Here is a 169,677-nt window from a genome sequence, read left to right as displayed (position 1 = left end):
ATCCCTTGCCGAACTCAGCAGTGAAACCGCTTCGCGCCGATGGTAGTGTGGGGTCTCCCCATGCGAGAGTAGGTCATCGTCAGGCACTTATTTAACAAAGCCCCGGCCAATTGGTCGGGGCTTTGTCTTTAGGGGTCTCCCAAGTAGAGTAGCGGAAGGCCGCCCCCCGGAGCGCCGGCCGAGTCGTCAGGCACCTATACCAAAACCCCGAACACAGCGTGTTCGGGGTTTTTTATTGTGCGAAAGACACAAAAAGGTCTTTATAAACTCGGTTGCCCTCGGCAAGTGGGAACCGCGTTAGCGGGACGCAGGGCGCGAGTCTGACAGTGAGATGGGTTATGATGACGGGGTTTAGCGGAATACTGTGCAGGCATGTTCAACCGGTTGGATAGGAAGGTCTAAGTGACGGAAGTAGTCCCCACGTCGTGGTTAGTTTACTGTCGCCCAGGGTTCGAGAGCGACACGCTTGCGGAGATGCAGCATCACGCGGATCAGCAGGGTGTCTCCTGCGAGCCGTCTTGTGGCGATGGCTGGGCGTGTCTTACCCGCTTGGACGGCGAGCCAGTGAATATGCTGCATCGCCAAGCTGCGTTTCAGAGGCTGATTTTTGCGCGGCAGAGCCTTGCGGCGTTACCGGCACTCAACCTGTCCCGAGATGACCGTCTTTCCAGTATGGTTGAACAGGTGAAAGCCAGCCGTTGGAACTTTGAGGAGATCTGGCACGAAACGCCGGACACTAATGATGGTAAAGCGCTGTCAGGCTTGATCAAAGCACTCACAAAACCGCTGGAAAGCATTCTGAAAAAGCGTGGCGCGCTGAGGCGTAAAGCCGGTGGGCGTCGGCTGCATATTTTCTGGACCGAAGGTGACCGTGTGCAGCTGGGGATCAGCTTTCCCGGCAACAGAAGCGAGCTGATCAACGGCATCCGGCGCCTGCGTTCTCCTTCAAGGGCGCCCAGTCGTTCCACCCTCAAGCTTGAGGAGGCGTGGCACGAGTTCATACCGCGTGATGAATGGGACGTTCGTCTGGCAGGTCATATGCAGGCAGCCGACCTGGGGGCCGCACCAGGCGGTTGGACGTGGCAGCTCGTCCAGCGGGGGATGTACGTCTATGCCATCGACAATGGGCCTATGGATGCCGAATTGATGCGGACGGGGCAAATCGATCATTTAAAGGAAGATGGCTTTACGTGGGCGCCCCCGCAGCGCCTGGACTGGTTGGTGTGTGATATTGTTGATAAGCCGGTGCGGGTGCTGGCCATGGTTGAGCGATGGCTGACGCAAAAATGGTGTCGGGAAGCCATCTTCAATCTGAAGCTGCCCATGAAAAAGCGCTGGGAAGAAGTATCACGCTGTCTGGCGACGTTAACCGAGGCATTGTCTGAAGCCAACGTATCGGCAGATATCGCCTGTCGGCATCTTTATCATGATCGTGAAGAGGTGACGGTGCATGTAAGGCTGACGCATTAATGTTCAGTAACTGGCTTCGTAGATCCGGATGGTTTCGTCTTCTGTCAGTAGCGGTAGAATTCGTTGCATGGCACTGGCTCGCGCTTCGCTGCCGTGCCATTCGTTCCAGGCGCGCAAGTCACGCCATTTGGTAATCATCAAGCGACGATCCGTATGCCCCATCTCCACCAGGCTTTCGCCGGTAACAAATCCGCGTGCCCCCAGGGAGATACGCATGGCTTCGCGGGCGGCCTGCTCATATTCTTCTTCAAGACCGGGCATAATACGCCGTTCAATGATGATTTTGATCATAGGTTAAATCTCAGCTTTGAGGATATCGATGTCTGACGTTATAAACGATGCGCCACACCATGATGCGGTACTGGACACAAGCGGCCTGTATTGCCCTGAACCCATTATGTTGATGCATAATAAAGTACGCGACATGGCGTCTGGGGATATATTAAAAGTCATTGCAACAGACCCTGCAACCACGCGTGATGTGCCTAAATTCTGCCAATTCCTGGGCCATGAGTTGGTCAGTCAGGCTTCAGACACCGAGCAGTATTATTATTTTATACGCTTGGCATAATGAATGCGTAGGCAGCACGGGTCAGGCCCTAGGGCGCTAACCCGTGCATGGGCTTACTGCTGCGTTAAAACGACCATTGACAGTGCGTCAAGCGTTGCCGGGTCTTCTTCCATGATGCGGTTGGCAATATGACGCTGAAAGAAGTACACGCTTTGATGCATGGACTTGGCGCTGTACAGGCAGTCATCCCCCAGCAGAATGGGCGTCATTGTGGCTTTATCTTCATCCGCAAGCAGCGCATCGACGCTGCCATCGCTGTAGAGTCGCCAGCCGTAGACGGGTTTCATGTGCCAAGGGGCGTCGGAGCGGTTCATGCACAGCGCATGAGTGCCCAACGTATCGGGTAATTGCTGAATAAGCGTGACGTCGCCAGAGGGTTCATACTCGAAATAGTCAGCGGCAGAGGCAAGCTCATCGGCTTTATGGTCGGGCGGAGTATCGAAGATTTCTTCCGTTTCGGGGTCACGATAGCCAATAAAACGTCCATTTTCATGGCTGTGGAGCGTCTGACAATCGGTGAGCTGTTCCATCCAGGGCACCAACCCGACGATGTGCCCATCTTCTCTAAGGCCCCAGGCAAGCAGCGGCATACCGTAGTAGCTGTCCGGGTCGGACGCCAACTGATACACCATTTCCAATCCATCCAACTCCGGTGCCAGGCGGACAAGCGTTTTACGCGCCTGTTGACGCTGACGAACAGATTCCAGGTCGATGACCTGGGCAGAGCGGGGTGACAGGGGTACGCCCATAATGTCCCTCCTAGTGCTGCGTGGCCACGACATTGGCAAAGCAGGTGAATCGATGCTTGCCGCATGAATTACCAATAGCACAGGTTGGCCCGAAGGTTAAGAGGAAAACAGCGTTTTAATCAGGCGCGCAATTGGAAATTTCCGATCTGGCGCGTTCGTGCGTAGCCCTGGCCGTCTGGAATTGTTGCCAGGGAGCGCTGGAAGTCTCAAGCGACAGCCACTCTGACCGGTATGCCTGAATTGCTTCCGGTGGCGAAATGGGCTGCCGGGTGATTAAACGATTGACGGCCGTCAGCCAGCGTTGTGCTACATCTGACAGGGCGTCCAGGCGCTGTTGATTCCAGTTCGGCAGGCAAGCCCCATTTGGCGCCGAGTGCTGGTTGAGGTAGTCGCTGGCCTCGTTCAATCGCTGAGTTGCCAGCATGAGGGTACGCAGTACTTCGGCGGTCAGGGGGCGTGCCCGAAGGGTGTTCAGGTGTTGTTCGAGGGTCGCTGAATCCTGATGCCAGGCGAGGCTGAACTGATTGTCGACCATGCGCTGCAGGTAACGCAGGGCATTCAGCTGGGGGTCGATATCCGGTAAGGCATCGATATTCAATGGGTGACTGGCGCGCGCAAAACTGTCTTTCCACTCGTCGGAGTCAAAAATAGCATTCCAGCTGACATAAGGTAGCTGCGCCGTCTTGACCGCTGTCAAACGTTCCAGCCGTTCACGGTTTTCCTCACTTAGCGTGTCAGGCACCTCACTTGTCTCGCATAAGGTCAGGCGTTGCCAAAGTGTCCGTTCATATAGCCATTGCTGACTGGGCGGTGCGACCTTGCCTAGTTGGTTATTGCGAGCGGCCACTAACGAGGTGATTTCACATTCGCGCAATGCATAGACGTTGAGCAGCGAATCGCGGGTTTCGTCGATTTCAAACAAGCGCGCTTCCTGCTCGGGAAAAGCCGCAATGTTGGGCGGTGAGGATGACGCGATCGGCCCGTTGCCCAGGGTGTCTGCCAGCTGTTGATGGTAAGTTTCCCAGGGTGCTTCCGCCTGGTGGCCGCCACAACCTAACAGCGCCAACGGCAATAGCCATTGCAGCGTTGCTCGAGAATAACGTTTCATGCTGATTCCTGATCGCTGATGTACCGACGGCTAATGGCGTGCAGACGCCAAGCCAGCAGAATGGCCGCCGTGCTCAAGCCGGCAATGAGGCCGATCCAGTAGCCGTGAACCCCCAGGGGCGCACAGAAACCGCCCATTCCCTGGGCACCCAGCCAGTGGCCACCTCCCAGGCCCACCAGCCAATAGGACAATACCGTAATCGCCATCACCACGCGGGTATCTTTATAACCTCTCAGCGCGCCTGCCAGATTCACTTGAAGCGAGTCGGACAGCTGAAAGATGGCTGCCAGCGCGATGATCGACAGCGCCAGGGACTGTATCGCCTGATTGGAGGTATAAAGCGTAATCACTGGCGCTGCGGTTATCCAGAGTACCAGACTATTCAGGACAGCCACCGCAACGCTGACCCCGATGCCGTTCCAGGCAACCAGGCGCGCATGGTGCATACGCTGTTGTCCCAGCGTATTGCCGACCCGCACCGTCAGCGCCATGCTGAGCGACATGGGCAGCATGAACAGAATGGTGGTGTAACTCAGCGCGACCTGGTGAGCACCGACCGTGACCTCGCCAAAACTGGCGATGAACAGCGCGATCAAGGTGAATAGGGTGACTTCAACGAAGATGGCCACGCCGATGGGAACACCGACTACCAGCAGTTCGCGAATGCCGCGCCATTTGGGAAGCGCCAGTCGTTGCCACAGTTGAATGCCTTGATAGTGACGGGTGCGGTGGGTGTAGATCGCCATGGCGATGGCCATGGTCCACATGGAAAGTGCCGTGGCAATACCGCACCCCAGCGCTCCCAAGGCAGGCAGCTGCTGCACTCCATCGGGTAACCATGGCCCCAGCAGGCTCACCAGGCCGTCGCCACCGTAGATCAACGCGTAGTTGGCGGGGATGTTGATCGTCAGGCCAATCAAGCTGATCCACAGGGCGGGACGGGTATGGTTCATGCCGTCTGAGAACGCCCTGAGCGCCTGGAAGAGGGCAATGCCAGGCATGCCAAATGCCACTGCGGCAAGATAACCGGCGGACGCGTGGGCGACCTGGCCAGGTACGTCCATCATGCCAAAGATGGGCCTCACCATTGACCAGAGCAGCAGGGCAGAAAGCAGACCGAGCACGAGAGCGATCCAGAGCGCCTGGTGCACTGCCGGTCGAATTGCGCCATGACGCTGCCCGCCCAGCAACTGGGCCACAATGGGCGTCAGTCCCATGAGCGTACCCGTCATGAACAGCATCAGTGGCATCCACAGGCTGGAGCCGACCGATACCGCCGCCAGCGAAGTGGCGCTATGGCGGCCCGTCATCATCACGTCGACCACGCTCATGCCCGCCTGGGCGAGCTGGGCGCCGCAGATAGGTAGCGCGAGCCTCACCAGCTGACGCGTTTCAAACCAGTAAACAGAACGGAATCTATTCAACACACGACCCACACCTGGACTCCTGAGCAATATGGCCCTCAAAACCCGTTAGATTAGCAGGTATAATGAATAAACTTATGCTGTTAATGAGGCAAATGTGAGCATTACTCAACCGCTATGGACGCTTGGCGAGGTGATTGCCTTGTTCGACGGGGTTTTTTTCGAGCGTTATCAGACCCGTCTGGTGAAAGGCGAGGATGAGCCGCTATACCGCCCGGCGGATGAGCAGACGCCTTACCATCAAATTATCTTTGCCCACGGCTTTTTCGCCAGCGCCTTGCACGAAATAAGCCATTGGTGCATTGCCGGCGCCGAGCGGCGCAAACAGGAAGACTATGGTTACTGGTATCTGCCGGACGGGCGTAATGCCGAGCAGCAGCTTGCCTTTGAAAAGGCTGAAATCGCCCCTCAAGCCCTTGAGTCACTATTTGCCGACGCGAGCGGTCGCGAATTCCATGTCAGCGTCGATAACCTCGGTGGCGATGTTGCGGTCGATCGTGACGCCTTTGCTGAAAAAGTGAGCGCGCGCGCAGCCTACTACAGGGAGCAGGGGCTGCCGTTAAGGGCCAACGCCTTCTGCTGGGCACTGGCACGTTACTATCGCCACCAGGATTCACTCGAGGCGGCGATTCGCCAGGGTAAAGCGATTCTCGACAAGAGCCTGCAAGACGCCGACCCTTAATCCTCTTCCGTCAGTCGGTGGTGCAGCGACAGCATGACCTCAACCTCATGTTCGGGGCGCATGGGTTCCAGACCGAGATCACTAAAGGTATCGCTTCTCAAACGATGCCACTCGCTCGCGCCGATACGCTCGTAGAGCACCGGGGCGGGCGCCAGTTCGACAAAGGGGTCAAGCCCGTAGGTATCGAACAGCCGTGCAAGGGCGGCTTCATCATCACCGTTATCGCTGGTGTACAGCGTCTCGGAAAAATGATCGTTTTCCAGCTCGCGGATGACGTCCAGCGGGCTCAGGCCGAGACTTTCAAGCTCCTCGATGCTGTAGGCGCCCATCACGTTGGTATCTTCATCGATCCAGCTATCGTCCGGCTGAATCAGGGTCTGCTTGATACGTCCGTCTGGCAGGGACCAGGCAATAGCCAGCGGCAAGCCATTATCGTCGCCCGTCTCAATGGCAATAAATCCTGGGTAGTCGGCCACGCGGTAACTCCTTTTTAACGTTCTGTATCGATTCGGAAAAATTGCTGGGCGGTTGCGGCGGTTGCCATTCCCAACTCAGCGTCGCTGATACCGAGGCATTCGGCAAGCTCCCTCACTATCCACGGAAGCAGGGCGGGCTCGTGCCGACGCCCTTTCAACTTGGCCGGCAGGTTCCGCGGCAGCAGGTAAGGACAATCGGTTTCCACCATCAGCCGGTTCAGCGGTATCTCGCCGACCAGCGGGCGTAGATGGTGGCCGCGCCGTTCGTCACAGATCCAGCCCGTCAAGCCTATATGCAAGTCTAGGTCGAGATAGCCAAATAGCGTATCCCGGTCAGCGGTAAAACAATGCACGACCGCCTGGCTGATGTCGTCCCGCCATGCTTGGAGTATGTCGCGCATGCGTGGCCCGGCATCGCGCTCATGGAGAAACAGCGGTAAGCCGCTTTCTGCCGCCAGGGCAAGCTGGGCCTCAAAGGCCTTTTCCTGTTCCTGGGGCGTTGAGAAGTTGCGGTTGAAATCCAGCCCGCATTCGCCGACGGCAACGACCTCGGGCAGGGCATGCAGCGAGGCCATGCGACGGGCTACCTCGTCGCTCCACTGGCTCGCATCGTGGGGGTGTGTCCCGGCAGTGGCGTAGAGGCCAGGGTAGCGCTTGGCCAGCTCAACGGCTTGTTCTGCGTGCGCAATATCGGTGCCGGTCACGATCATGGTGCTCACCTGGGCCGCCTGAGCCCGCTGAACAACGGCGTCGAGGTCGCGATCAAAGCTGTCGTGTGTCAGGTTCGCGCCGATGTCGACCAGCGGTACGCTGGGGCGAAACTGCAATGCCTCGGGTAAAAAGTCGTCCACATATGGGCTAGCCAAGGGTCACTCCCGTCCAGAATCGTAAAGCGCTATTGTAACGGTATGCGTGGATATCGACTAATGGTGTGGGAACAGCCGTCAGCGACGCCTGGAATACAGGGCTTACCAACCGCGACAGCGATGTGATTGAATCAAGTAGCGCTGTAAGGCCGATGATGCCTACGTCGGTTATCGTCAATGCATGGCCTTTCTGACGGTGGGCGCAATGGATGCTATCGCACTCGACAACAACAAGTTCGCAGGAGTATTTATGCCCGCAGTGACGCCGAAGATATTACCCGCTGCGGCTTCCGCAACCAATCCGTCCTTGATGATTGGGGAGTTGCTGGAAGCCGGGGTTCGCATGGCCGGGGACAACCAGATCGTCTACCGTGATCAGCGTCGCCATGACTACCGGCAATTTCAGGCGAGGGTGCACCAGCTTGCCCATGCATTAACCCTGCAGGGCGTCAAGGCCGGTGACGTGGTGGCGGTGCTGGACTGGGACAGTCATCGCTACCTGGAATGTTTTTTTGCCATTCCCATGATCGGTGCAGTGCTTCACACCGTGAATATCCGCCTGGCGCCTGAGCAGATTCTCTATACCATGGCGCATGCCGAAGACGCCTTCGTGATCGTGCATGAAGACTTTGTGCCGCTGCTTGAGCCGCTGGCCGACGAGCTGACACAAGTGCGTGGCTATTTGCTTTGCCAAGAGACGCCGCAGCCCCTCGAGACGTCTTTGCCGCTAGTCGGCGAGTTCGAGCACTTGCTCGGTCAGCAGCCCACGCACTACGACTTTCCCAGCTTTGATGAAAATGCTGTCGCCACACTGTTCTATACCACCGGTACGACGGGAAATCCAAAAGGCGTCTTCTTCACCCATCGTCAGCTGGTTCTGCATACCATGGCCGAGGCCAGCACGTTCCAGGCGCCAGGTTTTGAGCTGCTCAATCGCGATAAAGTGTATATGCCCATTACCCCCATGTTCCACGTGCACGCCTGGGGGGTGCCTTACACGGCAACGCTGCTGGGGGCAACGCAGGTCTATCCGGGTCGCTACGAGCCGGATATGCTGATCAAGCTGCTGGTCAGCGAAAACGTCGATTTTTCCCATTGTGTACCGACGCTGCTCAACATGGTGGTCAGCGCAGACGCCATTGCCTCGCAACAAGTTGACCTGTCGGGCTGGAAAGTGCTGGTGGGTGGTAGTGCGCTAACCGAATCGCTGGCGCGTAAAGCATGGGGGCTGGGGATTGATACCCGCAGCGCCTACGGCATGTCGGAAACCTGTCCATTGCTCACTGCCGGTATTTTGCCCGGGGACGTCACGCAGGCCGATATCGAAACGCAGCTGCCCTGGCGTTGCAAGGCCGGTTTGCCGATACCCTTCGTCAAGTTACAGGTGGCGGATACAAACGGCCAGGCATTGCCGCATGACGGCCATAGCGTCGGCGAAGTGCGTGTGCAAGCCCCATGGCTGACCCAGGCCTATTACAAAGAGGAAGCCCGCAGCGCTGAATTATGGCGCGAAGGCTGGCTGCACACCGGTGATGTCGGCTCGATTGATGAGCATGGCTTTCTGGCCATCAGCGATCGCATCAAGGACGTGATCAAGACCGGCGGCGAGTGGCTGTCGTCGCTGGAGCTGGAAAGCTATATCAGCCAGTGTCCGGGCATCGCGGAAGTGGCCGTTATTGGGGTGTCGGACGATAAGTGGGGCGAACGTCCCGCTGCGTTGGTCGTGCCGACCGACCTGAATCATCCGCCGACCAGCGATGCCGTAAAGGCGTTTCTAGCGCAATTTGTCGAGCAGGGGAAACTGAATCGCTGGGCCATTCCCGAAGTGGTACGCTTCGTTGATGAAATCCCCAAAACCAGCGTGGGCAAACTGGACAAGAAACGTATACGCAGCGACATATAGCGCATGAGTCACCAGTGTTCGTCTGGCGTGTGATCAAGGCATCGATGGTTCCCCCACCGGGGGCGCGCATACGTTACACTGTGCGCCTCATAATGAAGGAGGACACTGCGTGACCCTGTTACGACTCGAACAGCTGCAACTTGCCTACGGCACCCAGGTATTGCTCGACCGCGCCGATCTCACGGTTGAGAGAGGCGAGCGGCTGGCACTAGTCGGGCGCAATGGCACCGGTAAGTCCACTCTGCTGAAATTGGTTGCCGGTGATATTCAGGCCGACGATGGCTCGATCTGGCGCGCGCCTGGCCTGAAGATTGGTGTGCTCGCTCAGGAACTGCCCGACTCCTCCGGCATGACGATTTTTGACATGGTCGCCCAAGGGTTGCCGGAGGCGGGGGAGCTGCTTTCCGAGTATCAGCATCTGATCAACGACCCCGACCCCGACATGAATCGCATGGCGACCCTGCAAAGCCGTCTGGAAGACATTGACGGCTGGTCGTTTCACCAGCGCATCGATGTTGTACTGACCCGTCTGGGGCTGCCCCCCGAGGCCGAGATGAGCGCGCTTTCCGGCGGCTGGCGGCGGCGCGTAGCGCTGGCCCGTGCTCTGGTTGCCGAACCCGACCTGCTGCTCCTAGACGAACCGACCAACCACCTGGATCTGGACACCATCGCCTGGCTGGAAGAACAGCTCCTGGCCTTTAACGGCGCCGTGTTGCTGATCACCCACGACCGGGCGTTTCTTTCCAAACTGGCGACCCATATTCTGGAACTGGATCGCGGTAAGCTGGGGCGCTATCCCGGTGATTATGCCGAGTACCAGGCGCGTAAACAGCACGAACTGGAAGTCGAAGCGCGGGAAAACGCCGAGTTTGATAAAAAGCTGGCGCAGGAAGAAGTCTGGATTCGCCAGGGCATCAAGGCGCGCCGGACGCGTAACGAAGGCCGGGTGAGGGCGCTCGAGGCAATGCGCAATGAGCGCAGTCAGCGCCGTGAGCGGCAAGGCACCGCCAATCTGTCGGTGGATAGCGGTGAACGAACCGGCAAGCGCGTCGTCAAGCTGAAAGGCGTCAGTCAGCGGTTTGGCGATGACACCATTATCCGTGATCTGAATCTTGAAGTGATGCGCGGCGACCGGATTGGCTTCCTGGGGCGCAACGGGGCGGGCAAGACCACACTGCTCAAGATCCTGCTGGGCGAAATCGAGCCCACTGAAGGCACGGTGCAACTGGGTACCAATCTCAAGGTGGCCTATTTCGATCAGCTGCGCGCGGGGCTCGAGCTTGAAAAAACCGTCTACGATAACGTGGCCCAAGGTAGCGACCGGGTTAGCGTAGGCGGCAAGGACCGCCACGTGATGAGCTATCTACAGGATTTCCTGTTCACGCCCGACCGCGTACGCCAGCCGGTGAAAGCGCTCTCGGGGGGCGAGTCAAACCGCCTGTTGCTGGCCAAGCTGTTTACCCAGCCGGCCAACGTCCTGGTGCTTGATGAGCCCACCAACGATCTGGACATGGAGACCCTCGAACTCCTCGAAGAACTGCTGCTCAACTTCGAGGGCACGTTGCTGCTGGTGTCCCACGACCGGACCTTCATGGATAACGTGGTCACCAGCATGTTGGCGTTTGAAGGCGACGGCGTGGTACGCGAATACGTGGGTGGCTATACCGACTGGATCCGTCAGGGAGGCAAGCTGCCGCCCGCGCCCTGGGAAGGAGCGGCCCGGCAAAACACCGAGCCCACCTCGAGCGTTGCAAAAGAAAAGCCCAGCACGCCGGCCGCGCCGGCGACTAAACCCGTCAAGCTTTCCTACAAACTGCAGCGGGAGCTGGATGAGCTGCCCGCGCAGATCGAGCGCCTGGAAAGCGACGTGGAAGCACTGGAAAAAGAAGCCGGTGATCCAGCGTTCTATCAGCAGGAGTCGACGGTTGTGACCGCTAGGCTGCAGGCGCTGGAGCAGGCACAGGAAGCGCTGGAAGCCGCGATGGAGCGCTGGATGGCGCTCGAAGCCATGGCCAACGGCGAACAGGGCTGAACAATAAAAAGGCGCCGCTGGGGCGCCTTTTGGCTGAGCGATAGAAGGTGCTAGCTCATTCGTCGCTTTCTTCGCCTTTCTTGCCGACGCGAACTGCCAGCACGTCGCACTGCGCACCGTGCAGAACGCCGGTGGAGGTGGAGCCCAGCAGCAGCGCAAACCCGTGGCGACCGTGGGAGCCGACGACGATCAAGTCGACCCCATGCTCCTCGGCAAAGCGGTGAATCTCGGTGTCCGGCATGCCCACCACCACGTGTTGATTTTCCTCAGCGATGTGGGGCGCAGCAATGTCAGCCAGCCGTTTCTTGGCGTGGTCGTCAAGCTGGTCCTGGATGCTGGTCAAGTCCATCGGGATATCGCCGCCGTAGGCAAAGCCAAGCGGTTCAAGGGTATGCATGATGGAAATCTTGGCCTGGTCGTTGCGCTCGGCAATCGCCACGGCACGCTCCAGGATCTTGTGCGAGTCTTTGGTCAAGTCGACGGCAACCAATATATGGTGATAGCTCATGGCGTATCTCCTCAGTGAGTAACAAGCAGTGTTCTAACGCTAATGTGCTCTACTTTAGGTGGCATGCCCAATCTTAACAACGACCTGGATCATGGTTTTTATGATCTCGCTATTCAAGTGTGGTTCAGTTTGAAGGAAATGTAGAAATGGAATGGTTAATTATCGTGTTTATCATGCTGTTCGTGTTTGCCCCGGTGATGTGGCTCAAGCCCAGTCCCCGCCAGAAGCGAACCATGGCCATGCGTAACCACGCAAGTCGTAAAGGGGTAACGGTCAAGGAAGAAAAGCCGCCGATGCACGCCTTCAAGGGCACGATGCCGGCGTATCGCTGGCATTTTCCCAAACAGCAGCCGGGTCCGGACTTCGTGCTGGTGCGTGACGAGCATGCCAGCGCAGCGCTAGAACCCTATCACGCCGGCTGGCGGTGGCGTGTCGCGCCGTTGAAGCCGATTCCCCCTGGCGCCGCAGCGCCGCTCAAGGCGCTGCTCGAACGCCTGCCGCTGGATGCCATGTTGCTCGAATCAACGCCCAACGCCCTGACGCTATGGTGGTGGGAGTCTCAAGATGCGACACGCTTCGATACGTATCTGGACGACTTTAATCAGCTGCGCGACCAGCTCTCCGGGCAGGCGGATCGTGCCTCACAATCCCCCGATCTGTCAGGAAGCCGCTTCCTGTAGATCCCGCGCCTGAATGGCAAGGCCATTCTGCTCAATGCGCTCGAGCCATTCGCCCAGCTGCTCCAAGTCAGCCTCCGACAGGCCTTCGAACATTTCTTTTCTGGCCTCCTGAGCGACACTGTCGATTTGCTCGAGCAGTGGCATGGCGGCAGCCGTCAGGTAGATACGTTTACTTCGGCGGTCGCTGTCGCAAGCGCGCCGCTCCACCAGGCCCTGTTCTTCCAGCTGGCTGAGCGTGCGCACCAGAGACGGCGCTTCAACGCCTATGGCGCGGGCCAGGTCGCATTGAGGCTGACCATCGCCCAGACGCCAGAGATGGTACAGCGTCACCCAACGCGTTTGCGTGAGGCCAAGCGGCGCCAAGCGTCGGTCCAATATCGAACGCCATAGGTGGGGCAGGCGAGCAATGCGAAAACCAATTGATGATGCCATGATCAGCTAGTTACCAGTCAAAGTTAATAGTGGGATTGTCATAATCTCGAGCGCTTAATGCAAGACGTGATCAGTCTTCCCCGTCGTCTGGGTCGGCATCGCGGTCACGGCCGGCAATGAAACGTTGAAGGTTGAGCTTGCTCATCCCCGCCGCACGAATCTTGCTATCGGCCAGCGTCGCCTTACTCACATCATCGCTGACGGTAAACCGAATCAGCCCCAGGCGTTGACCACTGTCGGTCATGATGTCCACACGCCAGCGCCCGCTAGGGTCTTCGGGGAAGTTCAGCTTGTGGCTCCATGCGCGGTAGCCTTGTTCGCGTCCGCCGCTGATATCCAGATCGACCACGTCCAGGCGTTCGCCGTTGTGATGCCACACGTGGGAAATCGTTTCACTCAGCCCGCGCGGTGCACGAATCGCCGTGTATACATACAGCCCCTCCTGTTTAACCGCCTGTGGGGTCAAGGGCGTTGAGCCGCGTGGCTCGCGCTGCTGTATGTTCAGTGCCGGTGATAGCGCGGTCCCGGTCATCCACAGGCTGGCGGGGGGCACCCACGCACGGCCAAACCAGGCAAGGCTTGCCAGCAATGCCATCATCGCCAGCAACGATAGCCAGCCGCCCAATGAGCGTTGTTTCAGGAGGTGCCAGACACTCGGCAGAGCGGTCACCAGGGTGATGGCAATGGCCAGCAACAGGCTCTCGCCGGTGGTCAGGTGGAGCATGATGGGCAGTGTCACCAGCACTACCAGAAATACGCACATCGCATGAAACAGGAAATACAGGCTGCGCCATTTGCCGGCGATCCTGTAGTAGAGCGGATCGATGATCGACACGACGGCCATCGCCATCACGCTCGCGGCAAAGACGCTCTGGCCGCTGTTCCAGACGGTGGTGATCAGGATGAACGGCAGGGTGAAAAACAACGTTTCCTGATGGATCATCTGCGCGATAAAGGCCGCGACCCCCTTGGGTAGCGTGGGATAGCCGCGGTTGGCGAGCCAGCGCCCGACCAGGCTTTCCGAGAGCAGTAACAGCCAGGCAAACAGCAATCCCAGCGCCAAGGCGGCCCCCAGCCACTGCTGCCGATCTACCAGAAAGAAGCTGCCCAGGCCCGCCGCAAACGCCAGAGGTGGCCAGAGCCAGGCCCAAGGTTTTAAACGAACGACGAGGCGTTCAACAAACGATTGCAGCGCGGCGATGCGTGTCTGTGTGAGCAGCGTGCTCATAACAACATAATCCAGGTGATCAAGGTGCCATGATCCTATCAGCCTGAACGTATGGCGGGGAGCGCTGGTCGTATATGATTAGCGAATTAGCCGAAAGTCAGGGCTTGACGTTCTTGGGCAACTCAACCAAGCTTACGCAATCAAACGACCGTATGAAATGCGAGGCGCGTCCCTTTGCTGGGGTTCGCCCGAACTTGTGGAGAGAGCGCGGATGATCTATCAAGGCAATGCCATCACGGTGGAACGTCGTGACACCCAAGGTGGCAATGACATCGCAATGCTCACTTTCGATTTGAAAGATGAGTCCGTCAACAAGCTGTCCAGCGCCGTGGTGACTGAGCTGGGAGAGGCCGTCAAAGCCCTTCAGGCAGAAACCGGGCTGCAGGGGCTGGTCATTGGCAGTGCCAAAGAAGCCTTTATTGTCGGCGCCGACATTACCGAGTTCCACACCCTGTTCGATAAAGGCGAAGAGTACCTGGTGGAAATGAACCTCAAGGTACATGACATTTTCAATGCCATTGAAGATCTGCCTTTCCCCACGGTCACGGCGATCAACGGGCTGGCGTTGGGCGGCGGTTGCGAAGTGCTGCTGACCACCGATTTTCGCGTGATGAGCGAAAAGGCCAAGATTGGCCTGCCGGAAACCAAGCTGGGCATTCTGCCGGGCTGGGGCGGTTGCGTGCGTCTGCCGCGGCTGATCGGCGCCGACAATGCGATTGAATGGATCGCTGGCGGTACGGAAAACCGTGCCGACGCTGCACTCAAGATGGGAGCCGTCGATGCCGTCGTCGCTCACGAGCTGCTCGAAAGCGCCGCGCTGGACATCCTCGACCGCGCTAATGCCGGCGAGCTCGACTATCAAGCGCGCCGCGACGAAAAGACCAGCCCGCTCAAGCTCAATGCCATCGAGCAGATGATGGCCTTTGAAACCGCCAAGGGTTATGTAGCAGGCAAGGCGGGGCCGCACTATCCCGCGCCGGTCGAAGCCATCAAGGTAATCCAGAAGGGCGCTGGTGAGGAACGTGGTCGGGCTCAGGCGATCGAGGCCAAGGCCTTTGCCAAGCTGGCACTGAGCAGCGTGGCGTTCAACCTGGTGGGCCTGTTCCTCAACGATCAGGTGGTCAAGAAAAAAGGCAGCCAGTACGAGAAGCAGGCGCAGCCGGTCAACCAGACCGCAGTGCTGGGCGCGGGTATCATGGGCGGCGGTATCGCCTATCAAAGCGCCTCGAAAGGCACGCCCATCCTGATGAAAGATATCAAGGATGACGCCATCGAGCTGGGCCTCAAGGAAGCTCGCAAGCTGTTTGCCAAGCAGGTCGAGCGTAACAAGCTGACCACTGAGCAAATGGCCGAAAAGCTCTCCAATATTCGTCCAACGCTCTCCTACGGCGATTTCGGCAATGTCGACCTGGTGGTCGAGGCCGTGGTCGAAAACCCCAAGGTCAAGGACGCCGTGTTGACCGAAGTAGAGGGTATGGTAAGCGAGAATACGATTCTTACCTCCAACACCTCGACCATTTCGATCAACCGCCTGGCCAGGAACCTGAAGCGTCCGGAAAACTTCTGCGGTATGCACTTCTTTAACCCGGTGCACCGTATGCCGCTGGTGGAAGTAATCCGCGGTGAGAAAACCTCGGATGCCGCGGTAGCCGCCACGGTCGCCTACGCGCGTGCCATGGGCAAAACGCCGATCGTGGTCAACGACTGCCCAGGGTTTCTGGTCAACCGGGTGCTTTTCCCGTACTTCGGTGGTTTCAGCTTCCTGGTCGAGCAGGGCGCCGACTTCCAGCACGTCGACAAGGTAATGGAGAAGTTTGGCTGGCCGATGGGTCCTGCGTATCTGCTGGACGTGGTCGGCATGGATACGGCGGTTCACGCCAACGAGGTCATGGCCGAAGGCTTCCCCGATCGGATGGCCCGGGATGGCAAGACCGCCATCCAGGTCATGTACGACAACGAGCGTCTCGGGCAGAAGAATGACAAGGGCTTCTACGCCTACGAGGAAGATAAAAAAGGTAAGCCCAGGAAAGTCAGCGACGATCAGGCCTATGCCTTGATCAAAGACGTTGTCAACGATCAGAAAGCGTTTTCCGACGAGGACATCATTGCCCGCATGATGGTGCCGCTGTGCATGGAGACCGTGCGCTGCCTGGAAGACGGTATTGTCGCGACGCCCGCCGAAGCCGACATGGCGCTGATTTACGGCATTGGTTTCCCGCCCTTCCGCGGTGGTGCCCTGCGCTACATCGACGCCATGGGCGTTGCCGAGTTCGTCAAGCTGGCCGAAGGCCTGGCCGACGAACTGGGGCCACTCTACGCGCCCACCGACAAGCTGCGCCAGATGGCCGAAAGCGGCGAGCGTTTCTACACCGCAGGCGCTCAGGCCTAAGTCACCACGTACAGGAGAAATATGATGAGTTTGAATCCGAGAGATATCGTGGTGGTCGACGCCGTACGCACCGCCATGGCAAAAGCCAAGAACGGCGCGTTTCGTAACGTGCGGGCAGAAAATCTATCAGCTGCCGCCATGCAGGCGTTGTTTCAGCGCAACGCCAACCTGGATGCCTCAGAAGTCGACGATGTGATCTGGGGCTGTGTTAACCAGACCCTCGAGCAGTCGATGAACATTGCGCGCAACGCCGCCATCATGACTGGTATTCCGCGCTCGGTACCGGCGCAGACCGTTAACCGCCTGTGCGGCTCTTCCATGAGCGCGCTGCATATCGCCTCGGCCAATATCAAGGCCGGTATGGGGGATTTCTACATCATCGGCGGCGTCGAGCACATGGAGCATGTGCCCATGACCCACGGCGTTGACGTCAATCCCGCAGCCAGCAAGCACGCCGCGAAAGCCGCCATGATGATGGGCCTGACCGCCGAGCTGCTGGGTAAAATGCACGGCGTCTCCCGCGAAGACCAGGACAAGTTTGGCGTACGCTCCCACCAGCGCGCCCAGGCGGCGATGGAAAACGGCTACTTCGACAACGAAATCATCGCCGTCGAAGGCCACGACCAGCAAGGCTTCAAGGTGATGGTCAAGAATGACGAAGTGATTCGTCCCGATGCCAGCCTGGAATCCATGGCTAACCTCAAGCCGGTGTTTGATCCGCGCAATGGTACCGTGACCGCTGGCACGTCTTCGGCGTTGTCGGTAGGTGCCTCGGCGATGGCGGTGATGAGCTATGAGCGTGCCCAGGCCCTGGGCCTTGAGCCGATTGCCAAGGTGGTGTCCACCGGTGTAGCGGGCTGCGATGCATCCATCATGGGGTATGGCCCGGTGCCAGCGTCCAAGAAGGCGCTGAAAGCCGCTGGGCTTTCCGCGGCCGACATTCAGACCGTCGAGCTCAACGAAGCCTTTGCCGCTCAGGGCATTCCCGTGCTGAAAGACCTCGGTTTCCTGGATGTCATGGACGAAAAGGTGAACCTGCACGGCGGCGCCATCGCGCTGGGGCACCCGCTGGGCTGCTCGGGGTCGCGCATCTGTACAACGCTGCTTAACGTCATGCAGCAGCGCGACACCACCCTCGGCCTCGCTACCATGTGTATCGGCATGGGGCAGGGGGTTGCCACGGTATTTGAACGCCTTAGATAACCATGGCGTTAGTCAGAACGTAAAACGGCACCCTTCGGGGTGCCTTTTTTTGTTCGCGAGCGAGAGGGTAGATCGACTAATCGGCCTGAAAGGCGCTGCGGTGGAAATTGGCCGCTGCCTCGACCTCTGCAATACCGCAGCTGTCCGGGACTGGGATTGTCTGGCCGGCAAGGACGGCAAGCACAGCGCGCGTCCCGTTGGCCAGCGATTCAAGGTTGTAGCCGCCTTCGAGCACAAAGACCAGGCGGCCGTCGCAGTGTTTTTCGGCCAACTGCTGTAAAAAGCCGGTCAAGGCGCCAAACCCGTCGTAGGAAACATTGAGGGCCAGGTCGTGCCAGTGTGGGTCAAAGCCGGCGGAGACGAGAATGATATCGGGTTTGAACCAGTCGGCTGCCGGTGCCAGGATGTCACGAAACGCCTTGAGATAGGCTTCATCTCCGGCGCCTGCCGGTAGCGGCACGTTGACGGTGGTGCCTTCGGCCAGGCCCGCGCCTACGTCTTGCAGATGGCCGGAGCCCGGATAGAAGGGCGCGGCGCGGTGGATATCAAAAAACATCACGTCGGGCTCGGCCCAGAAAATATCCTGGGTGCCGTTGCCGTGGTGGGCATCCCAATCGACGATCAAGACCCTTTCGCACCCCAGGGCGCTGCGCGCATGCGCTGCCGCGACTGCCACATTATTGAACAGACAAAAGCCACGCGCCCGCACGGGCTCGGCATGGTGACCCGGGGGCCGAACGAGCGCAAAGGCACTCTGGGTACGTTTTTCCATGACCGCCTCGACGGCGGCAATGGCGGTGCCGGCAGCGACTTCGGCGGCGTCCACGCTGCCCGGTGACACGGCGGTGGTATCCACATCCAGCCAGGCATTTTTGCCCCTCAAATGAAAGATGTCGCTCAGGTAGGAGGTGGTATGCACCCGGGCCAGCTGTTCGTGGGTGGCGGCTTTGCCACCCTCGACGACGAGCCCCTCGATCGGCGCCTTGTTGAGTAGCTGCTGGATAGCTTTTAGCCGACCGGGGTGTTCCGGGTATTTCCAGGGAACAGAGAGCCCCGACAGCAGTTGCCGAATCCGTTTATCGATGCGGTCAGGTAGAAAATCGGCATCAATATTGGGCTCGTGGGCAAGTACGCGGTCGTCATAAAACGCGATGACTTTGTGCATAAATGGCTACCTGACATATTGGCAATGGCTAAGGGCAAGCGCACGCCTCGTGTTGACAGGTACTTGTATGACACGGCCGGCGCGACATGCTTTTTTACAGTAAGGCAGGCTTGGCGGCGTTATACAATGCCGTTTTCCAAGCTGAACGCTAAATATAGCCCTAGTTCTTCCACCTGGGGCACAAAATCGTCCTGCCAGTCGCCGCGCAGGATAAGCGGCGACTGGACCCATCGCCAACGTAGCCCGGTGACAATACTGTCTACCGCTCGTTGCGTGCCGGTGCCGTCGAGCCCCGCGCGAATGTACAGCGCACAGGGCAGTCCCTGCTGTTCTTCGATGACCCCATAGTAGCTGCGATCAAAGAAATCCTTGAGGGCACCGCTCATGTACCCCAGGTTTTCCGTCGTGCCGAGCAAGATGCCATCGCAGGCCAGCACATCATCAGGGCCGGCCTCAAAGGGTGTCTTGACCACGCAGCGAACGTGTTCAAGCTCGGGATGGGTTGCACCTCGCCAGGCAGCGTCGCAGAGCGCCTGGGTGTTGGGCGAAGGGGTATGGGCAACAATGAGCAGTTGTTTCATGGGGAGTAACCCGCGCGGTTGAGGTTTGCGTCGTTGGCGGGGCGTGCCAAACTGGCCGCTCGCCTACTGAGCAGAATCTATATGTCGACGACTGCCATGATCAATGTGTATTACGATGCGATTTGCCCCATATGTCGCAAGGAACGGCGGCGCTTCGAGCGCTGGGCCGGCAAGCGGGCAGCGGAGATTGCCTGGCTTGATGTGACCGAGCATCAGGATCAACTGCGCGACAAGGGCGTCTCCCCGGAGGCTGCTCTGCGTTCGCTGCACATCGAGCTTGATGACGGCACGATGATCGAAGGGATCGATGCCTACCGGTTGCTCATGCAGCGCATACCTCTGCTGTATCCCGGTGCCTGGCTGATCGGCTTGCCGGGTATCAAGCAGGGCCTGCGTCGTTACTACGACCACTGGGTAAAAAAGCGTTTGCAGCGTGAGGGGCGGTGGCCACCCCAGTAGCGCTCGACTTATTGACAGCGCCGCGCTTTTTGACAAGGCTTGTCCCGTACTTTCACTTGATGATCAAGGAGACAGAGATGGCGTTTGCCCTATCCTCGATGCTCGTTACCAGTAGCGCCTTTGCCAACCATCAGGCGATTCCCGATAAGCACGCGGCCGACCACGACGACGTTTCTCCGGCGCTTGCCTGGCAGGGCGCGCCGGAAGGCACTCAAGGCTTCGCCGTGGTATGTCACGACCCGGATGCGCCGCTGGTCAAGGAAGGCACCTACGGGTTTGTTCATTGGGTGCTGTATAACCTGCCGGGAGATATCAGCAGCCTGGAGGAAAACACTGCCCTGGGAACGGTGGGTGCCAACGACTTCGGCAATCAAGGCTATGGAGGCCCTATGCCGCCGGAAGGCCACGGCACGCACCATTACTATTTCTGGGTGCTGGCGCTTGACCATCAAACGGCCCTGCCCGAAGGGCTGACGCTGGATGAGCTGCTGCGTGAGGTCGAGCCCAACCTGCTGGGCATGAATCGCCTGATCGGCACCTACCAGCGCCACTGATGTGGTTCAAACGGCTGGAGCATCGGTCTCCGGTCGTCAATGAGTAACCTGCCTGCTTGCCTCGCCAGTGACCCACTTCGTCAACAAAAGCCTGATGGCATTCATGGGCGCTACACGCAATGTGCAAAAGCCTGCGAAATTTTCGCAGGCTTTTTTGTTTTAGGGTGTTTCATAGTTTTCGCAAATGATAATGATTGGCTTTTTTGATGGCATCGGTCGCGAACGTGTCACGAAATCGCGCTATTTGATAAGGATTTTGCGTAAGGGCTTCACATCAAATTTATACAGGACTAAAATGGTACCCAATTAACGGTCAAGCCCAATGCAACGGCGAATAGGAGTCGGCATGCTCAAGCTTTCACGACTGACAGACTATGCCGCCGTGGTCATGGCGCAAATTGCCCGCGAGCCTCAGGCGTCGCATGCGGCAGCGGATCTGGCGGACGCGGTTCAGTTGCCTCATCCCACGGTGAGTAAAACACTCAAGATGCTGGTGAAAGCAGGGCTGCTCGAGTCGCAGCGCGGTGCCCAGGGGGGTTACCGGCTCGCTCGGCCCGCCTCTCATATCACCGCCGCCGACATCATCGCGGCGATCGAAGGCCCCGTGGCCATGACCGAGTGTAGTCAGGCGGAAGGCGACTGCGAGCTGGTTGCCACCTGCGGGGTTGCCGATAACTGGCAGCGCGTGTCGCTGGCGATCCGCACGCTGCTTGAAAGCGTCACGCTTGCGCATCTGGCGGATACCACGCCGATCAAGCTGCCCGTTCAACTGCCTATTCAAAGTATTAGCCTGTCGGCGGTCACCGCATGATGGATATGACCGATGCAGGCCTCTATCCCCTATTGACGGCGAGCTAACCTCGCCACCCAACTGCCCGGAGGGTAATGACCATGGCAAGCGAAGAAATGGAACAGTTGGTTCGTCGCGATTACAAAGAAGGCTTTGTAACAGATATCGAAAGCGACACCCTGCCACCTGGCCTGGATGAAAACACCATTGCCTTTATTTCCAAGAAGAAAGGCGAGCCGGAGTGGATGCTGGAGTGGCGTTTGGAGGCGTTCCACAAATGGCAGGAAATGAAAGAGCCGTCCTGGGCGCATCTCGATTATCCGCCTATCGATTACCAGTCGATTTCCTATTTTAGTGCCCCGAAGCGCCCCGAAGATCGTCCCCAGAGTCTCGACGAAGTCGATCCCAAGCTTCTGGAAACCTACGAGAAACTGGGTATTCCGCTGCATGAGAGGGCAGCGCTTGCCGGTGTTGCAGTAGATGCCGTGTTTGACTCGGTATCAGTGGCCACCACCTTCAAGAAGCAGCTCGGCGAAGCTGGCGTCATCTTCTGTTCGATCTCTGAGGCGATCCGTGATTATCCGGAGTTGGTGAAACAGTATCTGGGCACCGTGGTGCCGCAAAACGACAACTATTTTGCGGCGTTGAACTCGGCCGTGTTTACCGATGGGTCCTTTGTCTTCGTGCCCGAAGGTGTGACCTGCCCGATGGAGCTGTCGACCTACTTCCGCATCAACGCGGCCAATACCGGTCAGTTCGAGCGTACCTTGATCATCTGCGAGAGCCGTGCCCAGGTGTCCTACCTGGAAGGCTGCACCGCACCCATGCGTGACGAGAACCAGCTCCACGCCGCCGTGGTCGAACTGGTGGCGCTGGACGATGCCTACATCAAGTATTCCACAGTGCAGAACTGGTACCCGGGTGACGAAGATGGCAAGGGCGGTATCTACAACTTCGTGACCAAGCGCGGCGAGTGCCGCGGCGCGCGCTCGCGGATCAGCTGGACCCAGGTCGAGACCGGCTCGGCGATTACCTGGAAATACCCTTCCTGCGTTCTGCGTGGCAAGGACAGCATCGGCGAGTTCTATTCGGTTGCCGTCACCAACGGTCGCCAGCAGGCCGACACCGGCACCAAGATGATCCACGTCGGCGAGGGCACGCGCTCGTATATCGTGGCCAAGGGGATTTCCGCCGGCAGGAGCGACCAGTCCTATCGCGGTCTGGTGAAAATCGGCCCCCGGGCCAAGGGCGCCCGCAACTTCACCCAGTGTGACTCCTTGCTGATCGGCGATACCTGCGGCGCGCACACCTTCCCGTACCAGGAAATCGGTAACAGCACCGCCAAGATTGAGCACGAGGCGACGACCTCCAAGATTGGCGAAGACCAGCTGTTCTACTGCCAGAGCCGGGGTATCACCGAGGAAGATGCGGTCAGCATGATCGTTAACGGCTTCTGCAAGGATGTGTTCCAGGAACTGCCTATGGAGTTCGCGGTAGAAGCCGAAGCACTCCTGAACGTGACCCTGGAAGGGGCGGTGGGCTGATCGGCCCCGTCCACACCAGACAACTTTTATAAGCGTCGCGCAAGCGATCGGTTAGCATTTGAAGGGTTATTACCATGTTGGAAGTTAACGATTTACACGTCACCGTCGAAGGCACCGAAATCCTCAAGGGGCTTTCCTTGACGATTAACGAAGGCGAAGTCCACGCGTTGATGGGCCCCAACGGTGCGGGTAAATCCACCCTGTCGGCGGTCATCGCCGGCAAGGATGGCTACGAGGTCACCCAGGGCAGCATTACCTTCAAGGGGCAGGACGTGCTGGAAATGGAGATCGAGGAGCGTGCCCAGGCCGGCCTGCTGCTGGGTTTCCAGTACCCGGTCGAGATTCCCGGGGTGAAAAACATCTACCTGCTCAAGTCGGCGCTCAACGCTCAGCGTGCTGCGCGCGGTGAAAGCGAGCTGCCGGCCCCTGAGTTCATGAAGCTGGTGAAAGAGAAACTGGGCTACATGAAGATGGATGCCAGCTTCCTGCAGCGTGCCGTGAACGAAGGCTTCTCCGGCGGCGAGAAAAAGCGCAACGAGATCCTGCAAATGCTGGTGCTGCAGCCGAAGCTCGCCATGCTGGACGAGATCGACTCCGGCCTCGACATCGACGCCATGAAAGTGGTCGCCGACGGGGTCAACAGCCTGCGCGCCGAAGACCGCGCGATCCTGCTGGTGACTCACTACCAGCGCCTGCTCGATTACATCGTGCCCGACAAGGTGCACGTGCTGATCGATGGCCGTATCGTCAAGTCCGGCGATGCGGCGCTCGCCAAAGAGCTGGAAGCCAACGGATACGAAGGTATCGAGGAGTCTGCGGCATGAGCGATACGCAAACGTTCTTGGACACGCTGCAAGCGCGTAGCCAGACGCGCGACGCAGAGCCCACCTGGATCGCGGCGCGCCGCCAGGCCGGCGCGGCCCGCTTCGAGGCGGTCGGTTTTCCCACGCGTCGCGATGAAGAGTGGAAGTACACCGATGTGCGCACCATCGCCCAGGGTAACTTTGCCCTGGCGGAAAGCGCCGAGTTTTCCAAGGCCCAGGCTGCGGCGCTGACGCTCCCCCTGGACGCGTACCGCCTGACGTTTGTCGACGGCGTGTTTTCTTCGGCGCTGTCCGACCTGGAGGCGTTACCGGAAAGTGTTCAGGTACTGCCACTCTCCAAGGCATTGACCGACAACCACGAAGCCGTCGGTGGGCCGCTTGGCCGTCTGACAGGCGTCGACTTTTCGGCTTTTGCGGCACTCAACACGGCCTTCATGGAAGAAGGGGCGGTGGTTCGCATCGCGTCGGGTAGCGTGGTCGAAAAGCCGATCCTGCTGCAGTTCCTGTCGCGCGCGGGATCGCCGGTGATGTGTCATCCGCGCATCCTGGTGGAAGCGGGGGGTCGCAGTGAAGCCACCGTGATCGAGCATTACGCCGGTGAAAGCGACGCCACCAATTTCACCAATGTGGTGGCCGAGCTGATGCTGGATCGTGGCGCCATTCTGAATCACTACAAGCTTCAGGAAGCGCCGCTGGGTGATATGCACGTGGCCAGTATCCATGTGGAGCAGAATCGCGACAGCCGCTACAGCTCCTACAACCTGAACCTGGGCGGTGCGCTGGTGCGCAACGACCTGATCAGCGATCTGAACGGCCAAGGCGCGGAAACCAATTTCCTCGGCCTGTTCTTCGGCCAGGGTCGCCAGCACGTCGATAACCACACCAAGGTCAACCACAATGCGCCGCTGACGTTCTCCAACGAGAACTACAAGGGCATTCTGGATGACCGTGCCCACGGCGTGTTCAACGGCAAGGTCTACGTCAAGCGCGACAGCCAGAAGATCGAAGGCTTCCAGAGTAACCAGAATCTGCTGCTTTCCGACCGCGCGCATATCGATGCCAAGCCCGAGCTTGAAATCTACGCGGATGACGTCAAATGCTCTCACGGCACCACCACCGGCCAGCTGGATGAAGAAGCCATCTACGCACTGCGTACCCGGGGCATCGACGAAGCCACCGCTCGCGGTCTGCTGACCCTGGCGTTTGCCGGTGAGGTGCTTGAGGAAGTAGCACTGGATGCCATTGCCGAGCGTGTGGAGCTTGCCGTTGCCGGTAAACTGCCCGAGCGTTTCAACCTTGCCGGGCTTGTCGAGGCAGCGGTTGCGCTCAACGACTAATCAAGGAGCTATCGATGCCCCATACCGTGATTGAGACGCCCTTGGAGCAAGACCATGCACGTTTTGACGTGGCCGCCTTGCGCCGGGAATTCCCGGTGCTTGACCGGCAGGTCAATGGCAAGCCGCTGATCTATCTGGATAACGCGGCCACCAGCCAGACGCCGCAGGCGGTGATTGATGTGTTCAGCGATTATTACTCGCGCTATAACGCCAACATTCACCGTGGCCTGCATACGCTGGCAGACGAAGCGACCGCTGCCTTTGAAGGCACCCGCCAGCGTGCCAAGGCGTTCCTCAATGCGGACGATGCCCGTCAGATCATCTTCACGCGGGGCACCACCGAGGCGATCAACCTGGTGGCGCAAAGCTGGGGGCGTACCCAGCTGCATCCTGGCGATGAGGTATTGATCTCGATGTTGGAGCATCACTCCAATATCGTGCCCTGGCAGCTGCTGGCGGCAGAGCGGGGGTTCACCATCAAGGTGATTCCCGTTGACGAGCGAGGCGCGCTGGACATGGCCGCCTACCAGGCGTTGCTCAGCGAGCGTACCAAGCTGGTGGCCGTCAACCATGTATCCAACGCCCTGGGGACAATCAACCCCGTCAAGGAAATGGCCGCGCTGGCGCACCAGCACGGCGCGTTGATCATGGTTGACGGTGCCCAGGCTACGCCCCACCAGCGGGTCGACGTCCAGGCGATCGACGCCGACTTCTACGCTTTCTCCGGGCACAAGGTCTATGGGCCGACCGGTGTCGGCGTGCTGTACGGCAAGAAAGCCCTGCTCGAGGCCATGCCGCCCTGGCAGGGCGGCGGCGAAATGATCGACACGGTGTCCTTCGATGTGGGGACGACCTACGCCGACATCCCGCACAAGTTCGAAGCCGGAACCCCGGCGATCGCCGAAGTGATTGCCCTGGGGCGCGCGCTTGAGTGGCTGGAAGGCGTCGGGGTCGATGCCATTGGTGCCTGGGAAGCCGTGTTGCTCGAGCATGCGACCCAGGCCCTTGGTCAAGTGGATGGGTTGCGTATCTTGGGCACCGCACCGCACAAGGCTGGGGTAGTCTCCTTTGTGGTCGACGGTGCACATTCCCAAGACATCGGCCTGCTCATCGACCAGCTGGGCGTGGCGATCCGCACGGGTCACCACTGCGCTCAACCGCTGCTGCACCATTTCGGGGTGGACGCCACGTGCCGAGCATCGTTTGCCGCGTATAATACGCTTGAAGAAGTGGATGCGTTTGTGACGGCGTTGAACCGCGTCATTGGTATGGTGCGTTAAGGAAGCCTATGGATATCGAGCAAGTAGCCAACCTGCAGCGCGGGCAGAGCCTGCCGCTTCAGCGCGATGTAGAGGCCATCGCGATTCCGTTCGGAAGCACAGAGCAACTCGCGGAAGATAGCGTGGTCAGCGTCATGCAGGCCAAGGGCAGCACGGTCAGCGTCGGCTTTGAGGGGCGATTATTTCTGATTGAAGGCAGTAATCTGGACGCCCTGGGGCTGCCGCCGCTGCCGCGTCCTACGCTGCATGAAGACGCCACGGAAGAGGAAATCGAGCAGTTCGTCTGGGATCAGCTGCGGACCTGCTTTGATCCGGAAATACCGGTCAATATCGTCGATCTAGGGCTGGTGTATGGCTGCCGGATCGAGCGGTTGATCAGCGGTGAGCGGATGGTGACCATTCGCATGACGCTGACCGCCCCGGGGTGTGGCATGGGCGACGTGATCGCCGCTGATGCGCGCAACAAGATCCTGGGCGCGCCGCAAATCAGCAAGGTGCATACCGAGATTGTCTTCAGCCCGCCCTGGAGTCGTGACATGATGAGCGAAGAGGCGAAGCTTGAGCTGGGTATGTTCTGACAGTGGGCTGGTACGCTAGATGCGTCGTCCGCTGATCACATGGTTATCCCGCCTGTTAATGTCGCTAGGAGCCTTATTGCTGCTGGCGACATTGCTGTTTGTGGGCATTAATTTCTGGGTGGTGGCGCGCACCGCGCCTTACATCCACGCGCCTGTCGCCCAGTGCCCGTCCGCCGACGTCGGCGTGGTGTTCGGCACGTCCAACTGGACACGTAGCGGCATGCGTAATCCGCATTTCCAGGCGCGAATGCGCACGGCGGCACAGCTGGTCGACCAGCAGAAAGTGAAACATCTGCTCTTGTCGGGCGATAACCGTACCCAGGCCTACAATGAACCGCGCGCGATGTGGCGTGATCTATCACGCCGTGGCGTGGCGCCTGAACAGCTGACGATGGACTTTGCTGGTTTCAGCACCTACGACACGCTGGCGAGGGCGCGCGACGTCTTTCAGCTTGATGAAGCGGTGTTGATCACCCAGGATTGGCATTTGCCTCGCGCCGTGTTCATCGCCCGTTCATTGGGTATGCAGGTCACAGGCTGCGTAGCGGAGGAGCGCGAGGGCGCCGGTGGCTGGCACGTGCTGCTGCGTGAGTGGGCCGCCAGGGTGGCAACGCTTGGCGACCTGTATATCTGGGGTCGCGAGCCCTACTTTCTGGGCCCGGCGGAGCCTATTCAGACCTTGCCCCCGCGTACTGACTAACGGCGAGTCTTGCGCTTCTGCAGCTCGTAAAGCTCGCGAATCAGCTGGCGGCAGCCTTTCATGCACTGGTCGACGACCGGCTCGATGGGCTCCGGCAGCGGGTGGGTAAAGAGCGTCGACAGCGCCTGCATCAAGACGCGCTCCTGCTCCAGCAGCTCGTTGATCAGCACCTGACTGTCGTTGCCGACAAAGCTTTTCAGGCGGCTCCATAGCCACAGGAAATCGTCCCGCTCGACATCGGCGTCGCGGGGCAGCATCTTCAGGTGGGTGCGGGCCAGCTCTTGCAGCTGGTGCATGCTGTCCAGGCGTGCGGTGTAATGCGGCTTCAATGCTTCGCGCAGGGAAGGGCGCAGGCGTTCGATATTGTCCTGAAAATAATCAATGCTGTCGGCTAGCGCTTCCAGTGCGCTATCCATCGCCACTTGGCGATTATCGAGAAACATGAGCGTCTACCTCCTTCGGTGACGCAGATTGTGGCGGGGGTGCGTTGGATTTGCCACCCCCCTGACAAATTATTTTTGCTGCAGATGCTTAGCCTTTGGGCTTGGGGGGTGCCTTGCGTGCCGGCATGGCATTCTTTTCGATGTGCTCGATGATCATGCTGGCAATATCCTTGCCTGTGGCGCTCTCGATGCCATGCAGGCCGGGCGAGGAGTTGACTTCCATGATCACCGGCCCGTGGTTGGAGCGCAGCAGATCCACCCCGGCGACTCTCAGCCCCATGGCCTTGGCCGCGCGGATGGCGGTGGAGCGCTCTTCAGGCGTGATGCGAATGACGCTGGCGGTGCCGCCGCGGTGCAGGTTCGAGCGGAATTCACCGTCAGCCGCCTGGCGCTTCATGGCGGCCACGACTTTATCACCGATCACGAAACAGCGGATATCGGCCCCACGGGCTTCCTTGATGTACTCCTGCACCATGATGTTGGCCTTCATGCCCATGAAGGCCTGAATGACCGATTCGGCGGCCTGGTTGGTCTCCGCCAGCACCACACCGATTCCCTGGGTGCCTTCCAGCAGTTTAATGACCAACGGGGCACTCTTTACCATGGTGATCAGGTCAGGAATATCGTCCGGGGAGTGCGCAAAGCCGGTGATCGGCAGGCCCAGTCCCTTGCGTGACAGGAGCTGTAACGAGCGCAGCTTGTCCCGCGAGCGGGTAATCGAGACGTTATCGTTGATCACATAGGTGCCCATCATTTCGAACTGGCGCAGTACCGCGCAGCCATAGAAGGTCACCGAAGAGCCGATGCGGGGAATGACCGCATCGAACGGCTCGATTTCTTCCCCCTTGTAGTGAATCGAAGGATGGTGGGAGGCGATGCTCATGTAGCAGCGCAAGGTGTCGACCACCCGCGCCGTATGTCCACGACCTTCTGCCGCTTCCACCAGGCGGCGCGTAGAGTAGAGGTTGCGATTACGGGAAAGCAAAGCAATATGCATGCGAAACTCCAAGCCTAGTCGAGGGGCGTCGTGGAAAAAATAGCGTGGAACCTTAGGGTTCGCCGTGTAAGAACGCCGCCCCGGGGGCCACCAGCAAACGGCGCATGGCGCGGCGTCCCAGCAGCATGGGGTGACGCATGTTGCTGCGGTCGGTCAGGGAAAGCTCAACCGGAAAGTTGAGATCCCCCAGGCGCATCGGGGTACGGATCACGTAACGCCATTCGGCATGACCGTTCGAACTGGTCACGCGGCGACGATCGTGCAGATGCACCTTGAGACGGTGGGCCGGGGTTTCCGGCCCGCCGCTATGGGTAATGAAGCTGACCCAAAGCTGACCCTGCTCGTCTTCATGAGTTTCAATCTCCTCGGCGTGCAGGGCCGAGGTACGCGCGCCCGTGTCAGCCTTGCAGCACAGATGAAGCGCCAGGTCCGGCAAAAAGACCATTTCACGGCGGCCAATCACTGCTTTGGCCTGGTAAGGGAGTTCTTTCACAACCACTCCTTAGGAAGTCGGTGACCGATGGGCGTGTGCCTCGCATCAATCGGGCTTTCCTTATGCGTCTTCGATAATCAAACCAAGGGTTCGCCGCTATCTTGCCGTCAGGTCGGCCAGGCGAGCGCTGATCGTGGACGCCTCAGGCGCGTCACGCAGCGCCATCAGTAAGGGTAAGCGTAGCCGGGGAATCAGCGCCAGGTCTTTTACCACGGCAATGAAATCGGTGCGCGTGTCATCCGCCAGGCGTGTCAAAAACAGTGGCAGACGTTCGCCGTCTTCCAGATGCGCCCAACCTCTTCCTGCCATCGCGGCCAGCACGTCGGGGCCACAGGCTGTATCGTCGTGCAATAGCTGACTGTACCAATCGCCGACGATAGGGCTCGGAGTGGCGCCCACCGCGCGTACGCAGGCGCAGAGTGTTTCCAGGTCGCCCTCGACCCTTGCCTGCTCGCCGCGATCGCGAAGTGCGTTCACCAGACCCTCAGGCAGTGCCTGGTGTTCCAGGCAGTAGCAGAATGTCTGAACCACGCCAGGCAGGGTGCGCGCTACCAGCGTTGCCATCTGTGCCGCCAGGTCGTCGTCAAGGCGCACTGCGGCGTCGGCAATCCCCTGGAGGCCCAACTGCTGCCAGTCCATGGTATCAGGGTGGCGCAGGTAGGTTTCCACGGCGGCAAGGTGGCGGCTCGCGGGCAGGCCCAGATCGTGGGTGGCGCGGGCATTGAGCATTGCCTGAAAGTGAACGCTCGGCGTAAAGGCGAGCGGGTTGTCCTGCATCAGGTTGTCAACGTCCGAGGCTCTTTCCTGGCCCAACTGATTGACGTTGCGGCCGAGGGTCTCGAGCAGCCGGTTCAGAAAGGCGTCACGCTGGGCGGGCACCAGGTGGCCTTCTTCATCCAGCGGCAGGGCCAGGAACCAGATTGCCGGCTCCGGCATATCCCCAAGTCGAAACACGATGGCAAGGCGCGCCTGGCCTTGCCAGGGAGCAGGCCACGGGCTTTGCGTGTTTTCCAGCTGGCGCAGCGCATCGTTCGGGCACGCCGTCACATGACGCCCCATATGATAGAACGACACGCTGGCGCCGCTGCGCTGAAAGAACTCGTCGAGGGTGCGAATTGGTTGCATAACGTCCTTTCCCATTGCAAGCCTGCACTCTACCTTGCGGATAGCAGCCTGTCAGCCGTAGGCATTGATAATATCACGCCTTTTTTACTGTCTGGTTAAAAATTAAACAGTCACCGGCAACCCGCATGGGGAACGCGGCTGCGACACCTTTCCATAGCTTATCCACAGTCTCTTGCAGGTTTTCTGTGTATCTGTGAATAACAACGGCATGTCGGTGGACGTGTGGCAACTCGGTGATAGAGTTGGGATAATACTCGTCCATATTTCAGAACTAACGTAGGTGGTTTATGAGCGTCCATCAACAGCTTCATACCGCGCTTCTCGAGCTTGAAGCTACCCTGAAGGCCGCCAATCTCTGGCGCATGCCGACACCCGACGCGTCGGCGTTCACGAGTCAGCAGCCGTTCTGTATCGACACCATGTCGTTACTTCAATGGCTGCGTTTCGTGTTCATTGCCCGGTTGTATGCGCTAGCCGACGCCGGCGGGGCGTTGCCCGCCCAGTGTGACGTGGCCCCAGCCATTGCAGAACACCTTAAGCAGGAAAACGTGCGTGCCAGCGATCATCTGCTGGTGGTCAGGGCCGTCGAGCGGATCGATCAACTGGTTACCAATAACTAATGACATCGCCCCCTGGTGGTTACCAGAGGGCGATGGTGGTAAGGGGACGCGACCTGTCTATCTAGAAACGGTAGCTGACCCCGCCCATGACCACGACGGGATCAATTTCCACGCTACCGGCGGACGCGCCGTTGATCGTGGCATCGCTGTCGATATCGATATACCAGGCAGCCGCGTTCAGCGCCCAGTGTTCGTCAATCAGCAGGTCAACGCCGACTTGCCCCGCCATTCCCCATGAGTCTTCCAGCGACAGCGAGGCCCCGATATCGGTCTTTTCGTCGGAAAAGTGCGTGTAGTTGATGCCCGCTCCCAGGTAGGGCTGAACGCGGGCATCGCTGCCACCGAAAGGATAGTATTGTACGGTCAGCGTGGGCGGAAGGTGCTTGGTCGAGCCGTTGGTAACGCCATCGACCTGGAGATCGTGCTCGAACGGCAGAGCCGCCAGCAGTTCAATACCGACGTGGTCATGAAAACGGTAGCCCAGCGTGAAGGCGGGGCCACTTTCCGAATCCACATGGACATCCGCGCCGCCCAGCAGCTCGCCGTTATCACTGGTGGGCGCAACCTTGGCGATACCAAGGCGGGTGTAGACATCACCTTTTCCATAGGCAAGGCTGACACTGCTGAAGGCAAGCATGGCGGTTGAGAGGCCAAGGGCGACAAGCTGGCGAGAATTGATGTGGCGCATGGGTTCACTCCTGGTTGCAAACTGAGCGGCCATTCACTGGCTGCTCGACGACACCAACAGTCTAACGAAGCGCGTCGGGCGGGATATTGATCCAGGGCAAGGCAGTATAGATCGGAGAAGGCCGCCACAGGAGGGCGCTGGTCGTCCCGCACAAACGAAAGAGGCCTCCCCGTGACGATGTATCTGTCAAGGGAAGGCCTCAGGGTCAGCCTACCGGCTAGATGGCTAGCCTATTGATACGCTGTTAGCGAGCAATATGCTGGTATTCACCGGCATCGGCCGTCGCGCTGCTTACCGCCAGGATGGCAATGAAGGCCGCGATGAAGCCAGGAATGATCTCGTACACGCCAGGGCCACCCATGAAGGATGCGTTCCAGCCCAGGGCAATCCAGATCATGACGGTGGCGGCACCCACGACCATGCCGGCAATGGCGCCAGCGCCATTGGTGCGCGACCACATCAGCGAGAGGATGATCAGCGGGCCGAAGGCGGCGCCGAAGCCTGCCCAGGCGTTGCTGACCAGCCCGAGTACCTGGGAGTCCGGATCCGACGCAATCACGGCGGCGATTAAGCCCACCAGGACGACGCTGACACGGCCCACGTTCACGCACTCCTTGTCCGTGGCTTCTTTACGCAGGAAGAGGCGATAGAAGTCCTCGGTCAGCGACGAAGACGCCACCAGGAGCTGGCTTGAAATGGTGCTCATGACCGCCGCCAGCAGTGCCGCATACAGGAAGCCGGTGATCAGCGGGTGGAACAGCAGCTCCGCCAGGATAATGAAGATGGTTTCCGGGTCTTCGACATTCATGCCGTTGCGAACCGCATAGGCGCGACCAAAAATACCCAGCGATACCGCACCGATTAGCGAGATGGCCATCCAGCTCATGCCGATGTTGCGGGCAATCGGCACATCCTTGAGCGTGCGGATCGCCATGAAGCGCACGATGATGTGCGGCTGGCCGAAGTAACCAAGCCCCCAGGTGACCGCAGACAGCCAGCCGATAAAGGTCAATCCTTCCGTCCACGACAGCAGCGTGGGATCGACTTCATTAAGGGTTTGTGACGCCTGACTGTAGCCGCCGCCGCCTTCGCCAAAGAGTACCACTGCCGGCATGATCACCAGCGCCAGCATCATGATGCAGCCTTGCACGAAGTCGGTCATGCTGACCGCCAGGAAGCCGCCGACCACGGTATAAACCAGTACGACGCCCAGGGTGATCAGCACGCCCGCCCCGTAGTCGCTCATGCCGCCTATGTTGACGATCCCGGCAAAGGCGCTTTCAAACAGCTTGCCGCCGGCTACTAGGCCTGATGCCGTGTAGACCGAGAAGAAGATCACGATAACGATGGCCGACACCGTGCGCAGGGAGAGTGAACGGGTCGGGAATCGATTAGCCAGGAAGGCCGGAATGGTGATCGCATTGCCGTAGTGAACCGTCTGTTCACGCAGCCGGGGTGCGACCAGCACCCAGTTGAAGAAGGCGCCGACGAACAGACCGATACCGATCCAGGCCGACCCCAGGCCCGACACGAACATGGCCCCGGGCAAACCCAGCAGCAGCCAGCCGCTCATGTCCGATGCGCCTGCTGACAGCGCCGCGACCTTGGGGCTGAGGGTTCGGCCGCCCAGCATGTAGTCTTCGGAGGTGGAAGTGGCTTTGCGCATGGCATAGAGGCCGATGCCGATCATTAGCACAAAGTAAGCTATAAGGCTGATCCAAACGCCAATGGCCATAAAAACGTCTCCTGTTTCTTAGTTATTGAGTCGGGCGTAGCGCCGACAGGTTGATGCGCTTACCAACGATCCGTTGGCAGCGGCGCAGTCTTGTTGTTGTCACCCCGGTTCGCATTCACGCCAGGCGCCCCGGAGAGTGCCTGGCGGTGATGTTCCCAGCGCAGGTGTTGGCACGGCGGTGCGCAGCGTTCCCCAGGTGGAGCGCACAACCGGCGATCCCTCTATTATTGTTCCCCATCAGTCGTTTCCTTGTCAGGCGTTCAGGTCATCGATGTAATGAGTGGCTACTCATCGCCCAGCGCCAATAGCGACGCGTTACCGCCCAGGGCGGCGGTATTATTGGTGATGGTTTTCTCGGTCGCAAACCGCAGCAGGTAATTCGGTCCGCCGGCTTTCGGCCCGGTGCCCGACAGTCCTTGGCCACCGAAGGGTTGAACCCCGACCACGGCGCCAATGATATTGCGGTTGATGTAGACATTGCCGACGCGCATCTTCTGGGCGATCTCGGTGGCAAAGGACTCGTTACGGCTGTGCACGCCAAACGTCAGGCCATAGTTGCGGCCATTGATGTCGTTAATGACCTTGTCCAGCTCGCTGGCCTTGTAGCGCACGATGTGCAGGATCGGGCCGAACTGCTCGCGGGTGAGCGCGTCGATGCTGTCGATGACAAAGGCGGCCGGCGCCACGAAAGTGCCGTCCTGTGTATGCTCAGCAGCCATCGGTGTCTCGGCGACCAGGCGATTTTCAGCCTTGAGCTTGTCGATATGTTCAAGCAGGCCTTTGCGGGCATCTTCGTCGATAACCGGCCCGACATCGGTGCCCAGGTCGCGGGGATCGCCGATACGCAACTCGTCCATCGCCCCCTTGAGGATCTCGATGACACGGTCAGCGACGTCATCCTGTAGGTAAAGGACGCGCAGTGCAGAACAGCGCTGCCCGGCGCTCTGGAAGGCTGACTGGATCACGTCCACGACGACCTGCTCGGGCAGCGCGGTAGAGTCGACAATCATCGCGTTCATACCGCCGGTTTCGGCGATCAGAGTGGGCAGCGGGGCGTTTTCCCGTGCCGCCAGCGCGCGATTGATGATCTGTGCCGTATCGGTGCCGCCGGTGAATACCACACCGGTGATCCGCGGGTCGGAGGTCAGTACGCTACCCACGGTGGGGCCGTCGCCCGGTAACAGCTGGACGACGTCGCGGGGCATGCCGGCCTCATGAAGCAGCTCGATGACCCGGTGGGCAACGATGGAGGTCTGCTCGGCGGGCTTCGCCAGCACGGTGTTACCCGCCACGGCTGCCGCCACCACCTGACCGCAGAAGATCGCCACCGGGAAGTTCCAGGGGCTGATCGCCGCAAACACGCCCTTGCCGCTCATCATCAGACGGTTTGATTCACCGGTGGGGCCGGGTAACTCAACCGGTTCGCCAAACGAGGCCTCCGCGCGCATGGCGTAGTAGCGGCAGAAATCCACCGCTTCCCTGATTTCGTCCACGCCGTCGGTGAGCAGCTTGCCCCCTTCCCGGGAGCAGAGAGTCATGAGCTCCGGCATGTTCGTTTCCATGAGATCGGCCAGGCGGCGCAGAATGGCGGCGCGCTCGGCTACTGGTGTGACCTCCCAGCGGGGGAAAGCTTGCCAGGCGGCATCCACTGCCTTGGCGGCCTGATCCTTGCTGGTCCACTGCACGCTGCCCACGGTTTTGCGGCGATCGTAGGGCGAGGTGACCTGATGCGTGTTGGCGGCGTCGTCTTCGACGTTGAAGGCGAGCAGCGGCTTGGCCGGGTACTGCTTATCCATGAAAGCCGCCATGGCGTCCTTGAGCGGATAGAAGTGGCTGCGGATATTCAGGTTAACGCCGCGCGAGTTGAGCCGCTGTTTCCCGTAGATATCCCGGGGCATGGGGATGAGCGGGTTGGCGAGTGACGGCTGCTGGCGGAGCGTGTCCACCGGGTGTTCGCAGAGGGATTCAATCGGCACGTCCGGGTCGACAAGCTGATGCACGAACGAGGAATTGGCGCCGTTTTCGAGCAGGCGGCGTACCAGGTAGGGCAGCAGGTCTTTATGCGCACCCACCGGAGCATAAATGCGGCAGTAGGTACCCTGCGGGGCGCGCTCGAGCGCCGCGTCATAAAGCGCCTCGCCCATGCCGTGCAGACGCTGGAATTCGAACGGACGGCTGTCGTGGTTGGCCAGTTCCAGAATAGTGGTGACCGTGTGTGCGTTGTGGGTCGCGAACTGCGGGAAAATACGTCCCTTGGTGTCGCTGGATAGCAAGAACTGGGCGCAGGCCAGGTAGGCGACGTCGGTCGCGGCTTTGCGGGTAAATACCGGGTAGCCTTCGACGCCCAACTGTTGGGATTCCTTGATTTCGGTATCCCAGTAGGCGCCTTTCACCAGACGCAGCGGAATCTCGTCGCCCTGCTGTTCCGCCAGGCGATTGACGTAGTGCAGTACCGGCAGCGCACGCTTTGAGTACGCCTGAACGACCAGCCCGAAGTGACCCCAGCCCTTGGCGGCATCGCTTTCATAAACCGCACGAAAGACTTCCAGCGACAGCTCGAGGCGATCGATTTCCTCGGCGTCAATCGTGACGGCAACGTTCAGCTTGCGGGCTCGAGATACCAGCTGCACGACGGTGTCGACCAGCTCGGCGAGGATCTGCTCGCGACGGCCGAATTCATAACGAGGATGAAGCGCGGAGAGCTTGATCGAGATCGACGGCGACGGGGTTTTGTCACCCAGGCTTTGACACGCCTTGCCCACCTGGTCGATGGCACGGGCGTAATCGTCGAAATAGCGCTTCGCGTCGTCTTGGGTACGAGCCGCTTCGCCGAGCATGTCGTAAGAGTAGGTGTAGCCCTTGTTGAACAGCGGCTTGGAGCGTTTGATGGCTTCGCTAATGTCGCGGCCCAGGACAAACTGCTTGCCCATGATCTTCATCGCTTCATACATTGCGCGGCGAATGACCGGTTCGCCCATGCGGTTGACCATGCGATTGATAAAGTTTGCAGGCTGCCCTTCGCGGGGGTGATCCATTTTCAGGACGCGGCCCGTCATCAGCAGGCCCCAGGTGGAAGCGTTGACCATCCACGACTCGCTCTTGCCGACGTGGGACTGCCAGTCGGCCGGGCCCAGCTTGTCTTCAATCAGCGCATCGGCGGTCGCCTTGTCGGGAATGCGCAGCATGGCCTCGGCCAGGCACATCAGCATCAGCCCTTCGTGGGTATCCAGGCTGTATTGCTGAAGCAGTTCGTCGATGGTGTCGACGGCCGTGTCCATCTTGCGCACGTCACGAACGAGCGCCGCCGTATTGGCTTCGATGCGGTTGAAATCGTCGCGGTCAACGTCGAGCAGTGTCATCAATTCGCCAACGAAGCTTTCTTCATCGACCACATAATGCTCGCTGACGCGGGTCAGCAAAGTGTCGAGGTCGGTTTGCCAGATGGCCGGGTCACGCAGAGTATTGGCGTTGAGCATCGAAGCCCCCCAAAGTCGGAACAGATGGGTAACAGACGTTAAGCCTGAGCTAACGCTCGAATGTAGAGCGCACTAGCGGTTGGTGTATGCCGGTTTCGCGGAAAAACGTGTCAATTTCGTGGCAAGTTCACTAGTTTTTAGACTTTAGTTGAGTTTGACAGGCTCTGCCAGGGAGCCGGAGGGGCGCTTTTTCAACGCGCCGATGGGCGAATGTGTCTGGCGAAGCTGGCGGGGAGAGAGGCCATAACCGCGGCGAAAGGCGTGGGAAAGGGCGCTTTGATTGGCAAAACCAGTCTGCAGTGCAATATCGGTGAGCGATAGATGACTCTGCACGACAAGCTGGTGGGCCGCGTGTAGCCGTTGGCGCTTCACGTACTGCCAAGGCGATAGGCCTGTCTGCTTGCGAAAGCGCTCAGAGAAGTGGGCTTCGCTCAGGCAGACCAGCCTGGCAAGGTCGGCCACCCGCAGGTCGTCGGCCAGATGCTGCTGGATATAGCGATCCAGATGGCCAATATTGAGGCGCCGCGTCGGCGGGCTGGTCTGTTGGCCCAGACGCGCCTTCAGCGCCCCCAAAAAGGTGGCGGCGAGACGATCGTGCTGGAAGGAGGTCGCGGGCGTGTGAGCGGTTTGAGCCAGTTCACTTTCCATGAACGCCAGGAAATGGCGCAGCGAGTCATCCAGGGCAAAGAAGCGCGGCGCATCGAACAGGGCCACCAGTTCGCGCTGTTCACCGGTGAGCGCCGGAGCATCTTCGGGCAGATCCAGAATCAACTGGCGGTTATAGCCGCTGCCCGAATAGTAGTGCTCATGATTGGCCGGCACGATACAGCCAGAGAACGCGTTGACTCGGCCGCCAAGTCCTTCTATTTCAAAGTCTGACGTGCCGCACAGGGTGATCACGATCTGATGAAAGTCGTGAGAGTGATGGAGCGTTGCGCTTTCCAGGGGGATTCGACGAATGGTGCTGGGCATGGGAGTCTCCGTCGCCACCGGCGTTATCGTGCATGGAGGGCGGTATGGGCGGCCAGATGGTCGCGCAGTGCCTTCAGCTCGGCCTGCCCTTCGGCGCTGAGCAGGGGCTTTCCCTGGGCAATTTGCCAGTGCCGGCCGTGTTCATCCATCAAGTGGGAAGCGCGTCGACGAACGCCCTCCAGGTAGTCGTCATGCCGGATGGGATAGCCAATCAGGGCATTCCACTCGGTTTCGCTCACCTGGCTGGCCAGCGCCTTGTCGAAAAGCGCCAGAAGGTCTTTCGGCTCGGTGCGGTATCTGGGCGTGCGCGAGCTCATCAGTACCGCAATGACACTGCCGATCACCAGAAAACACACCCCAAATACCAAAAGATAAAGTGCCATGCCGTGCTCCCGGGGTTGAGCGCCAGAATTTCAGGCGTTCAGTATACCGCTCACGGCGTTTGATACGAAAATTTTGCTGATTAACGAACTTTTTCTGAACAGCGTGTCAGAGTAAGTACAAGCAATGCAGCGATAGCAGTCGTTAATGGTGTTGCTTAGTTTATTGTTTTGATCCCTTGCTTCCGCTGCTCCATGAGCAGCGGTTTTTTTTTGCATGGCATTCGGAGCGTGAAGACACTTGGCCCACTGTGTCGGACTATTTCAGTGGCGACGAATGGTCAGCAGCGAGACAAGGATATCCCGGCGTGTGACAATTCCTACCAGGCGGCGTTGTTCGACTACCGGGTAGATCTTGGGTTTTGCCCCAAGCATTTCCTGGGCCAGGTCGGTAATGCTTTTGGCAGGGGTAACGCTGAGCACTTCATTGCGCATCATTTCCTTGACCAGAGGCGCCTCATCGTCATGGTAAATGCTGTCGAGCACGCGCCCCAAGACATCCTGCTCGGAGATAAATCCGATCAGGTTGTCGTGACGATCCACCACTGGTGCGCCGGGCAGGCGATGCAGGGCAAGTCCCTGGGCCAGCGTCGTGATCGACATCTCCGGCGATACGCGATAACAATCCCGGGACATGATATCGCGCACGGTGTGAGGCGTAGGTTTTGACATGGTGGCTCTCCTTTGGCGTGAGCGTGGCGAACGTTTAATGAACCGTCGCTCTCTTCACTTTAGGTGATTCACCTGCAGATGCGATGATCATCCATCAAGGCCATTCAACGGTTTAAAAGCGCCTACTAAGCGTAGCGGACATCGCAGGGCTGCCTTTAATCTGCGCGGATAACCCCAATGATGAAGGGGAGGAGACAATATGGACGCACGTGAATATCTGAATCGCAAGGGCGTGCCGCTAGAGCGTGACGCCGACCGCCCCAACACCCTGGAAGAGAAAGCCTGGGAGCGGGCTCGGGGAGCCGGGCACCAGCGCCCCAAGTCGGGCACCCCGCATGATTGGGAGGAGTGGGAGCGCTATCACGACGACCTGGCGCCGGAAGCCGACGAGATCACCCAGAAAATCGACAAGGACGCCCATCGCACCGCGACGGCTGACAAGCCGGGATCGCCAAAGGCGACACCCAAGGTCGATAATAGCGTTGAACACTTTACTCCTGAAAAGCCAGCCCAGGCGTCGCCCAGCGACGAACCACCCCCGTTGACGGCCATGCCGTCGTCGGTCAAGGCAGCGTATTTTGCGCTGGCCGTGCTGTTTCCGCCCTTGGCGGTGGCGCTCACCGGCGGCGGGTCACGGCGCATTGTCATCGCCACCTTGCTGACCCTTTGTGTCTGGCTGCCGGGGGTGGCCTTCGCGCTGGTATGGCTTCGCCGACAGTGACCCAAGTGTCTCTAACGGGCATCGAGCGCTTGTCAGTTCGTGCCGAGGGCGGGTTTTCGTTGATCGGCCATTGGCAACGCCGCCACGCTACGTATAATTACGGTTAACTTTTTATAATAACCGGGGTTTACGATGGCGTATCTTGTCGGTGTCACCGTGCTGTGGGCGTTCTCCTTTTCATTGATCGGTGTCTACCTCGCGGGCCAGGTCGATAGCTATTTCGCGGTACTGCTGCGGGTCGGCCTTGCCACGCTGGTGTTTCTGCCGTTCCTGCGGCCGCGTCTTTTACAAGGCAAGCAGCGCCTGGCATTGATGGCGCTTGGGGCGGTGCAGCTCGGCATCATGTATACCTTCTTCTACCAGTCGTTTGTATTGCTATCGGTGCCGGAAGTCCTGCTGTTTACCATCTTTACGCCCATCTACATTGCCCTGCTCGATGACCTGATGTTTGGCCGTTTTACCCCCATCTATCTGCTGAGCGCGGTGCTGGCGGTGGTCGGCGCGGCGGTGATTCGCTACGACGGCGTCGACAGTGGCTTCTGGATGGGGTTTCTGGTCGTTCAGGGCGCCAACCTGTGCTTCGCCATCGGGCAAGTGGGTTATCGTCGCCTCGCCGCGGATCTGCCCGCCGACTTACCCTGGCACAACGTGTTTGGCTGGTTTTTCATCGGCGCCTTGGTCATTGCGCTACCGGTATTCCTGCTCTTTGGTAATAGTGCCGCCTTGCCAACCACCGGCGTGCAGTGGGGCGTGCTTGCATGGTTGGGACTTGCGGCCTCCGGCGTGGGTTATTTTGCCTGGAATCAGGGCGCAACCCGGGTGGATGCGGGCACGCTCGCGATCATGAACAATGCGCTGATTCCGGCGGGTCTGGCCGTCAATCTGCTGATCTGGAACCGCGAGGCCGAGCTGTCCCGGCTGCTGCTGGGGGCTGCTATCATGGCGGCCTCGCTGTGGCTGAATCACTGGTGGCGCCAGCGTCAGCGTATGCAGCCTGCCTAGGGTTTGCCCGGGCGGTGTCCTCTCGCCATAATGCGTCTATCTTATCCGAGTGGGCTCACGCCCCCTCATGTTCAGGAAGCTGCTGTGCCATCGAATACGCCAAAGGACTCACGGCGGCCATTTAACACCATCGGGTTAATTGGCCGACTGGGCAGTGATAAAGTCGTCGACTCGCTGCAGCGCTTGGTCAACTATCTGGTCGCGCATCGCTATCGCGTACTCGTCGAAGACCGTACGGCCACGGTGATTCCTCACCACGGCCAGCCCGAAGCCAGCCGTCGTGCCCTGGGCGAGCTGTGTGATCTGGTGATCGTGATCGGCGGTGATGGAAGCCTGCTGGGCGCTGCTCGTACCCTGTGCCGCAGCGGAACCCTGATTCTGGGGGTTAATCGTGGGCGACTGGGCTTCTTGACCGATATCTCCCCGGACGAACTGGAAACCCGCGTCAGCGAAGTACTGGCCGGTGAGTTCGAGCGTGAAGAGCGCTTCCTGCTGGATATGGCCCTCTACCGCAACGGGGTGATGGTGGGGTCTGGCGAAGCGCTCAATGAAGTGGTCGTCCACCCGGGCAAAGCGGTGCGCATGATCGAGTTCGAGCTGTTTATTGACGGCCAGTTCGTCTACAGCCAGCGCAGCGACGGGTTGATTATCGCCACCCCCACGGGGTCGACCGCCTATGCGTTATCCGGGGGTGGGCCGATCATGCATCCCAAGCTGGATGTGGTGACTCTGGTGCCGATGTTCCCCCACACGCTTTCCAGCCGGCCCATCGTGATCGATGCGGCCAGCGAGATCCGCTTGCACATCGGCGAAACTAACCAGTCCTACCCCCACGTCAGCTGCGACGGGCAGACACGCTCGGTCGCCAAGCCGGATGATGTCGTCGTCATTACGCGCAAGCCAGAACGGGTTCAGCTGGTTCACCCCATTGGGCACAATTTCTATGAGGTGTTGCGTAGCAAGCTCGGCTGGAGCAACCGGTTGGGAGACTGAGCATGGCCAATCGAATGACTGCCAGGCGGGGGATTGAAGGCTACGACCTGATTGGCGACGTCCACGGATGCGGCGCCACGCTCGCCGCGCTCCTCGAGAAGCTGGGTTACCGGCAACGTGGCGGCGTGTATCGCCACCCGCGACGTCGAGTGATTTTCCTCGGGGATCTTATTGATCGCGGGCCACGTATCCGGCTGGCCGTGACCATCGCCCGGCGAATGGTCGAATCGGGTGAAGCCCAGATCGTCATGGGCAACCATGAATACAATGCCTTGGCGTATACCCATCCCGCACCGCCGGGTAGCGACAAACGCTGGCTGCGCGAGCATACGCCGCGCCATAACCGCATCATCCAGGATACCCTTGATCAGTATCGCGACCACACCAACGAATGGGAAGATACCCTTGCCTGGTTCAAGACGATGCCGCTGTTCATTGAGCAGGACGGTATACGCGTGGTACACGCCTGCTGGGATCATGATCTGGTTGCGCAATTCAAGGGGCAGCACCCGGACGGCTGTCTGGATGACGCCTTTCTGGTGGCGTCGACGAACCCGTCGACCCAGGCGTATCGCATTCTGGATCGGCTGACACGGGGCAGTCACCTGCAGCTGCCCCATAACGTGGCGATCCACTCGGGAGACGGGTTTACCCGACGCAGCTTTCGCACCCACTTCTGGGCGGCATCGCCGCAGTGCTGGGGAGATGTTGCCTTCCAGCCCGATAATCTGCCCGGTGATCTGGAGCGGCGACCGCTTACCGCTGAAGAGCGCCGCCAGCTGAGCTACTACGGGCCGGATCAGCCGCCTCTGTTTGTGGGCCACTACTGGTGTGAAGGCATTCCCGCACTGCCGACCGGCAATATCGCCTGTCTGGATTACAGCGCCGTGAAGTATGGCCGCCTGGTGGCTTATCGCTGGCAGGGCGAAGAGCGCTTGAACGCTGATCATTTTTTATGGATTCAGGTAGATAGAGATGAGCAAAACGTTTTGAACAGGCCGCTGGATGACGATGATTAAGCGGGCTTATGCATTGTATACAATGCGTTACATAATTTTTGCAAAACATATGAACTAACCCCACCGCCGCCCGTCAGAATAGGTGTTCCCTTGAATGATCCCTTGCTATTTGCCCGGCGGCCCCTACCGCCGGTTTTTTTTGCTGGAAATGCCAGTCAGTTTATTGGCACGCTGTGCGTGTTGTATTGAACGCGTCGTCACGCCGACACGGTTACCATGAGGGAAAGCTATGCACCCAGTGATGCGTTTACCCCCCGACGCGGATACCCAGGCGTTGCGCAAGGCGCTTTGGCGATACCGGATCGGGCACCGGATCACCGTTGAAGATGATGGCCAGGTGCTTTGGATTGCCGACCCGGGTCAACGTGACGCACTGCTGGCGCTGGTAGCACGCTGGCAGCAGGGCGACCCCCTCGAGCTTGCCGAGCATGCCTCACCGGGGCAGACCCCAGCGCTGTTTGCCATGCTCAAGCAGCTGCCGGTTACCGTGGCCTTGGTGGCGATAAGCCTGGTGATTTTTGCCTTGATGGGCGTGTTCGGCGACTTGATGGTCGTGGCTCTTACGATCGTGCCGATCGGTATTGTCGGCGGCGAGCTGTCGTACGGTTCATTGGTGGATACGTTGGCCAGCGGCCAGGTCTGGCGTCTGCTCTCACCGGCTTTTCTGCATTTTGGCTGGATGCACCTGATCTTCAACCTGATGTGGGTATGGTATTTCGGTCGCCAGGTGGAAGCCTTGCAGGGCGGACGCACGCTGCTCTTGCTGGTGGTTTTGGCGGGCGTGCTGGCCAATCTCGCGCAGTACGCCACCGGCACGGTGTTGTTCGGCGGCATGTCCGGGGTGGTTTACGCCTTGCTTGGTCACGTATGGCTGATGTCGCGTCGCGTGCCGGGCAGTGGGTTTTTTGTCCCGCAAATGCTCGTCGTCTTCATGCTGGGCTGGATGGTATTTACCATGACCGACATGGCGGGACTGGTTGGCTTCGGCAATGTGGCCAACGAGGCCCATCTGGGTGGGCTGGTCGTCGGCCTGGTCACTGGCTGGTATTATAGTGTGCGGCGTTTACGGTCTTAATTGAGGAGCTTGGCATGAGCGACATGACCTTCGACAGAATGATTCAACAGATGACCCCGGCGATTTACGAAAGCCTCAAGCAGGCCGTGTCGTTACGCAAATGGCCGGACGGACGCCGCCTGACGGACGAGCAGACCGAGCTCTGCCTGGAAGCGGTAATGCGCTTCGAGGCGGAAAACAACGTGCCTGAAGAAAACCGCGTGGGCTACCTGGAACAGCGTACCTGCGGCGCCGGGGCGACGGGGCAGGGTGTCTCGCCCGAGATGGCCGGTCTTGCCAAGGACGCCGCGCGTGACTGAGGCCCTCGTCCAAGGCTGTCTGCGCAAGATGGCCGTCGTGCCGGGCGCCTCCCAGGCGCAGCCCGTCAGCTACCAGCTGCGCGCCGGGGACCACCGCATTGACCTGAACGAACGGCTGGGCGCTCCGTTACAGCTACGCTGGAGCGGGGCGATTGCCTGTACCCACTGTGGTCGGGCTACCAAGAAGAGCTTTGCCCAGGGCTACTGCTATCCCTGTTTCAAGCGCCTGGCGCAGTGTGATACCTGCATCGTCAAACCCGAGACCTGTCACTATTTCCAGGGAACCTGCCGCGAGCCCGAATGGGCGCAGCAGCATTGCTTCCAGCCGCATATCGTTTACCTGGCCAACTCGTCGGGATTGAAAGTCGGTATCACACGCAAGACCCAGATGCCCACCCGCTGGCTGGATCAGGGGGCGATCCAGGCGCTGCCGATTCTGGAAGTCGATACCCGCCAGCAGGCTGGCTTTGTGGAAATGCTGTTCAAGGAGCATGTGGGCGATCGCACCAACTGGCGGGCCATGCTCAAGGGTGACGTGGCGGCACTTGATTTAAAAGCCGAACGCGATCGCCTGATGAGCGTAACGGCCAGCGGCCTGGGTCAGCTGAAACGCGAGCACGGCGTGGATGCCATTCGCGAACTGGATTCACAGCATTATGCGTTTCACTATCCGGTGACGACCTTTCCGGGAAAGATCGTCTCGCACAACTTTGACAAGCAGCCGGAGGTCAGCGGTATCTTGCAGGGGATTAAAGGCCAGTATCTACTGCTGGATACCGGCGTGATCAATCTGCGTAAGTTTACCGGTTATGAGGTTAGCGTGGCGTGATCGCGGGCTTTACGGTCGTGTCTATGCGTCACCGTAGCCTAATGCCTGCTGCAGATACGATGCATGGCGGCTCACCCAACTGGGGTCAATGGCGCCCCAGTCCTTGATCTGATAGCGGCCGATGTTGTGCCGTTCGCCCTCATCATTGCTGAACACACAGTCAATATCCAGCTCGGCGAGCGATGCGATGGTATCTTGCGCGGTACGCCGCGGCATGCCGGTGGCCTCGATGAGCGCAGGCACGCTGGCGGTTCCCTGATCGATCAAATACGCAACGTAAAGGCGACGATAAAAGCTGGATTTGGTTTTGCTCAACGGCGCGGACATCTTGCATCCTTCTGCATAGTAAAAGTATCGCTCGCCAGTCTAAATGAATAAATCGCCCTGCGCGCGGGGCGGGCGAAAATCCCGAGTGTTCAAGCCCTGCTCGGTGCGCTGCTGCATCTTCCACTGGCGGCTGGCGCGGTTGAATCGCTGGGCGATCAACTCGGCGAAGACCCCTTCGCCGCGAAAGCGCTTGCCGAATCGCGCATCGTAGTTCTGCCCGTCTCGGCACTGGCGGATCAGGCTCATCACCTTGGCGGCCCGCTCGGGGTAATGGGCTCCCAGCCAGGCTTCAAACAGCGGTGCCACTTCGTGGGGCAGGCGTAACAGCATCCAGGTCGCGGTTCGTGCACCGGCGCGGCTGGCGGCTTCCAGAATCCGCTCGATCTCATGGTCGGTGAGCCCTGGAATAATCGGCGAGACCAGCGTGCCCACGGGAATGCCGGCGGTATTGAGCTCGCGGATGACTTTCAGGCGCGCCTGGGGTGAAGCCGTGCGCGGCTCCAACGTGCGTTTCAGGTTGGCATCCAGGCTCGTCAGGCTCACGAAAACCCGCACCAGTCGGTGCTCGGCCATTTCCGAGAGCAATTCCAGGTCGCGCAGTATCAGGCTGCTTTTGGTCACGATGGTGACGGGGTGTCGGCATTGCTGGAGCAGTTCCAGCAAGTGCCGGGTGGTCTGGTACTTGGCTTCCAACGGCTGGTAGCAATCGGTATTGCCCGACAGGTTGATGGGCCGGCACACATAGCTCGGATGACAAAGTTCTTCGGTGAGCCGCTCAACCAGTCCGCTGCGCGCAATCAGCTTGGTTTCAAAGTCCAGTCCCGGCGATAAATCCCAGTAGGCGTGGGAGGGGCGGGCATAGCAATAGACGCAGCCATGCTCGCAGCCTCGATAAGGGTTCAGCGAGCGATCAAAGGGCAGATCCGGCGAGCGGTTCCAGGAAAGCGCGCTCTTGCTTGGTTCCTCGCGTACTTCGGTGGCGATGGTCGTGGCGGCTTCTTCCTGCCACCAACCGTCGTCCTCTGACTCGCTGCGGGTCGGCGCAAAACGATTGTGCGGGTCGTACGTCGCTCCACGCCCTTTATGCACGGTCGAGCCGCTTGCTTGATAAGACGTCCCCATTGGCCACCTCACTAATATATGGCTATATATACAGTATATGGCGTTTGGTGCGTCGTGCAAGGCCGCTTATTGGTTGCGATAGCGCTTGTCGGTCATTCGTGCGACCGCAGTGGCGGCTAGCGCGGGCTTTAACGCAAACGCCTTGGCTGAAAGCCAAGGCGTTTTGCTTGCCTACGCTTTATTACGACAATCTAGCGCTTTTTTCTGGCGGGCTTTTTCTCGGTCTGGGCATCGTCGCCGGTCTCTGTGTTTCCCCCATTGCCGGGGAAATGGCCGCGTAGCAGCTCCAGCAGGCCCTGGGTCGAGGCGTCGAAGTCGGCGGCGTTGGTGTCGATGCGCTCGCTGATTTCGCCGGCGATGCGCTTGCCCAGCTGCACGCCCCATTGGTCGAAGGAGTTGATGTTCCAGATAACGCCCTGCACGAACACCTTGTGTTCGTAGAGCGCGATCAGCGCGCCCAGGTTCTTCGGCGTCAGCTCGTCCAGCAGCAGGGTGCTGGACGGGCGGTTGCCGGGGCAGCTGTAGGGATCGTGCTGGCTGAGCTCCTTGGCGTCTCCCTGGCTGCCTTCCATAAAGGCGTTGGCCTGGGCCAGCATGTTGGTGAGCAGGGCGAAGTGATGATCCTCGACGCCGGGTTCGGGCTTCAGCGAGGCAATGAAATCGATGGGCACGTAACGGGTGCCTTGGTGCAGCAGCTGGAAAAACGCGTGCTGACCGTTGGAGCCGGTCTGCCCCCATACGATCGGGCCGGTCTTGTAGTTGACCGGGTGGCCAAAGATGTCCACCGACTTGCCGTTGGATTCCATGTCGAGCTGCTGGAGGAACGACGGCAGCTGGTTCAGTGCCTGGTCGTAAGGCACGATGGCTTGAGTTTCGGCGCCGATAAAGTTGATGTACCAGATGCCGATCAGCGCCATCAGCACCGGCATGTTTTCCGAGAAGGGGGCTTCGATGAAGTGGCGGTCCATTTCGTGGGCGCCTTCCAGCAGCTCGATAAAGCCTTCAAAACCGATGGAAAGCGCGATGGGCAGGCCAATCGATGACCACATGGAGTAGCGCCCGCCGACCCAGGCCCAGAATTCGAAGACGTTCTCTTCACGAATGCCGAATTCCATTGCCGCGCGGCGATTGGTGGAGGCGGCAATGAAGTGCGCGCCGACGTCCGCATCTTCACCGGCGTTTTCCAGGAACCAGCGCCGCGCCGTCTTGGCGTTGAGCAGGGTCTCCTGGGTCGAGAACGTCTTGGTGGAAACGATAAATAGCGTCGTGGCCGGGTCGAGCCGCGACAGCACTTTCTGGATATGGGTGCCGTCCACATTGGAAACGAAGTGGAAATGCAGATCCGGATGGCGGTACTTCAATAGCGCGCGTACCGCCATGTTGGGCCCCAGATCCGAGCCGCCAATGCCGATGTTGACCACGTCCTTGATGCGCTGGCCGTTATAGCCTTTCCACTCGCCGCTGCGCACTGCCTCGGAAAACAGCCTGATCTGCTCGCGGGTGCGGGTGATTTCGGGCATCACGTCTTCGCCGTCCACATAGACCGGCTCATCGCTCAGGTTGCGCAGCGCGGTGTGGAGAACCGGACGGTCTTCAGTGACGTTGATGATATCCCCCGAGAACATCTGTGCCCGGCGCTGGACGAGGGCGGAGTGGTCGGCGAGCTCGATCAGCTTGGCCAGCACGTCATCCGACACGTGGTGCTTGGAGTAGTCGAGAAACAGACCGCCCACCCGCAGGCTCATCTTGTCAAAGCGCTGCGGGTCATTGGTGAAATAGTCACGAATGCGATCGTTAGCGGTTTTGTCGCGCAGGCGTTCGAGCGCCTGCCACGTCACACTGCGGGTCAGCTGAAACATAGAGAGATCCGTTGTTGTAGGTCGGCGGGAGGCCTTGATGTTATGTGTGTAAAAATACTACATAAAATGCGTGCTGTGGCAACCGCCGGCGGATAAAAGCACGCTCGACGGTAATAGAACTGACAGGATGAGCAATAAAAAGGCGGGCTGGCGCCCGCCTTGCTGCCGTTCAGGTCGCCACGGCGACCTGGGTGGCGCCGCGTTTGATCATGGCATAGCTCAGGCCGGTAATCAGCGAGCCGATGACAATAGCGCCCAGGTAGAGGAATACCGGGGTGATGGCATTGGGAATCAGCAGTACGAAGATGCCGCCGTGGGGCGCCATCAGCTTGGCGCCGACCAGCATGGATAACGCACCGGTAACGGCACCGCCCAGCATGCACGCAGGAATCACCCGCAGCGGATCTTTGGCAGCAAACGGAATCGCCCCTTCGCTGATGAAACACATGCCCAGCACAAAGGAGGCTTTACCTGCCTCCCGCTCGGGCGCTGAGAATTTGTTGCGCGCCACTAAGCTGGCAATGCCCATGCCGATGGGGGGCACCATGCCCGCCGCCATAATCGCCGCCATGGGACCGTAGGTTTCCGAGGCCAGCAGGCCTACGCCAAAGGTGTAGGCGGCCTTGTTGACCGGCCCGCCCAGGTCGAAACACATCATCGCGCCGAGCAGGATGCCCAGCAGCACGGCGTTGGTCGATCCCATGGTCTCAAGGAAGCTGGTCAGCGCAGTGAGAAGGCCCGCCACCGGCTCACCGACGATGTAGATCATCACCAGTCCGGTGACCAGGCTGGCGATCAGCGGAATGATCAGAATCGGCTTGAGCGATTCGACGCTGGAAGGCAGCTTGACATACCGGGTAACGGCCAGGGCCACGTAACCGGCTAGAAAGCCCGCCAAAATGCCGCCGATAAAGCCGGAACCTATGTTCGCGGCCAGCATGCCGCCAATCATGCCGGGGGCGATACCTGGGCGGTCGGCAATCGAGTAGGCGATATAACCCGCGAGAACCGGAATCATCAGTGCGAAGGCGGTGCCGCCGCCAATTTGCATCAGCGCGGCGGCCAGCGAGCCTTCTTCTTCGGCGGCATTGATGCCGAACACGAACGACAGCGCGATCAGCAGGCCACCGGCCACGACCATCGGCAGCATGAAGGAAACGCCGGTCAACAGGTGCTTGTAGACGCCTTTTTCCTTGATGCTTTTGCTGCCCTGATCGCTGGCCTCGGCCTGGCTGCCGTCTTCTACGCTGGCGTGGGCCAGGGCCGCTTCCAGGGTGGGGCGCGGTTTTTTCAGCGCGTTGCCGGTGGAGGTGCGATACACCCGTTTACCGGCAAAGCGCGTTGGGTCGACTTCGATATCGCAGGCCAGTACCACCACATCGGCATCATTGATTTCCTGCTCGGTCAGTTGATCCTGGGCGCCCACCGAGCCCTGGGTTTCCACGCGAATCGCGTGCCCCATGGCGCGGCCTGCTTCCGCCAGGGCCTCGGCGGCCATGAACGTATGCGCAACGCCGGTGGGGCAGGCGGTGACGGCAACAATCTTTTGGCCTTCAGCGGTGCCTGATGACGCGGTGTTCGTCGCCGCGGCGGCGGGCGCCTGAAAGAGCGGTGCGTCGCGCTTGGCCGTGGCCAGAAAACCGCCGGGGTCGGGGAGCGCCTCGGCAATCGGCGCCTGATAAAGCCGTTTGCCTTCAAACCGCTCGGGGGCCGGTACATGGTCCGCAGCGACGACGATCAGGTCGGCGTTGGCGATTTGCTCGGCGGTCGCTGCCTGAAGCGGTGCCAATTCACCGTGCATTTCCACGTGAACGTGCCAGCCCTGGCGCTCGGCGGCCTGCTCCAGCCGTTTGGCGGCGAGGAAGGTGGTCGCCATGCCGCTGGGGCAGGCGGTAATCAGAATGACATTCATAGCGTTGCTCCCTCGGTGATGGTGTCGTCAAGACGCCGTACCCGGGTCTGTTGTTGGAGTGAATCAAAATCGTCGGCGAGGGGTGTGCCCACGCCGACGTGGCGAACGGCCTCGGCGGAAAGCGCCGTGGCAAAACGTAGGACGTGTTCAGGGGCGTGGCCGCTGAGCAGACCGTGGAGCATGCCCGCCACGAACGTATCGCCGGCGCACACGGTGTTGGTCGCGGTGACGGGGGGCGGTTTCGCCTGCCACATGCCCTGGGCATTGACCCATAACACCCCATCGGCGCCCGCGGAGATCAGCGCGTGATCCACGCCGCTGTCATGCAGCCGCCGGGCGGCCTGGGCGCGCGCGCTGATGCCGTCAAGTGGCGTACTCGCCCACTCGGCAAGCTCATGCTCGTTGGGTTTGACGGCGCTGGGATGTACCTCGATGGCGGCGCTCAGCGCGTCGCCGCTGGTGTCCACCCATAGCGGCACGCCACTGGCGTTGAGCTGGCGTAGCAGGGCGCGAAAACCCTCCAGGCTGAGCCCGGGGGGCAGACTGCCTGCTACCACCACCGCGTGCGGCGGGGTCGCACTTTGCAGCAGGGCAGCGAGCCTGGCCATCAAGCGTTCAAGGTCGGCCGGTGCGATCGGCATACCCGGGCCGTTGATGTCGGTGACGCGACCGCTGTGTTCCGCAAGCTTGGCATTGATGCGCGTTTCACCAGCGACGCGCACAAAGTCATCACGCAGCGCGGCGTTCTGAAAGGCCAGAGCGAAAGGCGCGTCGTTAGCGGCGCCCAGAAACCCGCTGACGGTGACCTCGTGGCCCAGCCCTGCAAGCACCCGGGCGACGTTGACGCCTTTACCCGCGGCTTCCAGCTGCGCGCGGTGGGGGCGGTTGACCGCCCCCAGGGTCAATTGATCCAGGCTGAACGCCAGATCCAGCGCCGGGTTGAGCGTAATGCACAGCACGCGGGCCATCAGCGGGCCTCCAGCGCGTCACGCACGTCATCGCTGGTGGCTTGAGCGAGGGCCAGTTGGGCGCTGGCCTTGGCGTCGGCAAGGTCAAACTCGCGCAGCCGCGCCTTGACCAGCGGGATCTGGCGCGCGCTGACCGACAGCTCGTCGACGCCCAGGCCGACCAGTACCGGCACCGCCATGGCGTCCGAGGCCAGTTCGCCGCAGACACCCACCCATTTGCCCTGGACGTGGGCGGCGTCAACGGTCATCTGGATCAAGCGCAGTACCGCGGGATGCAGGCCGTCGGCCTGGGCGGAAAGCTCCGGATGGCCACGGTCGATGGCCAGGGTGTACTGGGTCAGGTCGTTGGTGCCCACCGAGAAGAAATCGACCTCGGCGGCAAGCGTGGGCGCCAGCAGGGCGCTTGACGGCACCTCGATCATCACGCCGAGCTGGACGTCGGTGGCCCGCTGAGACGGGGCAATCTCGCTCAGCAGCCGGTCATAGATCGCCTTGGCGGCGCGGAACTCGGCGATGTCCTTGACCATGGGCAGCATGATGCGCAAGGGGCTATCCTTGCCGGCCATCAATAAGGCGCGCAGCTGAGTTTCCAGCACCTCGGGCTGGGTCAGCGCCAGACGGATGCCGCGCAGGCCAAGGAAGGGGTTGTCTTCCTGGGGAACGGGCCAGTAGGGCAGCGGCTTGTCGCCGCCGACGTCCAGCGTGCGGGCCACCAGCGGGCGGCCGCCGAGAGCGTCAATCGCCTGGCGGTACTCATCGATCTGGGTGGCCAGATCCGGTGCGCTGGCGTGAGCCATGAACAGGAATTCGGTGCGCAGCAGGCCAACGCCTTCGGCGCCGCGTTCAACGGCATCGTCGGCGTGGGCGGTATTGCCCAGGTTGGCGGCGACCTCTACCCGGTGGCCGTCGCGGGTCTGGGCGGACTCGAAACGGGTTTTCCAGGCGTCGGCTTCGCGCTGCTGTTGATCCAGCAACTGCTGCTCGGCACGCTGCAGGCGGTCTTCCGACGGCTGGTGCGTGACCCGGCCGCGCTCGCCGTCGAGAATCATCATGCCGCCGTCAGGTAGCGCCATGACGGCGTCGCCGGCACCCACCACCGCGGGAATACCCAGGGCGCGGGCCAGAATCGCGCTGTGCGCGGTGGCGCCGCCGCGCACGGTCAGCAGGCCGCGCACCCGCGAGGTGTCCAGACGGGCCACGTCGGACGGACCGATATCGTCCATCACTAGAATATACGGATGGTCGGGGGCCGTGGGCAGCTTGACGTCGCACAGTACGCCCAGTACCCGGCGGCCGACATCGCGCAGGTCGGCGGCGCGCTCGGCCAGCAGGCGGTCGGCAAGCATTTCCTGGGCGTGGGCCGCGGTATCGATGGCCTCCCACCAGCCGGCCTCCGCCGAGCGCCCTTCGCGAATGGCTTCGATGGCGGCCTGGTGGAGCTCCGGGTCGTCGAGCATTTCTTCGTGCATGGACAGAATGTCGGCGACTTCGCCGCCCGGGGCATTGTGCACCAGGGTTTCGAGCTGGGCGGCGCCTTCTTTCAGCGCTGCCTGCAGGCGGGCGATTTCCTGCTCGGGGTTGTCGGCGTCGGCCGGGTATTCGAAGTTGGGCGGGCGGATGACGAACACCGGGGCGATGGCAAGCCCCGGCGATGCAGCCACGCCGGTGTGCGGCGTATCGTCGGCCAGAGGCTCAGCGGCGGGCTTGGCGTTGTGGGCAGCGGGAGCCTCGCTTTCGCGTCCGCCGTCAAACGGGGCAACCTTCTCGCCGAGGCCGTCGTCGACGGCCTGGCATACGGCATCCAGCGCCTGAGCGGCCTGCTCGCCGTCGGCAGAAAATATCAGCCACTGACCGCGCCGGGCGCCCAGGCCGATCACCTTGGTCAGGCTGGCGGCGGACACCGGCGTGGCGCTGCCTTCTTCCAGGCGTACGTTGACGGGCATCGGCTGCGCGCGGGCGGTTTGCACCAGCTGTTTGGCCGGGCGGGCATGCAGGCCGTGGGGGTTGAGTACCCGGGCGCGCCGGGTCTGGGTGCTCGCGGTTTCACCCGCAAGCGTCGCCAGCAGCTGCGCGCTGGTCTGGGTGACTAGGCTTTCGCTCTCGCCGCGATCCAGCAACGGTAGCAGCTGATCGAGCAGCGAGCGGTGGCTCTCGCCGCTGGCGGCCAGGCAGAAGAGGGCGTGAACCGGGTGCCCATGATGGCTGAGCCCGCGGTTCGCCGGTGTGGCGACCCCAAGGGCGGGCTGCACCACGCCGTGGGCATGGCTTGCCAGCCATAGCCCGTTGCCCAGCCAGGTCGGCGCGCTGGTGGCAATGGCACCGATGAAGGCGTTGTCCACGCAGCCACTCTGGCGCAGCCGCGCCGCCGCGCCCAGGGTCAGTTCTTCGATATCCTGGGCGGGGAAGCCGACGCATAGCGTGTCGCTGTCCAGGCGGGGCATCACCGCCGGCTTGGACAGCAGCCGGGCGACATCGGCAGCGGACGACGCCTCGGCCAGCTGCTCGGCGACGCCTTCGCGATCCAACACATGGGTGAGCTGGCGAAGAATGTCGAGGTGCTCATCGTTCTGGGCGGCAATGGTGACCAGGACGTGCACGTGCTGGCCATCGTGCCACTGCACGCCGTCGGGAAACTGCAGCACGCGCACCCCGGTCTGCTTGACGAACTTGCGGCTCTCCGGCGTGCCGTGGGGAATGGCGATGGCATTGCCGAGAAACGTCGAGGACTGGGCCTCCCGGGCGTGAAGGCCGTCGCGGTAGCCAGGCTCGACGAAGCCTGCCTCCACCAGCGCGTCGGCAGCGCCGTTCAGTGCTGCCTGCCAGTCGTCAGCGTGGCAGCCCAGCAAGATGTCATCAGAGCCAAGCGTCAGCATAGGTGTCTCCTGTAGAACGATGGTCGTAGCACACCGAAGTGAGCTGGATGAATCGTGTCATCTCTGTATAGTTGGCTATGCTGAATCGATTCACTGACGGACACAAGGGTTACGCGCCTAGACTTTGGTCTGATGAGCGGCGAGCGCCTGATAACATGTCGCGGCAACCACAGGGGAAACTGCATGACACTTGCCGATATCGCCCGGCTTGCCGGGGTATCACGCACTACCGCCAGCTACGTAATCAATGGGCAGGCTGAAAAGCGGCGCATCAGTGCGTCGACCATCGAGAAGGTCATGGCGGTAGTCCGTCAGCACCGCTATCACATCGACCCCCAGGCCGCCGCGCTGCGCCGTGGGGCCAGTCGGCTGCTGGGGCTGATTGTGCCGGACCTGGAAAACATCAGTTACGCGCGGCTGGCCAAGCGTCTCGAACGCGGTGCCCGCGAGCGCGGTTACCAGCTGCTGATCGTCAGCTCCGATGACTGCCCCGACAGCGAGCGTGCCCTGGCGTTAGCGCTGCGCGCCCAGCGCTGTGAGGTGCTGATTACGGCAAGCTGTCTGGCGGGTGACGATCCTTTCTATGCCGACCTGGTGGCCGAGGGCTGGAGCGTGGTGGGCATGGACAGGGGGCTGGATCCGTCTCGCTTTGCCAGTGTCGTCAGCAACGACCGCCAGGCGGCGCTGACGCTGACCCGGTCGGTGATTGAACCGGCGACCCGGCGGGTCGCCTGGCTTGAAGCCATGCCTGATCTATCCACCAGCCGTGAGCGGCGCGCGGGTTTTCAGGCAGCGCTTGCGGATACCACGATTACCCCGCTGTATTTGAGTGGCACGCTTTATGAGCGCAGCGAAGGGGCGCGGCTGGCGGCGCAATTGCTGGATGAGGAGGGTGGCGCGGACGCCTTGGTAACGGCGTCGTATACGCTATTGGAAGGGGTGTTCGACGTGTTTCTGGAGCGCGGCGGCTTGCCTGACGGCATGCGGCTGGCGACCTTTGGTGATCACCGGCTGCTGGATTTTCTGCCCCAGCCGATCAATTCGGCGCTCCAGGATTATGATCGCATCGCCGAACGGACATTGAACTGCGCTCTGGTCGCGATGGACGGCAAGTCTGAATGTGGTCAGCAGGTCGTCGCGCGGCATTTGCGCACCCGCCATGCCGGTGCGCAAAAGATCGGTTAGGCCCCGGCTAGCCTGGCATGTCAGACGCTGCGCGCGTCGGCCCAGGCGTTGGCGTCGGGAATCGACATGTCGTAGCGTTCGTCGAGGTAGGGTGAGGAAAGCAGGAAGTCGGCGCTGGCGGCGTTGCATGCCACGGGTACGTTCCACAGCGCGGCCAGGCGCAGAAGGGCCTTTACATCCGGGTCGTGGGGCTGAGGCGCGAACGGATCCCAGAAGAAGATCAGCACGTCGAGCGCCTGCTCGGCGATGCGCGCGCCAATCTGCTGATCCCCGCCCAGCGGGCCACTCATCAGGCCTTCCACCGGCAGCCCCAACTCGCTGCGCAAACGCCCCGCCGTCGTGCCGGTGCCGAGCAGCTCGTGTCGGCTCAACGTCTCCTGCCAGCGTGCTGCCCATTCGAGCATCTCGGTTTTCTTGCCGTCGTGGGCAATCAGCGCAATCCGCTTGCGGGCCTGAAGCGTGCGAATGGCTTGGCGGGGTGGTCGCGCATCGTTCATGACAGAACTCTCCCGGACAGAAGGGTGGTTATTCGGCCTCGACGGCCAGCACCTTCATGGTGTTGGTGCCGCCATGGGCGTTCATGTGATCGCCTCGGGTGAGAATGACATGCTCACCGGGGTCCGCCAAGCCGTGGGCTTTCAATAGCGCCAGCGCCTCGCCGTTGACGTCTTCTGCCTGCATATGGGTGGTGTCGAACGGAATCGAGACGACCCCCCGATACAGTGCCATGCGACGCTGCGCAATGGGGCTGTGCGCCAGGCCGACAATGGGCAGCTTGGAGCGAATGCGCGAGGCAATCAATGGTGTATAGCCCGTGGCGGTCATGCAGGCAATCACGCTGACGCCTGCAAGGTGGTTGGCCGCGTACATCGCGGACAGGGCGATGGTTTCGTCAACCCGCTCGAAGCCTTCGTGGATGCGGTGGCCAGACTCCTGGGCAATGCGTTCGCGTTCGGCACCCAGGCAGACGCGGTTCATGGCCTCGATGGTTTCCACCGGATAATCACCGGCGGCCGTTTCGGCGGACAGCATCACCGCGTCGGTGGCATCCAGCACCGCATTGGCGACGTCAAACACCTCGGCACGGGTGGGCAGCGGCGACTCGATCATCGATTCCATCATCTGGGTCGCGGTAATCACTGCGCGGTTGAGCGTGCGGGCGTGCTTGATGATGCGTTTCTGGGTACCGATCAGCGCTTCATCGCCGATTTCCACGCCCAGGTCGCCGCGTGCCACCATGACCGCTTCCGAGGCCTCTATGATGCCGTCAAGCGTGGCGTCATCGGCCACCGCTTCGGCGCGCTCCAGCTTGGCGACCAGGCCGATTTCCTTGCCGGCCTCGCCGAGCAGCGTTCGCGCTTCCTGCATATCCGCCGCGCTGCGCGGGAACGAAACGGCCAGGTAGTCGACGCCGATATCGACAGCGGTGGTCAGGTCGGCCTTGTCCTTTTCGGTCAGCGCCGGGGCTGACAGGCCGCCGCCCTGCTTGTTGATGCCCTTGTTGTTGGACAGCTTGCCGCCGACGTGAACCCGGGTGTGCACTTCCTGGTCAACTACCTGAGTGACATCCAGCACCACGCGGCCGTCGTCGAGCAGCAGGCGGTCGCCGGTGGTGACATCGTCAATCAACGATTTGTAGTCACAGCCGACCCGTTCCTGGCTGCCTTGGTCGGCGTCGAGCGCCATGTCGAGGATGAACGGCTGGCCCTGGGTGAGGTGGATGGCACCATCCTGAAAGCGCGAAATGCGAATTTTAGGGCCTTGAAGGTCGCCCAGTACGGCGACGCTACGCCCCAGTCGCTGGGCGATCTCGCGAACTTCCTGTAGGCGGCGGCGATGGTCGTCCGCAGCGCCATGGGAAAAGTTGAGGCGTACGACATCCACGCCTGCCTGCAGCATGGCGTCAAGTACGCCGGGGCGGTCGCTGGCCGGGCCTAGCGTGGCCACGATCTTGGTGCGGCGTAGGGGGAGCGAGAGGGTTTGGCTCGTCATTGGACATTCTCCTGGGTCGGCCATGGTTGTTGTTGGCACCGCGTCGGGCGTTGAAATTGCGGGCAATTAAGTTGTGGACTACGATAGCGTTTATATAGTAATTTTACTACATATTGCTCGATAAGCCGCCTTTCGGAGGATCTAAATCGTTCCAAATATCCCCTTAAGAGGCTTAAGTACGTATTTTTAGTAATTTTTGCCGAGAGTGGAATTGAATGCATGGCAGGAAGTTCCGTTAGATCCCGGTAAACGTTCTCTGCAAATGTGAGGTGCTTTCATGACAGTAAAAGTAGCGATTAACGGCTTTGGCCGCATCGGCCGCAACGTCCTTCGCGCCCTGTACGAAAACGGCTACCGTGATCGCCTGCAGGTAGTGGCCATCAACGATCTGGGCGATCCGTCGCTCAATTCCCACCTGTTGCGCCACGATAGCGTTCACGGCCACTTCCCCTATTCGGTTGATCATGACGCGGAAAGCATCAGCGTCGACGGCGACCGCATCGCCATCTCCTCCGAGCGGGATCCTGCTAAATTGCCCTGGGCGTCGATGGACATCGATATCGTCATGGAATGCACCGGCTTATTCACCAAGCGTGAAGCGGCAGCCAAGCATATTGAGGCGGGTGCCAAGCGCGTATTGATCTCGGCTCCGAGCCCCGATGCCGATGCCATGATTGTGTACGGCGTCAATGAAGAGACGCTCACCGCCGACCATAAAGTGGTCTCGAATGCCTCCTGCACAACGAACTGCCTGGCGCCGGTCGCTAAAGCGTTGAACGATGCCGTGGGTATCGAGAATGGCCTGATGACGACGGTTCATGCCTATACCAATGACCAGAATCTATCGGATGTCTATCACACTGACCCCTACCGGGCGCGCAGTGCAACCCAGTCGATGATTCCGACCAAGACCGGCGCCGCGGCTGCCGTCGGCAAGGTGCTGCCCGAGCTTGAAGGTAAATTCGATGGCCTGGCGGTTCGCGTGCCGGTGATCAACGTCTCACTGGTGGACCTGACCTTCACCGCTGGCCGTGACACCACTGCAGACGAGATCAACGCGGTTGTTGAAAAAGCGGCTGTCGATTCACCGGTCATGGCGGTCAACGCCCAGCCATTGGTGTCTATTGATTTCAACCACGACGCCAACTCGTCCACGTTTGATACCAACCATACCCGCGTGAACGGGCGGCTGGTGAAAATCATGGCCTGGTACGACAACGAGTGGGGCTTCTCCAACCGCATGCTGGATACCGCCGAAGCCATGCAGGCCGCCGCCAAGTAACATCTCCCTCTCAAGGGCAGGTGTCGCCGGGCAGTAGCTCCGTCTTGAGCAGCTGCTGCTCGGCAGGCAGGTGACCCAGAATCATCTGCGCCGCGACTCGGCCCTTGCCCACGCTATCCTGGCGCACGGTGGTCAATCGTGGCGCCCGGTACTGGCCCTCGGCAATGCCATCAAAGCCGGTAATGCGTAAATCCTCCGGCACCCTAATGCCGCGCTGCTCAGCAAGCGTCAGCGCCGTGAGCGCAATGCGATCCGACATGCACAGCAGCAGGTCGGGGCGCAGGTGCGCGGGCTGATCGAACAGCTCGGCCAGCACCGGGCTGCACACCTCGAAGGTATTCTCCTCAATATTCCATAGCGGCACCGCGCCGGGCGTTATGCCGTGTTCTTCAAGCGCCTCATAAAAGCCTGCCAGCCTCGCGCGGCTGATGGTGCTGGTGCTTGGCAGCATGGTATGGGCGGCCGTCACGCGGCCATTGCAGGGCTCGACGGTCAGTCTCAGGTTGATGATCGCCGGGCGCTCAGGGCGTTGCTTCAGCGCGTGGCTGGCAATCTGGTAGCTGGCTTCGGTGTCGTCGATATGCACCGTCGGGCAGCCTTCCACGTCAAAATCCACCGACACCAGCGGGCGCTGGAACGGCAAACGTTGCAGTAGCTGATTGTTGGGCATCAGGCCGTAGACGATAAAACCGTCGGCAATGTTGGCCGAGCCTGGGGGCTGCGAGTCGTGGCCGCGCCCCGGCAGCAACAGGAGTGTATGACCATGGGCGTCGAGTACTTCGGCGACGCCGGATAGAAATTCGCTGGCGACGGCGTCATTCAGGCTGTAGGTGAGGCTTTCCGCCAGCACCACGGCGACGATGCGTGAGCGCCCGGTGCGCAGGCTGCGGGCCTTGGCGTCGGGGCCGCCATAGCCCAGGCGGGAAGCCTCGCTGAGGATGCGCTCGCGAAGTGTGGGGGAAAGCTGGTCCGGCCGGTTGAACGCGTTGGAAATAGTGGCAGTCGAGACGCCGAGTTCACGGGCAAGGTCCTTGAGCGTCATTCGGCGTGGTGGTGTCACGGGATATCCTATGCAGGCTAATTGTTATGCGTCCACGCGCAAGAATACCGACACACGCCGCGCCACGACAAGGTAGACACAAGACACCTTGCCGAGGCGCGTGGCGCTATGGTGAACGATGGTCAGGGCGCGCTGCTTAAGCGGCGTGCCGCTGGGCAGGCAAGTCTAACGCGGCGCCGTGCTCGTCGAACAGGTGAACATTCTGGGTGTCCGGTACCAGGGCGACAAACTGGCCTTCTTCCCATTGGCTTGGCGCTTCGCTGCGATGGATCAGCAGCGTATCACCTTCCTTGGGATCCAGATAAACGTAAACTTCGTTACCCAGGTATTCGACGTTGACCACTTCAAAGCGGTTGTCGCCCGAGGGCTCTGCTAGACGCAGGTGCTCAGGGCGCACGCCCAACGTCAGTGCCGCGCTTGATGGCAGCCCCTGGGCGTTCTGGGGCAGGGCTAGCTCGCCCACGCCGGCAGCGTGTATCCGGCAGCCCTGGTCGTCGCTGGCCAACAGCTGGGCGGGCATGAAGTTCATGGTAGGTGAACCGATAAACCCGGCAACGAATTTCGTCGCCGGGCGCTGGTAGAGGTGGTGGGGGCTGCCGACCTGCTCGATGCGCCCCCCGTTGAGCACCACGATCTTGTCGGCAAGCGTCATGGCCTCGACTTGGTCGTGGGTCACGTAGATCATCGTCGACCCCAACCGATTGTGGAGGCGGGCGATTTCGTTGCGCATCTGCACGCGTAACGAGGCATCCAGGTTGGAAAGCGGCTCGTCGAACAGCAGAATGCGCGGCTCGCGGGCCATGGCGCGGCCCATGGCCACCCGCTGGCGCTGGCCGCCGGAGAGGGCCTTGGGTTTGCGGTGCAGCAGCTCTTCCAGCTGCAGGATTCTGGCGGTGCTCATCACCCGGTCGTGGATCGTCTCGTTCGACGCCTTGGCAAGCTTGAGGCCAAACGCCATGTTGTCGTAGACGGTCATGTGCGGGTAAAGCGCATAGGACTGAAAGACCATGCCAACGCCGCGTTCGCGCGGGGGGAGGTCGTTGACCACGGTGTCGCCGATGCGCAGATCCCCATCGGTGATCGATTCCAGACCGGCGATCAGGCGAAGCAGGGTCGACTTGCCGCAGCCTGACGGGCCGACGAAGACCACGAATTCACCATCGCCGATGTCGAGATCGACGTCGTCGATGATGTGGTCACGGCCAAACACCTTGTTGATTTTTTCAAGCTTTACACTTGCCATGGGTGACTCCTTGCCAACCTCAGACATCTGGGCCTGGGTTGGCCTGTTGTTGTGGTTAAACGTAGCGCTTAGCCGACGCGCATGAAGGCCGCCTGGTACGCAGGGAGCGTCAGCCGGTCGTCATCGCGCTGATAGGTGAAGTCGTGGCCGTCGAGATCCGCAGAGACCGTGACCGGCAGGGTGGTCTGCTGCTCGTGGCCGATCAGGTTGAAGACACACAGCAGGGTGTCGTCGCCGTGCTGGCGAGTAAAGCCCAGCAGGTCATGGCCGACGTCGACCAGCGTCAAGTCGCCGTCAAATAGCGCGGCATGCCGGCGGCGAAACGCCAGCAGCCGCCGAGTGGCGTTGAGCGTGGACGAGGAAATGTCCTCTTGCTGGCTGACGGCCAGCTCGCGGTGACGTGGGGCCACCGGCAGCCAGGGCTCAACGCTTGAGAAGCCCGCCTGGGCCGAGTCGTCCCAGGGCATTGGCGTACGGCAGCCGTCTCGCCCTTTGAACTCGGGCCATAGCACCTTGCCGTAGGGGTCCTGAATGCGCTCGAACGGTACGTCGGCCTCGGGTAGCCCCAGCTCTTCACCCTGGTACAGGCAGACGCTGCCGCGCAGGGAAAAGAGCATTGCCAGGGCGATCTTCGGGTAGGCCTCAGCATGCTCGTCATCGCCCCAGCGTGTGGCGCTGCGCACCACATCGTGATTCGACGTGGCCCAGCAAGGCCAGGCATCGCCGGCCAGGCGTTGGAAGCGCTCGATCACCTCGCGCAGGTATTGGGCGGAATGCGGTTTGTTGAGGAGGTCGAAGGTGTAGGCCATGTGCAGCTTGTCGCCCCCGGCGGTGTATTCCGCCATGCGTTCGAGGGGGTTGTCATCGCCGATTTCCCCCACCGTGGTGGTGCCGGGGTATTCGTCCATCAGCGCGCGCAGATCCTTGAGAAAGTCGAGGTTCTCCGGGCGGCTGAGGTCGTAGACGTGGCGCTGCCAGGTATACGGGTTGGTGTCCGGCGCGCCCAGGGTCTTGGCTTCCCCCTTGGGCACCGGCGGGTTGTCGCGCAGCTCGGGGTCGTGAAAGTAGAAGTTGACGGTATCCAGGCGGAAGCCGTCGACGCCCAGATCCAGCCAGAAGCGCATGTTGTCGAGCTGGGCCTGACGAGCCTCTGGGTGGTGGAAATTGACATCCGGCTGGCTGGTCAGAAAGTTGTGCATGTAGTACTGCTGACGGCGCGAGTCGAAGGTCCACGCCGGGCCGCCAAAGATCGACAGCCAGTTGTTGGGTGGGGTGCCGTCGGGCTTTGGGTCGGCCCAGACGAACCAGTCGGCCTTCGGGTTGGTGCGATCCTGGCGACTTTCCTGAAACCAGGGGTGCTGATCCGAGGTGTGGCTGATGACCTGGTCGATCATCACCTTCAGACCCAGCTGGTGGGCGCGGGCCAGCAGTGTCTTGAAGTCGTCCAGGGTGCCGAACATCGGGTCAACATCGCAGTAGTCGCTGATGTCGTAGCCAAAGTCGAGCATGGGCGAGGTGAAAAACGGCGACAGCCAGATACCGTCGACGTTGAGCGAGGCGACGTAGTCGAGCTTTTCGGTAATGCCCCGTAAGTCGCCAACGCCGTCGCCGCGGCTGTCCATGAAGCTGCGCGGGTAGATCTGATAGATGACGCCGCCGCGCCACCAGTTGTTCGTGTCGTGGGTATCTTGCATCGTTGAGTCCGTTGATAACATGAAAAGTCCTTAGCCCTTGACCGCGCCGGCGGTAAGCCCTGACACGATGCGCCGCTGGAAGATGATCACCAGCACCACGAGTGGCACGGTGACGATCACGGAAGCGGCCATGATGGGCCCCCAGGGAAGCTCGTAGGCGCTGCCGCCGGACAGCAGGGCAATCGCCACCGGGACGGTGCGCTGGGCGTCGGTCAGGGTGAAGGTGAGTGCAAACAGGAATTCGTTCCACGCGGCAATGAAGGCAAGCAGGCCGGTCGTCGCCATGGCGGGCCACATCAGCGGCAGAAACACCTTGGTGATGGTGATCCACGGCGTGGCGCCGTCCATGATGGCGGCTTCCTCGAGCTCCATGGGCAGCTGTTTCATGAAGGTGGTCAGCACCCACACCGTGAAGGGCAGCGTGAAAATGGTGTAACTCAGGATCAGGCCGGCGGGGTTGTTATAAAGGTTGAGCGTACGGATGACCTCAAACAGCCCGGAAAGCACCGCGACCTGGGGAAACATCGACACCCCGAGGATCACCAGCAGTACCGTCGAGCGCCCGCGAAAGCGCACGCGGCCCAGCGCATAGGAGGCCGTAATGCCCAGCAGCAGAGCGATGAACACCACGCTGACGGCAACCACAATGGAGTTGAAAATCGCCTTTAGAAAGCTCGACTGGGTGAGTACCTGGGCGTAGTTGCCCAGGTGCCAGGTGGAGGGCCAGAGTTCAACCTTGAAGAGATCGCCGGAAGGTTTGAGCGACGTAATCACGGCGTAATAAAACGGAAAGACGGCGTAGACCATGATCAGCGCGATCAGCGCCCAGAAACCGACCCGTTTGGCTACTTTGCCCAGCTGACGTTGGGTCATGCGTCACCTCCCAGTTGCAGTTGCTTGCGGCCGACATACAGGTAGGCGACGGTCGCTAGAGCAATAATCAGGAACAGCAGGGTGGACGCCGCGCTGCCATAGCCGACGTCCTGGAATTCAACCAGTTGCTGGCGGGCGTACACCGACATGGACATGGTGCTGGTGGAGTTGGAGGTCAGCACGTAGATGACATCGAACACCCGCAGTGCGTCGAGCAGGCGGAAAATCACCGCGACCATCAGCGCGGGCGTGATCAGCGGCAGGGTCACCTTGAAGAACACCCGTACCGGATGAATGCCGTCTACCTCGGCGGCCTCGTAGCAATCCTTGGGCAGCATCTGCAGGGCGGCAAGCACCAGCAGGGCAACAAACGGGATGGTTTTCCAGACGTCGACCATGATCACCGCCCACATGGAGTAGGTGGCGCTGGCGGTCCAGGCGATGGGGTCGTCGATGACGCCAATCCCCATCAGCATGTGGTTGATGATGCCGAACTGGTCGTTGAGCATCCACGCCCACATCTGTGCCGAGACAATGGTGGGGATCGCCCAGGGAATCAGCACGGCGGCGCGAACCACGACGCGGCCCTTGAATTCCGCGTTGAGAATCAGCGCGACAATCACCCCGAAGATGACCTCGAGCGATACCGACACCACCGAGAAGTAGACGGTATTCCACACCGACTGCCACCATACCGGGTCGGCCATAATACCGAACCAAAGGCCGTTTTCGTGAACCAGGTAGTTCTCGAAGCCGATGAAATTCGCCGTGCCGAGATCCGAAAGCGAGGCGTCTGTGAAACTTAAGAAGAACGTTCGGAATAGCGGCCAACCGGCGACCAGGGCAAGCGTGACCAGCATCGGTGCCAAGAACAGCCATGCCGCCTTGACGCGCTGGCGACGCACCTTGGTTCCGCGTGAGCGCCGCGCGGTTAGCGCGGCGGAACGCGCCCCTTCGGGCGCGCTTTTGGGGGTGGAAGTCGACATGAAGCTCTCCAGCGTTACCAGTTACGACGCTTCAAACGCACGAGTTCGTTTTCCAGATCTTCAACCGCCTGTGCGCCATCCTTAGTGCCCGACAGCACCTCGTGAGAAGCGCTGAAGAAGGCGTTGCTGACCCGGCCGTAGGCATCGCCGGTGGGCGCCGACGGCCGGGCGACCGCATTGGTGAAGGTGTCGTAAAGAGTGCCGAAGAAAGGCACTGCTTCCAGTACCTCGTCGTCCTGGTATAGCGCGTCAATGGTCGGGTTGTAGGAGGCTTCGATGGCGCGGCGTTTCTGCTCTTCCTCGCCGGTCAGGAAGGCCACCAGGTCGGCGGCAAGCTCGGGGTTCTCGGTGTAGCGGGATACCGCCAGATTCCAGCCGCCAAGGCCAGCAGCGCTTTCACCGTCTTCGCCGCCCGCCGGCAGTTGGGTGACGCCGACATTGCCACGGACGTCGCTGTCTTCGCTTTGCGCCAGCGCCCAGGCGTAAGGCCAGTTGCGCATGAAGACGGCATTGCCACCCTGGAAGACACCGCGGGCTTCTTCCTCGGTGTAATTGAGCACGCCATTGGGCGAGATGTCGCCGATCCATGAGGCCGCCAGGTCAAGCGCTTCGGCCGCCTGCGGGTTATTGATGCTGACCTCGCCGTCAGCCTCGACAACATTACCGCCACCGTGGCTTGCCACCCATTCAAGGGCATTCACCGTCAAGCCTTCATAGGCGCGGCCCTGGAAGACATAGCCCTGCATGCGGTCGTTTCCTGCTTCGCGCTCTGCCTGCTTGATCGCGCGGGCAGTTTCGGTCAATTCCTGCCAGGTGGTGGGGACGTCAAAGCCATGTTTTTCAAGCAGGTCTTCGCGGTAATACAGCACGCCCGCATCGGTAAACCAGGGCATGGCGACCAGGCGGTCGTCGATGGTGTTGTTGGTCACGATGGTGTCGAAGTGGCCCTCGGCGGCGTCATCGCCCAGTACTTCGCGCAGGTCGAGCAGGTGATTGGCCAGCAGCCCTGGCCAGACGACGTCAATCTGCATGACGTCGATATCGCTCGAGTTGGCGGAGAGTATCTGCTGGTAAAGCGAGAGACGCTCGGTCGACGAGTTGGGCGTCGAGACCACATCGACCTCGTGGCCGGTTTTCTCTTCCCAGGCTTCCACACCTTCCTGGCAAAGCGTTAGCTCGGCGCCCACGGCCCCGCAGGAAATGGTCAGCTCTGCCGCCTGGGCCTGGCTGATGCCAGCAGTGGCGCTGGCGAGGGTGATGGCGGTGGTCAGCAGTGTCTTTTTCATGGTGATTCCTCGATGGTTGTTGTTGTCGGGTTAAGCATCGCTGAAGGGCGGCGGAGCCTGCACTTAAACGATTAAGTTTGTGCGCTCAGTTAGCCGTCTCTGACCGTCAAGTTCAATAGCGACTTTTGTCTAATGATTCATTCAGCGTTTACTAACTTGACGCTTGGCATTTAGACATTGGTCGATAATTAGTAATTGCTGGTTGGTTTACTTGCCCTTAATCGATTAAGTTTTGCCTGTCCCGCTATGCAAAGAAGCAATGTTGGTTGCTTTACCAATCGGCGAGATGACTACGTTCCACAATCATCGATTCAAGCGCTATCGCTTTCATGCGCATCGGCTCGACGGCAGTGAGAGCAGAGCGTCTAACAACAACAGGGTTTAAAACAATGGATAAAATGACATTCAAGACACCGCTGGCGATTGCTATTGCCACCGCCAGCCTGGGCGTCAGCGGTGCGGCCATGGCGGACGCGACCATGGAAGAGCGCCTGGCCGAACTCGAAGCGCGGATCGTGGCGGCCGAGCAGCGCGCCGAGGCCGCTGAGCAACGTGCCGCCCAGGCCGAGCAGCAGCGTAATGCTGCCACCGAGGTTGAAAGCGATGCCGAAATCGAGGAGCGCCTGGCCCGCGTCGAGCGCTATGCAGACGGCGAAGAAGGTTTCTCGTTCAACGTCTACGCCCGTTCAGGCTTGCTGATCGGTGAAGACGGCAAAAGCGCCGAAGGCGGCCCCTACGTCACGCCCGCCGGCCCACAAGGCGGTGCCGTCGGTCGTTTGGGTAACGAGCCTGACACCTACGCAGAGGCGATTTTCAACTATCGCATGCGCTTCGACAACGGCGCCAAGGCGCTGTACCGCACCATGATTGCCGACGGCACCACCTCGAGCAACGACTGGACCGGCGGCGACTCCGACATCAATGTGCGTCAGGTCTTTGCCGAATTCAGCGACCTGCCGAGCTTTACCGGCGCGTTTGAAAACGCTTCCATCTGGGCCGGTAAGCGTTTCGACCGCGACAACTTTGACATTCATTGGCTGGACAGCGACGTGGTGTTTCTAGCCGGTACCGGTGGCGGTATCTACGATATGCAACTGGCCGACAACTGGAAATCAAACCTTTCAATCTATGGCCGCAGTTTTGCCGATTTTGATGTGGTCAGCAGTGAAGACCCGGGCCTCGAAGGCGATACCGATAACCTGATCCTGACCTCCAACAACTACTTTGGTAACTGGCAGTGGATGGTCAACGGCATGTCCGCCGCCGATAACGATACCCGTGATATCGGCGCCGGGCAGGAAGCCGCTGAAAACGGCTTCCATACCATGGTGGCCTACCACGGCGACAGCTTCTTCGGGTTGGGCGAAGGCAACTACAAGGCGGCAGTGCTGCACGGCCAGGGCCTGGGCGCCGAGACCAAGAACATCGGCGCCAACGGCGACCTGACCGACGATGCCACCTCGACGCGTCTGGCGCTTTACGGTACGACCTACCTGGCGCCCAAATGGCGTATCGCGCCAGCGGTTATGGCCGAGACCAGCGAAGATCGGTTTGTCGAGGGCGATCAGTACGACTGGGCAACGCTGAATGTGCGTCTGGCCAATGAGCTGACCGAAAACTTCGAGATGCAGTATGAAGCCAGCTACCAAATGATGGATATCGATCCTCAAGGCTATGCGGGGCGCAACGAGGTTGACGGTGACTATACCAAGTTCACCGTGGCACCTACCTTCAAGCCCGAAGTCGGTGGCTTCTGGCAGCGGCCTGAAGTCCGCCTGTTTGCCAGCTGGAGCGACTGGGATGACGAGCTTAACGATTACTCGGCAAGCGATTCATTCGGCGCCGATGAGTTTACCGGCAGCCAGTGGACCTTTGGTGTGCAAAGCGAAGTGTGGTTCTAAGCCGGCAGGCCTGGTCCACGACCAGGCCGCTTGTTGTTTCTACGTTTCTGTTTGCCCGCGAGATATCGCGGGCTTTTTCGTCTCTTGCCGGCCCGTTCGTCCAATCGTCAGGTTAGGAGCCGCCCATGCCGTTACTCCACGACAAGCTTGTCCCGCCCCCCATGCCCCATTGTGTGGTAGCTCGGCCGCGCTTGAATGATCATTTCGGACTCGATGCCCGTGTGCGTCTGCTGTTGGTGCAGGCACCGGCCGGGTACGGCAAGACGACCCTGGTGGCAGAGCGCTTGCCGGCGCTCGAACAGGAGGCCGCCTGGCTATGTCTCGAGCCCCAGGACAACCAGCCCGAGCGTTTTCTGGCCTACTGGCGTGAAGCGCTCAATGCGTTAATAGCCGAACCATTATCGCCCCTGGCAACGCACGGCGATTGCACGAGCCAGCTTGAACAGTGGCTCAGCGAGCTGCCGTCTTCTCGTCAGGCGTGCCGGTTGGTTATCGATGCCTTTGAGCATATCAATCACCCCGACCTGCTGGCAGGGTTGGTCTACTGGTTGCGTCATCAGCCATCATGGCTGACGTTGACCCTGCTGACCCGCTCGCGCCCGTCGCTGGGCCTTGCTAGCCTGCGTCTGCGCGGCGAGCTTGAAGAAATCGATCTGACGGCGCTGGCCATGGATGCCGAAGAGGCCCACACGCTGTGCGCCGAACAGTTGAGCTTCCCGCCCACGCGGGTCAGCCTCGAGCGCGCCCTGCGCCGCTCGGGAGGCTGGGCCCTGGCGTTGAACTGGCTGGTTGAGCGGACCACTACCCGGGCCGGCTTCGATGCGCTGGTCGACCGGTTGAGCGGCGCACATCCGGATTTCGTTGCCTGGTTTGACGACCGGCTGGCAAGTGACGTGGCCGACGAGGACCGCTCATTATTGCTTCAGCTTGGCGTATTGGAGCGTTTCTCGCCCGCCCTGGTCGCGCGTCTGCTGGAGGGGGAGCGCCTGACCCAGCGCGTGGCCGCGCTCGAGCAGGCGGGTATGTTTATCGAGCGTCCCGACCCTCACGCTCAGTGGTTCCGTTTTCACCGGCTGTTTGCCGAGTACCTGCGTCATCGCCGCCATGAGCTGAGCGTGGCGACCCAGCGTGCGCTTCACCGCCAGGCGAGTCAGGCCTGGCTGGCGCTTGACGATCCGGCCATGGCGCTGCGCCAGGCGATTCTCGCCGATGCACGCGACGATGTAGCCGAACTGATAGCCCAGCAAGGACCGTCGCTGCTGGCCAACGGCGCCTATGCCCTGATGGCCCAGGGGCTTGCGCTACTTGGCGAGCCGCGCATTGCCGCGGTGCCCGCGCTCACCCTGATGTATGGTTGGGTGAGCCACGCCCAGTTCCAGTTTGAGCGCACGGCGCGGGCGATTGGCTGGATAGAAGCGCAGCTGGAATCGCCGCCGTGGCAGGCGCTGAACGCTGAGTTTGCCACGCTTCGTGCACAGTTGGCGATCAATCAGGGAAACGCCGAGCGCGCAGCGCCCCTGGCCGAAGCGGCGCTTCAGTCGCCAGCCCATTACCTGGCCACCACGCCGTTGACCGCCACGTCCATCCTCAGCGAGGCGCGCTTCGTGCAGGGCTATCTGGACGAATCGTTGTCCCGTGTGCGTGAGGTGGAGCGTGAAGCTCGCCAGCGTGAGGACCATCAGCGCCTGCTGTGGGCCTTCTGCCACCAGTCCGAAATCCTGGTAGCCCAAGGGCGTCTGCAGGCGGCCTACGATATCCAGGAACGTGCCTTTGCCCATCTGGAACACGCCGAGCTCGAGCACTTGCCGGTGGCGGAGTTTCTGAATCGGATACGCAGCCAGGTGCTCTGGGAATGGCAGCGTCTGGATGAAGCCGAGCAGGCCGCGCTCAAGGGCATTGCGGTGCTCGATAACCAGGGTGAGCGCTGGACGCTTCAGTGCCATATCCAACTGGCCAAGGTCGCCCAAAGCCGCGGTGACCAGGCCCAGTGTGCCGACCACATCCGCCGTTTGCGCAAGATTCTCGCCGAGGGGGACTACCATATTGATTGGGTGGCCAACGCCCATGCCACGCTACTGGCATGGTGGCAATCGACCAACGACCTGGATGCGGTGGCGCGCTGGCAGCAGGAGGCGCCACCGCCCGCATTGCAGAGTGCTACTAACCACTTCTCCCAATGCAACGTGCGCAATCATGCCCGCGCGCTGACGCTGCTGGGTCGAGGCGATGATGCCAGTGCCTTGCTCGAGGCGCTTGAACAGCATACGGTCAGGCTTGGCCTGGTGACCGACGCCAACCGCAACCAGCTGTGCCTGGCCGCCGCCCGCTGGGGAGCGGGTGATACCGACGCCGCCTCCGGACATCTTCACACCGCCTTGCAGCTAGCGTCCAAAACCGGGCTCACAGGCAGCTTTCTGCGCCTTGGCAAACCGCTTGGGCCAATGCTCAAGCGCCTGGCGGCGGCCACGCCGCTGGCGCCCCTGGAGCAATCCCGGCTCGAGCGCCTGCTGGTGCTGGCGACGCGTCAGCGCGATTTTGGCAGCGCCGTGCAGCTGATGCTGGATGAGTCGGTGATTGCCGATATCGTCTCGCGGCCGGAGGTGCCGGAGCTGATTCGCACCTCCCCATTGACGCGCCGTGAGTGGCAGATCCTCGGCCTGATTCACGCCGGGCTTTCCAACGAGCAGATCGCCGAGCAGCTGTCGGTGGCGCCCACCACGATCAAGACGCATATCCGCAGCCTGTACCAAAAGCAGAATATCCGGCGTCGCGAAGAGGCCATTCATCTCGCAGGCCAGCTGTTGGCGCATATCCAAGCCGAGTGAACGTAAGGCGGGCAATGCCGGTATCTACGCCTGACGGCTACGCCTGACCAGGCGGCCGGGGGAGGATTTTATCGCCGCGCGCCCATCGCATCATGTTCGGTAAAGCCACGAACAAGGACAACCGCATGATGAACACAGGTGACGGCGCGGCAACCTCGCGCTACGTAGGCAAGCAAGGCGCCGACTGGTGGCGCGGTGCGGTGATCTACCAGATATACCCGCGCAGCTTCATGGATAGCCGCGGCGATGGCATTGGCGACCTGCAGGGCGTGATCGACAGGCTCGACTACATTGCTTCATTGAATGTCGATGCTATCTGGCTGTCGCCGTTTTTTACCTCGCCGATGAAGGACTTTGGTTACGACATCAGCGATTACTGCGATGTCGACCCAATGTTCGGCACGCTCGAGGATTTTGATCGCCTGGTGGAAGCGGCCCACGTGCGTGGATTGAAAGTCACCATCGACCAGGTGCTGTCGCATACCTCGGATCGACACGCCTGGTTTGAAGAAAGCCGCCAGCGTCGCGACAACCCCAAGGCCGATTGGTACGTGTGGGCCGACCCCAAGGCTGACGGTGCACCGCCCACCAACTGGCAGTCGGTCTTTGGCGGTAGTGCCTGGCAGTGGGATACCCGTCGCTGTCAGTATTACCTGCACAATTTTCTCGCCAGCCAGCCCGACGTCAACTTTCACTGCCCCGAGGCAGTGGACGCGATACTCGAATCGGTGCGTTTCTGGCTGGAGCGCGGGGTCGATGGCTTTCGCCTCGACGCGGTGAATTTCTGCACCCACGGCGAGCTCAAGGACAATCCGCCGCGTCAGGAGATCACCGAAAGCTTTCTTGGGGTGCGCCCGGACAACCCCTATGGCTACCAGCTACATCAGTTCGATAAAACCCAGCCGGAAAACCTGCGCTTCCTTGAGCGTCTGCGCGCGCTGCTCGACGAATACCCAGGCACCACCAGCGTAGGCGAAGTCGGCGATGACGACGCACTGGGCGTGATGGCTGAGTACTCCCAAGGTGGCCATCGCCTGCACATGTGTTACTCCTTCAACCTGCTGACCGACAAATCCGATCCCGGCTACCTGCACGAGACGCTCACTGAAATGGAAGCCCGGATTGGCGATGGCTGGCCCTGCTGGGCGCTGGGCAACCACGATGTCACGCGCTTGGCGACCCGCTGGCAGGGTGAAGGTCAGCTCGAAAAGTTACGTCTCTTCATGGCGTTTTTGCTCACCCAGCGCGGCAGCGTGTGCCTCTACCAGGGTGAGGAGCTCGGCCTGCCCGAAGCGCAACTGACCTTCGACCAGCTGGTCGACCCGGCAGGCATTACCTTTTGGCCGGCTTATAAAGGCCGCGATGGTTGCCGCACGCCGCATCCTTGGGAAGCCGACGCCAGGCAGGCCGGGTTCAGCTCGGCAGTGCCCTGGCTACCCATACCGGCGGTTCACCGGGCGCTGGCCGTCGACCAGCAGGAGCACGATGCCGGTTCGCTGCTCAATGCCTACCGGGACTTTCTGGCCTTTCGCCGCGATCAGCCAGCGTTGGTGAAAGGGGCGGTAAGCTTCCGGCCGGTGCGCGATAACGTGCTGTGTTTCGAGCGCTACTATCAGCAGACGCGGCTGCTGGTAGCCCTGAACTTCAGCGATCAGCCTGCGCGCCTCGCCGCGCCGAAACAGACGGCCGCATTGGCCGATGCGCCCGCGTGGATCAATGGCGAATGGCGTGAAGGGCATTTGGCGTTGCCGCCTTATGGCATCGCCATCGCTCGCTGCGAGATGACACCGGAGGAGGCCCCATGGGACGTTTAAGTTTGACCGGCATCGGCAAATCCTATGGCGACGTGGAGATCTCCCGCGATATCGACCTCACCATCGAAGACGGCGAGTTTGTGGTCTTCGTAGGTCCGTCGGGCTGTGGGAAGTCCACGCTGCTGCGCATGATTGCCGGGCTGGAAGAGATTACCCAGGGTGATATGCAGCTCGACGGTACACGCATCAATGAGATTCCGCCCCAGGAACGGGATATCGGCATGGTGTTTCAATCCTACGCGCTGTATCCGCACATGAATGTGGCCGACAACATGGCGTTTGGCCTGAAGCTGGCGCGGACCGAAAAAGGCGAGATTCGCCGCCGCGTCCAGCACGCCGCCGAGATGCTACATCTGACCGAGCTGCTGGAGCGCAAGCCCAAGGATCTGTCCGGGGGGCAGCGTCAGCGGGTGGCGATTGGCCGCACGCTGGTCAAGGAGCCCGCCGTGTTCCTGTTTGATGAGCCACTTTCCAACCTCGACGCCGCACTGCGGGTGGATATGCGCGTGCAGATCGCCGAGCTGCACAAGCGTCTGCAAGCGACGATGATCTACGTGACCCACGATCAGGTGGAAGCCATGACCCTGGCGGACCGTATCGTGCTGCTTTCCGGCGGGCGGATTGCCCAGGTAGGGGCGCCGCTGTCGCTCTATCACTTCCCTGAGACCCTGGAGGTTGCCGAGTTTATCGGCTCGCCGCGGATCAATACCTTCTCCGTGGAAGTGATCGAACCCGGCGCCAGCCTAACGCAGGTGCGGTTGCCCAACGGGGAAACGCTCGACGTGGCGGTGGACGGACGTGCCTTGACGACCGGTGAGCAGGCGACCCTGGGGGTGCGTCCGGAAGACGTAGTCAGCCGTGAAGACGCTGAGGCGTGTCTGGCCGCGAGCTTATCGGTTGCCGAAAAGCTGGGGTACGAAACGCTGGCGCACTGCCGGGTGGACGGCATCGAGAACCCGGTCACCCTGCGTCTGAACGGGGTGACGCCGCCCAAGGAAGGCCAGGACGTTGCCCTTGGTCTCCATGGCGAACGCTGCCACCTGTTCACCGCAGACGGCAGCGCCTGTCCCCGTCAGGTGGTGATAGATGACGTGAATCACTAGCGGCGCCAGAACATCGGCGTCAACAGTACCACTACCGTCAGGATTTCCAGGCGACCCATCAGCATGCCGATACACAGCAGCCATTTTGCGGCGTCCGGTAAGGTAGCAAAGTTGCCGGACGGGCCAATGGTATCGCCCAGACCGGGGCCGACGTTGGCAACGGCGGTCGCGGCCCCGGATAGGGCGGTGACTAAATCCAGGCCCAGCACCGAAAGCCCCAGCGCTAGCACGGCAATGGTAATGAAAAAGAAAAACGAGAAAGCCACGACGCTTCTGGAGATATCGCTGGTCACTGGCTGGTGATTGTAGCGGGTAGTGAAAACGCCGTTGGCATGAATCAGGTAGCGGAGTTGGTCACGCAGCATCAGCATGGCAATCTGGAAGCGGAAGATTTTCATGCCACCGCTGGTGGAGCCGCTGCAGCCGCCCACGAAGGTCAGGTAGAAAAACGCGACAATGGCCAGAGCACCCCATTGCGTATAGTCGTCGGATGCGTAGCCGGTGGTTGTGACAACGGAGATGACGTTGAAAGTGACGTGAGTAAGCGATTCAAATCCAGAGTCGCCCTTCATTACCCGCCAGAAGGTGAGCAGGGCAATCGCGATGGCGAGGACGCCCAACAGCCCCCGAACCTGCTGGTCTTTCCATAGGGCGCTTCGGGAACCGCGAAGAAAACGGATATAGAGCACGAAAGGCAACGCACCGCTGAGCATGAACAGACTGGCCATCCAGAGTATCCATGGCTGATCGGCATAGGCGCCAAACGACGCGTCTGAATTCGCGAAGCCGCCGGTCGCAAGCGACGTCATGCCATGAACGACGGCATCCAGACGGTTCATGCCGCCCAACCAGTAGCTGAGCATGGCCATTAGCGTCATCACCACGTAGATACTCAGCGTTGCCTTGGCGATGCCCCCGGTTCGGGGCATGACCTTGTCCGACCAGTCGGACGATTCCGTATGGAAAAGCCGCATCCCGCCGACTTTAAGAAACGGCAGGATGGCGATCCCCATGACGATAATGCCGATACCCCCCATCCACTGCATGATTCCCCGCCAGAGTTTGAGTCCGTCGGAGAGATCCTCGATGCCCACCAGTATCGTCGAGCCGGTCGTGGTGATGGCAGAGACGGATTCGAACACCGCATTGGTCACGCTAAGTTGAGGAGCTCCCAAGATCAGCGGCAGGCTTGCAAAGCCGGTTATACTTGCCCAGCTGGCGGAGGTAAGCACGAACATTTGCCAGGGCTTCAGTTGCAATGACACCCTGCGGGTAAGTAACCACGTGGTGAGGGCTGCACCAAGAACAATAAATAAAGACACCCCGAAAGCAGGAGCGTCAGGGTCTTTTTCCACCAGGAGAACAGCCAGGGGTAGCGCCATGAACAGTGCGAGTACCAGCCAGAGCACTGACATGATTTTGAAGATTTGTGCCCAGTTACGGTAAGCATCCCGATAGTAAAGTGCGCCGGGGAAAGTGGTCATAACTTCGCTCTTGAATTGCCCTAGTGTTCAGCGGGGTATATCACCATGGCAAAAGGCAAAAGTCTGTAAAATTCTCCTGAAAAATTGGCGTTGACTATAAAAAAACCGGCGACCGAGGTGCCGGTTATGAGCAAGCCGCTCAAGCGAGGATAGCGTTGCCGTCACTAGGCGCTAGCCTTTGACGCCTCCGGCAGTCAACCCGCCGATAATCCAGCGCTGGCAGATCAGGAAGGCGATGGTAATCGGCAGCCCGGAAAGTACGGCAGCGGCGGCAAAGTCGCCCCAACGTTGATTATGGTCAGCTAGGTACTGCTGAGCACCTACCGCCAGGGTGAGCTTGTGCTCATCCACGAGCAGTACAGACGCCATGGGGTACTCCATGATGCTCATCACAAACGCCAGGATGAACACCACCATCAGAATCGGCACCGACAGCGGCAGCAAGATGTAGCGAAACGCCTGCCAGGTGCTGGCACCGTCCACCATCGCCGCTTCTTCGAGCGACCCGTCGATGGATTCGAAGTAGCCCTTGATCGTCCAGATGTGCAGCGCCACCGCGCCGAGCGAGGCGACGATCAGCGCGCCGTGGGTGTTGATCCCCAGCCAGCCGACGAACTGACCCAGCCGGTCGAACAGGGCGTAGAGGGCCACCAGCGAGAGCACGGCGGGAAACATCTGAAAAATCAGCATGCCTTTCAGAATCGGCTCCTTGCCCTTGAAGCGCATGCGGGCAAAGGCGTAAGCGCTGGTGGTGGCGAGCATCAGAATCAGCAGCGACGACACCACGGCTACTTTGACCGAGTTCCATAGCCACAGCAGCACGGGGAAGGGCGGCTGGATCACGCTACCATCGGCGCGCTCCCAGGGAATGCCCAGCGCCAGCGACCAGTGCTCGAGGGAGAAACGCTCGGGGATCAGGCTCCCCGAGGCAAAGTTGCCCTCGCGAAACGAGATCGAAATCACCAGCAGCAGCGGGAAGACGACCAGTGACACAAAGCCGATCAGCGCCAGGTGGGCGCCCAACCGTCGTGCGCGAATGGAGCGGGGTTGAACCATGGGCATTTGACACCTCCTAGACCTTGACCTTGGAAAGCCGCAGATTGATGACCGACATACCCACCACCAGCAGAAAGATAAGCGTGGCAATCGCCGCCGCCAGGCCGAAGTTCTGGCCGGCATCCTGGAAGGCGATGCGGTAGGTATAGCTCACCAGCAGGTCGGTGGTACCCGCGGGCGTGCTGGCGCCCAGAATGTCCGGGCTGCCCCCGGTGAGCAGGGCGATCAACACGAAGTTATTGAAGTTGAAGGCAAAGGCGGCGATCAGCAGCGGCGTGAGCGGTTTGATGATCAGTGGCAGGGTGATCTTCATCAGGTTGGTGATCGGCCCGCCGCCGTCCACCGCCGAGGCCTCATAGAGATCATCGGGGATTGACTGGATCAGCCCCATGCACAGCAGTAGCATGTAGGGGTAGCCCAGCCAGGTATTGACGATCAACAGCATGGTTCGCGCCAGCCAGGGGTCGGTAAACCATGCCGGGCTGACACCGAACAGTGCCTCCAGAATCATGTTCACTTCGCCGAAATGCTGGTTGAACATGCCTTTGAAAATCAGGATCGAAATGAACGCCGGAACCGCGTAGGGCAGTATCAGCAGCGTGCGGTATACCGCCTTGCCCCTGAGCTGATCCCACTGCAGCAACGAGGCGAGGACAAACCCCACGGCCAGCGTGAAAAGCACGGTGAGCCCGGCAAACACGAAAGTCCAGATAAAGATCTGCATGAACGGCCCGCGAATATCCGGGTCGGTGAAGATCTGGGCGTAGTTGGTGAAGCCCACGTTTACCGGCCACCCCGGGGTGATACGCTCGCCGTCGTCGGTGACGAAGAAGCCGATAGCGTTATCCGGCGTCAGCACCTGATCCTCTTCGCGGTCGTAGAGGGTGCCGTCATCGCGAACGTCATAGCGGTCGATCATCGGTGCGAACTGGCGCAGGCCCGACATGCGCAGTTCGGTGCCGCCGGGCGTTTGCAGGCGCAGCGCCTGAAGGGTCTCGCGGGCCTGAATGGCCGCGCGCATGGGAAGCGGCTCACCGTCAGGCGGGCCGTCAACGGCCTGGGTGTTGGCGCGGCGGGCTTCGTTATTGTCCAGATTGAGCGCGGCGGATAGCAGGCGGTCGTTGTCGCCGACAGGGGCGTCGCTTTCCAGATACAGGCGAACCAGCTCACCTTCCTGGTAAAGCGAATAGCTAAAGGCGGCGCCATCAGCCTGGTAGGTTTGATCGGTGAGCTGGGCGCGTACGCGCTCCTGGCTGAGCAGGTTGTCCGAGCTGTAGTTGCTGAAGCTGATGCCCACTGTGTACACCAGCGGGAAGATAACGAAAACGCCAAGCCCGGCCACCGCCGGGAAGATATACCGGTGGCTCATCAGTGAGCGTCGGCTGAAGACGATCCCCAGTGACGCGCCTAGCACCAGAAACAGCAGCGCAAATACCCACTGGCCGTGAAGGTAAAACGCCATTACCAGCCAGAGCAGGGCCAATACGATCAGTCCGGTCACGCTGCGCATGGCCCAGCGTGTGTAGCGTTCGGTCACATGGCGTGAACGGTGGCGGGGCAGGCCCCGCGAAGCATTCGTGGTAAACATGAACGATGTCCTGCGAAACCACCCGGCCTTGCCAACGTATTGTCATGGTCGGGCAGTGAAGGTAAGGCGAGCGATTATTGACGCATGCGCCGCGCGGCGTCATCCAGCGCTTCCTGAGGCGACTGGCGCCCGCTGCCCATGTTCTGCAGCGCGGGTTCCATGGCCGACCAGAACGCACCCATTTCGGGAATATTCGGCATCGGCATGCCGACTTCAGCGTTTTCAAGCGTGGCTGCGATGTTGGGGTTATCGGCCAGTTCCGCCTGATAGTCGATATGGGCCACGGCCCCCAGCGACTCATCTCTGTTGAAGGTGCGCATACCCTCCTCGCTGAGCAGGTAGTTTTCCAGGAATTCGACGGCCAGGAAGTCATTGGGTGAGGCCGAGTTGATCATTGCCGTCATGACGCCAAACATGGGCTTGGCACGTTCATCGCCCACCTTGGGCAGCAAGGCGACGCCGTAATCAATGCCGCTCCGCTCAAGATTTGGCCAGGCCCAGGGACCGCTGATCATGGTCGCCACTTCGCCCTTGTTAAAGCGGTTGTCCATGATGCTGTAGTCGGTTCCCCGCGGCACAACGTCGCTGTCGATCAGCTCCACAAGCAGTTCTGCTCCCTGAACCGCGCCTGCGTTGTTGACGCCGATATCGGTCACGTCGTAGCCCTCGTCGGTGCGCTTGAACGGATAGCCGCCGTTGGCCGCAAGCAGGGTCCAGCCGTAGTAGGGTTCGCTGTAGTCGAACAGGATGGCTTTTTTATCATGCTCGGCCAGCTCGGCGTCCAGTTCCATGAGCTCGGCAAAGCTCGCGGGGGCTTCATCGACCAGCGCCTTGTTGTAGATCAAGCCCAGCGATTCGACCGATATCGGGTAGCCGTAGTGTTCGCCGTTCCAAAGCGCTGCGTCCCAGGTAAAGTCGAAATAATCGTCGCGCAGATCGTCGCTGGGGGCAACGCGCTTCAGTAATCCGCTCTGGGCCCACTCGCCCATACGGTCGTGGGCCCAGATTACGATATCCGGCCCCTGGCCACTGCCCGCCGCCTGCTGGAAACGATCAGTCAGGTTGTCGGGAAACACCACGTCCATCTCGATGCCGGTGTCGCGGGTAAACTGCTCGGCAACGTCCTGGATACCTTCCTGGCCTTTGTTGTCACCCATCCAGATCGTCAGACGGTCATCGTCGAAAGCCAGCGCCGGCACGGCGACGCCGACAAGCAGGGTAGTGGTCAATAAAGGTGTGAATCCTGGCCAATGTCTTGCCATCATGATGAAAACCTCGATTGTTGTTATCAGAGAGGTGGGCTTGCCACCTGAACAGCATCAGCCTCGCCAATTCGCCTGTCGGCCACCTCATCCTTGCGGGGCGTAGAGGTGGCGTATATCAGGGGCGTAGTCATCGTCGCGAGATGCTTGATAAGGATAGGGGGGGGGCGGCAAATGATAACGCTGGAGGTATTTTTGTAGTAAAATTACACGTATTATTGCGTATAATGGCCTTTTCCAGATAGATTTTAGGTAATCTAACTACAATGGGAGCTGAAATGAGCCCGTCATCTGCTTCACAAGGTGCCCCGTTGGGCGACCTTCAACACGCCATCGACCTTGCGCTGTTCGGGGCGCTTGGCGATCTAGCGCTGCGCAAGCTATTCCCCGCACTTTATCATCTGGATCGTGAAGGCCTGATGCCCGAAAGCACGCGCATCCTAGGTCTGGCGCGCCAGGAGCACGATGTGGCGGCGTTTCGTCAGCTGGTCAGCGGCGCATTGCAGAAGCGCCTCAAGAAAGACGAGCAGGACAAGGAGAGCCTGACGCGCTTTCTCGATCGCCTGGACTACCTGCAGCTTGACTTTACCAGCGTTGACGGCTACGCCGCCATACGCCAATGGCGCGAGGGCTCGCCGCGCCCCATGGTGGTCTATTTGTCGGTCGGGGCGAAAATCTACGGCGATATCTGTCGCCACCTGCAGGCAAGCGACAGCCTGGATGAAGAGACCCGGGTGGTGGTCGAAAAGCCGATCGGGTTTGACCTGGCGTCTTCCGAAGACATCAATGATGCGATTGGCGAGGTTTTCCCTGAGTCGCGGATCTACCGGATCGACCACTACCTGGGCAAAGAAACCGTTCAGAACCTGATTGCATTGCGCTTTGCCAACCCCTTGTTCGGCACCCAGTGGAACCAGAACCATATTTCCCATGTGGAAATCACCGTGGCCGAAAAAGTCGGCATTGAGGGCCGCTGGGGGTATTTCGACGAAGCGGGTCAGCTGCGCGACATGGTGCAGAACCACCTGCTGCAGCTGCTGTGCCTGATTGCCATGGATCCGCCCTCCAACCTGGACGCCGACGCCATTCGCGACGAAAAGGTTAAGGTGCTCAAGGCGCTCAAGCCGTTTACCGGCGAAGCGCTGGGTCGCGACGTGGTACGCGGTCAGTACACGGCGGGCACCAGCGACGGCCAGCAGGTGCCAGGCTATCTGGAAGAAGAGGGTGCCAATACCGATAGCCAGACCGAAACCTTCGTCGCCATGAAAACCGAAGTCGCCAATTGGCGTTGGGCGGGGGTGCCGTTTTATCTGCGCACCGGCAAGCGGATGCCGGAGAAGCTGTCGCAGATCGTGATTCACTTCCGTCAGCAGCCCCACTACATCTTTGACCCGGACCAGCGCAATATCGCGGCCAACAAGTTGATCATCCGCTTGCAGCCGGAAGAGGGTATCGCGCTCCAGGTACTCACCAAAGACAGCGGCCTGGACAAGGGCATGCGCCTGCGCCCCGGCCCGCTGCACCTGGATTTCAATAACGCCTTCCCCAAGTCGCGCATCCCTGATGCCTACGAACGGTTGCTGCTGGAAGTCATGAAAGGCCAGCAGTACCTGTTCGTGCGCCGTGACGAAGTCGAGCACGCCTGGCGCTGGTGTGATCAACTGATTGATGGCTGGAAGGCCCGGGAAACCCCACCGCGGCGTTATCCGGCAGGTTCCTGGGGGCCGGTCGCCTCCATTGCCATGATTACCCAGGATGGTCGCAGCTGGTACGAGGATTATTAACATGAGCGATGCACGCACACAGCTTGCCGAACAGCTGGCCGAGGCCGTTTTTCAGGCCTTGAACGACGACCTGGAACACCAGGAAAACGCCTTGTTGGTGGTCTCCGGCGGCTCGACGCCAGTCCCCTTTTTCAAAGCCCTGGCGGCCAAGCCGCTGCCCTGGGAGCGGGTGGAGATCACGCTGGCGGACGAGCGTTGGGTGGATGCACAGAGTGATGACAGCAACGCTAAATTGGTCCGCGAGCACCTGCTTCAGGGGGCAGCGGCGGCGGCCCATTTTGAACCCTTGACCAGCGATGCAGGCACACCTGAAGAAGGCGTGCCTGATGTCAGCGAGCGTGCGCTATCGCTAAGCTGGCCGGCAAGTGTGGTGATACTGGGCATGGGCGGCGACGGCCATACGGCCTCGCTGTTTCCTGACAGCCTGGAGCTTGGCCTGGCGCTCGCCACGGAAGAGCCGCTGGTCGCCGTGCGAACGCCCAGCCAGCCGCAGCCACGCATCACGTTTTCGGCGGACCGGCTGCATCAGGCGCGCCGCCACATTTTACACATTACCGGCGACGACAAGCGGGCGGTGTTGGCCAAGGCACTGAGCGGGGACGACATGCGTCAACTGCCCATCCGTGCCTTTCTTTCCTGCCCCTTGGCGATTTACTGGGCGCCTTAGCGCCAGGTTTCACAGATAATAATTTGCTTGGAGACTCACGCATGACCATCGATAAACAGCTGCCGTCGACGCGCACCGCAGAGCTGGACAGCATTTGCCTGAAAGCCGAAGTGATTCCGGTGATCACCATTGATCGCTTGGAAGACGCCGTGCCGCTCGGCCGCGCACTGGTAGAAGGCGGCCTGACGGTGCTGGAAATCACCCTGCGTACCGAGTGCGCGCTGGAAGCCATCAAGCGCATGAAAGACGCCCTGCCCGGGGCGAGTATCGGCGTAGGCACGGTATTGACCCCTGCCCAGTATCGCCAGGCCGAGCAGGTCGGTGCTGATTTCGTGGTCACCCCAGGGGCGACCGAGGCGCTTTACCGCTACGGCGTGGAAAGCCCGGTGCCGATGCTGCCTGGCGTATCGACCATTTCGGAGCTGATGACCGGCTGGCAGTACGGCTACCGTCGGTTCAAGTTCTTCCCGGCGGAATCCAGCGGTGGCTCAAAAGCGATCAAGGCGTTTGGCGCGCCGATTCCGGAAGCACGCTTCTGCCCGACCGGCGGTATCACGGTGGATAACGCCGAAGAGTACCTCAAGCTGCCGAACGTCATGTGCGTGGGCGGCTCTTGGCTCACGCCCAAGGCGATGGTCGAGGCGGAAGACTGGGACGGCGTCCGCGAACTGGCCCGCCAGGCCGCCGAACGCTTCCACCACTAACCTGAATCGCCCCGGACTTGCGCCGGGGCTTTTTTACTCAAGCGTCAGTAACGGATCGGCGAGGCCATGAACGCCTACGTTGGCCTTGAATAATCCGCCTGCCAGAGGCTCTTCGCGGCGCTGTGCGTCGCTGAATCCCTCCTGCGCCGTGGTGATATAGAGCGTTTCAAGGTCCGGGCCTGCAAATGCCGGGCAGGAGGGCTGGCTGACCGGCACATGCACTTCGTCAATCACCTGGCCTTCACGGTCAAGCCGCACCACTTTACCCGCGCCCCATAGCGCAAGCCACAGACAGCCTTCGCTGTCGATCACCGCGCCGTCCGGATTGCCGTCAACCGCCGTGAAGTCCGCCCAGGTAACCGGTTCGCCGACAGGCCAGCCCTGGTCGTCCAACGCCCAGCGCATCACGATGCCGGCGGCTGTATCGGTAAAATACGCCGCGTCACCCATGGGTGAAAAGCAGATGGCGTTGGGAATGGTCAGCCCGCTGCGCAGCCGAGTCAGCTCCCCACGATGCAACCGATAGAGGCTGCCCGCTTCGGATTCGGCGGTCTTGCCCATGGTGGAAAGCCACAGGCTGCCGTGGCGGTCCACGCGGGCATCGTTGCTGCGCGTAACGGGGTTGTCGGCTTCAAAGTCGGCAAAATGCTCAAGGCGTTGCGTCGCCGGATTCAACAGGCTCAGGCTGTGCTCGCCGACCAGCATTAGTCGGCCATCGTTCAGTGGTGTGGCGAGCGATACCCTTTGCTCAAGCGGGTAATGGCCATGCTCGCCGTTTTCAAGTGACAGCCAGTGAAGGCATTTCCCCAGAATATCGCACCAGTAAAGCCGTCCGCTCCCGGCGTCCCACTGGGGGCCTTCGCCCAGCTCGCAGCGGCAATCCACCGCCAGTTCCGCCATGTTGTTGTGATTCATAAACGATCTCCTGCGGCTTGCCAGGCGTCTACCAGCGCCTGGGCCTGCTTGCCGACTTGCTGAGGCGTTTGCCCCGGTTGGTAAAGCGCGCTGCCCAGGCCTGCGCCATCCACGCCCGCAGCGCGCCAGGCGGCAAAATTGTCGATACCGATACCTCCCACCGCATATAGCAAGGTGTTAAGGGGCAGCACGGCGCGGACAGCCTTCATCCCCTCGATGCCCACCTGTACCGCCGGGAAGAGCTTTAGCCCGGTCGCACCGGCATCCAGGGCATCAAAGGCTTCGGAAGGCGTCACAATGCCTGGCCAACTGGCCATGGAGAGGCGACAGGATGCTTCGATGACGGCAGGGCGGCAGTTGGGCGAGACGATCAATCGACCGCCTGCAGCATGAACATCACGTACCTGCTCAGCGCTTAATACCGTTCCCGCACCGATCAGCGCCTGGTCGCCAAAGGCGTCCGCCAGGCGCTGGATGCTGGTGAATGGGTCGGGGGAATTAAGCGGCACCTCAATTTGCGTGATGCCCGCATCAAGCAAGGCGCCGCCAACGGCCACCGCATCATCGGGCGTTACCCCACGTAAAATGCCAATTAAAGGCAGTGTCATAGCGCTCTCCTTGTTTAGCTGATGCTTATTACCGGGTGCCTTGGTAGGCGAGGGTCAGCCCTGCCAATACCGCTGTGTCGCCGTCAACGCGCTGGGTGCCGATGTCGAGGGTTTCCAGGGCGAGTGCGTAGCGGTGGCTGAGTGCCTCGTTGCCGATCAGGGTCACGTTTTCTCCTGGCGTCAGCTCGTGGCAGGCACCGGCCAGTTCCAGGCCGATCGCTAATCCCGAGAGATGTGCGGCAAGCACGGCACCTCGGGCATCACCGCTCGGCAAGGTGTTATCCAGCAAGTCCTGGGCGCGGACGCCGAATAGCCGCTGGCTGAAGCGTTCGGGCGCCTGATAGGTCGCTTTGACCGCTTGGGTAAACGCCTGGCGACAGCTGTCTTGATGCAGGTCGTCCTGCCCTACGGAATGCTTCAATACGGATTGGTGAGCGAGCAGTTGATACAGCTCGCCAGTCAAGTAGGTTGCAAACTCGGTGATGGCACCATCGGTTAAGCGTGCCCATTTGGCATGGGTGCCGGGCAGGCAGACGAGGCCGTTAAAGCGGGACGTATCGGCCAAAAGGCCCGCTAGCTGGGTTTCTTCGCCGCGCATCACATCGTAGAGATGCGTATTGCTCCCGGACTGACTTAATCCAGGCAGCAAGTAAACCCGCAGTCGAGCGTCGGTGAGAGCTGGCATCACTGCACCACGAGAGAGTTGATCGAGACGCGTGGGCGTTGCCAGATAAGCGGCTTCCTGCCAACCCTGCCGCGCGCCCGCCATACCGCATACCATCACGGGCGTTTGGCCGCTGTCGGGTAACCAGTCGTCGACGATTCCAAGCAGCTCGGCCTCGTACTCGGTGGGGGTCAGCGACAGCATGCCGCGAGGGCTGGAGGCACTCGCCATGACGCGATGCTGGGCATCCATTGCCCAGGCGCGCAGGTTGCTCGACCCCCAGTCCATCGCAATCCACGCTAAAGGATGTGTTAACGCACTCGCGCCCATAGGGCTATCTCCCGGTTAGTCGCTTGGCTTACCACTCGGCAATCGAGCCATCTTCATGGGTCCATACCGGGTTGCGCCAGCGGTGGCCAACTTTGGCGCGTTCTTCAACGAAGGCTTCGTCAATCTCGACGCCAAGCCCAGGCCCTTGGGGAATCGCACAGAAACCGTCTTCAATGCTGAGCGCCGATTTGTCGACCAGGTAGTCGAGCACGTCATTACCCTGATTGTAGTGAATGCCCATGCTCTGCTCTTGAATAAAGGCATTGTGGCTGACGGCGTCCAGCTGCAGCGACGCGGCCAGGGTCAGCGGGCCAAGCGGGCAGTGGGGCGCCAGGGCCACATCGTAGGCGGACGCCAAGGCGGCGATTTTAAGCCCCTCGCTGATACCGCCACAGTGGGAGATATCCGGCTGAATAATGTCGATCATGCCGTCCTTGAGCAGGTCGCGGAACTCAAAGCGGGTATGCAGCCGTTCGCCGGTGGCGAGCGGGTACCCAAGGCCACCGGCAATGTCTTTCAGGCAGGGCAAGTGCTCGGGGGCAACCGGTTCCTCGACGAACATCGGGTGGTAGGGCTCCAGCTCGCGCAGCAGCGCCTTGGCCATGGGGCGATGCACGCGGCCATGAAAATCGATACCAATGCCCACATCCGGGCCCACCGCATGGCGCGCTTCGGCCACCCGGGCGACCGCCTCATCCACTTTGCGGTGGGAGTCGACGATCTGCAGCTCCGGTGTGCCGTTCATCTTGAAGGCGGTAAAGCCCTTGTCAGCCAGTGCCTTGGCGCCCGCGCCCACGTCGCTTGGCCGGTCGCCGCCGGTCCAGGCGTACATGCGCATTTTATCGCGCACCGCGCCGCCCAGAAGCTGGTGCACGGGCACACCCAGGTCGCGACCCTTAAGGTCCCACAGCGCCTGGTCGATACCCGCAATGGCACTCATCAAGATTGGCCCGCCGCGGTAAAACCCGGCGCGATACAGCGTATTCCACAGGTGTTCGATGCGGTGCGGGTCCTGGCCAATCAGGTAGTCGGAAAGCTCATGAACGGCAGCCTCGACAGTCGCCGCGCGGCCTTCGATGACCGGCTCGCCCCAGCCGTAGCAGCCTTCGTCGGTTTCGATCTTGAGAAACAGCCAGCGTGGCGGTACTTGCCAGGTTTTCAGTCGGGTAATTTTCATAGGGTCAGATCCTAGTCAGTGGTCGATGGCCGGTTAATTGACGATACCCAGGTCGATCGCCGTGCGGCGAAGCACTTCCCGCGCGGCGCGAGACGCCGCCTCGGCATCCCGGCGCATAATGGCTTCAAGCACGCGGCGATGCCGTGACAGGCTGTCGTCGAAGGTGTCGGTTCGGTGCTGAGAGCCATGAACCAGGGCCATGATCGAAGGGCGCAACAAGTGTCCCATTTGCCGCCACACCAGGTTATGGCTGGCTTGATAGGTGGCATCGTGAAACATCACGTCGTATTCGGCGTGCTGGGCGCGAGCGGCGGGTGACCGGGCCGTTTTCTGCATGCCTTCAAAGGCGGCTTCCAGGCGGGCGATATCGTCCGCATCGGCTGCGTCGGCGGCAAGGCCCGCCACGACGGGCTCGGCCGAAAAGCGAAACGCATAGATGGCGCGCGTGAGCTGCGGGTCGAGATCGGTAAGCCCCGTCATCCATTCGCTCATCAGCGGATCCAGCAGGTGCCAGTCGCTCATTTCACGGACGTGGGTGCCACGCCCGGCGGTGCGGTCTAAAAGCCCTGCGGCGGTCAAGCGGGTCAGCGCATTGCGCACCTGATTACGGCTCACATCGAAGTGTGTGCCGATGTCCATTTCTTTGGGGAAGGCGTCACCCGGCTGCCAGTGGCCTGCCAGTAATGCCCTTGCCAGCAGGCGGGCCAATTCATCCGCGCCCCCTTTATGGCGGGGAAGGGTCTCCAGCGTCATAGCAGTCACTTATTAACGATAGTGTCGGTATGGTAGTAAATGTCTGACATTTAGACAAGCCGGAGCGGCACGACCTTTGTCGGCAATGCAGGGCGCATATCGGTGCGCCCTGAGCAAATGGCTGTTATTTAGGGAATGGTATTTAGGGAATGGTATTTAGAAAGCGTTGCGCAACGCTTCGATATCGGCGTGGGTGGGCAGCGCTGAGTAGGCGCCGGGGCGCGTTACGGCGTGAGCGCCGCAGCGGCAGGCCGTTTTCACCGCGCGGGTAAGAAAGTCGGCGTCCTGGTGCCAGCCGTCCTCAATGCCGTGATGTGACAGCTCGGCCAGCAGCCCGCCGATGAAGGCGTCGCCGCCCGCGGTGGTGTCCACGGCCTCAACCTTGGGCGGCGCGATGGTTTGATCAATACCCACGCCTTTCACCGCCACGCTATTGGGCCCGTCGGTCACCAGCATGACCTTCACGCCTGCGGCAAGGCGCTCTGCTATCCAGGCGTCTTGGGGGTGATCGCCGCGCAGGTAATCAAGCTCGTCGAGCGATACCTTGACCAGCTCGGCGCTATCCAGCAGTTGCGTGACCAGCCCAATGTCGGCACCGGCGTCGTCCCACAGGTTATGGCGCAGGTTAGCGTCCACACTCACCAGGCAGCCTGCGCGCTTGGCCATCGCCGCCATCGCCAGGGTGGTGTCGGCGATCTCGGGGTCGGTCAGGCTGTTGCTGCACAGGTGCAGAATGGCGGGATTTTCAAAGACCCCCTGGGGTAGATGCTCCAGCCGGTAGAGCAGGTCGGCGGCGGGTGGGCGGTAAAAGTCAAAGGTACGCTCGCCATCGCTGTCTCGGGAGACAAACGCCAGGGCCGTGCGCGCCTCTCGGGTGAGTACCACGCCTTGGGTATCGACGCCGTGGTGCTGCAGCTCACGGATGATGAAGTGACCAAAGGTATCGTCACCCACCATGCCCAGGAACCGGCTGGGGACGCCCAGCCGCGCGCAGGCAACCGCCACGTTGGCGGGAGCGCCGCCTGCGTACGGCGTGAAGGTTTCGGGGCCGGATGTGTCACCCAGGCGGCTTGACAGCATGTCGACGAGGGCTTCGCCAAAGGCAATGATCGGCGTCATCATGGAGTCCTTGTGATTATTGGTCTGATGGGAGACGTGAACCTACGCGACGCAGTGGCCGCGGGCAGCTTCGAGCAATGCGTACCAGTCGTCTCTGGGCAGCGTGTCGGGGCCTTCGAGCATAGCGGCAATGCGCTCGGGTTTCACGCTGCCGACCACCGGCGCTGGCCGATTAGGCAGGCTGCGCAGCCAGGCAAGCGCCAGAGCACCTGGGGTGCTGGCGTGTTCCTCAGCGAGCCGCCCAAGCGTTTGATTGACCTCACCCTCGAGCAGCTTGCCGCCTGCCAGCGGCGACCAGGCCATCGGCGCGTGGCCGTCGGCGCATAGGTCGTCGAAGCTTCCGTCGAACAGCGGCGTGCTATGGACGATGGATAGCTCGATCTGATTGGTGCGCAGTGGCTGATGCATGGCGTTTTGCAGGCGGCGCCACTGGCCGGGCAGGTGGTTGGAAACCCCGGCCGCGCCAATCTTGCCTGCCGCAATGGCGTCATCCAGGGCACGACCGGTGGCCTCGGCGTCCATCAACGGGTCGGGGCGGTGAATCAGAAAGTGATCGATGTGCGCGATACCCAGGCGGGCCAGCGCTTCGTCGATGGCGCGGCCCAGGTACGCCGGGCTGGCGTTGTAGTGCTTGACCTTGCCGCTCCCCGGTGCCGGGTTGTCATTGGCGATGCCGGCCTTGGTGACCACGTTCAAGCGTTTGGCAAGTGCGGGGCGAGCGCGCAGCGCCTGGCCGAAGAGCGTTTCGCCGGCGCCGTTGCCATAGATATCGGCGTGGTCAAACCAGTGCAGTCCCTGCTCGAGGCGTGCCTCAATCCAGTCGGCAAGCTTGCCGGCCTGATGCATAGCGTCGTTTTCGTGCAGACGCATCATGCCCAGTACAAACGGCACGTCGAACGTTAACGCAGGCATAGGAGATTCCTGTCGGTTGGCTTAAAACACTTCTTCGTTATGCAGTGCCTCGGCAGCGCCGAGCAGCCCCGTCCACGGGTGGGTCACCACCCAAACGGGAATGTCGGCGTTGTAGGCGCCCATGCGGCCCTTGTTGACGAAGCTGTCGCGCAGCTGGCTGTTCGGCAGCCAATCCAGCAGGCGCGGCAGGATCCCGCCGCACAGGTAAACCCCGCCACGGGCCCCCATGGTCAGCGTGGCATCGCCACACACATCGCCGAGAATTTTCAGGAACCGCAACAGCGTGGCCGTGGCGATCGGGTCGCCCTGGTTGGCGGCCTGGGTCACCTCGGCAGGGGAGGCGCAGCGCGGCGCCTGATCGTCAAGCGCGCAATGGGCCTGATAAAGCTCGAGTAAGCCTTGGCCGCACAGGATGCGCTCCACGCTGACCCGCTTGTGGTGTTGCAGAAAGACGTTGAGCAGCGCGCGCTCGGTGTCGTCGGTGGGCGCAAAAGTGACATGGCCGCCCTCGGTAGGCAGCGGTATCCAGGCGTGCTGGCCAGGGAAGACCCCGGCCACGCCAAGCCCTGTGCCAGGGCCAATCACCAGACGGGTGGAATGTGCCTGGCCGTCACCGGCCTGAACCTCGACGAGGTCATCGGCGGTCACATGGGGCACGCCCAGGGCCTGAGCGGTAAAGTCGTTGATAACCTTGAATAGCGATAGGTTCAGCGTTTCGCGAACATCGCGCTTCATGAAGTCCCAGTGGTTGTTGGTCATCTTGACCCGCTCGGCGTGAACCGGGCAGGCAAACGCCAGGCAGGCTTCGCGAGGGGCGTTGTCGCCGGTCGCACCCACCCGGGACAGGTAGTCCTGAATCGCCTCGATGACGCCCGGGTAGTCGGCGCAGGGCAGGTTGATGATATCGTGCGGGGTAATGTCACCTGGCGTCACCAGCGCCAGGCGTGCATTGGTCCCGCCGATATCGCCGATCAGGGCCGGTCGCATCAGGCATCCTCTTGGAAGATCTGTCCTTCCTGGCGGGCCAGGTCGTCGGCCTCGAAACCACCGAACACCCCGGCGCCTTCTTCGCCGCGCATGGCCAGGTGACGAAAGCCCGAGAACAGCTCGCGACCCAGACCGACGTGGTAGTGGTCAAGATTGCCGATGGCCAGTTCACGCTGGCCCCAGGTGACCGGATCTACCTTGGCGTCGAGCTTGCCGGCGTTGGCATCCAGGCGAACGATGTCGCCATCGCGCAGTTTGGCCAGGGGGCCGCCGTCCAGGGCTTCGGGGCTCATATGGATAGACGCGGGCACTTTACCCGAGGCGCCTGACATGCGGCCATCGGTGACCAGCGCGACCTTGTAGCCACGGTCCTGGAGAACGCCCAGGTAAGGCGTCAGCTTGTGCAGCTCGGGCATGCCGTTGGCCTTGGGGCCCTGGAAGCGGACGACCACGATCACGTCGCGATCCAGGTCGCCTGATTCGAAAGCGGCCTTCATCTCGTTCTGGTCTTCGAAAATCTTCACCGGCGCTTCGACAATGCGGTGCTCTTCGGTAACCGCCGAGACCTTGATCACGCCCCGGCCGAGGTTGCCTTTCATGACGGTCAGGCCGCCGGTCGGCGCGAAGGGGTTGGCCACGGTGCTAAGCACCGCTTCGTCGAGGCTCTTCTCGGGGCCTTCGTGCCAGACCACCTTGCCGTCTTCCAGGAAAGGCTCCTGGGTGTAGGCGGTCAGGTCGGTGCCGAACACGGTGGGAATATCGCCGTGCAGCAGGCCCGCACCCAGCAGCTCGCGGAACAGGAAGCTCATGCCGCCCGCCGCCTGGAAGTGGTTGATATCCGCCTGGCCGTTGGGGTAGACCCGCATCAGGCTGGGGGTGACCGCCGAGAGATCGGTGAAGTCGTCCCAATTGAGCGTGATACCCGCTGCCGCCGCCATGGCGATCAGGTGCATGGTATGGTTGGTGGAGCCGCCCGAGGCCAGCAACCCGACGACGGCGTTGACGATCGCGCGCTCATCGATCTGCTTGTAGAACGGACGGTAGTCGCCGCCGGTTTCGGTGTTGCGAATCGCCTGCTCGGTGGCGTAGCGGGTCAGGGCCTCGCGCATCTCGGTGCCGGGGTTGACGAACGAGGTGCCGGGCAGGTGCAGGCCCATTACTTCCATCATCAGCTGGTTGGAGTTGGCGGTGCCATAGAAGGTGCAGGTGCCCGGGCTGTGGTACGACTCGGACTCGGCTTCCAGCAGCGCTTCGCGGCCCACCTTGCCTTCGGCGTACAGCTGACGGATGCGGGCCTTTTCCTTGTTGGGCAGGCCGCTGGGCATCGGGCCGGCCGGCACGAACATCGCCGGTAGATGGCCAAAGCGTGCGGCGCTGATAAACAGCCCGGGGATAATCTTGTCGCATACGCCCAGGTAAAGTGCAGCATCGAACATGTTATGCGAAAGCCCCACGGCGGCGGCCATGGCAATCACATCCCGGGAGAACAGCGACAGCTCCATGCCTGGCTGGCCCTGGGTAACCCCATCGCACATCGCCGGTACGCCACCGGCAAACTGCGCGGTGGAGCCCATGGCGCGAGCCGCGCCCTTGATGGTTTCCGGGAAGGTTTCAAACGGCTGGTGGGCCGAGAGCATGTCGTTGTAGGCGGAGATGATGCCCAGGTTGGCGCTGTTCATCAGCTTGAGAGAGTCTTTTTCCTGCGGGCTACAGGCCGCAAAGCCGTGGGCCAGATTGCCGCAGGAGAGTTCGCCGCGATGCACGCCGCGTTTGTGCTGGTCGGCCATGCGGCGCTCGTAGAGGGCACGCCGCTCGGCAGAGCGTTCCCGAATGCGTTGAGTAACCTCGGCAACGGTCGGATTTAAAGTGGCGGGTGTTGAGCTCGGCATAGAGACCTCTGCATGGTAGAGACGGTGAGTCAAACTTGTAGTTATTTTACATATATTGACGTCGATAGAGGAGACTTTACGGCAATAAAAACTGCAATTGTAGTTTTATTACCCTAATGGCTAATGACTATCGCGGTAGACGATGGCGCTTTGATGACAGCATAGGCGTCACAACCGACTGTCGCCGTTCAAGCGTGCAATTCGCAAGTATAGCAGGCCTGGTTTTGCTACCATTTGGCCTCGTTCGAAGTTGACCACGCTGGAGCCGCCATGCCCACCGATGCTGTCCTGTCCCTTGTCTCGCGCATCACGCCCGTCGATGCCCGCGCCGGCGAGCGCACCCGCGCCTACCTTGATACGCTCACCAAGCCGCCTGGCAGCCTCGGGCAGTTGGAAGCGCTGGCGATTCAGCTGGGCGCCATTACCGGGACGGCCACCCCCAGCGTATCATCCCCAAGCGTGGTGGTGTTTGCCGCCGACCACGGTGTCGCCGAAGAAGGCGTTTCGGCGTTTCCCCAGGCAGTGACCGCGCAGATGGTGGCCAACTTTGCCAATGGCGGGGCGGCGATCAACGTCTTTGCCCGCCAGATAGGCGCGCGTGTCGACGTCGTCGATGTGGGCGTTGCAGCGCCGTTGGATTTACCGGACGTCATCGATGCCCGGGTACGCGCCGGCACTGCCAACTTCACCAAGGCCGATGCCATGAGCCGCGATGAAACTCTGGCGGCCATGGGCGCGGGCGTCGCCGCCGTCGAGCGTGCTCGATACGCCGGGGCGAGAACCATCATCGTGGGGGAAATGGGCATTGCCAATACCACCGCCAGTAGTGCAATGCTGGCGGTTTTCTGTGCGGTGCCGGTCGCCCAGGTCGTCGGCGCGGGCACGGGCATTACCGGTGCGCAGCAGGCGCACAAGGTCGCGGTGATTGAACAGGCCATCGACGCTCGTCAGCCAGATCCCGACGACCCGCTGGCGGTGCTTGGCAAGCTGGGCGGGCTGGAAATCGCCGCCATGACGGGCGCCTATTTCGCCGCCGCGCTACACCGTCTGCCCGCCATCGTCGACGGCTTTATCGCCACGGTGGCGGCGCTCACCGCCTGCCGGCTGTGCCCTGCGGTGCGCGGCTACCTGGTGTTTGGCCATCAGTCGGAAGAGCCAGGTCACCTGACGGCGTTGGAAGCGCTGGAGGCCAAGCCGTTGCTCAACCTGGGGATGCGCCTGGGCGAGGGCAGTGGGGCGGCGCTGGCGTACCCGCTGCTTCAGGCAGCCACGGCCATGCTCAATGAGATGGCGACCTTTGCCGATGCGGGCATTAGCGATAAAACCAGCCCATGACAGCATTCAGCGATTATCTCCCTGCCAGCCTGATAATGGTCGCCGTGGCCATCGTGGTCGACCTTATTATCGGCGATCCGCGTTCATGGCCGCACCCGGTGGTGATCATCGGTCGTGGGATAAGCGTGCTGGACGCCCGCTGGAATCAGGGTGGCGACAAGTGTCGTCGGCGGTCGGGCTTTTTACTCACCGTAACGATCGTTTCAGGCACTTTCTTTGTCGCCTGGTTGGCGCTTGCGCTGTTAACTGCGTTGCATCCCTGGTTGGGTATCGTCGCCGAGATAGGGCTTCTCGCCACCACGCTTGCCATCAAAGGCCTCGCTGACGCAGGCCGTGCGATTGCCAAACCGCTTGCCCAGGGCGATCTGCCGGCGGCGCGTCGGGCACTGGCCATGGTGGTCGGCCGCGATACCGAGCAGCTTGACGAGGCGGAAATTACCCGTGGCGGCGTTGAAACCATCGCCGAAAACACCGTAGATGGCATTACCGCGCCGCTGCTGTTTGCGTTGATCGGCGGGGCACCGCTGGCGTTGGCCTACAAGGCTATCAACACGCTGGACTCCATGGTGGGCTATCGCAATCAGCGTTATGCCGACTTCGGTTACGCCTCCGCCAAGCTGGACGATGTGGCCAACTGGCTGCCGGCGCGGTTAACGGTGCTTTGCCTGTGGTTGGCGGGCCTGCTGCTGAGTCTTGCAGGGTCGCGCCCCTTGCATTGGCAGGGCGCCCTGCACGCCACGTGTCGCGATGCGCCGCTTCATCCAAGTCCCAACGCTGGCTGGCCGGAGGCCATGATGGCAAGACTGCTGGGCGTGCAACTCGGCGGCACCAATGTTTATCAGGGCATTGCGTCTAATCGTGCGACGCTGGGCGAGCCGCTCGAGATGCTTCAGGTGGCGCATATCAACGCCTCCATTCGGCTGATGCATACCACATGGCTGCTGTTTGCCGTGATTGCGGCACTTGGATTCATCGTCTGGGGGCTTTTATGACCATGCCCGAATGGCCGAGCCACGGTGGCCAGGCAGAGGCCTTGCTGGAACGTTTCGCGCTGCCCGGCGATCATGTGGTTGACGATGTCAGCGCCAACTTGAACCCGCTGGGGCCGCCTGAGTGGGTCTCCGGCTGGTTGGCGGATCGTCTGGGCGGGCTGGGCCGCTACCCGGAGCCAAGCTACGCGACCGCCCGGCACGCCATTGCCGCTCATCACCAGCTACACCCAGACCAGGTGCTGCTGACCAACGGCGGCGCCGAGGCGATTTTTCTTGCCGCCGCGCTCCATGCCGGCAAGCGCGCGGCAGTGTTGGCCCCAAGCTTTGGCGAGTACGCCCGCGCCTGCGCGGCGCATCGGCTCCAGGTGACAAAAATCCCGCTATCCGCGCCGTCGTTTGCGCTTGACCAGGCAACGCTGCTCGAACACGCCGCTGACGCGGAGGTGGTGTTCCTGTGTCGCCCGAATAACCCGACCGGCACGTTAATAGATTGCTGTGTGATAGACGCCTTGCTGGCCGCGACCCTGGCCCGGGGGACGCAGGTAGTGGTCGATGAGGCGTTTATCGACATGGCGCTGGGAGCCGAGGCGCTAATGCCTCTGCTGGCGCGTTATCCCAACCTGATCCTGCTGCGCTCGATGACCAAGTTTTATACCCTGCCGGGCCTGCGCCTGGGTTACGTGCTGGCCTCGAGTGCGGTCATCGAGGCGTTGGCCAGGCACCAGCCGCCCTGGAGCGTCAATCACCTGGCCGCTGAGTTGGTCGAGCCGCTCTTGGACGACCACGCGTTTGCAGACCGCACCCACGCCTGGCTCGCCACCGAGCAGCCGAGAATGTATCAAGCGTTATCAGCGCTGGGGCTGGACGTGGTGCCAAGCACTACCTGCTTTTTTCTTGTCCGCCCGGGTGAGGCACAGCGGCGGGGGGTGGATAGCGCGAGGCTGTTCGAGCGACTGCTGCGCGGCGGTATCCTGGCCCGCCACACCCACGGCTTTGCCGGGCTTGAGGGCAATTGGCTGAGGCTTGCGCTGCGCGACGAGTCGGGGAATACGCGACTGCTGGAGGGGCTACATGATTGTCTTCGTTAGCGGCGGGGCGCGCAGCGGCAAGAGCGACGTGGCGGAACAGTGCGTTAAGCGGCTGTCGGCGGAAAAGCCGCGCTACTATATCGCCACGGCGAGCGTCTACGATGGCGAGATGGCCGATCGGGTTGCCCGCCACCAGGCATCCCGGGGCGCGCAGTGGCAGACGCTTGAAGCGCCATTAGCCATTGATCGGGCCGTGGCCCAGGTGACCGATGGCCACGGGGCTCTGCTGGATTGCCTGACGCTGTGGGCAAGCCAGGTACTTTACGCAAGCGACCTCAGCGAGGAGGCCGGCATGGCGCTGTTGGCCAGCACGCTGCGCGATGCTCGCGTGCGGGGCGTCAGCCTGGTGGTGGTATCCAACGATATCAACGAAGACCTGCTAACCGACAACGCCGAAACATGGCGCTATGTGGCGTTCTTGCAGCGGCTGCACGTTCAACTGGCCGCTGAAGCGGATTCGGTGCTGGAGGTGGTGGCGGGCCGCGCCGTCGAATGGAAAATGGCCAAGGAGCCGCAATGAAAGACGTACTGTTTGGCGGCTTGTTGGCGCTGCAGTTTTTGACCCGCCTGCCGGTGCCGGTGGCCTGCCCGTGGACGCCGGCAACGCGACGCTGGGCGGTGCGCGCTTATTCGCTGGTGGGGCTGGCGATTGGCGCTGCGCTCGCGCTTGCCGCGCACGGGCTCGTCGCGCTGGCCACGCCGACGCCGATCATCGCGCTGATCCTGCTGAGTTTATGGGTAGCAATATCAGGTGGCTTGCACCTCGATGGCGTGATGGATCTGGCTGATGCGATGGGCAGCAATCAACCCCTGGCGCGGCGTTGGGAAATTCTCAAGGATTCACAGATTGGCAGTTTCGCCATGCTGGCGCTTATTTTCCTGTTGGCGTGGAAAGGCATGCTGCTCTGGGCATTTGTTCATTACCAGGCGCCGCTCTGGTGGCTGGTCGTACTGCCTGCCCTGGGCCGCTGGGCAGGCGTGGCGTTGCTGACGCTTGCGCCCTGCGCTCAGCCACAAGGCCTGGCGTGGAGCTGGCAGCAGTCGCTACGCCCGCGCGAGGTGGCGCTTGCCCTGGTGCCCCTCGCGCCAATGGCTCTGGTTTATCCAGCGCTCATTGGCTGGCTGGCGGTCGTCGCGCTGTTCGTGGCGGCGGCGCGGTGGGCGCTGGTACGTTCATTTAACGGCATTAACGGCGATATGGTCGGTGCCACCATTGAAGGAGGGGAGCTTTGGCTACTGGTCATGATGTGGAGCTGGTGGCAGTTCGCCACGGTATCACCGCCTGGAATCTAGAGCGTCGCTACCAGGGGCAGCGCGATATCCCGCTGCTATTACCTGAAGCGGAAGAAGGGCTGATGGCGCTTCGTGAGGCCCTGGTGGATGAGCGTTTCGATGCCATCTACACAAGCGACCTGAACCGCTGCCAGCAAACGCTGGAGTGGTCCCAGGCCGCCAAGCCCGGTATTCCGGTACACCTGGAGTCGCGCCTGCGTGAACTGGACTTCGGCGACTACGAAGGTAAGGTCTACGACGAGTTGAAAGACCTGCCGCACTACCGCGCCTGGGTGGATAGCGTCGGCGAGCTGCAAATCCCCGGCGGCGAGTCGGCGGCGCAGCTGCGTGAACGGCTGGAAGCCTGGCTTCAGGCCCTGGCCGGGCAGGCCCAGCAGGAAGGTTATAAAAAAGTGCTGGTGGTTACCCACGGCGGGGTGATTCGTGAATTGCGCCGCCGCTTTGAAACCATCGACTTCTGGCAGGGCACGGTGCACCAGGCGCAAGGCAGGCGCTGGCAGCTTATTTATCAGCAAGACGACCATGGACAAGGGGAATGGCAATGCAGCTGTTCATCGGCGGTGCCCGCGCCGGCAAGCACGACGCCGTAGCCGCGCGTTTTCTCCAGGCGACCTGGTGGCGACTGACGCCCGGCCAGCGGCTTATATCAGCCGCCGATGGGCTGGCGGAGGGCACGCCGCTGGTCGTTCACAGTGTGTTCGACTGGCTGGCGGCGTCTGTCGATCCGTTGCAAGACGATGACGAGACGCGCCGCCAATGGCAAGACGATCTGAAGTGCCTGAGGCACGCGGCGCAAACGAACGACGCCGCGCTGGTGATGATCGTCAACGAGATTGGCCGGGGCATCGTGCCCATGGATCGCGAGGCGCGCCGTCTGCGCGACCTCAATGGCTGGTTCTGCCAGGACGCCGCCGCCCAATCTGACCAGGCCTGGTATGTGCGTCATGGGTTGGTGATGGCGATCAAGTAATCAGCTACGCTTGTCGCCGCCAACGCTGCCCGCCGATCATCAGCAGATGCACCGGCAGGTAGACCACCGCCGGCCATATCAGCATCAGCAGGAATAGATACAGCAGTGGGTCGAGGCTGTCCTGGGGTTGGCCGAAGGGGCCGTGAACCCAGTTGATATTGCGTTCGGCCTCGGTGAGCAGGTAGCTCAACGGCACCACTACCCAGGTCAGCAGGGTTTGCCATCGCAGGGCGCGACGCGAATAACCCAGCTTGGCGACGCCGATGCCGGCCACCAGTGGCAGCACCACATGGTAGAGCGACATGGCCTTTGCCATGGTGGGGTGCTCCGTGTCGAACATGTATTCGGTGCCGCCGATGGGATGCACGCCAGTCAGCGCCGCCGTGGTGACGTCCAGGCTCCACAAACTACCGACCATTGCCACCGCCAACCACTGCATCGACATCAGCGTGCGTTGCTCCCTCCACATCGCCGCCAGCAGTAGAAAACTCGCCACATTGCATAGCCAGAAGAAGTTCTGCGCCCCCAGCAGCACTACGTAGCTCGGCGCCCAGATCAGTATCCACAGCGTAAAGGCCAGCTTTAGCCAACGCGGCACAACGGCTGCCGAAGAATCGGCCATCAGCGTCTCCTTGTCGGTGGGGTGGCTTTACTCTAGCAGCTCATCGTCAATTGACCTTCCCACAGCAACTTGCTAGCTTACGCGCACTCTCAGGTGCCCTCAGCGAACCGCGCTGAGGGTGAAACGGGAAGCTGGTGAACGCCTAGCGTAAGCCCAGCGCTGCCCCCGCAACGGTGATCGAGACAAGAACGGCCATTTGCCACTGTGCCCAGCACGGGAAGGCGGTCGTTCGGAAAAGGGCCATCTGCCATTTTCGCTCGTCAGCCCGGAGACCGGCCCGAGAGCATGGTTGTGAATCCAACCAATACATGCCAAGCGCGGTGGGCGCTCCCGGGGCAGTTATCGGCGTATTTCCATCGCGCGCGACTTCCTTGCAAGGCCGCCCCTTGGCCCTAAAAACACGCTGTGCGGGTGAGCACAGCGCGCAAGGAAAATCCTCATGTCCTACCGTTTGCATACCGGTGCCGCCATGGCAACGCTCAGCCTGGCGGCGCTGCCTCTCGCTGTTCACGCCCAGGGCGCTGATACGAATCCCGGTGCGGCCGCGCTTGACCCGGTTGTCGTCACGGCCGCCCTCGCGCCGCAAACCGCCAATGAAAGCCTGTCGTCGGTGACCGTCCTTGACGAAGCCACGCTACGCCGCCAGGATCCGACCAGCCTGACCGATTTATTCCGCGGCCAGCCCGGGGTGGATGTTTCTACCAACGGTAGCTTTGGTAAAAACAGCAGTGTTTATCTTCGCGGCACTGGCAGCGGGCAGAACGTTTTACTCATAGATGGCATTCGTCTGCGTTCGGCGACGACGGGCAGTGCCGCTTTTCAATACCTTGACCCGCGTATGTTCGACCGCGCCGAAATCGTGCGGGGCCCACGCGGGAGTCTTTATGGTGCCGATGCGGTCGGCGGGGTCATCCAGCTGTTTACCCCTGAAGGGGAAGAAGAAGGCCCGCAACCGCGCTTTTCGATAGGCGGTGGCTCGTTCGATATCCAGCGCTTGAGCGCCGGTATTAGCGGCCGCGAAGGCGGCACGCGCTACAGCTTTGCGAGCAGCCACTTCAATACCGATGGCCAGCCCATTCGCCGTGGCGGTGACAATAAAGGCTACGACAACACCTCGGCGCTCGCCAGGGTGTCGCATACCTTCGAGGAGGGGACTGAAATCGGCGTGCTGGCGCTGCGTGCACGCGGCAATAACGAGTACGATGATGGCGAGAATGATTTTGTTCAGCAGGTCGCGGGTATTTACGGCGAGCTTGCCATCATGGACAACTGGCGAAGCCGCCTGACGCTCAGTGAATCACGCGACGAGAGCGACAATGTGGCCGACTTCGGCGACTCGGTCTTCAACACCAGGGTGCGCACCGCTCGCTGGGAAAATACGTTTTCCTACGGTGCCCATGAGCTTATTGCCGGCGCTGAATACCAGCATGACAGCATCGCCGGCAGCGATACGGGGTTTGGTAGCTACGCCGAGGAAGCACGCGATAACCGGGCGGTCTTTACCCAGGGGCTGTTGGATTTTGCTCCGCTTACGCTGCAAGCCAGCGTGCGATTGGATGATAACGAGGCCTACGGCGATGAGGTCACCGGCAGTCTAGCGGCTGGCTATGCCATTGATGATGTTCATACGCTGCGGGCAAGCTATGGGACGGCGTTCAAGGCCCCCACCTTCAACCAGCTCTATTACCCGGGGTTCAGCAACCCAGCGCTTGAGCCGGAAAGTTCGGCGACTGGCGAAGTGGGACTGCGTGCTCAATACACTCGTTGGTACTGGGATTTAGCCCTCTATCAGTCGGACATTGATAACCTGATTATCAACGTCGATACGGCGGGGGACGGCTTTGTCGATACCCCGCAAAACGTGGAAAATGCCCGTATTCGCGGGGCTGAGCTATCCAGCGGTATTGAACTGGACGCCTGGACCCTTCAAGCGGCGTTGACCTACACCGATCCTGAAAATCGTGACACCGGCAACCGTCTGCGTCGGCGTGCCAGCGAAAGTCTGCGCCTGGATGTCGACCGTGAACTGGGCGATTGGACGCTGGGCGGCTCACTGGTCGCCCAGAATCACCGTTACGAAGATGCCGACAATGCAACGCGTCTCGGCGGGTATGGTCTGGTGAATCTGCGCGCTGGCTGGGCGTTTGCGCCGATGTGGACGGCGCGGGTAACCGTCGACAATGCCTTTGATAAAGCGTATGAAACAGCGGCTGACTACATCAATGCCGGTCGAGCGGCGTTCCTCAGTGTTCACTTTGGCCAGTAACGTCGCCAGGCGGATTCGCTGGGCCTTGTGCCCCGCGCTGCTGTCGGTCGCCACTCTAGCCGCAGCCGAGACCGTGCCGGGTACCCACTCGCGCTGCGTGATCGATGACCGCGACCGGGAAGTCTGCCTGCATGCGGCTGCCCAGCGGATTGCCACGCTATCGCCCGGCGCCACCGAGCTGGCCTTCGCGGCCGGCGCCGGCGACCAGGTCGTGGCGGTGGTCGACTACAGTGATTATCCCCACGAGGCGCTTGAGATACCTTCCGTTGGCAGCCATACCCGCGTTGATCTCGAAGCGCTGGTGGCGCTATCGCCCGACCTGGTCATCGGCTGGACTACCGGCAACCCGCCCGAACAGCTGGAAACGCTCGCTTCACTGGGCATGCCGGTGTTTTATATCGAACCTCGCGGGGTCGACGGCGTGGCGAGCGTGATCGAGCGGCTGGCGCGGCTGGCGGGTACCGAAGCAACGGGGCAAAACGTTGCCGATGCATTTCGCGAGGGGATGGCAGACCTGGAGAATCGCTACCGGGATCGTGACGCCGTATCGACGTTCTACCAGGTGTGGGACGAGCCCTTGATGAGCATCAACGATGAACACCTGATTGGTCAGGTGGTGCGGTTGTGTGGTGGCACCAACGCGTTCGGCGAGCAGCAGCGACTGGTGCCGCGCTTGGATGATGAAGCGGTGCTCGCTGCCAACCCCGAGGTGATCATTGCCGGGGGTATGGGCGAGGAAAACCGCGACTGGTTGACTCATTGGGAGCAGTACACCGAGCTGGAAGCGGTCGCTCAGGGCAACCTGTTCTTTGTGCCGCCTTCGCTCATTCAGCGGCCCACGCCCCGCCTGCTGGAGGGCGCAGCGCTGCTCTGCGAAAAACTTGAGACCGCCCGTGAGCGGCGCTAACCCAGGGTGTCTATGTTTCGCCAATTGAGCCTGCCGCTCGTGTTATTGGCCCTGCTGGCGCTGGCCGCCGTCTGCATGGCCATGATGGTGGGTAGCGCCTCGCTGTCGGTGGGCGATGTGTGGGCGGTCGTGCGTGGTGAAGGCGAAGGCCTGGCGCGCACCATGGTGCTCGACCTGCGCCTGCCCCGGGCGCTCTCGGCGTTTGCCGTAGGCGGTTTGCTGGCGGTAGCCGGTGCGCTGATGCAGGTGCTGCTGCGTAATCCCTTGGCGGATCCCTACGTGCTGGGGCTCTCAGGTGGTGCCTCGATTGGCGCGCTGGGGGCAATGCTTGCGGGCGTCGGCGGTGTGTTGATGTCCGGTTCGGCGTTTGCCGGGGCGCTTTTCTCGACCTTTCTGGTGTTTGGCATTGCCCACGGTCGCGGCGGCTGGACGCCTTCGCGGCTGCTGTTGACCGGCGTGGTGATCGCGGCGGGGTGGGGCGCGGTGATTACGCTGATGTTGGCGCTGAGCCCCGCCGAACGCCTACCGGGGATGCTCTACTGGCTGATGGGCGATCTATCTTACGCGCGCACGCCCTGGCCGCCGCTGCTGCTGCTGGTCGCGATCTGCCTGGCGCTGGTGCCACTCGGCCGTAACCTGAACGTGCTTGCCCGTGGCCCTCAACAGGCAGCCGCGCTGGGGGTCGACGTGCGTCCGCTGGAATGGGGTATTTATGTACTGGCCAGCGTGCTGACCGCCGCCGCCGTGACCACCGCCGGCAGCATCGGGTTTGTCGGCCTGGTGATTCCCCATATGCTGCGTTTGCTGCTGGGCAACGACCAGCGGCTGATCCTGCCCGCCTGTGCGCTGGCGGGGGGCACGCTGCTGGTGCTCGCCGATACTCTGGCGCGTACGATTATCGCCCCCGAACAGCTGCCGGTAGGCGTGATTACCGCGCTGCTTGGCGTACCGACCTTCCTGTTGCTGCTTTACCGGAGCCGCTGATGAGTCGTCTGGCCACCCAAGACCTGATCATCGACGTGCCCGGTCGCGAGGGCGGCACCCCGCTTAATTTTACCGTTGAGCCGGGCCAGAGCTGGGGCGTGTTGGGCCCCAACGGGGCCGGGAAGACAACGCTGCTGCACACCCTGGCCGGGCTCAAGCCGCCGCGTTCGGGGCTCATCGCGCTTGCCGATAAGCCACTGGCGTCGCTGCGCCGTCGACACATAGCCCAGGCGCTTGGTGTGGTATTTCAGGACCGCCAGGACGGCTTTCCCGCTACGGTGCTGGAGACCGCGCTGATTGGTCGCCACCCTTATCTATCACCCTGGCAGATGGAAGGCGCCGATGACGTCGCCCGCGCCGAACGCGCGCTCGAGCGTCTCGATGTGGCGCACCTGCGCGACCGCCTGGTGAATACGCTGTCCGGCGGTGAGCGTCAGCGGGTGGCGATTGCCACGGTAGTGACCCAGGGGCCGGCCATTTGGCTTGCCGACGAGCCGACCAACCATCTCGACCTGCATCACCAAAGCGCCGTCATGGCACTGATGGCGGAACAGGCGAGGGAAGGGCAGGCGGTGATGATGTGCCTACACGACCTCAACCTGGCCGCCCGCTGGTGCGACCATATCCTGTTGCTGTACCCCAATGGCGATGCCTGCTGGGGACCCAGAGAGAACATGCTTGTGCCCAGCGCCCTGGAAAGCCTCTATCAACAGCGGCTGGCGGTCGTCGATGTCGAGGGCGCACCGGTGTTTGTGCCGGTAAAAGGGTAAGCCGTCAGGCTCTCAGGGGTTAAACTGAGTTGCGAAAACGCATGATCTGCTTGCCATCCACCGGGTCATCGATCACATGGGCGTGCACCCCGAAGGTCTGCTGGAGCCTGGCGGCGGTGAGCACTTCCTGGGGCAGGCCACTGTCGATCAGGCGGCCGTTATCCATCACGCCGATACGATCACACTCCATGGCGTGATTAAGATCATGCAGTGAGATCACCACCGTGATGGGCAGTTGCCGAACCAGTTCAAGAATCGACAGCTGGTGGCGAATATCCAGGTGGTTGGTGGGTTCATCTAGCAGCAGAATTTTAGGCTGCTGGGCAAGCGCCCGGGCAATGTGCACGCGCTGGCGCTCACCGCCCGATAGGGTATGCCAAAGGCGATCCGCCATGTGCGCCATATCGACGTCGCGCAGCGCCTGCGCCACGATGGCGTCGTCTTCCTTCGACCAGGGGCTCAACGCGGAAAGGAAGGGGGTGCGGCCCAGCGAGACCACCTGACGCACGGTAATGCGGTCGGTAGTGTCTGCCTGCTGTTCCACCAAGGCGACGTATTGTGCGATAGCACGTTGCTTGAGCGTGTGCAGGGGCTGGCTATCCATCAACACCCGTCCTGCTTTGGGCTTGTTCAATCCCGCCAACAGACGCAGCAGGGAGGTTTTCCCCGAGCCGTTAGGCCCCACCAGGCCAAAGGTCTGGCCGGGCTCGACGGTGAGATTGACGTCAGTCAGCAGTGGCGTGCCGTGAACTGACCAGGCCAGCTTTTCAGCCGATAAGCGCATCAGGACCTCTTGCCGCGAACCAGGATCAGCGCAAACGCGGGCGCGCCTATCAGCGAGGTAATTACCCCGATGGGGAGTACCTGGCCGGAGACCAGCACTCGGGAAAGAATATCCGAGCCGATCAAGAACACCGCGCCGGCCAGCGCCGTCGCCGGCACCAGCCGGGTGTGACGGCTACCCACGATAAAACGCATGGCGTGGGGGATTACCAGACCGACGAAGCCGATGGCCCCCACGATAGACACCATCACCGCCGTGACCAGTGCCATGGCGATAATCAGCATGCCACGTACCGGGCGCACCGCGATACCCATGGAGGCGGCGCTGTCGGCGCCGAAGGTAAACGCATCCAGGGAGCGCCGATGCCACAGGCAAACCAGTAGCCCGAAGAGTGCGGCAGGCACCGCCAAGGTCGCATCGGCCCAGCGCACGCCGGAAAGATTGCCCATCAGCCAGAACATGATGCCCCGGGCCTGCTCGGCGCTCGCCGACTTGGTAATGATAAACGCGGTCAGCGCATTGAACAGCTGTGAGCCTGCGATGCCTGCCAGAATAATCGCCCCCGCTGCCTGAACGCCGCGGCCACCACCGACGCCACTGTTGGCCGCATGGGCGAGCATCACCACGATACCAAAGGCGAGAAGGGCACCCACAAATGCACCCAGGGAGAGCGAAAGCGCCCCCGCGCCAATACCAGCGACGGCAACGGCCACCGCGCCGGTAGAGGCCCCAGCGGAAATGCCCATCAAGTAGGGGTCGGCCAAGGGGTTGCGCAGCAGCGCCTGAAGCACGACACCTGCAAGCGCCAGGCTAGTACCACAACAGGCAGCGACGACGGCGCGGCTAAGCCGGTAGTTCCAGATAATGCCTGCATCGATCCGGTCAACCGCATAATCCGCGCCCAGTAGCTGATTGGCGAGCACTTTGAGAATGGTATCAACGGGAATCGGTGTCTCGCCGATGGCGGTGCCCGCGATCAGCGCCGCCACGAGCACCAGCGGCGTGATCCATAACCAGCGCAGTGCAAAACCTGCCGTAGATCGCCGCGTTAACGCAATGCTCATTCTTCAAATGCCATTGTCGCTAGCGCCTCGGCCAGTGTTTCAAGGCCGTAAATAGTGCGCATCGTGGCGCTCATGGCGTGGGCATCCATCTCTATGATGTGGTCGTTTTTAACCGCCATCATTTCACGGGTAACCGGGTCGCTGCGCAGAAACTCACGCTTGGCTTCAATGTCGTCGGCGGGAAAGCGGCGGCGATCCATGCTGGCGATCACGAGCACATCGGGGTCAGCCCTGGCGATGCTCTCCCAGCCCACCGTGGGCCACTCCTCATCGGACTCGATCACATTACGAATGCCGAGCTTGTCCATCATATAGCCCGGTGCGCCGAGTTGACCCGCCACGAAAGGGCTAACCCCCAGGTCTGTCGATGAGAACCAGAATGCCGCGGATAAATCGTCCGGTAAGTCCAGGCTGTTCGCTAGTGCTATTGCGCGCTCTTCGCGGTCGATGAGGTCGGCTACCAGGGTCTCGCCAGCGTCTTGCACATCATATATCTGGGCTAGTTCGGTGATCCCTTTATAGACCGAATCTGTAGAGAAAGCGGCCGTGCGGGTGCCATCGCCGCCGGTAGAGTTATCCTTGGTGTCGCAATCGGCGGGTATGATGTAAGTGTTGATGCCCAGTTCATGAAACTGCTCACGGGTGGCGACACTGCCGGTGGGGCCTACGTGCCATTCATACTGCACCGCCACCAGATCCGGCCGTTTATTGACCACGGCTTCAAAGCTCGGGTCGTCGTCAGCAATCCGCTCGGTCGCTTCATTGGCCTCAGCAAACGGTGGTAAGACCGGGTTGAACCAGACCGACGTGCCGGTAACTCGATCAGCGAGCCCCAGCGAATAGAGGATTTCCGTGGCCGATTGACCCACCGTCACCGTTCGCTCGGGTGCCGACGCGATGCTTATTTCCATGCCGCAGTTGGTTAAGCTCAAGGGGTAGTCGGTGGCATCGGCCATCGCATTAGCGGCGGGCAGAAGGGTTGCCGCGGTCAGCAGGTAAGGGGCGGTCTTCATGTCTGGCTTCCGTCAACGGATCGGATGACGCTCGAGAGCGCCTCTTTAAAATGTTATGTTATAACATTTTGTATTAGGTGCTTGTCAAAGAATAGCCGTATCTTACCTTATGGTCATCGGGCCTGTCTCTTGGCTGCGGGCTGGGGGCCAAGCTGGCTTCGTCGCCCTGCCTTCCTCTATACTTCCCCCTCATATTTATCCACGTTTCCATGAATGGTTTTGTTATTTACCTGTCAGCCATCATGAATCAGACTCAAGCCCGGTGGTCTTCGCATCGGTCAACCAGGGTTGGCCGGTGGGCAGGCTTGCCTAGCACGGGAGATGCAGGTGAGTGAGTTTCCGTTTGCGGCGGTGGTCGGTCAGGAACCGCTGAAAACTGCCTTGCTGCTGAACGCCATTAACCCCCGGATTGGCGGTGTGTTGATCAGCGGCCCCCGGGGTAGCGCGAAATCCACCCTGGCGCGGGCGCTGGCCGCCGTTTTGCCCAAGGATGGCAACGGCAGAAAGCCGCCGTTTGTCACCTTGCCCCTCGGCGCCAGCGAAGATCGCCTGGTGGGAAGCCTCGATCTGAACAAGGTGCTGGCCGAGCGCGAAGCCACTTTTCATGATGGCTTGCTCGCCAAGGCCCACGGCGGGGTGCTATACGTGGACGAGGTCAATCTGCTGCCGGATATGCTGGTGGATCTGCTGCTGGATGTGGCCGCTAGCGGGGTCAACGTGGTCGAGCGCGATGGCATCAGCCACTCCCACCCGGCACGCTTCAGCCTGATCGGCACCATGAACCCGGATGAGGGCGAACTGCGCCCACAGTTACTCGACCGTTTCGGCCTCTGCCTCGAGCAGGCGGGGGCCATGAGCATCGACGAGCGCATTGCCATCGTCCAGCAGCGCGACGCCTTTGACCGCGACCCCGAGGCCTATAAAGCGCAGTTTGCGGCCGAGCAGGCCGCGCTGATGCAGCAGCTGGAAGACGCCCAGCAGGCGCTGGCAACGGTGACGACCGAAAGCTGGGTCTACGCGACGATTGCCCAGCGCTGCGAAGCCGCAGGCGTTGAAGGTCTGCGGGCGGACGTTACCTGGCACCGGGCGGCCCAGGCCCATGCGGCCTGGCGCGGTGCGGCGAGCGTTAGTCAGGCAGATATCGATACGGTTGAACCCTGGGTGCTGGCTCATCGGCGGACGCGTTCATCAGACGCGGGTTCAGACGCCGAGCCTCCCGAGCAAAGCCGGGGTTCCTCAAGCCCGCCACCTTCCACACTGCCTGATCGGTCGTCGGGCGGCGGCGAAGAACATCGCAATAGCGCTGGCCCGTCAGACTCTCAAAACGGCGGGTCAGGCCAGTGGGGCGCCATGCCGCCCCAGGCTCAGCAGGTGATAAGCGCCCCTGCGTTGCCCTGGCCGGACGCGCCTTCGAGCAAGGCTTCAAAACGGGCCGCCAGCAGCGCCGAATCACCGGCGACGTCGGGCAGCGGCCAAACGCAAGGGCGTGGCCGCTCTCAGGTAGAGACCTCGCGGCTGGACGGATTCGCGACGCTGATCGCCAATCGCGGCCAGTGGCCCTGGCAGCAGCTAAAGATGCGCAAGTCCCGCGCCGGGCAGGCGACGGCACACCTAGTGCTGCTGGACACCTCCGGTTCCACCCTGGGACAACGCCTGCTGGGCCAGGCAAAGGGGCTGGTCGAATCGCTGGTCAGCCAAGCCTACGCCGCGCGGGAGCAGGTGGCGGTGCTGGGGTTTGGCAACGGCGGTGTCGTGCCGATACTCTCCCGTCGCCGAGCGCCCAAAAACGCGAGAGGCACGCTTGAGGCGGCCAAAGGCGGTGGCGGCACCCCGCTGCGGGAAGCGATTATTGAAGCCAAGCGGCTGATCCGCCAGTGGCAGCGCCGGGAGCCCGGTCTGAAGGTGCGCACCTATCTGATTACCGATGGCCGCACCCGGGAAACCGTTGACGATCTCGCCCCGCTGGACGACTGCCTGCTGATCGATACCGAACAGTCCAAAGTCAAGCGCGGGCAGGGCGCACGCATCGCCCAGCAGCTGGGCGCGCGTTACTGGCCGGCTTCGTTTGGCAGACCCTCTATGGCAGTCTCTGAACATCAACCTGGGAACTTCTCATGAGCGACGCAAGCCATTTAGATCGCATGCAGCGCAAAAAAGACGTGGTCGATGAGCGCATCAGCCGCGCCACGGAAGAGCGCGGCGTGCTGATTCTGCTCAAAGGCAACGGCAAGGGCAAAAGCAGCTCTGCTTTCGGCACCATGGTGCGCTCATTGGGGCACGGCCAGCAGTGCGCGGTGATCCAGTTCATCAAAGGCCGCCGCGAAACCGGCGAGTACCTGTTCTTTCGCGATCATCCCAAGCTTGACTGGCACATCATGGGCCACGGCTTTACCTGGGAAACCCAGAACCGTGAGCGGGACATTGAGGCCGCCGAAGCTGCCTGGGCAGTCGCCAAAGGACTGCTGGAGAACCCCGCCTATCATATGATCGTGCTGGACGAGATGAGCTATATGTTCAAGTACGGCTATCTTGACCCTGAGCCGGTGGTGGAAGCGCTTAAGCGCCGCCCGGCGCACCAGAACGTCATCATTACCGGGCGCACCATGGCCACGCCGCTGCAGGAAATCGCCGATACCATCAGCGTTGTTCAAGACGAGCGCCACGCCTTTCGCGGCGGCGTCAAAGCACAGGCGGGGATCGAATACTGATGAGCACACCGACCGTTAGCTGCCCCGCGCTATTTATTGCTGCCCCGGCCTCAGGCCAGGGCAAAACCACCGTCACGGCGGGGCTGGCGCGCCTGCTTCGCAATCAGGGCAAGGTGGTGCGGGTGTTCAAGACCGGCCCGGATTACCTGGACCCGCAGATACTCGCCCAGGCCTCCGGCCAGCCGGTGGATCAGCTGGATCTATGGATGGCAGGCGAGGCCTACTGCCGCCAGCGCTTTTATGACGCCGCCTGTGAAGCGGACTTGATCCTGGTGGAAGGCGCCATGGGGCTTTTCGACGGCGAGCCCTCAAGCGCCGATCTGGCAGCCTTGTTCGATATTCCCCTGGCGGTCGTCATGGATGTAAAAGGCATGGCCCAGACCGCCGCCGCGCTGGTCTCGGGGTTGGTCGGCTTTCGCGACGACATTCATATCGCCGGGCTGATCGCCAATGCCTGCGGCTCGCAGCGCCACCGCGAGCTGATCGAAGGCGCGCTGCCGCCGACGATTCCTCTGCTGGCCGCCATGCCCCGCGACCCCGCGCTATCGCTCCCCGAGCGCCACCTGGGCCTCGTGCAGGCGGCGGAGATTCGCGAGGATCTTGAAGCCCGCTTCGAGGCAGGCGCCAAGGCGCTGGAAGCCGCCGGGCTGCTGGATGCGCTTGCGGCGCTTTCACCCGTGACCTTTACCGCCCCCCAGGAACAACTTGCGGCCGTTAAGCCGTTGCTCGAAGGCCACACCATTGGCGTGGCCCGGGATGCCGCCTTCAGCTTTGTCTATCAGGCCAACCTCGACCTGCTGGAGCAGATGGGCGCCACGCTGCGCTTCTTCTCGCCGCTGACGGATAGCCACCTGCCCGAGTGCGACGCCCTCTGGCTGCCGGGGGGCTACCCGGAGCTTCACGCTCAAACCCTGGCGGATAACGGCGCCATGCGATCCGCGATTGAGGCTTTCTATAGCGTCGACAAGCCCATCCTGGCCGAGTGCGGCGGGCTGCTGTACTGCCTGGAAACCCTGACCGACTACGACGATATCACCCATACCATGCTGGGCCTGCTGCCCGGGCAGGGGGCCATGCGCGGGCGGCGGGGTTGCCAGGGGATGCAAACCGCCGAGCTGCCGGAAGGCCCGGTTCGCGGCCACGCGCACCACCGCTCCATGGCAGAAGGCACCCTCGAGCCGATTGGCCACGGCCGCCGCCAGCGGCACCCCGCGCCGGGGGAGGCGATTTACCGTCAAAAGCGCCTGACGGCGACCTATTTGCATCTGTTTTTCCCTAACAATCCTGATGCTGTGGCAAGGCTCTTTTCTGCCAGCCCGGCGTACTGCGAACCGCAACACAGCGAGGCATTTACCCATGCAGCCCAATAACGTACAGCTAAATAAGATTCCTGCCACGGTCGTGACCGGTTTTCTGGGCAGCGGCAAAACCACGCTGATGGCCAATATTCTGCGTCAGGTGACCGGCAAGCGGATCGCCGTGATCGTCAATGAGTTCGGCGAGCAGGATATCGATTCCAGCCTTCTGCGCAGCTGCGCGCTGGGCTGTGACGAGGGTAGCGAAGGCGGGCAGCTGGACGGGGAAGACGGCAGCATCTATGAACTGGCCAACGGCTGTATCTGCTGCACCGTGGAAGAAGAGTTTCTGCCGGTCATGAAAAAGCTGGTGACCCGCCGCGACGATATCGACCACATCCTGATCGAAACCAGCGGCCTGGCGCTGCCCAAACCGCTGGTGCAGGCGTTCAACTGGCCCGACGTCCGCCAGCACTGCACCGTGGATGCGATTATTACCGTGATCGACGGCCCCGCCGTGGCCGCCGGGCGCTATGCCAGCGACGTGGATAAGGTGGCCGCCCAGCGCCTCGCCGACGACAGCCTGGATCACGACCCCAGCCTGCGCGAGCTGCTCGATGACCAGCTCAGCGCGGCGGATCTGGTGCTGGTCAGCAAGGCCGACCTGCTCAGCCCGGAAGAGCGCACGCAGGTGGAAGCGGTGATTCAGGCGCGGGTGAGTGCCTCGGTGAAAACGCTGTTTATCGATCAGACCCTGACGACCGACACCACCCAGCTGGAAGCGCTGATGGGCATCGGCGCGGCCAGCGAAGCAAGTATCGATCTGATCACCAATCACCATGACAAGCACCACGCCGAAGGCGCTCATCACGACCACGCCCACGATAACTTTGATTCCTGCGTGATCACCCTGGGCGAAGTCGATGGCGACATCCTGGCCGACAAACTGCAACAGCTGCTGAAAAGCCACGAGATCTACCGCGCCAAAGGCTTTGCGGCGATTCCCGGCAAGCCCATGCGCCGGGTCATTCAGGCGGTGGGCGAGCGCCTGGAAGGCTACTTCGACCGGCTGTGGACTCAGGACGAGACGCGCCAGACTCAACTGGTGATCATTGGCAAATCGCTGGATAGCCAACTGCTGCAGGACGCACTTGCTGCGGCTGAAATGAATACTGAACAGGCGCATACGGCCAGCTAATGCACTTATTTGCCGCCAAGCCCGGGGGCTTTGTCGATGATGAAGGCATCATCGACCTGCAACAGAGCCCCGCCGAGGTCGTGATACTTTCTGCCGCCGATAGCAATCTCTCGGCGCTGGCCCAGGCGGTCGATCGTCTGGGCGAGGCGTACCCCTCGGTGCGGCTGGCCAACTGGATGAACCTGGTAAAACCGGCCGCCTACGATCTCTACGAAGATCGGGTGCTGGAAAAGGCTCAGTTGGTCATCGTCTCGCTGCTGGGCGGCAAGGCCTACTGGCAGTACGGCCACGAACGCCTGTTGGCCTGGGCGGCGGCCAAACCCGAGCGCCAGCTGATTCTGGTGCCGGGCTGCGATGCCCCGGATGACGCCCTACTGGAAGACTCCACCATCCACTTCGATGACGCTTACCGGGTGTGGCGCTACCTGCGAGAGGGCGGCGCAGACAACGCCGAGCAGCTGCTGCGTTTTGTCGCCAATGAGTATATGGACAGCGCGTGTATAGATAGCCAACTGGGCGACTGGCAGGAGCCCAAGGTCATTCCGCCCGCGGTGATTTATGCTTCCCAGGAGCAGCAAGCATCCAGCCTCAGCGAGTGGCGCGATCGCCAGGTGCCCGGGCGGCCGGTGTGTCTGCTGCTGTTTTATCGCAGCCATTTGCAGGGCGCGAACACCGCCGTACCCGACGGCTTGCTGGCGGCGCTTAAAGACCAGGGGCTTGAGCCGTTGGCGGTGGCCGTGGCGTCCCTGAAAGAAGGGCCGTGCATCGACTTTATCAATCACCTGGTTGAGCAGACCGGCGCGATGCTGGTGATCAACACCACCAGCTTTGCGGTCAACCGCAACGCCGACGGGCTGAATGCCCAGGGGGAAGAATTACCCGACAACCTCTTTGTGGGGCGTCCGGTCGTGCTCCAGGCGATTCTTGCCAGCAGCACCTCGGAAGACTGGCAGGGCATGGCCGCCGGGCTGCATAGCCGCGATGTGGCGATGCAGGTGGTGCTCCCCGAGATGGATGGCCGCATCATCACCCGGGCGGTGGGCTTTAAAGCCGAAGCCCACTACAACCCGCGCTGCCAGTTGGCGGTGACCCACCACGTGATCCACCCGGAGCGTGCCGCCTTTGTGGCCGAGCTGGCGCGGCGCATTTGTTCGCTGCGGCTGACCCCCAACGGGCAAAAGCGTGTCGCGCTGATCATGGCCAACTACCCCAATCGCGATGGCCGTATTGGCAACGGGGTCGGGCTGGATACCCCCGCGTCGACGCTGCAGATTCTCAGCGCTCTGAAAGAAGCGGGTTACCCGCTCAGCGAGCTGCCGGAAAATGGCGATGAATTGATCCGCCAGCTTCAGGGCGCGGTAACCAACGATCACGGCAGCCTCGACCAGCGCGCCTGCTGGCAGAGCATCAGCGTTGACGATTATCTGGCCTGGTTTCAAACCCTGCCCACCGAACTTCAGGAAACCGTATGGACGCGCTGGGGCTCGCCTCACGAAGACCCCAAGTGCCGCCAGGGTCGGCTGATGATCGCGGGTATTCGTCTGGGGGAGACCTTCGTGGGTATCCAGCCGGAGCGGGACTTTATCGACGATCTTACCCAGTCCTACCACGATATGGAGCTGTCGCCGCCCCACAGCTACCTGGCGTTTTATTTTTGGCTGCGCGCGCATTACCAGGTCGATGCGGTCATCCACGTCGGTAAGCACGGCAATTTAGAGTGGCTGCCGGGCAAAAGCATCGCCTTGAGTGCCGACTGCTGGCCGGATATTGCCCTGGGGCCGCTGCCGCACTTTTATCCGTTCATCGTCAATGACCCCGGCGAGGGCGCACAGGCCAAACGGCGCAGCCAGGCGGTGATTATCGACCACCTGATGCCGCCGCTGGCGCGGGCCGAACTCTACGGCCCCATGGCCGAGCTGGAAGCACTCACCGACGAGTATTACCAAGCGCTGGATATGGATCCCCGCCGGGAAGCGTTGATACGCAGCCAGATTCTCGCTCACCTGCGTGATACCGGTATCGATCATGAGCTGGCCCACATGGCGAGCGGTGAATGTGAGGCTGAGATTCTCAACGCGCTGGATACCTTCCTGTGCGACATCAAGGAATCGCAGATCCGTCACGGCCTGCACATACTCGGTACGCTGCCGCCGGAAGAGAAGCGGGCGGGCACCTTGGTGGCGCTGTTGCGACTACCCCGCGGCGAAACGGTGGCCAGCCGCGGTCTGCTGCACAACCTGGCAAGCGATCTAGGCTTAGATTTTGATCCGTTGGCTGCGGGCAACGAGCCCTGGCAGGGGCCCAGACCGGCTATTTTAAGCCAGCAGCTCGATGCCCCCTGGCGCACCGCAGCGGATGCTCGCGAGCGCCTGGAAATGCTGGCCGAGCGCTGGGTGGCCGACTACGTCTTGGCAGACGGCTGCCTGGATGACCTCGCCCGGGATTACCCCGATACGGCAGCGCAGCTGCGTTACGCGCGCGACCAGCTGTGGGTCACCATGCAGCGCGGCGTGAAGATGGAGCTTCAGTCGCTGCTCGACGGCCTGGAAGGCATCTTCGTGCCCGCCGGGCCCAGCGGTGCGCCCAGCCGGGGGCGGCTGGATACGCTGCCCACCGGGCGTAACTTTTTCAGCGTCGATAACCGCTCGATTCCATCGCCCGCCGCCTGGACGCTGGGCGAAAAATCCGCCCAGGCGTTTGTCGAGCGCTACCTGCAGGATCACGGCGACTATCCGAGGCGGCTGGGGCTATCCATCTGGGGCACCGCCACCATGCGTACCGGCGGCGATGACATCGCCCAGGCCTTCGCGCTGATGGGCGTGCGGCCCATCTGGTCGCTGGGTTCCCAGCGGGTGAGCGACTTTGAGGTGATCCCGTCGATGCTGCTCAATCGCCCACGGGTAGACGTCACGCTGCGGGTCTCCGGGTTCTTCCGCGACGCCTTCCCCAACGTAATTCGGCTGTTTGACGCCGCCGTGCAGGCAGTGGCGAGCTATGAAGAGCCAGGCAACAGCAACACCATCCGCGAGGCGGTGCTTTCCCGTCAGCAGGAACTGGAAGACCAGGGGCTAAGCCCGGAAATGGCCGCCCAGGAAGCGAGCTATCGAATATTCGGCAGCAAGCCCGGCGAATACGGCGCGGGCCTCAACCGGCTGATTGAAAACCGTTCCTGGGAGAGCGCCGACGATTTAGCCGAGGCCTACCTGGGGGCAGGCGCCTACGCCTACGGCCAGTTTAAGGAGTCGGGCACGGCCGCTCGCGGCGCCTTCGAGCAGCAGCTTCAAGGGCTGGATGCGGTGATGCAAAATCAGGATAACCGCGAGCACGATATCCTCGATTCCAACAGCTATTACGCCTTCCAGGGCGGCATGGCCAACGCCACCCGCTCGCTAAGCGGAAAGGCGCCGGAGATTTACCACGCCGACCACGCCAACCCCGCGATGCCCAAGATTCGCACTCTGAAAGAAGAACTGGCGAAGGTGATTCGCTCGCGCGTGCTGAACCCCAAATGGATCAACGCCATGCGCGAGCACGGCTACAAAGGCGCCTTTGAGATGGCCGCCACGGTGGACTACCTGTTTGCCTACGACGCCACCACCGACCTGATTGCCGACTACCAGTACGCCCAGGTGAGCGACGCCCTGGTGCTCGACGCCGCCAATCAGCAGTTCCTGCGCGACCACAACCCAGCAGCCCTGGAAGAGATGGCCGAACGGCTGCTCGAAGCCGCCCAGCGGGGCATGTGGCAAGACCCCGGCGAGCACGGCCAGGCGCTTCAGGATCTGCTGCTGGAAATGGACGAAGCCAAAGAGACCCATGGTCATGCCGCCCAGCCCGCGCATTAAAGGCTGGTGCCCCGGCGCATGGCAACCCATGGCCACCGGTGACGGTCTGCTGGTGCGCGTGCGCCCGCCGCTGGGCCAGCTTTCTCGGGAACAGTTAGTGGCACTGTGCGACGCCGCCGAGACCTTCGGCAGCGGTTTGATCGAACTGACCAGCCGCGCTAATTTTCAGCTGCGTGGGGTGACCGACGAAAGCTGGCCGCTACTGATGGCGTTTCTGGTCGAGCATCAGCTGGTGAGCGACGCCCCCGAAGCAGAACGACAGCCACCGCTTATGCTGGCGCCTGCCTGGCAAAAGGGCGATGACACCCCTACCATTGCCCGCTTGTTGCAGGCGCGGGGCAGTGAATTGGCATCTATGCCCGGCAAGGTCGGCATCGCCATTGACGCGGGGAAAGCGCCGGTGCTTGGCGACAGCGCCGCCGATTTTCGTATCGAGCGCTCAACAGAAGGCGACCTGCTGATACGCGCCGATGGCTACGCGCTAGGCACAGCGGTGAGCGATATTGATTCCGCCGTCGAGCAGCTGATTCGCTTAACTCACTGGTTTGTGGACAGCGGCGGCTGGGCGTCAGGCCGTATGCGGCGGCACACCGCACCGCTGCCTGAGTGGGCGCCCACTGATACCGCCCCTGCATACCCCGGTGAGAAGCTGGCAATGGGCAAACATCGCGAAGGCATGGTGATTGGCCTGCCTTTTGGCCGGGTGGCCACTAATACGCTACGTGCTGCTGTCTCGCCAACCGCCTGCAGCGTGCAAGTCACCCCCTGGCGGCGCCTGTTGTTGAAGGATTGCGATACACTGCCTGCGATTGATGGCTTGATACGCCATAATAGCGACCCGCGGCTAGCGATGGACGCCTGCCCCGGCGCGCCCTATTGCGAACAGGCGAGTGTCGCCACCCAGCCACTTGCCGAGAAGCTAAGCGGCTGGGTGGAAGGAAGCGTACATATATCCGGCTGCGCTAAAGGCTGCGCCCGCCGTTCACCGGCCGATGTATGCCTGGTCGGCGAGGCAGGCCGATTTAATGTTGTTGTTAACGGCAGTGCCGATAGCACGCCGGTTAAGACAGGCCTCACTGAGAGTGAGGCGTTGGATGTTATAAAAAAGCTCAGCGAAAGCCGTTAGGTTTATCGATATTAAAAAAATAGTGGCTTACATGCTGGATAGCTGAGTGCCAGGGCAGGTTGTAGCGAGGGTCTTTCGACAGGACGTCGAAAGTAGCGCCCAGGGACGGGTTCACAGCGCCCTCGCGGAAACCTGTCCTGGCACGGAGGCCTTGCAGACCAGCAACTGCGAATTAGTTTATTTGGAGAGTTTGGGTGCCCTATAAGTACGAAACCAGTGGCCCGGCGATTTACCGGGAGTCGTTTGCGATTATTCGCAGTGAAGCCGAGCTTGGCCGCTTTTCAGTGGAAGAAGAGACCGTGGCGGTGCGCATGATTCACGCCGCCGGGCTGGTGGAATTGGCCGCGCATATTCATTTTCAAAACGACGTGGTCAATAAGGCCCGTGCCGCGTTAGAGCAGGGCGCACCGATTCTCTGCGATGCCCGCATGGTCTCAGAAGGCATCACCCGCAAGCGGCTGCCCGCTGACAACGAGATTATCTGCACCCTCAACGATGAGCGCACGCCCGGCCTTGCCCAGGAAATGGCCAACACCCGCTCGGCGGCGGCGCTGGAACTCTGGCGGCCGCACCTGGAAGGCGCCGTGGTCGCTATTGGTAACGCGCCCACCGCGCTGTTTCACCTGCTCAATATGCTCGAAGACCCGGCGTGCCCGCGCCCGGCGGCGATTATTGGCTGCCCGGTAGGCTTTGTCGGCGCGGCGGAATCCAAAGAGGCGCTGTTGGCTAACCCGGCACTGCCCAGTTGCATCGTCCGCGGTCGTCTGGGCGGCAGCGCCGTGACGGTGGCGGCCATCAACGCCATGGCGGATCGCATCGAATGACCCAGGGAACGGTAGTCGGCGTTGGCCTGGGGCCCGGCAGCCAGGATTTGATGAGCGTGCGCGCCGACCGCCTGATACGCGGCGCGACCCATGTGGCGTATTTCCGTAAGAAGGGCCGCTGCGGCCATGCGCGCACCATCGTGGAGGGCATGATCCCCCCCGGCGCGATCGAACTGCCCATGGAATACCCGGTCACCACGGAAATTCCCTTCGACGACCCGCGCTACAATGAGCTGCTGGCGGCTTTCTATGAACGCAGCGTGTCCCAACTCATCGAGATGGCGGAGGCCGGGTGTGATGTGGTGGTGCTGTGTGAAGGCGACCCGTTTTTCTACGGCTCCTTTATGCACCTCTACACGCGACTGCTAAATCGCGTGCCCGTCTCGGTGGTGCCGGGGATCACCGGCATGTCGGCGGCGTGGACGGCTACTGACCAGCCCATTACCTGGGGCGATGACATCCTGACCGTGCTGATGGCCACGCTACCCGAAGACGCGTTGGCCGAACGCATCGCCCAGACCGATGCGTTGGTAGTGATGAAGATTGGCCGCAACCTGGCCAAGCTTCGTCGGGCCCTGGTTCACGCGGGCCGCGAAGGCGAAGCCTGGCTGATTGAGTACGCCGCCATGTCGCAACAAAGAGTGCTACCATTAAGTGAGGTTGGCGAGAGCGTGCCCTACTTCTCGATTGTGCTGATTCACGGCCACGGGAGACGCCCATGAGCGGCTGGCTGAAAATCGTCGGCTTGGGGCCGGGCAGTGACCAGTTGGTGACGCCCGAGGTGTCGGCGGTGCTCGCCGAGGCCACCGATGTGGTGGGCTATGTGCCCTACGTTGAACGGGTCGCGCCCAGGGCTGGGCTTGTACGCCACGGCTCGGACAACCGGGAAGAAATCCAGCGGGCCGAGCAGGCGCTGGCAATGGCCGCCAACGGCCGTCGTGTGGCGGTAGTGTCTTCCGGCGATCCGGGGGTGTTTGCCATGGCCTCGGCGGTGTTTGAAGCCTTGGAAGCAGGCGATGCCCGTTGGCGCTCGCTGGACGTTCAGGTGCTGCCGGGAATTTCCGCCATGCTGGCCGCCAGTGCCAGCGTCGGCGCGCCGCTGGGGCACGACTTCTGCTGCATTAATCTATCCGACAACCTCAAGCCCTGGGCGCTGATTGAAAAGCGCCTGCGCCTGGCCGCCGAGGCCGACTTCGCCATGGCGTTTTACAACCCGCGCTCCAGGGCGAGGCCGGAGGGCTTTGCGCGTACGCTTGAGGTGCTGCGGGAAGCCTGCGGGCCGGATAGGTTGATCATTTTCGCCCGCGCTGTCTCGACTCTGGATGAGTTGATTCGCGTGACCACCCTGGGCGAAGCAACGCCGGAGATGGCGGACATGCGCACCCTGGTCATCGTGGGCTCCAGCCAGACGCGGCGCATTGAAAGACAAAACTCTGAACAGAGCGAACCCTGGGTTTATACCCCTCGCTCGGTGGGCGCAAAAAGCCAGGCCAGCACGTCATCCGCGGTGTGACACTCCCGGCGTGAGGGCAGCCTAGGCCGCTCGATCATCACCACCGGCAGGCCAAGCGTGCGGGCGGCGGTGAGTTTCGACACCGCGCCGTCGCCGCCGGCGTTTTTGCATACCAGCCGCTCAACGGCGTGGTCTTTGAGCAAGGCCAAATCGCCCGCCGTGGTAAACGGGCCGCGCGCGACGGTGATAGTCTGGTGGGGCAGTGGTATCGGCTGCTCGGGGTGATCGACCAGCCGCAGTACATAGTGATGCTGCGGCATCGCGGCAAAGGCTTCCAGGTGCTGACGCCCGATGGCCAGCATGATGCGCTGGGGCGGGCCGTCCAACTGGTTCACTGCCTCGTCGATGCTGGCAGCGCTCGTCCAGTGATCGCCGGGTTGGGGTTGCCAGGCCGGGCGGGTGAACGCCATCAGGGGGACGTTACACTGTTCGGCTGCGGCCAAAGCGTGGCGGCTCATCTGCTCGGCGAAGGGGTGGGTCGCGTCAACCAGGTGGGTGATGCCCGCTTGCTGAAGGTACGCGACCAGGCCAGCTACGCCGCCAAAACCGCCAACACGTGTCGGCAAGGGTTGCGGCTTGGGGGTGCTGACCCGACCCGCATAACTATAGACGGCCGGGATCGAACGCTCGGCCAGCAGGCTGGCCAGGACGCTGGCCTCTGAGGTTCCGCCAAGAATCAGGATGTTCATAGTGGTTAACGGTAATGAGGTTCCCTGGCTGACGATAATAGGCTGGGGGGAGAGTGGCACACAGGGTCTCACGGCGGCAAGCCGTGAGGCGCTCGAGCGTGCCGAGGTGGTGTTTGGCGCCCGCCGACACCTGCGCCTGCTTGCACCCCTGAGCACTGATCAAAGCGCCGACCTGAGAACCGACTTGAAAACCAAGCTGCGTGAATGGCCGGTGCCGTTTGCCGACGGCATTCCCCAACTGCTCGCCGAGCGCGGCCGCCGCGTGGTGATGCTGGTCTCCGGCGATCCCTTCTGGTTTGGCGCGGGCACCTCCATCGTTAGCCACCTTGTGCCCCAGGAATGGCAGGCGCTGCCGTCCCCCTCCACGTTCAGCCTAGCGGCTTCCCGCCTGGGCTGGCCGCTTCAGGACTGCACCTGCCTGGGCCTGCACGCCAAGCCGTTAACTCGCGTTCGGCCCTACTTGCAGCCTGGCAGGCGCTTGCTGGTGCTGGTCAGAGACGGCAACGCAGTAGCGGAGCTTGCCCGGTGGGTTTGCCAGTTCGGCTTTGCGGATTCAAAACTGACGGTGCTGGAAGCCCTGGGCGGCGAGCACGAGCGGGTGCGTGCCTTTCCGGCAGCGGCGACACTTCCCGATGATATCGCGCATCCGGTGGCGGTGGCGCTTGAGGTCGCAGGCGAAGGGCCCGCACTGCCGCTGACGCACGGGCTTGCCGATGATTTTTTTGAGCACGATGGCCAGATCACCAAACAATCCATTCGCGCCATGACTCTCGCAGCACTTGCCCCCAAGCCCGGCGATCGGCTGTGGGATATCGGCACAGGCTCGGGCTCCATTGCCATCGAGTGGCTGCTGGCGCACCCCGACAATCAGGCGGTAGGCGTTGAGCAAAACCCAAGTCGCGCCGCTCGGGCGGCCCATAACGCCCGGCAACTGGGCGTCGACTGGCTTGAGGTAAAAGAGGGCAGTGCTATCGAGAGTTTAAAAGATGCACCGCCACCGGACGCCGTGTTTATCGGCGGCGGGCTATCCCAGGCGCTGTTGGAATCGTTATGGCAAATTCTGCCGAGCGGCGTGCGTATCGTCGCCAATGCAGTGACGCTGGAGTCAGAAGCGCTGCTGGCCCACTGGCACCAGCAGGCAGGCGGCGAGCTGCTGCGCCTGGAGCTTGCCAGCGCCGCGCCCTTGGGCACCCGCCGGGGCTGGAAAGCCAGCTACCCCATCGTGCAGTGGCGGGGCGTTCGATGAACGGGCGGGAGCTAAAAGTCGTGGGCTTTGGTTTTCGTCGCGGTGCGTCGCTCGCTTCGCTGGCGGCGTTACTCGATACGCTGACCCAGCGCTTTGGCGCCATCGACGCCTTGGCTGCGACGCAATCCATGCGCCCGCTGGTGCAAAGCCTGGGCCAGGCGCGCTGCCTCAATGTCATCCTGGTCGCCGATGCGCACCTGCCAAGCGTTACCACTCTCACGCAATCCGCGCAAAGCCTGCAGGCGCGGGGCACGGGCAGCGTGGCCGAAGCGGTGGCGTTATTGGCCGCCGGGCCTGGGGCGCAGCTGCTCGGCCCACGGCACATTTCCGCTGACCGGCAGGCAACGGCGGCCATCGCCATAGGAACATCATTATGACCGTACACTTCATCGGTGCCGGGCCAGGCGCCCCGAACCTGATCACGCTGCGCGGCCGCGACCTGATTGCCGCGAGCCCGGTGTGTCTTTACGCAGGCTCGCTGGTGCCGGAAGAACTGCTGGCGCATTGCCCGGCAGGGGCGCGTATCGTCAACACCGCGCCACTGTCGCTGGACGAGATCATTGAGGAAATCCAGGCCGCCCACGCGGCTGATCAGGATGTCGTGCGGCTGCACTCGGGGGATCTTTCGGTATGGTCGGCGGTAGGCGAGCAGACCCGCCGCCTGCGCGCGCTGGAAATTCCCTACACCATTACCCCCGGCGTGCCCGCCTTTGCCGCCGCTGCGGCCAGTTTGGGCCAGGAGCTGACCCTGCCGGGCGTGGCGCAATCGGTAGTGCTAACGCGTACTTCCGGGCGTGCCAGCGCCATGCCGGACAACGAAACCCTGGCCAACTTTGCCCAAACCGGCGCAACGCTGGCCATCCACCTGTCGGTTCATAACCTCGCAAGCGTGGTGGCCTCGCTGGTTCCGTACTACGGCAGTGACTGCCCCGTGGCCATTGTGTGGCGAGCCAGCTGGCCCGATGAAAAAATCATCAGAGGGCGCCTAGCTACCATTGAGGCGCTAGCCGCCAACACGCTGCAGCGCACGGCCTTGATTCTGGTCGGGCCAGTGCTCGAGAGCCAGGACTTCCAGGAAAGCGCGCTGTACGCTGTGGGCTACGACCGCCGTTTTCGGCCACAGTCCGCGGACTCGCCGTTTGCCAACCTGCCAGACGAGGAGGGCCGCGACGGATGACGACGCTTTCACTGATTGGCATCGGCACGGGCAATCCTGACCACGTCACGCTCGCTGCCGTGCGCGCCCTCAATGACGCGGACCTGATCCTGCTGCCGCGCAAAGGCGAGGCCAAAAGCGACCTGGTCGACCTGCGCCGCCTGCTGTGCCAAACCCTGCTGCGCGAGCCCGAGCAGGCTCAAATCGTCGAATTCGACCTGCCTAAGCGAGGCGAGCGCGGTGATTATCTGGGCGCCGTCGATGAATGGCACAACGCTATCGCTGAAGTGTGGGCATCGCTGATGGCGCACCACCTCCCCGAAGGCGGGCGGGTAGGCATGCTGATCTGGGGCGACCCCTCGCTGTACGATAGCAGCCTGCGCATCGCCGAACGCCTGGGCGCCGCCGGGGGACAAGTAGAGGTCGAGGTGGTGCCGGGCATCACCAGCCTGCAGGTACTCACCGCCGAACACCGCATACCGCTGAACGCCCTGGCCGAGCCCATCCAGATCACCACCGGCCGCCGCCTGCGCGAACGCGGCTGGCCAAGCGACGCCGCCACCGTCGCCGTGATGCTCGACAGCGGCGGGGCGTTCACCTCGTTGCCCGCCGACGATACCTACATCTGGTGGGGCGCCTACCTGGGCATGGAAAAACAGTGCCTGATCAAAGGCTGGCTAAGCGAGGTCAGCGACGAGATCATCCACCGCCGCGCCAGCCTGCGCGAACAGCACGGCTGGATTATGGATATCTACTTGCTGGCCAAGCAGCCGCTGATTTGACGCCAGTATCAATATGGAATGTTTTTCCATAAAATAACTGCATCGACTAAATGACTGCGTTATCAGGAGCGACCATGAGCTTTTACGTTTATCTATCCGGCGAGATCCACACCGACTGGCGTGACGAAATCCAGCGCGGCGCCGACGCGGCAGGCCTGGATATCGTCTTCACCGCCCCGGTGACCGACCATGACGCCTCGGACGCCGCCGGAGACCACCTCGGCAAACCCGAAAATAGCTTCTGGCGCGACCACCAGTCCTCCAAGGTCAACGCCATCCGCACCCGCACCATGATCGAACAGGCCGACCTGGTCGTCGTACGCTTCGGCGACAAATACAAGCAATGGAACGCCGCCTTCGACGCAGGCTACTGCGCAGCACTCGCCAAGCCCTACATCACCCTGCACAGCGAAGACATCGTCCACCCGCTAAAAGAAGTAGATGCTGGCGCGAACGCCTGGTGCACCACGACGGATCAGGTGGTCGAGACACTGCGCTACGTCCTAAAAGCCTAAGCCGAAGTGCCTCCCACAAGCCTTGCCACTGCACATTAGTGTTGTTGAACCGCTGTTGTGGGAGGGAGCTTTAGCTCGCGAAGACTCAGCTACATAATCAATCTAGCCACCCAGTAGCGCGGCGTAACGCTTGGTGAGGAACGAGCCAAAAAGGCACCCGCAGCGGCGGCCCGGCGCGAAGGCAGTGCCAGCTGCCCAAAACATGCTCCAGCTCAATTTTTCTGCAAAGTCACGTGACCTATGCCGATTTTATGAATAGAGTATGATTAGATCAGCAAAAAGAGGGCGTGCGTGAATTTTGGATATACCGCCAAAAAGTTATTAATTTTATTGTATATCAGCTGGTTAGAGTTGTTTCGCGCGCATGATAAGAATGTTGAATAGAGCTGCGCGTTTATTCAATCTCAAAACGCCTAGTCTAATCACTGTTAGGAAAAAATATGAATATCTTTGAAGATGATGAAATTGTTGCAACCGGCTATGACGGAAAGGAAATCCGTGTAGCCTATAAAGATGTAAAGAATTTACAAGAATGTATAGGCGTACATACTATTGACAAAGGTGCGACGTCAATGGCAGGTCCAAGAAAGGAATTTATAAAAATAGAAACTATTGATGGAAATATTCTTGAGATTCCACGAGCACTAGAGAATGACACAGAAATCCTTAACTTTTTATTCAGAGGGAAGCGCTCCTAACATTTTGCTCAAGCTCAAGCCGACCCGTTCTTGGGGGGCGGCCTAGCTTGTTCGTATGGGCGAGATGAGCATGCCTCAATGGAGGTAAATTTGAGTTCAGATAGTATTATTACCCTTGTTGGTACAGTTGTTACTATCATTGCTACTGGAATAGCTATCTGGCAAGCACTCGAGGCAAAAAGCTATTCTCAACAGATAAAATTTGATATTAGAAAAATCAATTTATCTGGTTGCAGTGAGAAACTGAAACGTGCTCAGGACGATATTAGGAGTCTTCCAACCAATTGTTTAAATGTGCCGCGCGGATTAAAAGTTAAAGACCTAATACTGAATATAAAATCTCAATTTGATTTTTCACTTAGTGTTATTGACAGTAATGGACCTGATAGTGATATAAGGCGGGTTCTTTCAAATGCACAGATTAAGCTCAATAATTATGAACAAGGTTGGAGTAATAGAAACCCCAATCCAGAAGATGTTTATGAATTGCAAAGTTTGATTCAGGATGCTATTTCCCAATCAAATTCTAGAATTTATCAATTAGAGGGCAAGGCATGAATAACCAGGAGTTGGCAGAGCAAATAAAGAAGCTGCAATATCAAGTGCAGACCCTTGCTCATTGCATTGACTACGAGCGTTACCCTGTTGAGTCTCTAGTTTTATCAATGAATTGGGATGATTCACAGCTAAATAGAGCACATGATATCTTTCAAAAATATGATGAAAAATTAGAAAAAAATGAAGAAATAAATTGGTTTGAATTTGAACATGAGCTTAGAGATGAATTCGGAATTGGTTATCAAACAGTTAAATCTATAATTTTAGCATTTTACAGTAACCATCAATGGGTTGATGTGTGTCATGGTTATGCTATGAGCTTTGAGCCAACAACACCTATTGAGTTCCACAGTATCACAAGAAGGAAAGGCCCTAACGAGTAAATGCAGGTGGCGCCTTCGACGCACCTGCATTTTAGTGTTAACTTCCTAAAGAAGCTAGTTCAGTGTAGCAAACAACTTGAGTCTGTATAAAGGGACGATTATGGAATACTCGGTCACATATGAAGATGGATTCCTAACCAGGGAGATTGGTTCCATTGCCACAAAGGCCGATGTGGCAATCACAGAATTAATTGCAAATGGTCATGATGCAGGTGCGTCTGAGGTAAGGATCATTTTTCCCGAGGAGAAAGGAAGCCTCATAACAGTCGAAGACAATGGAGTTGGCCTGACCGAATCGCAATTCGAAAAAAGGTGGTTGAAGCTACGCTATGACAGAAAAAAGCATCAAGGTTCGTTGGTAGAAATACCTGAAGATAATAACCTACGAAAGACAAGACTCGCCTTCGGAAGAAACGGCGTCGGGCGGCATGCAGGTCTCTGTTTTGATGATGGGTACACCGTTGAGACTTGGCGTAATAAAGAGTGCAATATTTACGAGCTGAAGCTGTCATCCGGCAGGCAACCTATTGAAGTTAAAGAGCACCACAAGAAAGATAAGACAGGTCATGGGACAAAGATAAAGGTAATTGCTAATAAAAACTTAATTCCGGTTGAAGAACTAACTGAAACTATATCAGCAAGATTTTTGTTTAACCCAGAATTCAAGGTATATGTAAACGGGAAGCTTATAACGTTATCTGAGCACCCCGGTATCGTCAAAAGAACAGAGATCAATCCTGTCGGAAGCATAAATATTAAATTGACTCTGGTTGATTCATCAACAGCCTCCCGAACGGCTAGACAGCATGGGGTAGCTTTTTGGTTGGGAGGCCGTTTGTTGGGCGACCCTTCTTGGTCGATAAATGGACAGCAAGTATTTGACGGGCGTAGATCTTTTGCTAAAAGATACACAGTGATCGCGGAGTCTGAGGATCTTTTTGACTTCATAGAGGCCGACTGGTCTGGCTTTAAATCTGATTTTTCCGCCCTAAATATAATTGCAGAAGAAATTTCTGATTTTGTTAAATCATGCTACTTAGAGCTTTCAAAAAACGAGATAGAAACAACTAAACGTCAGGTTTTTGATTCGCATAAAAGTGAATTAAAAGAGCTGCCAAGACTGGCTCGTAGAGAGTTAGTTAATTTTGTTGATCAGATGTTGGCTGGAAGTCCTGATATAAAGGTTGAGCTTCTTGAACTTGCATTTAAAGCGGCTCTTAATCTTGAAAAATCTAGAGCTGGAATATCGCTACTATATAAGCTGACGAATATATCACCAAACGATTCTGAATCGCTGAACTCATTCTTAGAAGAATGGAATGTATCTGATGCAATGTCCATTCTCGCTGAAATAGATTCTAGAATTAAAGTAATCGAGGCGATAGATAGGCTGAGTGGTGACCACAGCGTAGACGAGCTGCATACGTTACACCCCCTTATCGAAAAGGCTCGATGGGTATTCGGCCCTGAATTCGATACGCCAGAGTATTCAAGCAATAGAGGGCTAATAAAAACGATGAGCTCTATTTTTGGAAGAAAATATAAGAAAGAGGATTTTATCAATTCTGCGAAGAGACCAGATATTGTGGTTGGTGAGAACTCCTCTATTAGCTCATTAGGTCTAGAAGAATTTTCAGGTGAAATAAGAAAAACAAAAAGAGTTTTATTAATTGAGCTAAAGAAAGGTGGTTATGAGATTGGACGTGGAGAAATGGATCAGGCTAAATATTATGTTGAGGATATTTGGCATGCCGGTGTCGGCTCCTCTCAACCATATATAAAAGCATTTGTAGTCGGTGACAGTATTGATCACCTTACAGGAAAATACCAAACAGTAGGGAAGTCAAAGGACGAGCAGTTTGGCGAAGTTCATGCGATAACATATTCGGAATTGGTACGAAGCGCTGAAGCTCGATTGTTTTCGCTAAAAGAAAAAATCGAAGGTCGGTATGATGGCTTGGAGGATGGTCCACTTCTAAATGAGCTTTTGGGGAATCCTGAGCAGAAAGATTTAGATTTTGCAGCGGGACAAAAGTGAGGCAAAAGTTGACAAGGGGCTTAAGCCGACCAGTTTTCTGATGCCGCTCCAAACTGGCGACTGAGCCAGCCGTTATGTGAGTAGAGATAGTAAATGATGAATAAATTGCTCGCTGTTCTTCTTCCCCCTCACCATGAATACTCAGGCAATCTACTATGGAACGCAGCTAATGTTATTGGCAGGGAGTCGGAAATAGGAGAGTCCATCGATCAACTCAGGAGGTTGGGCTATTGGGTTAGTGCATTTCCAGAAGGCGATGGAGTTACATTTACGGAAGGTAGTGGAAAAAAGAGCACTGATGAGCTGACTCAGGATGTTAGTTCAAGCTTTGTATGGCTAGATATTTCGGTCGATCTTTCGAAAATGCATCAAGAAGCTCCTAAACGATCCCCTATAGCAACATTAGGATATGAAGATCCGATAAAGATTGGAAAAGCCGAAGCAGCACTTATTCAGCTAGAAGACGCAATTGATTTATTTCTTAATGGGAAGAGACTTTCATCTATCACATTGGCCGCAGCGGCAGGTGGAATTTTCTCCGGTGTACTAAAACAAAAAGGCGAAAAGTCTGCTGCGGAAGAAACCTGGGATAGTATTGAACAGGCTCGAGAAAATACAGGTTTAAACATTGCAGGTGATCGTACTAGAAATAGTGCTTTCAACGAATGGAATTGGCATCAAAATAGATTGAAGCACTATGATAAGCGTGATGACGAGTGGCTCGAAATAAACGTTTTTGATCATGCGTACTATGCTATAAAAAGGGCACTAGCAGACTCAGAAAAACTTAGGTTAGTACCTAGTAATCTTTATCTATTTGAAAAATGGATGTTCGAGAATATATTCACATAACAAGGTGCTGCTGCCGGAAAAAATTCGCCGCGCTCCAAATTTGCCGCAGAGCGCGGCGTTGTGTGAATGCTCTGTCTGTATATATGGAGGTAAATATGAATGTAATAGATCCGGCAAAATAAAATGGAAATTTTAAATCCGCTTTAAGGTATCTCAACCTCTTGGTTTAGAACCGACGTCACCCCCGTGATGGTAATCAACTACCAAGATCAGCTCCAACCCAATACCTTTGCGCACAAGGTAGACCTATCCGTTTTCAATGCCCAGTACCGCAACGATGCGACCGGTCGGCTGGCTATGATGCAGCTATTTTTATAAATTCAGGATTCTATAAATCCAGGTTATTCAAGGTGATACATCGATATTATGACGAGAAAAACACTAGGCTTGAAAACAAAAAGGCAGGTAGACGCCCAGCCCGCCGATGAAGTGGAAGATCAGTTCCCTGATGACCCCGAAAAGCGGTTTTTAAATGGCGTCGCTATTCATCCTTCCCCACGCATTGTTTTAGCGCCTGGTTCTCAGCAGCGCACCGTGCGAGCGATGGATTTGATTACGCCCATTGGGATGGGGCAACGTGGGCTGATTGTTGCGCCGCCAGGCTCTGGCAAAACGACGATGTTAAAACATATCTGTCAGGCCGTGGCTGAGGCTCATCCTGACATAAAGCTGTATGCCTTGCTGATTGATGAGCGCCCTGAAGAAGTGACCGATTTTAAGCGCAGTGTGTCGGCAGAGGTACATGCCTCGTCGTCAGACGAAACCTACACACACCATGTGCGTATGGCCGATAAGCTGCTTGAGACGGCGCGTAAGCAGGCAGGCGAGGGGCATGATGTGATGATCGTGATCGATTCGCTGACCAGGCTCTCGCGCGTTCATAATGCCGAGCAGCGGGGCAACGGTCGCACCATGTCGGGTGGGCTGGATTCCCGCGCGATGGAAATACCGCGAAAACTGTTTGGCGCGGCGAGAAAGATCGAAAACGGCGGATCGCTGACCATTCTGGCCACCGTGCTGGTGGATACGGGAAGCCGTATGGATCAGATGATTTTCGAGGAGTTCAAGGGCACCGGCAATATGGAGCTGGTGTTATCCCGGGACGTGGCCAATCAACGGATTTTCCCGGCGATCGATATTGCCAAAAGCAGCACCCGTCGAGAAGAGCTTTTGATTGATGAAAGAGATATTGAAAAGGTAAGGGCATTGCGTAGAGCGTTGGCAACGCTTAAGCCAGTAGAAGGTGCGCAGAAGTTGCTTGCGTTATTGGAGAAGTATCCTACTAATGCCGAGCTGTTGGATGCGTTTTTACCCGCCTCGTGAAATGCTTATAATAAACAAGCCCACCTTTTTTTAAGAGGTGGGCTTGTTTGTTAAGTATTAGCGAGTACTTTTTTTACTATAGTTCAAGTTTGACGCGGGCACTGTTTTTTTAACCGGGAAGCCTGCAATTTCTTTGCGCTCAATCGTATTTTTCAATCGCCTTTCAATAGCACAAAGATTTTTAAAGTCACTGATGTCTACAAGCGAGATGGCTTCACCTGAGGCACCCGCACGGCCGGTTCGGCCAATACGGTGGATGTACTCTTCTGGCTGAAAAGGTAAATCGTAATTCACCACACGGCTCAGCTCACCAATATCCAAACCCCGAGCGGCTACCCCCGTGGCGACCAGGTACTTGAGTTCGCCCGTTTTGAACTGAGTTAACACCTGTTCGCGCATGGCCTGGCTTCTGCCGCCATGAATGGAATCCGCTTTGATGCCGCGTTTTTCCAGTTGGGCAACCAGCTTGGCCGCACTGTGTTTTTTCTCGACAAAAATAAGCGCCTGATCCCACGCTTGCTCGTTGATCAAGTGGCTCAATAAGGCGGACTTGGTGTCTTTGTCTACCGTGATTAGCCACTGTTTGATCGTTGCGGCGGCGCGGACGTTGGGCGTAATGGCGATGTCAGCCGCCAGGTTGGTCATCTTGCTGTCTGAAAAAGCGTGGGCGATGGCGCGAACGTCGTTGGTCATGGTGGCCGTGAACAACAGGTTTTGACGGTTTTCAGGCAGGCGCACGATGATTTTGTGGATATCATCGACAAAACCCATGTCGACCATTCTGTCCGCTTCGTCCAACACCATCACTTGGAGTTCATCAAAGTGCAGCGCTCGCTGATGCGCCAAATCGAGCAGTCTCCCCGGTGTAGCGACCAGAATATCCACGCCTTCGATTAAGCGCTCTTTTTGCGGCGCGGTATCCACGCCGCCATACGCGGCCATCGAGGTTAAGGGCGTATGCTTAGCGTATTGAGCCACACTGGCTTCGACTTGAACCGCCAGCTCGCGGGTCGGTACCAGGATCAGCGCACGAATGCGTTTGCCGCGTAACGTTTCCGCGTTACTGAACCGTTCCAGCAGAGGCAGCACAAAGGCAGCGGTTTTGCCTGTTCCTGTTTGTGCGGTGGCGATTAAGTCGTTACCCGACAGAATGGCAGGAATGGCTTGTTCCTGGATGGGCGTTGGCGTTTTGTAACCGAGCTCGGTAATCGCTTGAACGAGAGGACTGGATAATCCTAGTTTTGCAAATGGCATAAGGCGCTCTGACAGATGGTCGTGAGGGTGTCGAAAATTAAAAGTGGTGCAGTATAGCGCGAGAGCCGCCGTTCGTTTCTTGAATTATCCAATCAGCGTCGGAGTGTTGCTATCTCACCCCTTGATTGCGGCGTTAGAGGCTCATCTTTGGCTTTACGATTCTGACATTAATCAGCACAAGGCCGACTTATGCACGTTGAGCGGTCTATTGATCCAGCCGAGCCCGTTGCTCTGCCTGATCCAGAAGCACCGCACCGCTACCCGATTCGGCCAGTATGTCGTCTGGGTTATAGAGCGGGCAACGGGTCATGCTTAGGCAGCCACAGCCGATGCAGCCCGACAGGTTATCGCGCAGCTTCTGTAGGTAGGCAATCCGGCCATCCAGCATCTGCTGCCAGTTTTTTGAAAGCTGCTGCCAGTCTTCAACCGTCGGTGTACGGTTGTTGGGCAGTGATTCAAAGGCCTGCTTTATCTCTTCCAGGCTGACACCGATTTTCTGTGCGGCTTTGATCACCGAAATCCGCCTTAGCACTTCTGGTTTATAGCGGCGCTGATTGCCCGTATTGCGCCAGCTATGAATTAGCCCCTGCTGCTCGTAAAAGTGCAGGGTACTAACGTTAATCCCACAACGCTTGGCGACCTTGCCGACACTCCAGACAGCTTCTGCCATCACTCACCCCTGAATATTTTCTGCCATTTTTCCGCAAAAGCACTTTACCTCAAGTTAAGTTGAGGTTTTAACCTGCTATCTCACTTAACGCAAGGAGAATCTCATGTACTTGGAACACGTTAACCTGGTGGTTGCTGATATGGATGCCATGCTGAAATTTTACCGCGCCGTCTTCCCGCACTGGCGGATCCGCGATGAGGGCCATGGCGAGTGGTATGGCAAGCCACGCAAATGGATCCACTTTGGAGACGATGATCACTACCTGGCGCTAAGCGATCATGGGGAAGGGGAGAACCGTGATCTAAAAGGCCACAGCGTTGGGCTGGCCCATTTTGCCTATGTGACCGATAACCTCGACGCCGTTGTCACTCGATTAAACGAAGCGGGTTTTGCCATTGCCAAACCCGGCGCCCCAGAGCCGTTTCGCAAGAATGTCTATTTTGTCGATCCGGCCGGTTTTGAAGTAGAGTTTGTCGAGTATCTGAGTGACATTCCATCCGAGCGGAATTTAAACCGTGATGCTCAGTAGTGGGGCCTTGAGATAATTTGCAAATACCGTGAGGCGGATATTTTTCAAATGTTGCTACACCTGGTGAGTGTCTCTTCAGAAAGGTATTACAAGCATACTGTATCCCTTTAAGGTACATAAATGTACAAAAAAAAAGCCTCGACGGGCGGTAATTTTGATTACTATATTTTTCTTATGGATGAAGATTGCAGAAATAACATATTATAGTCTATGAGTTTTCGTAGTGGTTTAGTATTGATCTTGCTAGAGCTTGGGACATTAACGGGGGGACAGCATTGCCAATTTGTCTAGCTCTAGAAGCCATATTACCGACGAAGCGGAAGTCTCTGGGAAACGTTTGTAAGCATGCAGCTTCTCTAAGGCTTATGCCCCTATTTTGAACAGGGTGTCCAAACCTTCCATTTGAATAACTAATGCAGCGCGTAGTCAGCCCTGAGGCTGGCTTTTCCCAGGATAGTCTTCCATAAACATCTGTATGCCCTTTGTAAGACTTGTGGCACTTGAGTTGCAAGCTTTCAGGCCAAGTTTCTCTTCCTCGACCTTCAGGGGTAATTGATATTCGCTTTAAATTTAACTCACTCAGTTTTGCTGCATGATGGTCTGGATCATGTTTATCTTTCTCGCCAGCACTTAAAGGAGGTAAATCTGAAATCCAGTCTCTTACAACGGAAAAGCTTTGTCTGTTTTTTCCATGAGTAGGCTGAGGAAGGTTGTAGTCAGGGGTTTTGCTTGCAACTAATACTAGGCGTTTTCTAGTTTGTGGAACACCAAAATTAGCTGCAGGTATTAAGTCAAATGTTGAGTAGTAACCCTCACGCTTTAACATTAGTTGAAAGTTTTTAAATACTTGTCCATTTATTGCACTTTTTTGCATGCCGGGTACGTTTTCTATCAAAACATACTGAGGATGCCAATAAGTTATAAACCTGGCAAACTCTCCAAGGAGGCCAGCTCTAGGATCATCTTTAGAAAATTGTTTGTTTTGATTAGAAAATGGCTGGCATGGTGCGCACCCACAAAAGAGAATAGGCTCGTTTGTTTCTAAATAACTTGCAATATCAATAGGCTCTAATGCTCTAATGTCAGAGCATAAAGCTTCTGAACCTGTAATATTATCGTTATATGACCTACAAGCGTCTGGATCAATGTCAATACCTAGTACAGGTTGTATGCCAGAATTTAATAGCCCTAAACTTGTTCCACCACATCCGGAGAAAAAATCAATTGCTATCATTTTGTAACACTTCCATTAGAGCTTAACCTGGCAATGATCGAATCTATAATATTATCAATTTCCTGAATATAATCATTATCAAGCTCGATTTCGGCAATTAACCTTTTTTGGTCTGCAAAAATATCGTCTGATGATAGATGATCTTCAGGTAGTACTTTCAGTTTTCTTCTAGTATAGCATTCAAAATGTTTTTTTGCATTATCAGTATTTACATTCTCTGGGCATGTTTGAGGATCGTAAAGATGCCACAACAGTCCTTCTGGGCAAGAAGATCCTGGCAAATAAAAAACGTTATTTTTGGACCAGTCAATTAACTTTTTTCCATTCTTTATCATTGCTTCTTTTTTTTGATCCGTATTGCCACCATCAATAGGAATTTTAGCAGCATTGTTGTTGGCCAGAATTTTAATGTAGTCTTCTATTTTGGTCTCATCAGCAATGGGGATTTGATCGGAGCTAGGAATCTTAGATTTTGGACGCATATCACCATCAAGTATAAAAACTATGTCATTTCTGCTATCCGAAGCGCACACTGGTATATAGTAACTCCACAATGTCGCGACACCACCTGGATAGTATTTTGTTTCCACAATGTTTCTAATAGCTTCAGAATATCTTTTAAGTGAGTTTTTAACAAATTCTTCGGCTAGCTGGTCTTCAACTACGATTGTTAAGCATTGCTTAGAAAACTCTCCAAGCTGAAAAAATGCCTCTTCTGGCATCGATCGTTGCGATTTTAATATAGTCTTATTAGTTAGCTTATTTGTCGCCAATACTTTAATGGCATCATCAGGTAGATACCGTATAAAAGCTGGGGAATGTGTTGCAATAATAATTTGATGTTTATTGGCGAGAGCAATGTTGTAAAGATATTTAACCAATTTCTCTTGAGCCCCTGGATGTAAAGATACCTCAGGTTCGTCAAGGAGAATTAATGAGTTTTTTGGAGACTTATTTATTGTGTAAACTAAGTTGACAATGCTGAATTCTCCACTGCCTGCAAAAGCCTCGGTGTAATTTAAATGATCTGTTTGAAGTTGAGCAGTGTAGGCATCTGGCCCGTAGTAAGAATGACGGATCAAATGTATATTTGAATACTCTTTTCCTAGTATGCTAGAAATCAAGCTGACTGTATGAGAGTCAAGTTCTTCGTTACAGTCTTTAATTCTATTCTTATTGCTATAGTAAGTGTCATGTGTTAAATTATTTTGAATGGCGTTCTTTAGGTGTTTAGATCTCCTTCTTATAACTTTTTTCTTTGTTTTTATGTCTTTGGTGCTATAGGTATAATGATAAAAAAACTTATCGAAAGCTGGAAGTGAAGACCTGAAGTCAATGTGCTCAACGTTTTTTTTAAGCATATTCCAACGTGTAGCACTTCCGCCTGGAACATTGCTTTCTCCTTTTTTCTTTTTAGGAAATGGTGACATTCCATATTCTTTTACTGGTCTTGAAGATTCCCAGTAATCAGGGTCGCCACCACCTTTTCTGTATGGAGATCTTTGTAGCAATATTTCTACTTGCTTTTGAGCATCTTGATTATAATATCTATAGAAATAACAGTTCCTTTTTTCAGATTCAACAATAGGGTCTATTGCAGTAGAAAACCAAAAGTCTGAAATGTTTTTATTTTCTGGTGCACCATAAAGTGCGTGTAAAATTGAGCTTTTGCTTGACCCGTTCTCACCTACTATAGCTGTTATTGGAAAGGTGAAATCTATAGAAGTGCGTTCTTGAAAGTTTTTGAAGTGTGGAAATGTTATGTTTGTTATAAATGGCTCAAGTTTTCCGTTTTTTAGTTCTTTTCTAAGAGTTTCTATTTTTTTATCCATAACTAATCACCAAGATAGACCTTGTCCCTTAAAAATATAATCGTGGCTTGCGTGTTCTTATGCCGAACTTTGTATAATTTAAACAATCAGGCTCTGTAAGTTGAAAATACATAAAATGTGGCTTTATTTTTTATAGTTTTGTTTTAGCCTCAACAGCAACACCTATTATACTGCAATTTACGTTAATTGGAATAAGTGGGTAAGCTGGATTAAGCGCCTTTAGGTATCGCTGCCCACCGTCCAGGATCAGTTTCTTGAACGTCGTTTCATTGCTTTCGTCAAGCAGAGCAACCACAAGCTTGCCTGGAGCAGGGTTAATACCGGTATCCACCAGCACAAGCGTACCTTCTGGCACACTTGGAAGCATACCTAAAGGTGCGGTCATGGAGTCACCAGTCACTTCCAGCCAGAACGCTGAACCCTTGGCTTCATAATCGGTGGTTTCTTGGCGCTCTTCCATGCCCGCAGGGTAGGGTACGACGCATTCAGCAAACCATCCAGCCTGAGCTTCTGACACCACAGGGTAGCGGTAGTAGCGCAATGGTTGCGCTATTGGCATTGTATTAGCGTCGTAGCTATCACTTGTGTCGCGAATGCCATGGTCGTAGTCAAGCCAGCCTGATTGTTTGCCAAAGCACGCTTCAATATGGCGTGCCAGCTTACTTCCAATATTTTTTGTTGGATTGCTGCCCATTACGCGGCTCATCTGGGTAGGTTCGCGATCTACCTTAAGGGCAAACGTAGTTGTTCCACCCGCCTGTTTGGCTAGTAACCGTGCGTTTTCTAGGCGTATTTGGGTGATTTCTTTCATTTTCATATTGAATGCCATTTGTACTCTAAAGGTACAGTTCCTTTATGGTACATTTTTCGATCCGCTATGTACCAAATTGATACTTAAGGGGCAAAGAAATGGGTCAAAGCTCGCATAGCGAGTTCTGGAAATCTTTATCGATCAACCAGCGCAAGGGTATCGCCGATTCCGCCGACACTAAGCCAGAATATCTTCGGTAGGTGCTTGTGTATGGATCGTCGGCCTAGTACCGATATGGCCCAACATCCTTATTGTTCGCACTGTTACTGGTGCACTCTCGCTCGCATCTTGGAACGCAATTCTTCGCGGCTGAGCAGCTTGGCTTTTCCTTTTTTGACCTTGGACACACGGCGAACAATTTCATCGTTCCATGCTTGCTCGACAGAATCGTCACGGGGACCGTCGAGGCTCATTATGAGCTCACGGGCCAGCGCTGCCCGTTCCGACTCGGAGAGCGTCGAAATCTGGGAGCGTAGGTGGTCTAATGTTTCCGCCGTCATGGTGCCTCCACGAGTGCTTATTCAGCTATGCTATCCCGATTCAATGGCCCTAACAAGCCGGTCAACAGGATGTTAGCTACAGCTCAAAGGGAACATGCAATGCTCGAACAAGTCGGCGGTGTAGAAATCCAGCCCAAGCATAGGGCAACGTGCCACTGCGGCATGGTGGTACTTGAGCTTGATCTGCCTGACGGCCTTGTCGACCCTAAAAGGTGTAATTGCTCGATATGCAGGCGCAAAGGTGCGGTGATGGCCTATGTGCCCTTGAGTGGTCTTCGTGTTACCAGCGGCGCTGAGCAGCTAACGCTATATCAGTTCAATTCGGGGGTCGCAAAGCACTATTTCTGTTCAAACTGTGGCATCTACACGCACCACCAAACGCGCTCGAATCCCGATATATACGGATTCAATGTCGGGTGTTTGGAAGGTGTTAACCCGCATGACTTACCTGATCTTCCCGTCAGTGACGGTATCAACCATGAAGCTGACCAGTAGCAGAAGGGCCCCGTGTTAGGTCGAAAAGGATCATGAAACAGTGATCACCAATCGGGTGAGGAATGATTCCGAGCGTATGGAGGCACTACCCATATAGCGGCTACGCAGAAACGGTCACTTCTCAGCGCTGGCGAAACAGGTATCTTAGGATCGCCCGGATAAACTGTTGTTTAGCCTGACGCTGTTCCCGCCGCACCTTCTCAATATCGATGCCTCCCAGTCCATCTTGGTATCTAAGCGGGATGGCTGTCTTGTCGTCGTCACCTTGTCTTTCTTCGTCTTCTTTATTAAGACGAGTTAACGGATCTCCGCCGTTAAAGTACGGCTTCTGTTTTGAATCCATCATGACCCTGACCTCCATAACGTCGCCCTGGGTATCAGGGCCGTTTGGGTTATCTCGCTATGTCAGGGACATGCTAGTATTGTTCTATTATGCAAGCTATCCTATAAATATGAGCGCAGACTTTGCAAAAAAGAACAGTCAAAAAGAGCAGGCAGCCCTCTATCTCTACCCAGAAAACACGCAGTTACCTGGCGTGGAATGACTTTGAAGTTATTCTTGCCATTGCGAGTGAGGGCTCCCTTTCCGGAGCCTCGCGAGCGCTGGGTGTCAGTCATGCAACTGTTTTCCGGCGGCTGGGTGAAGTTGAGCAGCGTCTAGGTGTTACTCTCTTCGAGAGGAGTCGTACCGGTTATCGGCCTACGCTGGCAGGGGAAGAACTCGCCGATACGGCTAGGATCATGGATGAAGCAGCCCTGGCGGCGGAGCGTAAAGTCGCTGGTCGTGACCTGGAGCCCAGTGGCGAAATCTATACCACCACAACGGACTCCTTACTGATGGGGTTGTTGGCACCTTTGTTTACGCAGTTCCGTTATAAATATCCAGCCATCGTGCTGGACGTTGCTATCTCTAATCAGTTGTTCAATCTGACTCGCCGGGAAGCGGACGTCGCTATTCGTCCCTCCAATCTTCCGCCGGAGAACTTGATTGGTCGACGACTGACCACGATTGGCCAGGCTGTCTATGGTCATCGCAGCCTCGGCCTAACCCCAGGGGCCTCCATTGAGACCCTTGCCAGCCAACCTTGGATTGGTGCAGGGCCACGATTACAGGATTCAGCTCTAGACCAGTGGATGGAAAAAAATGAGCTGAAAGCGGCCTGTGTCTACCGTGTGGATACCTTGGTCAGCATACTCAGCGCGATACATGCGCGAATGGGGCTCGCCGTCCTGCCGTGCTATTTGGCGGATGAAGATCCGGATATTATTCAGCTCAGCGACCCTATCCCCGAACTGGAATACGGGCTGTGGTTTCTGATGCACCCAGACCTGAGAGGCGTTGTTAAAATTCACGCTTTGAAAGACTTTTTGACAGAGGCTGTCCAGGCACAGAAACAGCGCCTAGCTGGGCCTCTTTTGCGTTAGCCTGCATTATCGTCTTCCAGCCTCGGGGCGATACAGTTGTCGCTGGTCAACGGCGTATAAAGTGTCATCAAGGACTGAATATGAGCTGTATCTTTTGTGAGATCGTGGCCGGTAACGTTCCATGTCACAAGATATGGGAGGACGCTGATCACATGGCCTTTCTTTCCATTTACCCGAATACGCCTGGGTTTTCAGTGGTCATCCCGAAGCGTCATATTTCCAGCTATCTGTTCGCCCAAGATGACGATGTCGTGACGTCGTTGGTATTGGCTTCAAAGCGAGTGGCCTTGTTACTTGATGATGCATTGGATGATGTTGGGCGTACGGGAATGATATTCGAAGGCTATGGCGTGGATCATTTGCATGCGAAACTGTTCCCTATGCATGGAACGGGTCAACATTCAGCGTTCAAGCCCATTGCATCAAGCGTGGAAAAATACTTCCACAGCTATGAAGGCTACATTTCGTCTCATGACTATAAACGCGAAGACGATCACGTTTTAGCGGATCTTGCTGCCAAGATCAGGGCGAATGCTTAACTGTGTCTGGCATGGTGACACCTTATATAGCGCCTTTTGCTGGTGTGAAGACGCGGTTCCAACTAGCTTGGCAGAGTGTGGGCCCCTTGATTGAGGAAAATGAGATAAAAACGCTCATTAGCGGCTACAGGGTCAGCGCTGACTTCACGGATTCAGGTGATTATTCAATCCCCCTCGCATCATGTTCTTGTAATGCCCAGGTGTTGCTCCAAAGGTACGACGAAAAAGCGCGATAAATGCACTAACATTTTCATAATTTAAATCTAATGCAATTGTTGTTACGTTCTTCCCGGCAGCGAGCATTTCCAGAGACTTCAAAAGACGAGCTCGTTGACGCCATTCAGTAAAATTAAATCCTGTCTCTTTTGTGAAAAGTCGCCTCAGTGTGCGCGAAGACACTCCAGCCCAAACGGCCCAGTCTTCTAAGCATCGATCATCGCCCGGATTGTCGGATAAGGCCATAGCAACTTTCAAAGAGCGAGTATCTTTGGGGAGAGGTAACCCTAGAGGTATATTGCGCATAGTTCGAATTTCATCAATAATAACATTCGCTAATCGTATTTGTGCTGGTTCAAGCTCTTTATATTCCCAAAGCGTCGCCCTATTAACTGCTTCACGCAATAATCCCGATAGTTCCAGAACACACTGTTTATCGGGAAGGTCGGTGCATGCAGGTTCAGCCACGTAGATACTCCAGCCATTAAATGGGCCGTGTGAACCAAGAAGGCTATGTTTTACATTGGGAGGTATCCATACTCCATGAGTTGCAGGCACCACCCATCTACACTCCCCGGCATCAATTGAAATTAACCCATGAGTGGCGCCAAGCAATTGACCGCGCGAATGACAATGACTGCCTGTCTCCCTCACATCATTAGATCGTTTAATGACAGACATGATAATAGGCGCTTCTTCAGAGGAAGCAAGCTCTGGCGGTATCATAGGTAATGTCATAAAGAAGTTGCCTGAAGGGTTTTGCTGAAAAGTCTATAAGCTCGATGTAGTAATCTCAACAAATTTGCAGTTATATCCTAATATGTCGGCCCTTATCAGCTATGAAGAACGCAGCGCTCTAAAGCCTGTTTTCATCCTTGATATAGCTCATCGATGCCATTTATGGGTGGTTAGTGGGATTGCAGGTTGAACGTCGAATCAGCTCTATAATCAATGCTGACGATTGGCATAAATTGCCCTGTTCGTTATACCAATCGTCAGGAAAGCAATGCTTTGCCCAGTGATATTACCGACAGGCTGTAAATACTGATCTAAGCGATCATTCGGGCTTCGAAGACCGCCGGACTGGTCATACCAATCGCACTGCAATGACGCTGCTGGTTCTAGTCTATCACGATATATTTAAATACCTGCTGCGGCATGGCTCTCCGCTTCTCGAACCGTTCGCTATGAATGTAAGCGATCCACTATCCTCATCCGGCCCTTTTGCAGCCTTGCGTCCATCAAGATTAGTTTAGTCGCTGCGAACGGCGTCAGACTGGAGTTATTACCACCTAGAGATACGATAATATATATCTTGGCGGAGTAATAATTTAAATAAATTTTCATGTGGTAGAGCTATCGGTTAGATGCTGTCTTTTTAAAAAAACAGCAGCGATGATGGATAGCAATCCAAATAACATGGATAAGTAAGAAATTATTTGATAAGCTTCATGTGAAGAGATTACACTTGTTACAATAAGGTGAATCAAGTATCCTGATAAAAGCCCACCGAATGCACCGCCGATCTGTTGCGCTACTCGAGTTATGGAGCTAGTATCATGAGTATATTTTTTTTCACCGAATTCGAAAGGTGCTGATAAAGTAGAGATAGTTGCAACCCCTAACCCCTAACCCCTAACCCCTAACCCCGATCCGCGAACAATCAGGCCGAGGCTTTCAAAAAAAATACCTCCTACTTCCATGATCCATATACCCATAGCAGATACTATCATGCCGCCCCCTATGATCAGGAATACGTTATAGTCATTTATTTTATTATAGATAAACCTCCTTGAAAGCCAAGCACCGACACCTTGCAATGCAAGTAATCCCCCAATACACACAATAGAAGCATTTTGCTCATACGATTTTTGCAATGGAAAGAAAATGAGGAAGGTAAAAAATATAAAAGAAGTCAGAAACCCCATGGTTATAGAAGACGCGTATTCTTTACTTTTAAATTGACCAAGATAGATAACCTTGTTGCTTGATATGTTGTTGAAAAAAACTGATATTAACAACAAGGAGAAGCCGATAAGTAACACTGGTTTATAAACACCTTGAATACCGGGTTGCGAAAAAAGCATCTCAATTGAGATGAATATGCAAGCTAATGATATAAAGAATAATAAAAAAACGAATAGATTGAATTTTTCTCTTAATCGTTCAGTGGTAGGTATAGCTCCATGCCCGATTGCCAGTGAAATAGATATGATCGGGATGTTGATAAAGAATGCCACTCTCCAGTTGAAACTATCCGTAATAATCGCCCCCACTACGGGTCCCAATGCGGGAGCGAATACGGCGGGCGTGGCAACTAAGGCCATCATTGATTTCAATCTTTCTCTGTTAAATTGTATGGCGAGTGCTGATTGACTTACTGGCATTAAAATTCCAGCTCCGATACCTTGTAAACATCGGGAAGTAATGAGTAAAGTCATGTTCATAGATAAGCCCACGAGAATTGATCCTATAAGAAATAATGACATGGAATAAAGCCATGACACCTTTATTCCAAACCTTTTATTAACAAAGGGTGATAGCAGTATGCCTGCTGAACAGGAGATCATGTAAGCTGTAATAGTCCACTGCATGTGGATGTTGGATCTACCAATATCTTTAGAAATGCTGGGGAGAATAACATTTACGATGCTGCTATCAAGAAGAGGTAATATGCTTGACAACATCATTGCAAAAACTAGTTTTTTCTCTTGGTCGGTTTTGAATGGTGTGTGTCGCATATTATATCCTTTCCAAGAAATATTTTGTTGCTCCCCTTGTGTAAATGCCGCCAAATTCAGGAGGTTTTACTTCCTTATATTTTTCAACAACAGGAGTTAACTTCTGTAGTGCAATGCTTAGTTGCATGTTGGCAAATTGAGCACCAATGCAAGTATGCATCCCTGCTCCGTAAGAGATATGTCTTTTAAACTTTCTTAAGGGGTCGAAGTTGTTCGGTGCATAAAAATACTTATCATCTCTGTTAGCTGAGGGGATTAGACAAAATATTAAGTTTCCTTCTTTGAGATTTATTCCTTCAAAACAAGTATTATTTTCTATTAATCTCGGAATTAAATGTACGGGCGGGGAGAGTCTTAGACTTTCCTGCACCACACTGTGGTAACTACACGAACCTTCTGCTAGATGGTCTATACAGTTTCTGTTTCGGTATAAATAATAAATGCAATTAGCCAGCACTTTATCGACCGGTTCAGATGCGGCTAATAGAATGTTTAATGATAAAGTGACAATTTCGCTATCGCTTAGTTGATCATGGGAATCATTTTTATTTATAATAAAGGATATGATATCATTGCCTGGGTGTGACCTTCTTTCGCTAATCAATTCTAGTATCGCAACTTCAAGCTCTTCTGATGCTAATAGTGCAGCTTGTATTTTTTCCTCGGTCAATTCAAATCCGGTTGCAAACGATGCTATTGCGCTTAGTCTTTCCAAGAACCAATCGATCCTTTCGTGGCTTATCGAAATCAAATTGAATGTAGTTAGCAAGGAAAATTTCTTTCCAAAATTTGAAGTGAATTCAAATGATTTTTTTTGGTACAGCTCATTTACTAGCGAGTCACACAGATTGGTAATAATAGGTCTATAATGATTTTTGAGTATACTGCCTGTAAGATTTCGTCTTATGATTGAATTCTTTATTTTATGTTCATCGCCTTCCATCTGAGCAAGAACCTTTCCTCGCATCACTGGTTCAGCTCTTTCTGCTAGCGGTTTTGGTGAAAAAATATTTGAGTTAGTCAATGTATAATGTATCGCATCATAGCTAATAGCTAGATATGCATTTAGAGTTTCGTCGTAGAGTATGTTTTTTCTCTTGTCCAGTGCATTGATATAAGCATATGGACTTTTTTGTACTCTCCCGATAGGATGCCAGGGAAGTGATCTGTTGTAGAAAGCATGATATCTTCTCCTGTTTGATCTCTGTATTACTTAACATGCATGATCTTTTATAACTATCTTTGTCGCTGATTGTGGTGAAACTGGAAGCTTCTCATCGAAGAGGTAGTCAGCTACCGGCCAAGAGCAATAATATGAGATATGTATATCATTATCTGTAGATAGCAATGCCGAAGGTGCAATAAGAAATGGTATTTCTCTTATTATATACTCCGACGCAATATCAATTTCCCTTTGCGTAACTTTGCCATCTTTATTTGTAGAATCTTTCCTTTTATTGATTACTTTGTAAGTTTGCTTGGCGCATATTTCGTAAAACTCTTCATTTTTCTCATAACATTCTCTTATTTTTTCTACGTAGCTTTTGTATAATTCTTTTGCATAAAAATCTGAAAATTTTAGTATCTTTCCAGAAGATAATGTGTGTCCTGACTTTTCAAGGTAATCGTTAGTTATTCTTTCTACACGATTGAATTCTGCCCTTGATTTCTTTTTTGCCTTATTGCTTTTATTGCCGCATCCCATTAAAAGATATCTAGCCTCTTCGTGAGGATGCAGTACGTCTACGTAGCTGTAATTTTCAAATCCCCATTCAAGCATTTTTCTGATGTATTTATCATTGAACTTTGAGTTGAAAGGACTGACCCCGAATAACACGTGTTTTTCTTTCACTTTGGAGACCCCATTGCTTTTGTAAGGTGATAAATTTTCTCAGCTATATTGGTAGTGGCATAACTGCGAAGCTAGTTGGTTAAATTAGTGTTTTTAAATCTTAAGCAATGGTAGTTGCGTTTGCTAAGCCATTTCGGCCATTTGATATTCTTTTCCGGCCAAGTCAGGGGCACTGCTTGTTACACCTTGCTATCTGGCGCTTGCAATGCCTGCGGGAGGTGGGTTCGTATCGTACTAATCAGTCGGTCACCCTGGATATCGACGGCTTGCCGGTTGAGGTCTTCGGCCACAAGGGCGTCACCAATGTGGCACAACGACGCCTGAGTAGGGTTGGGGAGCACACCACTCCATTGTTTACTGATGATCAATGGGATGCTCTAGTATTCCATTCAACGTTTATAAGGTGAATGAGAGTGGAAATTCCTCATCAGCGGCTTATCTATTTCCAACTGACAGTTGAAACTGGTTCGGTACGCCGTGCAGCTGCGCGGCTCGATATTGCCGCATCGGCTGTCAGTCGACAGCTTGGCCTGCTGGAGTCGGCATTGGATGCTACGTTGCTCGAGAGGCGGCGTGATGGGGTGCGGCCTACGCCAGTAGGAGAGATGCTGCTTGACTATTGTTCGCAACGTACTGAACTCGATCGCCATTTTAGCGATAAGCTGGATGCCTATCAGCGGCTAGAAACAGGGTTGATTTCACTCCGTGTTGGGGAGGGATTTGTTGGTGATCTGATTGATTATCCTCTACGTGAATTTACTGAGGCACATCGTGGAATCCGTCTGGAAGTTGACACGGGCAGTACCCGAGAGATTATCGACGCGGTCGTCAATGATGAGGTGCACATTGGTCTGATGTATCATGAGCAGGTGCATCCGCATTTGCGCTTTTGGCATTCGACGTTGCAGCCTCTGGTACTGTTGATGTCGCCAGAACATCCCTTGAGCGATGCGGCATCGCCTGTAACATTGGATGTACTGAGTGAGTATCCCCTCGCTCTCTGGCATCCGGGGCATGGTGTTCGCCAGCTTGTTGATGAGGCTTTTAGGGACGCAGGCAAACGCGCCAAAGTCGGGATTCAGACGAGCTCACTCGAAGTTCTCAAACATTCGGCACGGGCTGGACTGTCGCTTACTTTGCTACCAAGGTTTGCAGCCGCAAAGGAACTGGAGGAGGGCACCCTGGTAGCTCGAGACGTAGTAGGGCGGCGTTTCGATCAAGCCAATGCTCATATAGTGACGCGAGTGGGAAGGCGCATGCCTCGGTCAGCGTTGCAATTACTTCGCCACCTTCAGCATTGGATGAGCGCCTTCCGGTGCATTGAATCTCCTCGCGTTGATGAATGATTGCCATTAGCCGTTATATGGACTCTTCGAAGCGGAGTAAGGTCCCGCCGAGCACCTCGGGCGGAATGTCGCAGCATTGAGGCGATATCTCGGCAAAGGTGATGCTTTGCGATACCCAGCACTGCTTTGCCGTCGTCAAAGAGGTGCATTCAAGGCTCAGGGCGATGCCTCGTGTCGGCCCTTCGTCGATCCCCTCGATCAACGGGAAGCGTTGCCGGATAGCCGTCGGGGAGAGCAGGTATCCAGTGCCTTTGTCGGTATTGAATCGGTAGCCACCATCACATGGTTCGACGTTCGATTCGCCGTGAATGCTGCGCATCATTTCTGCATCGCGGTGAGGGTGGTGGCTGATATACCACACGGCGGTGATGCCCTTGGCGGTATTCGGATGACGCTCAAGCGATGGGTCGGACCGGAACAACTCCGGTCGTAACTGCTGGCAGAGGAATTGGGCGAGGTAAGGAGCCTGCGCATCGTGAACGATGTCGAGCGATACGCCGACTTCCTCTGCGCGGCCGTCCGGCAGGTGGGCCAGCCGACTAAATACGATAGGCGGCGGCGGATTGGCGCCACGCTGGATCAGCGTCTGGTGATCTTGAGACATGTCCTCGCTTTCGAGCGCCACCATGGCGATTCCCTCGCCGATCTGAAGCCGACCGGCTACCTGCTGCCCGAACTGGAAGCCGTTGTCATCGCGATAGTCGAGCAGTTCGGGGCGTCCGATGCCGATCAGCTCGATGAAATTGTCGGCGAAGAATAGCAAATGATTGTCCGTTCCCCAGGGGTGCTGGTGCCGTGGGTTGAGCTTGAAGCCGAGCCGCCGGGCTTGGTCGGCGGCGGTTTCTAGGTCGTGGACGGCGATCAGGGGATGATCAATGCCAAAACTCATCGGCTGCTCTCCTCTTGCGGCGATTGTCCATCTCCATAGCCCATGGCGGCCGTGGCCTTGGGGGCGGTCTCGACCCAGACGCTGCGGGGAACGCTGTATTCGTGCAGGCCGTCGGGGCCACTGGAGCGGCCGTAGCCACTGTCACCGAAGCCGCCGAAGGGTGACATCACGCTGATGGTCTTGTAGCTGTTGATCCAGACGGTGCCGACTCGTAGCTGGTGGGCGACGCGCATCGCCTTGCCGGTATCTCGGCTCCATACCGCTCCGGCCAGCCCGAAGCGCGTGCCATTGGCCAATGCCACGGCGTCCTCTTCATCCTGGAAGGGCATGATGACCAAGACCGGGCCGAAGACTTCCTCGTTGGCGATCGCCATGTCGGGCGTGACGTCGGTCAGGATGGTGGGTGCCAGGAAGTAGCCATCGGCGGCTTCCGCCGGCAGGTGGGTCGGGGGCTTGCCGCCGGTCAGCAGGGTGGCTCCCTGGGCTACCGCCTCGTCGATGAGCTGGTGAACACGGCTTAACTGGGCAGCGTTCTGCAAGGGGCCCATGCGCGTGGCTTCGTCATCGGGCAGGCCTACGGCGATTGTTTCCGCCGCTCGTGCCAATCGCTCGGGGAATTCCGTCATCAGGCTTTCCTGGAGCAGCAGGCGCGAGCCGGCCACGCAACTCTGCCCGGCGGCAGCAAAGATCGCCGCCTGGGCGCCGCTCACGGCATCGTTGATGGCGGCATCCTCGAAGATGATATTCGCCGATTTGCCTCCCAGTTCCAAAACGCTAGGGACGAGGCGTTGCGCCCCGGCCTCGGCGATTCTGCGCCCTGTCTCGGGAGAGCCGACGAACACCAGTTTGGCAATGTCGGGATGTGAGGTCAGGGTCTTGCCGGTGGTATGGCCCAGGCCGTTGACGATGCCGATCAATCCTCTGGGAAGACGGCCGCCCTGTTCGAGCAGCATGGCCAGTATCGCCGAGGTCAGCGGCGTTAGCTCCGAAGGTTTGAGTACGGCCGCATTGCCGGCAGCAAGAGCAGGAGCGAGCTGCCAGCCGCAGGTGAACATTGGGGCATTCCAGGGCGTAATCTGACCGACGACGCCATAAGGAATACGCTGGACGTAGTTGAGGTGGGAGGTGGGCACGTCGATCACCTCGCCATGCTGCTTGTCGCACCAGCCAGCGTAGTACTCGAACATCTCGCGGACCTTGCCCACTTCGCCGCGACAGTCTCGCACGGGTTTGCCGGCGATCAGGCTTTCGAGCCGAGCCAGGCTTTCCTCATGGCCTTCGAGACCGCGCGCGGCATCCTGTAGACGTCGGCCTCTTTCGCTGGCGCTAATCGCGATCCATGCTTTCTGCGCTTCGACTGCGGCCTTTACGGCCTTATCGACCATGTGGTGGCCCGCATCCTGGTACTGGAGTAGCGGCAGGCCGGTGGAGGGGTCAAGTAGCGTGATGCTTTCACCGGTGCCCTGGACGAGCTGGCCGGCGACCCAGTTGGTCGAGGGCGCGTCGGGGTCCATGCCGTAGGCGTCGAGAAACTGCGCAACGGTGTCGCGAGCTCGCTTGTTCAGGGTGTTCATTGCTGATCGTCCTCTTGGCATTCGGTGGCGTAGAGATTGGCGGCCTCTAGCATTTGGCGTGTGATGCAGTTGAAATCCTCGGTATCGGGAAGCGACTCGGGATCGGCATGCCAAGTGTCCATGACGCGCTGCAGTAGACCGTCCGGCTGGCCCAGCGCGTGAGCGGTTTGCTGAGCCAGACGCAAATCCTTGCGCATCAAGCCCATCGTGAACCCCGAATCGAAGCTGCCCGAGAGCACCCAGCGGGGGAAATTGATCTCGCTGACGGCGCTGCGTCCGGAACCGCTGTTGAGTCCTTGCAAGCAAGCCTCGGGGTCGACTCCAGCGCGGCGTGCCATGGCAACTGCTTCCGCAGTGGTGAGCAGGTGGGCGGCACAGAGGTAGTTGTTGGCCAGCTTGACGACGTGGCCGCAGCCCGGACCGCCGACATGGGTGGTCTTCGCGGACATGGCTTCCAGCACTGGGCGCATGCGCTCCACGGTGGAAGCGGCTCCTCCCAGCAGCATGCCTAGTTGGCCATTGATGGCGCCGGCAGGCCCGCCACTGACAGGGGCATCGAGCCAAGCCAAACCAGCGGCCTCGACTTCGGCAGCCAACTGGCGGGTAATGACGGGATCGCTGGTCGACGTGTCCATGATGACACTGCCGGCTGGCGCTCGGTGGAGCAGGCCAGGCGCGTCTTTCAGGACTCGACGCACATGCTCCGAGGTCGGTAGCGAGAGGAGGTAGACATCGCTGTGGCCAATCGCTTCCGGGGGGAGGGTCGTGATGCCTTCATCGCTCAGCCGCTGCCGAGTGTGGGCGTCGATGTCGCTTCCCTGGATGGTGAAGCCGGCACGATGAAGCGTGAGGGCCATGCCTCGCCCCATGTTGCCTAGCCCAATAACAGTGATGGTCATAGTCATCAAAGTGATCTCCTTTTTGTTGATGTCCGTTGTGCGGTTCGTGGTTAACCGATACCCAGCAGCCAGCGTGGCAGTGCAAGAGAAACCCAGGGCAGGAACGTCACCAGCATCAGAATGGGCAGGTGGCCCAGCAAGGTGAGCTTGAGCGTGGGAACGAGGTACTCGGAAAGTTGGCTCTTGCCGATGCCACCGGCCATGAACAGCAGCGGAGCGCAGGGGGGCGTGACATTGCCAAGTCCTAGGTTGGTCCCGACGATGGCGGCAAAGTGCAGGGGGTGAAGACCGAGCTGCTGCGCTATGGGCCAGAGCACTATGGCGGCCACGATGCTGCCGGAGACGTCATCGATCAGCATGCCGATTGCCAGTAATACCAGGTTCAGGATCAGCAGGGTTGCCCATGGCGAGTCGGTTATTCCCAGTAAAATGTCGCTGATCTGACCGGGTATCTGCTCGAGAAGCATGGCGCGGCTCATGATCGCCAAGGCAAACAGGATGACGATGATGGCGCCGGAAATGCGCGCGGCATTGATGATTTCCCGGCCGATGCTTGCCGGGGTAAGCCCGCGATAGACCACGGTGCCGATGATGATGACGTATCCCACTGCGACGGCGGCGGCTTCGGTTGGCGTGAACAGGCCGCTGTAGATGCCGCCCAGCATCAGGATCGGCATGAACAGTGCCCAGGCTGCCTGACGGAAGGTAAGCGAGACCTTCTGCAGGTACGTCCTGGTGTCGAGCGAAGCGGCGACTCGGCCGCCAACCACCCGTGGTGTCGGCTCGGCGGGGGCGAAACGCATGTTGAGCAGGCAGTACATCAGGGCGATCAGTATGCCGGGAACCAGCGTGGCGAGAAATGCGGCGGTGACCGGGATGCCGGTCATGAGGGCAAAGACGATCATGGGGATGCTGGGCGGGATCAACTGGGCCAGCACGGAGGAACAGGCGACCAGAGATACCGCATAGCCGCGGTCGTAGCCGCGATCCGTCATGCGCTCGATCATCAACCCGCCGATGGCGGCGATGGCTGACGAGCCACTTCCGGCGATGGCGCCAACCAGCGTGCAGGCGATGACGGTAACGGCACCCAGTCCACCTCGAAGCCGTCCCACTGCGGCTTCGATGAAGGCCAGTAGCCGCTCTGCCACGCTGCTTGCCTTCATCAGCTGACCGGCCAGGACGAACAAGGGGAGTGCCAGAAGGGCGAAGCTGCCGACTTGCCAGAATGCCTGAGCCAGCATGTAATCCAGTGGGCGTCCGGACATCCAGATGAACGCTAGAGCGCCCATGCCGAAGGCATACGCGACGGGAATGCCCGAAAGCAGCAGAAAGATGGTGGCGCAGAGAAGAAGGCTGAACAGCATCATGCCCGATGCTCCCCTATCAGTCGTAGACACTGTTGCAGCGTAAACAGGGTGGCCAACAAGAAACCGCATGCCATGGCAGCGGCCCACAGCCAGGTCGGCCAGCTCATGTATGTGCTGGTTCGGCCGGATTCGAACAATGACAAGGTGTATTGCAGGGCCAGCCAGCAGAAAACGGCATTGGCAACGAGTGTGAATCCGGTTTCATAGAGGGCTAGAAACCACTTGCCGCGGGATGACGTCACCAGTAGGTTGGCGATACCGCCGCGGATTTGTTCGCCGGAACGGGTTGCCAAGGCCATGCCGAGGAAGTAGAACCAGACGCCAAGCAACACGCCGATTTCCTCGACCCCAAGGAAACCGCTTTCCATCACGTAGCGCATGATGACCTGGGCCAGCATTAGCCCCGTCAGAGCGATACCACCGAATATAGTCATGCCGTTCACGCAACCTATCAAGCTGGTGAGGTTGAGTTTCGAGGAGGTCATAGGGTGTCTCCAGACGGCGGTGGGCGCTAGGCCCACCGCTTGGGAAGAGGCTGTTCAGGGCGTGGCGGCCGTTGCTTCACGCACGGTATCGATGAGTTCCTTGCCCACTTGCTCTTCCATCCAGGGCCATACCTCGTCGCGAGCCAGCGCTTCGGCTTGAGCCATTTCTTCTTCGCTCAGTTCGACGATCTCGACGCCGGCTTCGCGAATCTGCGACTTGAAGTTTTCGCTGGTGTCCTGCGCCTGCCCCCATGCGACGCTCAGGGCTTCATCGCGGGCCGTCAGGATGGCCTGCTGCTGCGCTTCGGAAAGACCTTCCCACCATTGTTGATTGACCACCCAGGCACCCTGTTCGAACGAGTCGTTGGTGAGGATGTAAGAGGACAGCACGTCGCGCATCTGCCATATCTCGACGGGGGTCGCGTAGGCGCGGCCGTCCACGGTGCCGAGTTGAAGTGCGGTATAGAGCTCGGAGTAGGGCATCGGTACGGGCGAAAAACCGAAGGTCTTGAATTGCTCGACGCCAATGGCCACCGGAGCGACCCGTAACTTGATCCCTTTGCCATCCGACGGGAAGTTCGTGGGGACTCGCTCGTCGCCTTTGCGCATGGCCAGTCCGTAGAAATCCACCGGAATGATCCCCAGCAATTTCATGCCCAGGTCCGCGTAGATGTCTTCGTACACTGGGAACAGGCTGCCGTCGATGCTGATGGCGGCTTCAGCGCTATCCCAGTCCTTGAAGGCGTAGGGCAGAAGGGTGATGTCGAGGCGCTTGTCGAGGTCGGATGCGGCATAGGTCATCGACATGGGGAGCACGCCTTGCGATACCTGCTCGAAGAGCGATGTCCAGTCGCCCAGATCGCCACCCGGGTGGTATTCAACCTTCAGGCCGGAGTCCTCGGGCAGTGCCTCCATGAACGCTTCGGCGGTGGTGTGCATGATATGGTCTTCTGGCATCGGCGTGGCCAGGATGATGCTTTCCTGCGCGTGGGCGGCGACGCTTAGTCCCATGCCGATGGCGGCGGTCAGAATGTTGAGGCGAAGTGATGTCATGATCGTTTCTCTTTGTTGGTCTTGAGTGGATGATCGGGTATGTGGCAGTCCGGCACAGGGGACTGCAGGCTTCACGTTTCCTGCTCGCTGGAAAGCAGGCTTCTGACCAGTTGTGCCCAGTACTCGACACCAATGGGTGTCAAGCGGTCATCGAAGTCGTAATGCGGGTTGTGCAAGGCAGGACTGTCCTCGCCGTTGCCCAGCCAGATATAGGCGCCGGGACGCTCGTTCAGCATGAAGGCGAAATCCTCCGACGCCATGCTGGGTGGCTGGTCGCGATGCACCCGAGTGATCTCGGGCATGGCCTCGAGCACGGTAGCGCAGCGTTGGGCGTGCTCGGGGGTATTGAAGGTGGCCGGGTAACGCGGCTGATAGTCGAGGTCGGCCTCCAGGCCGTGGAAGCGCGCCTGGGCTTCCACGGCGTCGCGGAAGCGTTGCGCGAGGCGTTGGCGCAGCATCTCGTCGAAGCAGCGCAGGGTGCCGCGCAGCTCCACGCCTTCGGGGATGACGTTGAAGGCATCGCCAGCGTGGAACTGGGTGACGCTGAGCACTGCCGTCTGGTGGGCGGGTGTTTCACGGCTGATCAGCCCCTGCAACTGATTGACCAGCTGGCAGGCAGCGAGGATGGTGTCGCAGCCTAGGTGGGGCATGGCTGCGTGGCAGCCATTGCCCTTGAGCTTGAGGGTGAATACGTCGAAGGCGGCCATCACGGCGCTGTTGTGCACCGCGGCCTCGCCAACTGGCAGCCCCGGCCAGTTGTGCACGCCGTAGACCGCTTCCATGGGGAAGCGCTCGAACAGCCCCTCCTCGACCATCACCCGACCGCCGCCTTCGCTCTCCTCGGCAGGCTGGAAGATGAAGTGCACCCGGCCCGCGAAGTCTGGCTCGGCGGCGAGGCGGCAGGCGGCACCGAGCAGCATGGTAGTGTGGCCGTCGTGGCCGCACGCATGCATCTTGCCGGGCACGCGCGAGGCGTACCCGATGTCGTTGAGCTCGGTGACATCCAGGGCATCGATGTCGGCGCGCAGGCCGATGCTCGGTCCGTCGCCCAGTCGACCCTGGAGAGTGGCGATGATACCGGTGCCGCCGCCCAGACCACTTACGAAGGGGAGGCCAGCCTGGTCGAGGATCTCGGCGATCCGCTGTGCGGTGCGATGCTCTTCGAAGGCCGTCTCCGGATGGCGGTGGAAGTCCTGCCGCCATTGGCGAAGGGTGGCGTCGTCGATTGTCAGACAGTCTAAATGGTTCATGATCGTCCTTTGCGGGTTACAGCAGCAGGTCGGCAATGATGGCCGAGGACACGAAGGTGCCGGTGAACACCAGCAGAGCGATGATCACCAGCTTCCAGCCGGCCTGACGGAACATCGCCAGTTCCCGCTTGGTGAGCGCCAGACCGGCGTAGGCGAGCACGGGCGTGACGATGGCCAGGAAGTTCACCGAGCCGAGTTGCTCGACCAGCCAGGCGCTGCCCGGTACCCAAGGCAGGGTGGCCACGATGCTGACTAACGAGACCCAGGCCACGCCCGGCAGGTAGAAGGGGGCGTGGCGGGTGATCGCCAGGCCGACCATGGTCATGACGTAGAGGATCAGCATGCCCGGCAGCGCGGCGATAAGGCCGTCGCCGTTGATGGTGTTGGCGACCCAGGCCACGCCGCAGGCGGCCGCGACGACGATGGCGCTCTTGCCCAGGTTGCGCTCGGGGCGCTCTTCCTCAGGCACTTCGGATGCTGCTGAGTCGGCGATCTGGGCGCCCACGGGCTTGGCCTCGCGTTTGCCGGAGAGTGTCGTGTAGAGCTTCTCGGCAACCGGCAGTGCCACGAACAGCGACAGGTAGAGGCCGGTGGCGTAGGTCATCAGGTTGCTGGCGCCGGCGAAGGCCAGCAACTCGTCCTTCATTTCGGGGATAGAGCCAGCGATTGCCGCCGAGCAGGCGGCTACCATGCTGCCGCTACCGACGCCGCAGGCCATGGCCAGGGCACGCGGGTCGAGGATGTCCAGCGAGGTCAGGTAGCCCGCCATCAGCGCGAACCACAGGGTGCCGAACATTGTGCCGACCACGTAGGTACCCATCACGCCGATGCCTTCTGGCCCCTTGAGGCCGTACTTGTCGGAGATCACCGCGATGTTGGGTTCACGGGCGATGGAGTAGGTGGCGCCGATGGCTTCGCGCCCCATCTTGAAGACCAGCACGGCAATCGGCAGGGCGATCAGCATGGTGCCCAGGTTGCCCAGTTCCTGAAGGATCAGCGCCGGGCCGGCATCGATCAGATCCTGAATGGCGGGGCCGATGGTGGAGCCGAAGCGGGCGATGAACGGCATGATCGACAGCAGGATCAGTGGGCCCGCAGCCTGGCTCACGTGGTCGGGAATGACGCGCCCCGCTACGCGGGTGACGTTGGGATTCACGAGCACACCGATGATGAAGGCGTAGAAAAGGGGAAGCAGCAGCAGCGTGCCGGGCCCCATAGGAACACGAAGAATGCCAATGGCTTCGGAGATCAAAGAGATGAAAATGACGAGCGCGTGAAGGCGCCAGTCCAGTAGCTTCGAAAGGGGCATGCGTCATCCTTCCTGGTCGGTTTGTGGTTGTTGATCTGCTATGGACTTGCCGCTTGAGTATTGTCACCTTTAGTGTGCTAATGAAAGGTTGTATGTGTGCAGTTAATTAGATCGCCTGTCATCCAAGAAGAAATATCCGGCTGTGGTATCGCATCATGCGCAGTGCTAGCGGGTATTACCTATGCTCAGGCGAAAGAAACAGCAAACGCCATGGGTATCCATGCCGAAGACACAGCGCTTTGGTCAGACACCGAGTACGTGCGTAAACTTTTACGTGCGCTCGATATAAAGGCTTCTCCTGCGGAGACGCCTTTCGATACCTGGGAGAGCTTGCCAGACAAGGCGCTGTTGGCGATCAAATGGCGCATGGAGCAGGGCAGGCCTTTCTGGCATTGGGTGGTGTTTGTTAGGAGTGCGCAGGATGCCGTGGTGCTGGATTCCAAAAAAGCCTTGAAAACGAATACACGTCGTGACTTTGGACGCATCAAGCCCAAGTGGTTCATCCGTATAGATTGAGGCTTGATGGTGATTATTCAGGGTTGCTATTAAGGGTTACGAGCTTGTGTTGGGCTCTCGCTTTTTGCTCTACCTGATCCAGAAGCACCGGGCCGCTACCCAATTCAGCCAGTATGTCGTCTGGGTTGTAGAGCGGGCAACGGGGCTTGCTCAGGCAGTCACAGCCGATGCAGCCCGCCAGGTTATCGCGCAGCTTCTGTAGATAAGCAATCCTGCCATCCAGCATCTGCTGCCAGTTTTTTGAAAGCTGCCGCCAGTCTTCAACTGTCGGCGTGCGGTTATTGGGCAGTAATTCAAAGACCTGCTTTATCTCTTCCAGGCTGACGCCGACTTTCTGCGCGGCTTTGCTTTAGCAAGCACGTAATACAAGTGCTGGCGCCGATAGGAGCTCAACGATGAAGGTGTGTGCTGCTCAACTTCAACCCATTACTGGTATTTTTGACGCTATGACGCTGTGACGTCATAATGTCAAGACGTTACCTCATTCGGAGATTGCCATGAGCGATACATCTAAGCGTTCTACGATTTATTTTGATCCGCAGTTACATGCTGCGCTGCGCCTGAAGGCCGCGCATACGCATCGTTCACTGTCGGATATCGTCAACGATGCTGTTCGTGCGGCATTGGCTGAGGATCAGGAAGATTTGGCGGCATTTGAGGAACGAGTTTCCGAGCCCACCATGAGCTATGAAGCCTTGCTGGACGATTTGAAGGCTCATGGCAAGTTATAAGCTGGTATTCAAAAAATCTGTCTCAAAGGATTTTCGGTCAATCCCCAATAAGGATGTTGCCCGTATTATGCAGCGTATAGAGGAACTGCCGTATAATACTCGTCCCATTGACAGTGAAAAGCTTTCAGGGCAAGAACGTTACCGGGTTCGGCAAGGGGTATACCGCATCATATATGAAGTGGTAGATGAATTGCTTGTCGTCACGGTTGTGAAGGTGGGGCACCGAAAACATGTCTATAAGCAAAGCTAACGAGGCCCTGCAATAACGTTGCACTTGGGGCTTGAGACCGCCAATCGTTAATTCCATTAAATTGATTTTATCAAAAGGTCATCAATAATGATCAACACCAAGATATACAAGGCGGTTTACGAACTGGCGGAAAAGCTGATGAAGGCTGCCGCCAAGGATGACAGAGAAACATTTGATGCGCTATATGCCGAGTTGCGGGCAATCTGCGTTGATAACGAGAGCACCGATAAAGACCACCCGGAACAATGGGAAACCCTGGCGGACTTTACCGAAGAGCTGGAAGACGCGCTGGCGGGCTACGAAAAGGCCCTGGAAAAAGCCAACGTCATTGATTCCAACGACCATCGGGCTTCCATTGGTTTTTCCATGGCGATGTTGCAAGCTGAGGCAGGCCAGACCGACGCGGCTATCGCCAGTTTGCGACAGGCAGAAATCAGTGCGCAGGGCATTGAAGATGACGAGCTGAAAGCCGACATCGATGAACTTCTTGAAAAACTAACTACCGGCCAGGAACCCAATTTTGACCAATAACGATATTTTTCGCCGCATCCGCTACACCTTTGATTTAAAAGATAACACCATCGTGGATATCTTCGCGCTGGCAGAAGTGCCCGTTACCCAGCCGCAGGTGACGGCCTGGCTGAAAAAGGATGACGACGATGCCTTTGTCACGATGAAGAACAAGGAGCTGGCGGCGTTCTTGAACGGGTTTATCAGCTTCAAGCGTGGCAAGCGCGAAGGCCCGCAACCCGCGCCGGAAGCGCAACTGAACAACAACATGGTCTTCCAGAAGCTACGCATTGCGCTGAACATGAAAGCGGACGATATTCTGGAGGTCTTTGCGCTGGTCGGACTACCGTTGAGCCACCACGAACTCAGCGCCTTTTTCCGCAAGCCAAGCCACAAGAATTACCGTGAGTGCAAGGATCAGATGCTGCGCAATTTCTTGCTTGGCGTTCAGCGTCAGTTGCGGCCAAACCAAGACGTTTAAAACGTGACGTAAATTCAGACGCTTTCTGCGCTTGAATCGCGGTGTTTATGGCTTCATGTCGGGCGCTCGGAAGACGTGAAACCCTTTGACTTGGATGATTTGCCAGTTAGCGACGGTATCAATTTTGGAGCTGATCTGTAACAGGAGGGGTAGAGAACTACCACGCCCATATTTGGTTGGTTCTCGCCGTGTAGCAGCTCAAAATAGGCGCATTAGTAAGGTACTGAGATGGAACATGATGCCCTGATCAAAGAATGGCTGACGAATGATTCTGCCCGTATGGAGGCGCTGAAAATAGCGGCTGGGCAGAGGCTGCCAGGGTGGTGTCTCGCTGCTGGATTCGTTAGAAACTTGGTTTGGGACAAGTTACATGGTTTTGAGACGAAGACGGCTCTTAACGACATCGATTTAATTTACTTCAACCCTGACGATATAAGCGATTCCCGCGATAATCGGATTGAGCAAAACTTAAGAGAAGTCTCAACGTTTCCCTGGTCGGTAAAGAACCAGGCAAGAATGCACGAGAGAAATAGGGACTGTCCGTATACTTCCACTGCAGATGCCATAAGTTACTGGGTCGAGGTCGAAACTGCCGTAGGTGCTGCTTTGGATGATGGTGGAGACGTTATCCTTGTGGCTCCCTTTGGTATTAAGCCTCTGTTTGACTATACCATTACATTAAACCCCAAGCGGCCAAAACCAACGGATTTTAGCGCTCGCATATTGGGCAAGCGGTGGCTGCAAGCATGGCCTAGATTGGTTGTAAAGGGCTTGTAGATGATTGTTGCGTCTACAGAGTTAGCTGGCTCTGAATCGAGATAAACATATTACTATGTCGTTAAAATTTATTGAAAGTTAATAAGGGGTTAAGCAATGGAAATTGCTAGAGTGAATAACGAAAATATCAACGATCTGTATGACTTGAATATCAAGCTTGCTGAATCCGAAAGTCAAAAGCACCTCTTTACTGCTGATAGACAAAGTTATGCTGACGCTTTTTTAGCACCTACACCTGCTTGTTTTGCATTGCTGGCTTATCAAGGCAATCAGCCAATTGGCTTCTATATATATAATTTTAAGTTTGCGAGTTACGTTGGATCCCGTGTTCTTTATATTGAGGATCTGTATTTTATCGATGGTTTTGATGGCGATGAAAATAAAAGTATATTACTACAGCATGCTCTAAAGGTGTCACGGTCTGAGAATTGCTGTAGAACGGAGATGCGTGTTCTTAAAGAGTTCAATATTGGCTATGATCTTATCAGTAGCTTTGGTTTCAGTGAGATCAAGAAATGGAGTGTTTATCGCCTAGATCTTTAATAAATCAATACCAGTGCACGTTGTCACAAAATTATTAACAGAATATACGTGGAGCCAGTAATGAAATCAACGGTGGAAGAGCGCATTCGTTCGTTGGGGTTGGAACTCCCCGTCGTTACCACGCCAAGGGGCAATTTTCTTTCTTATGCCATTTCGGACAACATGCTCTATCTGTCAGGTAAGGGCGCTCCGTTGCGAGAAGAGGGCGTTGCTGTCCCAAAAGTTGGGCAGGACGTCACTGTCGAGCAGGCTCGGATGTACGCTCAAGAGGTTGGCCTGTATCTCCTTGCGCTCGTTCAAGAGGCGCTGGGTGACTTTGATCGGGTTCAGCGTGTCGTGAAGGTGTTTGGTATGGTCAATGCTGATCCAAATTTCACCTCTCACACTGAGGTCATCAACGGTTGTTCCGACCTATTTGTTACCGTTCTTGGTGAGCGCGGTGAACATGCACGTTCTGCCATTGGGGTAGGCTCATTGCCGAAGGGGTTTGCGGTGGAAATTGAAGCCATCGTTGAGTTTTCAGACGCTTGACCACAGCATCGCCACGCTTAATCTTTCCCATGAGCTGCACTGATCTTTGGTTGCTACTTTTTAACCAACATCGAGATTCAGGAAAGGCAGGCCGTTCATGACGGACATTGCGTTCGGGGTATCTTTTCCTATCAAATCAACACCATGTGATGATGCGATGGTGCAATAACGCTGAATAAATCATGAATCAAGATATCTGGGAGCGCCGCCATACGCTAGGCGGCGCTTTTTCCTGGCGAGCCCAGATGCGCCGTAGTTGCCGCTCATCACCGAATCCAGACGCTTCCGCGATGCGCGCAAGCGTCCATGTCGTTTCGGTCATTAATGCCTTGGCTCGCTGCAGGCGTAACCCCGTGATGTAGTCGCCCACCGGCATGCCGGTGAGACGTTTGAACTGACGCCGGAAATGGCGTTCGCTCATGGCGGCTTTAGCCGCCAGCGTTTCGATAGGCCACCTTTGAGAGGGCGCGGCGCAGATGGCATCTTGAACGCGATGCAGCCGTTCATCCACATGATTACGCCCCTCAAGCCAGGCGCCCAACTGAGGCTCCTGGCCGCTGCGGCGAAGATACAGCACCATTTCCCGCGCTACCGCCAAGGCCAGTGAATGGCCGCAAGCACGGGTTAGCCAGTAGAGCATGGTATCGATCCCTGTTGAGATCCCAGCGCTGGTTAAATAGCGCCCGTCCTCGGTAAAGATACAATCACGTTGTACCTCTGCTTGTGGGGCTTTGGCTTGTAGCTGCTCGATTAGCGTGTGGTGGGTGGTACAGCGCCGCCCCTCCAAGAGGCCAGCATCCGCCAGTAATAGCGTGCCGGAGCAAACAGTCATCAGCGTATCCGCATGGTGGGCATTCGCCTTGAGCCAAGTGACGCACTCCTGTTGCGCTAATGGCTCAAGACTATTGCGATACTGCCCTGGAATCAGCAGTAAATCTTGAGGGGAGAGCTGTTCAGGTAATGGGTCAATGCCGCTAAGGGTGAGCGGCCCTAACCACTGTATGGCCGCAGTGGGGCCGATATAGTGAACCTGAACGTCTATCGAGAGCCGATCTGCGCACTGCAAAACCTGTAGCGGGCCAATCAGGTCAAGTGGCACCTGGCCGGGCATCATCAGTATCGCCACCCGTAAAGTGGTGGCTCTAGAGGATGGCGCTTGGCTATGTGGTCGCTCTTCACTCACGCGTATTTTGCCATTCGTTGATCATGTCGTGTGTACTGATAATACGTGCAAAGCGGCCTTCAAGAACCAGCTCGGTGCGTGCCTTGATATCATCGGCCGACCAGGTGATGCCGTGGCGCGTCATGGGGAAGGTCAGGGTAGCATCGCTGATAAAGTCGACGCTAAACCCTAAATCTGATGCCATCCGGGCGGTGGTTTCGCAGCACTGCTCGGTACGAATGCCGCTAATGGCAAGCCGTTCAATGCCGTGCTCCCGTAACCAGTCCCCAAGCGAGGTATCGGTGAAGGCATTATGGGCACGTTTATGATACGTGACTGCTACGTCATCGTTAAAATCATCAAGCGGACGAATAAGGCCATAATCCGGGTCAAAAGGCCCTTGGCTGCCGGGTTCTTCATGCAGAATGCGGATAACGGGAATGTTGTGTGCCTGAGCTGCATTTAGCACGGCCCTTTGCCTAGGGCGCCAGTCATGAGCAAGGTCTTCATCCCAGTAATTTCGGGCGGGGAAAGAGGCCTGTACATCAATTAATAGCAATGCAGTTTTAGAGTGGGTCATGGCTAATCTCATCGTGTTGAAGTGAGGTGATAGATTAGCTGCTACGTATCCTGCCAACGATGCGTTGTCCGGTCACAAAGGGGGTAGATTCGGCCATTTATAGAGAGTGTTATCTCGCTAACACCACCATCATGGGGCGTTGTCGTGACATGTTCTCATTGCGGATTCTGCTACGCTCAAAACACGCTGGATGACTGCATGAAAGTGGCAGCGAGCTTGGATGTGACGGCTGTGGGAGGAGTAAGTGAGACAACGCATGGTGATCGCCATCATGGGAGCGTTGCTGGCGATGTCGACAGGTGCAAACGCGAACAGCCTTGATTTTGAAGCGCTGGTCTCTGTGCAAGAATCACGCCCGCTGCCCGCGCTGCAAACGTATGAAGCGCGGGACGGAACAGCGCTTGCGTATCGCCACTATCCAAGTGACGCCCATACCGCGTTGATCCTCGTGCATGGCTCTGGAACCGACAGCAGGTACCTGGCAACGCTCGCCCATGAGTTAGCCGCGGCAGGCGCTGCCAGTGTCTATACGCCGGATGTTCGCGGGCATGGTCCTTCGCCGGTGCGCCGAGGCGATATCGACTATATTGGGCAGCTTGAAGATGACCTGGCGGACCTTATTGCCCATATAAAAGACACCAACACCGATGTCTCAAGGGTGGTCGTTGGTGGTCATTCATCCGGGGGCGGGCTCGCGGTGCGCTTTGCCGGTGGGCAGCATGGGCACCTTGCCTCGGCGTATCTGCTGCTGGCGCCTTACCTTGGCCACGATGCGCCCACTGTTCGGGATAATTCCGGTGGTTGGGCCGAGCCAAGTGTCGCCAGGATTGTGGCGATCTCCATGCTCAACGCGATTGGCATCACGCATTTCAACGGGGCGGATGTATTGCGGTTCAACTTGCCGTCTGAATACCGCGATGGCTCAGAGACGCTCGCCTATTCATATCGGCTGATGACCGGTTTTAGTCCGGCTGATTTTCGTCAGGCGCTGGGCTCAGTGCAGGTGCCTGTTCTGGTGGTCACCGGAGCTGAGGATGAGGCGTTTTATGCGGATCAATTCGAACCCGTGCTACGTCCGCTTGTGCCCCATGCGGACATCACCACGGTGGAAGGCGAATCGCACCTGGGGCTAGTGGTCAGTGAAGAGGGCATCGCGACCGTTCGCCAGTGGCTGCAGGGGTTGTAGTGGGTAACAACAAGCGTGGGCGCTGCAAAGATATTGGCTGATCTCTCAAATCCCCTAAAGAAACCTCGCCGGTTTCCGATAACTCTTTATATCGGACGACGTTGTTCGACCGTCCCCATGTATCGAGAGTCAGTCATGCCCAAAATACTCAGTTGCATCATCACGGCCGTACTGCTGTCTTTCAGTACGCATGTAATGGCCCATACTGCCAATGAGGCGGAGGCCGCTGCGCTTGCCTGGTTGAAAGCGATCGATAACGGTAATTATGAACAAGCCTGGGAGACCTCATCGCCGATCTTAAAAGCGCCGCTTTCACAAGGTATGTTGGCGCGCACCATTGAGCTTGTACGCCGGGACTTTGGCGAAGTGGCCTCGCGCAAGCGCGTTCGTACCAGCCACCAGACGTCCATGCCGGGTGCGCCGAGCGGCGACTATATCGTCTTCACCTTCCAAACCGGCTTCGAGAACAGCGGACGTCGGCTCGAGACCGTTACCCCCCACCTTGAAAACGGCACCTGGCGGGTGAGCAGCTATTACGTGGAAACGCCCTGATTTACCAGCTACCAGCGCTGCATGCCTGGCGAATCAGCGTGCCCAGGTTTATTTCCCGATAGGGATAAAAATGCCAGGTTGGCGCTAAATCGAGTCAATTTTTCCCGCTAAGGAAGTTTACGCTTCGCCTCATTACCCAACCCACCATAAGTGCTATGTTGAAAGTATATTGATGTGGCGATATTACTTGTTCATAAAATATACGGGGTGTAAGTTTTGTATATGATGATTCCGGTGGTGGACGTGCTTATATGATGGCTGCTGACCCAGGCAGCTAGGCAATGGTTTCAGGACGCGAGGCACGGGGAGAGCTGACATGCGAAGCCTTTCTTACAAATCCCCTTGGCTGTGGTTATCGCTGGCAGGTTTGTTGATGCTGGCGCTGTCGTTCGCCTGGCAGGCCACGGCACAGACCTCTTCGCGTAACGCCCTGGTCATGAACATTGAAGGGGCCATTGGCCCCGCCACCAAGGATTATCTTGAGCGCGGCCTGCGCAAGGCCCGTGAGCAGAACAGCGAGGTGATTGTCGTTGAGCTGGATACGCCGGGCGGCCTGGTCGACACGACCCGCGACATGATCCGTGAAATGCTGAATGCCGACATTCCCGTGGCTATGTATGTCTCCCCCAGTGGCGCTCGAGCGGCCAGTGCGGGCACTTATCTGCTGTATGGCAGCCATGTCGCCGCCATGGCGCCGGCAACCCATCTGGGGTCTGCCACGCCGGTGCAGATGGGCGGTTCCGGCTTTCCCGGCAGCGCTGATGAAGCGGATGACAACGCCGAAGGCCAATCGGAAGGCGAGAGTGAAAGCGAGTCTGGAAGCGAGAGCAGCGCCATGGAGCGCAAGGTCATGGAAGACGCGGTGAGCTTTATCCGCAGCCTGGCCGAGCGTCACGACCGGAACGCCGATTGGGCCGAAGCGGCGGTGCGCGAGGCGGTCAACCTCACCGCCAATGAGGCACTGGAGCAGAACGTCATCGACGTGATTGCGCAGGATCTGAACGATTTACTTTCACAAATAGACGGTACGACGGTGGTCATGGAAGGTGGTGATCGGACGCTTGAGACAGCCGACCTCGCCATCGAGCGCTTTGATCCGGATTGGCGCACAGAGCTGCTTTCGCTGATTACCAACCCCAATATTGCCTACTTCCTGCTGATCATCGGCTTTTACGGGCTGATCTTCGAGCTTTCGAGCCCTGGCAGCCTGTTCCCTGGCACCATCGGGGTTATTTCGCTGTTGTTGGCTCTCTTTGCCTTTCAGATGCTGCCGATCAATTATGCGGGCCTGGCGCTTATCATCGTGGGATTGGCGCTGATGGTGGGCGAGGCGTTAATGCCCAGCTTTGGTGTACTGGGAGTGGGCGGGATTATTGCCTTTGTGCTGGGGTCGGTCATGCTGATGGATGCCGAGTACCTGGCCATTTCGTTGCCATTGATTGGCGGCGTGGCGCTGGTATCCGGCGGACTGATGTTGTGGACCTTGACGCGTTTTGCAACGCTGCGCCGACGCCCGGCACATACGGGTATCGAGCAGATGATAGGTGCCAGTGCCGTTGCCCTGGAAGATTTTGAAACCAACGGCCACGTCTGGCTGCACAGCGAGCGTTGGAATGCGGTAAGCGATGCTCCCGTCAAGCAGGGTGACGCACTGAAGGTCGTGCGTCTTGAAGGCTTGACGGTCTATGTCTCACATCCCTAGCGACCCTGGCCCTGGTGGCCGTCGTCAGGTAATTGATCATCCGCTAAACGAGGTGCCCCATGATTCTCTCGTATCTTGTTCCAGTCGTACTGGTGGTGCTACTCATCGCCGCCTCCATCCGCATACTGCCGGAATACAAGCGCGGCGTGGTGTTCTTTCTGGGCCGCTATCAGAAGGTAAAAGGGCCGGGCCTAGTTATCGTGATCCCCGCGATTCAAAAGATGCAGGTGGTCGATCTGCGTGTTATCACCATGGACGTGCCCGAGCAGGACGTGATCTCCCAGGACAACGTTACGGTGAAGGTCAACGCCGTGCTTTACTTTCGCGTAGTGGATCCGGAAAAAGCGATTATCCAGGTGGAAAACTTCACCCAGGCGACCAGCCAGCTGGCGCAGACCACGCTGCGTTCGGTATTGGGTAAGCATGACCTGGATGAAATGCTCTCCGAGCGCGACAAGCTCAACGACGATATCCAGGAAATCCTCGACGCTCAGACAGACTCCTGGGGCATCAAGGTGGCGAACGTCGAGATCAAGCACGTGGATCTGGACGAGAGCATGATCCGCGCCATTGCCCGCCAGGCCGAGGCGGAGCGTGAACGTCGCGCCAAGGTCATCCACGCTGAGGGTGAGCTGCAGGCTTCCAAGAAACTGGTCGAGGCGGCCAACGTGATGCAGGAAAACTCTGCTGCGCTGCAGCTACGCTACCTGCAGACCATGAGCGACATGAGCAACAAGAACGCGTCGACGATCGTCTTCCCGCTGCCCATGGACATCATGGAAGCCTTCAAGGACATGAAAGCCAAGCACATGCCGCCCGCATCGGGTACGCCAAAAGACGACGCTTAAACGCTGCTGATAGGGCTATAACGAAGGGTCAACGTGGCGGTAAATAGCGGTAAGCACGCTATAGCACCCAAACGCCAGCAGGCCAATGGCGACAAACCCAAACAGCCATTGCCCGAAGGCCTGGCGCCGCAAGGTGTTAAACGCTTCCGCCGTGCCGCCAGCTTCGTTGGGGTCGAACTGGTAAGCGGCGATCATGAACAAGCTACCCACGATCACAAAGACGAGCCCGCGAACCACCAGGCCGAAACGGCATATCGGGTAGGCCCAGGCTTGGGTGCGCGAGGGCATGGTGAAGTGCTTGTCAAACTTGGCCTTGCAGCCTTTGACGGCATGGGCGATACCCGCACCGATGATGGCGATGCCGACGGCAGCCACCAACCAGCGGCCAAAGGGTTGCTGCATCAGCCAACTGGCCATACCTTCCGAGCCCCCGCTTGAGCCACCCGAAGAACCGGACGAAAGAAAGCGGAAGACAAGGCTGGCGGCAAAAAATGCCAGCAAGGTGTGGGTAACCGCACTGACAAATAAGCCTGCGCGAATCACCAGCCCTTTGGCGCTGGTACCGTGATGGTCGGGGTCCTTGAAGGCTTGGATGCAGCGCCACATGGCGTACCCAATCAGCCCCACGGCGATAATACCCAGCATCACCTTACCGAACGGCGCCCCCAGCACGGCTTCCAGCGCGCCACGGCTGCCTTCCGCCTGGCCGCCCTGATCTATGGCGGTGAGCGCCGCCAATCCCCCCACCAAAACGTAAACCACGCCGCGGGATGCATAGCCCAAACGGGCGAATGCGCTGATGGCATCGCGGTGGTCGGGTGCGGGCGTAGAGCTTGCCATGGTGTCCTCCTGACCAATAAGGCTTTTGCCAATTATCCATAAGCAACTTGAATGAGCGGGGACTATACTGTGTCTGCGCCGTGCTATTGTCCAGCTTAGGCGAAGCAAGCCCTGCTGACGAGTTGAGCGGGGCGGGGCCGTCTTTTCCTTTTTCCATTATTTGAATTGTTTGAGTAGCGCATGAGTCCATCGTCTTCTCCGCTTTTCTGGCGCGATCAGCGCATGCCCCATGTAGAGTTGCGTAAGATCAGCGATGCGCGGCAAGTTTGCTATGCGCCTCACAGTCACGTGCACTGGTCGCTGGGTGCTGTTACCGCAGGCAGAAGTACCTTTCGTTACCGGGATACGACGTATCAGATTAGCGCGGGTGACCTGGTGATGATGAACCCGCATTGGGTGCATGCCTGTAACCCCATCGAGAATCAGCCCTGGGCGTACCTGATGCTCTACGTCGATACCGCCTGGCTGAGTAACTTGCGCTATCAGTTGGGGCTGCTGGATGCGCCTGACTGGCAAGATATTGCCACCGCTGTGCTTACCCAGCCTGCGCTTTTTGCAGCGTATTGCGATATGGCGTCCTGCCTGCTGGATGAGCGTCTAGCGATTGACGATAAGCAAGCAGTACTAACTGACTACCTGTCTAGCCTTATGCAGGCGCTTGCCCAAGCGCCTCCTGCGGCATTGCCGGAAGCGTCCAGCACGCTAGAGCAGGTTGCCGTCTATTTACGTAATAATTGCACCGCAGACATTTCGCTTGAAAGCTTATGCCAGCAGTCCGGCTACAGTGCGGGGCATTTAATCCGCGCGTTCAAACAGCATTACGGGCTAACGCCCCATGCCTACTTGATTAATCAACGCATCCAGATGGGGCAACAGGCACTAAAGCAAGGGCAACCTATTGTTGAGGCGGCGTTGAGCGCTGGCTTTAATGACCAACCCCACTTTCAGCGAACCTTTAAGCGGCTGGTGGCAGCAACACCCAACCAGTACCGCTACCCGCTACTCAATCAATAAGTAAATAGCACTGGCGGCCAAACATGCCGCCAACAAACGGTTAACCGTTAGCAGGATGGTGGGGCGGTGAACATAGCGTTTGAGAAAAGCGCCCGCGTATACCCAACTGGCAAGCGATAGCCAGCAAATAGGCAGGTAGAGCCCCGCGAACAGCCAAAGCTGGTAGGGGGCGTCACCGCTGGTGTAGGCACCAATACCAGCGGCAGACGCCAGCCATGCCTTGGGATTAAGCCACTGCATCATCGCGCCCGACATAAACCCTGGCGCTTTCTCGGCGCCTTGCTCGTGCAGGCGTCCATCGTGCTGGAAAAGTTGATAGCTGAGATAAAGCAAAAACAGGATACCCGCCCAGCGTAAAGTATCTTCCAGTAGCGGCACCACTTGCAGCAGCGAGTAAAGCCCTGCACCAATCCCTAAAAACAGGGCGATGAAACCTAGTGTGGCGCCCGTTACAAAGACAAGGCCCTGGCTAATGGGGTGATTCGTGCCGCTACTCAAGCAAACGATATTGACCGGCCCTGGCGAAATGGATGCAGCAAGGGCAAATGCGGACATGGGTAGAAGCAAGGGCAGTAGTGAAGCGTTCATTGTCATCCTCCTTGGTAGTACAAGGAGTGTGCAGTGGTGTGTGGCGAGTAGATTGCACAAAATTGATCTGCAAATAGCTTTTTAGCTAATGTTAAGTATCTTTAAAGCTGGCAAGGGCGCTTTGAATTTATCGAAAGGAGGCAAAGGGTTATGAAAACCACCGGCTTGCTGGGGGGAATGAGCTGGGAGTCCACGCAGACCTATTACCGTATGCTCAATCAAGGTGTTGCGGAGCAACTGGGGGGCTTTCATTCGGCGAAAATAGTGCTCTATAGCGTGGATTTTGCCGAGATCGAAACGCTTCAACGCCAGGGCGACTGGGAGGCGATGGCGGACATCCTGGCGAATGCGGCCTGCTCGCTGGCGGCAGCGGGGGCGGATTTTCTGGTGATCGGCACGAATACCATGCATAAAGTAGCTGCCGAGGTGGAGGCAGCATCAGGCCTACCGCTTTTGCATATTGCCGAGGCAACCGCCGATATTCTGGCCCAGCAGGGGATAGACCGCGTTGGCCTGCTAGGTACCCAGTTCACCATGGAGCAGCCCTTCTACCGGCAGCGACTGGAGGCGCGGGGGATCGAAGTTATCGTGCCTGAGCCCGAACAGCGTGAGGTCATTCATCGCGTGATCTATCAGGAGCTCTGCCGGGGGACGATCAACCCCGCCTCGAAAGAGGCTTATCTGGACGTGGTGGCGACGCTTTCAGCGCGGGGCGCGCAAGGCGTGATTCTAGGCTGCACTGAGATTGGTTTACTGATTAACCAGAGCGATACCCCGGTTGCGCTTTTTGACACCACCGAGATTCACGCCCAGCGTGCGGTGGCCTGGGCACTGGGTGATGGGGTGGCCTTCTGAACGCTTGCCGTTAATGGCCAAACACCGACCAGCCGGTTTTCTGGACAAACATTTCGAGCGCCTGGGTGCCTAGCAGGCTATTGCCGTAGGCATCGAGCCCCGGTGACCAGACGGCGATCGCCCCGTGGCCCGGCGCGATCGCCAGTATGCCGCCGCCCACGCCGCTTTTAGCCGGTAAGCCGACACGAAAGGCAAATTCGCCGGAGGCGTCGTAGTGGCCGCACATCATCATCAACGAGTTGATTCGTCGGGCCCGCTGGGAAGCCACCACCCGAATATCGCTGGGCTTGTTGATACCATCGGACGCCAGAAATAGCCCGGCATGAGCGAGCTGCTCACAGCTCATGGCAATGGCGCACTGGTGAAAGTAGGTGCCCAGCACTTTATCGACATCATGGCGTAGGTGCCCAAAGGCTTTCATGAAATGCGCCAGTGAGGCGTTGCGGTCACGGTGGGCCATCTCTGAGGCAGCTACCGCGTGGTCGAAGTAGATGCTGTCGTCATCGGCGATATAGCGTACAAAGCTGAGAATCTCGCCCAGTGTCTCTTTGGGTTCGTGGCCCATCATGATCGCATCGACCACCGCAATGGCCCCGGCATTGATGAACGGGTTACGCGGCTTGCCGCTTTCATGCTCTAGCTGAACGATGGAGTTGAACGGATCGCCCGATGGCTCGCGGCCGACTTTCGACCACAGCGAATCACCCACTTGCCCCAGCGCTATGGTCAGCGTGAATACCTTGGAGATGCTCTGGATGGAGAAGGGCGTAGTGGCACAGCCTGCCGAGTACACCTTGCCATCCACGGTGGCCAGGGAAATGGCAAACTGTTTTGGGTCAACGTGGCCGAGCTCGGGGATATAGTCCGCTACTTTGCCGCGTTCCTCTGCGCTCGCCATGGTGGCGGCAATGTCGTCGATCAAGGCTTGCATGGGCGTATCGTGACCGTCAGTTGAGGCGGGCAGTAACCCTAGCGAAAAATGCGGGCGCTGTCTGCTGTTGCAGTCAGCAAGATTCGGGTCGGCAACTCGCCTGTGAGCGCATAGGCTGTGAAGGTAACGGTTAATACGACGATGTGAGAGACGACAATGAACGACTATGAGCGTATCGAGAAAGCCATGGATTACATGGTGGCCCATGCGGCCGCGCAGCCCAAGCTGGAAGCGGTGGCTGCTCATGTTCATTTGAGTGCCTTTCACTTTCAGCGTTTGTTCTGCCGTTATGTCGGGATCAGCCCCAAGCGTTTTTTACAGGCGCTGACCCTGGAGCGCGGCAAGCAACTGATGCAGTCTTCTACCTCGCTGCTGGATATCGCTCATACGTTGGGGCTTAGCGGTGGCTCGCGGCTTTATGATCACTTTGTCCAACTGGACGCGGTCACTCCGGGGGAGCACAAGCGCCAGGGGCAGGGCGTCGAGATTGTTTATGGCGTTCATGCCACGCCGCTGGGCAGCCTGTTCGTGGCGGTCACGCCTCGGGGTATCTGCCGCATGGGGTTTGTGGATGCCACCAGTGCCGACGAGTTATTGACCCGGCTTGGCAAAGAGTGGTCACTTTCCACGCTTCATCACGATCCTGACGCCACGGGCTTTGCGGTGGAAGCGCTTTTCAACAGGTCAGGCGATGCCTATGCCACGTTGCCGCTGCATGTGACCGGTACCAACTTTCAAATCGCCGTATGGCGGGCGCTGCTGACCATTCCCGAGGGCCAACTGGCCAGCTATTCGCACATTGCTCAGGCACTGGGCACGCCCAAGTCCTCGCGCGCGGTGGGCAATGCCGTAGGGGCCAATCCCATCGCGATATGGATTCCCTGCCACCGGGTAATCCAACAAAGCGGCGCGCTAGGCGGCTACCGCTGGGGCGTGGCGAAAAAGCAGATGGTGCAGGCCTGGGAGTTGGCGCAGTTGAACACGGCGGCGCATGCGTTTGAAGTGAGTTAACCATCCCCTTCGTTGCTTGGCCCCGTTGCGCTAGCTAACCCCTCCCGCTACAGTTTCGCTCTTATCCAACTGGGCGAGAAGTATGCTATGGCCACACTGATGATTCAGGGCACCACCTCGGATGCGGGCAAAAGCACCGTGGTGGCTGCGCTCTGCCGTGCGTTGGCCAGGCGTGACATATCGGTGGCGCCATTCAAGCCTCAAAACATGGCGCTCAATAGCGCCGTTACGGAAGATGGTGGCGAAATTGGCCGTTCCACGGCGTTGCAGGCCCAGGCCGCGGGGGTGACGCCGCATAGCGATATGAACCCGGTCTTGCTCAAGCCGGAAAGCGATCGCGGTTCGCAGGTCATTTTACGCGGCAAGGTCTACGGCCATATGGACGCCATGGATTATCACGCCTTCAAGCGCACCGCCAAAGAGAGCGTGATGGCCGCGTGGCAGGCGTTGGAAACCCGCTTCGATGTGATTATCGCCGAAGGCGCGGGCAGCCCCGCTGAGATCAACCTGCGCCAGGGTGACATCGCCAATATGGGCTTTGCCGAAGCGGCTGACTGCCCGGTGATACTGGTGGGCGATATTGAGCGAGGCGGGGTGTTTGCCCAGTTGGTGGGGACGCTTGCGCTGCTGAGCGAAAGCGAGCAGGCGCGTATGAAAGGGTTTGTGATCAACCGCTTCCGTGGCGACATGAGTTTGTTAACCCCAGGCATTGAGTGGCTGACGGCACACACTGGAAAGCCTGTATTGGGCACCTTGCCCTACCTTCAAGGGTTGCTGCTGGATGCCGAAGACAGCATTGGCCTGACCCACGCACCTACCCAGGGGGAGTCGCTCAACGTGGTGGTGCCCGCGTTGCCCCGCATCAGTAATCACACCGATTTTGATCCATTGCGTTTGCATCCTCAGGTAAACCTCACCTTTGTCGGCGCAGACGAGCCGATTCCTGCGGCCGATGTGATTATCCTGCCGGGCAGTAAAAGTACGGCGAGTGATCTGGCATGGTTAAAGCACCAGGGTTGGGATAGGGCAATTCAGCGCCACCTGCGCTACGGCGGCAAGGTGCTGGGTATTTGCGGTGGTTTTCAAATGCTCGGGGAGTGGGTGGAGGATCCTGACGGCCTGGAGGGCAAGGCCGAGCGTGTCATGGGATTGGGGCTGCTATCGCTCACCACGCGTATGGTGGCGGGCAAACAGCTACGCAATGTGAGTGGCGTGACGGTGGCCGAAGGGGCGAGCGTCACGGGCTACGAAATTCACAATGGCGTAAGCGAAGGCACTGCGCTGGCCCAGCCGTTGTTTGATCTAGGCACCCACCGTGATGGCGCCGTCAGCGACGATGGGCAGGTAATGGGCACTTATCTGCACGGCCTGTTTGATCATTCAGAGGCTTGCCAGGCGCTGTTAGCGCGCCTGGGATTGTCAGCAGCACAGCGCCTGGATTATCGCGCCCATCGCGAGCGAGAGCTGAGCCGTCTGGCCGATACGTTAGAAGCGCACCTGGATATCGAGGCGCTTATTGCTCTTTTGGGAGCTGGCGCGTCGCCATCACGGTAATCTCGACGTGGCAGCCACCACAGATATTGGGCGATTCGGTACAGGTTCTGGCTGGGTAGCGGCCCGGCTCGAAGAACTCGGCGTAGACGCTGTCGAGATCGTGAATCGTCTTCAGGTTCGTCAGGTGAA

Annotated in this window: 164 protein-coding genes, 1 rRNA gene, 1 pseudogene and 1 riboswitch (1 of these 167 only partly in view); of the genes and pseudogenes, 87 read left to right on the top strand and 79 right to left on the bottom strand. The window is 58.7% G+C overall.

Translation table 11 applies throughout. The annotated features are described in order from the left end of the window. Window positions 1-85 (top strand): 5S ribosomal RNA (gene rrf, locus QC815_RS17365); the annotation flags it as partial. A gap of 317 nt (window positions 86-402) precedes the next feature. After that, window positions 403-1,470, top strand: a complete 1,068-nt coding sequence (gene rlmM / locus QC815_RS07445) for a 23S rRNA (cytidine(2498)-2'-O)-methyltransferase RlmM (RefSeq protein ID WP_230447822.1) — start codon at window positions 403-405, stop codon at window positions 1,468-1,470. A gap of 3 nt (window positions 1,471-1,473) precedes the next feature. Here rlmM and QC815_RS07440 read toward each other — a convergent pair whose 3' ends face one another. Beyond that, entirely contained in the window at window positions 1,474-1,761 is a 288-nt protein-coding gene (locus QC815_RS07440) for an antibiotic biosynthesis monooxygenase family protein (protein ID WP_230447823.1), read from the bottom strand. A 28-nt stretch (window positions 1,762-1,789) separates the two neighbouring features. Here QC815_RS07440 and tusA point away from each other — a divergent pair, with 28 nt between their 5' ends. Next, window positions 1,790-2,041 carry a sulfurtransferase TusA gene (gene tusA / locus QC815_RS07435; RefSeq protein WP_230447824.1) on the top strand — a complete coding sequence of 84 codons (252 nt, stop codon included), beginning with the start codon at window positions 1,790-1,792 and terminating at the stop codon, window positions 2,039-2,041. A gap of 53 nt (window positions 2,042-2,094) precedes the next feature. On the opposite strand, the gene QC815_RS07430 is transcribed toward tusA, so the two are convergent. The 3 genes from QC815_RS07430 to QC815_RS07420 all read right to left on the bottom strand — a co-directional run bounded on the left by QC815_RS07430 (window position 2,095) and on the right by QC815_RS07420 (window position 5,325). After that, window positions 2,095-2,790 (bottom strand): hypothetical protein, encoded by a 696-nt coding sequence (locus QC815_RS07430; protein ID WP_230447825.1) that lies wholly within the window; start codon window positions 2,788-2,790, stop codon window positions 2,095-2,097. A gap of 115 nt (window positions 2,791-2,905) precedes the next feature. Next, a complete protein-coding gene (locus tag QC815_RS07425; protein ID WP_230447826.1) occupies window positions 2,906-3,898 on the bottom strand; it encodes a DUF3080 family protein in 993 nt (330 codons plus the stop codon). Beyond that, window positions 3,895-5,325, bottom strand: coding sequence for an MATE family efflux transporter (locus QC815_RS07420; protein WP_422828593.1), 1,431 nt, complete (start codon window positions 5,323-5,325; stop codon window positions 3,895-3,897). Before QC815_RS07420 ends, QC815_RS07425 begins: the two co-directional genes overlap by 4 nt. A 94-nt stretch (window positions 5,326-5,419) precedes the next feature. Between QC815_RS07420 and QC815_RS07415 the strand changes: the two genes are divergently transcribed. Beyond that, window positions 5,420-6,004: an elongation factor P hydroxylase gene (locus QC815_RS07415; protein ID WP_309767820.1), complete on the top strand. Its 585-nt coding sequence runs from the start codon at window positions 5,420-5,422 to the stop codon at window positions 6,002-6,004. Here the strand turns inward: QC815_RS07415 and QC815_RS07410 are convergent. Continuing rightward, the gene (locus QC815_RS07410; protein WP_230447829.1) at window positions 6,001-6,480 is read right to left on the bottom strand and encodes a hypothetical protein; all 480 of its coding nucleotides are present in this window, start codon (window positions 6,478-6,480) and stop codon (window positions 6,001-6,003) included. The two genes, QC815_RS07415 and QC815_RS07410, sit on opposite strands and share 4 nt — an antisense overlap. Window positions 6,481-6,494: 14 nt before the next feature. Continuing rightward, a complete protein-coding gene (locus tag QC815_RS07405) occupies window positions 6,495-7,346 on the bottom strand; it encodes a TatD family hydrolase (protein ID WP_230447830.1) in 852 nt (283 codons plus the stop codon). A gap of 250 nt (window positions 7,347-7,596) precedes the next feature. Between QC815_RS07405 and QC815_RS07400 the strand changes: the two genes are divergently transcribed. Continuing rightward, window positions 7,597-9,249: a fatty acid--CoA ligase gene (locus tag QC815_RS07400; protein ID WP_309767817.1), complete on the top strand. Its 1,653-nt coding sequence runs from the start codon at window positions 7,597-7,599 to the stop codon at window positions 9,247-9,249. Window positions 9,250-9,358: 109 nt separating this feature from the next. After that, entirely contained in the window at window positions 9,359-11,281 is a 1,923-nt protein-coding gene (locus QC815_RS07395) for an ATP-binding cassette domain-containing protein (RefSeq protein ID WP_230447832.1), read from the top strand. Between the two features lie 55 nt (window positions 11,282-11,336). Here the strand turns inward: QC815_RS07395 and QC815_RS07390 are convergent, their stop codons facing one another. After that, on the bottom strand, window positions 11,337-11,789 hold the full coding sequence (locus QC815_RS07390; protein WP_230447833.1) for a universal stress protein: 453 nt from the start codon (window positions 11,787-11,789) through the stop codon (window positions 11,337-11,339). 146 nt (window positions 11,790-11,935) lie between these two features. Between QC815_RS07390 and QC815_RS07385 the strand changes: the two genes are divergently transcribed. Then, complete coding sequence (locus QC815_RS07385; protein ID WP_230447834.1) at window positions 11,936-12,469, top strand: preprotein translocase subunit YajC; 534 nt, start codon at window positions 11,936-11,938, stop codon at window positions 12,467-12,469. On the opposite strand, the gene slyA is transcribed toward QC815_RS07385, so the two are convergent. Together slyA and QC815_RS07375 are read right to left on the bottom strand one after the other, a co-directional pair. Further along, complete coding sequence (gene slyA, locus QC815_RS07380; protein ID WP_230447835.1) at window positions 12,449-12,901, bottom strand: transcriptional regulator SlyA; 453 nt, start codon at window positions 12,899-12,901, stop codon at window positions 12,449-12,451. The two genes, QC815_RS07385 and slyA, sit on opposite strands and share 21 nt — an antisense overlap. A gap of 70 nt (window positions 12,902-12,971) precedes the next feature. Then, the gene (locus tag QC815_RS07375) at window positions 12,972-14,129 is read right to left on the bottom strand and encodes a DUF5924 family protein (protein WP_309767814.1); all 1,158 of its coding nucleotides are present in this window, start codon (window positions 14,127-14,129) and stop codon (window positions 12,972-12,974) included. Between the two features lie 211 nt (window positions 14,130-14,340). Between QC815_RS07375 and fadB the strand changes: the two genes are divergently transcribed. Continuing rightward, window positions 14,341-16,518 carry a fatty acid oxidation complex subunit alpha FadB gene (fadB, locus tag QC815_RS07370; RefSeq protein ID WP_230447837.1) on the top strand — a complete coding sequence of 726 codons (2,178 nt, stop codon included), beginning with the start codon at window positions 14,341-14,343 and terminating at the stop codon, window positions 16,516-16,518. A 24-nt stretch (window positions 16,519-16,542) separates the two neighbouring features. Further along, window positions 16,543-17,721: an acetyl-CoA C-acyltransferase FadA gene (gene fadA, locus QC815_RS07365; protein WP_268902815.1), complete on the top strand. Its 1,179-nt coding sequence runs from the start codon at window positions 16,543-16,545 to the stop codon at window positions 17,719-17,721. A gap of 76 nt (window positions 17,722-17,797) precedes the next feature. Here fadA and QC815_RS07360 read toward each other — a convergent pair whose 3' ends face one another. Both QC815_RS07360 and QC815_RS07355 read right to left on the bottom strand, forming a co-directional pair. Further along, the gene (locus tag QC815_RS07360; protein ID WP_230447839.1) at window positions 17,798-18,886 is read right to left on the bottom strand and encodes a histone deacetylase family protein; all 1,089 of its coding nucleotides are present in this window, start codon (window positions 18,884-18,886) and stop codon (window positions 17,798-17,800) included. Window positions 18,887-19,005: 119 nt separating this feature from the next. Next, on the bottom strand, window positions 19,006-19,467 hold the full coding sequence (locus tag QC815_RS07355) for a flavodoxin family protein (protein ID WP_230447840.1): 462 nt from the start codon (window positions 19,465-19,467) through the stop codon (window positions 19,006-19,008). Between the two features lie 81 nt (window positions 19,468-19,548). Here QC815_RS07355 and QC815_RS07350 point away from each other — a divergent pair, with 81 nt between their 5' ends. From QC815_RS07350 to QC815_RS07310, 9 genes are all read left to right on the top strand, one after another. Continuing rightward, window positions 19,549-19,926, top strand: coding sequence for a thiol-disulfide oxidoreductase DCC family protein (locus tag QC815_RS07350; RefSeq protein ID WP_230447841.1), 378 nt, complete (start codon window positions 19,549-19,551; stop codon window positions 19,924-19,926). A 77-nt stretch (window positions 19,927-20,003) separates the two neighbouring features. After that, the gene (locus QC815_RS07345; protein WP_230447842.1) at window positions 20,004-20,480 is read left to right on the top strand and encodes a YbhB/YbcL family Raf kinase inhibitor-like protein; all 477 of its coding nucleotides are present in this window, start codon (window positions 20,004-20,006) and stop codon (window positions 20,478-20,480) included. Between the two features lie 346 nt (window positions 20,481-20,826). Next, complete coding sequence (locus QC815_RS07340) at window positions 20,827-21,291, top strand: SUF system Fe-S cluster assembly regulator (RefSeq protein ID WP_230447843.1); 465 nt, start codon at window positions 20,827-20,829, stop codon at window positions 21,289-21,291. Between the two features lie 80 nt (window positions 21,292-21,371). Further along, window positions 21,372-22,814: a Fe-S cluster assembly protein SufB gene (gene sufB, locus QC815_RS07335; protein WP_230448039.1), complete on the top strand. Its 1,443-nt coding sequence runs from the start codon at window positions 21,372-21,374 to the stop codon at window positions 22,812-22,814. 74 nt (window positions 22,815-22,888) lie between these two features. Then, on the top strand, window positions 22,889-23,638 hold the full coding sequence (gene sufC / locus QC815_RS07330) for a Fe-S cluster assembly ATPase SufC (protein WP_230447844.1): 750 nt from the start codon (window positions 22,889-22,891) through the stop codon (window positions 23,636-23,638). Further along, a complete protein-coding gene (gene sufD / locus QC815_RS07325; protein WP_230447845.1) occupies window positions 23,635-24,975 on the top strand; it encodes a Fe-S cluster assembly protein SufD in 1,341 nt (446 codons plus the stop codon). Before sufC ends, sufD begins: the two co-directional genes overlap by 4 nt. Window positions 24,976-24,989: 14 nt before the next feature. Continuing rightward, window positions 24,990-26,255, top strand: coding sequence for a cysteine desulfurase (locus QC815_RS07320; RefSeq protein ID WP_230447846.1), 1,266 nt, complete (start codon window positions 24,990-24,992; stop codon window positions 26,253-26,255). An 8-nt stretch (window positions 26,256-26,263) separates the two neighbouring features. Beyond that, on the top strand, window positions 26,264-26,833 hold the full coding sequence (gene sufT, locus QC815_RS07315) for a putative Fe-S cluster assembly protein SufT (RefSeq protein WP_230447847.1): 570 nt from the start codon (window positions 26,264-26,266) through the stop codon (window positions 26,831-26,833). A 19-nt stretch (window positions 26,834-26,852) separates the two neighbouring features. After that, a complete protein-coding gene (locus QC815_RS07310; RefSeq protein WP_230447848.1) occupies window positions 26,853-27,533 on the top strand; it encodes a SanA/YdcF family protein in 681 nt (226 codons plus the stop codon). Here QC815_RS07310 and QC815_RS07305 read toward each other — a convergent pair. From QC815_RS07305 to QC815_RS07290, 4 genes are all read right to left on the bottom strand, one after another. Next, entirely contained in the window at window positions 27,530-27,976 is a 447-nt protein-coding gene (locus QC815_RS07305) for a hypothetical protein (protein WP_230447849.1), read from the bottom strand. The genes QC815_RS07310 and QC815_RS07305 overlap by 4 nt on opposite strands. Window positions 27,977-28,064: 88 nt before the next feature. Next, window positions 28,065-28,973 carry a 30S ribosomal protein S6--L-glutamate ligase gene (gene rimK, locus QC815_RS07300; RefSeq protein ID WP_230447850.1) on the bottom strand — a complete coding sequence of 303 codons (909 nt, stop codon included), beginning with the start codon at window positions 28,971-28,973 and terminating at the stop codon, window positions 28,065-28,067. A 52-nt stretch (window positions 28,974-29,025) separates the two neighbouring features. Further along, complete coding sequence (locus QC815_RS07295) at window positions 29,026-29,466, bottom strand: ATP-dependent zinc protease family protein (RefSeq protein ID WP_230447851.1); 441 nt, start codon at window positions 29,464-29,466, stop codon at window positions 29,026-29,028. Between the two features lie 96 nt (window positions 29,467-29,562). Beyond that, window positions 29,563-30,591: a DUF3549 family protein gene (locus QC815_RS07290; RefSeq protein WP_309767802.1), complete on the bottom strand. Its 1,029-nt coding sequence runs from the start codon at window positions 30,589-30,591 to the stop codon at window positions 29,563-29,565. Between the two features lie 287 nt (window positions 30,592-30,878). Between QC815_RS07290 and QC815_RS07285 the strand changes: the two genes are divergently transcribed. Continuing rightward, window positions 30,879-31,211: a YqcC family protein gene (locus tag QC815_RS07285; RefSeq protein WP_230447853.1), complete on the top strand. Its 333-nt coding sequence runs from the start codon at window positions 30,879-30,881 to the stop codon at window positions 31,209-31,211. 61 nt (window positions 31,212-31,272) lie between these two features. Here QC815_RS07285 and QC815_RS07280 read toward each other — a convergent pair whose 3' ends face one another. From QC815_RS07280 to QC815_RS07255, 6 genes are all read right to left on the bottom strand, one after another. Next, window positions 31,273-31,899 carry an OmpW/AlkL family protein gene (locus QC815_RS07280; protein WP_230447854.1) on the bottom strand — a complete coding sequence of 209 codons (627 nt, stop codon included), beginning with the start codon at window positions 31,897-31,899 and terminating at the stop codon, window positions 31,273-31,275. Between the two features lie 244 nt (window positions 31,900-32,143). Continuing rightward, window positions 32,144-33,634: a sodium/proline symporter PutP gene (gene putP / locus QC815_RS07275; protein ID WP_230447855.1), complete on the bottom strand. Its 1,491-nt coding sequence runs from the start codon at window positions 33,632-33,634 to the stop codon at window positions 32,144-32,146. A 284-nt stretch (window positions 33,635-33,918) separates the two neighbouring features. Beyond that, window positions 33,919-37,110 carry a bifunctional proline dehydrogenase/L-glutamate gamma-semialdehyde dehydrogenase PutA gene (putA, locus tag QC815_RS07270; protein ID WP_309767800.1) on the bottom strand — a complete coding sequence of 1,064 codons (3,192 nt, stop codon included), beginning with the start codon at window positions 37,108-37,110 and terminating at the stop codon, window positions 33,919-33,921. A 144-nt stretch (window positions 37,111-37,254) separates the two neighbouring features. After that, window positions 37,255-38,082: an AraC family transcriptional regulator gene (locus QC815_RS07265; RefSeq protein WP_230447857.1), complete on the bottom strand. Its 828-nt coding sequence runs from the start codon at window positions 38,080-38,082 to the stop codon at window positions 37,255-37,257. A 23-nt stretch (window positions 38,083-38,105) separates the two neighbouring features. Then, the gene (locus tag QC815_RS07260) at window positions 38,106-38,465 is read right to left on the bottom strand and encodes a hypothetical protein (RefSeq protein WP_230447858.1); all 360 of its coding nucleotides are present in this window, start codon (window positions 38,463-38,465) and stop codon (window positions 38,106-38,108) included. A 261-nt stretch (window positions 38,466-38,726) separates the two neighbouring features. Further along, on the bottom strand, window positions 38,727-39,134 hold the full coding sequence (locus QC815_RS07255) for a CBS domain-containing protein (RefSeq protein WP_230447859.1): 408 nt from the start codon (window positions 39,132-39,134) through the stop codon (window positions 38,727-38,729). Between the two features lie 199 nt (window positions 39,135-39,333). Here QC815_RS07255 and QC815_RS07250 point away from each other — a divergent pair, with 199 nt between their 5' ends. The 7 genes from QC815_RS07250 (at window position 39,334) to QC815_RS07220 (ending at window position 45,072) form a co-directional block, all read left to right on the top strand. Then, window positions 39,334-39,855 carry a YqaE/Pmp3 family membrane protein gene (locus QC815_RS07250; protein ID WP_230447860.1) on the top strand — a complete coding sequence of 174 codons (522 nt, stop codon included), beginning with the start codon at window positions 39,334-39,336 and terminating at the stop codon, window positions 39,853-39,855. Between the two features lie 132 nt (window positions 39,856-39,987). After that, a complete protein-coding gene (locus tag QC815_RS07245; RefSeq protein WP_230447861.1) occupies window positions 39,988-40,857 on the top strand; it encodes a carboxylate/amino acid/amine transporter in 870 nt (289 codons plus the stop codon). An 84-nt stretch (window positions 40,858-40,941) separates the two neighbouring features. Continuing rightward, window positions 40,942-41,850: an NAD(+) kinase gene (locus QC815_RS07240; protein ID WP_230447862.1), complete on the top strand. Its 909-nt coding sequence runs from the start codon at window positions 40,942-40,944 to the stop codon at window positions 41,848-41,850. Between the two features lie 2 nt (window positions 41,851-41,852). Beyond that, a complete protein-coding gene (locus tag QC815_RS07235; protein ID WP_230447863.1) occupies window positions 41,853-42,869 on the top strand; it encodes a metallophosphoesterase in 1,017 nt (338 codons plus the stop codon). Between the two features lie 229 nt (window positions 42,870-43,098). Beyond that, window positions 43,099-43,944 (top strand): rhomboid family intramembrane serine protease, encoded by an 846-nt coding sequence (locus QC815_RS07230; RefSeq protein WP_309767796.1) that lies wholly within the window; start codon window positions 43,099-43,101, stop codon window positions 43,942-43,944. A 14-nt stretch (window positions 43,945-43,958) separates the two neighbouring features. Beyond that, window positions 43,959-44,243 (top strand): YeaC family protein, encoded by a 285-nt coding sequence (locus QC815_RS07225; protein ID WP_230447865.1) that lies wholly within the window; start codon window positions 43,959-43,961, stop codon window positions 44,241-44,243. 28 nt (window positions 44,244-44,271) lie between these two features. Continuing rightward, window positions 44,272-45,072, top strand: a complete 801-nt coding sequence (locus QC815_RS07220; protein ID WP_309767835.1) for a DUF2797 domain-containing protein — start codon at window positions 44,272-44,274, stop codon at window positions 45,070-45,072. A 21-nt stretch (window positions 45,073-45,093) separates the two neighbouring features. Here QC815_RS07220 and QC815_RS07215 read toward each other — a convergent pair whose 3' ends face one another. The 6 genes from QC815_RS07215 to ptsP form a co-directional block, all read right to left on the bottom strand. Beyond that, window positions 45,094-45,399, bottom strand: a complete 306-nt coding sequence (locus tag QC815_RS07215) for a winged helix-turn-helix domain-containing protein (RefSeq protein ID WP_309767794.1) — start codon at window positions 45,397-45,399, stop codon at window positions 45,094-45,096. Window positions 45,400-45,438: 39 nt separating this feature from the next. Beyond that, the gene (locus QC815_RS07210; RefSeq protein WP_230447867.1) at window positions 45,439-46,521 is read right to left on the bottom strand and encodes a PA0069 family radical SAM protein; all 1,083 of its coding nucleotides are present in this window, start codon (window positions 46,519-46,521) and stop codon (window positions 45,439-45,441) included. Window positions 46,522-46,712: 191 nt separating this feature from the next. Beyond that, entirely contained in the window at window positions 46,713-48,380 is a 1,668-nt protein-coding gene (pgi, locus tag QC815_RS07205) for a glucose-6-phosphate isomerase (RefSeq protein ID WP_230447868.1), read from the bottom strand. A 169-nt stretch (window positions 48,381-48,549) separates the two neighbouring features. Next, the gene (locus QC815_RS07200) at window positions 48,550-50,292 is read right to left on the bottom strand and encodes a PTS fructose-like transporter subunit IIB (protein WP_230447869.1); all 1,743 of its coding nucleotides are present in this window, start codon (window positions 50,290-50,292) and stop codon (window positions 48,550-48,552) included. Then, entirely contained in the window at window positions 50,289-51,260 is a 972-nt protein-coding gene (pfkB, locus tag QC815_RS07195; protein WP_309767791.1) for a 1-phosphofructokinase, read from the bottom strand. Before pfkB ends, QC815_RS07200 begins: the two co-directional genes overlap by 4 nt. Beyond that, window positions 51,260-54,133 (bottom strand): phosphoenolpyruvate--protein phosphotransferase, encoded by a 2,874-nt coding sequence (gene ptsP, locus QC815_RS07190; RefSeq protein WP_309767789.1) that lies wholly within the window; start codon window positions 54,131-54,133, stop codon window positions 51,260-51,262. Before ptsP ends, pfkB begins: the two co-directional genes overlap by 1 nt. Window positions 54,134-54,316: 183 nt before the next feature. Between ptsP and cra the strand changes: the two genes are divergently transcribed. Next, window positions 54,317-55,318: a catabolite repressor/activator gene (gene cra, locus QC815_RS07185; protein WP_309767787.1), complete on the top strand. Its 1,002-nt coding sequence runs from the start codon at window positions 54,317-54,319 to the stop codon at window positions 55,316-55,318. 20 nt (window positions 55,319-55,338) lie between these two features. Here cra and QC815_RS07180 read toward each other — a convergent pair whose 3' ends face one another. Both QC815_RS07180 and pyk read right to left on the bottom strand, forming a co-directional pair. Beyond that, window positions 55,339-55,815: a methylglyoxal synthase gene (locus QC815_RS07180; protein ID WP_230447873.1), complete on the bottom strand. Its 477-nt coding sequence runs from the start codon at window positions 55,813-55,815 to the stop codon at window positions 55,339-55,341. Window positions 55,816-55,843: 28 nt separating this feature from the next. Then, window positions 55,844-57,310 carry a pyruvate kinase gene (pyk, locus tag QC815_RS07175; RefSeq protein ID WP_309767784.1) on the bottom strand — a complete coding sequence of 489 codons (1,467 nt, stop codon included), beginning with the start codon at window positions 57,308-57,310 and terminating at the stop codon, window positions 55,844-55,846. Between the two features lie 277 nt (window positions 57,311-57,587). Here pyk and gap point away from each other — a divergent pair, with 277 nt between their 5' ends. Continuing rightward, entirely contained in the window at window positions 57,588-58,592 is a 1,005-nt protein-coding gene (gene gap / locus QC815_RS07170; protein WP_309767782.1) for a type I glyceraldehyde-3-phosphate dehydrogenase, read from the top strand. Window positions 58,593-58,602: 10 nt separating this feature from the next. Here the strand turns inward: gap and QC815_RS07165 are convergent, their stop codons facing one another. From QC815_RS07165 to QC815_RS07140, 6 genes are all read right to left on the bottom strand, one after another. Then, window positions 58,603-59,652 carry a LacI family DNA-binding transcriptional regulator gene (locus QC815_RS07165; protein ID WP_230447876.1) on the bottom strand — a complete coding sequence of 350 codons (1,050 nt, stop codon included), beginning with the start codon at window positions 59,650-59,652 and terminating at the stop codon, window positions 58,603-58,605. Between the two features lie 136 nt (window positions 59,653-59,788). After that, window positions 59,789-60,895, bottom strand: coding sequence for an ABC transporter ATP-binding protein (locus tag QC815_RS07160; RefSeq protein ID WP_309767779.1), 1,107 nt, complete (start codon window positions 60,893-60,895; stop codon window positions 59,789-59,791). Between the two features lie 68 nt (window positions 60,896-60,963). After that, window positions 60,964-62,589 (bottom strand): alpha-glucosidase family protein, encoded by a 1,626-nt coding sequence (locus tag QC815_RS07155; RefSeq protein ID WP_309767778.1) that lies wholly within the window; start codon window positions 62,587-62,589, stop codon window positions 60,964-60,966. Window positions 62,590-62,619: 30 nt separating this feature from the next. Continuing rightward, on the bottom strand, window positions 62,620-63,462 hold the full coding sequence (locus QC815_RS07150; protein WP_230447879.1) for a carbohydrate ABC transporter permease: 843 nt from the start codon (window positions 63,460-63,462) through the stop codon (window positions 62,620-62,622). Beyond that, the gene (locus QC815_RS07145) at window positions 63,459-64,448 is read right to left on the bottom strand and encodes a carbohydrate ABC transporter permease (protein WP_309767776.1); all 990 of its coding nucleotides are present in this window, start codon (window positions 64,446-64,448) and stop codon (window positions 63,459-63,461) included. Before QC815_RS07145 ends, QC815_RS07150 begins: the two co-directional genes overlap by 4 nt. 14 nt (window positions 64,449-64,462) lie before the next feature. Further along, window positions 64,463-65,734, bottom strand: a complete 1,272-nt coding sequence (locus tag QC815_RS07140; protein WP_309767774.1) for an ABC transporter substrate-binding protein — start codon at window positions 65,732-65,734, stop codon at window positions 64,463-64,465. Between the two features lie 389 nt (window positions 65,735-66,123). Between QC815_RS07140 and QC815_RS07135 the strand changes: the two genes are divergently transcribed. From QC815_RS07135 to ugpC, 4 genes are all read left to right on the top strand, one after another. Beyond that, entirely contained in the window at window positions 66,124-67,635 is a 1,512-nt protein-coding gene (locus QC815_RS07135; protein ID WP_309767772.1) for a carbohydrate porin, read from the top strand. Between the two features lie 125 nt (window positions 67,636-67,760). Beyond that, window positions 67,761-70,460 (top strand): HTH-type transcriptional regulator MalT, encoded by a 2,700-nt coding sequence (gene malT / locus QC815_RS07130; RefSeq protein ID WP_309767771.1) that lies wholly within the window; start codon window positions 67,761-67,763, stop codon window positions 70,458-70,460. 125 nt (window positions 70,461-70,585) lie between these two features. Continuing rightward, the gene (locus QC815_RS07125; protein WP_309767769.1) at window positions 70,586-72,274 is read left to right on the top strand and encodes an alpha-glucosidase family protein; all 1,689 of its coding nucleotides are present in this window, start codon (window positions 70,586-70,588) and stop codon (window positions 72,272-72,274) included. Continuing rightward, window positions 72,262-73,377 carry a sn-glycerol-3-phosphate ABC transporter ATP-binding protein UgpC gene (gene ugpC, locus QC815_RS07120; protein WP_309767767.1) on the top strand — a complete coding sequence of 372 codons (1,116 nt, stop codon included), beginning with the start codon at window positions 72,262-72,264 and terminating at the stop codon, window positions 73,375-73,377. Before QC815_RS07125 ends, ugpC begins: the two co-directional genes overlap by 13 nt. Here ugpC and QC815_RS07115 read toward each other — a convergent pair. The 4 genes from QC815_RS07115 to malE all read right to left on the bottom strand — a co-directional run bounded on the left by QC815_RS07115 (window position 73,374) and on the right by malE (window position 78,767). Next, window positions 73,374-74,861 (bottom strand): TrkH family potassium uptake protein, encoded by a 1,488-nt coding sequence (locus QC815_RS07115; protein ID WP_309767765.1) that lies wholly within the window; start codon window positions 74,859-74,861, stop codon window positions 73,374-73,376. The genes ugpC and QC815_RS07115 overlap by 4 nt on opposite strands. Before the next feature lie 171 nt (window positions 74,862-75,032). Continuing rightward, complete coding sequence (gene malG, locus QC815_RS07110; RefSeq protein ID WP_309767763.1) at window positions 75,033-75,923, bottom strand: maltose ABC transporter permease MalG; 891 nt, start codon at window positions 75,921-75,923, stop codon at window positions 75,033-75,035. A gap of 10 nt (window positions 75,924-75,933) precedes the next feature. Further along, window positions 75,934-77,505, bottom strand: coding sequence for a maltose ABC transporter permease MalF (malF, locus tag QC815_RS07105; RefSeq protein WP_309767762.1), 1,572 nt, complete (start codon window positions 77,503-77,505; stop codon window positions 75,934-75,936). A 74-nt stretch (window positions 77,506-77,579) separates the two neighbouring features. Beyond that, window positions 77,580-78,767 carry a maltose/maltodextrin ABC transporter substrate-binding protein MalE gene (gene malE / locus QC815_RS07100; RefSeq protein WP_230448041.1) on the bottom strand — a complete coding sequence of 396 codons (1,188 nt, stop codon included), beginning with the start codon at window positions 78,765-78,767 and terminating at the stop codon, window positions 77,580-77,582. Between the two features lie 278 nt (window positions 78,768-79,045). Between malE and zwf the strand changes: the two genes are divergently transcribed. Genes zwf through QC815_RS07085 form a run of 3 tightly spaced genes read left to right on the top strand, consistent with a single transcriptional unit; the run spans window position 79,046 to window position 81,922 of the window. Continuing rightward, window positions 79,046-80,551, top strand: a complete 1,506-nt coding sequence (gene zwf, locus QC815_RS07095) for a glucose-6-phosphate dehydrogenase (protein ID WP_230447889.1) — start codon at window positions 79,046-79,048, stop codon at window positions 80,549-80,551. A gap of 1 nt (window position 80,552) precedes the next feature. Then, a complete protein-coding gene (gene pgl, locus QC815_RS07090) occupies window positions 80,553-81,218 on the top strand; it encodes a 6-phosphogluconolactonase (RefSeq protein ID WP_199285141.1) in 666 nt (221 codons plus the stop codon). Between the two features lie 41 nt (window positions 81,219-81,259). Beyond that, window positions 81,260-81,922, top strand: a complete 663-nt coding sequence (locus QC815_RS07085; RefSeq protein WP_309767759.1) for a bifunctional 4-hydroxy-2-oxoglutarate aldolase/2-dehydro-3-deoxy-phosphogluconate aldolase — start codon at window positions 81,260-81,262, stop codon at window positions 81,920-81,922. Window positions 81,923-81,955: 33 nt separating this feature from the next. Here the strand turns inward: QC815_RS07085 and QC815_RS07080 are convergent, their stop codons facing one another. From QC815_RS07080 to edd, 9 genes are all read right to left on the bottom strand, one after another. Next, window positions 81,956-82,837 carry an SMP-30/gluconolactonase/LRE family protein gene (locus QC815_RS07080; RefSeq protein WP_309767757.1) on the bottom strand — a complete coding sequence of 294 codons (882 nt, stop codon included), beginning with the start codon at window positions 82,835-82,837 and terminating at the stop codon, window positions 81,956-81,958. Further along, window positions 82,834-83,445 carry a 2-dehydro-3-deoxy-6-phosphogalactonate aldolase gene (locus QC815_RS07075; RefSeq protein WP_309767754.1) on the bottom strand — a complete coding sequence of 204 codons (612 nt, stop codon included), beginning with the start codon at window positions 83,443-83,445 and terminating at the stop codon, window positions 82,834-82,836. Before QC815_RS07075 ends, QC815_RS07080 begins: the two co-directional genes overlap by 4 nt. Before the next feature lie 28 nt (window positions 83,446-83,473). Then, window positions 83,474-84,397 (bottom strand): 2-dehydro-3-deoxygalactonokinase, encoded by a 924-nt coding sequence (locus tag QC815_RS07070; protein ID WP_309767752.1) that lies wholly within the window; start codon window positions 84,395-84,397, stop codon window positions 83,474-83,476. 70 nt (window positions 84,398-84,467) lie between these two features. Next, window positions 84,468-85,616, bottom strand: coding sequence for a galactonate dehydratase (dgoD, locus tag QC815_RS07065; protein WP_309767751.1), 1,149 nt, complete (start codon window positions 85,614-85,616; stop codon window positions 84,468-84,470). Between the two features lie 33 nt (window positions 85,617-85,649). Then, a complete protein-coding gene (locus tag QC815_RS07060) occupies window positions 85,650-86,369 on the bottom strand; it encodes a FadR/GntR family transcriptional regulator (RefSeq protein ID WP_309767749.1) in 720 nt (239 codons plus the stop codon). A 156-nt stretch (window positions 86,370-86,525) separates the two neighbouring features. Then, window positions 86,526-87,488 carry a carbohydrate kinase family protein gene (locus tag QC815_RS07055; RefSeq protein ID WP_309767747.1) on the bottom strand — a complete coding sequence of 321 codons (963 nt, stop codon included), beginning with the start codon at window positions 87,486-87,488 and terminating at the stop codon, window positions 86,526-86,528. A gap of 42 nt (window positions 87,489-87,530) precedes the next feature. Next, a complete protein-coding gene (locus QC815_RS07050) occupies window positions 87,531-88,400 on the bottom strand; it encodes an aldo/keto reductase (protein ID WP_309767745.1) in 870 nt (289 codons plus the stop codon). 21 nt (window positions 88,401-88,421) lie between these two features. After that, entirely contained in the window at window positions 88,422-89,387 is a 966-nt protein-coding gene (glk, locus tag QC815_RS07045; protein ID WP_309767743.1) for a glucokinase, read from the bottom strand. Then, window positions 89,387-91,276, bottom strand: coding sequence for a phosphogluconate dehydratase (gene edd / locus QC815_RS07040; protein ID WP_230447899.1), 1,890 nt, complete (start codon window positions 91,274-91,276; stop codon window positions 89,387-89,389). The genes glk and edd overlap by 1 nt, the downstream gene beginning before the upstream one ends. Window positions 91,277-91,546: 270 nt before the next feature. On the opposite strand from edd, the gene cobT reads away from it, so the two are divergent. The 7 genes from cobT to QC815_RS07005 are packed head-to-tail and all read left to right on the top strand — an operon-like array spanning window position 91,547 to window position 96,954. Further along, entirely contained in the window at window positions 91,547-92,611 is a 1,065-nt protein-coding gene (cobT, locus tag QC815_RS07035; RefSeq protein WP_230447900.1) for a nicotinate-nucleotide--dimethylbenzimidazole phosphoribosyltransferase, read from the top strand. Next, window positions 92,608-93,603, top strand: coding sequence for an adenosylcobinamide-phosphate synthase CbiB (gene cbiB / locus QC815_RS07030; RefSeq protein ID WP_309767741.1), 996 nt, complete (start codon window positions 92,608-92,610; stop codon window positions 93,601-93,603). The genes cobT and cbiB overlap by 4 nt, the downstream gene beginning before the upstream one ends. Further along, the gene (gene cobD / locus QC815_RS07025) at window positions 93,600-94,691 is read left to right on the top strand and encodes a threonine-phosphate decarboxylase CobD (RefSeq protein WP_309767739.1); all 1,092 of its coding nucleotides are present in this window, start codon (window positions 93,600-93,602) and stop codon (window positions 94,689-94,691) included. Before cbiB ends, cobD begins: the two co-directional genes overlap by 4 nt. Next, a complete protein-coding gene (locus QC815_RS07020) occupies window positions 94,675-95,211 on the top strand; it encodes a bifunctional adenosylcobinamide kinase/adenosylcobinamide-phosphate guanylyltransferase (RefSeq protein WP_230447903.1) in 537 nt (178 codons plus the stop codon). Before cobD ends, QC815_RS07020 begins: the two co-directional genes overlap by 17 nt. Continuing rightward, window positions 95,208-95,984, top strand: coding sequence for an adenosylcobinamide-GDP ribazoletransferase (locus QC815_RS07015; protein ID WP_309767737.1), 777 nt, complete (start codon window positions 95,208-95,210; stop codon window positions 95,982-95,984). The genes QC815_RS07020 and QC815_RS07015 overlap by 4 nt, the downstream gene beginning before the upstream one ends. Further along, window positions 95,921-96,574 carry a histidine phosphatase family protein gene (locus tag QC815_RS07010; RefSeq protein ID WP_230447905.1) on the top strand — a complete coding sequence of 218 codons (654 nt, stop codon included), beginning with the start codon at window positions 95,921-95,923 and terminating at the stop codon, window positions 96,572-96,574. The genes QC815_RS07015 and QC815_RS07010 overlap by 64 nt, the downstream gene beginning before the upstream one ends. Beyond that, a complete protein-coding gene (locus tag QC815_RS07005; RefSeq protein ID WP_309767735.1) occupies window positions 96,526-96,954 on the top strand; it encodes a bifunctional adenosylcobinamide kinase/adenosylcobinamide-phosphate guanylyltransferase in 429 nt (142 codons plus the stop codon). Before QC815_RS07010 ends, QC815_RS07005 begins: the two co-directional genes overlap by 49 nt. A 4-nt stretch (window positions 96,955-96,958) precedes the next feature. Here QC815_RS07005 and QC815_RS07000 read toward each other — a convergent pair whose 3' ends face one another. Beyond that, window positions 96,959-97,576 (bottom strand): hypothetical protein, encoded by a 618-nt coding sequence (locus tag QC815_RS07000; protein WP_309767733.1) that lies wholly within the window; start codon window positions 97,574-97,576, stop codon window positions 96,959-96,961. Window positions 97,577-97,650: 74 nt separating this feature from the next. Further along, window positions 97,651-97,871: riboswitch (cobalamin riboswitch) on the top strand. A 144-nt stretch (window positions 97,872-98,015) separates the two neighbouring features. Here QC815_RS07000 and QC815_RS06995 point away from each other — a divergent pair. The 4 genes from QC815_RS06995 to QC815_RS06980 are packed head-to-tail and all read left to right on the top strand — an operon-like array spanning window position 98,016 to window position 102,503. Continuing rightward, window positions 98,016-99,842, top strand: coding sequence for a TonB-dependent receptor domain-containing protein (locus QC815_RS06995; RefSeq protein WP_309767731.1), 1,827 nt, complete (start codon window positions 98,016-98,018; stop codon window positions 99,840-99,842). Continuing rightward, on the top strand, window positions 99,799-100,749 hold the full coding sequence (locus tag QC815_RS06990; RefSeq protein ID WP_422828600.1) for a cobalamin-binding protein: 951 nt from the start codon (window positions 99,799-99,801) through the stop codon (window positions 100,747-100,749). The genes QC815_RS06995 and QC815_RS06990 overlap by 44 nt, the downstream gene beginning before the upstream one ends. 12 nt (window positions 100,750-100,761) lie before the next feature. Continuing rightward, complete coding sequence (locus QC815_RS06985) at window positions 100,762-101,733, top strand: FecCD family ABC transporter permease (protein ID WP_309767728.1); 972 nt, start codon at window positions 100,762-100,764, stop codon at window positions 101,731-101,733. Further along, window positions 101,733-102,503 carry an ABC transporter ATP-binding protein gene (locus tag QC815_RS06980; RefSeq protein WP_309767725.1) on the top strand — a complete coding sequence of 257 codons (771 nt, stop codon included), beginning with the start codon at window positions 101,733-101,735 and terminating at the stop codon, window positions 102,501-102,503. The genes QC815_RS06985 and QC815_RS06980 overlap by 1 nt, the downstream gene beginning before the upstream one ends. Window positions 102,504-102,522: 19 nt before the next feature. On the opposite strand, the gene QC815_RS06975 is transcribed toward QC815_RS06980, so the two are convergent. From QC815_RS06975 to QC815_RS06965, 3 genes are read right to left on the bottom strand one after another with little or no spacing between them, the layout of a single operon-like run. After that, the gene (locus QC815_RS06975) at window positions 102,523-103,287 is read right to left on the bottom strand and encodes an ABC transporter ATP-binding protein (RefSeq protein ID WP_230447912.1); all 765 of its coding nucleotides are present in this window, start codon (window positions 103,285-103,287) and stop codon (window positions 102,523-102,525) included. Then, the gene (locus QC815_RS06970) at window positions 103,287-104,351 is read right to left on the bottom strand and encodes a FecCD family ABC transporter permease (protein WP_309767723.1); all 1,065 of its coding nucleotides are present in this window, start codon (window positions 104,349-104,351) and stop codon (window positions 103,287-103,289) included. The genes QC815_RS06975 and QC815_RS06970 overlap by 1 nt, the downstream gene beginning before the upstream one ends. Beyond that, window positions 104,348-105,307, bottom strand: a complete 960-nt coding sequence (locus QC815_RS06965; protein WP_309767831.1) for an ABC transporter substrate-binding protein — start codon at window positions 105,305-105,307, stop codon at window positions 104,348-104,350. Before QC815_RS06965 ends, QC815_RS06970 begins: the two co-directional genes overlap by 4 nt. 378 nt (window positions 105,308-105,685) lie before the next feature. Here QC815_RS06965 and QC815_RS06960 point away from each other — a divergent pair, with 378 nt between their 5' ends. From QC815_RS06960 to cobJ, 9 genes are all read left to right on the top strand, one after another. Further along, the gene (locus tag QC815_RS06960; RefSeq protein ID WP_422828565.1) at window positions 105,686-107,482 is read left to right on the top strand and encodes an AAA family ATPase; all 1,797 of its coding nucleotides are present in this window, start codon (window positions 105,686-105,688) and stop codon (window positions 107,480-107,482) included. Further along, window positions 107,479-108,072, top strand: coding sequence for a cob(I)yrinic acid a,c-diamide adenosyltransferase (gene cobO / locus QC815_RS06955; RefSeq protein WP_230447915.1), 594 nt, complete (start codon window positions 107,479-107,481; stop codon window positions 108,070-108,072). The genes QC815_RS06960 and cobO overlap by 4 nt, the downstream gene beginning before the upstream one ends. Beyond that, window positions 108,072-109,442: a cobyrinic acid a,c-diamide synthase CobB gene (locus tag QC815_RS06950; RefSeq protein ID WP_309767719.1), complete on the top strand. Its 1,371-nt coding sequence runs from the start codon at window positions 108,072-108,074 to the stop codon at window positions 109,440-109,442. The genes cobO and QC815_RS06950 overlap by 1 nt, the downstream gene beginning before the upstream one ends. Continuing rightward, window positions 109,429-110,565, top strand: a complete 1,137-nt coding sequence (gene cobW, locus QC815_RS06945; protein ID WP_309767717.1) for a cobalamin biosynthesis protein CobW — start codon at window positions 109,429-109,431, stop codon at window positions 110,563-110,565. The genes QC815_RS06950 and cobW overlap by 14 nt, the downstream gene beginning before the upstream one ends. After that, a complete protein-coding gene (gene cobN / locus QC815_RS06940; RefSeq protein ID WP_309767715.1) occupies window positions 110,565-114,410 on the top strand; it encodes a cobaltochelatase subunit CobN in 3,846 nt (1,281 codons plus the stop codon). Before cobW ends, cobN begins: the two co-directional genes overlap by 1 nt. Then, a complete protein-coding gene (locus tag QC815_RS06935) occupies window positions 114,388-115,536 on the top strand; it encodes a cobalamin biosynthesis protein CobG (protein WP_230447919.1) in 1,149 nt (382 codons plus the stop codon). Before cobN ends, QC815_RS06935 begins: the two co-directional genes overlap by 23 nt. Window positions 115,537-115,730: 194 nt before the next feature. After that, a complete protein-coding gene (locus QC815_RS06930) occupies window positions 115,731-116,360 on the top strand; it encodes a precorrin-8X methylmutase (RefSeq protein ID WP_159176925.1) in 630 nt (209 codons plus the stop codon). Continuing rightward, a complete protein-coding gene (gene cobI / locus QC815_RS06925) occupies window positions 116,357-117,082 on the top strand; it encodes a precorrin-2 C(20)-methyltransferase (protein WP_309767710.1) in 726 nt (241 codons plus the stop codon). Before QC815_RS06930 ends, cobI begins: the two co-directional genes overlap by 4 nt. Beyond that, on the top strand, window positions 117,079-117,873 hold the full coding sequence (cobJ, locus tag QC815_RS06920) for a precorrin-3B C(17)-methyltransferase (RefSeq protein ID WP_309767708.1): 795 nt from the start codon (window positions 117,079-117,081) through the stop codon (window positions 117,871-117,873). The genes cobI and cobJ overlap by 4 nt, the downstream gene beginning before the upstream one ends. Here cobJ and QC815_RS06915 read toward each other — a convergent pair. Continuing rightward, complete coding sequence (locus QC815_RS06915) at window positions 117,816-118,562, bottom strand: cobalt-precorrin-6A reductase (protein WP_309767707.1); 747 nt, start codon at window positions 118,560-118,562, stop codon at window positions 117,816-117,818. The genes cobJ and QC815_RS06915 overlap by 58 nt on opposite strands. Between QC815_RS06915 and cbiE the strand changes: the two genes are divergently transcribed. The 11 genes from cbiE (at window position 118,555) to rho (ending at window position 128,113) form a co-directional block, all read left to right on the top strand. After that, complete coding sequence (gene cbiE / locus QC815_RS06910; RefSeq protein WP_309767705.1) at window positions 118,555-119,808, top strand: precorrin-6y C5,15-methyltransferase (decarboxylating) subunit CbiE; 1,254 nt, start codon at window positions 118,555-118,557, stop codon at window positions 119,806-119,808. The genes QC815_RS06915 and cbiE overlap by 8 nt on opposite strands. Continuing rightward, entirely contained in the window at window positions 119,805-120,185 is a 381-nt protein-coding gene (locus QC815_RS06905; RefSeq protein WP_309767703.1) for a cobalamin biosynthesis protein, read from the top strand. Before cbiE ends, QC815_RS06905 begins: the two co-directional genes overlap by 4 nt. Then, window positions 120,182-120,985 carry a precorrin-4 C(11)-methyltransferase gene (gene cobM, locus QC815_RS06900; protein ID WP_309767701.1) on the top strand — a complete coding sequence of 268 codons (804 nt, stop codon included), beginning with the start codon at window positions 120,182-120,184 and terminating at the stop codon, window positions 120,983-120,985. The genes QC815_RS06905 and cobM overlap by 4 nt, the downstream gene beginning before the upstream one ends. Next, window positions 120,982-121,746 carry a precorrin-6A synthase (deacetylating) gene (gene cobF / locus QC815_RS06895; RefSeq protein ID WP_309767699.1) on the top strand — a complete coding sequence of 255 codons (765 nt, stop codon included), beginning with the start codon at window positions 120,982-120,984 and terminating at the stop codon, window positions 121,744-121,746. The genes cobM and cobF overlap by 4 nt, the downstream gene beginning before the upstream one ends. Window positions 121,747-121,820: 74 nt before the next feature. Beyond that, window positions 121,821-122,261 carry a YtoQ family protein gene (locus tag QC815_RS06890; protein WP_309767698.1) on the top strand — a complete coding sequence of 147 codons (441 nt, stop codon included), beginning with the start codon at window positions 121,821-121,823 and terminating at the stop codon, window positions 122,259-122,261. Window positions 122,262-122,701: 440 nt separating this feature from the next. Continuing rightward, the gene (locus QC815_RS06885; RefSeq protein WP_309767695.1) at window positions 122,702-122,959 is read left to right on the top strand and encodes a hypothetical protein; all 258 of its coding nucleotides are present in this window, start codon (window positions 122,702-122,704) and stop codon (window positions 122,957-122,959) included. A 90-nt stretch (window positions 122,960-123,049) separates the two neighbouring features. Next, window positions 123,050-123,517: a hypothetical protein gene (locus QC815_RS06880; protein WP_309767693.1), complete on the top strand. Its 468-nt coding sequence runs from the start codon at window positions 123,050-123,052 to the stop codon at window positions 123,515-123,517. Continuing rightward, window positions 123,514-123,900: a hypothetical protein gene (locus QC815_RS06875; RefSeq protein WP_309767691.1), complete on the top strand. Its 387-nt coding sequence runs from the start codon at window positions 123,514-123,516 to the stop codon at window positions 123,898-123,900. Before QC815_RS06880 ends, QC815_RS06875 begins: the two co-directional genes overlap by 4 nt. 100 nt (window positions 123,901-124,000) lie before the next feature. Next, window positions 124,001-125,938 (top strand): ATP-binding protein, encoded by a 1,938-nt coding sequence (locus tag QC815_RS06870; protein ID WP_309767689.1) that lies wholly within the window; start codon window positions 124,001-124,003, stop codon window positions 125,936-125,938. Window positions 125,939-126,031: 93 nt separating this feature from the next. Further along, a complete protein-coding gene (locus QC815_RS06865; RefSeq protein WP_309767688.1) occupies window positions 126,032-126,790 on the top strand; it encodes a hypothetical protein in 759 nt (252 codons plus the stop codon). Window positions 126,791-127,156: 366 nt separating this feature from the next. After that, entirely contained in the window at window positions 127,157-128,113 is a 957-nt protein-coding gene (gene rho, locus QC815_RS06860) for a transcription termination factor Rho (protein ID WP_309767686.1), read from the top strand. A gap of 57 nt (window positions 128,114-128,170) precedes the next feature. Here the strand turns inward: rho and QC815_RS06855 are convergent, their stop codons facing one another. Together QC815_RS06855 and soxR are read right to left on the bottom strand one after the other, a co-directional pair. After that, on the bottom strand, window positions 128,171-129,367 hold the full coding sequence (locus tag QC815_RS06855) for a DEAD/DEAH box helicase (RefSeq protein WP_309767685.1): 1,197 nt from the start codon (window positions 129,365-129,367) through the stop codon (window positions 128,171-128,173). 205 nt (window positions 129,368-129,572) lie between these two features. Then, a complete protein-coding gene (soxR, locus tag QC815_RS06850) occupies window positions 129,573-130,037 on the bottom strand; it encodes a redox-sensitive transcriptional activator SoxR (protein WP_309767682.1) in 465 nt (154 codons plus the stop codon). Between the two features lie 103 nt (window positions 130,038-130,140). Between soxR and QC815_RS06845 the strand changes: the two genes are divergently transcribed. Beyond that, complete coding sequence (locus tag QC815_RS06845; protein ID WP_309767680.1) at window positions 130,141-130,566, top strand: VOC family protein; 426 nt, start codon at window positions 130,141-130,143, stop codon at window positions 130,564-130,566. 208 nt (window positions 130,567-130,774) lie between these two features. On the opposite strand, the gene QC815_RS06840 is transcribed toward QC815_RS06845, so the two are convergent. From QC815_RS06840 to QC815_RS06825, 4 genes are all read right to left on the bottom strand, one after another. Continuing rightward, window positions 130,775-131,800, bottom strand: a complete 1,026-nt coding sequence (locus QC815_RS06840; protein ID WP_309767678.1) for a DNA cytosine methyltransferase — start codon at window positions 131,798-131,800, stop codon at window positions 130,775-130,777. Then, complete coding sequence (locus QC815_RS06835) at window positions 131,797-133,632, bottom strand: ATP-dependent nuclease (RefSeq protein WP_309767676.1); 1,836 nt, start codon at window positions 133,630-133,632, stop codon at window positions 131,797-131,799. Before QC815_RS06835 ends, QC815_RS06840 begins: the two co-directional genes overlap by 4 nt. 130 nt (window positions 133,633-133,762) lie before the next feature. Then, window positions 133,763-134,449 (bottom strand): LexA family protein, encoded by a 687-nt coding sequence (locus QC815_RS06830; protein ID WP_309767674.1) that lies wholly within the window; start codon window positions 134,447-134,449, stop codon window positions 133,763-133,765. Window positions 134,450-134,706: 257 nt separating this feature from the next. Beyond that, the gene (locus tag QC815_RS06825) at window positions 134,707-134,943 is read right to left on the bottom strand and encodes an addiction module protein (RefSeq protein WP_309767672.1); all 237 of its coding nucleotides are present in this window, start codon (window positions 134,941-134,943) and stop codon (window positions 134,707-134,709) included. Window positions 134,944-135,042: 99 nt separating this feature from the next. Here QC815_RS06825 and QC815_RS06820 point away from each other — a divergent pair, with 99 nt between their 5' ends. Continuing rightward, window positions 135,043-135,438: a GFA family protein gene (locus tag QC815_RS06820; protein WP_309767670.1), complete on the top strand. Its 396-nt coding sequence runs from the start codon at window positions 135,043-135,045 to the stop codon at window positions 135,436-135,438. A 121-nt stretch (window positions 135,439-135,559) separates the two neighbouring features. Here the strand turns inward: QC815_RS06820 and QC815_RS06815 are convergent, their stop codons facing one another. Beyond that, complete coding sequence (locus QC815_RS06815; RefSeq protein WP_309767668.1) at window positions 135,560-135,784, bottom strand: hypothetical protein; 225 nt, start codon at window positions 135,782-135,784, stop codon at window positions 135,560-135,562. Window positions 135,785-135,903: 119 nt separating this feature from the next. Here QC815_RS06815 and QC815_RS06810 point away from each other — a divergent pair, with 119 nt between their 5' ends. Together QC815_RS06810 and QC815_RS06805 are read left to right on the top strand one after the other, a co-directional pair. Further along, a complete protein-coding gene (locus tag QC815_RS06810; RefSeq protein ID WP_309767666.1) occupies window positions 135,904-136,863 on the top strand; it encodes a LysR family transcriptional regulator in 960 nt (319 codons plus the stop codon). An 80-nt stretch (window positions 136,864-136,943) separates the two neighbouring features. Next, complete coding sequence (locus tag QC815_RS06805) at window positions 136,944-137,402, top strand: HIT family protein (RefSeq protein WP_309767664.1); 459 nt, start codon at window positions 136,944-136,946, stop codon at window positions 137,400-137,402. A gap of 144 nt (window positions 137,403-137,546) precedes the next feature. Here the strand turns inward: QC815_RS06805 and QC815_RS06800 are convergent, their stop codons facing one another. The 4 genes from QC815_RS06800 to QC815_RS06785 all read right to left on the bottom strand — a co-directional run bounded on the left by QC815_RS06800 (window position 137,547) and on the right by QC815_RS06785 (window position 142,211). Then, window positions 137,547-138,356, bottom strand: a complete 810-nt coding sequence (locus QC815_RS06800) for an AraC family transcriptional regulator (protein WP_309767662.1) — start codon at window positions 138,354-138,356, stop codon at window positions 137,547-137,549. Window positions 138,357-139,246: 890 nt separating this feature from the next. Continuing rightward, window positions 139,247-140,359, bottom strand: coding sequence for an MFS transporter (locus QC815_RS06795; RefSeq protein ID WP_309767660.1), 1,113 nt, complete (start codon window positions 140,357-140,359; stop codon window positions 139,247-139,249). A 1-nt stretch (window position 140,360) separates the two neighbouring features. Beyond that, window positions 140,361-141,302, bottom strand: coding sequence for a cytochrome P450 (locus tag QC815_RS06790; protein WP_309767658.1), 942 nt, complete (start codon window positions 141,300-141,302; stop codon window positions 140,361-140,363). A gap of 270 nt (window positions 141,303-141,572) precedes the next feature. After that, window positions 141,573-142,211, bottom strand: coding sequence for a tRNA-dependent cyclodipeptide synthase (locus QC815_RS06785; protein WP_309767656.1), 639 nt, complete (start codon window positions 142,209-142,211; stop codon window positions 141,573-141,575). 413 nt (window positions 142,212-142,624) lie between these two features. On the opposite strand from QC815_RS06785, the gene QC815_RS06780 reads away from it, so the two are divergent. Then, window positions 142,625-143,557, top strand: coding sequence for a LysR family transcriptional regulator (locus QC815_RS06780; RefSeq protein ID WP_309767654.1), 933 nt, complete (start codon window positions 142,625-142,627; stop codon window positions 143,555-143,557). Between the two features lie 13 nt (window positions 143,558-143,570). On the opposite strand, the gene QC815_RS06775 is transcribed toward QC815_RS06780, so the two are convergent. From QC815_RS06775 to QC815_RS06740, 8 genes are all read right to left on the bottom strand, one after another. Beyond that, window positions 143,571-144,446: a VOC family protein gene (locus QC815_RS06775; protein WP_309767652.1), complete on the bottom strand. Its 876-nt coding sequence runs from the start codon at window positions 144,444-144,446 to the stop codon at window positions 143,571-143,573. Then, window positions 144,443-146,020: an aldehyde dehydrogenase family protein gene (locus QC815_RS06770; RefSeq protein ID WP_309767650.1), complete on the bottom strand. Its 1,578-nt coding sequence runs from the start codon at window positions 146,018-146,020 to the stop codon at window positions 144,443-144,445. Before QC815_RS06770 ends, QC815_RS06775 begins: the two co-directional genes overlap by 4 nt. Further along, window positions 146,017-146,949 carry an NAD(P)-dependent oxidoreductase gene (locus QC815_RS06765; protein ID WP_309767829.1) on the bottom strand — a complete coding sequence of 311 codons (933 nt, stop codon included), beginning with the start codon at window positions 146,947-146,949 and terminating at the stop codon, window positions 146,017-146,019. Before QC815_RS06765 ends, QC815_RS06770 begins: the two co-directional genes overlap by 4 nt. Window positions 146,950-146,969: 20 nt before the next feature. Continuing rightward, window positions 146,970-148,289: a TRAP transporter large permease gene (locus tag QC815_RS06760; RefSeq protein WP_309767648.1), complete on the bottom strand. Its 1,320-nt coding sequence runs from the start codon at window positions 148,287-148,289 to the stop codon at window positions 146,970-146,972. Further along, window positions 148,286-148,774 carry a TRAP transporter small permease gene (locus tag QC815_RS06755; RefSeq protein WP_309767646.1) on the bottom strand — a complete coding sequence of 163 codons (489 nt, stop codon included), beginning with the start codon at window positions 148,772-148,774 and terminating at the stop codon, window positions 148,286-148,288. The genes QC815_RS06760 and QC815_RS06755 overlap by 4 nt, the downstream gene beginning before the upstream one ends. A gap of 54 nt (window positions 148,775-148,828) precedes the next feature. Further along, window positions 148,829-149,827 (bottom strand): TRAP transporter substrate-binding protein DctP, encoded by a 999-nt coding sequence (gene dctP / locus QC815_RS06750; RefSeq protein WP_309767644.1) that lies wholly within the window; start codon window positions 149,825-149,827, stop codon window positions 148,829-148,831. Between the two features lie 71 nt (window positions 149,828-149,898). Beyond that, window positions 149,899-151,077, bottom strand: coding sequence for a M20 aminoacylase family protein (locus tag QC815_RS06745; RefSeq protein ID WP_309767641.1), 1,179 nt, complete (start codon window positions 151,075-151,077; stop codon window positions 149,899-149,901). A gap of 16 nt (window positions 151,078-151,093) precedes the next feature. Beyond that, window positions 151,094-152,386 carry a DUF3100 domain-containing protein gene (locus QC815_RS06740; RefSeq protein WP_309767639.1) on the bottom strand — a complete coding sequence of 431 codons (1,293 nt, stop codon included), beginning with the start codon at window positions 152,384-152,386 and terminating at the stop codon, window positions 151,094-151,096. A gap of 105 nt (window positions 152,387-152,491) precedes the next feature. On the opposite strand from QC815_RS06740, the gene QC815_RS06735 reads away from it, so the two are divergent. Continuing rightward, window positions 152,492-152,902, top strand: coding sequence for a hypothetical protein (locus QC815_RS06735; protein WP_309767827.1), 411 nt, complete (start codon window positions 152,492-152,494; stop codon window positions 152,900-152,902). 13 nt (window positions 152,903-152,915) lie between these two features. Here QC815_RS06735 and QC815_RS06730 read toward each other — a convergent pair. Next, window positions 152,916-153,236: pseudogene (locus tag QC815_RS06730) on the bottom strand (MerR family DNA-binding protein); the annotation flags it as partial. Between the two features lie 163 nt (window positions 153,237-153,399). Here QC815_RS06730 and QC815_RS06725 point away from each other — a divergent pair. The 7 genes from QC815_RS06725 (at window position 153,400) to QC815_RS06700 (ending at window position 156,725) form a co-directional block, all read left to right on the top strand. Next, window positions 153,400-153,633: a hypothetical protein gene (locus QC815_RS06725; protein ID WP_230447947.1), complete on the top strand. Its 234-nt coding sequence runs from the start codon at window positions 153,400-153,402 to the stop codon at window positions 153,631-153,633. Next, window positions 153,620-153,883, top strand: a complete 264-nt coding sequence (locus tag QC815_RS17360) for a type II toxin-antitoxin system RelE family toxin (RefSeq protein ID WP_422828548.1) — start codon at window positions 153,620-153,622, stop codon at window positions 153,881-153,883. Before QC815_RS06725 ends, QC815_RS17360 begins: the two co-directional genes overlap by 14 nt. An 87-nt stretch (window positions 153,884-153,970) precedes the next feature. Continuing rightward, the gene (locus tag QC815_RS06720; protein WP_230447948.1) at window positions 153,971-154,414 is read left to right on the top strand and encodes a tetratricopeptide repeat protein; all 444 of its coding nucleotides are present in this window, start codon (window positions 153,971-153,973) and stop codon (window positions 154,412-154,414) included. Then, complete coding sequence (locus QC815_RS06715; protein WP_230447949.1) at window positions 154,404-154,874, top strand: YehS family protein; 471 nt, start codon at window positions 154,404-154,406, stop codon at window positions 154,872-154,874. The genes QC815_RS06720 and QC815_RS06715 overlap by 11 nt, the downstream gene beginning before the upstream one ends. A 228-nt stretch (window positions 154,875-155,102) precedes the next feature. After that, the gene (locus QC815_RS06710) at window positions 155,103-155,651 is read left to right on the top strand and encodes a nucleotidyltransferase family protein (RefSeq protein WP_230447950.1); all 549 of its coding nucleotides are present in this window, start codon (window positions 155,103-155,105) and stop codon (window positions 155,649-155,651) included. Between the two features lie 96 nt (window positions 155,652-155,747). Further along, window positions 155,748-156,194 (top strand): GNAT family N-acetyltransferase, encoded by a 447-nt coding sequence (locus tag QC815_RS06705; protein WP_309767636.1) that lies wholly within the window; start codon window positions 155,748-155,750, stop codon window positions 156,192-156,194. A 60-nt stretch (window positions 156,195-156,254) separates the two neighbouring features. Next, the gene (locus tag QC815_RS06700) at window positions 156,255-156,725 is read left to right on the top strand and encodes a RidA family protein (protein WP_230447952.1); all 471 of its coding nucleotides are present in this window, start codon (window positions 156,255-156,257) and stop codon (window positions 156,723-156,725) included. A gap of 187 nt (window positions 156,726-156,912) precedes the next feature. Here the strand turns inward: QC815_RS06700 and QC815_RS06695 are convergent, their stop codons facing one another. Next, a complete protein-coding gene (locus tag QC815_RS06695; protein ID WP_309767825.1) occupies window positions 156,913-157,851 on the bottom strand; it encodes a GlxA family transcriptional regulator in 939 nt (312 codons plus the stop codon). A 49-nt stretch (window positions 157,852-157,900) separates the two neighbouring features. Beyond that, window positions 157,901-158,467 (bottom strand): isochorismatase family protein, encoded by a 567-nt coding sequence (locus QC815_RS06690; protein ID WP_309767634.1) that lies wholly within the window; start codon window positions 158,465-158,467, stop codon window positions 157,901-157,903. A gap of 244 nt (window positions 158,468-158,711) precedes the next feature. On the opposite strand from QC815_RS06690, the gene QC815_RS06685 reads away from it, so the two are divergent. From QC815_RS06685 to QC815_RS06670, 4 genes are all read left to right on the top strand, one after another. Continuing rightward, window positions 158,712-159,653 carry an alpha/beta fold hydrolase gene (locus tag QC815_RS06685; protein ID WP_309767631.1) on the top strand — a complete coding sequence of 314 codons (942 nt, stop codon included), beginning with the start codon at window positions 158,712-158,714 and terminating at the stop codon, window positions 159,651-159,653. A 135-nt stretch (window positions 159,654-159,788) separates the two neighbouring features. Next, on the top strand, window positions 159,789-160,205 hold the full coding sequence (locus QC815_RS06680) for a DUF4019 domain-containing protein (RefSeq protein ID WP_230447956.1): 417 nt from the start codon (window positions 159,789-159,791) through the stop codon (window positions 160,203-160,205). A 316-nt stretch (window positions 160,206-160,521) separates the two neighbouring features. Beyond that, complete coding sequence (locus QC815_RS06675) at window positions 160,522-161,907, top strand: NfeD family protein (protein ID WP_230447957.1); 1,386 nt, start codon at window positions 160,522-160,524, stop codon at window positions 161,905-161,907. A 59-nt stretch (window positions 161,908-161,966) separates the two neighbouring features. Beyond that, entirely contained in the window at window positions 161,967-162,755 is a 789-nt protein-coding gene (locus QC815_RS06670) for a slipin family protein (RefSeq protein WP_230447958.1), read from the top strand. 15 nt (window positions 162,756-162,770) lie between these two features. Here the strand turns inward: QC815_RS06670 and QC815_RS06665 are convergent, their stop codons facing one another. Then, complete coding sequence (locus QC815_RS06665; RefSeq protein ID WP_230447959.1) at window positions 162,771-163,595, bottom strand: DUF1206 domain-containing protein; 825 nt, start codon at window positions 163,593-163,595, stop codon at window positions 162,771-162,773. Window positions 163,596-163,775: 180 nt separating this feature from the next. Here QC815_RS06665 and QC815_RS06660 point away from each other — a divergent pair, with 180 nt between their 5' ends. After that, window positions 163,776-164,609 carry a helix-turn-helix domain-containing protein gene (locus tag QC815_RS06660; RefSeq protein WP_309767627.1) on the top strand — a complete coding sequence of 278 codons (834 nt, stop codon included), beginning with the start codon at window positions 163,776-163,778 and terminating at the stop codon, window positions 164,607-164,609. Here QC815_RS06660 and QC815_RS06655 read toward each other — a convergent pair. Then, a complete protein-coding gene (locus tag QC815_RS06655; RefSeq protein WP_422828542.1) occupies window positions 164,595-165,203 on the bottom strand; it encodes a LysE family translocator in 609 nt (202 codons plus the stop codon). The two genes, QC815_RS06660 and QC815_RS06655, sit on opposite strands and share 15 nt — an antisense overlap. A gap of 144 nt (window positions 165,204-165,347) precedes the next feature. On the opposite strand from QC815_RS06655, the gene QC815_RS06650 reads away from it, so the two are divergent. After that, window positions 165,348-166,052 carry an aspartate/glutamate racemase family protein gene (locus tag QC815_RS06650; protein WP_230447962.1) on the top strand — a complete coding sequence of 235 codons (705 nt, stop codon included), beginning with the start codon at window positions 165,348-165,350 and terminating at the stop codon, window positions 166,050-166,052. A gap of 10 nt (window positions 166,053-166,062) precedes the next feature. Here QC815_RS06650 and QC815_RS06645 read toward each other — a convergent pair whose 3' ends face one another. Beyond that, window positions 166,063-166,983, bottom strand: a complete 921-nt coding sequence (locus QC815_RS06645; protein ID WP_230447963.1) for a glutaminase — start codon at window positions 166,981-166,983, stop codon at window positions 166,063-166,065. Between the two features lie 156 nt (window positions 166,984-167,139). On the opposite strand from QC815_RS06645, the gene QC815_RS06640 reads away from it, so the two are divergent. Together QC815_RS06640 and QC815_RS06635 are read left to right on the top strand one after the other, a co-directional pair. Further along, entirely contained in the window at window positions 167,140-167,994 is an 855-nt protein-coding gene (locus tag QC815_RS06640; RefSeq protein ID WP_309767624.1) for a bifunctional transcriptional activator/DNA repair enzyme AdaA, read from the top strand. Between the two features lie 87 nt (window positions 167,995-168,081). After that, the gene (locus QC815_RS06635; protein ID WP_309767622.1) at window positions 168,082-169,548 is read left to right on the top strand and encodes a cobyric acid synthase; all 1,467 of its coding nucleotides are present in this window, start codon (window positions 168,082-168,084) and stop codon (window positions 169,546-169,548) included. Here the strand turns inward: QC815_RS06635 and QC815_RS06630 are convergent. Then, window positions 169,508-169,677, bottom strand: partial view of a RidA family protein gene (locus QC815_RS06630; RefSeq protein ID WP_230447966.1) — the 3' portion only. Its footprint extends 229 nt past the window's final position; the window shows 170 of its 399 coding nt (coding positions 230-399); the start codon falls outside the window, past its right edge — the gene reads right to left on this strand; it ends in the stop codon at window positions 169,508-169,510. The genes QC815_RS06635 and QC815_RS06630 overlap by 41 nt on opposite strands.

The sequence above is a fragment of the Vreelandella gomseomensis genome, from assembly GCF_031451645.1.
Classification (GTDB): Bacteria; Pseudomonadota; Gammaproteobacteria; order Pseudomonadales; family Halomonadaceae; genus Vreelandella; species Vreelandella gomseomensis.
The sequence above is the reverse complement of the archived record's forward strand: the minus strand, read 5'-3'. Positions and strand labels throughout refer to the sequence as shown.

Excerpts from the sequence above, each read along its gene's own strand:
- QC815_RS07440 (WP_230447823.1), bottom strand. The coding sequence starts at position 1,761 with ATGATCAAAATCATCATTGAACGGCGTATTATGCCCGGTCTTGAAGAA.
- tusA (WP_230447824.1), top strand. The coding sequence starts at position 1,790 with ATGTCTGACGTTATAAACGATGCGCCACACCATGATGCGGTACTGGAC.
- QC815_RS07430 (WP_230447825.1), bottom strand. The coding sequence starts at position 2,790 with ATGGGCGTACCCCTGTCACCCCGCTCTGCCCAGGTCATCGACCTGGAA.
- QC815_RS07425 (WP_230447826.1), bottom strand. The coding sequence starts at position 3,898 with ATGAAACGTTATTCTCGAGCAACGCTGCAATGGCTATTGCCGTTGGCG.
- QC815_RS07400 (WP_309767817.1), top strand. The coding sequence starts at position 7,597 with ATGCCCGCAGTGACGCCGAAGATATTACCCGCTGCGGCTTCCGCAACC.
- QC815_RS07390 (WP_230447833.1), bottom strand. The coding sequence starts at position 11,789 with ATGAGCTATCACCATATATTGGTTGCCGTCGACTTGACCAAAGACTCG.
- QC815_RS07385 (WP_230447834.1), top strand. The coding sequence starts at position 11,936 with ATGGAATGGTTAATTATCGTGTTTATCATGCTGTTCGTGTTTGCCCCG.
- slyA (WP_230447835.1), bottom strand. The coding sequence starts at position 12,901 with ATGGCATCATCAATTGGTTTTCGCATTGCTCGCCTGCCCCACCTATGG.
- QC815_RS07375 (WP_309767814.1), bottom strand. The coding sequence starts at position 14,129 with ATGAGCACGCTGCTCACACAGACACGCATCGCCGCGCTGCAATCGTTT.
- fadB (WP_230447837.1), top strand. The coding sequence starts at position 14,341 with ATGATCTATCAAGGCAATGCCATCACGGTGGAACGTCGTGACACCCAA.
- fadA (WP_268902815.1), top strand. The coding sequence starts at position 16,543 with ATGAGTTTGAATCCGAGAGATATCGTGGTGGTCGACGCCGTACGCACC.
- QC815_RS07360 (WP_230447839.1), bottom strand. The coding sequence starts at position 18,886 with ATGCACAAAGTCATCGCGTTTTATGACGACCGCGTACTTGCCCACGAG.
- QC815_RS07355 (WP_230447840.1), bottom strand. The coding sequence starts at position 19,467 with ATGAAACAACTGCTCATTGTTGCCCATACCCCTTCGCCCAACACCCAG.
- QC815_RS07350 (WP_230447841.1), top strand. The coding sequence starts at position 19,549 with ATGTCGACGACTGCCATGATCAATGTGTATTACGATGCGATTTGCCCC.
- QC815_RS07345 (WP_230447842.1), top strand. The coding sequence starts at position 20,004 with ATGGCGTTTGCCCTATCCTCGATGCTCGTTACCAGTAGCGCCTTTGCC.
- QC815_RS07340 (WP_230447843.1), top strand. The coding sequence starts at position 20,827 with ATGCTCAAGCTTTCACGACTGACAGACTATGCCGCCGTGGTCATGGCG.
- sufB (WP_230448039.1), top strand. The coding sequence starts at position 21,372 with ATGGCAAGCGAAGAAATGGAACAGTTGGTTCGTCGCGATTACAAAGAA.
- sufC (WP_230447844.1), top strand. The coding sequence starts at position 22,889 with ATGTTGGAAGTTAACGATTTACACGTCACCGTCGAAGGCACCGAAATC.
- sufD (WP_230447845.1), top strand. The coding sequence starts at position 23,635 with ATGAGCGATACGCAAACGTTCTTGGACACGCTGCAAGCGCGTAGCCAG.
- QC815_RS07320 (WP_230447846.1), top strand. The coding sequence starts at position 24,990 with ATGCCCCATACCGTGATTGAGACGCCCTTGGAGCAAGACCATGCACGT.
- sufT (WP_230447847.1), top strand. The coding sequence starts at position 26,264 with ATGGATATCGAGCAAGTAGCCAACCTGCAGCGCGGGCAGAGCCTGCCG.
- QC815_RS07310 (WP_230447848.1), top strand. The coding sequence starts at position 26,853 with ATGCGTCGTCCGCTGATCACATGGTTATCCCGCCTGTTAATGTCGCTA.
- QC815_RS07305 (WP_230447849.1), bottom strand. The coding sequence starts at position 27,976 with ATGTTTCTCGATAATCGCCAAGTGGCGATGGATAGCGCACTGGAAGCG.
- rimK (WP_230447850.1), bottom strand. The coding sequence starts at position 28,973 with ATGCATATTGCTTTGCTTTCCCGTAATCGCAACCTCTACTCTACGCGC.
- QC815_RS07290 (WP_309767802.1), bottom strand. The coding sequence starts at position 30,591 with ATGCAACCAATTCGCACCCTCGACGAGTTCTTTCAGCGCAGCGGCGCC.
- QC815_RS07285 (WP_230447853.1), top strand. The coding sequence starts at position 30,879 with ATGAGCGTCCATCAACAGCTTCATACCGCGCTTCTCGAGCTTGAAGCT.
- QC815_RS07280 (WP_230447854.1), bottom strand. The coding sequence starts at position 31,899 with ATGCGCCACATCAATTCTCGCCAGCTTGTCGCCCTTGGCCTCTCAACC.
- putP (WP_230447855.1), bottom strand. The coding sequence starts at position 33,634 with ATGGCCATTGGCGTTTGGATCAGCCTTATAGCTTACTTTGTGCTAATG.
- putA (WP_309767800.1), bottom strand. The coding sequence starts at position 37,110 with ATGCTCAACGCCAATACTCTGCGTGACCCGGCCATCTGGCAAACCGAC.
- QC815_RS07265 (WP_230447857.1), bottom strand. The coding sequence starts at position 38,082 with ATGCCCAGCACCATTCGTCGAATCCCCCTGGAAAGCGCAACGCTCCAT.
- QC815_RS07260 (WP_230447858.1), bottom strand. The coding sequence starts at position 38,465 with ATGGCACTTTATCTTTTGGTATTTGGGGTGTGTTTTCTGGTGATCGGC.
- QC815_RS07255 (WP_230447859.1), bottom strand. The coding sequence starts at position 39,134 with ATGTCAAAACCTACGCCTCACACCGTGCGCGATATCATGTCCCGGGAT.
- QC815_RS07250 (WP_230447860.1), top strand. The coding sequence starts at position 39,334 with ATGGACGCACGTGAATATCTGAATCGCAAGGGCGTGCCGCTAGAGCGT.
- QC815_RS07245 (WP_230447861.1), top strand. The coding sequence starts at position 39,988 with ATGGCGTATCTTGTCGGTGTCACCGTGCTGTGGGCGTTCTCCTTTTCA.
- QC815_RS07235 (WP_230447863.1), top strand. The coding sequence starts at position 41,853 with ATGGCCAATCGAATGACTGCCAGGCGGGGGATTGAAGGCTACGACCTG.
- QC815_RS07230 (WP_309767796.1), top strand. The coding sequence starts at position 43,099 with ATGCACCCAGTGATGCGTTTACCCCCCGACGCGGATACCCAGGCGTTG.
- QC815_RS07225 (WP_230447865.1), top strand. The coding sequence starts at position 43,959 with ATGAGCGACATGACCTTCGACAGAATGATTCAACAGATGACCCCGGCG.
- QC815_RS07220 (WP_309767835.1), top strand. The coding sequence starts at position 44,272 with ATGGCCGTCGTGCCGGGCGCCTCCCAGGCGCAGCCCGTCAGCTACCAG.
- QC815_RS07215 (WP_309767794.1), bottom strand. The coding sequence starts at position 45,399 with ATGTCCGCGCCGTTGAGCAAAACCAAATCCAGCTTTTATCGTCGCCTT.
- QC815_RS07210 (WP_230447867.1), bottom strand. The coding sequence starts at position 46,521 with ATGGGGACGTCTTATCAAGCAAGCGGCTCGACCGTGCATAAAGGGCGT.
- pgi (WP_230447868.1), bottom strand. The coding sequence starts at position 48,380 with ATGTTTCAGCTGACCCGCAGTGTGACGTGGCAGGCGCTCGAACGCCTG.
- QC815_RS07200 (WP_230447869.1), bottom strand. The coding sequence starts at position 50,292 with ATGAATGTCATTCTGATTACCGCCTGCCCCAGCGGCATGGCGACCACC.
- pfkB (WP_309767791.1), bottom strand. The coding sequence starts at position 51,260 with ATGGCCCGCGTGCTGTGCATTACGCTCAACCCGGCGCTGGATCTGGCG.
- ptsP (WP_309767789.1), bottom strand. The coding sequence starts at position 54,133 with ATGCTGACGCTTGGCTCTGATGACATCTTGCTGGGCTGCCACGCTGAC.
- cra (WP_309767787.1), top strand. The coding sequence starts at position 54,317 with ATGACACTTGCCGATATCGCCCGGCTTGCCGGGGTATCACGCACTACC.
- QC815_RS07180 (WP_230447873.1), bottom strand. The coding sequence starts at position 55,815 with ATGAACGATGCGCGACCACCCCGCCAAGCCATTCGCACGCTTCAGGCC.
- pyk (WP_309767784.1), bottom strand. The coding sequence starts at position 57,310 with ATGACGAGCCAAACCCTCTCGCTCCCCCTACGCCGCACCAAGATCGTG.
- gap (WP_309767782.1), top strand. The coding sequence starts at position 57,588 with ATGACAGTAAAAGTAGCGATTAACGGCTTTGGCCGCATCGGCCGCAAC.
- QC815_RS07160 (WP_309767779.1), bottom strand. The coding sequence starts at position 60,895 with ATGGCAAGTGTAAAGCTTGAAAAAATCAACAAGGTGTTTGGCCGTGAC.
- QC815_RS07155 (WP_309767778.1), bottom strand. The coding sequence starts at position 62,589 with ATGCAAGATACCCACGACACGAACAACTGGTGGCGCGGCGGCGTCATC.
- QC815_RS07150 (WP_230447879.1), bottom strand. The coding sequence starts at position 63,462 with ATGACCCAACGTCAGCTGGGCAAAGTAGCCAAACGGGTCGGTTTCTGG.
- QC815_RS07145 (WP_309767776.1), bottom strand. The coding sequence starts at position 64,448 with ATGTCGACTTCCACCCCCAAAAGCGCGCCCGAAGGGGCGCGTTCCGCC.
- QC815_RS07140 (WP_309767774.1), bottom strand. The coding sequence starts at position 65,734 with ATGAAAAAGACACTGCTGACCACCGCCATCACCCTCGCCAGCGCCACT.
- QC815_RS07135 (WP_309767772.1), top strand. The coding sequence starts at position 66,124 with ATGGATAAAATGACATTCAAGACACCGCTGGCGATTGCTATTGCCACC.
- malT (WP_309767771.1), top strand. The coding sequence starts at position 67,761 with ATGCCGTTACTCCACGACAAGCTTGTCCCGCCCCCCATGCCCCATTGT.
- QC815_RS07125 (WP_309767769.1), top strand. The coding sequence starts at position 70,586 with ATGATGAACACAGGTGACGGCGCGGCAACCTCGCGCTACGTAGGCAAG.
- ugpC (WP_309767767.1), top strand. The coding sequence starts at position 72,262 with ATGGGACGTTTAAGTTTGACCGGCATCGGCAAATCCTATGGCGACGTG.
- QC815_RS07115 (WP_309767765.1), bottom strand. The coding sequence starts at position 74,861 with ATGACCACTTTCCCCGGCGCACTTTACTATCGGGATGCTTACCGTAAC.
- malG (WP_309767763.1), bottom strand. The coding sequence starts at position 75,923 with ATGCCCATGGTTCAACCCCGCTCCATTCGCGCACGACGGTTGGGCGCC.
- malF (WP_309767762.1), bottom strand. The coding sequence starts at position 77,505 with ATGTTTACCACGAATGCTTCGCGGGGCCTGCCCCGCCACCGTTCACGC.
- malE (WP_230448041.1), bottom strand. The coding sequence starts at position 78,767 with ATGGCAAGACATTGGCCAGGATTCACACCTTTATTGACCACTACCCTG.
- zwf (WP_230447889.1), top strand. The coding sequence starts at position 79,046 with ATGAGCCCGTCATCTGCTTCACAAGGTGCCCCGTTGGGCGACCTTCAA.
- pgl (WP_199285141.1), top strand. The coding sequence starts at position 80,553 with ATGAGCGATGCACGCACACAGCTTGCCGAACAGCTGGCCGAGGCCGTT.
- QC815_RS07085 (WP_309767759.1), top strand. The coding sequence starts at position 81,260 with ATGACCATCGATAAACAGCTGCCGTCGACGCGCACCGCAGAGCTGGAC.
- QC815_RS07080 (WP_309767757.1), bottom strand. The coding sequence starts at position 82,837 with ATGAATCACAACAACATGGCGGAACTGGCGGTGGATTGCCGCTGCGAG.
- QC815_RS07075 (WP_309767754.1), bottom strand. The coding sequence starts at position 83,445 with ATGACACTGCCTTTAATTGGCATTTTACGTGGGGTAACGCCCGATGAT.
- QC815_RS07070 (WP_309767752.1), bottom strand. The coding sequence starts at position 84,397 with ATGGACTGGGGGTCGAGCAACCTGCGCGCCTGGGCAATGGATGCCCAG.
- dgoD (WP_309767751.1), bottom strand. The coding sequence starts at position 85,616 with ATGAAAATTACCCGACTGAAAACCTGGCAAGTACCGCCACGCTGGCTG.
- QC815_RS07060 (WP_309767749.1), bottom strand. The coding sequence starts at position 86,369 with ATGACGCTGGAGACCCTTCCCCGCCATAAAGGGGGCGCGGATGAATTG.
- QC815_RS07055 (WP_309767747.1), bottom strand. The coding sequence starts at position 87,488 with ATGACGCCGATCATTGCCTTTGGCGAAGCCCTCGTCGACATGCTGTCA.
- QC815_RS07050 (WP_309767745.1), bottom strand. The coding sequence starts at position 88,400 with ATGCCTGCGTTAACGTTCGACGTGCCGTTTGTACTGGGCATGATGCGT.
- glk (WP_309767743.1), bottom strand. The coding sequence starts at position 89,387 with ATGCGACCGGCCCTGATCGGCGATATCGGCGGGACCAATGCACGCCTG.
- edd (WP_230447899.1), bottom strand. The coding sequence starts at position 91,276 with ATGCCGAGCTCAACACCCGCCACTTTAAATCCGACCGTTGCCGAGGTT.
- cobT (WP_230447900.1), top strand. The coding sequence starts at position 91,547 with ATGCCCACCGATGCTGTCCTGTCCCTTGTCTCGCGCATCACGCCCGTC.
- cbiB (WP_309767741.1), top strand. The coding sequence starts at position 92,608 with ATGACAGCATTCAGCGATTATCTCCCTGCCAGCCTGATAATGGTCGCC.
- cobD (WP_309767739.1), top strand. The coding sequence starts at position 93,600 with ATGACCATGCCCGAATGGCCGAGCCACGGTGGCCAGGCAGAGGCCTTG.
- QC815_RS07020 (WP_230447903.1), top strand. The coding sequence starts at position 94,675 with ATGATTGTCTTCGTTAGCGGCGGGGCGCGCAGCGGCAAGAGCGACGTG.
- QC815_RS07015 (WP_309767737.1), top strand. The coding sequence starts at position 95,208 with ATGAAAGACGTACTGTTTGGCGGCTTGTTGGCGCTGCAGTTTTTGACC.
- QC815_RS07005 (WP_309767735.1), top strand. The coding sequence starts at position 96,526 with ATGCAGCTGTTCATCGGCGGTGCCCGCGCCGGCAAGCACGACGCCGTA.
- QC815_RS07000 (WP_309767733.1), bottom strand. The coding sequence starts at position 97,576 with ATGGCCGATTCTTCGGCAGCCGTTGTGCCGCGTTGGCTAAAGCTGGCC.
- QC815_RS06995 (WP_309767731.1), top strand. The coding sequence starts at position 98,016 with ATGTCCTACCGTTTGCATACCGGTGCCGCCATGGCAACGCTCAGCCTG.
- QC815_RS06990 (WP_422828600.1), top strand. The coding sequence starts at position 99,799 with ATGCCGGTCGAGCGGCGTTCCTCAGTGTTCACTTTGGCCAGTAACGTC.
- QC815_RS06985 (WP_309767728.1), top strand. The coding sequence starts at position 100,762 with ATGTTTCGCCAATTGAGCCTGCCGCTCGTGTTATTGGCCCTGCTGGCG.
- QC815_RS06980 (WP_309767725.1), top strand. The coding sequence starts at position 101,733 with ATGAGTCGTCTGGCCACCCAAGACCTGATCATCGACGTGCCCGGTCGC.
- QC815_RS06975 (WP_230447912.1), bottom strand. The coding sequence starts at position 103,287 with ATGCGCTTATCGGCTGAAAAGCTGGCCTGGTCAGTTCACGGCACGCCA.
- QC815_RS06970 (WP_309767723.1), bottom strand. The coding sequence starts at position 104,351 with ATGAGCATTGCGTTAACGCGGCGATCTACGGCAGGTTTTGCACTGCGC.
- QC815_RS06965 (WP_309767831.1), bottom strand. The coding sequence starts at position 105,307 with ATGGCCGATGCCACCGACTACCCCTTGAGCTTAACCAACTGCGGCATG.
- QC815_RS06960 (WP_422828565.1), top strand. The coding sequence starts at position 105,686 with ATGCAGGTGAGTGAGTTTCCGTTTGCGGCGGTGGTCGGTCAGGAACCG.
- cobO (WP_230447915.1), top strand. The coding sequence starts at position 107,479 with ATGAGCGACGCAAGCCATTTAGATCGCATGCAGCGCAAAAAAGACGTG.
- QC815_RS06950 (WP_309767719.1), top strand. The coding sequence starts at position 108,072 with ATGAGCACACCGACCGTTAGCTGCCCCGCGCTATTTATTGCTGCCCCG.
- cobW (WP_309767717.1), top strand. The coding sequence starts at position 109,429 with ATGCAGCCCAATAACGTACAGCTAAATAAGATTCCTGCCACGGTCGTG.
- cobN (WP_309767715.1), top strand. The coding sequence starts at position 110,565 with ATGCACTTATTTGCCGCCAAGCCCGGGGGCTTTGTCGATGATGAAGGC.
- QC815_RS06935 (WP_230447919.1), top strand. The coding sequence starts at position 114,388 with ATGCCGCCCAGCCCGCGCATTAAAGGCTGGTGCCCCGGCGCATGGCAA.
- cobI (WP_309767710.1), top strand. The coding sequence starts at position 116,357 with ATGACCCAGGGAACGGTAGTCGGCGTTGGCCTGGGGCCCGGCAGCCAG.
- cobJ (WP_309767708.1), top strand. The coding sequence starts at position 117,079 with ATGAGCGGCTGGCTGAAAATCGTCGGCTTGGGGCCGGGCAGTGACCAG.
- cbiE (WP_309767705.1), top strand. The coding sequence starts at position 118,555 with ATGTTCATAGTGGTTAACGGTAATGAGGTTCCCTGGCTGACGATAATA.
- QC815_RS06915 (WP_309767707.1), bottom strand. The coding sequence starts at position 118,562 with ATGAACATCCTGATTCTTGGCGGAACCTCAGAGGCCAGCGTCCTGGCC.
- QC815_RS06905 (WP_309767703.1), top strand. The coding sequence starts at position 119,805 with ATGAACGGGCGGGAGCTAAAAGTCGTGGGCTTTGGTTTTCGTCGCGGT.
- cobM (WP_309767701.1), top strand. The coding sequence starts at position 120,182 with ATGACCGTACACTTCATCGGTGCCGGGCCAGGCGCCCCGAACCTGATC.
- cobF (WP_309767699.1), top strand. The coding sequence starts at position 120,982 with ATGACGACGCTTTCACTGATTGGCATCGGCACGGGCAATCCTGACCAC.
- QC815_RS06890 (WP_309767698.1), top strand. The coding sequence starts at position 121,821 with ATGAGCTTTTACGTTTATCTATCCGGCGAGATCCACACCGACTGGCGT.
- QC815_RS06885 (WP_309767695.1), top strand. The coding sequence starts at position 122,702 with ATGAATATCTTTGAAGATGATGAAATTGTTGCAACCGGCTATGACGGA.
- QC815_RS06875 (WP_309767691.1), top strand. The coding sequence starts at position 123,514 with ATGAATAACCAGGAGTTGGCAGAGCAAATAAAGAAGCTGCAATATCAA.
- QC815_RS06870 (WP_309767689.1), top strand. The coding sequence starts at position 124,001 with ATGGAATACTCGGTCACATATGAAGATGGATTCCTAACCAGGGAGATT.
- QC815_RS06865 (WP_309767688.1), top strand. The coding sequence starts at position 126,032 with ATGATGAATAAATTGCTCGCTGTTCTTCTTCCCCCTCACCATGAATAC.
- rho (WP_309767686.1), top strand. The coding sequence starts at position 127,157 with ATGACGAGAAAAACACTAGGCTTGAAAACAAAAAGGCAGGTAGACGCC.
- QC815_RS06855 (WP_309767685.1), bottom strand. The coding sequence starts at position 129,367 with ATGCCATTTGCAAAACTAGGATTATCCAGTCCTCTCGTTCAAGCGATT.
- soxR (WP_309767682.1), bottom strand. The coding sequence starts at position 130,037 with ATGGCAGAAGCTGTCTGGAGTGTCGGCAAGGTCGCCAAGCGTTGTGGG.
- QC815_RS06845 (WP_309767680.1), top strand. The coding sequence starts at position 130,141 with ATGTACTTGGAACACGTTAACCTGGTGGTTGCTGATATGGATGCCATG.
- QC815_RS06840 (WP_309767678.1), bottom strand. The coding sequence starts at position 131,800 with ATGATAGCAATTGATTTTTTCTCCGGATGTGGTGGAACAAGTTTAGGG.
- QC815_RS06835 (WP_309767676.1), bottom strand. The coding sequence starts at position 133,632 with ATGGATAAAAAAATAGAAACTCTTAGAAAAGAACTAAAAAACGGAAAA.
- QC815_RS06830 (WP_309767674.1), bottom strand. The coding sequence starts at position 134,449 with ATGAAAATGAAAGAAATCACCCAAATACGCCTAGAAAACGCACGGTTA.
- QC815_RS06825 (WP_309767672.1), bottom strand. The coding sequence starts at position 134,943 with ATGACGGCGGAAACATTAGACCACCTACGCTCCCAGATTTCGACGCTC.
- QC815_RS06820 (WP_309767670.1), top strand. The coding sequence starts at position 135,043 with ATGCTCGAACAAGTCGGCGGTGTAGAAATCCAGCCCAAGCATAGGGCA.
- QC815_RS06815 (WP_309767668.1), bottom strand. The coding sequence starts at position 135,784 with ATGATGGATTCAAAACAGAAGCCGTACTTTAACGGCGGAGATCCGTTA.
- QC815_RS06805 (WP_309767664.1), top strand. The coding sequence starts at position 136,944 with ATGAGCTGTATCTTTTGTGAGATCGTGGCCGGTAACGTTCCATGTCAC.
- QC815_RS06800 (WP_309767662.1), bottom strand. The coding sequence starts at position 138,356 with ATGACATTACCTATGATACCGCCAGAGCTTGCTTCCTCTGAAGAAGCG.
- QC815_RS06795 (WP_309767660.1), bottom strand. The coding sequence starts at position 140,359 with ATGCGACACACACCATTCAAAACCGACCAAGAGAAAAAACTAGTTTTT.
- QC815_RS06790 (WP_309767658.1), bottom strand. The coding sequence starts at position 141,302 with ATGGAAGGCGATGAACATAAAATAAAGAATTCAATCATAAGACGAAAT.
- QC815_RS06775 (WP_309767652.1), bottom strand. The coding sequence starts at position 144,446 with ATGAGTTTTGGCATTGATCATCCCCTGATCGCCGTCCACGACCTAGAA.
- QC815_RS06770 (WP_309767650.1), bottom strand. The coding sequence starts at position 146,020 with ATGAACACCCTGAACAAGCGAGCTCGCGACACCGTTGCGCAGTTTCTC.
- QC815_RS06760 (WP_309767648.1), bottom strand. The coding sequence starts at position 148,289 with ATGATGCTGTTCAGCCTTCTTCTCTGCGCCACCATCTTTCTGCTGCTT.
- QC815_RS06755 (WP_309767646.1), bottom strand. The coding sequence starts at position 148,774 with ATGACCTCCTCGAAACTCAACCTCACCAGCTTGATAGGTTGCGTGAAC.
- dctP (WP_309767644.1), bottom strand. The coding sequence starts at position 149,827 with ATGACATCACTTCGCCTCAACATTCTGACCGCCGCCATCGGCATGGGA.
- QC815_RS06745 (WP_309767641.1), bottom strand. The coding sequence starts at position 151,077 with ATGAACCATTTAGACTGTCTGACAATCGACGACGCCACCCTTCGCCAA.
- QC815_RS06740 (WP_309767639.1), bottom strand. The coding sequence starts at position 152,386 with ATGCCCCTTTCGAAGCTACTGGACTGGCGCCTTCACGCGCTCGTCATT.
- QC815_RS06725 (WP_230447947.1), top strand. The coding sequence starts at position 153,400 with ATGAGCGATACATCTAAGCGTTCTACGATTTATTTTGATCCGCAGTTA.
- QC815_RS17360 (WP_422828548.1), top strand. The coding sequence starts at position 153,620 with ATGGCAAGTTATAAGCTGGTATTCAAAAAATCTGTCTCAAAGGATTTT.
- QC815_RS06720 (WP_230447948.1), top strand. The coding sequence starts at position 153,971 with ATGATCAACACCAAGATATACAAGGCGGTTTACGAACTGGCGGAAAAG.
- QC815_RS06710 (WP_230447950.1), top strand. The coding sequence starts at position 155,103 with ATGGAACATGATGCCCTGATCAAAGAATGGCTGACGAATGATTCTGCC.
- QC815_RS06705 (WP_309767636.1), top strand. The coding sequence starts at position 155,748 with ATGGAAATTGCTAGAGTGAATAACGAAAATATCAACGATCTGTATGAC.
- QC815_RS06700 (WP_230447952.1), top strand. The coding sequence starts at position 156,255 with ATGAAATCAACGGTGGAAGAGCGCATTCGTTCGTTGGGGTTGGAACTC.
- QC815_RS06690 (WP_309767634.1), bottom strand. The coding sequence starts at position 158,467 with ATGACCCACTCTAAAACTGCATTGCTATTAATTGATGTACAGGCCTCT.
- QC815_RS06680 (WP_230447956.1), top strand. The coding sequence starts at position 159,789 with ATGCCCAAAATACTCAGTTGCATCATCACGGCCGTACTGCTGTCTTTC.
- QC815_RS06675 (WP_230447957.1), top strand. The coding sequence starts at position 160,522 with ATGCGAAGCCTTTCTTACAAATCCCCTTGGCTGTGGTTATCGCTGGCA.
- QC815_RS06670 (WP_230447958.1), top strand. The coding sequence starts at position 161,967 with ATGATTCTCTCGTATCTTGTTCCAGTCGTACTGGTGGTGCTACTCATC.
- QC815_RS06665 (WP_230447959.1), bottom strand. The coding sequence starts at position 163,595 with ATGGCAAGCTCTACGCCCGCACCCGACCACCGCGATGCCATCAGCGCA.
- QC815_RS06660 (WP_309767627.1), top strand. The coding sequence starts at position 163,776 with ATGAGTCCATCGTCTTCTCCGCTTTTCTGGCGCGATCAGCGCATGCCC.
- QC815_RS06655 (WP_422828542.1), bottom strand. The coding sequence starts at position 165,203 with ATGACAATGAACGCTTCACTACTGCCCTTGCTTCTACCCATGTCCGCA.
- QC815_RS06650 (WP_230447962.1), top strand. The coding sequence starts at position 165,348 with ATGAAAACCACCGGCTTGCTGGGGGGAATGAGCTGGGAGTCCACGCAG.
- QC815_RS06645 (WP_230447963.1), bottom strand. The coding sequence starts at position 166,983 with ATGCAAGCCTTGATCGACGACATTGCCGCCACCATGGCGAGCGCAGAG.
- QC815_RS06640 (WP_309767624.1), top strand. The coding sequence starts at position 167,140 with ATGAACGACTATGAGCGTATCGAGAAAGCCATGGATTACATGGTGGCC.
- QC815_RS06635 (WP_309767622.1), top strand. The coding sequence starts at position 168,082 with ATGGCCACACTGATGATTCAGGGCACCACCTCGGATGCGGGCAAAAGC.